Genomic DNA, 228310 nt, shown 5'->3' with positions numbered 1-228310 from the left:
CCCCCACCGGAAACCCGGAGTAGCGGGCGTAGGCGTTGCGCATGGCGGCGACGGCGGCGGCTTCCAGCGCCTGCCAGTCCACCGTGGTTGCCTGGTCCACGCCGGTCATCCCTTGACGTAGGGTATGCCGCTGGCTGCCGGTCCCCTGGACTTGCCCACCAGGCCGGCGACGGCGAGGACGGTCACCAGGTACGGCAGCATGGCCATGAACTGGCTGGGGACCGGGGTTCCGATGATGGTGACGATGCTCTGCAGGTTGTCCGCGAACCCGAACAGGAGCGCCGCGAAGAACGCCCCGATGGGGTTCCACCGGCCGAAGATCAGGGCGGCGAGGGCGATGAAGCCGCGGCCGCCGGAGATCTCCTTGGTGAAGCTGTCGATGGCCACCAGGGTGAAGAATGAACCGCCGATCCCCGCGACGGCGCCGCCCAGGGTGACGTTCCAGAAGCGGGTGGCGTTCACGTTGATGCCGAGGGTGTCCGCGGCCTGCGGGTGTTCCCCCACAGCCCGGACCCGCAGGCCCCACCGGGTCTTGAACAGGCCCACCCAGACCACCAGCACGGCAATGTACATCAGGTAGCCCACCAGGGACTGCCGGAACAGGATGGGGCCGATCACCGGAATGCTGGAGAGGACCGGAATCTCGATGGCCTCCAGCCCGGGCGGCGAGTTGAACCGTTCGCTGTCCTCCTGCATGACAGTGCTGAACAGGAAGCCGGTGACGCCGGAGACGAGCACGTTGAGGACGACGCCGACGATGATCTGGTTGACCAGGTACTTGATACTGAACAATGCCAGCACCATGGACACCAACGCACCGGCGACCGCCGCCGCCAGGAGCCCGATGAACGGGTTCTGCGTCATGCTGGCCACAATGGCCGCCGTGAACGCTCCGCCGAGCAGCTGGCCCTCGATGGCGATGTTGACCACGCCCACCCGTTCACAGAGGACGCCCGAAAGCGAGCCGAACACGAGCGGAACGGCCAGGGTGACCGAGCCGGCGATCAGCCCGGCCAGCGAAATGCTGGGCGTGCGGGCACCGCCCACAACCCAGATGAGGAATGCTGCGACGAACAGGACGATGAAGGTCACCGGCAGCCAGCCCGGCGCGGGCCTGTCTTTGGTCTTCAGGTAGACCGCGTAACCGGCCAGCCCCAGCATCAGCACGGAAAGCACCATGCCGCCTGCGAACGCGTTCACCGCAAGGGCAGGCAGCTGGAAGAAGTCCTCGCCTGTGGAGATGCCGAAGCTTGCCGTCTGGTCGGGGGCCAGGAACCCGAAGAAGACCAGGGCCACCAGCCCGAACGCTGCCAGCAGGACGGGCGTCTTCCAGCCCACCGGCTTGGCGGAGAGGGCGGCGGCACCGGCGTCGGCTCCGGCAGGCTGCGGTGTTCCCGGGCGGGGGGACGAAACTGTTGTGCTCATGCTGCACCTCCGGTAGTGGCTGCCTGCCGGGACTTGGCCGGACGGGCAGGCTTCTTCCGCCGCGGGTTCAGTCCGAAGACCGCGCGGACCAGCGGCGGCGCCGCAATGAACAGGACAATCAGGGACTGCACCACCAGGACGATGTCGATGGGGGTGCCGGTCTGGATCTGCATCTGGACTGCCCCGGCGCGGAAGGCGCCGAACAGCAGGCCGGCCGCAAAGGTGCCCCACGGCGTCGAACGTCCCAGCAGCGCGACGGTGATGGCGTCGAAGCCGTACGTGGCGGCAACGCCGTCGGTGAGCACTTTCTCGGTTCCCGCCACCTGCGCGACGCCGGACATTCCGGCCAGTGCGCCGGCCATGGCCATCACCAGGATGGTGGAGCGGGAAACGTTGATGCCCGCGGTCTGGGCTGCCTTGGGGTTGGCGCCCACGGCCCGGAATTCAAAGCCGATGGTGGACCGGTTCAGCAGCCACCACACCAGGAAGGTGGCGCCGATGGCCAGGATGAAGCCCAGGTGGAGCCGGTATTGGGTGCCGAAGATCTGCGGATAGACGGCCGTGGGATCCAGGATGGGGGAAATGGGGTTGGACTCCCCCGGGCGCTGGAACGCCGGCGTGTTCAGCAGGTACCGCAGGAAATACAGTGCGATGTAGTTGAACATGATGGTCAGGATGACCTCGTGGGCGCCGGTTCGTGCCTTGAGCACGCCTACCAGTCCGCCCCACAGGGCGCCGCCCACGATGCCTGCCACCAGGACCAGGAGCAGGTGCAGGCCGAACGGCAGGTGCAGCGCGAAGCCCACCCACGCGGCGAGGATGCCTGCCACAATGATCTGGCCCTGGGCGCCGATGTTGAAGAGGCCTGCGCGGAACGCCAGGGCCACGCCCAGTCCGGCCGTGATGAGCGGCGTGGCGATGGTGAGCGTTTCCATGAAGGGCGCGAACTGGGCGGCCACGCTGTTCCCGCGGGGATTGAAGACCGAGCCTTGGAACAAAGCCACGTAGGAGCGGGTGGCGGCGTCCCAGAGCGCGGAGAGGAAGTCAGTGGGCCGGGCGAAGAAGTAGGTGGAGGTGCTGGCAACCCGCGCGTCAGTACTGGCGATCAGGAGGCCGCCGATGATGAGGGCCAGCAGCACCGCCAGGAGCGAGACCATGCCGCTGCCGGTGAAGATCCTGCGGAGCACGGTGTCCGGGCCGCCCGGAAGTTGTCCGCTTTGGGCGGTGGCGGGTACGGCGGAGGGCTCCATGGCACCGCCGGCGGTGTCAACGGAGACGACGGCGGCGGTGTCCTCTTCCGCCTGGCTGGCCTTGTGGTGGGGCTTGCCGGAAGGCGTGCTGCCATGCCCGTCCCCGGCCGCGTGCTTGGCAGGTTGGTTGTCAGACATGGTCGTCTCCCTCAACGTCTGGAGTGGAAGCGGTGGTTGTGGCGGCGGCGGGCCCGGCCTGCGGTGCATGCGCGTGCTCCTCCGGCGGGATCCCGGCCATCATCAGGCCCAGGGTTTCGCGGCTGGTGCCGGCGGGGACGACGCCCACCAGCTTGCCCTTGTAGAGGACGGCGATCCGGTCCGCCAGCTCCATCACCTCGTCCAGTTCGGTGGAGATGATCATGACGGGAGTGCCCTGGTCGCGCTCGGCGACAATACGGCGGTGCAGGAATTCGATGGAGCCCACATCCACGCCGCGGGTGGGCTGGGAGGCGATGAACAGCCGCAGGGGACGCGAAAGCTCCCGCGCCATCACCACCTTCTGCTGGTTGCCGCCGGACAGGGTCCCGGCGGCCGCGGCCGCGGAGGGGGTGCGGACGTCAAACTCGCCGATCCGTGCCTTGGCGTTTTCGAGGATCCTGGCCGGGCTCATGCTGATGCCCTTGGCGAACGGCGGCTTGTCGTACAGATCCAGGACAAGGTTTTCAGCCACGGAGAAGGTGCCCACCAGGCCGTCCACCTTGCGGTCTTCGGGCACGAAGCCGACGCCGGCTTTGAGGACCTCCTTGACCGGGCGGCCCAGGAGTTCCTTGCCGTCGAGGGTGACCGATCCGGAGACCCTGTCCTGCAGTCCCAGGATGGCTTCCGTCAGCTCGGTCTGGCCATTGCCCTGCACCCCGGCGATGGCCAGGATTTCGCCCCGCGCGATGTCGAAGCTGAGTCCGTCCACCACGTGCTGGCCGTTCGGTGCGATCACGGTCAGGTCGCGCACCACGAACGTCTTCTCCTGGGGCTTCGCCGGCGCCTTGTCCAGGTTAAGGCTCACGGCCCGCCCCACCATCATGGAGGCGAGTTCCGAGGTGGCGGCGGACGGATCGGCCGAACCCACCACCTTGCCGCGCCGGATCACGGTGATGGTGTCCGACACGGCTTTGACCTCCCGCAGCTTGTGGGAGATGAAGACAATCGAGGTGCCGCCGGATTTCAGCTGGCGCATGATGTCCAGGAGTTCGTCCGTCTCCTGCGGCGTCAGGACGGCCGTGGGTTCGTCCAGGATCAGGACCTTTGCATTCCTGACCAGTGCTTTGATGATCTCCACGCGCTGCTGGACGCCCACCGGAAGGTCCTCCACCAGGGCGTCGGGGTCGACGTCGAACCCGTACTGGTCCGAGATCTCCTTGATCCGGCGGCGTGTTTCGTCGAGGTTCAGGAAGCCCGCGGCCTTGGTGGGCTCGGCGCCCAGCGCGACGTTCTCGGCCACCGTGAAAACAGGGACCAGCATGAAATGCTGGTGCACCATGCCGATCCCGGCGGCCATGGCGTCGCCCGGTCCGCGGAAGGATACGGGTTTGTCGTCGATGAGGATTTCCCCGTCGGTGGGCTCATACAGCCCGTACAGCACATTCATCAGGGTTGATTTGCCTGCCCCGTTTTCGCCAAGCAGGCAGTGGATTTGTCCGGGCTCAACCACCACGTCTATGTGGTCGTTGGCCAGCAGCGTGCCAAATCTCTTAGTGATCCCTCTGAGTTCAAGTTTCAAAACTCTGACCAATCTCGAAGCGTCCGGTGGTCCACCGGACGGGATATGAGGCTGCAGCACCAGCCTAGTGGGTGCAGCCGGAGGATGAGCGGGCGGCGGGCCCGAAATGCGGCCAGCAAAAAGCGCCACCGCCCGGCCTGTCGGTAACGGGCCGGGCGGTGGCGCTCAGGCAGGAATCAGGCCTTGGGGCTGGCCGCGGATTCCACCTTCAGCTTTCCGTCAATGATGTCCTTCTCGATCTGCTCCAGCTCGGCCTTCAGGTCCGCCGGAACCTGGGAATCGAGATCGTGGAAGGGTGCCAGCTGGACGCCTTCGTTGGCGAGGGTGCCGACGTAAGGCTCGTTGCTGAACTTGCCTTCCGTGTCATCCTTCACCACGGCCTCCACGGCTTCACCCATGGTCTTCATGACCGAGGACAGCATGATGTCCTTGTAGTCAGGGGCGGTGAGGTAGCCGTCGGAGTCGACCCAGATCAGCTTGACGTCCTTGCCGGCAGCCTTGGCTTCCTTGAGGGCGGACCCGGCACCCTTGCCCACCGGGCCGGCAACGGGCATCACGATGTCTGCGCCCTGGTCCAGGAAGTTCTGGGTGAGCTGCTTGCCGACATCCTGCTTTTCGAAGTCACCGGTGAAGCTGCCGTCCTGGGCTTCCTTGTTCCAGCCAAGGAGCTTGACGTCCTTGCCCTTCTGTTCGTTGTAGTACTTGATACCGTCGGCGTAGCCGTCCATGAAGATGGTCACGGTGGGAAGCTTGATGCCGCCGAACGTTGCCACGGTTCCGGTCTTGGTGGTACCGGCGGCAAGGTAGCCTGCCAGGAACGCGGCCTGCGCGGTGTCATAGATGATCGGCTTGACGTTGCTGATCGGCGGGTTGTAGCTGTAGTCGACGATGGCGAAGTGGCTGTCCGGGTTGGCCTCCGCCTGCTTCTTGGTGGCGTCGCCGAGCAGGAAGCCGATGGTCAGCGTGAGGTCACAGCCCGCGGTCACCATGGCCCGAAGGTTCGGCTCGAAGTCGTTGTTGGTCTTGGACTCCACCTGGTTGACCTTGATTCCCAGGTCCGCCTCGGCCTTCTTCAGCCCCTCGTAGGAGGACTGGTTGAAGGACTGGTCGTCGAACCCGCCCGAGTCGGAGACGATGCAGCCCGTGTAGTCGCTGGCGCCGGCCGTCGGGCCGCTGCCGGCTTCGGGAGGCGCACCGCAGCCGGCCAGCACGAGCGCTGTGGCGCCCACCGTGGCAAGGCCGGCAACGGAACCGCGCTTGAGGTGTGCACGCAGTGATGACATCAAGATTCCTCCAGGATGAAGATAGTGGCGCTACGGCTCGAATTCAATGAGTGTCCGTTTCTGCACTGAAATTCTGTTTTCACTGAGGGCTCGCAGCACTGCGCCGGAGCGCACTGATGGCACCCACTTTAGTGGCCTGCGCCACGTCCAATAGCACGGCGGGGCAACTTCCCGGAGATTGTTTACAAGTTGTTACCAACCAGTAGGGGTGCCGCATTCGGGCGGCACCCCCCACAGTCGGAGCGGGCGAAAGGGCTAGAGCCTGACCAGCATCTTGCCTGTGTTGGCACCGTCCAGCAGGTCCATGAATGCCTGCGGGGCGTTCTCCAGCCCGTCCACGATGGTCTCGTCGTAGCGGACGGTGCCGTCGGCCAGCCAGCCTGCCATCTTGCCTGCGAACTCTGCCGAATGCTGCCGCTGGCCGCCCACCAGGAAGCCGCGCAGGGTGAGCTGCTTTCCGATGGCCAGCGCAAGGTTGCGCGGGGCCGGCGAGGGCTCCGTGGCGTTGTACTGCGCTATGGCGCCGCACATGGCCACCCGTCCCCCGATATTCAGCACGGACAGGGCAGCTTCAAGGTGCTCTCCGCCCACGTTGTCGAAGTAGACGTCGATGCCGGCGCTGCCCGCCGCCTGTTCAAGCTGGTCCCGCACGGGACCGTCGTGGTAGTCGAAGGCGGCGTCGAAGCCAAGATCAAGGAGCCTGGCCACCTTGGCCGGCGAACCCGCCGATCCGATGACCCGGGAAGCACCCATGGCCTTGGCGATCTGGCCCACCAGTGAGCCGACGGCCCCTGCCGCGCCGGAGACGAACACGGCGTCACCGGGCTTGAATTCGGCGACCTTGAGCAGCCCGGCGTAGGCGGTCAGGCCGGTCATGCCGAGGGCACCCAGGAAGGCCGGAGCCGGCGCCAGGTCCGTGCGGGCAGGCTTTACGGCTTCCGCGTCAAGGACGGCGTATTCCCGCCAGCCCAGCGAATGCACGACGACGTCCCCCTCCTTGAGTGCCGCGGAACGGGACGCAATCACCTCGCCCACCGCACCGCCGTCGAGCGCTTCATCCAGCTCAAAGGGCGGCGAGTACGACTTGACGTCGTTCATGCGGCCGCGCATATAGGGATCAACGGAGATGAAGAGGTTCTTCACCATGACCTGCCCGTCGCCCAGTGCAGGCAACGGCGACTCTGCGAGCCGGAAGTTTTCTGCGGTGGGACGGCCCACCGGGCGCGATGCCAGCCGGATTTCGCGGGTGGCGGCCGGAAGGGTGGCGGCGCTCATGCCGCGTACTCCAGGACCTTGATGTCCACGCTGATGTTGCCGCGGGTGGCGTTGGAGTAGGGGCAGATCTCATGCGCCCTGGCAACCAGGGCCTCGGCTGTCTTCCGGTCCAGTGCGGGCAGGGCGACCTCCAGTTCGGCGGCCAGGCCGAAGCCTCCGCCGTCAAGTTTGCCAAGGTGGACCTTGGCAGCAACGGCGGAATCCGTCAGGTCGGCGCGCTCCTGGCGTGCCACCAGGCGGAGTGCGGAGTGGAAGCAGGCGGCATACCCCGCGGCAAAGAGTTGCTCGGGATTGGTGCCGTCGCCGGTGCCGCCGAGTTCAACCGGGCTGGCGAGGGAAACGTCCAGCCTGCCGTCACGGGTACGGGCGGTGCCGTCGCGGCCGTCACCGGAGGCGACGGCAACTGCTGTGTAGAGGGGCTTCATGAAAATATCCGTTCTGTCGGGATCAATACTCATGGGGTGGTTCCGGAGGCAAAGCGGTCAGAGCGCAGCATGGAGGGCGGCGGTGAGTTTGCCCAGGGTTTCGCGCAGCTGCTCCAGCTCTGCGGCAGAGAGGCCTGCGGCGTCGGCGAGCCGTTGCGGAATGGATGACGCCTTTGCGCTCAGGCTCCTCCCCGCTGGAGTGAGGTGGACAGCCACCCTGCGCTCATCCTCGCCGGACCGGCGCCGCTCAACCAGGCCAAGGGCCTCAAGCCGCTTCAGCAGCGGCGACAAAGTTCCGGAGTCCAGGCCCAGTTCATCGCCCAGTTCCTTCACGCCCCGCGGCTCGTTCTCCCAGAGCACCAGCATTGCCAGGTACTGCGGGTAGGTCAGGCCCAGGTCTTCAAGGACGGGACGGTACACCGCGGTTGCTGCGCGGGAGGCCGAATAGAGCGCAAAACAGACCTGGCGGTCCAGGCGGGGGGCTTCACTCATACCAAGAACAATATCGGACAACTAAATTGTGCACAACTTACTCGGGCGTGGGTGCCTGGCCGGGGCATGGAAAGGCCCGACGCCGGCACTTCAGCACGTGCCGGCGTCGGGCCTTTTCCTGCAAGCGTTTAGAGGTCGCGGATGGTGCGCAGGGCAGCCGCGGTGAGGACCCGGATGCCCAGGCCCAGCGCCCGCTCGTCCACGATGTAGTCACCGCGGTGCAGGTCGTATTCCTCGCCCCCGGGAGTCTTGGTGCCCAGGCGCATCATGGCGCCGGGAAGCTCGGCGAGGAACCAGGCAAAATCCTCCCCGCCCATGGACTGGGGGGTCAGCACCACGGCACTCTCGCCGATTTCCGCGCGGGCGGCTGCCTCGATGATCGCGGTTTCATGTTCGGAGTTCACCACCGGCGGCACACCCCGCGTGTGTTCAAGCCTGACATCCACGCCGTAGGGCGCCGCCACCTGGTGGACAACCTCGTCCAGCAGCTCGCCGGCCTCGTGCCAGGCGTCGCGGTCCAGGCAGCGCATGGTTCCCGCCATGTAGCCGGTACCGGGGATCGCGTTCGGCGCGGAACCGGCGGCAATCTGGCCCCAGACGACCGAGACGCCGCTGCGGACGTCCACCCTGCGGGACAGGACCGCGGGAACGTTGACCGCGATCTGGGCCAGGGCGAAAACCAGCTCTTCTGTCAGGTGCGGCCGGGAGGTGTGCCCACCCCGGCCGGAAAGCTCGATCCGGATGGTGTCCGATGCCGAGGTGATGGCCCCGATGCGCGTTCCGATCTTGCCTACTTCGATGCGCGGATCGCAGTGCAGCGCCATGATGCGGGGCACGCCCTCCAGGACGCCCTGCTCGATGCAGGCGTGGGCGCCGCCCGGCATGGTCTCCTCGGCAGGCTGGAAGATGATCCGGACGGTCCCGCCCAGGGGCGTCTCCTGGTGCATGCGGTGCAGCACCAGGGCGATGCCCAGCATGGTGGCGGTATGAACGTCGTGGCCGCAGGCGTGGGTGACGCCGTGGTTCTTCGACGCGAACGGCAGGCCCGTTTCCTCGATGATGGGCAGGGCGTCGATGTCACCGCGCAGGGCGGTTGCGATGGGGCCTTCGCCGACGTCCACCGTAAGCCCGGTGCCCTCAAGGCGGCGGGGTTTCAGGCCGGCCTCCTCGAGCCGTTCGGCCAGTTTGTCCGTGGTCCGGTACTCCTTGAAGGAGAGTTCGGGGTGCGCGTGCAGGTCCCGGCGGAATTCGATCAGTTCCGGCAGGAGCGGCTCGAGCCAGGGCGACACCAGGGCGGTGGGCTCGGCTTCAGTAGTGTAATTACGCACTTCATCACTCTAGCGAGGATGGACGCAATACAGGCCATCACGGTTACCGCGTTACATCCCGGGCAACCGTGACGGCTGGAACTGCAGGCGAATTTTGGGTTACAGGACGTCCGTGTCGCCGCTGGCCTTGAGTGCGTCAACGGCTGCCTTGACCCGCTGCGAGTTGGCCATAGTGGTGACCAGCAAGGCATCGGGGGTGTCCACGATGACCACGTCCTCGATGCCGATCAGGGCGATCACGCGCTTGGTATCCGTGACTACCACGCCGCTGGAGTTCTCGGTGAAGACACGCGCGCCTTCACCGAGGACTGTCACGTCATCCACTTCCTTGGCCGAGTTGAGCCGGCCCACGGAAGCGAAGTCACCGACGTCGTCCCAGCGGAAGGTTCCGGGCACAACGGCGACGTCCCCGGCCTCGGCGGCGGGCTCTGCCACGGCGTAGTCGATGGCGATTTTCGGCAACGTGGGCCAGATGCGGGACGTGACCTCGTCCCGGTCGGGGGTGTCCCAGGCACGCGCGATTTCCTGCAGGCCCTTGAACAGTTCCGGCTGGTTGGCTTCGAGGTGCTTGAGCAGCAGCGCAACCGGCGCAACGAACATGCCGGCATTCCACACATAGTTGCCGCTGTCCACGTACTGCTGGGCCACCACTTCGTCCGGCTTTTCAACGAACTCCACAACATCCTGTGCGCTGGGTGCGCCCTCGATGTGGAGGTCCTGGCCTGAACGGATGTACCCGAATCCGGTGGACGGGTGCGTGGGCTTGATGCCGATGGTCACGATCTTGCCGGCGGCGGCGGTGTGGATGGCTTCGCGGACGGCCGCCTGGAAAAGGTCGTCCGGGCTGATCACCTGGTCGGCGGCGAAGGACCCCATGATGGTTCCGGGATCGCGCTCGTGCAGGATGGCCGCGGCAAGCCCGATGGCTGCCGCCGAATCCTTGGGCTCGGACTCGAGTACCAGGTCGGAGTCCGTGACCTCGGGAAGCTGGCGGCACACCGCATCGCGGTGCGCCTTGCCGGTAACAACCAGCATCCGGTTTCCGGCCAGCGGGTGCAGCCGGTCATAGGTGGCGCGCAGCAGCGTACTGCCCGAACCCGTGAGGTCGTGGAGGAATTTGGGAGCTGCGGCTCGTGACAGGGGCCAGAGGCGGGTCCCCACTCCGCCGGCCGGGATCACCGCGATGAAGCGGTCAAGGGGTGATGCCGGGCTTGTCACTTTGTCTGTACTCATCACCGCCTACTTTAGCTGACGGGCTGCTGGAGCCTCCGGCGCGCACCGCAGCGCTGACACAGTGTGGCCAACAAGGGGTCGGGCAGTGTGGTGTTTGTCTCATAATTTCGGAAATCCGCGCCACTACAGGGCACCAAGGCGTTCCTAAATTGAATAAGCTGTTAGCTGAGCCTAGATTTAGGCCTGAGCTACGAGTGCTCTCGCAGCAGGCGTTCCCCCCGCGTGGATCTCATGCCAGCGCCGCTGTGTTGCAGGGAGGTTTATCAGTGCCGACAAAACCAGCTGGCACCTTGTACCGCGGCCGTGAAGGCATGTGGTCCTGGGTAGGACACCGTATTACCGGTGTAGTGATCTTTTTCTTCTTGTTGGTCCACGTTTTGGACACCTCCTTGGTGCGTGTGTCTCCCGAGGCTTACACCGCCGTGATCGGTGCATACAAGAACCCCTTGATGGCCCTGGGCGAAACCGGCCTTGTCGCTGCCATCGTGTTCCACGCTTTTAACGGCCTGCGGATTATCGCGGTCGACTTCTGGAAGAAGGGCGCCAAGTACCAGCGGCAGATGCTGTGGGCAGTCCTGGGCCTGTGGGTCGTGACCATGGTCGCCTTCTCCATCCGCCACCTGTCCCTCGCCCTCGGGAGCCACTAAGCCATGTCTGCAACCATCGAGAGCCCCCGCAGCGGGCGGATCGCCCCCCAGTACCGCCGCAACGGCGGCAGCCGCGGCAACTTCGAAATGATCGCCTGGCTGTTCATGCGCCTCTCCGGCGTGGTGCTGGTGGTCCTCATTTTCGGGCACCTTTTCGTGAACCTCCTGGTGGGCGAAGGCATCAAGGCCATCGACTTCGGCTTCGTGGCCGGCAAGTGGGCGGATCCGTTCTGGCAGTTCTGGGACCTGGCCATGCTGTGGCTGGCCATGCTGCACGGCACCAATGGCGTGCGCACCATCATCAATGACTACGCAGAGAAGGACACCACCCGCCGCTGGCTGAAGACGGTCCTGTACTCCGCCACCGTGGTCATCATCGTCCTGGGCACCCTGGTGATCTTCACCTTCGATCCGTGCCCCGTCGTGGACGGCGTTCCCCTGCCGGGCGGCTTCTGCCCTGCCTAGCACCGGCACCACCCCGGGCCCGCGGGCTTTTCCGCGGGCCCTGTTTTGCGGAGCAGGCAACGCCGCCCCGTTGTTCCATAGCGAATTTTGAGAGAAAGAGCATCTGGTATGCAGGTCCATAAGTACGACGTCGTCATCGTCGGTGCCGGTGGCGCTGGCATGCGCGCCGCGATCGAATCAGGTCAGCGTGCGCGCACAGCAGTACTGACCAAGCTCTACCCCACCCGCTCGCACACTGGTGCGGCCCAGGGTGGCATGTGTGCAGCCCTTGCCAATGTCGAGGAAGACAACTGGGAATGGCACACGTTCGACACCGTCAAGGGCGGCGACTACCTGGTTGACCAGGACGCCGCCGAGGTCATGGCCAAGGAAGCCATCGACGCCGTGCTTGACCTGGAAAAGATGGGCCTGCCGTTCAACCGCACGCCCGAAGGCCGGATCGACCAGCGCCGCTTCGGCGGCCACACCCGCGACCACGGCAAGGCGCCTGTCCGCCGCGCCTGCTACGCCGCGGACCGCACCGGCCACATGATCCTGCAGACGCTGTACCAAAACTGCGTCAAGCACAACGTGGAGTTCTACAACGAGTACTACGTCCTGGACCTCCTGACGGTCGAAGAGGACGCGGTCCGCGAGGACGGCACCCCGTACAAGCAGAAGCGCGTGGCGGGCGTCGTCTCCTACGACCTCGCCTCGGGTGAACTGCACGTCTTCCAGGCCAAGTCCGTGGTGTTCGCCTCCGGCGGCGCCGGCAAGGTCTTCAAGACCACCTCGAACGCCCACACCCTCACCGGTGACGGCATGGGCATCGCCTTCCGCCGCGGCATTCCGCTGGAGGACATGGAGTTCTTCCAGTTCCACCCGACCGGCCTGGCCGGCCTGGGCATCCTCCTCTCCGAGGCTGCCCGCGGTGAAGGTGCCATCCTGCGTAACTCCGAGGGTGAGCGCTTCATGGAGCGCTACGCCCCCACCATCAAGGACCTGGCGCCCCGTGACATCGTGGCCCGGTCCATGGCCAACGAAGTCCGTGAAGGCCGCGGCTGTGGCCCGAACAAGGACTACGTTCTCCTGGACCTGACCCACCTGGAGCCGGCCCACATCGACGCGAAGCTTCCGGATATCACGGAGTTCGCCCGCACCTACCTTGGCGTCGAGCCCTACACCGAGCCCGTTCCGGTGTTCCCCACGGCGCACTACGCCATGGGCGGCATTCCGACGAACATCGAGACCGAAGTCCTGCAGGACAACGACACCGTGGTCCCCGGCCTGTTCGCCGCCGGTGAGGTGGCCTGCGTGTCCGTGCACGGCTCCAACCGCCTGGGCACCAACTCGCTGCTGGACATTAACGTGTTCGGCAAGCGGGCCGGCATCGCCGCCGCCGAATACGCCAAGACCGCCCAGTTCGTTGAGCTTCCGGAGAACCCGGTGGCGTACACCACCGAACTGCTGGACATTGCCCGCAACGGCAACGGTGATGAGAAGGTGGCCCAGATCCGCAAGGAGCTGCAGGACACCATGGACGCGAACATGCAGGTGTTCCGTACGGCAGACACGCTGAACCAGGTCCTGCGCGACATCGCCTCCTTCGAGGAGCGGTACAAGCGCATCAACGTCCAGGACAAGGGCAAGCGCTTCAACCTGGACCTGCTGGAAGCCGTAGAGCTGGGCTTCCTGCTGGAACTGGCGAAGGTCATGACCGTGGCCGCCCTGCACCGCGAGGAATCCCGCGGCGGACACTTCCGCGAGGACTTCCCGGACCGCGACGACGAGAAATTTATGAAGCACTCCATGGCGTACAAGGACGACCACGCGCCGGCTGACGGATCGGCAGAGTCAATTGCCGGCATCCGCCTCGCCACCAAGCCGGTTGTCTTTACCCGCTACGAGCCGATGGTGAGGAAGTACTAAGATGACCGCTGAAATCGCTGAGCCAGCCTCAAAGATTGAACTGCCTGCCGGCGTCGGCGGTGGCGGCGAAATCCCCACGTTCGATGTGCACATGCGCGTCCGCCGGTACAACCCGGAGGTCTCCGAAGAGGCAACCTGGGACGACTTCCACCTCACCATGTACGGCACGGACCGCGTGCTGGATGCCCTGCACAAGGTCAAGTGGGAGATGGACGGCAGCCTGTCATTCCGCCGCTCCTGCGCCCACGGCGTGTGCGGCTCCGACGCCATGCGCATCAACGGCCGCAACCGCCTGGCCTGCAAGACCCTGCTGAAGGACCTGGACACGTCCAAGCCCATCACCGTGGAACCCATCAAGGGCCTGCCGGTGGAGAAGGACCTCATCGTGGACATGGAGCCGTTCTTCCAGTCCTACCGCGAGGTCATGCCGTTCCTCATCAACAAGGGCCACGAGCCCACCCGGGAGCGCCTGCAGTCCGCCGAGGACCGCGAGCGGTTCGATGACACCACCAAGTGCATCCTGTGCGCCGCGTGCACGTCCTCCTGCCCGGTGTTCTGGACTGACGGCCAGTACTTCGGCCCCGCGGCCATCGTCAACGCACACCGCTTCATTTTCGATTCGCGCGATGATGCCGGTGACATGCGCCTGGAGATCCTCAACGACAAGGAAGGCGTGTGGCGCTGCCGCACCACCTTCAACTGCTCGGAGGCGTGCCCCCGTGGCATCCAGGTGACCCAGGCGATCGCCGAGGTCAAGCAGGCAATTCTTTCCCGCAAGATCTGACCAGGGATCAAGCGGACGACGGCGTCGCCCACCTTGTACGGAAACGTACGGTGAGCGGCGCCGTCGTCGTATCAACGACAGAAAGGGGACGCGGTGTCCCGCACGGAAAAAGTCTCGTTCGCCGGCTCCACGGGAGAGATCCTCTCCGGCATCATCGATGTGCCCGATGGCCCCGTCAAGGGCTGGGGCGTCTTCTCGCATGGCTTCACCCTGGGCAAGGACGCACCGTCGGCCTCCCGGATGTGCAAGGCCCTGGCGGACAGCGGTGTAGGCATGCTGCGCTTCGACAACCTGGGCCTTGGCGGTTCCGCCGGGGAGTGGTCCGCGGGTTCGTTCAGCCACAAGGTGGCGGACACGGTCAAGGCTGCCGAGTTCATGCGGAGCGAGGGAAAGGCGATTTCCCTGCTGGTGGGCCACTCCTTCGGCGGCGCCGCAGTGCTCGCCGCGGCCCGGGAAATTCCGGAGCTCGACGCCGTCGCAACCGTAGGCGCCCCCTTCTCGCCCAAGCACGTGGCCCATGTCTTTGACGCTGCGCTGGACAAGATCCTGAGTGAGGGCAGCGCCGAGGTGGACCTCGGCGGCAAGCGGGTGGAGATCCGCAAGCACTTCGTGGAGGACCTGGAGAGGGCCGACCTCACCGACTGCATCCGGCAGCTGCACAAGCCGCTGATGGTGCTCCACTCCCCCACGGACAACACCGTGGGAATCGAGAATGCCAGCACCATCTTCCAGACGGCCCGCCACCCGCGCAATTTTGTCTCGCTCGAGGGCAGTGACCATCTGCTGACGGGAAAGGGACAGGCGGCACGCGCAGCACGGATTATCGCTGCGTGGGCGGACCAGTACCTCGACGCCGGGAACATCTCCTAGCGCTTACGCCATGGCCCGCCGGCAGGGTCACCGGCCGATCGCAGCCTTGCTTTCACTCATCCACTGGGCGGCCGCCTGCTCCGGCGTCAGCCGCTTGAACAGGACGTCGGTGTTGATCCGGGCAGTAATCTCGGAGACGGCCGTGGAACCCGTGGGGCCAATGAAGGTGGGGGCGAAGTCCATCGTGCCGATCTGGTCGATGTAGGCTGCCTCCGCCTTCCCCTGCGGCGTGAGCAGGTCCTGGACCGCGGTCCGCATGTCGGAGTTGCTCGGGACGCCGCGGTCGCTTTGGATGATTTTGGCAGCCGACTCATTGTTCACGAGGAAGCTCACCAGCTTTGCCGCAGCTTCGGTGTGCTTGCTGCGTGCCGAGATGGTGTAGAACTGCGAGGACTGGAGCCAGATTCCCGGCGTGGGCGTCTCGCCGGGAAGCCTGAGCAGTTTCAGTTCGGCCCCGGAAGCTTTGCTGAGGGCGGTCAGCGAGTTGCTCCAGGTGAGCATCATGCCGGCCTGCCCGGTACCCATCAGGGTCTGCTCGGTGCTGACGCTGAGCTTCTCCACGGTTTCAGAGGCGTTCGGGGCAGCCCCCGATTCACTCAGTTCCAGTGAGTAGTCAAAGTATTTCCGGACCGTGTCCTGACTGAGGCCGAGTTGGCCGTCCTGCGTGTACAGCGATTCACCGTTCTGGCGGGCGAAAGCGTCGAGGGAATCATGGGTCATGACCGTAGCTGTACCGTAGGTTCCCTTGGGACTTCCTGCCGTGATGTCTGCGGCGATCCTGGCGAAGTCCTGCCAACTCCAGCTGCTGTCGTCCGGCAGGGGCACACCAGCGGCTTCGAAAACCGCCGGGTTCGCGACGATTGCAAGCGCGTTTGCGCCGGTGGAAACACCATATTGCTTGCCTTGGACCTGGCCGTTTTCCAGCGCTCCCTGGTCCATCCCGGACAGGTCCAATGAAGAACTGACCTCTGAAAGATCCAGCAGGGCCCCGCGGTTGGCGTATTCCGCCGGGTAGGCGCCGCCCATGGTGATCACGTCCGGGGCGTCATTGGCCGCCACCTGGGTTGCCAGCTTGTCAAAGTAGCCGCTGATGTCCCCGTACTCCGGCTTCACCTTGATATCGGGGTGCGCCGCCTCAAACTCTGCTATGGCCTTATTGGTTATCTCTGCCCGGGCGGCGTTGCCCCACCATGAGAAACGGATTTCGACGGGACCATCTCCACCGCCGCTGGACGAGGGGCTGGAGCAGCCGGCAGTCAGGGCCAGCATGCCTGCCGCGGAAAGCATTGCGACTGACTTGAGGAGGGTACGGGGCAGGTACGCGTCATTGGGCAAGCTTCTTCCTCGTGAGAAAGCGGTTTCGTGAAACGTATCAAGCCCCTCCGGCCGTGGTCAAGGGTTATGGCGTTGCCGGAGTAAAAGCTGCGTCAGGTTTTCGGGGTCGCCCTGCGGGCGCCCAGGATCTTCTTGCCGGGCGCCGCATTCAGGTGCTGGTCCGCCTCCCGGATGGCAGCCCAGCCCGCTGAGATCAGGTACACCTGGCTCACCAGGTTGAACCAGATCAGGAGGCCGATGATGATGGCGAACGGCGCAAGGATGGGGTTGCGGCTGGCGCCGGCGAGCAGTTCGGTGCTGAAGATCTGAAGCAGGCCGGTGCCGAGGGCCGCCAGGACGGTGCCCTCCAGCAGTGCCCGGCGGGACAGTTTAAGGCTCGCAGCGAACTTGTACATGATGAAGGCGGTGGCCCAGCCCAGGACCAGGGGAACGGTGATCTTGACGGAGGTGGCCAGCGGACCCGCCAGCGCGTCATCAAGCCGCAGGAAGTCCGAGACCCATCCGGCAGCTGCTCCGAACACCAGCGACGCCCCGGCGCTGATCACCAGGGCAACACCCAGGAGCAGCAGCGTTCCGGCATCGCGAAGCTTCAGGAGGACGGGGTTGACCGTGAGCGGGGGCAGCTGAAGGACCCCGCGGAGCCCCTCCCGGATCCCGGAAATCCAGCGCAGCGAGGTGACCACGGTGACCAGCGAGCCAATGACGGCTGTCCAGCCCAGCCCGTCCGGATTCAACAGGTCCTGCGGGTCCACCAGCCCGGCGCCGCCGTTGAGCTTCAGGAGCCCGGGTGCGCTCGATGCCACACTGCTGATGATGGTGTCCAGCAGGGCCGGCTGGCCGCGCAGGACCAGGCCGGCGACGGAGAAGCCGGTGGTGAGGAGGCCTGTGATGGAGAAGAACATGTTGAAGCCGATGCCGGCGCTCATCAGCGGGCCGCGCTGGAGGGTGTAGTGCCGGAAGGCGCGCATCGGCCGGAAAGCGTTGAGCCGGGCCAGGATCCACTGGAACATGGCCATCAGCGCGGAGATCGGGCCGCCGCCGGACCTGCGGGCCTTACCCCAGTCAATCCGTTTCTGGATGACGGCAAGCTTCAGCTGGGCACGTTCAGTGGGAAGAGGCTGCTGCTCCGCCTGCTTTGGGTGCTGCTTCCGCGGCGGCTTCCGCGAATCTGGTGCCGGCGTGGTTGTCAGTTTCGGTCCCAAAGTCCAGCTCTTCCCGTAGCTGCCAAATGCCGTCTGCATCGTGCTCGTACAGACCCATGCTAACCACGGGAAAGGTGGCCCTGTAGTTTTTCAGCGCCGTTTCGGCCTCATCAAGGCTTTCCGGGGCGACGTCGTGGGCGATGGTGACGTGAGGGTGGTAGGCGAAAGGCAGCTCCCGCTGGAGCGGGCCCTGCTGGAGTTTCTCGTGCAGCTCAACGCAGTCCTCGAACCCTTCCTCCACGTTGATGAAGACCACCGGGGAAACGGGACGGAACGTCCCGGTGCCGGCGATCGTCACCATGAACGGGCTCTGCCGGCGCGCCACCTCGCGGACATGCTCACACGTGGCGTCCCAGTCGTGCGTGGGCGTGGTGGTCACCAGCGTAATGTGGGCAGGCACAACGTCCGCCAGCGGGTCACCGAAGGACGCCCGCCAGCGCTGCAGCTCCTCCGCAATGTCAGGAGGGAACCCCAGGATGACGCCTACGCTGGATGCCATGGCGCTAGCGGACTCCCGCGAGGCTCAGGGAGGGCAGGAAGCCCATGCGCTCATACACCTGGCCAAGGGTGACCGAGGCAATTTCACGGGCGCGTTCGGCGCCGAGGGCCAGCAGCCGGTCCAGCTCTGCCGGGTCGGACATCAGCTCGTTGGTGCGGTCGCGCAGCGGGGTGACGAACTCGACCACCACGTCGGCGAGGTCAACTTTCAGATGGCCGTACATCTTGCCTTGGTACTCCGCCTCCAGTTCGGCGATGGATTTGCCGGTGAGCGAGGAGTAGATGGTCAGCAGGTTGGAAACGCCGGGTTTCTCCTCGCGGTCGAACCTGATCTCGGTGCCGGCGTCCGTCACTGCGGACTTGATGCGCTTGGCCGCGATCTTGGGGTCCTCCAGCAGCTGAATGGCCCCGTTGGGCGACTCGCCGGTCTTGGACATCTTGGCACTGGGGTTCTGGAGATCGTAGATCTTTGCACTTTCCTTGACGATCGTCGCCTCCGGAACGGTGAACGTTGCCCCGAACCGTGTGTTGAAGCGCTGGGCCAGGTTGCGGGTCAGCTCCAGGTGCTGGCGCTGGTCCTCCCCCACCGGGACCAGGTCCGTCTGGTAGAGCAGGATGTCCGCTGCCATCAGGGTGGGGTACGCGAACAGCCCCAGCGTGGCGGCGTCCGCACCGGACTTCTGGGTCTTGTCCTTGAACTGCGTCATCCGGGAGGCCTCACCAAAACCCGTGATGCAGTTCAGGGCCCAAGCCAGCTGCGCGTGCTCCGGCACGTGGGACTGGACGAAGAAGATGCTCTTGTCCGGGTCGATGCCGGCAGCGATGTACTGCGCGGCAACAATCCGGGTGCGCCTGGCCAGGTCCGTGGGATCGAAGTCGACCGTGATGGCGTGCAGGTCGGGGATGAAAAAGACGGCGTCGTACTCCGCCTGCATGTCCACCCAGTTGCGGACGGCACCGATGTAGTTGCCGAGGTGCAGCGAGTCCGCAGTGGGCTTGGCACCGGAGAGGATGCGCTTCTTGGCGGCCGGGGAAGTCTGGCTAGTCATGGGGAGGAAACTTTCGGGGCTGGGAGCTGCGGGTTTAGAGCTGGTAGTCCACTACAAGGGGTGCGTGGTCGGAGAAGCGGGTGTCATAGGAGGCAGCGCGGTCCACGACGGCGGAGACCGCCGAGGCTGCCAGCGCGGGCGTCGCCATGTGGTAGTCGATGCGCCAGCCTGCGTCGTTGTCAAACGCCTTGCCGCGCCAGGACCACCAGGTGTAGGGCCCGTCCATCTCGCCAGCCATGGTGCGGTGGACGTCGTGCCAGCCGATGTCCTCGCCGAAGAACCGGTCAAAGTAGGCGCGTTCCTCCGGGAGGAAGCCGGCCTTCTTGAGATTGCCCTTCCAGTTCCGGATGTCCAAAGGCGTGTGGGCCACGTTCAGGTCCCCCACCACCAAGGCATGGTCGCTGTGCTTGGTCAGTTCCGGCAGGCGGGTGCACATGGCGTCAAGGAAGCGGTACTTGTCGTCCTGCTTGGGCGTGCCCGCCTCGCCCGAGTGCACGTAGGCGCTGGCAACGGTCAGTTGCACGCGCTCACCGGCAGCGTCGGTCAGCCGGAAATCGGCTTCCACCCAGCGCCCGGCGGTCGCGAAGTAGTCGTCACCGATGCCGTTCCGGGTGGCCAGGGGCTCTTCGCGTGAGGCGATGGCCACCCCTGCCCGGCCCTTGGCTTCCGCCTCGGCATGCAGGATGTGCCAGCCATCGCCCAGCAGCTGCCGCACGATGGCGTCCGGGGCGCGGACCTCCTGGAGGCAAAGAATGTCCACCTCGCGCGGCTCCAGCCACGCCGCCATACCGTTCTTGTAGGCAGCCCGGAGGCCGTTCACGTTTACGGATGCGATGCGAAGGTGGTCCTTCTTCAATGCCGAGCTCACCCGCTCCACTCTAGTCGATGATGGTGCCGGTGACCGGGTCCCCGCTGCCCCCCGAGGACTTGATCATGTCACGTGCGTTGGTGGCGGTAATCTCGATGGTTTCCAAGGCGCGCATGATGGTGTCCTGGTTGGCAGCAGCTCCCTTGGCGCGTTCATCGTTCACCACGCGCACCTGCACCTGCACGATCTTAAACGAGTGGTCCAGTTTCAGGTCGCGGACCTCGTCCGCTTCGCTGCGCTCGGCAACAACACGCGTTCCGCCCTGGTCGGCCGGGGCGTAGGCGCCGCGGCCGGTGAAGGCATTCTGGGCTTCGGTCAACTTGGCTCCGGCCTTCTTGGCGGCCTTCTGGATGCTGAACACCACGAAGCAGGCCAGCAGCAGCCAGAAGAGGGCGATCACGGCAACAACCCAGCCCACCACGTCGTTCTGGTTGGCTGCGAAGATGACGGCCACAACGAAGGCCGTCACCAGGACCATCAGCCCGGGACCGCTGATGCGGAACATGGAGAAGCCGCCCCTGGCGGGTTTTGCGGATGACTTGGAGCTGCCCAGAGATTGCATGAAGCTATTCTCTCAAACCCCCGGGTATGCTTCCGCCCGCTTCCACCTCCGGCGAACAGCCCGCCCCTCCCTGCGGCCGGCCCCTATTTGAGGAACAGCTGCCGCAGGCGCAGGGTGGTCAGCAGCATGCCGACGGCGGTCATCGCCAGGTAGTAGCCAACGTGCAGCGGCGTTGCGGCCGTGAAGGTCCCCACGCTGATCTGGCGCAGCAGTTCCACCCCGTGCCAGAGCGGCATGGCCTGGATAAACCACTGGATGGGCTCCGGGTAGACGCTGAGCGGGTAGAACGTGGCGCTGAACAGGAACATGGGGAGCAGGATGAAGTTGATCCAGTCCATCTGCTGGAAGGTCTTCAGGAAGCTGGTGATGCCCATCCCCATGCTGGCGAATCCAAACGCGATGAGCACGGAGGCCGGGACCATCAGGAGCGCCCAGGGCGAGGTGATCAGCCCCATCACCCCCATGACGGCGGTGAAGCCGGTGGCGTAGAGCATCCCCCTCAGCAGCGCCAGGAAGATCTCGCCCAGGGCAACATCCAGCGGTCCCAGCGAGGTGTACAGCATGCCCTGGTACAGCTTGGCGAAGTGCATCTTGAAGAAGACGTTCCACGTGGAGTCGTACACCGCCCCGTTCATGGCCGAGACGGCGAGCAGGGCCGGAGCGATGTAGGCCGCATAGCTGATCTCGCCGCCGCCCGGGCCCTCCACCGTCCCCACGATGGCCCCCAGGCCCACACCCATCGACACCAGGAACAGGACCGGCTCGAAGAACCCGGACAGCATCACCAGCCAGTTGCTGCTCCGGGTGGCCATCAGCCCGCGCGAGATCACGGCTCTGGCGTTGCGTGAATAGAGCCTGCCGAAAGGCCTGTCGAGGGCTTCCTCGGTGGCGCTGCGCCCCGCCGCCGGAGGCACCGTCCGGCTCATTGGCCCAGCCTTGCCGCGAACCGGCGCCGGGTCAGCACCCAGCCCGCCACGGCGAGTGCGGCCAGGACCGCGACGTGCACCAGTGTCAGCAGCGGCGGTTCCTGGTAGCCGTAACTGGCCACGCGCCCGAGTTCGGTGCCGTGCCAGATGGGTGAGATCCAGCCGATCCAGCGGACGGCCAGCGGAAGTGTGTCCAGCGGAAAGAAGGTGCCGGAGAACAGGAACAGCGGCATCACGATCAGCCGCATCACCAGTGCGAACTGGCCCTTGTCCTCCGTGATGGACGCGGAATAGGCCATCAGCGGCAGCCCGAAGGCCAGCCCGGCGAGTGTTGCCACCAGAATGCCTGCCCATGCGCCGCCGGACGGGGCGGCGCCAAACAGCGCGACGGCGGCGAAGTAGACAGCGGACTGCAGGAGCAGTCGGAGCGTCACGGCCATGATGTGGCCCGCCGCGATCTGGGCCGGCGTCAGCGGGGACGCATGCGGGCCAAAGTAGGTCCGGCGCCACTTGAACCCGGCCATCACCGGGAAGGTGAACTCGTTGGCGGCCGTCATCACCGCGGCGGACACCAGCAGTGCCGGCGCGATGAAGGTCAGGTAGCTGACTCCCCCGAAAGCGGCGGCGCCCTGCCCGTCCACCAGCGTGGCAAGCCCTACCCCCATGGCGAAAAGGTAGGCCACCGGCTGGCCGACGCTGTACATCAGGATGGACCAGCCGTAGTTCTTCATGACCCGGAGCACTTGCTCGGCGAAGTAGAAGGCACCCCAGCAGCGGGCTTTCGCGGCGGCGACTGCAGGGCCGTGCGCCCGCAACGCGGGAGGGCTTGGCAGGCCCGGCAGCCCCTGCTCAGTCAACGAGGCTCCTGCCTGTCAGCCGAAGGAAGACGTCCTCCAGTGATGACCTGCGGACCAGCGAGGTCAGCGGCCGCAGGCCGCGGGACGCTACCTGCTCAAGCGCGCCCTCGCCGTCGTCCGCGTAGATCAGCACCCGGTCCGGCAGCACCTCCAGCCGTTCCCCGATGCCGTCCAGCTCCGCGCCGATAGTGGCGTTCCGTTCCGATCCAAACCGCAGTTCCACCACCTCGCGGGTGGAATGTTCCCGGATGAGCCTGGCCGGGGAACCTTCCGCCATGATGCGTCCCTTGTCCACCACGATGAGCCGGTCGCAGAGCTGCTCCGCCTCATCCATGTAGTGCGTGGTGAGGATCAGCGTGACGCCCTGTTCCTTGAGCCGGAACAGCCGGTCCCACAGGACGTGCCGGGCCTGCGGGTCCAGGCCTGTGGTGGGTTCGTCCAGCAGGAGGATGTGTGGTTCGTTGATGAGCGAACGGGCGATGGTCAGGCGCCGTTTCATGCCGCCGGAGAGGGCGTCCACCTTGGACTTTGCCTTGTCCGTCAGCTGCGCAAACTCCAGCAGTTCGTCGGCCTTGGGGCGCAGGTAGCTCATTGGCAGGCCAAAGTAGCGCCCATACACGATGAGGTTGTCCCGGACGCGCAGTTCCTCGTCAAGGTTGTCCTGCTGCGGCACCACCCCCAGATGCGCCCGCACTTCGGGCCCGGAGGAATCCGGGTCCAGGCCCATGATGCTGAGGCTGCCGGAGGTGCGCCCGGTGACCCCGCCGATTATCTTCATGGTGGTGGACTTGCCCGCACCGTTGGGGCCCAGCAGGCCGAAGGACTCGCCTGCCGGCACGGTGAACGAGATGCCGTCCACCGCCACCACGTCGCCGTACCTTTTGGTCAGGTTTTCGGCCGCGATGACCGTGCCGCGCGGCGGCGGGCTGCCGGCACGCGTTCCGGCAGGCAGGATGGCTTCGTTGTGCACCCTCCGCAGACTAGTGGAGGGCCCGGGGATGTGGAAGGGGACTTGCAGTTCCGTTTAAACGCCCGACGGCGGCACGGCGCCTTTCGCGGAAAGGTGGCGTGCCGCCGTCGGCGGTTGGGGAAGCGGAAGACTAGCGGGCAATGCCTGCCTGGCGTTCCGCAGCTTCCACCACGTTGGTCATCAGCAGCGCCACGGTCATGGGACCCACCCCGCCGGGGTTCGGCGAGATCCAGCCCGCCACCTCGGCAGCGGCCGGATCAACGTCGCCGTAGACCTTGCTCTTGCCCGTTTCGGGATCGGTTTCCCGGGTGACCCCGACGTCCAGCAGGGCCGCGCCCGGCTTGACGTCCGAGGCTTTGACGATGTGCTTCACGCCTGCGGCGCCCACGATCACGTCCGCCTGCCGGAGCAGCTCCGAGAGGTTGGTGGTGCCGGTGTGCGTCAGGGTGACCGTGGCGTTGACGTCCCGGCGCGTGAGCAGCAGCCCGATGGACCGGCCGATCGTGACGCCGCGCCCCACCACCACCACGTGCTTGCCCGCAAGGCTGTAGCCGTTGCGCTCCAGCAGCTCGATCACGCCGCGGGGCGTGCAGGGCAGCGGCGAGGTGATCTCGCTGTTGACGTTGAGCACCAGGCGGCCAAGGTTGGTGGGGTGCAGGCCGTCCGCGTCCTTGGCGGGGTCGATGCGTTCCAGGATGGCATCGGTGTCCAAATGCTTGGGCAGGGGCAGCTGCACGATGTACCCGTGGCAGGCGGGATCCGCATTGAGTTCATCAATGAGGGCCTCCACCTGCGCCTGGGTTGCATCTGCCGGAAGCTCGCGCTGGATCGAATTCATCCCGATCTGCACAGACTGCTTGTGCTTCATGGAGACGTACAGCTGCGAAGCCGGGTCCGCACCCACCAGCACAGTAGCGATGCCGGGAACGACGCCCTTGGCCTTGAGTGCGGCCACGCGTTCGGTCAGCTCGGCCTTGATGGCAGCGGCGGTAGCCTTGCCGTCGAGGATCTGTGCAGTTGTGGTTTCAGGCATGGGTCACCACTGCTCGTGCTGCGGGTAGAGCGGGAAGTCCGCTGCCAGCTTGTCGACGCGCGCCTGCAGGACCTCGACGTCGGCGCTGCTGCCGGCCTTCAGGGCGGTGGCGATGATCTCGGCAACCTCGGTGAATTCGGCTGCGCCGAATCCGCGGGTGGCCAGCGCCGGGGTGCCGATCCGGAGGCCGGAGGTAACCATCGGCGGGCGGGGGTCGAACGGCACGGCGTTGCGGTTGACGGTAATGCCCACCGAGTGCAGGAGGTCCTCGGCCTGCTGGCCGTCCAGCTGGGAGTTCCGCAGGTCCACCAGGACCAGGTGCACGTCGGTGCCGCCGGTCAGGACGGAGACGCCGGCCTCGGCGACGTCGGCCTGGTTCAGGCGGTCAGCGATGATCCTGGCGCCTTCCAGGACACGCTCCTGGCGCTCCTTGAATTCCTGCGTGCCGGCGATCTTGAAGGCCACGGCCTTGGCAGCGATGACGTGCATCAGTGGCCCGCCCTGCTGGCCCGGGAAAACGTTGGAGTTCAGCTTCTTGGCCCACTGCTCCTTGGCCAGGATCACACCGGAGCGCGGACCCGCCAGGGTCTTGTGCACGGTGGAGGTGACCACGTCGGAGTACGGGACCGGGCTCGGGTGCAGGCCGGCGGCGACGAGGCCGGCGAAGTGCGCCATGTCCGTCCAGAGCAGTGCACCCACTTCGTCCGCGATGGAGCGGAAGGCTGCGAAGTCCAAGTGGCGCGGGTAGGCGGACCAGCCGGCGATGATGACCTGCGGCTTTTCCTTGATGGCCTGTTCGCGGAGCTTGTCCATGTCCACGCGGAAGGTGTCTTCCTCCACCTGGTAGGCCGCTACCTCGTAGAGCTTGCCGGAGAAGTTCAGCTTCATGCCGTGGGTCAGGTGGCCGCCGTGGGCCAGGGACAGGCCCAGGATCTTGTCGCCGGGGGTGATCATGGCGGAGAGTGCTGCGGCATTGGCCTGCGCACCGGAGTGCGGCTGGACGTTGGCGTACTCGGCGCCGAACAGGGCCTTGACCCGGTCGATGGCCAGCTGCTCTGCGATGTCAACGTACTCGCAGCCGCCGTAGTAGCGGCGGCCCGGGTAGCCTTCGGCGTACTTGTTGGTGAGGACGGAGCCCTGGGCTTCCATCACGGCGCGGGGCGCGAAGTTTTCGGAGGCAATCATCTCCAGGGTGCCGCGCTGGCGGCCAAGCTCCTGGTCCAGGACTGCGGCGATTTCGGGATCCAGCTCGGCCAGCGGCTGGTTGCTGACGGCTGTGGTTGAGGTGGCTGTGGTAGTCACGGGGAACTCCTGGCTAGGGATTGGGCACTGCTTAGGTCAGGCTACCGGCTGGCGCGTCTTCGCACCGCGTTGATGAACGGGCGTGAAAGCGCGGGGGCATGGCGCTGCAGCACTGGACGCAGTGCAGCCCCACTCTCCGGCAAAACATGACCCTCGGCCCAGGCGTACGATCCGTGGTCTTCGTGGTTGCCGCTCCCTGGTGGTTAGCCACCCAACGCCAGTTGCGACCCTTCCAGCCTACCAAAACCGGCGCCCGCCGCGCGGGTAGGCTTGTACGCGTGAGTGAACAGCAGCTGAACCAAGCGTATGTATTGACCCTGTCCTGCCCGGACCGCCCCGGAATCGTCCACGCCGTGGCAGGTGCCCTGCTGGTCGCAGGCTGCAACATCCTGGACTCGCAGCAGTACGGCAGCCCCGCCACAGGGAACTTCTTCATGCGCGTGGAAGTGACGACCGCGGCATCCGCGGCCGAGCTGCGTGCGGCGCTTGAGCCGGTTGCTGAGGCCTTCGGGATGCAGTGGGGCCTGCACGCCGTGGGCCAGAAGGTGCGGACCCTGGTCATGGCCAGCACGTCAGCCCACTGCCTGAACGACCTTCTGTTCCAGCAGCGTTCCGGCACCCTGCCGATAGAGATTCCGGCCATTGTCTCCAACCACCAGGACCTGGCCGGGTTGGCCGGCTTCTACGGCATCCCGTTCCACTACATTCCGGTGACCAAGGACACCAAGGTCCAGGCCGAGGACAAGCTGCGGGCGCTCATCGCCGAGCATGACATCGAACTGACGGTGCTGGCCCGTTACATGCAGATCCTCTCCGATGAGCTTTGCACCGAGCTGACGGGCAAGGCCATCAACATCCACCATTCCTTCCTGCCGTCCTTCAAGGGCGCCAGGCCGTACCACCAGGCCCACGCGCGCGGCGTGAAGCTGATCGGCGCAACAGCACACTACGTGACAGCTGCCTTGGACGAGGGCCCCATCATCGAGCAGGAAGTCATCCGCGTGGACCATGCCCGCACCGCCGAGCAGTTCGTGCAGATGGGCCGCGATGTTGAGGGCCGCACCCTGGTCCAGGCGGTGCAGTGGCACGCTGAGCACCGGGTGCTGCTGGACGGCAACCGGACGGTGGTTTTCAACTAGCCGGTTTCCAACTAGCTCCGGAACCAGCCGTCCGGCTTTAGGCTGAAGCCATGGCTGACGCACCGGGGCACGCGGACCATGAGGCTGACCTCGCCCTGTTCTATGACCGGCAGGCCCCGCTCCGCAACACCCGGGCTGGCACGCCCCACCGGGTGGAATGCCGGGAGTGGTTCATCCGGCTGCTCAAGGGCGAACACCGGCAGTCCGTTTTCGAACTCGGGTGCGGCACCGGCGTAGAGGGGTTTGAGTTTGTCCGTGCCGGCCTGCACTACTGCGGCGTGGACCTGTCCGGGGAAAGCGTCCGCCTTGCCGCCGCCAAGGGGTTGAATGCCCGTGTTGCCAGCGGGCGGAGCCTGCCGTTCCCGGACGGCTCCTTCGCTGCCGGCTGGACCATGAGCACGCTGCTGCACGTGCCCAACACCCTCATCCACGAGGTGGCCGGCGAGCTGGTCCGGGTGTGCGCGCCCGGCTCGCCCATCGCCGTCGGACTATGGTCCGGGGACGATGAGGAGGTCCTGAACCCGGAAGACGATGAGGAGCCGCGCCGGTTCTTCAGCCGCCGGAGCGACGCTTCCGTCCGGGGGATCTTCGGCGAACACGGCCAGGTGGAACACTTCCGCACCTGGCCGGAGGGAACAGGGGACGAGTCGGGGCCGGGGCGGGGCGCCTGGACGCAGCACTACCAGTTCCTGGTCTTCCGCACCCCGGGCTCCCCCGCCTGACCCGCCGGTCACATTGGGCCGGGGGCAGCAGCCGCACCCGGGAGTGGCCTAGGGTGTTGCCATGGCTCCCCTGTACCCCTTCGCCGGCAGCAGCCCGGCAGTCCATGAATCAGCTTTCGTTGCTCCCACGGCGTCCATCATCGGCAACGCCAGCTTGGGCGCGGACGCCAGCGCCTTTTACGGCGTCTCCGTGCGGGCGGACACCGCCGCCATTTCGGTGGGCGCGGGCAGCAACCTGCAGGACAACGTGGTGCTGCACGCCGATCCCGGCTTCCCCTGCACGGTGGGCCAACGCGTCAGCGTGGGGCACGCCGCCGTCGTGCATGGCTGCACGGTGGAGGACGACTGCCTGATCGGCATGGGCGCCACCGTCCTCAACGGCGCGGTGATCGGCGCCGGCTCGCTGGTGGCGGCCGGCGCCGTGGTCCTGGAAGGAACCGTGGTCCCGCCCCGCTCGCTCGTGGCGGGCGTTCCGGGAAAGGTGCGCCGTGAACTCACCGATGAGGAGTACGACGGCGTGCGCGCCAATGCTGCCCGGTACGTGGAGCTCGCGGCAAAGCACCGCGAACTTCACGCCCCATAGAACACGTCAGTCCAGGCTGATCGGGCCGATCGCGTCCAGCAGTTCGCCCGGGCCGGGGTTGGCAGGCGCCGAGGAGCCGCCCAGGTGGTTCACCACGCCCCACACTGCATTCAGGCCCGTGGTGACCGCGCCTTCGGCCCAGCCGGCGGTGAAGGACACATCGTCGCCGGCCAGGAAGATGCCGCGCTGGGATTCCGGCAGCCGGTCCTGCTTGAAGTGGGTGAACAGCCGCTGCTGGTAGCGGTACTGGCCGGGCAGGTTGGCCTTGAAAGCGCCCATGAAGTTGGGGTCCGCCTCCCATGACACGGTGATCGGCTGGCCCACGATGTGGCTGGCGATGTCCACGCCCGGGTAGATCTGCTCCAGCGAGTGGAGCATCAGTTCCACGCGCTCATCAGCGTCCAGGGCGAGCCATTTCAGCGCATCATCATTCCAGGTGTAGGAAAGCAGGATGACTGCTGGCTGGTCCGGGCCGTTGTCCAGGAGATACGTGGCGCGGTTGAGCCGGTCGGTCAGGGTCATGGACAGGACCTCGTTGCCCGTCTCCGGGTCGATGTCCTTCCAGAACGGCCGGTCCACCATCACGAACGTCTTGGACGACTGCATATAGTGCGAGCGCTCGATGGCGGTCCACAGCTCCGCCGGGAACAGCGCCTCCTCGGTGTGGATCCGGGTGGACAGCAGCCAGGACTGGCACGTTGTCACCACCGCCGGGTAGCTGGCTTCGCGGCCCCACCGTTCGCGGACCCGCAGGTTGCCGTCCTGGTCGCGGCTGATCTTGCCCACGGCGCCGCGGGGCGAGCCGGAGTGCAGTGACGCCAGCGAGGTGCCCTCGGGCCAGTGCCTCATGCCCGACGGCGCGTGCTGCCACAGTGCCTCGGGCAGCCGCTGCGCTCCCCCGCGGATGAGCCGGTGCTGGTCGTCCGCGTCCGTGTACACCACCCGCAGGATCTCCAGGATGGAGTTGGGGAAGTCGGTGTCCCAGCCGCCGGTGCCGAAGCCCACCTGCCCGAAGGCCTCGCGGTGCGCGAAGCCTGCCTTTTTAAAGGACTCGCTCGCTGCGATGAACCCGTAGAACGTTTGCTCGTCCATCAGCGGCAGCAGCTCGTTCCACAGCTCCTTGATCCGGGCCGTATCCCGTGCACGGATGGCGTCCTGCATCTGCGCGAACTTCGCGCCGTCGTTCACTGCCGACTTCCAGGCGTCCGCAACCTCGCGGAAGAAGGCCGGAAGGTCGCTGGGCTTTTCGGCGTAGTGCTTCTTGCCCGCAAGCTCGATCACGGTGCTGGAGGTGGCCGCGGCCAGCGGGTTGGGGAAATCCTGGGTCTCCAGGCCCAGCAGGTCCACGTAGTGGTAGAACGCCCTGCCGGAGACCGGGAACCGCATGCCGCCCAGGTCCGCCACGACGCCGGGGGCAGCGGGGAAGGCGGCGGTGCGGAGCCGCCCGCCGATCTGGTCCGCCTCGTAGACCACCGGACGCAGGCCCAGCTTCATCAGTTCATACGCCGTCACCAGCCCGGACAGCCCTGCACCAATGACCGCCACCTCGGTGCCCAGCATGTCCTCCGGCACCGATCCCAGGCCGTCCGGGTGTGCCAGGTAGTGGTCGTAGCTGAACGGGAAGTCCGGATTGAGCATGGTGATGGGCGCGGTTTGCTCTTCCGGGCGCCGGCTGGCGCCTTCCTCGGTCAACGTGGAGGTGCTGGACGGGTCGGAGGCCGGAAGTTCGGTGGCGATGGTCATTGAAGGTCTGCCTTTTGTTGGTTCGGGGCGTCGGTACGTGGCTGGGAGCGGTCAGGGCTTGCTGGTGAGGGACATGGCGGACAATTCACGGTATTCCCCCTCATCCAGGGCCGCCACCCTGGAGTTGCGCCGTCCGTAGGCGAGGTAGGCGGCGAGGCCTACCAGCATCCACACGGCAAAGGTCACCCAGGTGTCCGCGCCGAGGTTGGCCATCAGGTAGCCGCACATCAGGGCGCCAAGGATGGGGGTGAGCGGGAACAGCGGGACCCGAAAGGTGCGTTCCAGTTCGGGCCGCGTCCGGCGGAGGTAGATGACCGCCACATTCACCAGTGCGAAAGCGAACAGGGTACCGATGCTGGTGGCGTCAGCGAGCGAACCCAGCGGCACCAGTCCGGCGGTCAGCGCGACGGCGATGCCCACCAGCAGGGTTCCGGCAGCGGGGGTGCCGGTGCGGCGGGAGACGCGGCCGAAGACGGCAGGGATGAGGCCGTCGCGGGACATGGACAGCAGGATGCGGGTCTGGCCGTAGAGGACCGTCAGGACAATGCTGGCGATGGCCAGGACGGCGCCGACGGCGAAGACCAGGGCAATCCAGGGCTGGCCGGTGGTCTCCTCCAGGATCTTCACCAGGGCGGCCTCGGTGCCGTCGAACCAGCCCCACGGGCGGGCACCGATCGCGGCCACTGCCACCAGCACGTAGATGGTGGTGACGATCAGCATGGACAGCATAATGGCGCGCGGCAGGTCGCGCTTGGGATTGCGGGCTTCCTCGCCGGCGGTGGAGGCGGCGTCGAAGCCGATGTAGGAGAAGAAGACGCGGGACGCGGCGGCGGAAACACCGGCGGCGCCCATCGGCAGCAGCGGTTCGAAGTTGCCTGCGTTGAAGGCAGTGAAGGCGACGGCGCAGAAGAAAAGCAGGATGCCTACCTTGACCACCACGATGGCGGTGTTGATCCAGGCACTTTCCTTGGCGCCGCGGACCAGCAGGACGGTGGCCAGCACCACGATGACCATCGCGGGAATGTTGACCATGCCGCCGTCGCCCGGAGGCTGCGAAAGGGCGTCCGGCAGCGCTGTGCCGAACACGGCCAGGCTCTCGTTCACGTACTGACCGGCGCCAACGGCCACGGCAGCTACGGACACCGCGTATTCAAGGACCAGGCACCAGCCACAGATCCATGCCATGCCCTCGCCCATGGTGGCGTACGTGTAGGAGTAGCTGGAGCCGGACACGGGCACCAGGCCGGCCATTTCCGCGTACGATACCGCGGACAACAGCGCGGCGAGCCCCGCGATCGCAAACGAGATCCAGATGGCGGGACCGGCCAGCGGCACGGATTCACCCAGGATGACCAGGATGCCCGTGCCCAGCGTCGCGCCCACGGAGATCATGGTCAGCTGCAGGACGCCGAAGCTGCGGACGAGGCGGGGTCCGCCTTGGTCGGCCTCGGCCTCGTTGACCATCTGCGCGATGGGCTTGCGGCGCAGCAGCTGCGCTCCAAGGGTGGGCCGGGCGGCCGCGCGGGCAGGTACCTGGCCCGAAAGTGTAGGCACAGTCATCGTTGACGTCCGTTCGTGTCGTTGAATGGTTGGACTGGTTTCCCCTCCCCCAGCGTAGGGGTGTGAGCCGCATCTCAAGCTGTGCAAAATGACCTATAGTCTTCACTCATGAGACGCAATGCACCAGCAAGCGAGTCTGCTTCAGTGGGACTTCCGGCCCAGCTGAACGCCGTGACGCTGAACCAGTTCCTTGCCTCGCTGCCCGCGGGTGTGGCGATGCTGCACGACGCCGGCAACGGCCATACTCCCCTGCGGTGGGTGGAGCCCAGCGAACTTGAAGACCCTACGCCATACCTGCTTGACGGCGAATTCGTGCTGACCGCCGGGTTGCCATTCCGGCGCGGTGTCAACGGCGCCGATGACGACGCCGGCAGCGGCAGGGGTGGCGAGGGAGCCGCAGAGGGGGCAGCCGTCGCCGACGCGTACGTCCGCCGCCTTGTCGCCGCGGGCGTCGCGGCGCTGGGGTTCGGCCTTGAGCCGTACTTCGATGAGGTGCCCGCTGATGTCGTGGCGGCCTGCCGCAACCACGGCCTGACGCTGGTGGCGGTACCCGCCAGCATCCCGTTCGCCGCACTGGGACTCGAGTTCTCCAAGCTGCTCGAATCAGGGAACGCCCAGGTATTCCGCCAGCTCGCCGAGACCAACCGCCACCTCATGGGGGCGGTCCTGTCGCCCCGCCCGGAGCACGAGTTGCTGGCGGCCCTGGCGCAGCGGGTTCCGGCCTGGGCCGTCCTGGTTGGCGCGGACGGCAGGGTACGCGCCCGCGCCGGTACCGCCGTCGAGCTTTCCACGCTCCAGCCGCTGCTCAAAAGGCTCCTCGCGGGCAGCGGCCCGCGGGTGGAAACTGAAGCCTTTGACGTTCCGGGGTCAGCGCTGGTGTTCGGCCACCCGCTGCGGAGCACCAGGGATGCCACCTTGGGCGGCCTGCTGCTCGGCACGGACAAGCCGCTGACCCCCGCACAGAACAACGTGGTCTCCTCGGTGGTGAGCCTCCTGGAACTCCTGGTCCGGCAGCGGACCAGCGGTTCCCTGGCGCCCAGCCAGCTGGCCACGGCGTTGCTCCTGCATCCGGAAAGCATTGCAGGGGCCAGCACCAAAGAGCTGAACACACTGCGGGACCTGCTGGCGCAGAGCGTCGGGGGCACCCGCACCGGGCTGGTCCGGGTGGTCCAGGGCATCCGGCCCAATGCAGCGCCTGCGGCTGACGGTCCCGTGCGCGAACTGCTGCAATGGCGGCGGCTGTTCGACACAAAAATGGTGGAACTCACCGACTACGGCTTCGCCGCCGTGACCCGGCTGAAGGTTGACGACCAACTGCTGGCCGGGGTGGAGCAGCTGGGCTGGCGTCTGGTGGTGGGCGGCGCCGCGGAACTGCCAGCCCTTGCCGCTGCCTACCGCAGCGCGTCGGCTTTGCGTCCCCGGGTCCAGGCTACGGGGACCACCGTCCGCGAAGAGGAACTGACCTGGTCTGTCACCGGCCTGCTGGGCGGTGCGGCAGGCGGCATGCTGGCCTCCCGCCTGCTGGCGCCTGTTCTTGGACAGGAGCCCGAGCGCCGCGAAGCCCAGCTCCAGGTCCTCCGCGCATGGCTGGGCGCCAACGGCAACTGGGACGCGACAGCCAAGGACACAGGTCTGCACCGGAACAGCGTTCGCCGGCAGATCAATGCGCTGGCGGAGATCCTGGACGTGGACCTGGCGCAGGCCGGAACGCGGGCGGAGCTGTGGATCGCCCTGCAGTTTGCCGATTCCGCAGCTCCGCCCGGCGCAGCGCCGGACGGCGGTACAGGTGCTTAGTCTTCCCAGGCGCGGTAGAGGTCCGGGCGGCGCTCGTCCAGGTAGGGCACGGCGGCGCGCTCACGTTTTGCCGCTTCTGCATCCACGTCGGCGAAGAGCAACTGCGGTCCTTCCCCGGCTGCGGCGAGCAGCTTCCCGTCCGGGCCGGCGATGACGCTGCCGCCGAGGAACCTGCAGCCGTCCTCCACTCCGGAGTGGTTGGCGTAGGCGACGGTCAGCTGGCTTTCGAGTGCCCTGGCCCGGAGCAGCACCTGGGGGACGTCGTCGAACCCGTGGGCCAGCGCCGTGGGCACCAGCAGCAGCTCGGCGCCGCCGGCCGCCGCGGCCCGCACGGCTTCCGGGAATTCCACGTCGTAGCAGATGACCATGGACGTGGGGATTCCCTGGAAGTCCACCACGGCGGGACGCTCTGCTGCCGGACTGAAAGCAGCACGCTCGTCCGGCCCGAACAGATGGACTTTTCCATACTCCAGCAACACCTCCCCGTTCGCGTCCAGCAGGGTGGCGCTGATCTGCCAGTCCCCCTCAGCCATGACACGCGGAAGGCTGTAGACCAGCCCGATGCCGTGGCGGCGGGCGGTGGCGGCAAGTGTTGCGCGCAGCGTGGGGAGGACTTCCGGATCCAGCCCGGACCGCAGTTTGCGCGGGGCATACCCCACCGGGAAAAGCTCCGGGGTGAGCAGCACCCGGGCTCCGGCCGCTGCCGCTTCCCGGGCGGCGGCATCGATGACGGCACAGTTGGCCTCAGGATCAAGGACTGCAGAGTTGGCCTGCAGAAGTGCCAGCAGCACCGCTACCACCTTCCATCGTTGGAGCGGCCGCCTGGTGGGCCGCTCCTCCCAGCGTAGCCAGAGTATGCGGCGGCGGGCCGGGGCCATTTGCACCGCGGGACGAACGTTCACGGCCGGATCGTCCCGGTCCAGGCAATGGGGGGCTGCGGCCTCATGCGTTAACTTCTTGACGCCAAGACCGCGAATAGGGCAATCTTCTTAGCATGTCCGCAACCCCGCGCTCAACGAGGAGCAAGCCCAAAAATCCGGGTTCACAGTCCGCCCTGCGGCAGCTGAACCAGCAGCGGATCATCGAGAGCCTGATGGGCGGTCCTTCCACGCAGGCGGAGCTTGCCCGGCAGACGGGCCTCTCCACCGCAACGGTGTCCAACATCGTCAAAATCATGCTCGATTCAGGTCTGGCATCCACGGAACCGATCACCAGTTCCGGCCGCCGGGCACTCAACGTCCGGCTCAACAGCAACGGTGCCGTGGCGGTCGGGATCGACTTCGGCCGCCGGCATCTGCGGGTGGTCCTGGCCTCCCTCAGCTACCACATCATCGCCGAGGAATCGGTCATGCTTCCCCTCGGCCACCAGGCTGAGGAAGGGATCCAGGCCGCCGTCGTCCTCCTGGACAAACTGTTGCAGGACAGCGGCATTGAACGGTCCGCCGTAGTGGGTGCCGGCGTCGGAATTCCGGGGCCCATCGACCGCCGGACCGGGACCGTGGCGCAGGGGGCCATCCTTCCCGAATGGGTGGGAATCAACATCCTCCAGCACCTTGAGGAAACCTTGAGAATCCCCGTGTTTGTTGACAACGACGCCAATCTGGGAGCCTGGTCAGAGGTCACCTGGGGACAGCACACAGGGGTCAGCAACCTGATGTTCCTGAAGATCGGTTCGGGTATCGGCGCAGGGCTGATCCTCAACGGCGCCCCCTACTACGGGAACGTTGGGATCACCGGCGAAATAGGCCACGCCACCATCCACGAGCAGGGCCTCGTCTGCAGGTGCGGGAACCGTGGATGCCTGGAAACCATCGCCTCCACTACCACCATGATCGAGCTCCTGAGCCGCGGCGAGGACCGGCCCCTGACGCCCGCTGACATTGTCCGGAAGGCCCTGAACCGGGATTCGGCAACGCTTCGCGTGGTGGACGATGCGGGCCTGTCCGTGGGCCGCGCGTTGGGCAACGTTGCCAACCTGATCAACCCCGAGGTGATCGTGGTGGGCGGGCCCCTGGCGGGCCTGGGTGACCTGCTGCTGGACCCGATCCGCCGCGGCCTGGTGCGGCATGCGGTTCCGGTGATTGGGGAGACCACCACCCTCACCATGTCGTCCCTTGGGGACCGCGCTGAAGCGCTGGGCGCGGCAGCGCTCGTCTTCCAGCACGCCGGAATCAGGAAAACCTAGACCGTTTCGTTATCCGGCAATTGCGTTCAAGACTTGACGACAACAGCTGTGATCCAGTTTACTTTTTCATCAGACGGCCCTGCGCTTTGCCGGCCGGACAAAGAAGTCATTGCATTGGAGGGTTAGGGCTTATGACGTCCCAGGCCACGCAAAACGAACCGATCATCCTCGAGATGCGGTCCATCACCAAGGAATTCCCCGGCGTCAAAGCCCTGGACAACGTAAGCCTGCGGGTGAAGGCGGGCGAGATCCACGCGATCTGCGGTGAGAACGGCGCCGGCAAGTCCACCCTGATGAAGGTCCTTTCGGGTGTTTATCCCTATGGGAGCTACGACGGCGACATCGTCTACCAGGGGCAGGTCCAGCAGTTCCGGGACATCCGGGCCAGCGAGCACGCCGGCATCGTGATCATCCACCAGGAGCTGGCACTGATCCCGGAACTCTCCATCATGGAGAACATCTTCCTGGGCAACGAACCCACCAAGCGCGGCATCATCGACTGGGCCGAAGCACGGCTCCGGTCGCTGGACCTGCTGGCCCGGGTGGGCCTCCGGGAAGACCCGGACACGCCCATCAAGGAAATCGGCGTCGGCAAGCAGCAGCTCGTGGAAATCGCCAAGGCGCTGAACAAGTCCGTGAAGATCCTCATCCTGGACGAGCCCACTGCCGCGCTCAACGAGTCCGACTCCCAGCACCTGCTGGACCTGATGCTCGGCCTCAAAGCTAAGGGCATCACCAGCATCATCATCTCCCACAAGCTCAACGAGATTGAGCAGATCGCAGACTCCATCACCATCATCCGGGACGGCAAATCCATCGAAACGCTGGACGTCAAGGCAGACGGCGTGGATGAGGACCGCATCATCAAAGGGATGGTGGGCCGTACCCTCGAGTCCCGGTTCCCGGACCACACCCCCAAGATCGGCGAGGTGTTCTTCGAGGTCAAGAACTGGACCGTGGGGCACCCCAACGTGCAGGACCGGCTGGTCTGCAAGAACTCCAGCTTCTTCGTCCGCAAGGGTGAAATCGTCGGGTTCGCCGGGCTCATGGGCGCGGGCCGCACCGAGCTTGCCCGCTCCGTATTCGGCCGCTCCTACGGCCGGTTCATCAGCGGCCAGATCTACAAGGACGGCAAGGAAATCACGCTCAAGTCCGTCCGCCAGGCCATCGACGCCGGGCTGGGCTACGTCACCGAGGACCGCAAGTCCCTGGGGCTGAACCTGCTGGATGACATCAAAACCACCACGGTATCGGCCAACCTGCGGAAGATCAGCCGCAACTACGTGGTGGACCCCAACCAGGAATTCACGGTGGCCGAGCAGTACCGCAAGTCGCTGCGCACCAAGACCCCGTCCGTGGAGGAAGGCGTTGCCAAGCTCTCCGGCGGCAACCAGCAGAAAGTGGTCCTGGCCAAGTGGATGTTCACCGACCCGGACCTGCTGATCCTTGACGAACCCACCCGCGGCATCGACGTTGGCGCCAAGTACGAGATCTACGGCATCATCCAGCAACTCGCCAACCAGGGTAAGGGGGTCATTGTCATCTCCTCGGAACTCCCCGAACTCCTGGGCCTGTCCGACCGTATCTACACCATCTTCGAAGGCGCCATCACGGGCGTCCTGAACAAAGACGAGGCCAGCCAGGAAAGCCTGATGAAACTGATGACCTCAGCACGAAAAGCCGAAGCCGCCTGACCCTCTGGATCATCCCAGAACCTTCCGGACACAAGGACTGACACCATGAACGCCCTCAAGAAGCTGTTTGGCGGCAATAGCCGCCAGTTCGGCATGATCTTCGCCCTGGTGGCACTGATCATCTTCTTCCAGATCGCCACCGACGGCCGGACCCTCACCCCCGGCAACGTCATCAACCTTTTCAACGGCAACTCCTACATCCTGATCCTGGCCATCGGCATGGTCCTGGTCATTATCGCCGGCCACATCGACCTCTCTGTCGGGTCCGTGGCAGCGTTCGTGGGCGTCACCGTGGCCCTGGCCATCCGCGACTGGGGCATTCCCTGGTATGCCGGCGTCCTGCTCGGGCTGCTGCTGGGTGCACTGATCGGTGCATGGCAAGGCTGGTGGACGGCCTACGTGGGCATTCCCGCCTTCATCGTCACGCTGGCAGGCATGCTCCTGTTCCGCGGCTTCAACCAGTTCGTCGGCAAATCCAACACCATCCCGGTCCCCAACGACTTCCAGTACCTGGGCGCCGGCTACCTGCCCGAAGTCGGCCCCGACACCGGCTACAACAACCTCACCCTCCTGCTGGGCATCGCCGCCGCCGCGTTCGTTGTATGGGGCGAACTCCGCTCCCGGGCCCGCGCCAAAGCCCTCGGCGCCGAAGTCCCGGAAATGTGGGTCACCGCACTGAAGCTCGTCCTGATCGCCGCCGCCATCCTGTACGCCACCTACCTCTTCGCCACCGGCCGGCCCGGCACCTCCTTCCCCATCCCCGGCCTCATCCTGGCCGTCCTGGTGCTGATCTACGGCTTCATCTCCTCCCGCACCATCCTCGGCCGCCACGTCTACGCAGTGGGTGGCAACCGGCACGCAGCCGAACTGTCCGGCGTCCAGTCCAAGAAGGTCAACTTCCTGGTCATGATGAACATGTCCATCCTGGCCGGCCTGGCAGGCATGATCTTCGTGGGCCGGTCCACTGCCTCCGGCCCGTTTGACGGGGTCGGCTGGGAACTTGACGCCATCGCCGCAGTCTTCATCGGCGGCGCCGCTGTTACCGGCGGTGTGGGCACTGTGGTCGGATCCATCATTGGTGGCCTGGTCATGGCCGTCCTGAACAACGGCCTGCAGCTGCTGGGCGTCGGCGCCGACCTCACGCAGATCATCAAGGGCCTGGTGCTCCTGATCGCCGTTGCCTTCGACGTCTACAACAAGAGCCAGGGCAAGAAGTCCATCATCGGCCTGCTGATGCGGAATGCCGGCGGCGGCCGAGGCCCCGGCGGCGGACCGAGCAACCCCCTCCAGCCCGACGAAACCACTTCCACTAAGGAAGCCATCGCGCGGGAAGCCTGAGCCTTACAGCCTGAATAGCGTTTCACCACAAAGAGAAAGAGAACCAACAATGCGAATGTTTGGTAAAGCAGGAAAGGCCGCAGCGGTAGCTGCCATCGCAGCACTGGCGCTGACGGGCTGCGGACGCTCCGAGACCACAACCGGCGGCGGGACCGAAGGCGCCGGGGGGTTCGAACAGGACTCCTCCATCGGCGTCGCGCTTCCGCAGAAGACCAGTGAGAACTGGGTCCTTGCTGAGAAGTTGTTCAATGACGGCCTTAGCGACGCAGGGTTCAAGCCTGACGTGCAGTTCGCCAACGGCGGCGTATCCGAACAGCAGAACCAGATCAGCGCCATGGTCACCAAGGGTGCCAAGGTCATCATTGTGGGCGCAATTGACGGCTCGCAGCTGGGCACCCAGCTCAAGCAGGCCAAGGACGCCGGCGCCACGATCATCGCTTACGACCGCCTGCTGCTGAACACGGAGAACGTGGACTACTACGTGGCCTACGACAACTTCAAGGTGGGCGAGCTCCAGGGCCAGGCCCTGCTGGAAGGCCTCAAAGCCAAGAAGCCGTCCGGCCCCTACAACATCGAGCTGTTCGCGGGTTCCCCGGATGATGCCAACGCCAAGGTCTTCTTCGACGGCGCCATGAGCGTCCTGAAGCCGAAGATCGACGACGGCACCCTCAAGGTCGTCTCCGGCCAGACCAGCTTTGAACAGGCTGTGACCCAGGGCTGGAAGGCCGAGAACGCCCAGCGCCGCGCTGACACCCTGCTGACCGGCAGCTACACCAGCGAGTCGCTGGACGGCGTCCTTTCCCCCAACGACACCCTGGCCCGCGCAGTCCTGACCTCGGTCAAGGCCGCCGGCAAGCCGCTTCCGGTTGTCACCGGGCAGGACTCCGAGGTTGAGTCGGTCAAGTCGATCATGGCCGGCGAGCAGTACTCCACCATCAACAAGGACACCCGCAAGCTCGTGGAGCACGCCATCACCATGGTGAAGGACCTCCAGGCTGGCAAGGAACTGGAGATCAACGATCCCAACTCCTACAACAACGGTGTCAAGACTGTCCCGGCATACCTGCTGGAGCCGGTTATCGTCACGGCCGAGAACGTGAAGACCGCCTACGTCGGCGATCCGGTTCTCGAACCCATCACCAAGTAATTCACTCCGGAAAAGCCCGGTCCTCCTTTTCGGAGGGCCGGGCTTTTCTTAAGTCGCAGGCGTTTTAGCGCTTGACAGCCAGCACTCCCGGGCCGGTGAACTGCAGGGCGTGGTTCTGCACTGCCTGCGGGGTGGTGAACGCCTTGTAGCTGTAGGCATCCGCCGGGTCCCAGCCGACGTCGGTGGTGAACTGCCACCCGGTCCAGTCAGGGGCCGTCGTGCCGGACAGTTCCGCTTCCGCGAGCGCCTCCGCCCGGTTCTGTTCGAAGGAGGCCCTCGCCACGGCATTCAGGTCCGCGGCCTCCCCGTTGAACCAGGAACCGGTATCGCTGAAGCGGTGCCCGTTGTAGCTGCTCACCATGATGGTCGGATCAGCTCCGGGACCCGTGTAGTCGAAGGCGTTGCCCTCGGAGAAGATCCGTGACTCGTAGCCGGCGCCCAGGAAGTAGCTGTTGCCGCCCTGGCCTTCACTCACCATTGGGTATTGCGGATGGTCGGTGCTCCCCACAAAGTAATTGTTCAGGACGTGGACCTGGCCGAAACGCACACGCGGTCCGCGCTGCTGGATGTTCTCGAAGTGGTTGCCGATGTAACTGACGCGCAGCTTGCCGCCGTCCTTGTCCACGTGCTCGTCACCGGAGCCCAGGAGCATGGTCTTGTCATGGTTGGTGAGTTTGCTATCGGAAATGGTGACGTAGTCGGTGCCGTCCTTGAGATCCAGCAGGCCGTCGTGCCGGTTGGCCGGCTTGCCGTTCGGTCCAAGCGGCGCTTCGCTGTCGGGGTACCGGCCGTCAGTCAGCCGCACGTGGTCAATCCACAGGTGGTTGGACGTTACGGAGGAGACGGCGTCGAACCGGGCGTTCCAGGCCCCGTCCCCGTCGTCGGGCGACCACGTGCTGAAGAAGTCCACCGGAGCTTCCACGCTGAGGTTGCGCATCACCACGTTCGTGGCGCTCAGGAACACGATGTTCGCGCCCACAAAACCGGAGTCGGCGCCCAGCCCTATCACCGTGGTGTTGCTGGGGATGCTCACCTCGATCTGCCGCTTCATGTTGTTGCTGCCGGTTTGCCGCAACTGCCTTTGCTTCTTGCAGTAATCAAAGGTCTGGTCGCTCCACACCTTTCCGTCAGGCCCGAAGCAGGAGATGTATTTATGGATGTCGTAGCCGGCGGCGTAGTCCTGCTCGCCAAGGATCCGGCCGTCCGCCGCCTGGTTGCCGTTGATGGTTCCGTTGATGAAGATGATCTTGGGCGCCGTCGGTTGGCCGTTGTTGGCCAGCGCGGATTTGAGGTCTGCCAGCGTCTCCACCTCATACCGGCTTTCCACCGGCGCGCCTGCACCGCCGTTTGTCCCGCGTCCGACGGCGGCCCAACCAGTAGGTGCCGCATCATCAGGCCGGATGGTCCCGCCGCCTGTAGGAGCCGGGCTGGCAGTTCCGGGAACTGCAACGGACAACCCGGCAACGAGCGCCAGTGCCGAGGCAGCGGCTGCCATTCCTGCAGTCCGTCGGAGCCTGCTGGGGGTGGAAGTGCCTGTCTTATCGCGTTTCAGGGACGTCATCGGCCTTATTTCCGGCATGCCAAATAAACCACATGCCTTGCTGGGTGTGGATAAAGATAAACATTGATGACCGCTGAGAAATCGGTTTCTCAGCGGTGCTTCATTCTTACGTGCGCTGTCACCCGGGTGTCAAGGGCATTTCACAGCTGAAACATAGGTCCGGCCCGATGCCCGCACAGGCTGCCCAACAACTGTGGAGCTTGAAAGCGGGCCCGCCGGCCTGCACCGATTCCTAGGAGTACAGTGAGCGTCCTTGCCCGCAGTGTTGGCAATGCCTTCAGAAACAAGGTTCGAACGGCTGCCGTCGTGGCAGTCCTGGCAGTCGCCATCGGTTTGGCCCTGGCCATGCTTGTGGCCAACCAGGCCGTCGGAGCCAAGGTCCAGGAGCTGAATGCCTCGGTGGGTACGGTGCTCACCGTGAACCCGGCAGGCGGCCAAGGGTTCGAGGGCGGCGGCGAGCCCCTGACCAGCGAGCAGGCAGCAACCGCTACTGCCGTCCCCAACGTCAGTGCCGTTGTCGGGATTTCCTCCCTTCGGCTGCGAAACGCGGCCGAAGCTGCGGCACAGGCAGCCGGTGGTCAGACTGGCCCCGGTGGCGGCCAGGGCGTATCCGGTGGACAGGCCGCGGCAACGCTGACCACGAGCCTCACGGCCGCCGTCGACGCCGGGACACTGGGCAACCGCAACCAGGCCGCCAACGGCACCACGGGCACCACAGCAACCCAGCCAGTCCGTTCGCTGCCCATCACCGCAACAGGTATCGGCGCGGAGGTTGACACCACTGGAAAGGCGCTGGCCATCACCGAAGGCAACGGCCTGGGCGACTACAACGCCGAGTCCACCAATGCGCTGCTCGGCACCACGCTCGCGGAGAAGAACGGACTGGCCGTCGGATCCACCTTCACCATCAACGACCAGACCTACACGGTGGCCGGCCTGTTTGACGCCGGGACGACCTTCGGAAATAACGCCGTCTACGTCACGCTCCCCACGGCGCAGACCCTCGCAGGCCTCCCCGGTGAACTTTCAAGCATGATCGTCACCGTCGACTCACTCGAACACGTCGAGGCAGCCAAGGCCGCCCTCCAGGAGGCACTCGGCACGGATAAGGCGGACGTCACCCAGGGCCAGAACCTTGAAACTGCCGTCAGCTCCCTGGACAGCGTCAAGAACATCTCCTATATCGCGTTCATTGCCGCTTTGGGCACGGCGGGCCTGATCATCCTGCTCATCATGGTCATGCTGGTCCGCGAGCGCCGCCGGGAAATCGGAGTGCTCAAGGCGATCGGCGCACCCAACCGCACCATCGGCCTCCAGTTCGTCCTTGAAGCCCTCGTCCTCGCCGCGCTGGGCAGTGCAGCGGGTGCTGTCATCGCCGCGTTTGCCAGCAGCGGCATCGCCTCGGCCCTGATCTCAACCAACACCACCACGACGGCGGCCGCCACCACCGGCCGGGGCATGCCCGGAGGCACCGGCTTCCCTGGGGGCGGCCCGGGAGGCCCGTTCGGCGGGGCTTCACAGCTGCTGACTTCGGTCACGGCAAGCGCCTCCCCCGACGTTATCGTCGCCGGCATCGCGGCCGTGTTCGGCGTTGCCACCATCGGCGCGCTTGTTCCGGCCCTGCTCACCGCACGTATCCGGCCCATCGAAGTCCTGCGAGGAGAATAACCATGATTGAAGTCAAGAACCTGGTCCGCACCTTCAACTCCGGTGACCGCACCATCAAGCCAGTAAACGATGTCAGCTTCGAACTGGAGCAGGGGACCCTTGCCTCCATCGTGGGTAAGAGCGGCAGCGGAAAAAGCACCCTGTTGTCCCTCCTGGGCGCGCTGGACAAGCCCACCAGCGGAGACGTCGCAGTAAACGGCGTCAGCCTGGCCAGCATGCCGGACGCGAAGCTGACCCAGTACCGGCGCCGGGACATCGGCTTCGTGTTCCAGCAGTTCAATCTGATCCCCAACCTGTCCGCCGTGGATAACGTCATGCTGCCCATGGAGTTCGCCGGGATGAGGAAGGCGGCCAGGCTGCAGCGCGCCAAAGAGCTGCTGGAACAGGTGCAGCTGGTCCCGGAAAAGCATGACCGGCGGATCAACCGGCTCTCCGGCGGCGAACAGCAGCGCGTGGCGATTGCCCGGGCCCTCGCCAATGAGCCCAAGCTCATTCTGGCGGACGAACCCACCGGCAACCTGGACGAACAGACCGGCGACCACATCATCGAACTGCTCAGTGCGCTGTGCCGCGACCACAACACCACCATCCTGGTGGTCACGCATGACCGGGCCCTGGCGAACAAGACCGACCGCCGCTTCCGGCTGCAGCAGGGCAGGCTGACGGAGGAACCGGTCCGGAACCGGGCCACCGCGGCGGCAGCCCCCGTCTAAGCCGCAGGCCGCGAGCGGACGGGGAGGGCCGGCGTCGGGCCCTCCCCGCCAACGCCCGCTCACTTTTAGCACCCAATTCCCCAACGCCCGCTCACTTACAGCGGATAGACAGCAAACCCCTGCGCACTGCTGTGACAGGATTGGGCCATGACCGCGCCCATCGCCACGCCGTGGCTGTCCAACCAGCCCAACACAGACCCCCGCTCCGCCACCGGGAACTCCCTGCGCTGGGGAATCATTGCCACCGGCGGCATTGCCCGGTCGGTGGCCCAGGACCTTGCCCTGCTGGGGGACGCGGAACTGTACGCTGTCAGTTCCCGCGGACAGGAGACTGCAGATGCCTTCGCCGCAGCCTATGGCGTCTCCACGGCGTACGGGGACGACGACGGCGTGCACGGCTACCAGCGACTGCTCGCCGACGAGGCGGTGGACGTCGTCTATGTCGCCACGCCCCATGCCCAGCACCACCAGATTGTCCTCGCAGCCCTCAACGCCGGCAAGCACGTCCTCTGCGAAAAGGCCTTCACTGTCAATGCGCGCGAAGCCAGGGAGCTCATCGACGTCGCCAGGAGCCGCAACCTGTTCCTGATGGAGGCGGTCTGGAGCCGCTTCCTGCCGGGCATGCAGCGGGCATTCGAAATCGCGGCCTCCGGCGAGCTCGGAGACCTTCACTGGGTGTCGGCCGACCTCGGCTTCCCCGCCCCCTACTCCCCCACCTCCCGCCTCTGGGCGCGCGGGGACGGCGGCGGAGCGCTCCTGGACATTTCGGTCTACCCCCTCCTGTGGGCGCTGGGAACCCTTGGCTTTCCGCAGACGGTCAGCGCCATGGGCGTCGTCAACGACGACGGCGTGGACGCCCAAAATGCGATGACCCTTGGCTACAGCCACGGCGCACAGGTACAACTCACCTCGTCGCTGTTGTCCCACGGGCCACGGACCGCCACCGTGGCCGGCAACCTCGGCTTCCTGCAAAGCGTCGGATCCATCAACAACCCCCACAAACTGAGCATTGTCACGGGCCGTTCCGACCACAGGACCGAGACCTTCGACGTCGTGGGCAAGGGCTACACCTATGAGTTGCGCGAGGTGACGCGCTGCATCCAGCAGGGCCTCACCGAAAGCCCCGTCATGCCTCTCGAGGATTCTTTGAACGTCATGCGCTTGTTTGACGGCGTGCGTGCCCAGCTCGGCGTCAGCTACCCGAATGACAGCCACTGAAGGGCATGACTAAGCAGTCAAGATCCTCATGACTCATACGCCTGTTTTTCATGCGGAATCAATTGCATGACGGACTTAAATGCCCCTGTGATGATGAGGCCTGTGAATGTTTTGATTTTGTCGATTTGTTTTAGAAGTCCCTAGACTTTCTGCAATATCCGGTCTTACGCTATAGGCATCGTCGAATGCAGCAGTACTGGGGGTGGTACGCATGGGTGAATCTCGTTCACCGTGGCGTGCCCTGCGGCCGGTCCTTCTTGCTGGTGCCGCTGCCTTTACCTGGCTGACATTCTCGGCCACGTCGGCCTCTGCAGACCTGCTTCCGGACACGTCATCCCTGTTGGGGGGCGTCACTAGCTCTACGCAGTCGGTGACGGAGAATCTTGTGCCGGTAGTGCCCGCACCGCCTGTCCAGGCCCCCGCCGCACCACCTGCGGCCGGCCTGCTGCAACCCGTGGCGGAGCAGGTCTCAACTGTGGCGGATAACCTCGTAGCATCTGTACCGGTAGTTAACCAGGTTGTCCCGGCCGGCACCGTTACTGCAATTTCCGAGCCCGTCGCGCAGATTGCAGACGGCGCAACCTCGGCCGTGGTGGAGACTGTTGTCCCGCCGGTCGTGGCGACTCTCCCTGTGCTTGAGCCGGTCGTGCAGCCAGTCGCGGATGTCGTGACCGGCGCTGCTCCGCTTCCTGTTCCAGTTCCAGAACTGGCCGAGGTGGCGTCCGCGGAACCGGCAGCGGACGTTCTTCAGGCCGTTCCCGCAGATACCGGAATTGAATCTGCAGTAACCGATGCGGCGTTTGCCGGTGACCTGTCTGCTAACGCTGCTCCAGCCCTGTTTACAGCAGCAACTCCTGGCACGGACGCAACTACTCTTGCGCGCTCATCCGCCGGTCCACCGGCCGGGCAAGCTTTGCCCGCCATGAGCGGTGACCAGTCCGAAACGACGGATGGCTCGCCGCACCCTGCCCAGGTCCCGGCTGCGCCCGGTTCGGGCACCGGCAGCGGCGCTTCCTCCGCCAATTCCGCGGGCTCGGCCGCATGGCTGAACACCTTCAACTTCAACATTCCTGATGCTGGCCCGGTACGCGCCGGCGAGGCTTCCGAGCACGCTCCCGCACCGGTGTCCTTCGACCCCGGTTCTTCTCCTGACTAGTTGAGTCCACCCTGCCCTTTTGGGCAGTACGTGGCCATACGGGCAGCTCACTGCCGCCCGAACCTCAACTCTTTCAGGAGACATCACCATGAGTTCCAACCTTCGCAGGGGGCTGCTCGGCAGCCTCTTTGCCGGCGGGCTCCTAGCCCTCGGCTGCACCGCGGCAAACGCTGCGGACACCACCAGCGGATCGGATCTTTCCGCCTCCGCCCTCATCTCGGCGGCGGCGTCCGCTGACACGACGTCGTTGGGCCTGCTGGGTGACCCAACGCCGTCCGACTCAACGGACGTCGCCGCCGTAGCAGATGCCGCCGTCGTAGCGGACGTCGCCGTCGGCCTCGGCACCGGAACCACCGGAACCGGCTCAGACACCACCGCCGACGTCGCCGCTGTAGCGGACGTGAATCTCGGCCTCGGCTCCATTGGCACCAGCGGCACCGACACGGGCACCACGGACGTGGCAGTAGCCGCAGACGCCGCCCTCGCCCTCGGCACCGGAACCACCGGAACCGGCTCAGACACCACAGCCGACGTCGCCGCTGTAGCGGACGTGAATCTCGGCCTCGGCTCCATTGGCACCAGCGGCACGGACACGGGCACCACGGACGTGGCAGTAGCCGCAGACGCCGCCCTCGCCCTCGGCACCGGAACCACCACAGGCACCACTGATGTGGCTGCGGCAGCCGACATCACGCTGGCCGCCGGAAATGCAGACGGCGTGGCAACGGATGCAGCCGTTGCTGCGGACGTGGCCCTGGGCGTTGACAGCGTGACGGATGCGGATGGAACCACTAACGGCCTCGACGCTGCGGTAGACGCTGATCTCGGCGTCGACCTCGGAACCGGCACCACCGACGGAACCACCGGCGGCAACGGCAGCCTCGACGCTGCGGTTGACGCGGCCCTCGGCCTCGACCTTGGCACCGGCACCGGCACTGACGGAACCACCGGCGGACTCGACACCGTCGTAGACGCTGATCTCGGCGTCGACCTCGGAACCGGCACCACCGACGGAACCACCGGCGGCAACGGCAGCCTCGACGCTGCGGTTGACGCGGCCCTCGGCCTCGACCTTGGCACCGGCACCGGCACCGGCACCGGCACTGACGGAACCACCGGCGGACTCGACACCGTCGTAGACGCCGACCTCGGCGTCGACCTTGGCACCGGCACCGGCACCGGCACTGACGGAACCACCGGCGGACTCGACACCGTCGTAGACGCTGATCTCGGCGTCGACCTCGGAACCGGCACCGGCACCGACGGCACCACCGGCGGACTCGACACCGTCGTAGACGCCGACCTCGGCGTCGACCTCGGAACCGGCACCACCGACGGAACCACCGGCGGCAACGGCAGCCTCGACGCTGCGGTTGACGCGGCCCTCGGCCTCGACCTTGGCACCGGCACCGGCACCGACGGAACCACCGGCGGCAGCGGCGGCCTCGACGCAGGTGTCGACATCGGGATTGACCTGGGTATCGGCGTTATCGGTGGAGGTAGTGGCACCGAAACGCCGGGCACTGAGACCCCGGGCACTGAGACCCCGGGCACCGGCACTCCGGGTGACGGCAACACCGGCGGTGTCGGCACCGTCGATCCCGGCACGGACAACCCTGGCACCGATAACGGCGCCGGCAACGGTGATGGTTCCGACAACGGCACCACGGGCACGAACAACGGCGGCAACAGCGGAGGCACTGCCACCTCCGGTACCGGCGGCATTTCCGTAGCACCGGCGGGCTCCACCGCTGTTGGCGGAGCCATCGCAGCGGACACCACGCAGCGGAGCATGCAGTCCGGGAGCGCCTCTACCCTGGCAAACACGGGCATGGACGCCTCCCTGGTCCCGCTCGCCCTGCTGCTGCTCGTGGCCGGACTCCTGATGCTTCGCAAGCGCAAGGTGTCCTAGCAGCTCCCTTAGGAATCTGACAACGCCTGCACCCCTGCGCCTGACACGGCAGCAACCAGCAGGCTGAGGGAGAGGAGGACCGCCTAGACGCACCAAAATTCGACGCAAACATGTCCTCAGCACACATGTCCTTGTGGCTGGCGGTCCGGTGGCGAACGTTCCTAGTTCGCCTCCGGACCGCCGGTGTGCCCGCGCCGGCACGTCCGGGCCGATCGCTAGTTCTGCCGTAGCCCCCGTATAATTTTGAGTACGACAGTGCGGCAGCGCACCGGGAGGAACGGTCATGGTGGCGGAATCGCCTAGCTCCATTACGAATGAAGTGGTTGGCGGACGTTATCGGTTGGGTGAAGTTATTGGCCGTGGCGGAATGTCATCCGTCTATTGCGCCCGGGACGAAAACCTGGGCCGCGATGTAGCCCTCAAGCTCTTCGCACCACAGGCGCCGGACGCCGATGAACTGAAGCGCCAGGAAGCGGAAATCCAGCTGCTGGCCACGCTGAATCATCCGGGCCTGGTCACTCTTTTTGACGCCGGCATCGATGACCGCATACCGGACGAGCCCCGGCCCTTCCTGACCATGGAACTGGTTGAGGGCCAGGACCTGCGGACCCGGATCCGGCACAGCACGGTCCCGCTGGAGGAGCTGGCAGTCATCGGCGCGGGCATCGCCGACGCCCTGGCATATGTCCACGGGCTCGGCATCATCCACCGGGACATCAAACCAGCCAACATCCTGCTGGTCCAGATCCGTCCCGGCGAACCGCTGCGCCCGAAGCTCACAGACTTCGGCATTGCCAGGATCGCCGATTCGACCCGGCTCACAGCTACCGGAACCATGGTGGGCACGGCCGCATACCTCAGTCCGGAACAGGCCATGGGACAGCCCCTCTCCCCCGCCTCCGACATCTACTCGCTGGGCCTCGTTCTTTTGGAATGCATCAAGGGCGCGGTGGAGTACCCGGGCGGCGCGGTGGAGTCGGCGGTTGCCCGCCTGCACCGCGCACCGGAGATCCCGGACGACGTCCCTTCCGAATGGGCTGACCTCATCCGTTCCATGACCGCCATCGAGCCCCTGGAACGGCCGGCCGCGGCAGACATCGAGATCGCGCTGCGGCAGGCTCTGGTATCGCCGGCTTCCACCCCCGGGGAACTGGCGCCGGAGACGACCAGGGTGCTGCCCGCCATGCCCTTCCACCCGCCGTCGATCACCGCCGAGGAATCGGTGGATGAAATCCGCGAGGCCGCTGCTTCCCCCGAAGAGCCCGCTCCTGCAGCAGCACACAAGGAACCCGTAGCATCCCCAACTGGGCCATCCGCCGCGCGACCCGCACCGGCACCGGCGGATGATCCTGCACTGGCATCCTCCTTGCACCCGCAAACCCGGACCAAGCGCTTTTGGCTGGCTGTGATCCTGGGGCTGGTGGTGGTTGCCGCAGCTGTAGCCGCGGTCATGATGACGCTCAACGCCCAGTCTCCCGCCGACGTCGTGCCCTATCCCGAGGTGACCGGCGTCCTGGGCGAGCATCTGGAAGAACTGCAGAAAAGCGTGGAACCGTGAGGTTAAGCCGCGGCAACCGGCTGGCGCTGGGCTGGTCGGCCGCTTTAGTGGCAGCAGGCCTGCTCACCGGCTGCGCTGCCGCGGAGACGGGACTGCAGCGTGACACCGCCCGCCAGCTCCAGGCCAGGGTCCTGGAGGTGACCCAGGCTTCATCGCAGAGCGACCCCGCGGCAGCGCTGACGGCGCTGGACGGGCTCGAGGCCGAGCTGGAGGCCGCCCAAGCGAGGGGCGGTATTTCCGAGGAGCGGCGGCGAAGCATCACCACCATCGCCACCGCTGTGCGTGCGGACATCGAGGATGCGATTGCCGCTGCGGAAAAGGCGGCAGCGGAGAAAGCTGCAGCCGAACAGGCCGCGACCCAGACTCCTCCCCCGGCCGTCCAGGAGCCGGCGCCATCTCCTGTGCCGGAGCCCCAGCCGCAGGAGGCCGGCAAGGACGACGACAAAAGGGGTGACAAAGGCAAGGGCAACGATTAAGCGGCCGCAGGCCGTGCTGGCATGCGGCCGACGGCAAGCCCTTCACCTGAAATGCTAAAGGAGGCGGTGCCCGGTTACCGGGACACCGCCTCCTTTGTCATTTACGCCTGCCGCAGCGAGGTCGTCACCTAGTTCAGGGTGGCGATGACCTTGTTCAGTGTGGCCGACGGGCGCATCACTGCCGAAGCCTTGGCGTCGTCCGGGTGGTAGTAGCCTCCGATGTCCACGGGCGAACCCTGGACCTCGGCCAGCTCGCCAACGATGGTGTCCTCCTTGGAGGTCAGCTCGTGGGCGACGGAGCTGAAGGCGGCGGCAAGGTCGGCGTCGTCCGTCTGCTTGGCCAGTTCCTCGGCCCAGTAGCGGGCCAGGAAGTAGTGGCTGCCCCGGTTGTCGAGCTCGCCGGCGCGGCGGCTCGGGGACTTGTTTTCCAGCAGGAAGGTGCCGGTGGCACGGTCCAGGGTGTCTGCCAGGACCTGTGCGCGGGCGTTGCCTGCGGTGGTGGCCAGGTGCTCGAAGCTCACGGCCAGGGCCAGGAATTCACCGAGGCTGTCCCAGCGCAGGTGGTTTTCCTTCAGCAGCTGCTGGACGTGCTTGGGTGCGGAGCCGCCGGCGCCGGTTTCGAAGAGGCCGCCGCCGTTCATCAGCGGAACAACGGAGAGCATCTTGGCGCTGGTGCCCAGTTCCAGGATGGGGAACAGGTCCGTGAGGTAGTCGCGGAGGACGTTGCCGGACACGGAGATGGTGTCCTGGCCCTTGCGGATCCGCTCGAGCGTGTAGGCGATGGCCTTGACCGGGGACATGATCTGGATGTCCAGGCCCTCGGTGTCGTGGTCCTTCAGGTACTCGTTCACCTTCGCGATGAGGTTGGCGTCGTGCGCGCGCTCCTCGTCCAGCCAGAACACAGCAGGGGTCTGGGAGGCGCGGGCGCGGGTGACGGCCAGCTTGACCCAGTCGCGGATGGGGAGGTCCTTGGTCTGGCAGGCGCGCCAGATGTCACCCTCGGCAACCTGGTGTTCGACCAGGACGTTCCCTGAGCCGTCAACGATCTGGACGGTTCCCGGTTCCTGGATTTCGAAGGTCTTGTCGTGGCTGCCGTATTCTTCGGCGGCCTGGGCCATGAGGCCAACGTTCGGAACGGTGCCCATGGTGGTGGGGTCGTAGGCGCCGTTGGCGCGGCAGTCATCGATGACCACCTGGTAGATCCCGGCGTAGGAGCTGTCCGGCAGCACGGCCAGGGTGTCGGCTTCCTTGCCGTCCGGGCCCCACATGTGGCCGGAGCTGCGGATCATGGCCGGCATGGACGCGTCCACGATGACGTCGGACGGGACGTTCAGGGTGGTGATGCCCTTGTCCGAGTCCACCATTGCGAGCGCGGGGCCATCCTCCATGCCCTTCTTGATGAGCGACTGGACGCCTTCGCGCACGTCCTCGGGCAGGTCCTCGAGGCTGCTCAGGATGGCGGCCAGGCCGTTGTTCGGGCTGATGCCGGCGGCGGCGAGCTGCTTGCCGTAGGTCTCGAAAAGCTCGGAGAAGTAGGCCTTGACCACGTGGCCGAAGATGATGGGGTCGGAAACCTTCATCATGGTGGCCTTCAGGTGTGCGGAGAACAGCACGCCCTCTTCCTTGGCGCGGGCAACCTGGGCCTTGAGGAATTCGTCCAGGGCGGCGGCGCGCATCACGGTGCCGTCGATGACCTCACCGGCCAGGACCGGGAACGCCTTCTTCAGGACCTTCACGGAGCCGTCCTCACGGACCAGCTGGATGGCGACGGTGCCCTCGGACTCGACAACCACGGACTTCTCGTTGGAACGGAAGTCGTCCTTGCCCATGGTGGCCACGTTGGTCTTGGAGTCTGCGGTCCAGGCCCCCATGGAGTGCGGGTTCTGGCGGGCGTAGTTCTTGACGGACAGCGGTGCGCGGCGGTCCGAGTTGCCCTCGCGCAGGACCGGGTTCACGGCGGAGCCCTTGATCTTGTCATAGCGGGAGCGGATGGCCGTCTCCTCGTCCGAGGAGGGGTTGTCCGGGTAGTCCGGCAGCGCGTAGCCCTGGCCCTGCAGCTCTGCAATGGCGGCCTTCAGCTGCGGGATGGATGCGCTGATGTTCGGCAGTTTGATGATGTTCGCTTCCGGCGTCTTCGCCAGTTCACCCAGTTCAGCAAGGGCGTCACCGATCTGCTGCTCCGGGGTGAGGTAGTCACCGAACACGGCGATGATGCGGCCGGCGAGCGAAATGTCGCGGGTCTCCACCTCCACACCTGCGGTCGAAGCAAACGCCTCGATGATGGGCAGGAACGAATAGGTAGCCAGCATCGGCGCTTCGTCGGTGTGGGTGTAGATAATCTTGGACATGCGCGGGCGTCTCCCTGTGGGTCGGCTTGGTTGTGAAATGTCGGTCTATTTCACCATCTACAACTTACCCGAGGACGCGGGTTTGAACCTTACTGGAGCCGCTTGATTACCCCGCGGTGAGCAGGATTACAGCGATGCAGAATGCCCGACGGCGGCACGCACCAAGGCGCCATCCCGCCGTCGTAATCCCTGCCCCATCCCGCCGGCGCACTCGGCGGGAAGCCCTACATGATACGTCACTACTATTTACAAACTTGTCATGTGACGGGTAAATTCGCTACGTCACTCTCCGGCCCGCACCGGGGCCGCTACCCCGTTCAGACAGGACACCAATGACACGCACCAGGTCTCTCGCCTCGGGCCTCCTGAGCCTTTCAGCCGCAGCCGTTCTGGCAGTTGCCACGGCTGGCGGAGCCTCGGCCGCGCCGGACGCCACAGATGACAAAAACACGCCGGCCACTGCCAGTGTCACCGTCGAGGACACCGGCGCGGCAGAGTACTGGACAGCAGACAAGATGAAGGCAGCCATCCCGGGCGACGTCCTGGCCGGCAAGGCCTTGGAGCGCGGCAACCGCTCCGCCGTCCCCGTCGAAAAGGGCAAGGGCTCGCAGGTCAGCCCCACTCGAGGCAAGCAGACCATCGCAGCCAGCGAAGCCCCGGTGAAGCACATCGGCAAGGTCTTCTTCACCCTGGGCGGCGCGAACTACGTATGCTCCGGCAACGCTGTCTCCTCGGTCAACGAGAGCACGGTGGCCACGGCAGGGCACTGCCTCAATGAAGGCCCGGGAGCATTCGCCACGAACTTCATCTTCGTTCCTGCCTATGAAAATGGTGCTGCCCCCTACGGCAAGTGGACGGCGCGGAAGTATTTCGCCCCCACCCAGTGGAGCGCAAACGGGGACATGGCCTACGACACCGGCTTCGCCGTCATGAACCAGTTAGGCGGCAAGAACCTGACTGACGTCGTCGGTGGCTCCGGCGTCGCCTTCAACCAGGCACGCGGGCTCACCTACAAGTCCTTCGGCTACCCCGCAGCCCGCCCCTTCAACGGCGAGACCCTGAAGAGCTGCACAGGAACGGCAAGCAACGACGCCAACAACCCGCAGTTCGGCACCCAGGGCATCCCCTGCGACATGACCGGCGGTTCCTCCGGCGGCCCGTGGTTCATCGGCACCAGCTCCTCCGGCGTCCAGAACTCGATCAACAGCTACGGCTACAGCGGCTCCAACGTCATGTACGGCCCGTACTGGGGCACGGTCATCCAGGCGACGTACCAAAGTGCAGCGATCTCCTAGCAGCGAGCCAGCCGGGGAGGGCTCCGTCACGCACGGAGACGCAGCCCAGACCCACGAGGAAATCCTCGAGTACTGGACAAAGCAGCGGATGGCAGAAGCCAGGCCCCGGGAGCTCCGGCTCCCGGCGGAGGGTCCGCGTCTCAAGCAGAGGGACGCGGACGCTGACAAAGCCGGGTCCTAGGACATGTGCCCCAACACGAACGACGGCGCCTGCCCCCTACGCGGGGACAGGCGCCGTCGTTCGTTTAATTGGGCCCACGCCGTTAGGGGGCCGGTGGGGATCAGTGGAAGAAGTGGCGCGCACCGGTGAAGTACATGGTGATACCGGCCGCGTTGGCTGCCGCAATCACTTCGTCATCCCGGACGGAACCGCCGGGCTGCACCACGGCGCGGACGCCGGCGTCGATCAGGATCTGTAGCCCGTCGGCGAATGGGAAGAACGCGTCGGAGGCTGCCACGGCGCCGCGGGCGCGCTCAGGGGCGTTCGATCCGCTGGCGTTGGAGGCGCCGCCCGCACCGTCGACGTCGGACTCCACCGTCACGCCCAGCGTGTTGGCCCGCTCCACCGCCAGGCGGCAGGAGTCCAGGCGGTTGACCTGGCCCATGCCAATGCCGACGGCGGCACCGTCATTGGCGATCAGGATGGCGTTGGACTTCGCGGCCCGGCAGGCGGTCCACGCGAATGCGAGGTCCGCGAGGGTCTTCTCGTCCGCCGCCTCACCGGCGGCCAGGGTCCAGTTGGCGGGGTTGTCGCCGTCGGCGTCCACCTTGTCGGTGACCTGGACCAGCATGCCGCCGGAAACCTGGCGGAACTCGGTGGGGTACCGGCCGTAGCCCTCGGGCAGGGAGAGCAGGCGGATGTTCTTTTTCTTCGACAGGATCTCGACGGCTTCCGGCTCGAAGCCGGGCGCGATGACCACCTCGGTGAAGATGTCCTTGACGGTGTTGGCCATGCCGGCGGTGACCGGACGGTTGGCTGCGATCACGCCGCCAAACGCGGAAACGGGGTCGCAGGCGTGCGCCTTGGCGTGCGCATCGGCGATGGGGTCGGCGGCGTCCGCGGACCCCACGGCCACGCCGCAGGGGTTGGCGTGCTTGATGACGGCCACTGCGGGCTCACTGAAATCGAAGGCTGCGCGCAGGGCCGCGTCAGCGTCCACGAAGTTGTTGTAGCTCATGGCCTTGCCGTGCAGCTGGTCCGCCTGGGCGATGCCCACCGGGGCGGCCTTGTCCACGTAGAGCGCGGCCTGCTGGTGCGGGTTCTCGCCGTAGCGCAGGACCTCCGAGCGCTCCAGCGAGAGGCCGGCGTAGGCGGGCCAGTCGATGACGCCGTCGCCGTCCTCGTCCAGGAACTGGCTGGCCGTCCAGGTGGCCACGGCGTTGTCGTAGGAAGCGGTGTGGGCGAACGCCTTGGCGGCGAGCCGGCGCCGGGTCTTCAGGTCGAAGCCGCCCTCAGCGGCTGCGGCAACCACCTGGCCGTAGAAGGAGGGGTCCACCACAATGGCGACGGCGGCGTGGTTCTTCGCTGCCGACCGCACCATGGCGGGGCCGCCGATGTCGATCTGCTCGACGACGTCGTCCTGGGCCGCGCCGGACTTGACGGTTTCCACGAACGGGTAGAGGTTCACCACCACCAGGTCGAAGGGCTCGATCTCCATGCGGCTGAGCGTTTCCATGTGGGCGGGGACGCGGCGGTCCGCCAGGATACCGCCGTGGACGCGCGGGTGCAGCGTCTTGACGCGGCCGTCCAGCATCTCCGGTGAACCGGTGACTTCCTCAACCTCCTGCACGGGAATGCCCGCGGCGGCGATCTTCTTGGCCGTGGAACCGGTGGAGACCAGCTTCACTCCCGCTGCGTGCAGGCCCTGGGCGAGTTCCTCCAGACCGGTCTTGTCGTAAACCGAGATCAGCGCCCGGCGGATGGGAACACGGTCAATGGATACGCGCTCATGCTGCGTGAAGCTCACAAATGTCTCCGTCTTATCTCGCGGAACAGTGCCGCGGTTGGTGGGGATAGGCCCAGTTTATCGCGAAGCGCAGGTTGCCCCGCGTGTCCGCCTGAGTGTGAACGCCCCCGGGCGCGGCTAGAGTTTTCCCAGGAGGCTGCGATGAATACTTACACCACTGTGCCCAGCGGCGAACAGGTGGTCCAGGAACTGCCCTGGCGATGGAAAGTCCAGGGCAGGATCTTCCTGATCGGCGGGCTCGGGTTCATGTTCGATGCCTGGGATGTGACCCTGAACGGCATCCTCATTCCGCTGCTCTCCACGCATTGGGCACTGACACCGGGTGAAGTGGCATGGGTGGGAACATCCAACCTCATCGGCATGGCCCTCGGCGCCTTCGTCTGGGGCACCATCGCGGACACCATTGGACGCAAGAAGGCATTCACGGCCACGCTGCTGATCTTCTCGCTCTTCACCGTGTTCGGCGCCTTCTCCCCCGACTTCATTTGGTTCTGCGTGTTCCGGTTCATGGCCGGCTTTGGCCTGGGCGGGTGCATTCCCGTGGACTATGCACTGGTGGGCGAGTTCACGCCGCGGAAGCAGCGCGGCAAGGTGCTGACGGCCATGGACGGCTGGTGGCCCATTGGAGCCGCCCTCGCCGGCTTCGTGTCGGCCGGCCTGGTGGCCCTGTACGGCGACTGGCGGCTGACCATGCTGGTGATGGTCCTGCCCGCACTGCTCGTCTTCTGGGTCCGGCGGAGCGTGCCCGAGTCGCCGCTGTTCCTGATCCGCCAGGGCAGGCGGGAGGAAGCCGCAAAAGTCATCGACGGCCTGGTGGAAGCAACCGGGGCCGAGCCCCGCGCCTACAGCCTGCCGGATGCCAAGGACGTCCCGCGGCTCTCGGCCGGCAGCGCGTGGACCCAGCTGCGGTCCGTGTGGCAGTTCAACTGGAAGATCACCGCTGCGGCATGGGCGTTGTTCTTCAGCATCCTGCTGGTCTACTACCTGTCCCTGACCTGGATGCCGCGGATCCTGATCGGCGCCGGCTTCGCCGAGTACAAGGCGTTCGTGACCACCGCGTCCATGGCCGCCGTGGGACTGCTGGGCGTCATCGTCGCCGCGCTCCTGGTGGAGCGGGTGGGCCGAAAGTGGATCCTTGCCATCACCGGCCCGCTGTCCGCGCTGACCCTGGTGATCGTGGCGTTCGTGGTGGACATCCCCACGGCGGCGGTGTTCTGGCTGCTGGTGTTCGGGTTCGTGGTGCAGGTGGCCATCCCGGTGCTGTACGCCTACGTGTCCGAGCTCTACCCCACCGAGCTGCGCGGCTCCGGCTTCGGCTGGGCGTCCACGTTCTCACGGCTTGGGGCAGGTTTCGGACCGCTCATCTTCGCCAACTACTTTTGGCCGGAGCTGGGCCTCGCAACATCCTTCGCCCTGGCCGGCGGACTGGTGCTGCTGGCCGTACTGTGGATGGCGTTCTTCTCCCCCGAGACCAAGCAGCGCCGCCTCGAGTAAAGGCTGCCTTCGACGCGCAAATCCGCTGCCGACACGCATATGCATGTGCGCACCGTATATTTCAGTTGCGCCCGTGCATGTGAGCGTCGAAAAGTAACCTGCGCGTCGACGGCGGGTCAGGGGTCCGGGTCAGGTCCCCGGGTCAGGCTTGGGCGGCGGCGAGGTCTGCCAGCGTGGAGACCAGGAGCCGGCGCTCCACCACCTTGATGCGTTCGTGCAGGGTTTCCTCAGTGTCGCCGTCCTCGACGGCCACGGCTTCCTGGGCGATGATGGGGCCCGTGTCCACGCCGGCGTCGGCCCAGTGCACCGTGCAGCCGGTGACTTTCACGCCGTACGCCATCGCTTCCCGCACACCGTGGGCCCCGGGGAACGCCGGCAGCAGCGCCGGGTGGGTGTTCAGGTATTTGCCGTTGAACGCGTCGATGAACTCAGGACTCACGATCCGCATGAACCCGGAAGACACCACAACATCCGGTTCGAAGGCAGCCACAGCTTTGGTGAGCGCGCTGTTCCACTCCGCGCGGTCCGGGTAGGCCTTGAAGTCCACCACGAACGTGGGGATGCCGGCGGCTGCGGAGCGTTCCACGCCGTAGGTCCCCGGGCGGTCGGCCCCCACGGCGGCGATTTCGACGTCCAGTTCGCCGGCCTTCACCGCATCAATTACTGCCTGGAGATTGGACCCGGTGCCGGAAACGAGGACTACGATGCGCATTGGTCTAGCTTATGGGCAGCCTCGCGTAGGCTGGAAAACATGAACAGCAACCCCGAACCGGCGCAGCAGCAGCGGACCAGAGCTCCGCTCAGCGAGGCGGCAAAAGCCTCGCTCGCCAGGACCCACACGCTGTTCCGGATGTTCGTCGTCTCGGTCCTGGGCGCGTTCTTCGTCTACCAGCTGGACGTCAACTACCTCTGGCTCACGGCCATCCTCACGGCCGCCAGCCTGGCCCTGGGCGTGGTCCTGCTGGTCCGGGCAGTGCGGTTGCGGGAGTCCAAGCTCGTCCTCATCGGGACCATCTCGGGGATGGTGGTCTCGGCCATCCTGGTGCTGCTGATCGTCGTGACGGCGGTGTTCTTCGACGAGATCCGCGAATATCAGGCGTGCGTGGGCCGGGCGCTGACGGACCAGGCCCAGACTGCCTGCCGCATACAGCTTGAGAAGTCGCTGCCCGCGCAGCTTCCCTAGCATCTACCCCGGGCGTCCACTTCAGTGGACCAGTTCGGCGTCCTCTTCTTTGGCGGCCCGCTCGCGTTCCAGCCAGGGACCCGCTGCATAGCCAATCACGACGCCGGCACCCACCTCGGCGGCCACCCAGACTCCCGTCCACAACGGGTCCGGGCCGATCTCCGTCAGCCGCCCGATGCCTGCCGAACCACGGGCCAGCCAGGCCGCCGCCATAGCCAGCAGCCCGGCAGCCAGCCCGGTCAGCACGCCAAGCACCAGGGTGGAGATGGAGGCCGTGAACCAGCGCGCCCGGATCTTGATGGCAAGCCACTCGTCAAAATGGTTCTCGCCTTCCCGGAGGAACCACCACCCCGCCAGGACGCCGGCCAGCACCGGGACGATCAGGGCAACGACGGCATAATCGAGCGGCCCGCTCGGAATGGCCGCCAGCACGGGGATGGAGGGCAGCGGTCCGACGGCGGTGCCGAGGGGACCCACCTGCGAGCCGACCCCCATGGCAAAACCCGCCCCGGACGTCCATGCGAGGGCGAAGACCACCAGGTTGGGCAGGTAGCCAAGCTGCGCAACGGTGAGGGCCGCACCTCCGATGGCGCCGGCGTCGAGCGCTTCATAAACGGCGACCACCAGGTTCCAGTGGATGAACAAGTCCACGGCCAGCAGCGCCGAGGCAAGCGCCAGGGCGGACACCACGGCCACAAAGCCGGCCTTGGCAGCGGAAGCCAAGTAGGAGCCCGCCCAGCGGGAATGCTGGCTGGTGCGTGAGATCCAGTCCACAGCGTCGACGCTGATCAGCCGGCTCCAGGACCCGGCCTCGCGGCGGGCGCCGATCACCATTCCCAGGGCGTAGGGAACCAGGGGAACCAGCATGGCGTGCCCCAGGTTGATGCCGACGTCCGCTGTGCGGCATACGAATCCGGTGGCCGCACCGAAGGCGGAGTAGACAAGCCACGATCCCAGCAGCGCCTGCCAGAGCTGGTCCGTGTAGGACGCCCGCGCCAGGCGCCGGCCCGCACGCCACGCCAGCAGGAACGGGATCAGGGTCAGCCCCAGGGGAACGAGTGTCAGGAGGCCGGCGTCACCGTGCGCGGCGGTGTCCGACCCCGCGGCCGTGAGCGCGAGCGGCACACCGTGGACCAGCAGCCAGGACTGCCCGGCGAGCCGGGCCAGGGTGTCGAAATGCCCGTCCTGGAAGCCTGCGGTGGCCCAGACGGCAATGATCGGCGCGATCACCACCAGCGCGGAAATGACAGCCGCCTGGGCTGTTTCGAGGGCACCCTGCAGCCACAGGGGCATGGGGAGGCCACGGTCTCCGGTCTGGTCGGCGCGCAGTTTCATCGTGTTCCATGGTGTCACGGCGGGTCCGCCAGGCCTGGAAGCGACAGGCTTGCGGCCAGCATCAACCGCTGGTTGCACGGCTTTTCCCGGCGCTTTTTAGCAGGGTCCGCCGTAAAATGGGATTTACTGCAAACACCGGCACCCCCAGGGTGCCTCGAGAGTACGGCTGGTCTCCGTCCGGTGAACGAACAGCGGCATCGAGAGCAGGCCGGCGAGGGCCCGGAAACCGTAAGCCGGGAAACAGGAGCCGCGAATGAGAGATGAACACTAAGTTCTGAAGATATTCGTCCTACTGGCTGGTGCAGCCGCCGTTTCGGCGGAGGCTGCACCAGCGTTTTTCTGAATTCTGCAAGCACGGCGACGCCGGGAGCCTCCAAGTAGGCTCCCGGCGTCGACTGTTCTTACTTCCGTTACTCAGAGGCGGCGGTCGCGGTCCACGCCGTCAGCGTCAATGTGTTCCTTGCGGACTTCCTCATCGACCCGGACCTCGTCCTGGACAACGTCCTTGTCGAGGCGGACCCGTTCCACCGGCACGGTTTCCTTCTCGACCACGGGGCGCTCCTCGTGCAGGGTCACCTCGTGCTCTTCTTCGCTGATGTCCGGTCCGCGCATCGCATCGCCGCGGTTGGCGTCGGTGACGGGTTCGCGCTCCAGGCGGACTTCCTCACGCTGCACAGGGACGGTCTTGGTGACGTGTTCCGTGGTGACATACTTCCGCAGCCGCGCCCGGCCTGCAGTTTCGCGCTCGGTGCCAACGTGGAGCCGTTCCTCGGAACGGGTCATCGCGTCGTCGGTATTGGGGCCTGAGGTGTCATGGCCCACCGTGCCCCTGTCGCGGTCAGTGAGGTCGCGGTCAGTGAGATCCCGGTCCCGGCCGATGCCGGCCGTCGGGGTACCGGCGTTGAGGTCGGCGTCGCCCTGGAGGTCCACGTCGTCCCGGGCGTCGGAGTAGGTGCGGGCGCCGCGGTCGTAGTGGGTGTAGAGGCGGTCCTCTTCCTCGGGGGTGAGGTGGCCGTCCACGTCCACGCGCGGTGCGTCCTTGACGTGTTCCTTGGTGTACGGAACCACCAGGTCATCGCCCTGGGTGTGCGCGCCTTCAACGGGAACGAAGGACTGGGAGGTGCCGAAAAGTCCCGTCTTTACGGTGACCCACGTCGGTTCACCCGTATCGTCGTCCGCGTACAGCTGGCCGATCGAGCCGATCTTCTCGCCGTCGGAGCCGACGACGTTGCCGTTCCTGTTGAGCAGGTCTTCAATGTTTTCCCGGTTGAGCATGACGTCTCCTTGGATGTGTCGTTGCACTTGGGTCTCGCCAGCTGTGGATGGTCCGGCACGGGGGTTCCCGTGCCGGACACCGCCCCGGCTGCTTGAGGCTGTGAGTACTGGCTGCCCCACTACCGTAAGCATGCTTATCATCAATTGCAAAGCCTACTTAGTAATTTTTTTGAACCGGACCTTCTGCCGTTCACCCAAGCTTTCCCTCCGGGTCACGCGTTCTCCCCCGCTACGTTAGGGCCGGCACCCACGGTGGAGGGGTGAGGATCGCAATTGTTGCTGAATCATTCCTGCCGCTGATGAACGGTGTGACGCACTCCATCCTTAGGGTGTTGGACCACCTGCAGGACCGGGGCGACGACGTCCTGGTCATTGCGCCATCCACCCAGGACGGGGAAACACCGGACCAGGTCAAGGGTGCCGCGGTCCACCGCCTGCCCGCCGTGCCGCTGGCGGGATACACGAACGTCCGGGTGGCGATGGGCGGTGTGTACCGGGTCAAGAGAATCCTTGCCGATTACGCACCGGACGTGGTCCACCTAGCCTCGCCGTTTGTCCTCGGCTGGCGGGCGGCGCAGGCAGCGCACCAGCTGGGGATCCCCACCGTGGCCATCTACCAGACCGAAGTTCCCAGCTACGCCGCCCGGTATGGGGTTCCGTTCCTGGAGAACTGGGCCTGGAACCGGGTCGAGAACATCCATCTGTTGGCCTCCCGCACCCTGGCGCCGTCCACGTTCGCGCTGAACCAGTTGCGCGGCCGCGGCATCCCCCGCGTGCAGATGTGGCGCCGCGGGGTGGATACCGCCCGGTTTTCGCCGGCAAAGCGCGACGACGGGTGGCGGGCTTCGGTGGCCCCCGGCGGCCAGCGGATCATCGGCTACGTGGGCAGGCTCGCCGTCGAGAAGCAGGTTGAGGACCTCGCAGCCCTGGCAGGGATTCCCAACACGAAACTGGTGATCGTGGGCGACGGTCCCCAGCGGGCCGCCCTGGAGGAGGCCCTGCCGGACGCGGCCTTCACCGGGTTCCTGGGCGGCGAGGACCTGGCACGCGCCGTGGCGTCCTTCGACCTGTTCGTCCATCCCGGCGAGTTCGAGACGTTCTGCCAGACCATCCAGGAGGCTATGGCATCGGGGGTACCGGTGGTGGCCACGGGCCGCGGCGGCCCCCTGGACCTGGTGGAGAATTCCCGGACGGGCTGGCTCTACGAACCAGGCGACCTGTCCGCCCTGCGCGCCCGGGTCCTGGACCTGATGGGTGACGACGCCAAACGCCGGGCGTTCGCCACTATGGCCCACGCAGCGGTGCAGGACAGGACCTGGCCTGCCCTCTGCGCCGAACTGGTCAACCATTACAACGACGTGCTGGCGGAAGCACCGGCAGGACGGGCATCCGGTTCATGGACATCCGTTTCAAAGACAGGGGCAGCTCAGTGAAAATCTCGGTCATTGGCTGCGGCTACCTTGGTGCCGTCCACGCCGCCACCCTGGCATCCATGGGCCACACGGTGGTGGGTATCGACGTCGATCCCGCCAAAGTTGAACAATTGGGCCGCGGGGCCGCCCCCTTCCATGAGCCGGGACTGGACGAACTGCTCCGGGACGGGCGCAGCAGCGGCAGGCTGCGCTTCTCCAGCGATGCCGCCGACGCGAAGGATGCGCAGGTCCACTTCCTTTGTGTAGGGACTCCCCAGGACAAAACGTCCGACGCCGCCGACCTCACCTTCCTGGTCTCCGCCGCGAGAACGCTGCTGCCGCACCTGGCCGCGGGCGCCGTCGTCGTCGGTAAATCCACCGTGCCGGTGGGCACGGTGGAGATGCTCCGCGGAGTCCTGGCCCGGCGGCCGGACGTGCTGCTGGGCTGGAACCCCGAATTCCTCCGGCAGGGCACCGCGGTGAAGGACTCGCTGGTGCCGGACCGGCTGGTCTATGGAGTGGACGGCGGCCGGGGCGCCGCCTTCAATCCGTCAACCGGCGCGCCGCTGGGCGTGGCAGCCGCGCTGGACGCGGTGTATGAGCCGCTGCTCCGTGCCGGGATTCCGCGGCTGGTCTGCAACTTCGCGACGGCGGAACTCATCAAGTCGGCAGCGAACGCATACCTGGCCACCAAGGTCAGCTTCATCAACGCCGTGGCCGAACTCTGCGACGCCTCCGGGGCGGACGTGGGCGAACTCAGCGAGGCGATGGGCCTGGACCCAAGGATCGGGAACCGGTACCTGCATGCCGGTCTGGGCTTTGGCGGCGGCTGCCTGCCCAAGGACATCCGCAGCTTCCGGTCGCAGGCCGCCGGTCACGGCGTTACCGCCGTGGAGGACTGGATGGGCCTGGTGGATGCGGTGAACCTCGGGCAGCGGTCCCGGACGGTGGACCTGGCAGCGGAGCTTTGCGGCGGAACCCTGGCCGGCCGGTCGGTGACCGTGCTGGGGGCGTCCTTCAAACCGGACACGGATGACATCCGCGACTCGCCAGCCCTTGACGTGGCGGACAGGCTCGCGGCCGCAGGGGCACACGTGACCGTGACGGATCCCAAAGCCGTCAACCAGGCCTGGCGGCGGTACCCCCGGCTGCGGTTCGAAACCTCCACCGGACGCGCGCTGGAGGGGGCGGAGCTGGTGCTGCTTCTGACCGAATGGGACGAATACCGGCAGCTCTCCCCCAGCGTTGCGGGCGGGCTGGTCCGACGGCGGGTGGTGCTGGACGCACGCAACGTGCTGGACGCCGATGCCTGGCGGGCCGGTGGCTGGGTTGTGCGCGGCCTCGGCACGAATGCCGGGATGCCTACAGGCGGCGCCGCATCCGCGACCACCGCTCCTGCCACCGACCGCGTCCCGGCCTCCCGGGCACGGTAGGACCTCCTACGTCAGCAGCCCCAGTTCGGCAAACGCGAGCGCCACACCGTTGCCGGCGGGACCGGGGGTCACCCTGTCCGCGACGGCCAGCACGCCCGGGTGGCCGCCCTCCACGGCGATGCCCGTGCCGGCGTACTCCAGCATCTCGATGTCGTTGGCGCTGTCCCCGATCGCCACAATGTCCTCGCGCTTCAGCCCCAGCCGCTGCTCCACCACTTGGATGCCCACGGCCTTGTGCGTTCCGGCCATGTAGATCTCCCCGGCGCGGTCGCCCAGCGCGGAGAGGGAACTCGGGATCAGCCCCACTTCGGGACCAAAGTGGTGCATGAGGCCGGTCAGCGGCACCGGTGAGTCGAAGCAGGAGATTTTGGCGAAGGAAACCGACGTGAGGTCGTCGCTGTACTGCATAGGCCCCAGGATGTCCTCAAGCGGATCAACGTCGGTGCTCAGGATGCCGTCGTGCTGCGGGCGTCCGGCAAAGACGGGTCCCAGCACCTCCCGCAGGCGCCGGTCCACGCCGGTGCGCCCGTGCAGCGCCTCGGGCGCTTCCAGGATGTAGGCGGCATTGTGGGCATCCAGGGTCTCGACGATCCGGGCGGCCACGTCCGGTTCGAAGCGGGAGTCCTTGAGCACCTCGCCGTCCATTTCCACCCGGGCTCCGGCGCCGGTGATCACGCCGTCGAACCCCGCCGCGAGGATGTGGCCGGGCACCATGGACAGCGGGCGTCCGGTGCACACGAACACCAGGTGGCCGTTCCGGCGCGCTATCCGGACGGCCTCAACGTGGGCTTCCGGGGCCAGCCCATGGTCGGCGTACGTACCATCGATGTCGAGGAATATGGCACGCGGCCGGATGGTTCGCTGGCTGGACATGCCGGACTCCTTGGTCTGTTGCGGGGACCGTTTCATCCTATCCAAGGCGGCAACCGCAGCATTTCCTGCCGTCCCCGGGCTGGAAAAGCCGGCATGCGGCGGGAAAAGTGACAGTCATCCTGTGATCTTTGAGGCCTTGCAGGCATGTAAGCACACTGATTGAATTAGCACACCGGAATATGGGGGCCCGGCACAACTTACTGATTAAGGAGTGACAACATGGGCATTCTTGGATTTCTCATTTTGGGCCTGATCGCTGGCGCTATTGCGAAGGCAATCCTGCCGGGCCGCCAAGGCGGCGGCTGGGTGGTCACCCTGGTCCTCGGGGTTGTCGGGGCCATCCTCGGCGGCTGGATCGGTTCACTGATCTTCGGCGGCGGGCTGGCGGAGTTCTTCGATATCCGCACCTGGCTCCTGGCCATCCTCGGTTCCGTCATCGTCCTGCTGGTCTACGGGGCAGTCACCAACCGCAGCCACCGCAGGGTGTAGCCGCACCATATTTCCCCAACGCAAAAACGCCGTCCTCCATCGGGGGACGGCGTTTTTTGCGTCCCGTCCTTCCGGGAGCAAACTTCCGGATAACTAATGGGAACCGATTTCCCCCTCCCGGGCGAAAGTCCCGGGTCCGCATTTATGATGTGCGAGGGGGGTGGTGTCATGGCTGATTCGAGCCACACGGAAAATCTGGCGGTCCGGGCATTCAGCGCGATCCTGGACGCGAATCCGGACGCCCTGTTGGCGCTCTCAGCAGACGGCACCATCACCATCGCCAACGCCGCGGCGGCCCGGCTCTTCGGGTTTCCACGCGGGGAACTGGCAGGGCGCAACTACCGGACGCTGCTGGCGGCCGGGTTCGGCGACGACGTGGACCGGCTCCTCCGCCGGATCACCCTCGAGCCCGGCGGCTATCCACCGCCCCTGGAGGTCCGGGGATTGCGGCGGGACGGCACGGAGTTCCCTGCGGAGGTGGCGTGCTCCCTGGTGCCGTCCGGCGGGCGCGATCACGCACCAGGCCAGGCAGACCAGGCCGGGCAGGCAGGGCACGACGACGGGATCCCCGCCGGCACGCGCCTGCTCCTGTCCGTCCGGGGTACGTCACACCGCCAGGCCGCGGACGCGGACCTGCGGGAGGCCATGTCCCTGCTGACGGCCACCCTGGAGTCCACTGCCGACGGGATCCTGGTCATGAGTTCCGAGGGCCACGTGGCAGGCTACAACGACCAGTTCCTCACCATGTGGAACATCCCCGCGGAGCTCCTGAAGGGCGACAGCGAGGAACCCGTCATGCGGCTCATCGTTTCGCAGGTGGCGGACCCCATTGCCTTCATGGCCCGGCTGACGGAACTGGAGGAGGACCCGGAAGCCGAAAGCCACGATGTCCTGGACTTCAAGGATGGCCGGACTTTCGAGCGGTACTCTCGGCCGCAACGGGTGGGCGAGAATGTTGTGGGCCGGGTGTGGAGCTTCCGCGACGTGACGCCCCGGCGGAAGGCCCAGGAACAGGCCCAGCAGGCCATGCTGGACCTCGCGGCGCAGGCGGAGAAACTGCGTGCCATGGCATTCCAGGATCCCCTGACCGGGCTGGCCAACAGGGCTGTGTTTAATGACGCCCTGGCCGAGTCGCTGCAGGAGCCGCGGCTGAAGGCCGTGGACGTCCTCCTGCTGGACCTTGATGACTTCAAGGAAGTCAACGACATCCTGGGCCACCAGGCGGGCGACGACATGCTGGTGGAGGTGGCCCGCCGGCTCCGCGGCTGCGTCCCCACCGCCGACGTCGTCGCACGCCTGGGCGGCGATGAATTCGTGGTGCTGCTCACCGCCTGCCCCGACGCGGATGAGATCGCTGCCTGCATCGTCCGCTGCCTGCATGTTCCGCTGACCATCAACGGCGCGGTGCTGCGCCCCAGCCTCAGCCTGGGGCTCGCGTCGCTGGCCCAGGACAGCGTGGGCCCGTCCGAACTCCTGCGCCAGGCGGACATCGCGATGTACGCGGCGAAGGCGGCCGGCAAGAACCGGTTCCTGCGGTTCCACCCGGACATGATGACTGCGCTCGTGCAGCGCACGGACATGGAAAGCGCCCTGCAGCTCGCGGTTCCGCGCGGCCAGATCAGCGTAGATTTCCAGCCCATCGTTTCGCACCGCATGGGACAGGTGGTGAAGTTCGAGGCGCTGGCACGGTGGGACCGCGGCGGCGAGCGCATCCCGCCGTCGATCTTCATCCCGCTGGCTGAGCGCACCGGGCTCATCAACGAAATCGGCGCGGAGGTGATGGCGCTGGGAATGGTGCAGCTGGCAGGGTGGCTCAGCGAGGATCCCTCGCGGTCCCTCTCGGTCAACGTCTCCGGGGTCCAGCTCCAGGATCCGGACTTTGCCCAGGGGGTGCTCCACCTTGCAGAGGCCAGCGGCGTGGCGGCCTACCAGCTGGTGCTGGAGGTGACCGAGAGCGTCTTTTTCGACGCCGACTGCAGCCTGATCAAGCAACTCAGCTCACTGCGGGACGCGGGCGCCCGGGTGGCCCTGGACGATTTCGGAACCGGCTACTCCTCCCTGGGCAGGCTGCAGGACCTTCCCGTGGATACCGTGAAGATCGACAAGTCCTTCGTGTCCATGGTCCGCACCGGCGAGGAACGGCTGCCCATCCTGAGCTCAATGATCAACATGGCCCACAGCCTCGGGCTGACGGTGACGGCGGAGGGCGTCGAGACGGCGGCGCAGGCGGACTACCTGACGGCGCTGGAGTGCGACTCCCTGCAGGGGTACCTGTTCTCGCTCCCCGAGCCCGGTGAACGGCTGGACCACGCCCTGCGGCGGGCAGAGGAAGCCCTCCAGGCCCTCAAGGGAAGGTAGTTTCCGGTGCAGCCGGACAGCAGCCCTTGAGGTGTGAGGGATATCATAGGGAGGCGCCTCCACCCAGGTCTCGGGTGGGCCCGGCTGGGGGCTCAGGGCGCCGGTAGGGGAAGGGTTCGTCCGTGTCTCAGGCTGGTCTCTTGGAACGAAGTCCCACCGCGGGCAGGGCGCGCCTGGGCATGCTGGGCCTCTTGGCGGCCGCAGGGCTTGCGGCGCTCGCACTGTACTTCGCCGCGAACAGCGGCACGCCCCATGCGCTGGTGACGGGAGATGTCCTGATCCTTGCGGCATCGCTGCTGGCCGGGGCAAGCTGCGCCCGGGCCGCCCGGCTGGGCGGAGTGAACGCCCGGGCCTGGACCTTCATGTCCATTGCCGTCTTCGTCTGGGCGGCCGGGATGGCCGTGTACGCGTACTACGGGCTGGCCTTCAACCACGTCTACCCCTTCCCGTCCCTGGCCGACGCCGGATTCATCGGCTACTCGGTGCCCGCCGTCGTCGCGCTGTTCGCGTTCAAGAGGCGCGCCGGCAACCGGGTGGCGCTGTACCGGGCGGTGATGGACGCCGCCGTGGTGGCAGGTTCTGTGCTGGTGGTCAGTTGGTACACCGCGCTGGGGCCCGCCTTCGACTCGGTGGGTGATCCGCTGACCCGGTTGACCGGAATGGCGTATCCGGTAGTCGACCTGGTGATCACCTCACTGGTGCTGGTCCTGGCCATGCGGCGGCAGCCCGGCGAACGCCTGCCTTTCCTGTGCTTCGGCGGCGGCATGCTCGTCCTCGCGGTCACAGACAGCATCTATGTGCGCATGACGTTCGACGGCGTCACGGGCGCCACGGGTTCGCCGCTCGCCCTGGGATGGATTGTCGCGTTCCTCCTGATCGCGCTGGCGCCCATGGCACCGTACGTGGAAAGCGCCGGCACGGCCCGTACCGGGTACACCCTGGCGCTGGAGCTGCTCCCGTATGCCCCGCTGGTGCTGGCCGTGCTCCTGTTCGCGGTCCCGCACCTGTCCGGACTTGAACCGTTCCTGGTTGTGGTGGGGGCTGCGCTGCTGGTGTGCGTGCTCGTCCGGCAGGTGCTCATCGTCCTTGAGAACATCCGGCTGACCAGCGGCCTGGAGGACGAGGTGGCGGCCAGGACCCGGGAACTGGGGGCGGCACGGGAAGCGGCAATGGAGTCGAGCCGGCTCAAATCGGAGTTCCTGGCCACCATGAGCCATGAGATCCGGACCCCGATGAACGGAGTGGTGGGCCTGACCGCCCTCCTCCTCGAAACACCGCTGGACGAGACCCAGAAGCAGTACGCCCAGGGCGTGCGGGGTGCCGGCGAATCGCTGCTGGCCCTGATCAACGACATCCTGGATTTCTCCAAGCTGGAAGCCGGCAAGGTGGACCTGGATATCCGTCCGTTCGACCCCCGGGTCCTCGTGGAAGAGGTGGCCGGGCTCCTGGCCGAGCCGGCCCTCGCCAAGAACCTGGAGCTGATCGGCTACTGCGAGCCGGATGTGCCGGCGCGCCTGCAGGGCGATTCAGGCCGGATCCGGCAGATCCTGCTGAACCTCGCCTCCAACGCGGTGAAGTTCACGGCGTCCGGGGAGGTTTCCATCCGGGTGACGACGCAGAATCCCGAGGCTGCCCCCGGAAGCATTTCCGCTGTCCATTTCGAGGTCCGGGACACCGGCATCGGCATCGATCCCGCCCACCACCGGAAACTGTTCGAATCGTTCTCGCAGGCGGATGCCTCCACCACCCGGCGTTACGGGGGGACCGGACTGGGCCTGGCCATCAGCAGCCGGCTCACCGAGGCGATGGGTGGCGACATCGGGCTGGACAGCGTTCCCGGCAAGGGCAGCACCTTCTGGTTCCGGCTGCCGCTGCCCGTGGCTCCGCCGTCCACCGATCCCGTTCCCGCTGCCGGCTTCCTCAACGGCCTGCGCGTCCTGGTGGTGGACGACAACGCCACCAACCGCCTGGTCCTGGAGTCCCAGCTGCGCGGCTGGCGGCTCCAGCCCGAGGCCGTGCCGGACGCCGCCACTGCACTGGACCGGGCCCGGCAGGCGAGCGCCGCCGGAGAGCCCTTCCATCTGGCCGTGCTGGACTTCTGCATGCCGGACACCGACGGTCTGGAGCTTGCCCGGCGCATGAAGGCCGATGCCCGCCTGGCGGACATCGAACTCATCATGCTCACCTCCACCATGCAGGTGAACACGGCCGAAATCACCGGGGCCGGGGTCCGCGAGTGGCTGATGAAGCCCGTCCGCAGCTCCGAGTTCTACAACCGGCTGGTCCGCCTCATGTCCACCAGCGAAAGCGTCCAGCCTGCCGCCGCGTCCGGCCTCCTGCAGGCCGCGGCCCCAGGGGACAGCCAGCACCGCGGGCGCATCTTGATTGTGGAGGACAACGAGGTCAACCAGCTGGTGGCCCAGGCGACGGTCAACAAATTCGGCTACGCGGTGGACGTCGTCTCCAACGGGGCCGAAGCCGTGGACGCCACCGCCTCCACCCGCTATTCAGCAGTCCTGATGGACTGCCATATGCCCGTCATGGACGGGTTTGAGGCCACCCGTGTGATCCGCAGCCGCGGCGGAACTTTCCGCCTGCCCATTATCGCCATGACCGCGGGCGCACTGGACGGGGACAGGGAACGGTGCCTCGCCGCGGGCATGGATGATTACCTGGCCAAGCCCGTGGATGCGGCAGCGCTGCAGGCTGCGCTGGCGCGGTGGGTTCCTGAACCTGCCGCGCAGGCCCTGGCGGTCACCGGCGCCGTCCGCGCCGCGACAGAGCGCCGGGCTGTTGACCAGGACCGGCTTGCCATGCTCCGCGGCCTGGGCCCCGACGACGGCCGGGGGCTGCTGCCCGCCACGGTGGAAGCGTTCCGGAAGGACGTGCCCGGCCGGATCGCTGCGCTGCAGGCCGCGCTGGACGACGGCGGCGGCGAGGCGCTGGTGAGGGCGGCGCATGCCCTGAAGGGCTCGGCGGCCAATATCGGCGCCGGCAGGGCCGCTGCCATCTGCGCGGAGCTGGAGGGGCTGGGCCGGGCAGGAAAGCACGACGGCGGCATTGACCTGGTGCGCCGGCTTGAGGCAGAGCTGCGGCGGGTGGTTGCGGCACTGGACGCGGCGCTGGAGGTGGACGGATGAAAGTCCTCGTTGCCGATGACGATCCGGGTTCGTTGCTGGTGGCCCAGGCCGCCGTGGAGCGCGCCGGGCATGACTGCTTGGCCGCCGCAAACGGCGACGAGGCGTGGGGACTGTATCTTGAGCACCAGCCGGATGTGGTGGTGACGGACTGGATGATGCCCGGCATGGACGGGCTGGCCCTTTGCCGCGCCATCCGGTCCCGGGGCGCGGACCTGTACACGTACATTGTGATGCTGACATCGCAGGACTCCCGTGATGACGTGCTGGCCGGGATCGAGGCCGGTGCTGACGACTACGTCACCAAACCGCTGGATCCCTTCGTGCTGCGGGCCCGGCTGCTGGTGGCACTGCGGATCACCACCCTGCATGCGGACCTCGCCCATTACCGGAAGGTGCTGTCGCAGCAGGCGCGGACCGATCCCCTGACCGGGCTGCACAACCGGCTGAAGCTGGCTGAGGACCTGGAGCAACTGCATGCCCGCAGCGTCCGCTACGGGGAGCAGTACAGCCTGGCCTTGTGCGACGTGGACAATTTCAAGGGGTACAACGACGTTTACGGGCACCAGGCCGGCGACCTTGCGTTGCGCGCCGTGGCCGCGGCCCTGAGGGCGCAGGCCAGGAAGTCCGATGGGGTGTACCGGTTCGGCGGCGAGGAGTTCCTGCTGGTCTTCCCGCACCAAAGCCTGCTGCGCGCGAAGGCCTGCATGGAGCGGGCGCTGGACGCCGTGCGGGATCTTGCCATCCCCCACCGGGGCGACCCGTCAGGCCAGTTGCGGCTCAGCGCCGGGATCTCGACGTTTTCCCCCGCCGAGGGCGGGGAGCCGGAGGCACTGCTGGGTGCAGCGGACACGGCACTCTATGCGGCGAAGGCGGCCGGAAGGAACCGGGTGGAACTGGCAGGCTGACCCCGGTTTGCGCTCCGGTCAGGCTGCCTTCTTGCTGCCGGCCTTCTTCAGGGCGGGCTTTTTGATGCCGGGCCTCTTCGCGGCCGCCTGGCGCTGGGCCGGCCGCTCCGCGTACTGGTTCGGCCCTTCGGCGTACTGGTTCGGCTCGTAGCGTGCACCGGCCGCTTCGGCGGGGAGCGCTGCCTCAGCGGCGCTGTCCGGAACTGCCGCACTGACGTAGGCACCGGCGTCGTCGGTTTCAGTGGCGTTTTCAGCGGCGGCCGCACGGTTGAGGCGCCACCGGCGGAGCAGGTCCGCGGCGGCCAGCATGCCGGCGAGGGGCGTGAGGACCGCAGCGCCGTAAACGAACAGCATCCAGGTCAGCGTGGTCAGCGGCGGCTGGTTGTTATGCAGCAGGGACAGACCTCCCAGGAGTCCCACGGCCCAGAAAAGGATCACTGCCGTCAAAACAGCAGCGGCGGGAAAATACTGGTTGGTCACGACTTTTTTCAGGGTTTCCATGCACTTCCTCCTGCCTGGCCGGGGGCTGCGGAAAGTGGCCGCATCAACACAAGTATGGGGCTGGATTAAGGCGAAACACGGCAAGACACCGCACTGAGTGATGAACATAACTGGCGGCCGCGCCGTCGGTTGTTTTGTGCTGGATCTTCCCCGCTGCGGGCAGCCCCGTTACGGTGAATTTTGTCCGCCCGATTTTAGGAGGCTTCCGTATGCGCAAAGTTACTGCCGGCCTGTTCCATTCCGTGGATGGCGTGGTGTCAGATCCCTACAAATTCCAGTTCGACAGCTTCGATGACGAGCTTGGTGAAGGCCTCACCAGGATGATGGACACTGTGGACACCGTGGTGCTGGGCCGGGTGAGCTACCAGGAGTGGGCCGGCTATTGGCCGAACGCGTCAGTGGATGAGGATTTCGCGGCCTTCATCAACCCGGTGGAGAAGCACGTGGCCTCGCGGACCCTCACCGGACCGCTCGCCTGGCAGAACTCCCACCTGATGGATGCCCCGCTGGAAGAATTCGTGGCAAAGCTGAAGGAGCACGACGGCGGCGAGATCGCCGTCTGCGGCAGCATCTCCGTGACCCGGCAACTGCTGTTCGCCGGGCTCCTGGACTCGCTGACACTGATGACCCACCCGGTGATCGCCGGGAGCGGCCGCCGGCTCTTCCAGGACGGCGACCCGACAACCCGTCTGGTGCTGCAGGAAGAAAGGCGGACCAGCAAGGGCAACGTGGTGAGCACCTACGGCCGGCTGGAGGGATAGAGCGCCGGGGCTACCAGGGTGCCGTGTCGGGAGGATCGTCGACGGCGTAGGTCACCGGGTCCGCATGGCCATCGACAGGCAGGGGGCCATCCCGCCTGCTCCTGCCGCGAAGCACCTCGTCCGCAGCCTGCGTCAAGGTCAGGGACCGTCCTGCAGCCCATGCCAGGCCGAACCTGACGGGACCGGCGCCGTTCCGTGCGGCTTCGATAATGGACTCGACGCGGCGCCGCTCGTCGGTTACCAGCGGAAGCCCATGGTCAGCACGGTAGGCGTCGGCAGCGGACAGCAGCCGGATGGCAGGTTCGATCCGTTGATTCTCCACGTGGACTCCGGCAAGGGATTCCAGGTAGCCCACCAGGTTTCCCTGGGCCCCGAGCTCCACCGCACCCGCAATTGCTTCCGTCAGCAGGGTTTCCGCCGCATCGTAGTCTCCGGTGTGCTGCAGACTTTCGGCGAAGTTGGTCAGTGCGATGCCAAGGAGCCATTTGTCCCCCATGGGCCGTGCGAGGGTGGCACACTGGCGCGATAGTTCCAGCGCCCGGGGATGGTCACCGGAGTAGAAAGCGATCCGCGACAGGAGAACCAGGGCCGCCACCTGCGTGCGGAGAGTGGCACCTGGAGCCGACAAGGCGTCCGTGGCGAGCCGCTCCGCGGTTGCCATCTCGCTGCGCTGTGCCTCCTGGACGGCAAGGCACATTACCGTCCAGGCGACACCCTTGCTGTTGCCTGCTTCGCCGAACGCATCATAAGCCCTGGCGTGGAACCGGGTCGCCTGATCGTTCCTGCCCACCGTCCAGCACAGCGTGGCCGCGCCGCTGAACGCCGGCGCCAGGACGGCGGCCGGGACTCCTTCAGCTTCCTCCACCAACTCCACGGCAATCCGGTATTGCTCGGTAACATCACCCGTCAGCTCCCAGTAGTGCCACAGCTCGCCCACCAGTTGCAGCCCAATGTCCTTCGACCCGCCCGGTCCGGCAGCCCACAGCAGTGCGGACCGCAGCTCTGCGGCATCGGCCGTCAACAGCCGAAAGGCCTTATGCTCTCCGTGGCCCCACAGCCGGGGCGCAAGCGTCCGGGCAAGCCGGAGATAGAAGTCTGCGTGCCGGCACCGGAGCGGCTGCTCGTCCGCCAGCTGTGCCAGCCGGTTCCGGGCAAACTCCCTGATCGAATGCAGCATGGACACGCGGCTCGTTCCCATGGAATCCCTGTACCTGCGCAGCAGGCTGTGGCGCGCAAGAACCCCGAGCGAAGTGTTCGTATCCGCAACCCCGCTGCATATTCCGCCCACAGCAACTTCGGCCGGATCGGCCGCGAAGACGCCGAGCTGGTCAAAGAGGCGCCGTTCCTGCGGACCCAGCAGCTCGTAGCTCCAGGCGAGGGTGGCTGTGAGTGTCCTTTGACGGTCGGGGAGGTCATGGAAGGCTTCGGGCAGTTCCGCAAGGTTGAATTCCAGGTCGTGGAACAGGTCTTCCTCGCTGCGGTCCCGGAGCCGGGCTGCCGCAAGTTCGATGGCCAGCGGCAGCCCGTCGAGGCGATGACACAGCCGGATCAGTACACCGGCGTTGTCCTGGTCGATATCGAAATGGGGCCGGGCTGCCCGGCCGCGTGCGACAAGGAGTTTCAGGGCCGGGATCTCACGCAGTTCCGGCAAAGGCGCCGGCGGGTCGATCGGCGGCAAAGCCAGCGGTGCGAGCTCATACTCATACTCGGCACGGAGTCCAAGACGCCGGCGGCTGGTGGCCAGTATCCGGAGGTCAGGGGCCGCCGTGAGCATATCGAGCACCACCGGCCAGGCCTCCTCAAGGTGCTCGAAGTTATCGAGTACAAGCAGGAGCCGGCGGGACCGGAGAAAGCGGGACGCCACTTTGAGCGGGTCCTCCCCTGCCCGGTCCGCCAGGCCCAGGGTGGCGGCGATGGCACCCGGGACTTGTTCCACCTGGGTGAGTGGTGCCAGGTTGACCCAGCCCACGCCGTCGGCCATCCGCTCGCGAAGCTGCACGGCGGCGGCCAAAGCCAGCCGGGTCTTACCCGTTCCGCCCGGCCCCGTGACAGTCACCAGCCGGCAGCCTTCCTTCCGGTAGAGCGAACACACCTCCCCCAATTCCGCTTCCCGGCCCACCAAGGGCGTCAGTTCGTTGGGCAGGTTGTCCACCCGCTGCCGTGCCCGCGGGTTCCCCTTGCTGGCGGGGGCGTCCAGCGATGCATCCTGCCGGAGGACCAGCGCCGCCAGCTCACGCAGTCTCGCGCCCGGGTCGATGCCCAGGCCGGCTGTGAAGGCCCGCCGTGCTTCCCGGCAGGCGGCCAGCGCGTCGGCCTGTCTGTCGCAGCGGTACAGGGCAACGACCAGCGCTGCCCACAGCCGTTCCCGGTACGGATGCTCCTGCACCAACCGCTGTAGCTCCCCCACCAGGCTTCCATGCCTGCCCAGGGCAAGTTCGACGTCGGCGAGGTCCTGGTAGGCATCCAGCCGTGCTTCCTCCAACTGGTCCAGTTCCGGCCGGAACAGCTCGGCGTCGGCAAGGTCCGGGAACGGCAGGCCGGTGAACAATTGCACGGCCGCGCGGAGGTGTTCCGCACCGCCAACCAGGTCGCCCGCCTCGACAGCCTGTTCCCCTGCAGCAATGTGTTCGCGGAACTGCAGGATGTCCAGTTCGTCTGCCGTTACGGACAGGGAATACCCGCCGGGACGGCTCGCAATGCGCTGTGGTGCTCCTCCCTTGGGCCGGTCGGGTTCGAGGATGCGGCGCAGGTTGGCAATGTAGACCTGCAGTTGCGGGCCCGGCTGCGCGGGGGGATGGCCGTCCCAAAGGGCCTCGGCCAGGAAATCGGGGCTCACCACGCAGTTCGCCCGCAACGCCAGGCATTCGAGGACTATCCGCAGCTTCGCGGCATGCACGGGGACAGGTTCACCGGCAATGACGACATCGACGGGTCCCAAGGCCCGTATCCGCAACGCAACCATTGCACAGCACTCCTCAACCGACCAGCCGCAGCCCCGGACTTTCCAGCCGGTTCCGCGGAACTCATCGACGAGCGACCCCAGAGCGCCTGCCCGTGATCCGGTTTGGCCCGGAAGCCAGCCGCATCACCCTCATCATGCTCCCCCGGGGTCAGGGGACCAATGGTTTGCACCAATAAAGGGGGCCCCCAATTAAGGGCCGGTTAAGTGCGGGGGGCAATCCTTGGCTCACCATCAGCCATATCCGAGAGGACGTCCGATGAAAACCACCAGCATTACCCGCAGCCTGGCGTTGTCCGCCCTTGCAGCTGGCGCACTCGTGGCGCCGGCCCAGCCTGCGCTTGCAGAACGTTCATTTGAAGAAATTCCCGCCGGCACGTTCGCCGTACCCTGTCCGGACTCCGAATTGACCGTCGCTGCGGCCGGGAAGTACGCAGTCATCGAGTTGCCGGGTGGCCGCACGAAGACCATATGGCCTGGCGTGAGCATCACAGTCACCGGTGAATCCGGAGAGTCTGTGACCTTCGAAGGCACGGCGGGGCTAACGCATACAACGCCCCTCAGCAATGGAAATCAATTGTTCACTGCAACCGGCCGCAACTTCATCACGGTGCCGGACGCAAACGACCATCCAGTGGGCGTCTTCCTCACAATCGGGACGGTCAGCTGGGTCTTGGATGAGAACGAAGAGGAGGTTGGGGGTATGTTCACGGGCACGGGCCGGGTGACGGACTTGTGTGCCCTGCTTGGGTAACCGTGAAGCATGGGAACATGCTGCCTGGTAAGTATGCCGCGGGCGTACCGCCAGAGCTACGCCCGCAGGCGTTCGGCGACGGCCGCGATGTCGCCGGGGGTTGTCCGGCAGCACCCGCCGATGATCCGGGCACCGAAGTCCTGCCAGGTTGCGCTGCCCTCGGCAAGGTTGGCCGGATGCCCAAGCCCTGCGCTGTCGGACGGTGGGGCAGGGCTCCAGGTCTTGGTGACGGGATCGTACGTCTCGCCTGAATTGGGGTAGGCCACCAGCGGCTTGCTGGTGGCCGCCCCCAGGGCGGCGAGCGCCGGGGTGACCAGCTCCAGCGGCACACAGTTCACGCCGACGGCGGCCACGGTGGCCTCGCCGTCGAGCAGTGTGGCCACCGACGTCAGCGGAGTGCCGTCACTGATGTGCCCGCCGTCCCGGAGCGAGAAGGAAAACCAGGCCTCGACGCCGAACTCCTTGCTGAGTGCCAGGAGCGCCTCAGCCTCGGTGAAGGACGGGAGCGTCTCGCATGCGAGAACGTCGGCACCGGCGCCGACGAGGGCTGCGATCCGCGGACGGTGGAAGTCGCGGAATTCTGCGGGAGCCAGGAAGTAGTCCCCCCGGTACTCGGAACCGTCCGCAAGGTAGGCGCCGTAGGGTCCCACCGAGCCGGCAACCAGCAACGGCTTGGCCTCCGGATGGGCGGCAAGGTGCTCCCGGCGGGCCTCGTCCGCAAGCCGGACCGACAGGGCCACCAGCTCCAGCGCCTCCCGCTCACTCATTCCCCGCGGGGCAAACCCCTGCGGCGTGGCCTGGTAGCTGGCTGTGGTGGCGATCCTCGCTCCCGCCGCAAAGTAGTCGCGGTGGACGTCCTTGATCAGGTGGGGTTGTTCGAGCAGGACTTTGGCAGACCACAACGGGTCATCAAGATTGCAGCCCCGGGCCTCAAGCTCTGTCGCCAGGGCGCCGTCGGCGGGAAGGAGCTCCCCGGATTCCAGCAGGGTGGACAACAGCGCATTCACAGGCATGGTAGTCATAATACGCATTTTCTTATGCTTGTAATGATTGTTTCTTTCTGCCACGATGGCAGGCATCCGCCAGCCCGGCGGAAGGAAAGAGGACTGGTTCTTGGACGTTCAACTGCATGCGGTGCGCAAGCTGCGCGTCCACTGGCCCATCAGCGGCACTACGTTTGCGCAGCTGGCCAAGGGGGAAGCGGACGCCTTCCGGAACGATCCGGGCATCGCAGCCCTGCTCCAGGCCTTGGCCCAGTTCCAGGAACTGGGCGATTTTGGCAACTACAAGCACGTGTTCGAATCCGGCCTTGGCTTCGAAGGGTTCACCACCGCAGAGGGAGCCAACCCAACGCTGGGACGCGTCGGAGAGCAGACCCTGTCCCCCACCTTCGTCTTCACCACCTACTTCGCTGCCTCCCTGGAGGACGCAGCCGTTGAACGGTTCATGCGGCAGATCGTGGACATCCACCCTTGGGAGGTTCCGGTGATTGAGCTGGAAGGACCCCTCAGCGTAACCAGCACGGCACTGGCACCGATCACCAAAGGAGCTTCAGCATCATGACGGACACCCTCACCACCTCCCTGTGGGAAGGACTGCAGCAGGTTCTCGCGGGCCGGCGGTTCGTTGACCTGACCCACGCCTTCCACCCCGGCCAGCCCCACTTTGCGGCGTTCCCGGATGAAGAGCGGGAAGCCCTCTTCGACCTCGAAAAGGGGGACGGCTTCACCGCCCACCGGTATTCGATCGTGGGCCAGTGGGGCACCCATGTGGACCCTCCGTCGCACTACATCCGGGGCGGCAGGACCTTGGACCGGATTCCGGTGCAGGAAATGATCCTGCCCCTGGTGGTCCTGGACATCTCCCATCGGGTGGCAAACGATCCGGATGCCACCCCCACCCTGCAGGACGTGCACAACTGGGAAAGCCGCAACGGCACCATCCCGGCGGGCAGCTTCGTGGCCCTCCGCACCGGCTGGAGCCGCCGCTGGCCGGACGTCGACGCAATGGCCAACCGCGACGCTGACGGGCTGAGCCACACGCCCGGCTGGTCACGGGAAGTGCTGGCCTTGCTGCTCAACGAGCGGTCGGTTGCCGCTGTCGGCCACGAGCAGACCGACACGGACCCGGGCCTGGCCACCTCCCGGCAGGACTTCAGCCTGGAAACCTATGTGCTGGAGCAGGACCGCTGGCAGATCGAACTGCTGGCCAACCTGGACGGACTGCCGGAGGCCGGAGCCGCCGTCGTCGCAACCTGGGCCAAGCCTTTGGAAGGCAGCGGGTTCCCGGCGCGGGTGTTTGCCATCTGCTGAGCCGGGGGCCAGGAAGGCGCCTCCACTAGACTCAAATCCATGTCGAAAACCTCCAGCATGGGCCGCGGAATCCAGGCCGTCCTGGCCGTCGGGGCACGGCATTCAGCAGGGCTTCCGGGCGGCAGCGTTGCGGACATCGCGGCGGACCTGGGGAGGGACCGCAGCCAGGTCTCCCGCAACCTGCGCAGCGCGGAGCACGAGGGGTTCCTCGCCCGCACGTCCCGCACCTACGCCCTTGACTGGTCGCTCTTCACCGGTGCCCAGCTCCTGACCGAACGCCGGCTGCAGGCCGACGGCGGCACAGCGCTGGACAGCCTCGCCTCAGCTGTCGACGAGGCCTGCTTCCTGGGCGTGCTGCACGGCGACAGCACCGTCACCATCGGCGAGAGCGTCCCCGCGAGCAGCAACCTGGTGGGATCCTGGCTGGGACGCCCGTACCCCGCCTACTGCAGTGACGCCGGACAGGCCATCCTGTGGGAAGCGTCGGAGGCGGAGGTACGGACGGTGTTTGCCGGCGTCGACTTTGTCCGCCACGGCCCCACCACTCCCACCGGCATTGAAGACTTCCTTGCCCGCCGGGAGGCAGCGCGGGACCGCGGCTACTCGATCGTTGATGAGGAGGCCGAGCCGGGACTCTACTCACTGGCGGTTCCGGTCCGCGACTTCAAGGGCGACGTGGTGGCGGCGCTGCAGGTTGTGGGCATCAAGGACCGGCTGGAACCGAAGCGGGACAGCTGCGCCTCATCGTTGGTGGCGCAGGGACGGTGGCTCGAAGCCCGGCTCGGCTACCGGCAACAGGCCTAGTTACAGGCTGCCGCGCAGACTCAGCGTGCGGCCGGCGAAGCCCCGAGCCGTTCCGCCGCCTCATGCAAGGCAACGGCGGCGGCCGCAGCACCGGACCCCAGTTCTGCCCGGCCCCCGAGGACACTCAGCGAAGCGATGATGCGTCCGCCGGCAGCCCGCACGGGCACGGCGAGCTCCACCACCTCGTGCTCGAATTCCTGGTCGGCTGCAACATACCCGGCCGCCCGGTCCCGTTCCATCAGCTCCCATACCTCGGCCGCGGTGTGGGCAGCCCCCGGACCGCCGATCCCGACGAAATTCACCCCGCCCAGCAGCGCGTCCAAGCCGGGGCGGTCAAGATCCCACAACAGCGCCCGGCCGGCACCGGTGCACCACACCGGCGTCACCATCCCGGGCTTCACGAAGCTTCCGGGAACGGCGTCATTGCTGGAGGCTCGGAGCAGGACCACGCGGAAGCCGTCCCGGACGGAGAGCCTGGCCCGGAGGCCCAGGGCGGCCACCAGCGCCTCGAGCTCGGTCTTCGCCTGCCGGACCCAGCCGGTGTTGAGTGACGCGGCGAGGGTGAAGAAACGGGGGCCGGTCCGGAACGGGCCGCGGTCCGCCCGTTCCAGCAGGCCAAGGTCGCACAGTTCCTGGGCCAGGCGCGAGACCCGGCTCTGGTCCATGCCCAGCTCGGCGGCGAGCTGCGAAACACCGAGCAGCTGCCGGCCGCGGATCTCCCGGTCCGCCACCAGCCGCACAAGGCGCAGCCCCTGCGCCATCGAAGACGCCTCGGCGGACGATTCCACGCTCATGCCCCTCCCGGCCGGTAATCCCGCCCCATTCTTCCATGGCCGCGCCTCGTCCGACGCGGAACAAAGGGACAAGGAACGACGGCGCCGCTGCGGCAGGTGCCGGAACCGCACCTGCCGCGCGGCCGCCGTCGTCCGCGCCTAGCCTTGGATGCCAGCGGCAGCCTTGCGCCCGTGCCGGACGTAGAACCAGGCGTAGCAGGCGGCCACGAATGGGACACCGAAGTAGAGCGCGGCCACCTGGGTGGGGTCGAGGGCGATGCCGACCAGCGAAACGACGCACAGGGTGAACGCCAGGATGGGCACCAGCGGGAACAGCGGCGCCCTGTACGCGAGGTCCGCCACGTTGCCGCCGCTGCGGACGAATGCCCTGCGGTGGAAGAAGTGCGAGGCGGTGATGGACATCCACACGCCCACCACGGCGAAGCCGGCCACGGAGACGAGGACCAGGTAGACCGTCTCCGGTGCCACCACGCTGCTGACCAGGGAGGCGAGGCCGCCCACCATGCTGACGGCGAGTGCCACCAGCGGGATGCCGCGGCTGGTCAGCTTCTTAAAGGCGCGGGGTGCGTGGCCTTCATCGGCGAGGGAGTAGAGCATGCGCCCGCAGGAGAAGAGGCCGCTGTTGCCGGCGGACAGGAGTGCGGTGATGATGACGAAGTTCATGATGTCGGCCGCGAACGGGATGCCCACGGCGGAGAACACTGTCACGAACGGGCTCTCGTCCAGTCCCACCTCGGTGTAGGGGATGGTGGCGGCGATGACGGTGATGGCGCCGACGAAGAAGATGAGCAGCCGGATCACCGTGGTGCGCATGGCTTTGGGAATGCTCGTGGCCGGATCCTTCGTTTCGCCCGCCGCGACGCCGATGAGTTCGGAACCGGAAAAGGCGTAGAAGACGGCGAGCACGGTGACCAGGACGCCGGTGAAGCCGTTCGGGAAGAGGCCGGCTTCGGTGCTGAAGTTCTCGAACAGGTGGGGGTGGCTGCCGTCCGCACTCAGCGGGTGGAAGCCGAACAGGGCCGCGCCGCCCAGGACGATGAGGCCGATGATTGCGGCCACCTTCACGATGGCGAACCAGAACTCGGCCTCGCCGAAGAACTTCGAGGACACGGCATTGAGGCCAAACAGGACGGCGGCGAACACCAGGCACCAGACCCAGACCTCCACGTCCGGGAACCAGCGCTGCATCAGCAGGCCGGAGGCAGTGAATTCGGAGCCGATGGCCACGGCCCAGCAGAGCCAGTACAGCCAAGCCGTGGCGAATCCCGTGGCGGGACCGATGGAGCGGGCGGCGTAGATGTGGAACGCGCCGGACACCGGGTAGGCGATGGCGAGTTCGCCCAGGCAGGCCATCACCAGATACACCACGAAGGCCCCGATGAGGTAGGCGATGACGGCGCCCAGCGGACCTGCCTGCGAGATGGTGTAGCCCGAGCTCAGGAACAGTCCCGAGCCGATCACGCCGCCCATGGCGATCATCACCAGGTGCCGCGGCCCCATGGAACGGCGGAGCCCCGGCTCAGCTGGGGATGTGTCCGGCGGCGGGGCCAGGGTCAGCGGTGAAGAGGGTTCCATGGGCGTCTCCAGTAGGGATGTGGGGCACCGCGCGCCTGCGGCAGTGGTCACCGAAGAAGTGAACGGCGGCAGTGCCGAAACTAGCACGACCACCGAAGAAACAGTCACTAAATACATGGCTTCATGCTTATATTGCACGCTATTACGCGGTGTCGTGTTGGGGCTGCGGAACCGGGGCACTTTGACACGGAAACGCCGCCGGCCAGGGCAGCTTCAGCACTTTTCGGCCTCAACGTGCCCCGGGACGGCGTACGACGACGGCACTCAGCCGGGTGCCGCCGTCGCCGTTTCCGCGGGCGGGTAAAATTGTCCGGTCATGCATTGTTCCTACTTCGACGCCGCCGCCTGCCGCTCCTGTACCCAGATGGGCGTGCCCTATGCGGAGCAGCTCGCCGGCAAGCAGAGGCACTGCGAGACGCTCCTGGCACCGCACACCGAGCTGGAGTGGCTGCTGCCCGTCGGGAGCCAGGAGTCCGGCTTCCGCAACAAAGCCAAGATGGTGGTTGGCGGGACGGCGCAAAACCCGACCATCGGGATCCTTGATGCCGATGGCCAGGGCGTGGACCTGCGGGAGTGCGGCGTCTGCTCGCCCGGGCTGCTGGCCTGCTTTCCGGTGCTGGCCGGATTCATCAGCCAGGCGCGGCTGACCCCCTATGATGTTCCGCAGCGCCGCGGCGAGCTCAAGCACATCATCATCACCGAGTCCCCCGACGGCGAGGTGATGCTCCGCCTGGTCCTGCGCTCCGAGCAGCTGCTGGCGCGGATCCGGAAACACCTCCCCTCGCTCCTGGCCGCGCTGCCGCAGGTGAAGGTGGTCTCGGTCAACCTGCACCCTGAACACAAGGCGGTGCTGGAGGGAGACCGGGAGATCCTGCTGACGGAGCAGTCCACGCTGCGGATGCGGGTCAACGGACTGGACCTGCACCTGCGGCCGCAAAGCTTCTTCCAGACGAACACCCCCATGGCCGCTGCGCTGTACCGGCAGGGCCGCGAGTGGGTGGATGAGCTGGATCCGGCGTCGGTCTGGGACCTGTACTGCGGCGTGGGCGGCTTCGCCCTGCACTGCGCCGGACCCGGGCGGGACGTCACCGGGATCGAAACGAGCCGTGAAGCCATCGTCTCAGCCAAGCTCAGCAGCAAAGAGGCCGGCCTGGAACGGGTGGGCTTCCAGGCCGGCGACGCCACCGCCTTTGCCGTTGGTGCAGAGCAGTCGCCGGAGCTGGTCATCGTCAACCCGCCCCGGCGCGGCATCGGCAAGGAGCTCTGCGGCTGGCTGGAGTCCTCGGACGTGCAGCATGTTGTCTACTCCAGCTGCAACGCCCAGTCACTGGCCCGCGACCTGGCCGCGCTCCCCTCGTTCACGGCCCGGCGTGCCCGGGTCCTGGACATGTTCCCGCAGACCATGCACTACGAGGTGATGGTCCTGCTCGAGCGCGCCGGCTGACCTCCCGTCAGCCGCGCACCCGTTCGACGGCGGCGGCGCTGGCTTCCTGCCCGGCCTCCCGCAGGCCCGTGACGACTCCCGCGGCGTCGGCTGCGGAGCGGTTCTGGCTCAGCTTTTCCTTGGCCTCGATGCGGGTGATCAGCAGCTCGACCCCCACGATGGCGCGCAGCTGCCCGGTGATGAACCGTTCCGGTGCATCGTCCACGCTCCAGGGCTTGTCCTGGCTTTCCTCGTGCAGATCCGTCAGGCTCCGGACGTGCCGTGCCAGCCACCCGGCGTCGTCATGGATTACCAGCCGGCCGTAGACATGGGCGGTGGAGTAGTTCCAGGTGGGCACCACGCGGCCGTGCTCGGCCTTGGAGGGGTACCAGGACGGCGAGATGTAGGCGTCGGGACCCTGGAGGATGGCGAGCGCCTCCCCATCGGGCGGGCTGGAGAACTGCGGGTTGTTGCGCGCGGCATGGGCGTGCAGCGCGCCGTGCTCCCCCACCGACGGTTCGTAGACGAACGGCAGCAGTGTGGCCTGCAGGCCCTGCTCCGTCATGGTGACCAGGTTGGCCGCCGCCGGGCGGGCCAGGAGGTGCCGGACGGCGTCGGGGCCGGCGGCGAAGTGGGCGGGAATGTACATGGGTTGGTCCTTACGGGTTTGGGGGTTATCAGGAAGCGGGGCTGTTGAGCCGCACGCGCACGGCCGCGCCGGCACATGCGATCACGGCAAGGCCGCCGAGGGCGGTGCTCCAGGTGAGGGCCTCGCCGAGCAGGAGTGCGGCCCAGCAGATGCTCATGACGGGCTGGAGGAGCTGGACCTGGCTGACCTGGGCGATGGGTCCGACGGCCAGCCCGCGGTACCAGGCGAAGAATCCGAGAAACATGCTCACCACGGCCAGGTAGGCGAAGGCGGCCCACTGGACGGGTGTGGCCTGCGGCTGGGCCGCGGCGGACACGGCGGCGAGGGCCAGCATCAGCGGGGCGGCAAGGACCAGGGCCCAGGCAATGGTCTGCCAGGAGCCCACTTCCCGTGCCAGGAGGCCGCCTTCCGCATAGCCGACGGCGGCGCAGGCCACGGCGCCCAGCAGCAGGAGGTCGGCCCAGTGCAGGTGCCCGATGCCGCCGGACTGCAGGAAAGCGAAGCCGAGTGCCGCCAGCGAGCCGAGGCCGGTGACCAGCCAGAACGCCAGGGGCGGCCGCTCGCCCGTCCGCAGCACGGCTGCAGTGGCCGTGGCGGCGGGCAGAAGCGCGATCACCACTGCACCGTGCCCGGCGGGTACTGCAGTCAGGGCGTAGGAGGTGAGGAGGGGGAAGCCGACGACGACGCCCCCGGCCACCAGCGCGAGCCTGGCCCAGGTCCGCGGCCGGTGAAGCCGCTGCCGGGTTAGTGCCAGGGCCGCGCCTGCCAGACCGGCGGCGATGACTGCGCGGCCGGAGCCGATGAACAGCGGATCCAGGCCCTCAACGGCCACGCGGGTGAAGGGAACCGTGAAGGAAAATGCCGCCACGCCCAGGAGTCCCCACCAGAGGCCGGTCTGCGGCTGGGCACCGGGCGGTACCGGTGGGCGGACTTGGACAGTAGCGCTACTATTGTCTTTCATGAACAACGATAGCAGTTCGCGGATCGTCCTGGCACTCCGGGACCGGATTACGGGTGCTGCCCCGGGTGCCCGGCTGCCCTCCACCCGGCAACTGGTGGCCGAGTACCAGGCCAGCCCGGTGACGGTGCAGAAGGCGCTGCAGGCGCTGACGGCGCAGGGGCTGATCGAGAGCCGGCCGGGCGTGGGGACCTTCGTGCGTGCTGTCCGGACGGCCCGGCCCTCCGACTACGGCTGGCAGACGGCGGCGCTGCGGTCGCCGTCGTCGGTCCTGCCCTCCTCCAGCACCATGCGGGATGTACCGAACAGCGCCATCTCGTTCCACGCCGGATACCCGGACCGGGAACTCCTGCCCGAGCGGCTGGTCCGGGGCGCGCTGGCCCGGGCCGCGCGCGGCACCGCCGCATTGTCCCGCCCGCCGGCAGCCGGGATGCCGGAACTGCAGCAATGGTTCGCCCATGAACTGGGTTCCGCTACTCCTGCCGGGTTCACTCCTCCGACGCCGAGCGATGTGATCGTGCTGCCGGGAAGCCAGAGCGGGCTCAGCTCGATTTTCCGGGCGCTGGTGGGCGCCGGCCAGCCGCTGCTGATGGAATCGCCCACGTACTGGGGAGCGATCCTTGCCGCGGCCCAGACCGGGGTGCGGGTGGTTCCGGTGCCGAGCGGACCGGAGGGACCGGATCCGGCGGAACTGGCCCGGGCGTTTGCGGAGACCGGGGCGCGGGTGTTCTATGCGCAGCCCAACTACGCCAACCCCACCGGTGCACAGTGGGCGCCGGGGCGCGGGGAGGAGGTGCTGGAGGTGGTCCGCGCGCACGGTGCATTTGTGGTCGAGGACGACTGGGCGCACGACTTCGGCATCACCTCGGATCCGGTGCCGCTGGCCACAAGGGATGATGCGGGGCACGTGGTCTACATCCGGTCGCTGACGAAGAGTGTTTCCACGGCCATCCGCGTCGCGGCGGTGGTGGCCCGCGGTCCCGCCCGCGAGCGCATCCTGGCCCACCGGGCGGCGGAGTCAATGTACGTGAGCGGACTGCTGCAGGCCGCGGCGCTGGATGTGGTGACGCAGCCGGGCTGGCAGACGCATCTGCGGAGCCTGCGCCAGCAGCTGCAGTCGCGGCGGGACCTCCTCGTGACCAGCATCCGCGAGCACGTTCCGCAGGCCCACGTCGAGCTCCTGCCCAAGGGCGGGCTGAACCTGTGGCTGCGTATGCCGGACGGAACGGACCTGCCCCGGCTGACCCGCGACTGCGAGGACACCGGCGTGATCATCGCCGCCGGCACCGAGTGGTTCCCCGCGGAACCCCCCGGGGCGTTTGTCCGGCTGAACTTCGCCGGGCCCAACCCGGGCGCTTATCCGGAGGGCGCCCGACTCCTTGGCGAGGCCCTGGCAAGGCAGAGGTGACCCCGCTGCCGCCGCAGGAATCGGTCAAGATTCGACCGGATTCCGTTTCCAGATGTGGGCCAGAGCTACGCTGGCCGTGCAATTGGTAGCCGGCAGGAGTTTGGGGCAGATATGGATACAAGCCGAGACCGCTTCGGGCCGAGCCAACGGAGGCCAGCCCCACCCGCCGCACCTGCAATCCTTCGACGATGGCCGCTTAGTGCAGTTTTGTCCGCCGCCTGTGCTGCAGCCTTCCTGCTGACCGGTTGCGGCGATTCCCAGAGTTTCATGAGTGCGGTTGTCGCTGACCAACCGGACCGTTCGGCACCCCAGCCGGACGAGTCGACACCGCCCGCACCTGAGCCTGCTGCACCGGCACCTCCGCAGACCCCTGTCCCCTCCCCGGCGACGCCCTCTGAACCGCAGTACGTTCCTCCGGCGCCAGCCACGTCCGCCGCTCCCTCGGCCCCCTCCGGCTGCGACCCAAACTATTCCGAGTGCGTACCTGTCGCTTTCGACGTGGATTGTGCCGGTGGCAGCGGAAACGGGCCGGCCTACGTCCAGGGTCCTGTACAAGTCATCGGCGGCGACCCGTACGGGCTGGACCGTGACAACGACGGCATCGGGTGCGAGTGATCTACTGATCCCTGACCAAAATGCGTCACTTTTGACTCAATGGGCTGACGGGAATCCCCGGATCGACTCGGTTTGGAACGCTGACACACTAAAAGTCACGCATTCCGGTCAGGCCGAAACCTCTAGCCGCCGGCGCGGACCAGCTCTGCGCTCTTCTCCCACAGGCCCCGGGCCAGCTCGGCGTCGTAGGCCTGCGGGTTGGCCTTGGCCAGGGCGCGCTTGGCGTAGTAGGCACCCGAAATCCAGTCGGTGCCCGGGGTGCCGTTGATGAGCCAGAGCATGGTGTCCGCGCCCTGCTCCGGGCTCAGCATGAACCGGTTCAGCAGGGTCTTGTAGGCGTGCCGGAAGGGGCTGGTGGACTCCGCGGCGAAGTTGGTGCGGACCACGCCCGGGTGGAATGCCGCCGTCGTAATTCCCTGATCGCCGTAGCGTCGGTGCAGTTCGGAGGTGAAGAGGATGTTGGAGAGCTTGCCGGTGCCGTAGGCGCGGTTGGTGGAATAACCGTGCTCAGAAGTGAGGTCGAAGAGGTCCAGCTTGCCGAAGCCGTTCGCGGCGCTGGCGGTGTTGATGACCTTGGCGTTGCTGGCCGTGAGGGTGTCCATCAGGAGGGTGGTGAGCAGGAACGGGCCCAGGTGGTTGATCTGGAAGGTGGACTCGTTGCCGTCCACGGTGAGGGTGCGCTTGCCCATGATGCCGCCGGCGTTGTTGGCGAGGACGTCGATGCGCGGGTAGTCGGACTTCAGCTGCGCGGCGAGGGTGCGGACCTGGTCCAGCTCGGCGAAGTCGGCGAGGAAGTAATCCGCGTCCAGTTCCCTGGCGAGGGCGCGGGTCTTCTCGGCGGAGCGGCCCACGATGACAACCTGCTCCCCCGCCTTCGCGAGTGCCCGGGCGGCTGCTGCGCCGATGCCGTCGCTGGCGCCGGTGATCACGATGGTGCGAGGAGTCAAGGGAGTTCCTTTGGTCTGGCGGACGGCGCTCCTGGCGGAGACGCACAAAGATAAACAACGACGGCGGCCCGGCAGGTGGCGGTTTCAAGGGGTCGTTGCAACACCTGCTGGTTAGGTGGTTAGTAGTAAATCACGTAAACGCTCGGCTGGAGTTTTCCAGCCGAGCGTTTTGCGTGGGCGGCCGTTGAGTTCCTGGGCGACGTGTTCGAGGTCCTCGGGTCCGAAGACAGACAGATCGGTGCCTTTGGGGAAGTACTGGCGCAGCAGGCCGTTGGTGTTCTCGTTCGAGCCGCGTTGCCACGGGCTTGCGGGGTCGCAGAAGTAGACCTGCATGTCGGTGGCGAGAGTGAAGGATTTGTGGGCAGCCATTTCCGATCCCTGGTCCCAGGTCAGGGATCCCCGAAGGTGCGCCGGAAGGGTGGCCATGGTTTTGATGAGGCCGTCACGGACGGTTGAGGCAGAGTGGTCCTTTGGCAGGTGGACGAGCATTAGGTAACGGGTGGTGCGCTCGACCAGGGTCGCGATCGCGGACTGGTTGTGGGCGCCAGTGATGAGGTCCCCCTCCCAATGCCCCGGTATGGCGCGGTCCTCGATCTCGGGCGGACGTTCGGAAATCATGATCATGGGGTCGGTGAACCTGGGAGTGCGCTGATCAGCGGTGGCATGGGGTTTTCGCCGGGTCCGGCCGGTCCGCAGAGCTGCTTGCACCTCACGTTTAAGTCCGCCTCTGGCTTGGAGGTAGAGGGCCTGGTAAATCGTCTCTGGGCTCACGCGCATCTCCGGGTTGTCGGGGAACTCTTCGACCAGCGTGTGGCTGATCTGTTCCGGAGACCAGCGTAGGAGCAGCTTGTCCTTCACGTACTTACGCAGGTCCGACTCGCCCGCGAGTTTGGCTGTCTTGGGCCGGGCCCGCCGGGCAGTTGCCTTCCGATGTGCACCGTGGGGAAGGTAGCCCATCCGCGGATCGGTGTTTCGGGCCAACTCGCGGCTGACTGTTGAGGGCGATCTGCCGAGGGCGTGGGCGATCGCCCGCACCGAGGATCCGGCGGCCTGCAGGTCCCGGATAAGTTCCCGTTCCTTGACGTTGAGGTACCGCGGGTGGATAGGTTTCTCCAGCGCGGCCACCGGGACCTGGACCGTTTCTGTTGTGCCGGCGGCAGAGGTCATAGTGATCACACCACGTTTGTAGTCGACCACCCGGCCATCCGGATAAATGCGTCGTCCGCCGGACTTCCGGATTCCCTGGTCCCACTCCTCAGCGGTCCGTAAATGAATACCAACTGCCGCGGCAGCTTTCCGTCGGCTCACGCCGGCGTTGCGCAGCCGGGAGAACTCGTCCCTTCCAGGGTGTGGACCTGTCCCCGGCTTTCCCTGACCCTTCAGCCCGGCTTTCCGCACCCACGCGGCGCACGTATTGGGATTCAGCCCGAGTTCCTTTGCAGCCTCCGTGGTGCTCTTAAGACGGTCGAACACGGCGAAGAACTGCTCTTTCTGCCTAGCCGTGTACTTCCGGTGCACCGACTGCTTCCGTACTTTGCCCCGGGGCAAACCAGCCTTGCGGATCCATTGGTGACAGGTCATCACATTGAAACCGAGTTCCCTCGCGGCGGCACTGACATTTTGAACCCGATCGAGGGCCGCAAAGAACTGATCCTTCTGCTCCTGCGAATATCTCCGCCGCCCAGCGGGCTTCTCCCTTAAAGACGACACGGTCGTTGCAACTCCCAAAAATTCTGGGTGTTGCAACGACCGCTAGAACCCGCCGGTGTTCCCGCCGCCGGACCGCCGCTGCAAAAGCAAGTAGCGCCAGCTGCCGTTTTGAGAGTCCAAAACGGCAGTTGGCGCTACCTGGTTGGGAAGGGTCAGCCCGCCAGCCCGGCCAGCAGGAAGATCAGCGCGGCGATGGCGAAGCCCATCACGCCGATCAGGGTTTCCATGACGGTCCAGGTCTTCAGCGTGGTCTTGACGTCCATGCCGAAGAACCGGCCCACCAGCCAGAAGCCGGAGTCGTTCACGTGGGACACCACCACGGAGCCGGCGGCGACGGCCAGGACCATGGCAGCCACCTGCATGCCGTTCAGCCCGGCCGCTGCCACTGCGGGGGCGATGAGGCCCGCGGTGGTGGTGAGGGCAACCGTAGCCGAACCCTGGGCAATGCGGAGGATGGAGGAGATCAGGAAGCCTGCCAGGATCAGCGGGATGCCCAGGTTGCCCAGGACGTCGGCGAGTGCCTGGCCGATGCCGGAGGTGCGGAGCACGCCGCCGAACATGCCGCCGGCGCCGGTGATCAGGATGACGGAGCAGACCGGGCCGAGGGAGGACTCGAGCAGCTTCTCCAGGGCACCGGCGTCCTTGCCGCGCTTGGCGCCGAGCACAAACAGGGCAACCAGGACAGCGATCAGCAGGGCAACCGGGGTTTCGCCGAGGGTACGCAGCACCTGGTACCACTGCTCGTCCTTGACTCCCTCAGGCAGAACGCCGGAGGTAGCGAGGGTGTTCAGGCCGGTGTTCATGAAGATCAGTACCAGCGGCAGGAGCAGCAGGCCCACGATGGTGCGGAAGCGCGGCGGGTGGGATTCGGCCTCTGCGGAGGCGTGGCCCAGGATTTCGGGCACGGGCAGGACCAGCTTCTTGCCGGTGTACAGGCCGTACAGGTAGGCCGTGACGTACCAGGTGGGGATGGCCACGATGAGGCCGGCGATGGTCACCAGGCCGATGTTGGCATCGAAGAACGCGGAGGCGGAGACGGGGCCCGGGTGCGGCGGCAGGAAGATGTGCATCACGGAGAAGGCGCCGGCCGCGGGCAGGCCGTAGCGGAGCACTCCACCGCCCAGGCGGTGTGCGACAGCGAAGACGACCGGCAGCATGACCACCAGGCCGGCGTCGAAGAAGATGGGGAAGCCGAAGATCAGCGAGGCGAGGCCCAGTGCGAACGGGGCGCGCTTTTCACCGAACACGCCGATGAGGTAGTCGGCCAGCACCTTGGCGCCGCCGCTGGTTTCCACGATCCGGCCGAGCATGGCGCCCAGGCCCACGAGGAGCGCCACGGTGCCAAGTGTGGTGCCGAAGCCGTTGATCAGCACCGGGACCACCTGGTTGGCCGGGATGCCGGTGGCGAAGGCGGTGGCGAGGCTGATCAGGATCAGGGCGATCAGGGCGTGCACGCGCAGCTTGATGATCAGGAACAGCAGCGCGAGGATCGCGGCTGCGGCGATGAGCAGCAGGGGACCTGCTCCCAGCGTCTGGGTCCATCCTTCGATGGTCATGGTTCTCCTTTGAAACAGAACTTTTGTGTTGGGGTTGGGTTTGGGGCGTTAGGAGGCGCAGGGCGCCTGTCCGGAGGGAAGCTTCAGTGCCTGCACGACGGCGGCAACCAGCTCCTCCGGCGAGCGGGAGATATCGAGGCGGAGGCTGCCGGCGTCGAGCTCTTCCTGGCTGAGCGCCTCGAGCGTGGCGAGCTGGCTGGGCAGCAGCGTGGGCGGCATGAAGTGGCCTTCCCGGCCCTGCATGCGCTGGCTGATCAGGTCCGCGCCGCCGTCGAGATGGAGGAAGAGGACCCGGCCCTCGGCTTCGGACAGCAGGTTTCGGTAGCTCTTCTTGAGCGCCGAGCAGGTCAGGACCGTGCTGCAGCCGGCTTGGGCCTGCGCGGTCATCCAGTCGCGGATCTCGCGCAGCCACGGCCAGCGGTCCTCGTCCTGCAACGGGATGCCCTGCGTCATCTTGGCGATGTTGGCCTGGGGGTGGAATTCGTCCGCCTCGGCGCAGGCCCAGCCCAACTGCTTGGACAGGGCTGCTGCGAGGGTGGATTTGCCGGATCCGGCAACGCCCATCACCACGAGGTGCGTGGGTGGATACTGCATGGTCATACCTCCGGAGAAGACGTCGTTGGCTTTCGAAGAAGCTCGCTGCGTGCCCGTGATGAAGTGGGCTACGCCATAAGGTATCACCTTTTTGATCGATAGGTACTATCTTTCCGTGTCACAAGTCATACCTTTTCAGCATTCTTGGCTATCCTGAGGTTGCGCTCCGGCGCGGGAAGGCGGAAAACAATGTCGACGGCGACAGTACAGGACGCGGATGACGCGAACGACGGCGGGGCCTCCCCCGCGATGCATGAGCGTGTCCTGGAGGCGGTCGGCATAGCCATCGCCTCCGCCAGGCTGACCCCCGGCAGCCGGCTGACCCTTGAGGGGCTGCAGCAGGAATACGGCATTTCCCGCACGGTTGCCCGGGACACCATGAAGGTCCTGGAATCCATGAACCTGGTTTACTCGCGCCGCCGGGTGGGCATCGTGGTGCAGGAGCCTGATCTTTGGAATGTCTACGATCCCAAGCTGGTGCGGTGGCGCCTTGCCTCCGATCGGCGTGCCGAACAGTACAGCAGCCTAACCGAGCTGCGCATCGCCGTCGAACCCATCGCCGCTGCCGGGGCCGCCCGCCGGGCGAGCGCGGCGGAGCGTGCCCAGCTCGTTGCCCTGGGTGCCGAGCTGCGCAGGCTGGGCGAGGCGGGCGACCTGCAGGCATTCCTTGCCGCGGACATCAAGTTCCACCAGCTGCTGCTCAGGAGCTGCGGCAACGAGATGTTCCGGGCACTGGAGGACATGGTGGCGGAGGTGCTGACCAGCCGCACCAGGCAGGGGCTGATGCCGTTCAAGCCGCGGAATGAAGCACTGCAGGCCCACGAGGATGTGGCGGCTGCGGTGGCGCGCGGGGACACCGTAGTGGCAGAACGGGCCATGCACCACATCCTGGACGAAGTGCGCGAGGCGATGGGGCTGCACTAGGCAACAGGAAGGCCCGTCTGGCCTCTTTCCGGTTGTCCCGATCCTGAGTAGCCTGCTAGTAGGGCCCATGCAAGCGGCCCTGCCGTGCAGGAACAGCTGTGAGGTGCACAATGGCCATCACCGGACAGTCACGTACAGGATCAGTAACGGCGCCTGCCGTCGTTCCGCGGAGCAAGGGCCGCGTGGTGGTCAACTGGATCACCACCACGGACCACAAAACCATCGGGTTCCTGTACCTGATCACGTCGTTCGTGTTCTTCTGCCTGGCGGGTGTGATGGCGCTGCTGATCCGGGCGGAGCTCTTCGAACCCGGGATGCAGATCCTGCAGACCAAGGAACAGTACAACCAGCTGTTCACCATGCACGGCATCGTGATGCTCCTGATGTTCGCCACGCCCCTGTTTGCCGGGTTCGCGAACTTCATCATGCCGCTGCAGATCGGCGCCCCGGACGTGGCGTTCCCGCGGCTCAACGCGCTCGCATACTGGTTCTTCCTGTTCGGTTCCACCATCGCCGTGTCCGGCTTCATCACCCCGCAGGGCGCCGCGTCCTTCGGCTGGTTCGCCTACACACCGCTGTCCAACACCACGTTCAGCCCGGGACTGGGCGGGGACCTGTGGGTCTTCGGGCTGACCCTCTCCGGCTTCGGCACCATCCTGGGCGCCGTCAACTTCATCACCACCATCATCTGCATGCGCGCCCCCGGCATGACCATGTGGCGGATGCCGATCTTCACCTGGAACACCTTGATCACCTCCGTGCTGGTGATCATGGCGTTCCCGCCCCTGGCGGCAGCCCTGTTCGCGCTCGGCGCGGACCGCCGCTTCGGCGCCCACATCTACAATCCGGAGAACGGCGGGCCCATCCTGTGGCAGCACCTGTTCTGGTTCTTCGGCCATCCCGAGGTCTACATCATCGCGCTGCCGTTCTTCGGCATCGTGTCCGAGATCTTCCCGGTCTTCAGCCGCAAGCCGATCTTCGGCTACAAGGGGCTGGTGTATGCCACGATTTCCATCGCCGCGCTGTCCATGACCGTGTGGGCGCACCACATGTACGTCACCGGTTCGGTCCTGCTGCCGTTCTTTGCGTTCATGACCATGCTGATCGCGGTGCCCACCGGGGTGAAGTTCTTCAACTGGATCGGCACCATGTGGCGCGGCTCGCTGACGTTCGAAACGCCCATGCTGTGGAGCATCGGCTTCATGATCACGTTCCTGTTCGGCGGCCTGACCGGCATCATCCTGGCCTCCCCGCCGCTGGACTTCCACGTCTCCGACTCCTACTTCGTGGTGGCCCACTTCCATTACGTGGTGTTCGGCACCGTGGTGTTCGCGATGTTCGCCGGGTTCTACTTCTGGTGGCCGAAGTTCACGGGCAGGATGCTGAACGAGCGCCTGGGCAAGATCCACTTCTGGATGCTCTTCCTGGGCTTCCACGGCACCTTCCTCATCCAGCACTGGCTGGGCGTTGAGGGCATGCCCCGCCGCTACGCCGACTACCTGGTGGAGGACAACTTCACCTGGATGAACCAGTTCTCCACCATTTCATCGATGCTGCTGGGTGCCTCGCTGATTCCGTTCTTCTGGAACGTCTTCATCACGTCCCGCAGCACCCGCAAGGTTGCGGTGGATGATCCCTGGGGCTTCGGGGCCTCGCTCGAGTGGGCCACGTCCTGCCCGCCGCCGCGGCACAACTTCACGTCGCTGCCGCGCATCCGTTCGGAGCGTCCTGCCCTGGACTTGCACCACCCGGAAATCCGCGTCCGCGAGCATGAGACCACGCACAGCCCCGCAGCCGCCGCCCTGGGTGCGGCCGACATCGGCGAGAAGGATGTCCGCAGTCCAAACCCCGACGAATAGCTGAAAGCTATCTTGGGAGCAGCAGACCCTCGGGAACATGCTGCCCGGCCAACTCCCGGGCCTGCAGGGCGAACTTCAGGCCGCCGTCGGTGACGAGTGCCCGGTCGAAGTAGTTCTTCTTTGGACCCATGAGCTGCAGACACTTGAGGTTCCAGCGGACCGTCCGGTCGATTTCGATAGCCCATTCCGCCGGTATCGGATGACCGGACCGGGTGACCATGCCTGCCGCTTCCAGTTCGCTGCGGATCACGTCAACCCGCTCGGTCAGCGGCGGTGCGATGCCGCTGATGAGCCAGTCCAGATAGAGCCGGGTGGTCAGGTATACGGCAGGGTGTTCCGGGAGCGCGATGGTCTCCACCATGTAGTCCCAAAGCTCGTCCGGGCGGCCGATGTAGTGGCGCCCGCGCGGCGCCAGGAGCAGCCGGCCCTTCCGTTTTTGCAGCAGCTTCCAGTCAAGCATGTGCTGCCGCAGTTCGAGGATGGGCGGGGTCTGGCTCTCACGGTTGCCTTTGCCGACGATCCTGCTGTCCCACCCCAGCTCTTCCAGAGCCTGTCGGACCACAGCAGGCTTCAGGTAGCCGTCTTTGGTCAGCTCCAGCCCGTCGCCGGAGGCAGCGTGCAGGAACCACAAGATGGGGCCCAGCACCGTGCTGCGATCCTGATCCGTTAGTGGCTGTGGCCACCATTGCAGGCTCAGCATCCGGAGCCGGCGGCTGATGGCCTCCGGGTCCAGAGCCGTGGGATCGAAGGGCCCAAATTCGCCTGTCACTTGAAAAGTCCAGGACCGTGCCTCGGAATGCTCCGGATGGTGCTCGTCCGCCAAGGCCTCCACCAACTGCCTGTAGCCGAACGGTCCGCCAGAGTCCTCCACGGGGCCACGGTTGGCCCCATCCACGAACCGTAGCTCGGCCGGATTAAGCTTGCCGCTGCCCACCAGCTCCACATGGTGTGTCCAGTTGTCGCCGAAGTCGTAGTCATAGTCGAAGGCCGTGCCCGGCTTTGCCGGGTCCAGGAGCTCGGAAAGTACGACGCGGGATGGGGCCTCTGCGCGCAAACCGTCCTGGCCGTCGTCGGGATCGGTGATTGTCCGCTTCCTGCCGGTTCTGTCCGTGGTCTGGATGCCGTATAGGTGGCGGTTTTCCCAGCCGAAGGCGGCTTGGACGACCAGGTGGAATTGCTCCAGTGTCAGCGCTTCAGGAACCAGCAGCCGCCGCCAGATGAGCGGTTCGGTATTTTCGATGCTGATCCGCAGGTTGAGGGCCGGAACGGTTTCGGTGCTGTCCATGCTGGCCATTCTGTCAGGAGGATGGGATGAAGGAAGAAGCAGCACAGCTGGGTTAACAAAAGCAGGGCCTGCCATGACGGCAAGCCCTGCTTCGAGAAACCTAACGGTCCCGGAACTCTAGGAAATTAGAGAGCCTGGATGTTGGTGGCCTGGGGACCCTTGGGGCCCTGCTCGGTGTCGAAGGAAACCTTCTGGTTCTCTTCGAGGGAGCGGAAGCCGTTGGAGTTGATCGCGGAGTAGTGCGCGAAAACGTCCTGCGAGGAGTCGTCCGGGGAGATGAAGCCGAAGCCCTTTTCAGCGTTAAACCATTTGACGGTGCCAGTAGCCATTATTTTTGTCCTTCGTGAAGGTGGAGGGAAAGTCCCGACTTTCGGGCCCTCCGGTGTGGGGTGTTCAAAACCGCTACTTCAGAAGAACGCGGACTTTCGACCGCGCGTACTGCCTGAACTACCAAATGCAAACACAACAACAGGCTCAACACTACAGGACTTTTCAGATTTGCCTAGCCAAGTACGTCACAGGGCACCGGCAGGACCCCTCGACCAGCCCGGCGAATGGGCATAGTCTGCACTCACATCGAGCAGCACTCTTTGAACGGGGGAACCAGCCATGGAGATGCCCAAAGCAAGCGAAGAAGACAAGGAACGCTTCCGGTCGGTGGTGCCGGACCATCCCGGCGTCGTGGTGAAGCCGATGTTCGGCAACCTGGGCGCCTTCGTCAACGGCAACATGTTTGCCGGGCTCTTCGGCCCCACCATCGGCGTGAAGCTCTCGGACGAGGACCGGGTGTTGCTGGAATCCTCTGAGCGCACTGTCCCGTTCGGCCCGGCAGACCGCCCGATGGCCGGCTACTCCGGGCTTCCCGAGGTGTGGAACGAGGAGGGCGACGGCGACGACGCCCGGGCCAAGGCCTGGGTCACCAAGGCGTACGAATTCGTGTCCACGCTCCCGGCAAAGGAACCCAAGGCCCGCGCCCCGAAAGCCGCCAGGAAGTAGCCGGGCAGCCGCGTCTCATGCCCCCTTGTTTACTGCCGGCTGCGGCGTAGGGTTTTCCCATGCAACCGATTCGGGCCATCCTGCTACCCGGTGCCATCCTGCCCGCAGACCTGGCCTACACGGCCCTCATCGAGGCCCTCGGGCCCGATGTGCAGGCGGACGCCAAAGACCTCGAGCTCTACACGGGCGATGCACCGCCAGCGGACTGGACCCTGGACACCGAGGTTGCTGGTGTCCTGCGCGAGGCGGACGCGCGGGGCTGGGACACGTTCCATCTGGCGGGCTACTCAGGGGGCGGCTCCGTAGCACTGGCGGTGGCCGCCAAACACCCCGAAAGGCTGCAGAGCCTGGCCCTGCTCGAGCCGGCCTGGGCGGGGAACTGGGACTGGAGTCCGGCCTACGCTGAGCACCGGAAGGGGTACAGGCAGTTGGAATCCCTCCCTCCCGAGCAGTTCCTGCCCGCCTTCATGCGGCTGGGAGTGAGGCCCGACGTCGTCCTTCCGCCCCCGAAGCCCGGTCCCCAGCCGCCGTGGATGGCCAAGCGTCCCGCGGGCATCAAAGCGTTCCTCAGGAACTTCGACAATTACGACCTGGACAGGTCACGGCTGGCCGCCTTCAGCCACCCGGTCTTCTTTGCCCTCGGCGGCCTGAGCCATCCGGATGACTACGGTGACATGGCGGCCAGGCTTGCCCGGGTCTTCTTCCCGGACTTCCACCTTGAGGTCTTCCCCCGGCGCCACCACTTCGACCCGCCGCACCGGATAGAGCCGCAGCGGCTCGCCGACGGGCTCCGGCGGCACTGGGAATTGGCCGAGGCGGAAACCGGTGGACGGCAGGTGGCCGAGGAATCCCGGACCGGGTAAGTCGCGGCCCCACCGGCATGCCAGCCAGCGGGAATCCAAGGGTCAGCCGGCGCTGGGTCCCTGGATGTTGTGCTGCCTGTCGTGACGGGCGAAGTAGGCGTAAACGATCAGGGTGATCCCGGCGAGGATCATGACCGCGGGGACGGCGAAGTCCAGGGGGATGAGCACCGCCATGGACTGCAGCGCGAAAATCACTCCCAGCACTGCAAGGACGGCAGCCGGAATCAGGGGCCACTTCATGCGCTCCACGCGGTCGGCAGTCCGGACCGGGACGAGGGACAGCGCCCCGAAAGTGGCCGCCAGCCCCAAAAACAGGACGGCCGCGACGGGCGTACCCTGCAGCTGCTGCGGGATCGTCACGATCAGTGCCAGTGTCAACATGACCCCGCACGGGATCAGGGCCCACCAATTGCCGCGTTCCCGAAGGTAGACGGCGGCGAAGCCCCCGCCCATGAAGAGGAACAGGAAGGCGCCCGCCGCGCTGTTCCCGGTGAACTGCGTGGCGGTGGCCACGGCGGCCAGGCCCAGGAAGACCGAGCCGGGGATGGCCGCCCACCAGTTTTCCCGGCGTCGGGCGAACAGGGACAGGAACAACACCCCTGCGCCGGCGAAGACCAGCGGCGCCAGGAGGGCGGCACTCTCCACCACGCCCAGCCGGTCAAGGAGCCACAGCACACCCACCGCCATCAGGACGATGCCTCCGACGATGCTTGTGTTTGCCGATTTCACCCTGTGCCTCCCGGAGTCCGGCAGGCGGCCGTGCGCCGCCCTTCTTCTTTCAGGCTAGGGGCGGCGCCGGAACCTGAAGTAGGGTCCAAAGCCCCCGTCTTCGTCGGCCGGCCGCTGCTGAACTGCGACGCACCGGTGGTGTCAGCCGGGCGGCCCAGGGCTCGTGGCGGTACCCAGGATGTGGGTCAGGGGCGGGTTCAGCTGCTGCACCACAAACCTAAACCGCTCGTTGTCCTGGACCGTGAAACCTGCTGCGTTGATGGCCTGCATCGTGTCCCGGTTGAGGTGGCACCCGCCCATGAAACGCCGCCAGACGGGCGTGATCAGGTCTTCCACTGCTGCAAGGAAAGGGCGGTCGGAACGGACGTGCTCGTAGTAGGCAAGAGTTCCGCCGGGCCGCAGGACGCGCCGGATTTCCGCGAGAACGGCGGCCTGGTCCTCGACACTGCACAGGACGAGGCTCGCAGCCACGGCGTCGGCGCTTCCGCTTTCGGCCGGGATATGCTCCGCTGCAGCCGAGACCACAGTCACGGGGACACTGGCATTGGCAGCCTGTTCCAGTGCCAGGCTCCTCAGGTAGTCGTCGGGTTCCAGCGCCAAAACGTGGGTGACAGCGGGCGGGTAGAGCGCAAAAGAGGATCCAGTCCCCGCACCGATTTCGATGACTGAACCGTGCAGGCCTGCCAGCATGCGCCGGCGGTGCTCAGTTGCCCCGCGGCGGTCCATCCCTTCCACCCCCCGTGCGAATGCACGCGCAAAGCAGGGGTGCTGAAAGCGGCGCATCCCAGGTTCCATGACCATTCCTTTCCTGGTTGCCCACCATTATTCGCCTGGGGTGGGCCAAATGGACTCCCCCGGCGCTTTGTGAGAAGCTTCACAGGTTTTGTGTGGTGCGCGCCACGACATCCACCGGCGGCGCAGAAGCACCACCCGCATCTGACACGCTCTTTATGGAGGGAACCCACACTTATGAGCGATGCCTTATCAGCCATCAATAACGTGATCTGGAGCGACTGGCTCGTCTATCTCTGCCTTGCCACCGGAGTCTACTTCTCCATCCGGACACGCTTCCTTCAGGTCCGCCACGTCAAGGGCATGTTCCAGCAGCTCCTCCACGGTGAGAAGTCCGCCTCGGGCGTCTCCTCGTTCCAGGCCCTGGCCATGTCCCTGTCCGGACGCGTCGGCACCGGCAACGTCGCCGGCGTCGCCACCGCCATTGCCTTCGGCGGACCGGGCGCCCTGTTCTGGATGTGGGCCGTCGCCTTCCTGGGCGCGTCCACGTCGTTCGTCGAATCAACCCTCGGCCAGATGTACAAGACCCGCGACCCGCTGACCGGCGAGTACCGCGGCGGCCCGGCCTACTACTTCTCCCGCGCCTTCGCCCACACCAAGGGCGCCGGCTTCTTCAAGGTCTACGGCTACGTCTTCGCCGCCGTGACTGTCCTTGCCTGCGGCGTCCTGATGCCGGGCGTCCAGACCAACTCCATGGCCACCGCCATCAGCGGCGCCTGGACCATCCCGTCGTGGGTCGTGGCCGTCGGCTCCGTCATCCTCCTGGCACTTGTCGTCATGGGCGGCGTAAAGCGCATCGCCAGCGTGGCATCGTTCGTGGTGCCGTTCATGGCCGCCGGCTACATCCTGCTCGCCCTGATCGTCGTCGTCATCAACGCCGCCCAGCTGCCGGAAATCCTCTCGCTGGTGTTCCGCAGCGCCTTCGGCATGGACTCCGCCCTCGGCGCCATCATCGGCCTGGCCGTCATGTGGGGCGTCAAGCGCGGCGTCTACTCGAACGAGGCCGGCCAGGGCACGGGCCCGCACGCGGCCGCTGCCGCCGAAGTCTCGCACCCGGCAAAGCAGGGCCTGGTCCAGGCCTTCGCGGTGTACATCGACACACTGTTTGTCTGCTCGGCCACCGGCTTCCTGATCCTCTCCACCGGCGCCTACCGCGTCTTCTCCGGCGGCAGCGAAGACGGCGAGGTCCTTGCCGAGGGCGGGCTGCTCTCGGCGAGCGCCGTCGTCGGGCCGCAATATGTCCAGGCCGGCTTCGACTCCGTCTTCCCCGGCGTCGGTGCCGCGTTCATCGCGATCACGCTGGTCTTCTTCTGCCTGACCACTGTCATCGCCTACTACTACATGGCCGAGACCAACCTGCGCTTCCTCCTGGGCAGCTCGTCGGCCAAGATGATTCCGGGCCTGCGGACCAGCCTCGGCCGCGCGACCACCGTCGCGTTGCAGGTGGCCATCCTCGTTGCCTCCGCCTACGGCTGCGTGAACACGGCCGCCGACGCGTGGGTGATGGGCGATATCGGCGTCGGGCTCATGGCCTGGCTGAACATCGTCGGCATCCTGGTCCTGCAGAAGCCCGCCTTCAAGGCGCTCAAGGACTTTGAGCGGCAGCAGAAGCTCGGCCTCGACCCCGTCTTCGACCCGCGGCCCCTCGGCATCACCGGGGCCACCTTCTGGGAGTCCTACAAGACGGCCGAGCGCGAGAAGGAATCCGCGCGCAGCTAGCGCACACCCCAGATGCAGCAGGCCGTGTGCCGCGCCCATGCGCGGTGCACGGCCTGCTGCGTTAATGGCGGCTGCTCCAGAACTGGCTTGTCCAACAAACGCGTAGCACTTGTTAGGCTGGAATCCCCGGATTCACCATGAAAAGCGAGGCAAACGTGCACCAGGACGCCGCCCGGTTCCTGTCCCAGCCGGTGGCAGCCCAGCCCGGCTCGCCCCTCCGCGTTGCCGTCTACTCGCGCATCGCCGAAGCCATCCGCAACGGCCTCCTCACGCCCGGCTCCATGATCCCCACCGAAACCGAACTCGGCACCGACATGAAGGTCAGCCGCACGGTTGTCCGCGAAGCCCTCATGCTCCTCGAGGAGGACGGCCTGATCAGGGCACGGCGCGGCGTCGGACGCTTCGTCTCGGACACCCTCCCCCGCATCGGCATCGAACGGATCCGCCCGTTCGAGGAGGTCCTGGGCAGCCCCGGCCAGCAGATCGAGGTCAAACGCGTCCAGGTGGTCCGGCAGGAGGCCTCCGAGTTCGTCGCCCCCGGCATCGGCGTCGAGCCCGGCACCGAATGCTGGCTCTGGGAATCCGTCCTCCTCCGCGACGGCGAAGCCATCGCCCATCTGCAGGAAAACGTCACCGCCCAGCCGGTCAGCCTCGGCAGGGGCCCGGCCGCACCCCTCGAGATAGAGGACGACGGCGGCGCGACCCTGCTTGCCGCGCTCACCGCCCAGCTGGGCCGGGTTCCGGGCCCGGGCGAGTGCCAGATCAGCCTCAGCCAGGTGGGTCCCAGTCGCGCCAAGCTGCTGGACCTCCGCGGCTCGGACCCGGTCCTGGTCCTCACCCAGTACGTCCGCCAGAACAACCGGCCCTTCTACCTGGCCAAATGCCTGATCGCCGCCCGGGCAGGGCATCTGTCCATCATGCAGTCGTTCCCGTCCTAAGAGACTGCCGATGAACGGCAACAAGACCCATCGGCGCCAGCACGGCTCGCGTCGGCTGCTCTTAAGCATTTTTCTGCTCGTAGGGCTCGCGACACTGCTGGCTGTCTTCGGCCCCGCCATACTCAGTGGATTGCGCACCGGGGACGGCTCTCTGCTCTGGCGGCCGGAGTGCGTCGTCGACACGCCGGAGGGGGAAGTGGGGCTGAGCCGGGACCAAGCGAAGCTGGCCACAACTGCGGTGGCACTCCAGGCCCGGGGAGTTGCGGCGCCGGACACCTCCGGCATCGACTCGGCGGTGCTGCAGCGGCTGGCCGACGGTCCTTCCGGCGGTGCCGGCCCTTCCCTGGCCTGCCGGGGCTCGGCCGCCAGGGACCTGCCGGTAGAAGACATCGGCGCCACCGGCCTGACACCCCGCGCCGAGCAGTTGCGCGGAGCATTGACCGAAGCGTTCGGCAACCAAAGCCTGGGCGGGTTCGCCCCGGGCGGTGTTGACCAGGGCCACGGGGCGGACTCCACGCACTACGACGGCCGCGCCATCGACGTCTTCTTCCGCCCGGTGACTGAGGAGAACCGCCGTCAGGGGTGGATCCTGGCTCACTGGCTCGTCGCCCACGCCGAGGACCTGGACATCCAGTACGTGATCCTCGACGACCGGTTTTGGAGCGCACACAGCTCCCGGGCGCAGTGGCGGGACTACGACGCACCTGAACCCGGTAACGAGATCCTTCGCCATCTCGACCATGTGCATGTGGATGTGCTGGGCGGAAGTCCCGGCTAAGGGAGCTGGCCCTCCCCTCCACATCACTCGAGGTTTAGACCGGCGCAACCACCAGGGATCCGGCAGACTCAACCATCGAAAAGTGCCCAAGCAGCGTCTCCACAAGGTGCGGCGCGAAGTCCTGTTCCAGCGACAGCACCACGCGGCACCGTGCACCCCGCACCTCCGGGTAGCCGGCGTACAGCCCGCGCATGTCGCAGACCGTCTGCCCGCGGGAGGGTCCGGTGGAGGTGTCGACGGCGGCACGCACCACCGGCGCCACCGCCGCCTGCACAGCGCCGACGGCGAGCGCCGCGGCCAGCGGATCGTGCATCGCCGAGCAGGGCCGGCCGTAGATGCCCTCGTAGAAGCGGAAGTAGTAGCCCAGCATCTCCCCCAGCGCCCGCGGCACGGGCGCGGATGAGGCCAGCAGCTCCTGCCGGTGGTGATCCTCGAGGACGGACCCCATGGTCACGTCCAGCGGCACCAGCGTGATGTCCCAGTCTGCGGCGAGCACCAGGGCGGCGGCCTCGGGATCGTTCCAGATATTGGCCTCGGCAACGGGCGTGATGTTGCCGGGCGCCAGCGCGGCCCCGCCCATCACCGTCACAGAGTGCACCAGGGAAGGCAGCGCGGGCTCCAGCCGCAGGGCCTCGGCGATGTTGGTCAGTGGGCCGATGGCAAGCACGCGCAGCGTCCCGGGATACGTCCGGGCCAGCCGCACCAGCATCTCCGCCGCGGACTCGGAAGCCAGCGGAGCAGGCGAGGCGGCCAGCGAAACCTCCCCGATGCCGTTCTCCCCGTGCACCCACGGCGCCCCTCCCCCGAAGGAGCCGGCCAGCGGATCATGCGCACCAAGGGCAACGGGAATGTCCGCGGCGCCGGCGAGCTGGAGCAGGTCCAGGGTGTTGCGGGCCCCGACGGCGGCACTGACGTTGCCGCTGACAGCCCCGATCCCCACCAGGTCGGCGGCGGGGGCGGCGAGCAGGTAGGCGAGGGCGAGGGCATCGTCGATCCCGGTGTCGCAGTCCAGGTAGAACGGGGCAGTGGCAGTCATGGGTCTTCTTTCAGGTTCGGTGAAGGGAATGAGGGATCAGACGGTCTCGCCCTTGGGGGCGGCAACGAAGAGGCTGACGATGAATGCGGCGGCCGTGATGCCCACCGAGATCCAGAGGGCGGTGGCGTACCCGGCGGACGTGGACAGGGCGGCGAAGGGTGCCACAAGCACGACGCCGAGACTCGCCCCGATGCCGAAGGAGGCACCGTTGATGCCGGGCAGCGCGGCCGGGGCTTCCTTGGGCGAAAGCAGCACCGAGAGCCCGTTGATGGCGGTGAGGAAGAAACCGTTGTAAAAGATGCCGAGGGCCGCGACGGCCACGAGCACCGCCACCTGGCTCTCCGAGAACGCGGCCGCGGCGATGGCGCAGGCAAGGCTCAGTCCGGTTCCGGCGCGCAGGGTTTTGATCCAGCCGCGGCGGTCGGCCAGCCAGCCGGCGAGCGGCGCGGCGAACACGCCGATCAGCGCGGCGGGGGTGAGGAACAGCAGGGCCGAGACGGACGCCGAAAGCCCGAAGCCGCCGTCGGGATCCTGGCTGAGCAGCACCACGGTGAAGTTGATGATCGCGAAGATGCCGGCAAGCGTCAGGACGGTGGTGGCGATGACCGGCCACACCTGGCGGGAGCGGAGGTGGTGGACGGCGATCAGCGGGTGGCTGCGCCGCTTTTCGATGAACCAGAACGCGGCGAAGGACGCGATGGTGGCGGCCAGCAGCGCCAGGGTGCCGGGCGCGGTCCAGCCCGCGGCGGATCCGCCGGAGACGAAGTACGTGGTGAATACGAGGAACAGCGAGAGCGAGCCGGCGCCCCACCAGTCCATGGCGCCGCGGATGCCGCTCGGACGCCCGGCCGGAACGATGCGGATGATGCAGGCGGCGGCGATAGCGGTCAGGACCAGGACGACGACGAAGATGGACCGGAAGCCGAGCGTCTCGGCCATGAGCCCGCCCACGTAGCCGTCCACGCCGCCCACTCCCCCGTTGATGGCAGCGATGATGCCCACCGACGTGCCGAACACCTTCGCCTGCAGGTTCTCGCTGAGGACGATGTAGGCCAAGGCGAAGACCGCGCTGGAGACGCCCTGCAGGAACCGGCCGGTGATGAGCAGTTCCAGCGTGGGCGCGGTGATGCAGAGGATGGTGCCGGCGCCCATGATGCCGAGGACCAGCAGCAGGGCGGCGCGGCGGCCGATGAAGTCGCTCCACCGGCCGATCACCGGCCCGGCGATGGCGCCGGCCAGGAAGAACATGGACTGGACCGGGGCCGCGGCGTCGGCGTTCCGGCCGAAGCTGGCCGCGATCTGCGGCAGCGCGGGGGTGACCATGCTGGCGTTGAGCTGGAAGGACAGCACACCGAGCAGCAGGGTGGAGATCAGCAGGGCGGCACGCCGGCCGGAGAATTTGGCGTCGCCGTCGGGAAGGACGACGGCGGAGGCGGCGTCCGCGGGAGGTGCGGCCGCCGGGGCTGGGGTGTTCACATCAAACTCCTTTGTTCGAGCAGGGGTTCTTGCATCTTGGTTTGGCAAGATTCGAGTTGTTATACAACCATGTATGACCAACAAGTACAACCCATGCCGTACACTGAATTTTGTTCCTGCCGCTCCCGGCACCCCTCCGAAAGAGACTTTCCATGAGCAATCGACTTCCTGCCGTCACCGTGGTCGGCAGCATCAACCTGGACCTGATCGCCACCGCAGAGAGGCTTCCCACCGCCGGTGAAACCATCGGCGGCGGCTTACTCTCCGAGCAGCCCGGAGGCAAGGGCGCCAACCAGGCCGCAGCCGTGGCGCGGCTCGGCGGCACCACCCGCATGGTGGGCGCCGTGGGCAAGGACGCCCAGGGCCAGCGGATGCTGGACGCCTTGGCGGGTGCCGGCGTCGACACCGCCGATGTTGCCGTCCTGTCCGAAGCGACCGGCACCGCGCTGATCGTCGTGGACAGCGACGGCGAAAACCAGATTGTGGTGTGCCCGGGTGCCAACTCGCACCTCTCGGTGGATGCCGTGGAGTTCGGCCCGGACGAGACGGTGCTGTGCCAGCTGGAGGTGGGCCTGCCCGTGGTGCTGGAGGCGGCCCGAAAGGCGCAGGGTGTCTTTGTGCTGAACGCGGCACCGGCCATGGACCTGCCGGCGGAACTGCTGGAGCGCTGCGACCTGGTGATCGTCAACGAGAGCGAGTACGCCCTGATTCCCGCCCTCGCCGGCGCGAAGCTGGTGGCGGTGACGTACGGCGGCGAGGGGTCCGCCATGTTTGAGCGCGGCCGGAAGGTTGCCGAGGCTCCAGCAGCCGCCGCGACTGTGGTGAACACCGTTGGCGCGGGCGACGCGTTCTGCGCAGCCCTGGTGCTGGCGCTCGGATCCGGGCTGGACTACGCGGCGGCGCTTGCCGTTGCCAACGCCGTGGGTGCGGACGCCGTGGGCGACCCGTCGTCCCAGCCGGCGCTGGCCCCGCTGGCCGCGTACGTGGCGCGGGTTTCGCCGGCGGACGTGGCCGGACAATGAGCCTGACGTTCCGGCCGGCGGCCCCGGCGGATTACGACCACGTCCGGCGGGTCACGCGGGACGCCTACCTTTCCGCCGGGCACTTCGCGGCCGACCACCCGTATATGGGCGTACTCGAGGACGTGGAACACCGGGCCGAGCATGCCGAAGTGTGGGTGGCCGAGAAATCCGATGCTGTGGTCGCAGCGGTGACGCTGACCTTCGCCGGCCAGCCCTATAGCGAGATCGCGGTGGACGGCGAGCTGGAGTTCCGCATGCTCGCCGTGGACCCTGCGATCCAAGGCGGCGGAGTAGGGCGGGCTGTGGTGCGCCGCGTCATCGAGCATGCCCGGTCATTGCCGGAGATCGGCGCCATCAGCATTACCAGCGCCACGTTCATGGAGCGCGCCCACGCCCTGTACGAGTCCCTGGGTTTCCGCCGTGTCCCGGAGCGGGACTGGTACGTGCCGGGCGAAGACGTGCTGCTGTGGGTGTTCCGGCTGGAGTTCTAGAGCCCTCCCGGTGGTTGAGCCTGTCGAAACCGACCCGGTCGCTGCCCGGATTCCCGCCCCAAAGCGGGGGTTCAGAAGATAAAATAGGCCATGGTTGTGCTCTTCTCAGCTATGGGTATCCTGCTTTGGGTCGGCTTCCTTCTCGCCCTTGCGGTTCTCTTCGGAGTCATCTGGGTCGTCGGCCACACGATCATCGGGATTGTGTCCCTCGTCGGCCTTGCGACCCGCCCGAAGGCGGTTGCCGGCCCAAACCGCAACGTCCGGCCAGCACCCAGGCCGGTTGCTCCCCCACGGAACGCCACGCCGGCCCGCAAACTGCCGGCGCCAAAACCACCCGCGCCGCAACCGGCGGCCCCTGAACTCACGCCGGACATCATGCCCAAGTGGAACGCGGCGCACCGGCGCTATGTGGACTGGGACCTGGCCGACTGGCAGGAGAAGTTCGACGCGCTGAACCGCCGCAGGCTATAGGCCCCACCGCCGCAGGCTGTAGGGCCTCGTCGGCCAGCCTTGCCACGCTGTTCACCGGCCATTCACGTCCTTCTCGGAACCTGTCCAACCGGCCTTCCTACGGTCGGAGGCATGGACAACATTTCCCGCAGATCCCTCATTTCCGCCGGCCTCGGGGCAGGCCTGGTCGCCGCCCTGCCGGGTGCCGCCGTCGCGGTTTCCACCGCTGACGACGCCGGACTCCGCACCGACCCGTTCATGCTCGGCATCGCCTCGGGCGAGCCGTGGCCGGACGGCTTCGTGATCTGGACGCGCCTGGCGCTGGACCCGCTGGCCGAGGACGGGCTGGGCGGCATGCCATCGCGGCAGGTCCCCGTCGCGTGGGAAGTAGCCGAAGACCGGAACATGCGCACCGTGGTGGCCCGCGGCGTCGAGCAGGCCCGGATCGAAACCGGGCACTCGGTCCACGTCGAGCTCAAGGGCCTCAAGCCCGGCCGCGAATACTTTTACCGGTTCCGCAGCGGCCGCCACATCAGCGAGGTGGGCCGCACCCTCACCAGCCCCGCGCCGCACGAAACGCCAGCCGCGCTGGCGATGGCCTTCGCCAGCTGCTCCCAGTACGAGCACGGCTACTTCACCGCCTACACCCGCCTGGCCGAGGACCACCCGGACCTGGTGCTGCACCTGGGCGACTACCTCTACGAGTATAAGAAGGACAGCTACGTGATCGGCGGCGGCAACCCGCGCGACCACCAGGGCCCCGAAACGGTCACGCTGGCCGGTTACCGGCAGCGGCACGCCCAGTACAAATCCGACGCCGACCTGCAGGCAGCGCACGCGATCGCACCGTGGCTGGTGGTCTGGGATGACCACGAGGTGGACAACAACTGGGCGGACGAGGTCCCGGAAAACACGGACGCGGGCCAGATGAATGACACCACCGAGCGTTTCCGGCAGCGCCGTGCCGCCGCGTTCCAGGCCTATTACGAGAACATGCCGCTGCGCAGGTCTTCGGTGCCGGCCGGGTTCGACATGAAGATCTACCGGAGCATCCAGTGGGGCCAGCTGGCCAACTTCCACATGATGGACACCCGGCAGTACCGCGACGACCAGCTCGCCGGCGACGGCTGGAAGAAGAACGTGGCCGAGCGCCTCGCCGAGGACCGCAGCATCACCGGCGCCGAACAGGAAAAGTGGCTGCTGGACGGGTTCCGGAACTCCACCCAGCGCTGGGACATCCTGGGCCAGCAGGTGTTCTTCGCCGAACGGGACCGCAACGCCGCCCCCGAGATCGACGACGTCTCCATGGACGGCTGGGACGGGTACGCCGCCTCCCGCCGCCGCATCACCCAGGGCTGGATCGACGCGAACGTGCGCAACGCCGTCGTCCTTACCGGCGACGTGCACCGCAACTGGGCCTGCGACCTCAAGGTGGACTACAAGGACCCGGCCTCCCCCGTAGTCGGCTCGGAGCTGGTCTGCACCTCCATCACCTCCACCGGCAACGGCACCGGCTCCACCACGGACCCGGTCATGGCCTGGAACCCGCACCTGAAGTTCTTCAACGACAACCGCGGCTACGTGAACACGAAGATCACCAGGGACGCGATGACCGCCGACTTCCGGGTGCTGGACTACGTCACGACGCCGGGCGCCCCCGTATCCACGAAGGCCTCTTTCCGGATCCAGGACGGCGTGCCCGGCCTGGCGGCACAGGGGTAACCACCGGGAACGTGACGTACGACGGCGGGGCGCCGGCTTACCTGCCGCGCCCCGCCGTCGTCGTGCCGCTGGTTGTCCTGCTAGTTGTCCGGCTCGGGCGCCGGGCGAGTCCCCTCGTCCGTGCCCTCCCCCGTTGTCGGGACGAAGTTCCAGTCGAAGGACCCGTCGGTCCGGAGTGTCAGCCGGAGGAAACCGTGGGTGTCGCTGAACCGCTTTTCGATGTACTGCGGGCTGCTGGTGAAGGGGCGGAGTTCGATGCCGCCCGTGGACACCTGGAACGCCGTGATCCCGTCATCATCGCACCGGTCCCGGTTGTTCACGGCACAGGACCGTTCGTAGTTGTGCTGCGACCCGGACAGGGTCAGGCGGACCCGGTGCTTCCACATCACGTCGATCCAGGGCTTGTGGTCCTCGGCCCGCTCATGCGCCTCCGTCTCCGAGGTGAAGTAGGGCTCGTGGTGCACCACGGCCAGGTGCTTGCCCGCTTCCTTCGCGGCAGCGAGGTCCCTGTCCAGCCACCTCGTCAGCGCCCGGGCCTCCCGGGGGTTGTACCGCCACTGCCCGGACGGCAGGAAGGCGAAGTGCCAGTTCCCGAAGTCCTTCGAGTACGCCTTCCCGTTGCCGATGAACCCCAGTTCCTGGTTGATGGCGGCTTTCGCCGTGGACCCCGGGCACTGGCCGTTCATGAAGTTGTCCAGGTCCTCGTTCCGGCCCGGTTCCCAGTCATGGTTGGGGCCAGCCACCCAGTACAGCTTGCTCATCGTGCCGCCCCACAGCGGTGTCCAGTAGTCCACCAGGTCCTCACAGTAGGCGGTGTCGTACTGGAAGTCCCCGAGCCCCAGGAACGCGTCGATCTCGTTGTTCTCCACCAGTTCGGTGATCGCCGCGGCGTTCCGGCCTGACGGGCTCTCCGGGTCGATGTTCTCCTCACCGTTCATGTCACCCACCGCAGCGATGCGGACATCTACCGGTGCGGTAGTTGGCGGGGGCGGGTCAGGATCGCCGGTGCACCCCGAAAGGGTGATTGCCAGAAGCACTGCGGCCGCGGCCGCACTCCGGAAGCGTCTGCCGCGGGGAAGTGCTGACCGCATCCGTTACCCTCCGAAAAGCCGGACTAACTGCCGTCTACGCCGGCACTCTGATCCTCGTAAGCTCCGGACAGGCTGTCAAGCATGGGCAAGAATGCGTGACTTTTGTGGCCAAAGCGTTGCTGTCGCCGGAGTTGGCGCGGACCGGGTGGGTAGGCCCGGCGAAAAGTTACGCAAACGGGGCATGGCCACGGCGGGCGGCCGGCTTTGCGGCGTCACATCCGCCCTTTCGCTCAGGTCAGCGGGCCAAGCCGAGAAAGACCGCGAGTGACTGCTCAACCGAAACCATGGTTTCGGAATCAATCCGGCCGATGCGCTGCCCGAGATTGGTGCGGCGGACTGTGGTGAGCATGTCCACCATGATCTGGCTGGTGCGTTCCAGCCCCGTCAGAGGACTGGGGTTTACCGTCAGTCAGAGCAGTGGGGCATCCGTCAGGAACGAGGTCAGCGGGAGGAGCGTCACCGACTCTGAGGCGGCAAAAAGGTCGTCCTGGATGATGAGGGCCGGGCGCGGTTTCTGTGCGTAAGTTCCGCCGGACACGGTCCACAGCTCACCACGGTTCACTCCGGCCAGTCTTCCGATATCTGTTCGATGAAGTCCTGGTCGTCCCCGGCGCGGTCTGACGCCGCGACCGCCCGCGCCTGGCGCTGCGCCTCGCGCTTGAACTCCTCCGTGCGCGCGTCAGGAACCCACATCTGAATTTGCCGGAAACCCCGCTGCTTCATGGCGATGCGGTGGCGGGCAACGCGATCCCTTGCGCTCATATGTCAATGGTTGCATGTAACGCTTGAGGGACGGCGGGGAAGAAGCAGAACCTGCGAGAGGGTGGGGGGAAAACCGACAAAAGGTGCGAGAGCGTTGTGATTGGACGGCGGTAGGCGGGCACTCCCGGGTAGTGCCCACGAGGTCCGCCTTGTTAAGATGGCCGCGTTCACGGCGCTGGTTTTCCTCACCAGGGGCTTGCGCTGCGGAACAGGCTCCGGGCTCAGCCGGAGCCGCTGGGGGGAATAGACAGAGGACGTGGCCGGGGGGAAGTTTCTGCCGGCCCGGCCAGGCACATCCTGCGTATCCGTGCGCGCCTGTTCACCCCAGGACGCATCGGTTATTAGGAGATCCCAATGTCATTCCCTCAGCGATTTGGAAGCTCTCTAGGCGCGGTGCTGGCGGCCGCTGCTGCCGTGGCCCTGGCAGCCCAGCCCGCCGCCGCAGCCACCCCGACGGCGGCAAAACCGGTGGTGCCGCCGCCTGCGGACAGCGGCAGGTACCTCGTCAGCTTCAGCACAGGAACCGACGTGGCCCAGGAGGCCGCGTCCCTGCGGTCCCAAGGTGTGCAGGTAGGAAGGACCTTCTCCGCGGCGGTCCGGGGAGCCGCGGTGACAGCCACCAAGGCACAGGCAGCTGCCCTGGCCCGCTCGCCCCGCGTGGCCGCCGTCGAACCGGATGAGCCGGTCCAGGTTTTCGATACGCAGCAGCCGGCGCCGTGGAACCTGGACAGGGTGGACCAAACCAACCTTCCGCTCTCCGGCACCTTCACGCCCCCGTCCTCCGGTGCCGGCGTCCAGGCCTACGTCATCGATTCCGGCGTCCTCGCCCAGCACACCGAGTTCGGGGGACGGGTAGCGGCGGGCTGGACCGCCGTCGCCGACGGCCGCGGCAGCAGCGACTGCAACGGCCACGGCACCCACGTTGCCGGGATTGTCGCCGGCCAGACCTACGGCGTGGCCAAGGCCGCCACCATCGTCCCGGTCCGGGTCCTCGACTGCAACGGCAACGGCTACATGTCCGATATCGTGGCTGGCCTTGACTGGATCGTGTCCCATCACCGCGCGGGCACCCCCGCCGTCGCCAACCTAAGCCTGGGCGGTCCCGCCAGCACCATGGTGGACTCCGCCGTCCGCGGCGTCATGGCTGACGGCATTACCGCTGCAGTGGCCGCCGGAAACTCCAGCGTGGACGCCTGCAACAGTTCCCCGGCGCGGGTTGCCGAAGCACTCACGGTCGCAGCGAGCGACTCCTCTGACCGGCAGGCCACCTTCTCCAACCATGGCGGCTGCGTTGACCTGTACGCGCCCGGCGTCGGCATCACGTCCGCCATCCATTCGTCCACCACCGCCGCGGCAACAGTCAGCGGCACGTCCATGGCGGCTCCCCACGCCACCGGCGCGGCAGCCGTCATCCTGTCCCGGATTCCCGAGGCCACACCGGCGGAGGTGACAGCCGAGCTGTCCTCCACGGCCACCCCCGGCGTCATCAGCAACGCGTCGGCAGGAACGCCAAACCGTCTGCTCAACATCGGCGCGGTGCCCGCCCCGTTCCCGGCAGCCCGGGATTTCACCGGAGACGGGAAATCGGACCTGCTGGCCCGCGATTCGGGCGGCACCCTCTGGACTTACCCGGGCACGGGCACCGGCCTGTTCGGCTGGCGCGTCGCAGTCGGTGACGGCTGGAACGTCATGACTGCCATCAGCGCCGCCGGCGACCTGACCGGTGACGGCCTGCCGGACCTCGTGGCCCGGGACTCCGGCGGCACCCTCTGGACGTACCCCGGCACCGGCAACGGCCTCTTTGGCTGGCGCATCAAAGTCGGCGACGGCTGGAACGTCATGACCGCCATCAGCGCCGCCGGCGACCTCACCAGCGACGGCAAACCCGACCTCGTCGCACGCGACACCAACGGCACCCTCTGGACCTACCCCGGCACCGGCAACGGCCTCTTCGGCTGGCGCATCAAAGTCGGCGACGGCTGGAACGTCATGACCGCCATCAGCGCCGCCGGCGACCTCACCAGCGACGGCAAACCCGACCTCGTCGCCCGCGACACCAACGGCACCCTCTGGACCTACCCCGGCACCGGCAACGGCCTCTTCGGCTGGCGCACCAGCGTCGGCGACGGCTGGAACGTCATGACCGCCATCAGCTGACAGCCCGGCCAAGGCTGACGGGATGCCCCACCCGCCGGTAACGCCCCAGTAACGCCCCCGGCGGTGTAATACCGTCGGGGGTCTGGCTCGGTCATAAGGGCGTGGGCAATGGCAGATTCTCCCCCGAACGCGACCGGCCGGATCTTCATCAGCTACAGGCGGGAAGAGACCGCGTACCCGGCCGGCTGGCTGTACGACCGGCTGGCTGACCGGTACGGCGGCGGGCAGGTCTTCAAGGACGTCGACTCCATCCAGCTGGGCGACGACTTCGTCGAGGCGATCACCAGGGCCGTCGGGTCCTGCGACGTGGTGCTGGTGCTGATCGGCGACGAGTGGCTCACCACAGCCGATGAGCACGGCCGGCGGCGGCTCGACGACCCTGACGACTTTGTGCGCCTCGAAGTCCAGGCCGCCCTCACCCGCAACGTCCGGGTGATCCCCATACTGGTGGACAAGGCGAGGATGCCGCGGGCCGACGAGCTGCCGGAGAGCCTGGCGCGGCTCACGCGCCGGCAGGCCCTGGAGTTCAGCCCCGCCCGCTTCGAGTTCGACACCAGCCGGCTGTTCAAGGTCCTGGACACCACCCTCGCCGAGGTGCGGAGAAACCAAGACGACGGCGGGATGGCCGCCGGGGCGGGAAGCGCCGCGGCCGCTGTACCGGACCGGGAGGCGCCTAGGCCGGTTCCGGCCGCACCCCAGCCCGGGGACAGGCAGCGCCGGCCCCTCCCCAGGCGGGCGCTGGTCCTGGCCGGGGCGGCCGCCGTCGTCGTCGTGGTCCTGCTGGTGGTCCTGCTCGTGGCGAACCTGCAGCCGGGATCGTCGCCGGATGCCAACTCGGGCGGCGGGGCGCCGGTCGGGGTAGGCGGCGGGATCGAAATCGACTCCTCGCCGGTGACGAGCGAAGACGGGCTGCGCCTGACGGGGCTGCAGGCGGCAAGCCGGCGCGATCCCGGGTCTCCCCGGGTGGGTGACACCGTCACGGTGAGCTATGCCCTGACGAACACCACGGACCAGCGGCTGGAGCTGGAATACACGTTTGTGGGGGTGCGGGACCCGTCTGACGAACACCGGGATACCGAGGACATGAACGAAGGAAAGGTCCTTGAGCCCGGCGAAACCGTCAACGCCCAGGGCCGGGTCCTGATCGACAGCGCCGGCTCGTGGACAATCTGGCCCTGCTATGTGCTGGCCGGGGAACGCTTCTGCCCTGACAGGTGGCAGGAGTTCTTCGTCCTGGCCGAATAGCCGGCGTCGGTCGAAGGGGGTACGGATGGAGCACCGTGAGAACGGACCCGTGCGGGCGCGGCGGATCAAGGCCGTCCCTCCGCCGGCCACGGCGGATCCCACGTGGGACCGGCTGGAGGACCAGATCACCTGGTACGACGGCAGGAGCGGGGACAACCAGCGGCGCTACAAGTGGCTGAAGCTCCTGGAACTGGCGGTCGCGGCGTCGCTGCCGGTGGTGGCCGGCATCGGCAGCCCGGCCCTGGCGACCGGCGCGCTGGCCGCCGTCATAGTGGTCCTGGAGGGCGCCCAGCACCTCTACCAGTTCCAGGAGCGCTGGATCACGTACCGTTCCACCGCGGAGGCGCTCAAGCACGAGCGCTACCTGTACCTGGCCAAGGCCGGACCCTACCTCGGCGCGGACCGGCACCGGCAGCTGGCGGAGCGGATCGAGGGCCTGATCTCCCAGGAGCACGCCAAGTGGACCACCAGCCAGCAGCAGGCGCCGAAGACTTCGGAAGGCGGTTAGGCCGCGGAAGCGCCCCCGGCGTCGCGGGGTCAGCTCCGCGCCAGGCGAGGACCGGATGCGGCTGAATCCGGTATCTGTCCCACTGCCGGGGACCCGTCGTCCTCGTAGTGGGTGGCGTTGGCGAGATCCCGCCCGGCGATGTAACCAAACGTAAGGGCGGGGCCGAGGTTGATCCCGCCTGCCGGGTAGTGTCCGCCCATGACCGAGGCCTGGTCATTGCCCGCCACATACAGGCCCTGGATCGGCCGGCCCTCGGTATCCAGGACTCGGGCCCGCGAGTCGGCCGCGAGCCCGGCGAAAGTCCCGAAGGATCCCGGGACGATTTTCACCGCATAAAACGGTCCCTTTTCCAGGGGGCGCAGTGAGGGGTTGGGTGTGTTCCTGGGGTCACCGCCGTACTTGTTGAATTCGGTGGCTCCACGGTTGAAGTCGGGGTCGATACCCTTGCGGGCGTTCTCGTTGAAGTCCGCAACAGTCCTGGCCAGGGCCTGGGGATCGATGCCGCAGGCTGCGGCAAGCTCTTCGATGGTGTTGCCCTTCTTCAAATAGCCGGAGCGCAGGTACGGAAAGAGCGGTACCGGCAGCGGCTTGGCCATGCCCAGCGGGTATTTGCGCACGAACTCCGCGTCGGCGATCTGCCAGGCCTCCACGGGTTCGCCTTCAGGGGTGGCGGCCAGCAGGCCTTCCACGTAGTCGTAGTAGCCGTTGGCCTCGTTGACGAAACGCTTGCCGTCCTGCCGCACACCGATGCTGCCGGGCTTGGCCCTGTCCATGATGTGCGGGAAAGTGCCGATGCGCCCGTTCCGGTACGGCACCAGCGAAACCGGGCACCAGGCGGCAGGGGATGCCACATCGGTCTGGAAGCGGGCACCCACTTCCTGGCCCATGGTGATCCCGTCCCCCGTGGTTTCTTTCGGGGCCAGCGTCCAGTGCTCCCGGCCGGTGGGGGTTTGGGGGAAAAGGGCCTTGCGCCGGGAGGCGTCGTTCGGAAAGCCTCCGGCGGCCAGGACCACTCCGCGGGACGCATTGATGCGGAGGTCTCCTTGCGGGAAACTTACGACGGCGCCTGTCACCTTGCCGGAGTCATCGGTCAGCAGGTGCCTCGCGGGGGTGGAGACGCGTATCTCAACTCCCAGGTCGTCCGCTGATTTGAGCAGCCGGCCGGTGAGGGCGGTGCCGTTGACCAGCTGCATGTTGCGCCGGTAGGCCAGGAGGTCCAGGAGGTGGAGTCCCACCCGCCAGCCGGCGTGGACGATGCCGCGGATGTCCCCCCGGGAGGCGGAGAGGAATCCGGCCAGGTCCGGTCCCGCCATGATGCCCATGCCCAGGAATGAGGTTTCGTAGAGCTGGTGGCGCATCTTGGCCCGGAGCGCGGGCTTGATCCGGCGGGCATTGATCGGTTTTGGACCCACGGAGCGGTGCCCCGTTCCGGCGCCGGGGGTGTCGCCGTAGATGTCCTTGATCCTGGCCCCGGGCACGAACTGGAGGCTGGTCTTGTTATGGAAGAAGCCCACCATGTGGGGAACCGCTTCCAGGAACGCGTCCACCCGGTCTTCCTGGTAGTGCCGGCCGAGGCGGTGGCGCAGGTAGGTCCGGAAGAGCTCACGGTCCTCGTTGACACCGTCGGCTTTGGCCAGCGGGTTTCCGGGGGTCCAGGCCCAGCCGCCGGACCAGGAGGTGGCGCCGCCGCAGACGGCGGCCTTCTCTACGACCACGACTTTCAATCCGTGGTAGGCGGCGGTCACGGCGGCAGACAGGCCGCCCGCGCCGGAACCAATCACCAGGACGTCGCAGTCCAGGCCCGGGCGTTCAGAAGGAGTTTGTGAAGGGGACATCATGCCAAAGCTTTCTTAGTGGAAGTAGGTGTCGGAGTCGAGGCGTGGCGGCGCACCGGTTTCGAGCGCGTCAATCGCCTCGAGCTGCGGTTGCGTCAGGGCGAAACTGAAGACGTCCAGGTTTTCGCGCTGCCGGCGGTGGTCCGCCGATTTGGGAATGGCCACCCGGCCGTGCTGCACGTGCCATCGCAGGACGATCTGCGCAGGGGTCTTGCCAAGGTCCAGGGCCGGGCCGGTGATGGCGGGATTGCTGAGGAAGTGTCCGTTGCGGCCCAGCGGACTGTAGGCAGCGGTCACCATCCCCTGCCCGGCGTGATAGGCAAGCTGCGCCGGCTGGCCGTGTTCGGGGTCCACCTGGACCTGGTTCAGCGGAACCCGGAGCCCCGCGTCCTGCACCTGTTGCAGGTGGCAAGGCTTGAAGTTGGAGACACCCCACGAACGGATGCACCCTTCATCCATGAGCTGCTGGAGCCCCTCGCAGGCTTCCACGAACCGTCCCTGCGCGGGGTTGGGCCAATGGACCAGGAACAGGTCAAGGTAGTCCGTGCCGAGCCGCCGCGTTGCCTCCGCGAATGCCTGGCGGACGCCGGTCCGGCCGTGCCACCGGGTGTTGAACTTGGTGGTAAGGAAAAGGTGGCCGCGGTCAATGCCGCTGCGGCGGATTCCTTCACCCACGGCTTCCTCGTTGCCGTAGTTCTCGGCGGTGTCAAGATGCCGGTAGCCATTGGCGATGGCCTGGGACACGGCGGCGGCCGCATCCTCCCCCACCAGGGGCCACGTCCCCAGCCCAATGCGCGGGATGTGCACCCCGGGAACCAGCTCGGTGGTGGTGCCGCCAGCGGTGGTTGCGCTCATTGCACACCCGACTTCGTCTGCGTTACTGATTCGCGCAGCGCGTCGGCCTTCGCCAGCACGGCATCCACGCCGGACTTCAGCCGCACTGCCCACCCAAGTTCGCCGAGTTCGGAAACGCGCCGGTCCGACGGCGCCTCCGCACTGACCGGCAGACCCTCAGGAAGGGCGGCCACCACCTCCGCAAGCTCGAACCCGCCCTCGCCCGGCACATCCCGCTCTGACCGGGACTCGAGCACGAGCGCGTCACGGCTGGCCGGCCGCGCCACCGGACCGTCACACAATTGGAGTAGCGGCACCAGGGACGCGTTCGCGCGCAGGGCATCCCACTGGCCCGCGTCACCGCCACCGGAAAAACGGTTGAAATGCAGCGTGTCCACCACGATCCGGCAGCCTGCCTCGCGGGCCATCCCAGCTGCCTGGGCCAGGGACGCGACTGGCTGGTAGGAAATGGCTTCCAGCGTGGGGGTGATCCCGAAACTGCGGCCGTCCTCGGCCATGGTGGCTAGGGTGTTGAGCAGCCGGGCACTGTCCTGGTCCCCGCCCGCAACAGTGAGCGAGCTCGCGCCCAGGGCCTGTCCCGCTTCCATCATCCGCAGCCAGTGGTCCCGCTGGTCGCTGCCGTCCAGCAGCAGGAACTCGATGTCCCGGACCGTGACGCCGGTGTCCTGCATCCGCGCCAGAGTCTCCGTCAGCATCGGAGACCCCGGCTGCAGGTCATAGGGCCGTTCCGTGGGGGTGACCGGGCGGACCCGCACCCCGACGAAGTCAAACCCGGCACGGGCGGCAATACGGACGAGGTCCGGCGGGGCGGTGTTCAGCAGTGAGAGCTGGGCGAGGCCAACAGGCCGGGGCGTGTGGTGGGTCATCGGAGTGCTCCGTCCAGGCTTGGTTTTGTGGTGCCGGAAGAGTCAAGGGACAGCAGGGCCGCGATCCGTTGTGCCGCGTCGTAGCCGCTTTTCACCGCGTTGGAGGCGATTGCCGGCTTGTGGTCCGCCACGGTTCCGGCCAGTGCCACGGGCACTCCGGCGGCGCGGCTCAGTTCCGCCTCGCGGGCTTCCGCGGTGGTTGAGCCGTCCAGCGGGACCACCGAGCGGGAGACCAGCAGCGGCCCGGGTGCATCCAGCCATTCTCCGGCCGGTGCGCAGCCGGGCCCAGTCACCCGGACCCGTGTGCCGTCGTACTCCTCGATGACGGTGTTGAGCCGGATCCGGACCCGTGGGTTGGCGTTGAGCCGGGGAACGGCCAGGATCTTCGCCCTGCGGCCGGATTCCGGGGCGATCGCCTCCTGCGGCCCGAGCAGCAGGACCGATGTCCCCTTGGCCGCCAGGGTGTCCGCAACGCTCATGGCAACGGAGTCCGCCCCCCAGATGGTCACGGCCGCAGGAATTGCAGCGCTGTCCGGTGAGCCGGCGAGTACCTCCGGATGGCGCGCCAGCCAGTCGCGGATGTCCATGACGCTGGAGGAATCTGCACCAATGAAACCGGCGCCCGGCCGGAGCCCGCCGGTGGCAAGGACGACGGCGTCTGCCGCGGTGTCGCGGACCAGGCCGTCCAGGCGGTCTGTATCCACGTGCGAGCCCAGCTTGAGGTCAATGCCCAGCCGCGCGTTTTCCGCCGCGGACCACTCCGTGAAGCGGTGGAAGTCAGGGGTGGACTTCATCCGCGCCGCGAGCGCGAACTGGCCTCCGGGCCGTGCGCCGTCGTCGAACACTGTCACTTTCGCCCCTGCTTCGGCGAGCTCGCGGGCGGCGGTAAGGCCGGCCGGGCCGGCGCCCACTACCGCCACCCGGGCGGCGCCCCGGATGGCGGGGGTGGGAACCGGGACGCGGGAGCGTCCCACGGCAGGGTTGACCGTGCAGGTGACCTGGCCGAGGCCCAGGTTGTCGATGCAGACGTTGCAGGCGATGCAGGGGCGGTAGCGCTCGCCGCGGAGGACGCCCCCGGCGAAGGCCGGGTCGGCGTGGATGGCACGGGCGAGGCTGACAAAGTCGCAGGTTCCCTCGGCGAGGACTTCCTCGATGATGGCCGGCGAGTTGAGCCGGCCGGCCATTCCCAGGGGGATGCCGAACTGGCGGTAGGCCTTGGCGTACCCGGCGAGGATGCCGGGCTGCCATTCGCCGGACTGGACGATCCATTCGCCCGCTTCGTAGCTGCCTGCGGAGATGTCCAGGAAGTCAAGCTTGTCCAGGTGGGCCTTGGCGATGATGGCCACCTGCTCGTCGGCGGAAATGCCGTTGGCGGGGCCTTCCAGCACGGAGACGCGCATCCCCACGACAGTGTCGGGGACGGCGGCGCGGACCGCGTCGATGACCCTGTTCATGAAGTACTCCGGCGCGCCGAACTCGTCGGTGCGGTGGTTGGAGATGGGCGACATGAACTGGTGGATCAGGTAGCCGTGGGCGCCGTGGAGGTTGATGACATCGAAGCCGGCCTGCACCGCGCGCCGCGCGGCCTGGGCGTAGGCGTCAACGAGCTCATCGCACTCTCCGCCGGTCAGTTCGTGCGGGACTTCGCCGCCCGCAACCTCGCAGGGTACCGGCGAAGGTGCCACGTTCCTGAACCCGGAGACGGTGCGCTGTGCTGTGCGGCCGCCGTGGTTGAGTTCGACGGCGGCCAGCGCACCTTCTTTGTGCAGGGCGTCCGTGAGCTTCCGCAGCCCGGGAATCGTGGCATCACTGTGCAGTCCCAGCTGGTGGGTGCGGCCCTTGCCGTCGGCGCGGACATAGGTGGCTTCTGTGGTGACCATGCCCAGGCCGGCTTTGGCGCGGGTCACGAGGTAGTCGATGTACTGGTCGGTGATGCGGCCGTCAGCGGTGCCGTAGTTGCGTTCCATCGGAGCGGAGGCAAGCCGGTTGCGGAGCGTCTTTGGGGTGCGGCCGTTGCGCCCCAGTGTCAGGCGGCGGCCGGCGTGCCGGGTGTTGTGTTCCATTGCTTTTTCCTTAAGCCCCAACCTGCGTGAGGGGTCGTGTACCTTCCGGCAGCGGGGTGAAGCGGACGGGGCTGCCCGTCCGGGATGATTCGTAGACGGCCAGCAGGATCTGCAGGGCCCTGGTGGCGTCCCGGCCTGTGACGGCCGGGTCGTGGCCTTCCCGGATGGCACGCACAAAGTCGCGGACCTGTGCCGCGTGGTGCGGGATGAGCTGGCCGTTGATGGTGGCCAGGTCGACGTTGGGCTCAACGCCCGCGGGGTAGGCCGGCTCGGTGGTGACCTTCCCCTCCACCGCCCAAAGGTCCACCCGGCCGTCGCTGCCCTCGGGGAATTCGGTCAGGGACGCGGAGGCGCCGGTCTCCCCCGTGATCCGGACCTGCACGCCCAGGCTCGGGGACACCGCCGTCGACGCTTCAAGCGTCGCCATGGCACCGGAGGTGAAGGTGATAACGGCGGCGGCCGAGTCTTCCACTTCGATGTGGTCGCCGTGCTTGTAGGTGTTGATTCTGCCGTAGACCTCGGCCACGTCGCCCATGAACCACTGCAGCAGGTCGATGTAGTGGATGGCCTGGGTCATCAGGACGCCGCCGCCGTCGTTGGCCCAGGTCCCGCGCCAGGTATCCCGGGAGTAGTACTCGTGGCCGCGGTGCAGCATGACCGAGCACTGGCCGATGATCGGCCTGCCCAGGGTCCCGTCGGCGATGGCGGCCCGGATCCGCTGGGCTGCCGGCCAGAAACGGCGCTGGAACAGGACGCCCAGCTGCACGCCGGCGTCGTCGCATGCCTTCACCATGCGGTCAGCCGATTCCAGCTCGACGGCGATCGGCTTCTCGCAGAGCACGTGGACTCCCGCTGCCGCAGCCTGCAGCACCACGTCTTCATGCGTGGGGTGCGGGGTGCAGACCGAGACGATGTCCAGGTCCAGTGCCAGGAGTGCGGCCACGGTGTCGACGGCGTTGGGGATCCCCCAGTCCTGTGCCGTGGCCCGGGCACGGGCTGGATCGATGTCGCAAACGCCAATGATTTCGGCGTCGTCGACAGAGCGGAACGCTTCCAGGTGGTTGCGGGAAATCGCGCCGCAGCCGGCGATTCCGATGCGCAGCCGGCGGGAGGTGACGGATGGTGGGGTGGTCATTGAGGAATGCCTTCCTTCCGGTGGAGGTGGGAAACGGATGGTGCCTTATGGAACGTGGCCAGCATGTGGTCCGCATCGGCGGGGACGCCGGTGAAGAGTTCGAAGGCTGCAGCCGCCTGCCCCACCACCATCCGGCCGCCGTCCAGCACCGCGCAGCCCTTCCCGCGCGCGGCGGCGATCAGGGCGGTTTCGAGCGGCCGGTAGATCACGTCTGCCACCCAGTGGCCCGGGTGGAGCAGGTCCGGATCCACGGGAATACCCGGGTGGCCGGTCATCCCGACGGGCGTCGTGTTGACCAGGCCATCGGCCTTCCGGATGCTTTCGCTGATCGAGTCCGTCCGGGTGGCCACTATCTCGCTGCCGGGAAAATGCGGGGCCAGCCGGGCGGCGAGGCTTTCTGCCCGCGCCGGTTCAATATCGGCAATGACCAGGCGCCGGGCGCCGGCTCCCAGGAGACCGAAGGCCACCGCCGCACCGGCCCCGCCGGCTCCGACCTGCACAACGGAGTTGGTGTCCGCCGATGGCAGGCCGGACCGGAGGCCGCCGATGAAGCCCATGTGGTCGGTGTTGTGGCCAACAGCCGTGCCTCCGCGAAAGGTGATGGTGTTCACGGCGCCGAGGATCCGGGCATCCGGCGACAGCTCGTCCAGGCTTTCGTGTACCAGCTGCTTGCTCGGGTGGGTGACGTTGAGCCCGTCGTATCCGAGGTCCGCCGCGGCCCTGACCAGCTCTGCGGATTCCCCGGGGTGCCGGCCCAGGACGTCCAGGTCGAGGAGGCGGTAGGTGTACGCAAGGCCCAGCCGGTCCGCTTCCGCTTCGTGGAGCCCCGGGGTGAGCGAGCCGCCGATGCCGGCGCCCAGCAATCCCACAAGGAACCGGTGCTTCAGATCGGCGGGACGGGACTGGACTGCCCGCGTCGGCGCCAGGGTTTGCTGGCTCACGCCTCCACCTTGGCGGTCGCGGCATCAGTGCTGCTGGAATCGGGGGCGGTTGCCGCGGGCGTTGCGGACGACGGCGAGTGGCGGCGGGGGTCGGTTTTCTTCACTCCCAGCAGTGCTGTCGGAGTCCTGAACGTCTCAGGTGCGGTAAAGGCAGCCACTGCGGAGACGGCGCAGGCCAGGGCGGCGAAGGTGGCAACGGGAACCCAGTTGGCCTTGTCGCCGCCGATCAGCAGCTCGGAGATCACCGGGGCGAAGCCTGCCAGGAGAAGACCGAACATCAGGCTGACGGCCATGCCGGAGTAGCGGACCTTCACCGGGAACTGCTCCGGGAAGTAGGCGGGGTAGATCGAGTTGGTTGCGGTGTAGGCAAGGCCGATCAGGACGATGCCCGTGAGGAAGATCAGGGGTACGTTCCCCGTGGTCAGCGCCGAGAAGAAGACGAAGATCATGCCCATCTGCAGTGCCAGTCCCGTGATGAAGACAGGTTTCCGGCCGATGCGGTCGGAGAGGATGCCGGCCAGCGGTCCCATGGCTACGGCGGCGAGGTTGGCCACTGCGATCACGGTCAGCATCAGCCCCTTTTCCACGCCGACGACGGAGGTCGCGTAGCTGAGGGCGAAGACGTTGATGATGGTGTTGATGATGGTGAAGAGGGACATCGCGGTGACGCGGATGACTGTTACCCAGTGGTGGCGGAAGAGCGTAACCAGCGGCACTTTGACCACTTCATCATGGGCTTTGACTTCCTCGAACACCGCGGGCTCTTCGAGGAGCCGGCGGAGTACAAACGCGATGACGGTGACTACGGCGCTGGCAAGGAACGGAATGCGCCAGCCCCAGGACAGCAGCTGGTCCTCGGGCATGGAGGCCACGGGGATGAAGACCAGGGTGGAGAGCACGATGCCGAACATGATCCCGCTCATGGTCCAGCTGGTGTAGAAGGCGCGCTTCCTGTCGGGGGCATGCTCAAGGGTCAGGGAGCTGGAACCCGGCGATTCGCCGCCGGCCGATAGGCCCTGAAGCAGCCGCAAAACCACGATGAGGATCGGGGCTGCCATGCCGATCTGGTTGTAGGTGGGCAGGCAGCCGATGAGGAAGGTGGAGGTTCCCATCAGCAGGAGGGTCAGCAGGAGGACCTTCTTCCGGCCGAATTTATCGCCGAGGTGCCCGCAGATCACGGCGCCCAGCGGGCGGGCAACGTAGGCCACGCCTACCGTTGCGAAGGACAGGAGCATGGCGGACGGGCCGGGGGCGAAGAACAGCTTTCCGAAGATCAGGGCTGCGGCCGAGCCGAAAATGAAGAAGTCGTAGTACTCCAGGGCGCTGCCGACGAATCCGGAGACGGCTGCGATCTTGGCGTTGTTTTTGGGGCGTTCTGGCGCCAATGTCGACACTGACATGGTGTTCCCTTCATGGACTGGGACCGTTCGCAGGACTGTGCGTCCGCTGCAACCGGTGCGCCGCAACGAGCGGCTTCTCCATCCAGTGTGGGTGCGATCACTTAGCTAGTCCACGACTAAGTTGGTCTAGCACTATGCTTCAAATCAGCATGATCAGGTTCAGGTGCCGACCGGCGGAAAGATCTCTTCAACGACGTCGAGCACGGCCTTCAGGACCGCGGAATCATTGTCTGCCGACCAGGCAATGGCGTGGTTCATGTAGTGGTGCGGCTTGTCCAGCGCCACGTATGTCGCCCCGGAGGGAATGATGCTCGCAATTCCGCTGCTCATCAGCGTGACCCCCACGCCTGCAGCCACGAAGGTCAGCACCATGTACGGGTCCGAGAGTTCCTGGACGATGCGCGGCCGGAATCCCGCCGCCGTGCAGGCGGCCAGCATCGCCTCCGTCATGGAGGACGAGCCGTCCACGGGCGGCGAAATGAAATCGTCGCCGGCCAGGCTTTGCAGCGGGATCGACGCCTCCCCGGACAGCGGATGGTCCAGGGGAAGCACGGCCCCGATTTCCTCGCGGGCAACAAGCCGGGTCACCACGGAGGGCACCGGGGATTCGGGCAGGCCGACGAACGCGAGGTCCAGGGTTCCGTTGGCAACACTGGCAAGTCCGTCCGCGGTACGCACCCGGCTGGTGAGATCCAGCTCCAGGTCCGGGTAGCGCCGGCGGAGCGCCCGCGTCAGTGGCGGAAGGGTCAGATGGTTCACCGCGCCGGAAAAGCCGATGCGGATCGTGCCGCGGATGCCCTCCACCTCGGCCAGGGCAGCTTCACGCGCCAGGCGCATGTCCTGGAGCACGCGGTATGCACGCGGCAGGAGGGCGTACCCCGCCGGGGTGAGCGCCACGCTCCTGGTGTTCCGCTCGAAGAGGCGCGTGCCGAGGTCATTCTCGAGCTTCCGGATCGTTTGGCTCAGGGGGGACTGCGACGTGTGCAAACGGAGCGCTGCGCGCCCGAAGTGGAGTTCTTCGGCAACCGCAACGAAGGCTTCAAGCCACCTGATTTCGGTCATTCACTCGCCCTTGCTGGCAGCAGACTTCCGAAGTGCTGCCCGGTTCCCTCGGCTGCAAACAGTGTTGTGAAATTACACTAACCTTCCCCTGCCGGATTATGTGACTATCACACTTTGTCCTTGACCAAATAAGTGTTGGACATGTCTCAATACGGTCTCCACCATGGAAGGACAGGTGCCACTGGACCCATGGGTACGAAGCCGGCACAAGTCGCTGACTCGATAAGAGGAAGATTCCATGGCCACTTTAGCCTCCGCGGACGGGAAATCCGCAGCCCCGGACACGCACCGCCCCATTCATCAGGCTCCCTCGTCCGTCTGGGCTGACCGGTTCCGTGGCCGGGTGATTCTGGTGACGGGGGCGGCCGGCGGCCTGGGTTCCGCGGCAAGCACCCGGCTCCGGGACGAGGGTGCAACGGTGGTCAACACCGATGCGCTGGGCAGGGGCAACGGAGAGTCGCCTGCGGCATCCCTTCGCTTCGACGTTACCCAACGGCTGGAGTGGGATGCGGTACTGGACGCGGTGCTGGGGCAGCACGGCCGGATCGACGGCGCGCTCTTCGCCCACGGCGTCCAGGGACCTGAAGCTGCGGTCCAGGACATGCCGTTTGCAGGCTGGTCGAGGACCTTCGCCATCAACCTGGACGGGTGCTTTCACGGCCTTGCCGCGCTGCTTCCCGTCATGCGGGCCGCCGGCTACGGCCGGATTGCCGTGCTGGCGTCCATCGCCGCCCGCGAGGGCAACGCGAACATGGCCGCGTACTCGGCATCCAAGGCGGCCGTCGTCGCGCTGGTCAAGACAGCCGCTAAGGAAGCCGCCCCGGACGGGGTGACCGTGAACTCGGTGGCGCCGTCCATGTTCCGGACCCGTCTCCTGGACGACCTGTCACCGGAGCGCAACGCCGAACTGCTCGCCAGGGTGCCGATGGGCAGGGTGGGTGAACCTGCCGAGTTCGCGTCACTGGCGGCCTGGCTGCTGTCTTCCGAAGCCAGCTACACCACGGGGCAGGTGCTGGACCTCAGCGGCGGCCGCAACACGGCCTAGCGTCACCAAGGCGTAATACCTTGAGTAACAGGTGATTGACGGGGCGACCACTGATCGCTACGCTTCACTCACCGCGCGCTGGGGAGCCCGACGAGGAAACGAAAGGACCCCCAGGATGAACCGGATTTCGCGCTTATTTGTCGCCGCCTGTGCAGGCGTCGCACTTGCCTTTACTGCCTCCCCAGCGCTTGCCGCGCATAGCGACGACGGTGCCGGAGCCCACGTGGAACACAACGAATTCGTCTTCGATGATGGAACCACCTACGAGTACCGCCACGTAGTGCGGCATCATGGCGGCTACTACAACACAACCAATTCCCGTGACCAGTGGGACTCTCCAGATGAGAGCACCCAGTACTCGCTCGACTGGAAACAGCACTATGTCGAGCTCGGGAACGTGACGAAGCTGGGCAGCCAATACACAACCACCGAGAATGGCGAGACGTGCCGCACCACCACGGTGTTTGTCGAAGCAAACGGCGAGACGCGCAGGGTGAAGGATGACGTATGCTGAGCCGCAGCTGACCGCCCGCGGACCTACTCGGCGATGTCCTCGGACCAGAGTTCAGGGTGGGCGGACTGGAAGGCACGCATCATGTCCACGCACCGCTGATCATCCAGGACCACAACCTCAACCCCGCGTGACCGCAGAAGCTCAAGTTCGCCGTCGAACGTCCGTGCCTCCCCCACCACCACGCGGGGAATCTTGAACTGGATGATGGTGCCGGCGCACATGGCGCAGGGGGCCAGTGTGGTGTAGAGCGTGGTGTCCCGGTAGCTTTTCTGCCGGCCGGCGGCGCGGAGCGCGGACATTTCGCCGTGCGCGATCGGGTCCGCGTTTTGGACCCGTTCGTTGTGCCCGCTGGCCACGATCATGCCGTCCCGGGCGAGCGCTGCGCCGATGGGGATGCCGCCTTCGGCCAGGCTCTTTTGCGCGGCCTGGTAGGCGGCTTCAAACCCGGTGTCGACGGTGGCCTGCGGCGCGGTGGAGTGGTGCTGTTCGTGGGTCATGGCGCCATTCTCGCATGGGGTCATTTATGCTGGCTCGTCGGCCACCCGCCGGTATGAGGACCCGGACGCCGTCCTCTCCAGCAGCTCGAAGTCGACAAGATACCTTCGCAACAGCACGACGTCGTCCGTGTAGTTCAGGAGCCGCTCGTTCACCTGCCGCTCGGTGAGGTCCTCCCCCGGCCGGATGGCCTGGCCCGCCACCCAGGCTAGAAGCTCACGCCGGTCGGCAGGGCTGGCCGGGTACCGGTCGATCCGGCCAAGCCGCAGGAAGCGGTCCACCCCGGTCTTCGGCTGGCGCTTCGGGTGCTGCGACAGGAGACCGCGGAAGACCGCGTCCGAAGCCTCAAGCCCCTTGTCCCCGGACCACTCGACCAGGCCGGCTTCCAGGAGCATCCCAATGGCTTTGGAGCGCCGCTGTTCCTTCGCGTCGGGAAGGACGTCTTCACCCAGCACAATCTGCGCGTACGCTGTCCGCGCCTCCCGGCTGGCAAGCGCGGCCATGACCCTGCGCCAGTGCGGTCCGCTCAGACCAGAGACTCCGTTCAAGGCCACCTCCCGGGGCTGCAGCAGGCAGCATCTTCTTAAGCAGGATTTTCATCATTCGCCATCGCTTCGACCCAATCAATGGTTTCGTCCGGGAAATAGTGGCCCGGTTCCTCGTCTTGGCCTGCCCACCACGGATCGGTGCCGGCCGGTCCCCCGGCGCGGGCGATCTCGGCCACCACGTCTTCCGGCACCACGCCGCCGTTGTTCTCAATCAGCCATTCCCGCGTGGATGGCTGCAGCCTTGTCCACCATTGCTCGATGCCCATACGCGAAGTCTTCCACGAAGGGCATTGGGATAGGAGGACTGATTCGAGCCTAAAAAGCCCAATATTGCACTTGGCTGGGCGGGACGACTCATGCCGGACAGGCCTTGCGGCCGGACCGCCGCTCCGGTGATGATGACGTAGCGCACGAGGCGCGACTGGTTTTGGGCGTGGGGGTCCCTTGGCTGGCTGAGCTCCCCAGAAGGCCATCGTTGCTGCACTTTCCTTCCGCCAATTCAGCTGCCCACCGCCCCTCCCCTCGCGATGTGGCCAAGCTCAGCGAACTGCTCGACGACGACGTCTGGGCGTTCAGTAACTGCCGGGTCGACGCACCGGGCAGGCCGGTGGCGGAGGTGGACTGGTTCTTCTACAACGCCCGGCACGGGACACTGATGGTCAGCGAGTGGAAGGGCTTCCCCCAGCGGGTCGTGTGTGCGGCGGACACGGGAGCGAAGTGGGAGCTGGAGGGCGGGCTGATGGTGGCCAACCCCGTGGAGCAGGTATCGCGCCAGCTCGACGCCGTCCGGTCAGCCCTGCGGATCTCGATCCTTCCGGAGCATTTCCCGGGCTTCGACCCCGTGCAGTTGCGCCTCATGCAGAGCGTGTACTCCCCGCAGGTGGACGAGCGGACCGTCATTGAGCGCATCCGCTGGGGCAGGGTCTACGGCAGCCTCCCGGACCTGGCCACCGTTCTTTCGGCCGCCACGAGTCCCGCGCCGCTGATCCTGCCCGACGGCGGCACCCGGCTTGGCCTCGCAGCCGCACTGTGTGCGCTGTTCCGCACCAGCCTCCCGGCTGATGTGAAGGCCAAGCTCCAGGGGTCGAAGCAGAGCGAGAACGCGAGCCGGGCCCAACGGATCAGTGCCATCCACCGCCAGATCGCCGCGCTGCACGAGGAGCTTGCGGACCTGATGCTCGCGGGCGCCCCATTAGATGACCACAGTGCCCGGCATCCCGCTGCTCCCACACTCGCACCGGCACCCGCACCGGCCAAAGCCGCAACCCCGCCGGCGGCAACGGCCCAAGCTCCCGGGCTGACCGAGCAGCAGCGGATGCAGGCTCATCTCGACAGGACCTTCAAGGGTGTCAACGGCAGCAAAGACGCCGCGGCCAAGGCGCTCGAACGGGCATGGCGGTCGGTGCTTAATGATCCGCATCTTCACGGGGACACCGGCATCAGCGTTTCCATGTTCGGAGCAGTTGGCGCACCGCTAGTTAAGCAGCACCACGGATCACTCCCCAAGGTGCTTGGCATGCAGCTGCGCAAGTGGTGCGTGCTGCAGGCACGGGCCGTGGGAATGAACCCCTTGGACGTCCCAGGCCAGCCGTCGAACATCCGCGTGCGTTAGGCCGACTGCGGGTTCACAGACTGGGGGCTGGCCGCAAGACGGCCGCAACGGCTTCGACGGCGGATCGGGGGCTCGTGAGGACAGGTGCTTCGAGCCCGGTCAGGAGCGCGGCGGAAGGTTCCATGCTGGCTTGGGCGAGGACGACGACGTCGCAACGGCCTGCGAGCGCACGCACAGCCTCGGCGATGCTTGCCTGATAAGCCTCCGCGTCGCCGGCCAGGAACGACTCCCACGCACCTTCCACGACGCTGACTTCGACCGTGATGTTGGCGCCCGCTTCGGCAGCCTCCTCGGCGAGGAGGCGGGTGGTTGGCTCGACGGTGCTGGTAAGAGCCACCAGGACGCCGATCCGCGGTCCGAGGGTTACGGCCCGGCGGAGCATCGGCCGGTCGATCCGGATGACCTTCAGGCCGTCCCCCGCGAGTTCCTCCGCGATCCCGCCCAAGGTGGAGCAGGTGCAGAGGACTACCTCACACCCGCCGTGGCGGAGTGCCGCGAGGTGGGTGGCGACGACGGCCCGTACGCTCTCCGCCGTCGTGTCCTGCCGGGCAACCTCCAGCGCTTCGGGATCCACTCTGTGGACCGTTGCGGCCGCGGGCATGAGCTCCCGGGCCAGGGCCTCAAACGTCGCCTCGTGGACCTCCGCCGTATGGAGGAAGCCGACCGTGGGGGCAGTGTCGGGGCCAAGTTCGGTCATGGAGCCTGACTGTAACAGGCATGTGGCCAAGGCGCCCTCACCGAGACTTCGCCGCGGTCAGGCAAGAGGCGTGATGGGAGTGACGGAGAACGGTACGGCCAGCAGTGACTGCACCCTTTTCACGAATTCCTTCACATGGTCTTCTTCGTTGTGGGCCTCAAGGTCCTCGTGCCGGGCCCAGCCTTCAAAGAGGACGAACGTACCCGGCCTCTGGCCGTCAGCGAAGACAGTGTATTCGAGGCATCCGGCGTCTTTTCTGCTCGCTGACTGCAGCCTGGCGAGTGCTTCCTGAAGCTCCGCTTCCTGCCCTGGTTTTGCGATAAACACTGGCATGAGCCAGACTTGCGCTTCTTCTTGGCTGGCAGTTGTATCTGGCAATTTGTGCGTCCTCCGCTGTCCCTGTGCCGGGACGGGAGGGGCGGCACGGCCGCCCCTCCCGTCTGGTCAACTGTTGATCTGCTGAACCTCGACCCACGATTCCTTCGCAGCGGACTCGACGATTGCGTCGTCAATGAGGGCCACTTGGTAGCCGTCGGCAAAACTCGGGCTGACACTGCCGCCTTCTGCAATGGCCTTGAAGAAGTCGTAGGCCTCGATGATCTTCGTTTCGCCGTATCCGATGCCGAGCGCAGGGATGGGCCAGAGCCCATCACCATAGGGGTGCGAGGGTCCGGTGTAGACGGTACGGAATCCCCGGCGGTCACCCGGGTCGGACGCGAAGCAAACCTGCAGCTCGTCGCGCCGCTCGTAGTTGAACACGATGCTGCCCTCGGTTCCGTGGATTTCGAAGGTGATGTAGTTGTTCCGTCCGTAGGCGTTGCGGGTCGCTTCCACGGACCCCACGGCTCCGTTGGCGAAGCGGATCATGGTCATCACTTCGTCATCCACATCAACCTGGCCGCGGGGGCCTTCTCCGCCACGGACGGTGCCGAGTGCGTCGGCGCCACCGGACTGCAGCGGCCGCTCGGGGATCCAGGTGGACAGGACGGCATTGACGGCGCTGAACTCGCCCACGAGGTAGCGCGCCATGTCGATGACGTGCGTGGCGATGTCGCCGAGGGCGCCGGAGCCTGCGATGGATTTCTGGAAGCGCCAGGAGAGCGGGGAGTTGGGGTCCGCACTCCAGTCCTGCAGGTAGGTCCCGCGGAAGCTGAGGACGCGGCCAATGGCGCCTTCCTCGATGTACTTCTTCGCCAGCGCAACAGCAGGGGTCCTCCGGTAGTTGAAGGCCACCATGTGGACGAGGTTCTTGTCCTTGACCGCGTCATACATCGCCTTGGATTCTTCGCCCGTACGGGCCAGCGGCTTTTCGCAGATGATGTGCTTGCCGGCCTCTGCGGCGGCAATGGCAATCTCGGCGTGGAGGTGGTTGGGCGTTGCGATGTCGATGACGTGGATGTCCGGATCGTCGATAATGCTGCGCCAGTCCGAGGTGGACTTTTCGAAGCCGAAGCGGCGGGCCGCTTCCGAAGCAAGGTCCTCGTTGGCTTCAGCGATGACCTTGCGGACCGGCAGTGCCGGTGCAGGCCAGAAGAACATGGGCATGGCGGCGTACGCCAGGGAGTGGGCCTTGCCCATAAAGCCGCCTCCGATGAGGCCGACGTTGAGGTTCTGCATGTGAATCCTGTTCCTTCCGGAAGGCAGGGCAGATGCCGTCCTTGGCAGTGCCCTGCGGTTGAAAAATTAGTTGGAGAGGAGCTCTTCCAGGTACTTCTTGCTGATGGCGGCTGCTTCCCGGGGGTCGCCGTCGTAGTTGTCGAGTTCGACCATGAGCCAGCTGTCATACCCGCTTTCCCGGATCGCAGCGATGATGTCCGGGAAGTCCAGCTCGCCCTGCCCCAGAGGGAGGAAAGTGAAGGGAGCCTGCTGGAAATCCTTGAGATGGACGTGCCGGATACGGTCCGGGTATTTCCGGATGACTGCGGCCGGGTCCGCCCCGCCGGCGGCAAGATGGGCGGTGTCCGGGCAGAAGCCGATCCGGGTGAGCGGCATCAGTTTGTCCAGTTCATCCGGGCTCTCCACGATGGTGCTCAGGTGCGGGTGGTAGCTCGCCGTCAGCCCGAAGCTCTCTGCAATGTCAGTTACCTTGTCCAGCCCCTCACCGAGCCGCCGGTAGTCTTCCTCGGTGGTGCCGGCCGCGCGCCGTGCGCCGCCTCCGACGACCAGGCGTTCCGCCCCGAAGTTTGCGGCCAACTCGGCAGCCCGGTGGATCCGGTGCAGCTCGTCGGGAAGGATGTCCGCGTAGATAAAGTTCGCCCCGGTGTAGACGCTTGTCAGTTCGACACCGGCTGTACCCAGGATTTCCTTGAGTTCTTCAGGCTTTTCCGCGTATTCCGCGAGGTTGCCGTCGAACATTTCAACACCCTGGTAGCCGACTGAGGCGATGTCCTGGACGGCGTCCCGCATGGACCCGTGGGTCAGGTAGAAGAGGTCCTTGACGCTTGTTACGCCTTGCGGGTGGCCGACGACGCCGCCCCAGGTGATGGAACAGTAACCGAGTTTCATTGCTTCTGCCTTTCAGGAGCCGAAGAGGAGGTGGGTGGCATGTGTGCTACTTCTTCCGGGCCAGGGCGACGGCCAGGATGATGATTGCGCCGCGGACCACCTGCTGCTGGCTGCTGTCGAGTCCCGCGAGGATGAGGCCGTTGTTGATGAGCCCGATCAGCAGGGCACCGAAGAGGGTGCCGATGATGGAGCCGAACCCGCCGAAGAGGCTGGTTCCACCCAGGATGACGGCCGCGATGGCGGAGAGTTCGTCTCCCGATCCCCACTGGAAACGACCGGACTGGAGACGGCCGGCGTACAGCATGCCGGCGACGCTTGCCGCCATGGCTGAGATGAGGAGCACCTGGAATTTGATGCGCTTGGTGTTGATGCCGGTGAACTCCGCGGCGTTGCGGTTGCCGCCCGTGGCCAGGACCTGGCGGCCGAACTTGGTGCGGTTCAGCACGACGGCGCCGATGGCCACGAAGATCGCGCTCCAGACCACGAGGCCCGGAATCGGACCGAAGTTGCCGGATCCAAACAGCATGTTGAACGTGTCGTTGAGGATGGGCTGGGGCGCCGACGCCGTAATCCACTGCGCAACGCCCACGGCTATCCCCAGCATGCCTAGTGTCACCAGGAAGGACGGTATGCCAAGGAGGCTTACCAGGGCACCGTTGATCGAGCCGACCACCAGTCCGACGGCGAGCCCTGCCAGGATCCCGGGGATCAGACCAAACTGGGACAGGGCCATCGCAGTGCACACACTTGAGAGCCCGGCCACGGAGCCGACGCTGAGGTCGATTTCTGCACAGGCGATCACGTAGGTCATGCCGACGGCGATGACGGTGATCGTGGCGGTCTGCCGGAAGATGTTCAGCAGGTTGTTCGGCGACAGGAAGCCCTGGTCGCGGAGCAGGACGGCGAAGAAAAGGAAGACGACGACGAAGCCGATGTAGATGACGTAGCGACGCCAGTCAAGGTCTTTGAGGATGGCGCCGAAATTGCGGGATGCCGCGGTGTCCCGGGGCGCGATGGTGTTTGCCTTGCTCACTTTCAGACTCCCTGTACTGCGAGTTGGAGATATTCCTCGTCAGCGATGTCGCTGCGGGGTATATCGCGGATGATGGAGCCGTCCTTCAGGACGAGGACGCGGTCGCTGACCGCGAGTAGTTCCGGGTACTCGGAAGAGATGACGATGACAGCCTTGCCGGCGCTGGCCAGCTCGCGGATCATGTCCAGGATTTCGCTCTTGGTGCCGATGTCGACGCCCGCCGTTGGCTCGTCCAGGATCAGGATGTCCGGATCGGTTCCCAGCCACTTGGCGATCACCACTTTCTGCTGGTTGCCGCCGGAGAGGAGCCGTACCGGGCGGTGCGGGTGGGCCACCTTCACTGCGAACCTTTTGATCAGGGAGGAGGACAATTCCTTGCCCTTGGCGCCGTCCAGGAGGGGTCCCCGCTGGATCTTCCCGAGGAGGGGAAGCAGCAGGTTGTCCTGGACCGAGTGCTCCAGGACGAGGCCCTGGGCCCTGCGGTCCTCCGGGATGAGGGCGAGGCCCGCGTCGATGGCCTGCTGGGGCGAGCCAAGCGTGACCTTCTTGCCCCGCAGGAGAACCTCGCCGCTGTCCGCCTTGTCAATGCCGAAGAGGGTGCGGGCGAGTTCGGTTCGACCGCTTCCCATCAGCCCTGCCAGCCCGAGGATTTCGCCGGGCCGGAGCGCGAAGGAAACGTCCCGAACCCGTGGCCCCGCGTTGAGCCCTCGGACCTCCAGCAGCGGCGCCCCGTCATGCACCGCGTGGTCACGGGCACGATAGGAAAGCTGGCCTTCGATCTTCTTGCCGACGATGCCTTCCACGATCTGTTCGGGAGTGACGTCCGTCAGCGGGGCTGTGAGGAGGTGCCGGCCGTCGCGGAGGATGGTGATCCTGTCCGCGAGCCTGTACACCTCATCCATGCGGTGTGAGATGTAGATGATCGAGATCCCACGCTGCTTGAGGCGGTCAATAAGTTCGAAGAGTGCTTCGGACTCATGCCGGGCCAGGCTTGCAGTGGGCTCATCCATGATCAGCACCTGGGCGTTCTGGGCGAGTGCCTTGGCGATCTCGGTCAGCTGCCAGTATGCGGTGCCGAGCCGCGAGACCTCGGCGCGGGGGTCGACGTCGACCTCCATCTCACTGAAGACTTCCCTTGCCCGGCGCACCGCGGCACGGTCATCGATGAGTCCGGCAGTGCCGAGCGGTTCCGAGGCAAGGAAGATGTTCTTTGCAACAGTCAGGCTCGGTACCAGGCTGAACTCCTGAAAGACCATTCCTATCCCGGCTGCCTTCGCGTCGTGGATGGAGTTGATGGCGGCGGGTTTGCCGCCAATGAGGATCTCGCCGGCGTCTGCCTGGTACACGCCCTGGAGGATCTTCATGAGCGTGGACTTCCCTGCGCCGTTGCCGCCTGCGAGCGCGTGGACCTCGCCCTTGCGGACGTCGAAATCTACGTCCTTCAATACGGGGACGCCGTTGAAGCCCTTGGAAATCGAGCGCATCTCGACGACATTGTCTGCGGTGTTCATCGTTGCCCTTTCGGCGCGGTGCGGGGGTAGGCCCCCGCACCGCCGGTTTTGGCTACTGCTTGTAGGAGTCCTGGATATCCTTGGGGGCGTCCTCGTGGTAGACCTGCTTCCAGGCTTCCAGGACGTTGGAGTGGTCAACCGGGAGGGCACTCAGCGCCACATAAGCGGGCGCTTCCTTGCCGATGAGCGCCCCTGCGGCCAGCCGGGCTTCCGTGACACCCTGGTCGAACGGAACCTGCGCTCCCAGGCCGACGACGAGTTCATCCTTGGCGAGGGCAATCGCGACGTTCTTGCCGAGGTCCTCGGTGGCGATCTTCAGGTCCTGCCGGCCGGCGGCGCGTGCTGCTGCCATCACGCCTTCTGCGGGAACATCCCACACCGCCCAGATGCCGGACAGGTCAGGGTACTTACTCAGCATTGCGTTGGCGGCAGCCTGGGCGTCTCCGGCGAAGTCCGGACCGGCAATGCCCTTCTCCTCGACGATCTGGATCTCCGGGTATTCCTTCGTGATCGTTTCCTTGAAGCCCTCGTAGCGCTGCTTGGTCACGAAGAAGTCGGCCTGGTGGAAGACAAGCCCAATCTTCCCCTTGCCACCGAGCGCCTTGGCCATCTGGTGGGCAGAGACGACGCCGTTCCCGAAGTTGTCGGCGGAAACAACAGAAACGTAGTCCTGCCCGGCGGTCAGCCCCTGGGGAACGTTGTCCATGAAGACGAGTTTCGTGCCGGCTTCCGCGGCCTTCTTGTAGGCGGAGGCCGTGGCCACAGGATCCGTGGGGATGGAGACGATGATGTCAGGGTCCTGGGTCATGACAGTTTCGATGTCCGAAACCTGCTTGTCCGGCTTGAAGTTCGCGTCGGTTGTGGCGATGACCTTGATGCCGAGTTTTTCGAACTCGCTCTTCAGACCGTTGACCTGGGCCGTAGCCCAGTCGTTGCCGCCGTAATGCATCACGACGGCGGCCTTTGCGTTGAATGCCTTGACCTTCTCGATCTCTTCGGGAGTCAGCTCTGCTGCGGACGCCGGGGAGGGCGTCTCGCCGTTGGGTCCCTTGCTCAGGACCTGTCCCTTGATCTCCTCAAGGGCCTGCTGGGCCTTCTCGGACACACCGGCGTCGGGAGCGTTCGACGTGCCTGTTGTCGAACTGCTGCAGGAAGCGACGGAAAGTGACAGGACTGCGGCAAGTGCCACAATGGGAAGCCTGCGGATCATCATTGTTCTCCAGTGCTTTGGGTGGATGGGTAGGGGTGGATGCCTGGGTGGATCAGGCGAGGGCTATGGCCAGGGCGGCCGGAACCGGGGAAAGCACGAGCCGGCCGGAGGCCGAGGCTGTGCGGATTGCAGCGGCCTTGTCTGAAGCTTTCAGGAGCTCCTCTGCATGGGCTTTGTCGACGAAGAAGCCCAGCGAACACGGCCCGTGGTGGGCCTGAACCCACTTCACCGCCTCGCCGGCCGCCTTCGCCATGTCACTGCCCGGTTCCGCGGCCGGGCCGCGAACGGTGGACACTGACACGGGTTTGCCCGAGTTGTCGACTGAGACGACCAGGCTCGCCCACAGAAGATCGTCATCGAAAATTCCGACGACCGCCGAGGTGCCGGCAGCCACAAACGCATTGACAGCGGCTCCAAGCTCGCCGGGCGCCGCATCCTCCAGGAGCATTTCGAGATGTGCCCACTGGGCCTGGTCGACGTCCCGAAGCCCGGCAGCCGGATCGAGCGCGAGTGCGTGGGCGATGCGGTGGGGCATCCCGCTCCTTTCGTCATTGAAATGTTGCTCCGTTAGCGTTTACGGATTTATCGTGAACGTTTACGGACATCATCGTAAACGTTCACGGAGAAAGGTGTCAAGCATCACATCTTGGGCTATTCATGGCGGCGTGGACGTCGGGGCCGACGTAAGATCGAAAGGCACGGAACCTCGAGGTTGCGGGCGTGAGGTGCAAGACAGGAGAGAGCGTGGCAGGCATAACTGTTCCCCCTGAGACGAACGAGCGGTCACCGGATGCCCCGCCGCGGCGCCGGAAGCCCACCATCAACGATGTGGCAAGCATGGCCGGGGTTTCCTTCGGCACGGTCTCGCGGGTCCTCAACGGCGCTCCTGATGTCAGCGCCGCAACCCGAGAACGCGTTCTTCAGATCATCAAGGACATCGGGTACCGGCGGAACCGGGCAGCCACGGCGCTCGTCACCAGCAAGTCGACGTCCATCGGCATACTTTCCGACGGCTCCCCCCGGTTCGGCCCGGTGGGCACACTGATGGCCCTCGAGAACGTTGCACGCAAGAAGGGCTACGCCACAACAGTCATAAGCGTCGAAAAGCCCTACGAAGAGTCGGTCCAGGCAGCGCTCGACACCTTGGACGATACCGGCGTGGGCGGAATTATCGTCATTGCCCCCATGGTGGACATGGCGGCAGCCGTCTGGAATGCCACATGCCGTGTGCCGGTGGAAATGATTGCCGCCGGAGCCTCGTCAACTCCCAATGTCTTCACCTACTCCGAGAACCAGGAGCTGGGAGCGAGGCTCGCCACCCAGCACCTCATCGACCTGGGCCATACCGACATTGCCCATATTGCCGGCTCCATGGACTGGTTCGATGGCCGGGTCCGCAAGCGGGGCTGGGAAGCGGCGCTGCGGGATGCGGGACTCGAGCAGGGGCTGTGCATCGAAGGTGATTGGAGCCCCAAGTGGGCGTACGAAACGGGTCTCCGGCTGGTACGTGAGGGAAGGGTTCCGCAGGCAATTTTCGCCGCGAGCGACCACACCGCGCTCGGGCTGATCCGCGCTTTTGCCGAGAACGGCATCCGGGTTCCGGACGATGTCAGCATTGTCGGCTTCGATGACATTGAAGGGTCAGATTATTTCCTGCCTCCCCTGACCACCGTGCGCCAGGACTTCACAGCACTGGCGCTCATGAGCACCGAGGTGCTTCTGGGTGCCATGGAGGGGCGGGACGTGGACCGCACGCCGATCCCGCCGACCCTTGTCGTGCGCGAAAGCGCCCGCCAGGCGACCCCGAGCAAGTAGGAACCTGGCAGGGAAGCGCGTAGGAGGTGAGCTGCAGCCTCACCAATGTACAGCCTTGTCCGCGTTCACCCGGCCATTCGCCCAGTCAGTCCCGATGCGACCAACTGGGTCGGTGCTGGACTCGACTTTGGCACGGACTTCCGAATTGCTCGCGCCGGGGTTGGCACTCCAGGCGAGTGCGGCAACAGCAGCGACAATCGGCGAAGACATCGACGTGCCGCTGCCTATGTCGTAACCCTGGGAACGGTTGTACTCCCTCGCAATGACAAACCTGTGGTTGGGGAAAGTGGAATAGACGCTGACCCCCGGCGCTGCGACATCCACCCATGTGCCATAGGTGGAGAACGATGCCTTCAAATCCTCGTTGTCGGTCGCCCCCACAGCAATAACGTTGACGTAGGCCCCCGGGTACATCATGGTCGTGCTGTTCCCGTTGCCGGCGGCGGCGACCAGCACCACACCAGCATTCCAGGCGTTGTTGACAGCAGTTTGCAGAGTGGTTGAGGACCCCACAGCGAGGCTCATGTTGATGACCTTCGCTCCACTCTTGACCGCCCAGTTGATGCCGTTCGCGAGCCCTGAGCTGGACCCCATCCCGGAGTCGGTGAGGACTTTCCCGTCAAGGATCGTGCAGCCCCGGCAAACGCCGGCGACGCCAATGCCGTTGTCTGCCGTCGCAGCGACGATGCCGGCGACGTGCGTGCCGTGGCCGTAGTTGTCTTCGTTGTTTCTCGACGTGGTGAAGTTGGCCCGTGCAACGACCTTGGGATGGATGTCGGGGTTGTCGGTGGCGACGCCGGAGTCGAGGACAGCTACTTTGGTGCCGTTGCCGTTGGTGACCTTCCACGCTTCCACGGCGTCGACGTCAGCGTCCGCCTTGCCAGCCTTGATGGGGATGGTGCCGGCGGTGTTGGTAAAGGTCTGTCCGTCGTTCTGAAGTGCATACTGCCTGGAAAAATAGGTGTCGTCTGAAGCCGCTGTTACCACGTAGTCCGGCTCGGCATATTCCACCACGGGGTTCCGACTCAAAGCCTCGATGAGCTGCAGCTCCTTCCCGGTCGGCACCGTGATGACGTGCGCGCCGGTGCTGCCGACGCCGGGCCCCTCCACCAGGCCGTGCTGGCGCAGCACTCCTGCGGCCGCACCGCCGTCGCGGAACTTCACGAGGATCTGCCCCGCCGTAATTGCGGGGTCGGCCGCGGCATGAGCCGGGACGACGGCGCCCAGCAGGGTGCCAACAACCATGACAAGAGCGGCGAAGCCTGCCAGCACGAGCTTTTTCATAAAGGCCATCTTCCGCGCCCGGGCACCGGCTGGATAGGGGGAAAGACCCCATTTCTGGTCCGCGCACCCACACGCGAAGCGAGGTCCCGGCGTGTGAGTGCTACGATTGCTACGGAGGTGCAGGAATGACAACAATCCCCCACCGCGAGCTCCGAAACCAGAGCAGCAAGATCCTGGAACGGGTCAAGAACGGCGAAACCATAGATGTCACCAACAATGGTGAGGTTGCCGCCACCCTGATCCCGCCTGCAGCCTCACCCTTCGAGCGTCTAATGAGGTCCGGCAGCGTGCGGCAGGCATCGGAAAACCCGGTCGACTTCCGGTCGCTCCGGCGCGTAACCTCTGATGTCGGCACAGCGGAGATAATCGACGACCTTCGCGGTGACCGGTGATCGTTTATGTGGACACTTCGGCCGCCTTAAAGCTGGTGGTCGAGGAACCGGAGTCCGGTCCTACCGCGGAGTTCCTCTCTTCGGCCGGACAGAGGGGTGACAGGCTTGTAGCCTCAATGCTTCTCCACACGGAGCTGCACTGTGCCGCCAACCGCCGCGGACTGCCGCCGGAACTGGTCAACGCTGTGCTGAACGCAATCAACCTCGTAGACCTGACGCGTTCGGATCTCCTCTACGCCGCCGCCCTCCCTGGTAGATTGCGCAGCGCCGACGCGATCCACCTCGCCGCTGCAATCAGACTTGAAACGCAGACCCTCGTCGCCTTCGACAAGGAGCTCGTAAGGGCAGCAACTCAAGTGGGGCTCCATACGATCACCCCGGGCAGCGGCTAAACCGTCCGCCGGGTTGCCCTAATTAGTGGCGGCCTTCTGCAGCGTAAAGATCCCGTAGCGCATGGCACCGGTGCGGTAGGCAAGGATCATGCGGGGAATGCTCAGGACGGCGCCGCGGTTGCGTGCGCCGAGGGCGACGCGCCGGGTCCCGCCGTCGACGAGCAAGGCCTTCAGCAGCCGGCCGGCACAAATCCACCAGGTGCGGGCAACGCGGCGGCTGACGTCCTCGTAGCCGGTGACCGTGAAGCCCGCCGCCGTTGCCATCGCCTCATACTCCTCGCGCGTGCCCATCGACGGCAGCCGCCCTTCGCGGCAGATCGGCTTCAGCAGGTGGCGGACCTTCCAGCCGCGGGCGCCAGTTTCGGCCAGCCAGGCACAGACAACCAGGCGGCCGCCGGGCGTGAGCACGCGGTGCGCCTCGGCGAAGAACCTGGGCTTGTCCACCATATGCTCGCTGGACTCGATCGCCCAGGCCGCATCAACCGAGGCGTCGGCCAGGCCGTTGACCAGCCAGTCGCGGACATGGATCTCCACGTCCGGTACCGGATGCGCGGCGGCGTAGCGGGCCTGCTCGACGGACAGCGTGAAGCCGGTGACGCTGACCCTGCGTGCCGCCGCGAGCCGTCGGGCGGTGGCGCCGTAGCCGCAGCCGATGTCCACGCACGCCTGGCCGGGCACCAGGCGCAGCCGGTCGCCGACAGTGTCCGCCAGCGCCTCGACGGCCTCGCCCGGCGTCTCGCGGCCCGTCACCCACAGCCCGTGATGGACGTGGTCCCCCCACACCCGGCGGTACACGGGATCAAGCGCGTCGTAGTGGTCCGCCACCGCCACGGCGTCCTGGGAGATATCGGGGACAATCACGCCCCGACCCTACAACGGCGCTCCCTGCCGAAGGAAGGGAGCGGCCGACGGCGGCACTCGCCGGCCGCCGTCGTCGCGCCCCTGTTTCTGGTGACCCGGCAGTCCTACACTGGCTGTTAACCCCATTGGTTGCGGCTAAAGGAGAAGCCATGGAGGTCATCGAACAGGTGCGTGAAGGAATGCACGTCGTGGCGTCTGATGGGAAGAAGGTCGGCAAGGTCAAGGACCTGAAGATGGGTGATCCGGAGGCCATTACGGCGGAAGGTCAGACCGACCCGGAAACCGGCGGCCTCGTCAACACCGGAATTGCCGCTTTCGCCGCGACGTCGAAGCTGCCCCACCATACCGCGGAGAGGCTGCTGCGGGTCGGTTATGTGGAAGTCGACAGGCCTGGCCTGCTGACGGGCCACGCCTACTTTGCGGCGGACGACCTGGACCGGGTGGAGGACGACACTCTGTGGCTCAAAGCAGGTCTATCTGGGGACAGGCATTCCGAATAGAAGGAACGACGGCGGACTTGCCGCCCGCCGTCGTCGTGCCCCTACGGGTGCACCAGCACCTTCACCGCCGTGTCCTTGTGGTTGATGAGGGTGTCGAAGCCCTGCTCCACCAGGCCCTCCAGCGCGATCCGGCCGGTGATGAAGGGCTTGAGGTCCACCTTGCCCTCCTGCACCATCCTGATCACGGCGGGATGATCCCGTACGTAGGCGATGGTGCCGCGCAGGTCGATCTCCTTGAGCACCAGCTTCTGCATGTCCACGGTGGCCGGCGCACCCCAGATGGCCACGTTCACCACCACTCCTCCGGGCCGGACGGCGTCGAGCATGGTGTCCAGCACCGCGTTCACCCCGGCGCATTCGAACGCGACGTCGGCCCCGCGCCCGCCGGTCAGCTCCAGCACCCGCGCCGGGACGTCCTCCCGGCTGGGGTCCAGCACATGGTCCGCCACCCCGCTGGACGTGGCCTTCTCCTTGCGGGCCTGGGACAGCTCGCTGACGATCGTGGTCACGCCCAGGCCCTTCAGCACAGCAGCGGTCAGCAGCCCGATCGGCCCCGAGCCGCCCACCAGGGCAACATCGCCCGCCTCCACGCCGCTGCGCTCCACCGCGTGGTGCGCGACGGACAGCGGCTCGATCAGGGCGGCCTCGTCGAGCGGGATGTCCCCGATCGGGTGCACCCACCGCTTGTCCACCACGATCGTTTCACTCAGGCCCCCGCCGCCGCCGGAGAGCCCGATGAAGCCCATCTGCCGGCACAGGTGGTAGCTGCCCGCCTGGCACATGTCGCAGGTCCCGTCCACGAAGTAAGGCTCGACGACGACGTTGTCCCCCACCGCGAGCCCGTCCACGCCCTCGCCGACTTGCGAGATGGTTCCGGAGAATTCATGCCCCATGGTCACCGGCGCTTCCTCGTGGGAGAGCGGGTGTGGGTGCCCCGGGGCGGGGACGAAGATGGGGCCCTCCAGGTATTCGTGCAGGTCGCTCCCGCAGATGCCGCACCACGCGACGTCGATCTTCACCGCCCCTGCCCGGAGCTCGGGTTCCGGGATGTCCTCGATCCGGACGTCCTCGCGGCCATGGAAACGTGCTGCCTTCATGATGGTCCTTCCATTCAGTGAACATGGTCTTCGAAGCCCCCTGCCCTTGTGCCGGCCAGGCCGCAGGCGAACATCCTCGCACCGGCTGCGCCGGCCCGGTAGGGACCTTTGGTGGTGGACGTGCGAGAACGTTGGAGGGTCGACGGCGGTCAGCGGGTGTGGTGGCTGGGCTGCAGTTCGTACACCGGTGTCTCCAGCCCTTCCATCCGGGCCTTGAGCTGCAGGGCCAGGTAGGAGGAGTAGTGCCGGCTCTGGTGCAGGTTGCCGCCGTGGATCCAGAGGTTGGGGACATTGGTTGGTTTCCACATATTGCGCAGCTCCCCCTCCCAGGGGCCAGGGTCTTTTGGCGTGTCCGAGCCGTAGCCCCAGCACTTGCCCACCCGGTCCGCGATCTCGGGCGAAACCAGGTCCGCGAGCCAGCCGTTCATGGACCCGTACCCGGTGGCGTAGACAATCAGATCGGCCTCCAGCTCGGTGCCGTCGTCCATCACCACGGCGTTGCCGGTGATCTTGGCGACCTGCCCGTTCTTCAGCTTCACCCGGCCGTCGATGATCAGCTGGGAGGCGCCGACGTCGATGTAGTAACCGGAGCCGCGCCGCAGGTACTTGAGGAACAGGCCGGACCCGTCCACGCCGAAGTCCAGTTCGAACCCGGCGGCCTCCAGCTGGGAGTAGAACTCCGCGTCCCGCTTCGCCATCTCCTGGTACACGGGCACCTGCGCCTCGGGCAGGATACGCATGGGCAGCGAGGCGAAGAGCAGGTCGGCCTTCTCGGTGGTCACGCCGGCAGCCAAGGCCCGCTCCGAGTACAGGTCTCCCAGCGCCAGGTCCATCAGCGATTCGCTGCGGGCGATGTGGGTGGAGGAGCGCTGCACCATGGTGACGTCTGCGCCGTGCTCCCAGAGGTCGGCGCAGATATCGTGCGCGGAGTTGTTGGAGCCGATCACCACGGCCTTCTTCCCGGTCCAGTCCCCGCCGCCGGGGTGCTGCGAGGAGTGGCGCTGCTCCCCCAGGAAGGACTGCGCGCCGTCGAACGCGGGGATGTTCGGGTAGCCGGAGACGCCCAGAGCGAAGACGAGCTGCTTGGGCCGGAGGGTCACAGGCGACCCGTTGCGGAGGACGCTGACCGCCCATTCCTGCGTGCCGTCGTCGTACTCGGCGCCCACGCACTCGGTGCCGGACCAGTAGTTCAGCTCCATGATGCGGGTGTAGTGCTCCAGCCAGTCGCCGATCTTGTCCTTGGCGGCGAAAACGGGCCAGTCGTCGGGGAACTTCAGGTAGGGCAGGTGGTCGTACCAGACGGGGTCGTGCAGGTGCAGGGACTTGTAGCGGTTGCGCCAGGAGTCGCCCGGGTTCTGGTTCTTCTCGATCACGATGGTGGGCACGCCCAGCCGCCGTAGCCGCGCCGCGAGGCCGATGCCGCCCTGCCCGCCGCCGATGATCACGCAGTAGGGCTGCTCCTCGTAGCCCAGCCGCGCCTCCTGCTCCTCCTTGAGCTCCTTCCAGGAGCGGCGGCCGCGGATGATTTCGTGCGCCACGCCCTGCTCGCGGCACGGGCCCTTCTTCTCCTCGAAGCCCTTCAGCTCCTGCATGGTGGTGAGCAGCGTCCAGCATTTGCCGTTCCGCAGCCGGAGGTGGCCGTAGCCGCGGGCGGCGCCGGTCTCGAACGTGATCCAGGCTTCCACGGTCCCGTCGGCGTCGGCGCTGCCGGTGGCGTCCTCGGCGAGCGCCCAGTTGGCGGGCTGCACGTGGTCCAGCGTGGCCTGGAGCATGCGGCGGATGTCGGCCTTGCCTTCCAGGGTTTTCAGGTTCCAGGTGAACGCCACGAAGTCGCGCCAGTAGCTGTCGTCCTCGAAGAGGTCCAGCGCGGCGTCCAGGTCGCGGCGCTGCAGAGCGCCGTCCAGGCTGGCCAGCCAGGCCTGCGCGGCGGCGGTGGGTGTTTCGGTCATCTCCACTCCTTTGTGTGCGGTCCCTCAGGTGGTCCGGGCGGCCCCCGCCCGCCGGGGTCCCTGCGGTATGCTGGGGCGGGCGTGAGCTGCATCACTATTGGAACGCGGCGGGGGTAACAACCGCGTTACACGGGCACTGCCGGCAAGTACGCCGGCGGTGAGGAGGAGACGGTGGACTACGGCCTGAGGTTTTCGGACCCGGCGAAGTACGCGCGTGCCCTGCGCCGCGCGCACGAGCTGGTCATCTCCGGTGTGCCGCGCCCGGAGATCCCCGTGCCGCTGGCGGAGTCGTGGCGGCGGTCCATGGCGCTGGGCATCAGCCCCGACCAGCACAGCCCGCGGCACCTGCACGATCCGTCCGAGGTGCTGCAGCTGCGGCGGGAGCACCGGCTGCAGCGGGTGGTGCCGGCGCTGCAGGACCTGCTGGCCGACGATTCCAGTTCCGGCCGGCACCTGCTGGTGCTCACTGACGCCACTGGGGAGATCCTGTGGCGGGTGGGCAGCCAGGGGGCGCTCCGCCGGGCGGACCGGCTGGAGTTCTCCGAGGGCGCGGACTGGTCCGAGGCGGGGATCGGCACCAACGCGATCAGCGAGGCGCTGGTCACCGGCGGCCCGGTGCAGCTGTTTTCCGCCGAGCACCTGGTCCGCACCCACCACGACTGGGCCTGCACGGCGGCGCCCATTACGGACCCTTTGACGGGAGCGCTGCTGGGTGTGCTCGATGTTTCCGGGCCGCTGGACACCATCAGCGCGGACACGCTGCGGATGGTGCGGTGCGCGGTCCGGGTGGCGGAGTCGCTGCTGGGAACGTCCGACGGCGGCGCCTCCCTGGGTGCGTCGTCTTCCAGGCGTGCGTCCGGGCAGGGCGTGCGCCGGCCTTCAGTTGCGGTCTCGTCGCTGGAGCTTCTCGGGGATAAGCCTGCCGCGGTGCTTGCCGACGGAAGCCGGATGCCGCTGACGCTGCGCCGGGCGGAGATCCTGGCGCTGCTGGATTCCCGGTCGCAGGGGTGGAGCGCCGAGGAACTGGCGTACGAGCTGCACGGCGACGCGGGCACGCCGCAGGCCATCCGCACGGAGATGTTCCGGGTCCGGTCGATGCTGGGTGATGCAGTGGAGTCGAACCCGTACCGGCTGGCTGCCGGGCTGGCGGGGTGTTCGGATTCTGGGCGGGTACTGCGGCTGCTGCGCGATGGGCGGGTGGCGGACGCGCTCGAGGCGTACACCGCTCCCCTGCTTTCGCGGTCCGGTGTCCTGGCGGTGCAGCTGCTGCGGGACCAGCTGGACCTGGCGGTTGGTGCCGCGGTGCGGGCCAGTGGGGATGCCGGGCTGCTGGTCCGCTGGCTGTCTACGGATATGGGGGCTGGGGATCCGCACGCAGTGGAAGCCTTCGGCCAGCTTGTCGGACGCGCCGATGCCCGGTACCTCGCGTTTCGCGCATCCTCCGCTCGTTGAACTGATGGACACTGGGGCAGTAGAAGACAGCTGATGGAAGGAGCCGGTGGCCGCCCAGACCGGCTCACCGCTGCGCGTGGCCGTGTACTCGCGGATTGCCGAGGCCGTCCGCAACGGCCTAGTTGCTCCCGGCTCCATGATCCCCACGGAGACCGAACTCGGCGCCGACATAAAGGTCAGCCGTACCAAGTCCCCGAAGCCCTCATGCTCCTCGAGGGGACGGCCTCATCAGGGCGCGCCGTGGCCTCGGCCGCTTCATCTCGGACACACTTCCCCCCATCGGCATCCAACTCATCCGCCCCTTCGAGGAGGTTCTCGCCGACGCCGGCCAGACGCTTGAGGTGAAGCCCTACCAGTCCATCGCGCCGCGGATGCCAACCGGCCAGCCGGCATGGACCAGGCGGAGGACGCACAGGGCGGCCACCGCGGTCAGGGCCAGCACCACCACAAAGATGGACCGGAAGCCCAGGGTCTCGGCCATCAGCCCGCCCACCCAGTCGTCCACTCCCCCGATGCCGCCGTTGATGGCGGCGATGATGCCCACGGAGGTGCCGAACACCTTGGCCTGCAAGTTCTCGCTGAGGACGATGTAGGCCAGCGCGAAGACGGCGCTGGAGACGCCCTGCAAAAACCGGCCGGCGATGAGCAGCTCCAGCGACGGTGCCGTGATGCAGAGGATGGTGCCGGCGCCCATGATGCCCAAGACCAGCAGCAGCGCGGCGCGGCGGCCAATGAAGTCGCTGCACCGGCCGATGACAGGGCCGGAGATGGCGCCGGCGAGGACGAACATGGACTGGACGGGGGCGGTGCTGTCGGCGCCCCGGCCGAAGCTGGCGGCGATCTGCGGCAGCGCCGGGGTGACCATGCTGGCGTTGAGCTGGAAGGACAGCACGCCCAGCAGCAGCGAGGAGATCAGCAGGGCGGCGCGGCGGCACGGCGGCCTGAGAGTTTGGTTGCGTCGCCGGGAAGTACGACGGCGGCAGTTGGATCCGCAGGCGGCGCGGCTTAGTGCTTCGACAAGCTTCACAAAACTGGGCCGGCCGGGTGGTAATCTCGGCCGCCCGGTACAGCGCCTCCAACGTGAGTCGGGAATGGCCATTCGCCTTCCGGCGACGTCGACCGCGGTGCAGGGAAGGAGAAGCGCTTCGGTGCAGGATCTTTGTGAGGGCCTGAGGGCGCAGCGTCTGAGTTCCTCCGTTTGGAATGATTACGTGTAAAACTGCACGTCAAGAGGACTTTGCGGATGCAATGAATGTTTGCCGGTACGCTTTCTGCTGGTGACGCCATGGGGGGCGTACTGCGTAGCCGAGGGGAAGATCATGGCGAAGGGACACGAGTGTCCGAACTGCGGCAGGCATACGCTCCAGCCGTACACGACTAACCAGCTCAAATGCACAAACTGCGAAACCGTTGTGAAGAAGAACAGGATTCAATGAGGCGGGCAATCGGACGGCACCGAGGAACTGGGGACCTATGAGCAAGTGCAGCCACTGCGGCGATGAAGGGCACAATATCCGGACATGTCCCGTCGGTGACGTGGAAAAAGGTCCTTGGTTCAAGGCCCCGGAGGACCGATGGCACACCAAGATCGTGTACGAGGAAGACTTCCCCGGATTAGGAGTCACTGAACGGGAGGTGCCGTGCAACTGCGACCTCTTCGACGAAGGTGAAACCCATATTGACTTTAGTGATGTGGTTTAAGGTCTTCTGCAGGGTGACCCGTGCCTACGCACTCGCTCAGACTCCGTCACTGCTGTTGCTGGCGAACCAAATTAGACAACATTTTCTGAAGCGTGCAGGTCTTCAGAAGGTCCACTGGTCTTGGCAAGCTGACCGGCGCCATACGCGGAGGTGGAGTCCACGCCTGTACTCTGTTACTTGTGCATGACGCCCTTTTTGATTTCCAGCAACCTGAGGAACCGGAAACAATGAGCGAAGGTTCCGCGGAGCCTCCAATCCGGGACCAACAGGTCGCTGCAATTCGCGAAGCATTCGCCGCTGCTGGGATAGACAACCAGGAACGCCGGCAAGAGATAGCCCAAAGCTGTGTGGTGCGGCCACTATCAGCGCTGAGGCAACTCACCGCTGCTGAAGCTCATCGCGTTCTGAAGCGAATCAAAGAGGTCGCGGACGCGAAGCCTCGTCCGGAAGGTGCTTCTGCTTGGGACCTCAGAGAAGAAGATACCTGGATAGATAAACTTTGAACCCGTTTCACATGTGTCCCCTCATCACACCGTCGACACCCTCAAGAGCCGGTGGCCGGCGCCCGCTTTGTAAGTCGGCCATGTTGACACTCAGGGGCGCCCCCGACGAGGGCCTGCGAGCAGCCGGGCCAACCTGGATCATGCGGGACGGGTGTCGCTCACGGTCATCAACAGGATCATTCAGTCGAGTGTGACAAGACTCGCTGCGGCAACCGTTGCTGCACCTGCCCTATCGGCGAACCGTTCCGAGAGCGTTTTAATTGCCGTAAACTCTGGCAGCGCTGCCGAGAACTTCAAGCTGTCAACCATCTCCACAGGGATGCTCGGCACCACCTCGTCGAACGAGATCTCTGCGAGCCGTGACAGATCCCCCGCACCACGTAGCACCATGACGTCGTTATACGACCGCCCCTCCAGTCCTCCCAGCCCGGCGCGCAACGTCTCATTCGCCTTGAGCCCCGCCCATGTCCAGAGATGGGTATCAGGCCCCGACTGTTCGACGACCAGCCCGCTCCGCGAGGCTTGGCCCGACCGCGACTCGCGGAGAATATCCAACCGCTTGGTCGCTCGCCGTGACAGCGGCACATCTGGGGTTTCACCGAGAAGCACATCTCGTTGCGCGCGCATCATCTCAAATGAGAGGTCGATTGCATTGCTATGCCACCGCACGTCGCCCTTGTATGCCGCTGGGCTGACGACGACTTCGAACCGCTCCCAGTTGACGTGCTCGACGTTCCAGGCCCGGCCGTTCATAAGGATGGGTTTGGCGTCCAGTTTTTCGGATCCTTCGCGTGGCAACGCGAGTGGGGAAATGAACCCGAGCTCCTTGTTCCCGCTCATAACGCGCAGTTCCTTCTCGGCGTCGAATGAGCTGAGGAGATCCATGAAGTGACGGCGGCCGAAGGCCTTCTCGGCGGCCGGCCCGATCATCAACAGCCCGCCGTCCGCTACGAGCAAGTCTTCGTTGCGCAAGTACTTAAGCACTTCTTCGCCGTCGTCCATCAGTTCCAGGGACCCCCACCACTCACGCCAGGTGCTGGTTCCGTAGGCGCCTTCCTGTAACGCGAGCGCAAGCAGCTGCTGCGCGGTGAGGTGCCGCGGGTGTGGTGGAGGCGTGATGGGCTCAACAAAGCCGCGCTTCCACAGCAGCAGAAGCCCTGCGGCCTCGAGGAACGCGTCTGGGCTGGTGGCCAGGAACAACGTGTTACGCCTCGACCCGGGGCGCCGTCCCGTTCGCCCCAACCTCTGAAGGAACGATGCGACGGTTCTGGGCGCATCGATCTGGATGACGCGGTCGAGGTCTCCTATGTCAATGCCCAGCTCGAGGGTTGAGGTAGCGACAATGACGGTATTCTGAGCTTCGGCGAACGCCTGCTCGGATCTGCGCCTCTCCTCCGCGGAGAGAGATGAGTGGGACACAAACGTCGCCACGCCCAGAGCCCGGAGCTCAAAGGCAAGCTGCTCGCTGACGCGGCGTGACTCACAAAAAACAAGTCGCTTCTCACCTCGGTGCAGTGCCGCGACGACCTTTGCTGCGTTGGCAACGGAGCCGACGTAGTCCAGCATCACCTCTGGTTCAGGTGCAGTTGCGGGGGTCTCCTCGAAGACCACGCGAAGTTCACGTTGCCTGTGCTCGAGTGCCGCCTCTCCCCCTTGCAACCAGCGCCCGATCTCTTGAGGATTGCCGACTGTAGCTGAGAGACCGATGCGCTGGATTGGCCGTCCCGCTATCCGTTCGAGGCGAGCCAGTACCCCAAGCAGGTGCCATCCACGATCAGAGGCCGCGAATGAGTGCAGCTCGTCAACAACGATGGCCTGCAGTCCGGAAAACAGTCTGTTGTGGTCAACCCGACGTGACACGAGCATCGCTTCGAGCGACTCTGGCGTGGTTAAAAGGATGTCCGGCAGGTCAGCCAAGATCCGCCGGCGCGCAGTGTCGCCGACGTCGCCGTGCCATAGCCCCGCTTGGCGGCCAAGCCAGTCACCGTACTTGGTGATGCGTGGGTGCAGGTTGTTGAGTAGCGCGCGGAGCGGAGTCACATATAGGACGGAGAGACCGCTCCATTGCTCTTGAACCATAGAGGAGAGCAATGGGAAGACGGCAGCTTCAGTCTTGCCTCCGGCGGTCGGTGCGATGAGCACGCAGTCGGCGCCTGAGCGGACCGGTTCAACGGAGGCCGCCTGAAGAGGGCGCAGGTTGGACCACCCCAAAGAATTGACAACATGATATTCAATAGCCTCATCGAGGGCCGAGTCCCCTGCCATTGCCCGCTAGAAACTTAGGTCGATGTCGTCAACCGACGCCGCCCGCAGATCCCCGCGTGTCTGGGCCTCCCGCTCCACGTCGGTGAGTTCGGAGACGCTAAGAGTGAGCTCGTAGTGTTTGCGCGGGTCAAAATCCGGGAACTGATCGACGCGATCGAGGACATCGGCAACCAGCTTCTTGAGGAACACTCGAGGGGCTACCCCCGTCCGGCCGCCCAGTTCCCCCGCTACTGCCACCGCGAGGTCGGCGACGTAAGCGTCATCTACCACAGAGTGAATACGGTCGAACGACCCGGTTCCCGCGGCGTATATATCACGAACCCGACTGCCGAGCTCGGCCAAGGAGTCCGGTGTGAACCCTTGCAGCCGGATCTGTGCTGCCCGCGGGTTGTCGAATCGTGCGTCGGTTGCGAAGTCCGTTTGCAACCGCTGGGCTAGTGGAGCCAGACGCTGGATTCCCTGCTGCCCGTCATAGAACGCGGGCGTGCCCGTCATTAGGAGGTACAGGCCCGGGTAGCGCCCGCTGTCTACTTCGTCCATGAGTTGACGCAGCGCGTTGAGAGACTTCTCTCGGACATCGGACCGCATCTTTTGCAGCGTCTCGACTTCATCCAGAACGATAACGAGCCCGGCGTAGTCCGAATCGCGCAGCACTGTCAGGAGCCCTTGAAGGAACCCGAGAGCGCCAAAATGGTCGAGCTCGCCTCGCACGCCAGCGGCACGGCGGACACCGGCAGAGACATGCGGCTGTCCCCCAAGCCAGGCCAGAAGAGCATCTGCCTCGGCATTTTTCGCTGTGGCACTCATCTGCCGGTAGGCACGCAGCGCCAGGGCAAACGCAGGCGCTTCCTTCGACACCGCTGCGAGGCGCTTTTCGAGCAACGCGTCAGTTCGACTCTCGAGGTCAGCAGCCTCAGCCGAGCCGGAGGCTTGAAGATCCTGCCCCAGCACGTACAGCCAACCATCGACGACATCGCCGAATGCTCCGCTCGGTACAGTCGGCGTCGAAAGGTTTTCGACGACGCGTCGGTACACCTTTTCCAGTTTGTACAGCGGGGTCTCGGTCTCCGAAATTTGAATCTCGGCAGTAGCGAAGTTCATTCTCTTGGCGCGTTCGGTGAGCCAGCGGGAGAAAAACGTCTTTCCGGAGCCGTATTCACCGCGCACCGCTTTAAATTGCGCTGCTCCTTGCTTGACTGCGCTCAACTCTTCGTCGATTGCAGACCTGAAGCTTCCGAGTCCTACGGCCATGACCTCAAGCCCTTGTTGGGGCACGGTGCCACGGCGCAAAGCGTCTATGATTTCCCGACGCCGCCGGGGACTGATCGCCACATCCGTCATCCTGCCACTCCGAACTGATCCTTGAGCAGATCGACGTCGAGCCGTAGAGTTTCGCCGTCGCTGTCGTAGGACAGGATGTCGTAACCCTCAACGTTCAACAACCGTTTAACCACTGCCAGCCCTTGGCCTATTGAGGAGTAGGGCAGCCCGGCGGCGGACGCTACTGTCTCCTGGTGCGCTCGCCCACCTCGATCAAGCAAGGTACGCAACACTGCCTCCACAAGCGGTGCGGCTCCCGCAGCTGCACGCCCACCGAGCTTAATCTGTGCGCCATAGATCGTTGAGGCAAGTACTCGGGTAACGAGATCGCCCGTTGTCGCCGCCGCAGGAGCCTTCGGCTCGTCGAAATCGAATAACGTCGAGGCGGTCCCATTTACGGCAGGCTTTTTGCGAGGCTTCTTCACCGGGACGCCCGTGGGCGCAGGCTTGGTCTCCGTGACCGGATCATTCCACCACGCGGGCGCCTGGGGTGGTGCTGGCTCCCAGCCGTCTGGTGCCGTCTGCGCGAGCGACCGCTGGTACACCAGCACTGGGACGGTCAGCTCGGCCAGTGACGCACCGCCATGGTATCCGGCCCTGGCAGGGCCGTACCGGGCGTCGTCACGCCACAGCAGTACTGCTTTCCCGGCGTCAAGTGCCACCCGCGGGCCGCTGACCAGCACCTCGCCATTTTGGATCGAACCTGACGCTGCGGGTCGCCAACGAGCGTCACCCCCATCGACGGCGGGCAGCATTTCCGTCCGCCGCTCCACGACGTGGCCATGGTCGGAAGTGAGCACTACGGCGCGTCCGGCGATTGTTGCGGCATTCAGCAGTGCACGCAAGGGTTCTAGGTCTGCCATTACCCAAGCCCGGCCGGCGGTGTCGTTCTTGTGCGTCGCGTCGTCGATCGCATTAATAACCACTCCCACTACAGGGACGCTTGGGTCTGAAATCGCCGAGGCGACACTCTCTTCCAGTTGGGATCCCCCGGCAGCGCGCAACTCACCCTTATGGAACATCTTGGCGCCTGGAAACACCATTGCAATGCCGGCCTTCTCCGCTGCCGAATTTCCGTTGCGAATTTCGCCGCACAACAGGCTTGTGCGCGAGATACCCGTCATCGACGGCAATGCGGCCACCGCGGCAAGTCGGCGTTTAGACGCGGGCACCCATTCGACAAGACCCGAACGACCCACTTCTGTGGCCAGATCGATGGCCACAGCGGCACTCATCCCATCCAGCACCACTAGAAGCACCCCACCCTGGGACTTCCAGCGGCCAACCACGGTGCGAAGAACATTTTCGATTCCGAGCGCTGGTCCATTGCTCAAGGCTTCTGAGATGGAATGCTCGGCGGGCGAATCCGCCAAGTGTGCTGCGGCTACCTCATCACGCCGACGGCGGCGGGCGCGAACCCGCTCTATTAGCCTCCCGTAAGCAGCACCCACCTCGGCATCTGACGAGCCGCTCCACAACACACCGAGCGCGGCGTCCACCCACGCGCCATCGTCAAGTTGTCTCTGCAGATCTGCCGCGAGACTGTGCAGCTCTGACTCCGGCGATGCCAACCATCTTGAAAGCCGCACGGCCATCCGCGGCGCAAGATCCTGACCATCTAGGGTGGCCTCGCGGTGGTCAAGCACCGCCGCCAAGGCTTCCTCAGCACCGGAACCGTCATCAAGTGCCTTGCCAAGCGCCCGTAACCGGCTGATGAATCCGGGACGCAGGATCGCCGACCGGTCGGCCCCGCCGGGCCAGCCAAGATTTTCGCGGAGCAGGGCCTCGGCCTGGTCTAGGACCACTCCCAGCCGCCCTTCAGGATCGCCCTCTCGAGACAGGCGTAGAACAGCAGCAGCCGAGGTGTTGGCAATTTCCCGTGCCTGCAGCGGAGTAATGGATCTGCCGCCCGCGTATCGCTCGAGCAACCGGGTGCGGGCTGCAACCTGCTCCTCAGTAAGATCCCCAGGGGGATGAGGCCACAGCACATCGATGGCCAGCCCGAGCGCGAGAGGCTTAACGAGCCCGGAAGGCGCTGCGGAGGCGCGCAGCGCGAACCCGGCGGCAGTGCCGTACTCCTGCTCAGCCCACTCGACCAGGTGGCCCTGCAATTTCTGATCCACAGCAGCCCAGGATGCCCGGGACTCACTGCTCAACGCACTGAGGATGACAACCCCATCGAGGTCGCCTGAGCCGATCTCCAGCAGGTGTGCGAGCAGGCCGCCGATGGCGTGCTCGGCCGTAACGGCCAGATCAGGCGACGGCGACCACCCCCCAACAGGCTCATGGTCAAGCAAAGACGTAGCTGCCCATTCCAGTCGGCGCAGCTCGCGGCTGACTTCCCGCGCCCCGCCGAACAGGGCAGGGATACTCCCCCACTCATCGGGGTCTTCGACTTGCTGCCGGTAGGCGCGGGCGAGCACCGTGTCGCCGAGGTCGGTGCGCGGCCGGTCGGTGAGCACGACTAGGTACTCGTCGTCAGCCTGAGCAGCGTAGGCGTCAAGTATCGCGAGCTGGGAGATACCCTCCACTACTCTGACGCTCCGACCGTCGATGGCCAAGTTACCGCCATGCCAACGCGGTTGAGCACGCATGACGAGCACCCGTGCCTCGCCGCCTTTGCTTACGAGCTCAGCAGCACGCGAGCGCACCAGGGCTTCCGAAACCGCAACGGCGCGGGTCGCTTCGTTTGCAGTGCTGATCACTCCCACCTCCAGCTAACCCGCAGTTTTTTGCCCTCAACCGGATTGGCCAGCGCAGCACTGATCTTTTGCCGTATCTGTTGAACTTCGGCTTCTCCCGCAATGACTTCGCTACCCTCAGACTCCTCCCGCCGCTTGCGCTCCTCCTCGAGGCGGACTCGGTCCAGCTCGGCGATTCGACGAGCGATTTCCGCCTCTCGCTCCTCCTGCTCCCGGCGCTGGGCATCGAGTTCTTCGCGCTCGCGCCGCAGCTCCGCCTCGCGGGTGGCGCGCTCCTCGGCCGCCTTGCGTTCGGCCTTTTCCCGCTGCTGTCGGGCGTCCTCCTCCCGACGGCGCCGCTCATCTTCCTCCCGTTGGCGCCGCTCGATTTCGTCGGGATCCTCAAGGAGAGCCTCGGTCGCTGCCTGCGCTGCAGCGTCGAGGGCCTCTTTCAGAGGGACATGCAGCTCCGCTTGCGACGCCGCCTCCCGTAGCTGAGCCAGGGCCCGGGCGGCTCGCTCGCTACCCAGCGACGGCAGCTTGTCGATGAGCCCCCAGTTCGCACCACGTATTGCCGCGGCCACGTCACCGGCAGCGCTGATTGATTTGGCAATGGTCTGCGGCTCGGCTGGCAGGTCGAACTGGGCAAGAGCCTCAATTCTCGCCACCGGTCCGTTGGCCGCCGAAAGGACAGCGACTAAGTCCCGCGCGCGTATAACGCTCTGCCATCGCGGCGCAGTCTCGGTAAGCCCAAGAGTCTCAAAGCGCGCAGTCAACTCCGTTGCCGCGTTCTCGGTAGCCTGGACCGCCGGACGGACCTTACTCGCCAGCCCGTCACTTACACGTTCCAAGGCTGCTGTCGACAGGTGATATTCGTCTGCACCCACTCCGAAGAGCGTCTTGGCCCGAGTGAGTGCGACTTGCCACTCCTCCTCCGACGGCAGCAGGGGCTCACGCAGCAGCATGTCCGGAGCCAACCCACCAATGCCAGGCTCGGTTGTCCGGGCACCCGCGCGATACCACTCGCGGTCGGTGATCTTGGCCCACGCGAGGACAAGGAGGTCCATGGTGTCCGTCGTCATGCCGCGCTCGGCCAGTACGCCGCGCAGAGTCCCGACAGTCACATCGCCAGTGCCCGCGGCGCGGGTAAACTCGTCAAAGAACCCAAAGTGCTGTGCGTCAAGCGCATAAGTAGTCTCGCGCAGTGCGCCCACACCGTAAGCAGTCACTATGCGGCGTACGCGGGTTCCGGCAGCCCGGTCAACATTGGGCAATCGACCTCCAGCGTCCACGGCCTTCCGTGCCAGTTCCAGGACGGCGTTCAGCTCCGCTCTGCGGACCTCCTCCATGCCCCGCTCAATTTCGGGGTGCTTGGGGTACCGGGTGGTCAACGCCGATCCGAGCACGCTCGTGACGGCGTCCCGTAAGGTCGCTACCGAGGGCTGGGTCGGGGTGAACCCATCAGCAAGGGTCGCAAAATTGGGCCCAGAAACGAAGGTCCCGAGGTTCTCCTCGTTCCTGGCGTCCACTCCGTAGGCCTGACGCAGCAGCGCGGCAAGCTGACTGCGCAGCGAGTCACGCTGACCCGTCAAAAGCCGTCGGGCCGGCTCCCGGTCGCCGACCGGCAGGTTTGCGGCGTACTGGTCGAACCGGTCACCAGTCAGTAGGTACTCGAGCTGGACAAGTTTGCCCACGTCCTCCATCCGCTGTGCCGTCAGGAAATGCGGAATCCACGCGATCGTGTCGCTGACTACGCCGTCCTGCCGAAGCGTGTAAATACGCTCCACATCATCCGACGGTCCGCGGTCATCCATGTCGTCAAAGGGGAAGTCGATCACCAGCTTCCATCTCCCGTCCGACGCTTTGAGCGCCTCGACGGGAAGCGCGGCTTTGTCGCGGACGTTACCGAAAACGACGTCGACTGTCCGTTTCTGGCCTCGCCAAATGTGGTCGAGCGCGTATTCGCCCGCGTATGAGCCTGTGGTAACGGCGTTGATTTCAGCGATTACCGTGTCACGGATAAGGCGGCGGCGGTTAGCGTGGGAGTCCTCCTGCGTGACATGCGCGAGGATCGCGTCGAAGTCCACACCCGTCAGTTGAAGGTTGATTACCGGGTCCGCCGTCGAGCCGACCGTGATTTCTGAAAACTTCGCCTGCCACTCATTGGCCAGGGTCACGACCTGCCCAGAGACATTGCCGCCGAACATTGACACGACGCTGCCAAAGTTGAGCGCAGCGAGCTTGGACGCCGTCAGGTCCTTCAGCGATGTGGCCCCCGGGGCTATGGCCGCGACAAGAAGAGTCTTGGCGAGGCGGTCCTCGCGGCGGAACGGGTGGTTGCGGTCAAGGCTTCGGGCGTCCGCGTCGCTGACTTGGTGCTTGTCCAGCAGATACGGGCGCATCTTTCCCCGGTAGAAGGACGATGCCGCTTCAAAAACCTTGACCATATCGTCGGTCAAAGGCTTGGCGTCACCGAGCACGACGGCGTCGAACAGGTCACCGACCGGAATGACGTCTGCGACAGTGAGCTCATCACGCCCGCGGTACAGCAGCTCACTCATGATCTTCAACGCAGTGCGTTCGCGTTGCATGATTGCCGACAGCGCCACCATCGCGTCCACGAGCGCGGGGGAAAACGGGTACACCTTTTCGAAGTCCACGGCTCCTGAACCGACTGAATCCGTCAGCAGGTGCTTCCAGTCTGTCGGATTTGCCCGCACGCGGGCAACTGCGGCGGCAAGCGACATTTTGCCGCTCTCGGACGCCGGGGAGAGCAGGCGTTTATTGACGATTTCGGGAAGGTCGGCGGCGGCGAGGGTGATCTTGTCGAATCGGTCCTCCCACCACTGAAACGAATCTTCCAGAGCGACTTGTTCTGCGCCGACGTTGCCGCCGCCCAGGAACTCCTTCAGTGCTCGCTGCCGCGCGACGAACGAGATCATAGGGATCGCCATCTGCCCCGAACCGGTTTCGACGAGCTTGGCTACCTTGGAGGTCTCGTTTTGGATGAACGCCGAATCGCGCAGGTGGTTGGCGAGCCACAGCACCAGGGTCGTCCGCCCGGAGGGGGATCCTTTCGTTTCCGCTCGTACAGAGACTAAACAAGCACCTCGCCCCGCTCCCGGCAGTGGAAAGTCCTGGTTATCCAAAACTCGCGCAGAGAAAGCTCCGGATGCCCAGCCGCTAATTCCGGACCTGCCGCCACGACCGCCTTCAGTTAGCAGCCATCTTTTCTCGCATGCCGAAGCCCAGGTTGAGTTCAGTCCTTCTACATCAGCAGATCTCCTGCGCGCGGCGCTGGCTGCCCCAAGGACGGGCGGGCTGGAAGCCGTCCTGTCCACTCTCCAGCCAGAACAATACGGGCTAGTTACGGCAGATCCTTCTACTTCTCTTGTGGTGCAAGGCCATGCCGGCACTGGAAAAACGATCATAGCTACGCACCGTGCGGCTTGGCTGGTGGACAGCAACAGGGGAAAGGCCATAGACAATGTGCTGTTGGTGGGCCCCACCGAGGCATGGGAAGAACACATTTCCCTAGCGGTAGCCGACCTGCACGATGGAGCTGGACTCGTACGAATTGTGTCAATCCAACGCGTGCTCATGGACGTGCTGAACATGGATCCAAAACAAGTTCTTGGCCAACGAGTGGAAGAGGCCTCCGCTCCACCGAAAGGTTCAGAGCGAGTCGTCGCGGATTTAGTCGACTCGTACAAATCGTCTCGAAGAAGTGGAAGTTTGCGCGCTGCCTACGAAGCGATCTTGGTCCTCGAAACGACGAAGGCATCGGCTCGGTCGCGAGATTTTTACGCATGGAGAAACACACTTCCCCGTACCTACGAGACGGCACGTTCCAGACCATCCCTCTGGCCCCTTCTCGCATACATCCAGGTATTGGTCAATCCGCCTCAGCGATACTCGCACATTATCGTTGATGAAGCTCAGGACCTGTCACCGTTTGAGTGGCAGACACTGATGCGCCTCAACTCCGGTACGTGGAGCTTGGTTGGAGATATGAACCAAAGGCATTCTCCCCGGACGTTTAGAAAGTGGAGCGAGCTCTATAAGGATCTTCCGAGTAGTCGCTGGGCGGAGCACACAATAAACAGCGGTTTCCGGACAACGCAGTCAATTTCCGACTTCGCAGCGTCACTTCTGCCGATCACCCAGCGTCGCCGCGGCGCCTCCCCTCTGGGTGAGGGCAAGCCGCCCTTGGTCATCAGCGTGGCAGAGCGCCGTCGCACGGTGGAATCGCTGACAGTCGACGAATGCCTTCGCCTGTCAGCCGACCATTCGGAAGGAACGGTAGCTGTCATCACGCCTAACCTTGAGGGCGTGGCGACAGCGGCCAGGCTGGCGGGCTGGAAAGCCGATGGACGACACGCATATGCCACGGGGGAACGAAGTCGTTTTCAGCTTCTCTCACCAGAGGAGGCTCGCGGGCTCGAATTCGATGCGGTGGTAGTCATGGAGCCAGCCGCCTTCCGTGCCGGTTCCGGGACCAACGGACGGCTGTACACATCCCTCACCCGCGCGAACCTGGAACTCGTCGTCGTTCACGACAAGCCGCTCCCCGCGGCTTTGGCACGTGCCGCCAAGAAGCTGCAGGCTAAGCCACTGATCTGAGAGGCTGTAGCGGCTTTTTGCTATGCCTGCGGAGATCACTTGTCCGTTCAAATTAGTGAATGCCTAAGCTGACTCCTTGGCGCCGCCTCGAACGAAATTGCGTCCAGCTTGCAGGATTTTTCCAGGTCTCCTTGGAGTCGGTACAGGCCCGTCCCTTTGGGAGATCCGAATCCATACAGCCGGTAGAGGTGGTAATGCTCCGGGGAAGCGCTGGAGACGCGAACCTCTCCTCGAGTGACGAAGAATGGCACATCGATCGCATACCTTGTGGTCTTGACCTCAATCCACTTTTCCTTGCCGTCAGGATCGAAAGAAAGCACGTCATAGCCAAGGCCATCCCCATGTGTCTGAGCCACGTGCTCCACGCGGTCGGCTAACTTCGTTCGACCTATCCTATGGAGGCGGGTCTGCTCGTGCCTGACCACGGCCAGCTCGCCGGCAATGCCCAGCGCTCGATTGGCTGCTTCCAATGCAAGGTAGTCTCGCTTGAACGGACGCGACATCCCCTGCCCGTGCAGAAGGTCGGTGATCATCTCGGCCGGCACACCGGCCTCGCGCACGATGTCAACCGGCCCCACCGGAGCGTTGTCCAAGAGCCCAGTTTCAATAATCGCGTCGAGTGATTTCCGGCGGGTCAATTCCTCAAGAACGGACTCCACCAAGCTTCGTTGATAGTTTGCCAGGGGCGACAATCCCCGCAGATGCGGGTAGCCCAGCCCGACCAATACCGCGCTGATATTGCTCATTTTTCGTTCTATTGAATTGACGTTTCTCGCCGAATAACGGGCTGACAGTTCTCTATAAATAGCGGCTTTGACGAAGTGCTGCCCCTGAACGTCCATCACCAGCATGTCAAAATATTTGGTAACAGTTGCCCTTACTTCGTCCTCAGTCCACGGTTTTCCCGTCTCCCCCATGACCATGGCGTCAGAATATAGCACCATCCTTCATCCAGTGCTGATCACCGCTACTAATCCCAGGCGGCCGAGGCCGCACGGATGCCCTCCGTCCGCAGTATTCCGTGTGGGCTAAGTCCTGGCTTCGCTTGCCCAAGGCATCAGAGTTCAATTCACTGCACAACGGCAGCGGCTGTGGCGTACACATCGGCAGGCATCGGCCGATGCAGCCTCCAGGTAATGGCGATTGGTTTTTCGCCCGCATGCTGCACGTAGTCAACCTGCCCAAGGCACGTGTAGGGAACTGTCAGCCCGGTCTCGTCGTCCGCGGTGTCCCTGGTGAAGATCAGAACCCTCGAACCGTGCGAAGCCCGGTCCAGGTAGCGCCGTCCCGTCGGGCTCGCTGGTGACGTCGCGTTCTGAGATTCCCAATGGAACAGCTCGGGGCTGATGGCATAGTCCTTGTACATCGTGGTTGCCGAGTGCTTCTTGTCGTCCTTGTTGAGCGTGACAAAGAAGGCGTCTGTGGAAGTTGCAGGACACCATGCCACGCCCTCCCGGTGCTGCACATTCTTTCCCTGTTCCAGTGATCCGTACTGCAACGCCGCCAGCACCTCCTCGCGCCTGTAGGTGGCATGGGACAGCAGCGGGATGTGCTGCAACCCTGCACCAAGGCTCTTCGCAGCATGCTTCGATGCCGCCACTCCCAGCTTCACCACCTGACGGATTTCGCTGCACACAAACTGGTAGCCGCGCAGGTGGTCCAGGCCGTCGTCGTACGTTTTGAATTCACCGCCGTCATCCCACAGCGTGTAAAACAGCATGCGCGCGAAAGCCTGCTCGCGGATGCCGAGCTCCGCGTAGCGGGGCGCGTCGGGAGCGACCAGCATGGAATAGGCTGCAGCACGTTCCGGATCGTCCACGTGAATCAGCGCCGCCATGCGGCCCAGCAGCTTCTTCTCCTCCGCATCCGACAGCTCCTCGAGCTTCCAGCGCAACACGGTCTCCAAGGGCGAAAGCCCCTCGATCAGTCCTGCCTGCCGAAGGTAACCGGTCCACGAGTCCCTGGTGGACCGGTAGACCGTCTTCACCTCATTCCCCGACCGCTCCAGATAGGCCTCCAGCTCGGTCTCGGCGTACGAGGCGATGTCTTGGACCAGCTGTGCCCGGTTGAACCTGAGCTGTGCCTTGATGTTGTCCAGGACCACCTTCTGCGCCACCCGGTCCAGCACGATCTGCGAGCCGGAGGGCAGGTACGGGAACTCGTCCTCGACAGCCTTCTCCAGCTCCTTGCGGCCGTAGCCGGTCAGCGCCCGGTAGCGCAGGTCAAAGCGAAACTCACGGCGCTGCTGGCCGATGAAGTCCAGCACCGTCAGCACGGACTTATCGTCTGCCCGCCTCAATCCACGACCCAGCTGCTGCAGGAAAATGGTGGCGCTCTGCGTAGGCCGGAGCAGCAGAATGGTGTCCACTTCGGGCAGGTCGAGGCCTTCGTTGAAGAGATCGACAGCGAAGATGCAGTTGATGGTCCTATCCCGCAGCTGCTGCAGCGCTTTGGCGCGTTCGCCGTCGTCGGTCTTTCCGGAGACGGCGACGGACGGGATCCCGGCACGGTTGAAGACCTCTGCCATGTAGAGCGCATGCTGCACCGAGACGCAGAAGCCGATGGCCCGCATGTCTGCTGTGCTGGTGACCTTGTCACGGAGCTCACGGATCACCTTGCCGGCACGTGCCTCGTTGCCGGTGTAGAGGGCGTCCAGCTGAGCGACGTCGTAGCTGCCGCGCTTCCACTCCAGGCGGCTGAGGTCCACGTCATCGGAAACGCCGAAGTAGTGGAACGGCACCAGGAGGTCCGCGTCCAGCGCGTCCCAGAGGCGCAGTTCACTGGCCCGACGGCCGTCGAAGAACTGCTTGGCGACGTCGACGCCGTCACCGCGTTCGGGGGTGGCGGTCAGGCCGAGGAGCTCCTGTGAGCGCAGGTGGTCAATGATCTTGCGGTAGGTGGGCGCTTCGGCATGGTGGAACTCGTCGATGACAACAACGTCGAAGTCACCTGGCGCGATCTTGGCCAGTCCAAGGGACGCCAAAGACTGGACGCTGGCGAAGACGTGCTTCCAATCTCGTGGCTTGTGTTCACTGACGAACAGTTCGCCGAAGGAGCCCTTCTGCAGTACCCGTCGGTAAGTCTGCAGCGATTGCTTCAGGATTTCCTGCCGGTGCGCGACGAACAGCAGTTTGAGGTCCCGGCCGGCGGCTTCACTAAGCCGCTTGTAGTCCAGGGCCGCGATGACGGTCTTGCCGGTGCCCGTGGCAGCGACGAGCAAGTTGCTGTGGTGGCCCTTTGCGCGCTCGGCCTCGAGATCTTCAAGCATCTCAATTTGGTGGAGGAAGGGCTGGACTTCCAGGCCGGTGCTTGAATCCGGCGCGCCGGTGGTCCTGCCGCCATTGCGGGCGAGGGCCACGTCCAGCTTGTCCCCGTCCGTTTCCGGGTCGTAGGACTGGAAGGTCCGCTGCTCCCAGTAACTGTCGAACGTGACCTCGAATTTCTGCAGGAGCGCGGGCGTGGCTACCGAGCTAAGCCGGACGTTCCATTCCAGGCCGTCTAGGAGGGCCGCGCTGCTGAGGTTCGAACTGCCCACGTAGGCGGTGTGGAAGCCTGAGTTGCGGCGGAACAGCCACGCCTTCGCATGGAGCCGGGTGGAGTGGGTCTCGTAGCTGATCTTGACCTCGGCCCCGTACCGGTTGACGAGTTCGTCGATGGCCCGGCGTTCCGTGGCGCCCATGTAGGTGGTGGTGATGACGCGAAGTTTCACGCCGCGGTCTCTGAGCTGCTCAAGTGCCGGTTCGAGGAGTCTGAGGCCGGTCCAGCGGACAAAGGCGCAGAGGAGGTTTACTGTGTCCGCTGACTCGATTTCTGCGCGCAGTTCTGCGGCCAGGTTGGGGTCCTCGTTGCTGTTGGTCAGGAGCGCGGAGTCGCTTAGTCTTGTTGTGGGGCGGCGGAGTTGGCGGCGCTTGAGCGTAGTGGGGCGGTGGAGGGAGTGGAGCACCGTTGGGCCGTCTGCTATGCGATCCTTTTGCTGCAACGCTTCGAGCAACCGGTTGGCCAGGGCAACACGTTCGGCGGGTTTGGCTGTCGCCAGGCTTAGCTGTACAGCAGCTGCGACATGGCGGGAGAGGATATCCGGGATGTCATCGTCTTCTACGTCCGCGAAGACTGGCTGAAGTTCTGCCTCATCGTTCAGCTGTTTGTCCAGTGCGTCCGTCTTGAGAAGTTCATACAAGCCTTCGGGCAGATGCTTCTCCGCCACTCCCCCATTGAAGTTAGTCACTGGGTCAGGGTATTTGTTCGATGACTGAAGACATAACCTAAACACTGCAAAGAATGGAGCCACTACACTTTCCGTATGCCCGTTGGAGACTGTGAAAATGCCTTTATGAAAGCTGCCCGGCGTGAAGGTGTGGAACTGGTTCGGTATAAGAAGCCATGGCTCAACCAAAGAGGACACTTCGGTTTGCCCGATCAAGCTTTCGGGGTGACCGGTCCGCTAAATTCCATCTTCTTGTCCCTTGGCGGTAGCCCTGTAGAGCAGGCGGCCAAGCGAACTACAGCCCTACCAGGGGATTTTTTGCACACGCAGACCGGAACGATCATTGAGATCGACGAATTGCAGCACTTCACCAGCTTTCGGCTGCGATCATTCGATAATTATCCAACCGGCTATCCTTTGGGATTCGACCTCAACGAATACCAAGAACTCTGCCGACGGTTTGCGCCGACTGCTGACAAGTACAGACAGTCGAAGACGGCTGCAGCTTTTGGCCCTGGCGGTCGCCAGAGGCAGCGCGCTTACTATGACGCTCTGCGCGATCTGGCGGTGCCAGCGATGGGGCTTCCTCCCGTAATCCGGGTACCGGCACCCGACGGCAATGGTCAAGCTGCGTTCGAGCGAAACCGCGACCGGATACTGCACGCCATCTTTTAACCAGCGACCGGCATGGGGCGCTGGCCCAATCTGATAGACAAGCTGTATGACGCAGCCGCACGTTTTCGTAGCCCTGGCCGACATCCTGAACCTCAGGTGTGACGCCTGGCTCCTGCCGACAGACTCCTCCGTCAAGATTGAGAGCCACTGGCTGCGGGCCCATCCGGACCTGAGTGCGCTCGCCGCGGCGTCGGCGTCAGACGATTTCCGTAACGGCAATGCCTTGGCCCAGCCGCTCCATCCATGGGATGCCGCGGCGCCGCTTCCGGTGATGACGGCTGTCCCAGAGGACGGCACCTGGAGCCCATCCGTCGTAGCAGAACGTCTTGAAGCGTTCGTGCTCAACGCGCTTAAGGCCTTGCCTGGCTCACTGGACCACCGACCCAACCGTCTCCTTGCTTTACCCTTCTTCGGAACCGCCGGCGGCGGTGCCGGGAACCATCTTGGCGCTGCATTGCGCGCCATTCTCGATGCGTCCTTTAGGCTGGCCAACCAGTACCGGGTCGACATTGTGCTGGTGCTCAAAGACAAGTCAGCTTTCTCGTTGGCCCAGAAACTTCGGCGTGAGGCCGCTGATGGGTCCCCCTGGTCTTCTCTCGGGAATGGCCTACAGGAGAAAGCCGCGTCCTTGGGGCAGGCTGCACGGACCGGGCACCTTGTGCCGTTCCTGGGCGCTGGAGTGAGCGTCAGCGCCGGCGCCCCGAGCTGGAGCCAGCTTTTGGACAGGCTGCGAAGTGGTGTCCGTCTCGCCGCAGGCGAGGCAGCGGCTTTTGACAGGCTGGATGTCCTGGACCAAGCCGGAGTGCTGGAGCAGCTCTATGCCGATCAGCATGGATCGCGGGCCGCCTTTGGTAAAGCGGTGGCCGCTGCCGTGGATCTGCCGAGGTACGGGCTTGCACCCGCGCTTCTCGCGGCGCTGCCCTCTGCCGGGGCGATTACTTTGAACTATGACCGGCTTTTCGAAATGGCTTGCGCAGACGCGCAACGGCCGCGAACGGTCATGCCCGAGAACATCCCTGCGGTTGGCAATGACTGGCTGCTCAAACTCCATGGTTCTGTCAGTGCGCCCGAAAGTATTGTGCTGACCCGTGACGACTACCTGGGGTACAACAGCAACCGGGAAGCGCTATCCGCTCTGGTCAAGGCACACCTGCTGACCCACCACTTGTTGTTTGTGGGGTTCGGGCTCGCCGATGACCACTTCCATGAGATTGTCCACGATGTCAGGCGGGCGCTTCCGGGAACGGGCTCCAAGGAGCACCAGATGGGGACCGTGCTGTCACTCTTCAGTGATCCGCTGCAAAGCCTCGTCTGGTCTGGAAAGCTGGATATCCTTCCCATGTCCGGTGCACCAGCGCAGGACGCGAGCGAAGAGGAAGTGCGCAAGGCTCTCGCGACAGCTGGACGGGACCTTGAAATATTCCTCGACATGCTGGCCGCGTACGCAACCGACAACCACTCGTATCTGTTAGCCCCGGCCTACAACCAAGGCCTGGCCGACGACGAACTCGACCTACGCAAGCAACTCCTCGCCCTTGCCGGCCAGAAACGGTCGGCCGGAACGGCGGAAGTGTGGGGCGTGATTGACAAAGCCCTGGGTGAGCTGGGATTCGATGAAGGCACCAAACGCTGAGATATCTGCTTCCCCTTGCGGCCTCGTGAAAAATGTCGCGTCTCAGGCCTTAGAACGTCAATCATCGCGTGGGTATCGACACACTCCGGTTTAGAGGGGCCCAACTATCACTCGTCGCCGTAAGTTCGTTCCATGGAACAGCACAAGGTCGCACGAGAGCAGCAGATTGCCGTATTCGGAGAGAGCGGAAGCGGCAAGACGGTGCTTTTGTCCTCCTTTTACGGATTAGCGGTAGAGCAGCTACTCTCCGGCACGGAACAGTTTGACGTTCTCGCAGTCGATAGCGCCCAAGGTCGCCGTTTGCATCAGAACTACCTCGGTATGAAAAACTCAGCCGCGCTACCGATGACAAGTAGGTTCTCTGCCACTTCGTACGCGTTTTCGATCAAACGTAAACCGGGAGCGGCTGCCAGGGTCAGGAGGAACGTCCCCGAGGAACTGCGCCTTGTGTGGCACGACTACCCCGGTGACTGGTTCGAAGAGGAGCCGAGCGAGCCGGAAGAAGCGAAGCGGCGGATCAACACATTCCAAGCTCTGCTAAGTTCCGATGTCGCGCTCGTGTTGGTAGATGGCCAGAAGCTTCTCGACAACGCGGGCGAAGAGGAGCGGTACCTCAAGCATCTTTTGACCGGCTTCAGCACTCAGCTGCTCAAGCTGCGTGACAACCTTCTGCAAGATGGCAAACCACTGGTGACCTTCCCGCGGATCTGGCTGATGGCGCTTTCGAAGGCGGATCTTCTGCCGGAAATGGATGTGATCGATTTCCGGGACCTGCTCGTAGAAAAAGCCGGAGCAGAGCTGAATAAACTGCAAGGGGTGATTGCAACGTTCGTGGAGGTTCCTGAGGCGTTGTCTGTGGGGGACGATTTTGTGCTGCTCTCCTCTGCCCAGTTCGAGCCGGGGAAAATTGAGGTGACCAAGCGTGTGGGGTTGGACTTGATCCTGCCGATTGCGGCGATGCTTCCCTTCTCTCGGTTCGTGCGCTGGGCCCTCGCAATGCGAAAAGGCGCAAAGGTGGCCGAGCATTTGCTGCGTAACGCCAAACCGGTGGCCGATTTCATTGGCAACGATAGACTGCGCCCTCTCCTAGCACGACTTCCTGGCCCGATCAACAACGTTGTGGCCTTGGTAGGCCCTTTCCTTATGCAGACCGTGCTCGATCTCGTGGGGAACAGAGTGCTGGACATGCATGAGGAGGCGAAAGCAAGACACGATTTCCTCGCCGAAACGTTGACCGGTTTCCAACTGGAGCTGGACCGCGGTGATGGTGAGAAGGTCCTACTGCGGAGCCGCGCGTGACCTCCGATGGTAGTTCCGCCCAGCCTGAGATTGCCTTAATTTGGGCTACTCGCGGGAAGAACTGGGGCTTCCGGTTCCTGCGCACTGGAGGTCGGTCTAACCCGCTTGAAGTTTATGAAGCCGCGTTTTCTGGAGTCGAGGACACCCCGGAGGCCTTCCAAGGAATCGCAGATACAGTTGCATTTCGATTTCTAGATCCGGAGGAACGTCGCGATTCAGCAGGCAGGGTGATCCCCCACGAATTTGTGCTTTTTCCTCCACTGTCTGCCAAAGTCAGCTCCGTAGAAGACGGATTCCATCTGGTCTGGCCCCTTGTGAAGGATGACTTCGCCCGTGATTGGGAGCAACCCCAACCGCGCACCAACGGTTCTTAACCACCAGGATGGTCACTGCGGCCTGACCAGCCAGGAATATAGTTCCATGCCGATGCGAGTCCCGATTTATCGGCGCGTTGGACCCTGCTCCGAACTGAAGCCTGGCGGATTGACTTACTCTTCCACCCGCACCCACAACCGTGACGGCCTCCCCCGCGTCCCATCGGACGTCTGCCCGGTCCCGGCCAGCTTCGGCTCCATAAACCGCCGGAAGGTGTCGCGCATCAGCGGCGCGCCTGCCACCACCTCGTGCAGCTCCCGCAGCTCCTTCAGCGTGAACGGCTCGTCCAGCAGCGCGCCAGGATCCGGCGCCTCCGCGTAAACAGCCCGCAGCCATTCCACCGCCTTCACCACGATGTCGGCGTGCCCATAGGGCAGTTGGACGATCAGCTCAGGTTCCCTGTCCATGGAAGCCAGCCGGACGCCGTCGGACCTCAACGCCTCCTCCAATTCCGCCACCGGGACCACGTCCACATGCGCCACCGACAGCACCCAGCCGCGGTCATCGCGGCTCGGCTCGTCGAACACCTGCAGCTGCCGCGGCACGCGCCCCGAGATCCCGGCCTTCTCCCGCAGGCACCGCAGCACCGCATCCGCCAGGGTCTCGCGCTCCCGCAGGAACGTCCCCGGCAGCGCCCACTTTCCGTGCTGGTGGTCCTCGGCGCGGCGCACCAGCAGCACGCACACGCTCCCCTCAGCAACAGTCAGCACCGCGGTATCCACCGCCACCGACGGGCGCGGATAGTCGAGCAGGGACGCGCCTGGACGGTTCTTGGAATCCTTCACATCATTATTTATCGCAGTATTGCGCTAAAGAAGCAACATATGCATACTGGAGTCAATTAGCGCAGAAATGCGATAAATCTCCAGGAGGTCACCATGAAAGTTCCACAGCTTCACGTCGGCGCCGGCACCAGCCTCGGCCCGCTCAGCATCTTCCCCGTCTGGACCTCCGCCCCCGGAAGCCTCGGCATCAGCACCGGCGCCCACGCCAGCGTCGCCGTCACCGAACTGGCCAGCGGCGCCCAGGTGTCCCGCCTCACCGTCACCAACAACGGCCCCAACCCGGCACTGCTGCTGGAAGGCGAGCTGCTCGAAGGCGGCCAGCAGCACCGAACCTGCGCCCGCGACGTCGTCCTCGGCACGGGTGAGACACGCGACATCGACACCTTCTGCGTCGAAGCCGGCCGCTGGGAAGAAGGCCAGAGCAGCCACCGCCGCCAGGCACGCCGTGCCCCGCTCAACGTCCGGGCCGAGCTGACCGGCGCCGGCAGCGGGCGCGGAAGCAACCGGCAGGACCGAATCTGGGAACGGGTCAACCGCTTCGACAATGCCCGGGGTGCCTCCGCCACCAGCTCACTGCTTCAGCACCTGGACTGGTTCGCGGACGACAAGGAGGACCGGAACCGCTTCGACCCCGCCGATGCCCCGCAACCCCTCGAGGGCCAGCGCGGCGTGGTGATCGGGCTCGGGCACCAGCCGCTGCTCCTGGAAGTCTTCGGCACCAGCACGCTGTTCCGCCGCCACTACCGGCAGCTGGTCGAGGCGGTACTGCTGGATCTGGAACTCCTGCCGCCCCAGGCGCTGGCGTCGGGCCCGATGTCCGGCCAGCGGGCCCGCGACTTTGCCGCCCAGGTTCAGGCGATGGAGTTTGGAATGTTCGACGACGGCCCGGCAGCTTTGGAGGTCCGGGACCACGGCTCCCTCCGCAGCCGCAACGTCTCCCGCAGCGCGGGACGGATAACCGCCGCCGGAATCGCCGTCGCGCTCCCCCAGCGCCGCCCGCAACTGGCGCACCTCACCGGCTGGAACACACAACACCCCCTGATGGATATGGCATGAACCTGAACCCCCTGCAGAATGACCGTGCCGCCGGCGTCCTGGTCGCTCTGGCTGCCGGCGACGCCCTCGGTGCCGGCTACGAGTTCGGTGCCCCGCTGCCGGACGGGACCGAAGTCAGCATGAAAGGCGGGGGCCCTTTCGGGTTCGCGCCGGCCGAGTGGACGGACGACACCTCCATGGCCATCCCCATAGCCGAAGCTCTGCTGGAGCAGCCGTCCGACGGCGGGGCCTCCTCCCCGGCGGCGCTCACCATGATTGTCCGGTCCTGGGCTGCATGGGCGGCCGAGGCGAAGGACGTGGGCGCGCAGACCAGCAGCCTCATCGCGGCCGCGCGCCGGCTCGCTTCCGCGGGCGGCCCTGAAGTTACAGCTGCCGACTTCACCGCCGCGGCAGCCGACTTCCACACCCGCACCGGCAGGAGTGCCGGGAACGGTTCCCTGATGCGGACGGCGCCACTAGCCTTGGCCTACCTCCGCCGGGATCCCGCGGAACTTCTGGCTGCCGCCGGAACTCTCAGCGCACTGACCCACGCGGATCCCGACGCGCAGGAGGCCTGCGGGCTGTGGTGTCTTGCGGTCCGTCACGCCGTCCTCACCGGGCAGCTCGATGTGCGGGCCGGCCTGCCGCTGCTTTCCTCCGAACGGGCGGCGTTGTGGCTGAAGCGCATCGAGGCGGCGGAGCGGTCACGTCCCCGCGACTTCGTCCGCAACGGGTGGGTGGTTGAGGCGTTCCAGGGCGCATGGAGTGCGATCCACTACGCCGGCCGGACGGCGTCAGGACCTGCCCACCTCCGGGCTTCCCTTGAGGAAGCGGTGCGTGGCGGCCGGGACACCGATACTGTCGCGGCCATCGCCGGCGGGCTGCTCGGCGCAGCGTACGGCTACACCGCGGTGCCCTTCGAGTGGCGGCAGCGCCTGCACGGCTGGCCGGGTCTGCGTGCCCGCGACCTGATGATGCTGGGCATGGAGCTTGGCCGAGGCGAGGGCAGCCGGTCCACCTCCTGGCCGCGCGCCGAACGGCACGACTACAGCATGTGGGGCCGCACGGATGCGCTGGTCCGGCACCCGCACGACGAGGGCGTGTGGCTCGGTGGGGTCGGCTCGCTTCAGCGGGTGGCTGAGCTGGGAATTGACGCCGTAGTGTCGCTCTGCCGGCTGGGCACGCTGGATGTGCCGGGCGTAGCTCCTGAAGACCACGCGACGTTTTGGGTCGTCGACTCCCCTGTTGAAGGCGACAACGCGCATGTGGCCTTTGTCCTTCGGGAGGCGGCCGCCGCCGTCGAACGTTACCGGGCGGAGGGCAAGACGGTGTTGCTGCATTGTGTTCTGGCTGAGTCCAGGACGCCCACTGTGGCTGCCTTATACGGTGCCCGCGTTGCTCGGATTTCTCTGCTGGAGGCGCTGGAGGATGTGCGGCGGGCACTGCCCAACGCGCGGCCAAATCCTCTCTTCATGCAGGTGCTGATTGATGCCGAAACCACCTCCGGTCCGGCAGCCGGCGGTGCCACGGGCGCAGGTGCCCACTAATGTCCGATGCTGCTGATAGGAATATGACCATGACAACAACTCCTGAACTCAGCCGGGAGCAGCGCGACGCTGCAATGGTTGAGCGCTACGCCGACGGTGAGACGCTGGACGCCATAGGCCAGAGCTTCGGCATTACCCGTGAGCGGGTCCGGCAGATCATCGCCAAAGTGGGCGGCACGAACGCCGAGGAATCCCGCAAAAAAAGGGCCGCCGATCGAGAAGCTCTCGTTCAGGACAGTTACAGAGCCTTCCTCGTTAGTTATGAGGAACTCGCCCGGCATATGGCACGCCGTGGGTGCACCCGTGTAGACGCTATCAACAGGCTTGAAAGTCTCTATCCGGGCATCAATAGAGAACTCGCTGAAGACGCACTTAGGTCCTCCGACATCGTCTTTGACTCCAGCCAAACGGACGATATCTTCTCTAAGGAAGCGGTAGCTGCCGGCATCTGGTACTTGCTGGGTTCTGATTTGGGCCTCCCCCCGGATAGGGAGTGGGCCGCTGTACATCTTGAACTGTCCCTGATTTCCGAGCTCCGTGGCGCGCTTGAAGCAGCAGAAGTGACACCAGATGATGTGGCCACCATCCTCGGGGTCATCGGAGCGGCGCAGAAGCACGTCGAAGAAAACCCGTCTGCCAGCATCACGGCGCAGCGCTATCACCGGCTGCGTGGGGAGCTGATCCCCGCCCTGGGCTTGGTCTCTCGCAAAGGTTCGAACGCTTGGCCACCAACGGGCCAAACCTTGATGAAGCGCTTCGGAAGCTGGAATGACGCGCTTGAAGCCATGGGAATTGGAACCACAAAACAGGGCCGGCCGAAGGGTCTGGTCAAATTCAAGCGCGAAGATTATGACAATGCTGTTCGAGACTATTGCTCGGCTGCACGGGCAGCCAATACGAAGGCGACGAACGCGGGATATGACGCCTGGGCAAGGGCAGAGCGCGCTGAGGGCCGAGAAAGACCATCCATAGCCGCGGTACGAGGAATCTACGGCTCGTGGTCGAACGCCGTCCGTTCGATACAGGAGTAGGCGTTTGGAGGAGGGGGCCGTAATGCGTGAACAGTCGCTCACACCTGGGATCAAAATGCCGCCGGCTTACGTGCTTGAGCCAGAAGCATTGTTGGAGGCCTACCGAAGGGGTGATCCACTTCGGGCAATGGCGGAGAACTTCGAGGGCACGGCAGATGACATCTGTCAGGCGCTCGTCAAGCGGTCCACCACGTCCAGAGGCGAGCTTGAACGGTACCGATCAGTTCGGCGAAGGACCCAGGCAACCATGGACTCCATGTGGACTAACCGGGAATTGATTACAAGGTTGGACGACTCGGGCATTGAATCCTCCGAAATACCGGTGATTCTCGACGCTCTCGGAAAAAGTATCGACGTCCAAGTGGCAGCTGAACTTTTGCATCTTCCAGGCATCCCCAGTGAGGAGCCCGGCCTGGAGAATTCCCCGCGGCGAGTTGGTGACAAACTGAGCCTGCTCTACGTGATGGGGAAGCATCACGGAATCGCACCGGACTATCCCTTGGCCTTGGGAAAGATGTCGCTTGAGGCTATCGGCGAGCTGCGCGAGTTGTTTCACCCAACCGTCCCCTACCTCCGTACGGCGGAGGTTTTGGCGGTTGTTGAGCCCACGGCGCTGGCTATTCGGACGGGAAAGATCACAACCTTGTCCTGTGCTGCTTATGAAGATGCGGCGGAGAAAGCCCGCCGCGACTTGGGGCATGTCAGTGGCGAAAAGAGTAACCCGTGGCCCGTTCCGGCGCCCCAGCTCATTCGGCGGTATGGCCAGGGGTTTTGGGAGGACGCTCTGAGTTCTCTGGGCTTGGGGCTACTCTCCGCCGACCACAGGTTCAGCGAAGATGACTATTTCCAAGCTCTCGACGACTTCACCGAGGAGTGCATCGACTTCGAGTACCCGACGGACATCAACGTTTATGACCGGTGGGTTTTTGCGGAGATGTCGATCCGCCAGGATCGCCCCTCCGCTCTGGAGTTGATCGCCCACTATGGCAGCTGGGACGAAGCGATCGAAGCTGTACTGCCACAGGAACAAGAATGCGACGAAGAGCCGGACACCCACCATTTCTACTGGGGCTTTCCATTTGGATTTGAGGATGAAAGCTTGGCGATCAACGAAGCGGAATCCCGACGTGAGGCCGAGGAGTGGCACCAAGCAGGCGAACTCATCGGTCAGCTCCTAGCAAAGATGCCATGGAACAGCTTCCTGCGCGTCGAATACGACGGAGATGAGGAGGTCACGACCAGGCCCTATGCCCAAGCAACACCAAGTGCCGACGGTGTGTGGTGCGAGATCGTCTCAGAGCAATATCTGTCCGCGGCCGAGTGGCCTATAGACACGCGCTACTTCGAGAAAAACGGCTGGTCAGCACCGAATGAGGCGGCTCCAAACTGGTTCAAGGAACGGGTTTCACTGGGTGAGGCAGGACACGCAGTCGTGCGGGGCCTAAGGCACGGGCGGCGCTGTCAGGACGCAAAAAGACTGCGCTGGAGCACAGGTGAGTTTCCCTCCGGCCCAGGCCCTGACGGCGGCGTGACAATAGACCGAGCGCTGGAGGGCGAAGTTCAAACGTTGCGAAATGCGAGCTGAGCTAGAAGGACCCGGAGAACCATCTCCGCGGCGGCTATTGCACCTCGGCCTTCTCGAGCGTCACGGCAGGAAGGCCAGGTGCGGGAAAATACAACGCCGCCTCGTCGGAACCGGGAATAGGAGTGGACGAGCCGAGCTGTAGCTGTGCGGCGCTGTTCCAAAGCGCTCGATGCGCAGAAATTGTTGCCAATGTAGCTGCACTGCCGATTACCAGGGTGACGTTAGTTTGACTGGCGGTCTTGGCAAGGAAATCGAGCAGGGTTTCCACCGCCTTGGCTGCCTCCAGGACTTCCGGCAGGTTTGTACTGTCTCCGGTGAGGGCATCAAGGTCGTCAATGAAGATCGCCAGGGGAAGTGCCAAGTCGACCGGTATTCGAACATCTCTTACATTCGTGGTGTTCAACGTGCGGCAGGCATCGATGCGAGGAAACACCCGATCGCACACGAGCCGCAGGAGTTCACGCGCCTGCACCACTCCGGTAGCGAGCCTTCCTCGGTGGTGTCGCCAATTGGCACTGAGAGCTGAATCTGGGACCGCCGTAGCAACCCAAGTATGCACTCCGGACTCCTGAGCAACCTGAGCCATTCCTGCAATCACTCGTGATCTGGCGGACCATGAACCGCCGCAAACCACCAGGTTTTGTGCCCACGCTGTCGAGAAATTGGCCCCGCCAATCCCGATCGGCAGCTCCAAAAGACCATCTTCCAAGGATCTGCCATCCGACCCTATAAAGGGGCTGAAATAGGTTGACTGGGATCCCGCAGTGCTTTCATAAATGGCCGTTCCCTCAGGGATGAAGGCATCCCGCAGGTCACCGAGCATATATTGATCGGTATTCGTCTGGCCGCGACTGCCGAACTGAATACGATGGGCACCATTGGATTCGCCCACCAAAAGCTTGTCTACATCCAAGTCGCGGCCGGCCAGTACCAAGGACGCTCCCCCTTGTGGGGGGCGAGCGATTAGCCTGTCGAGCTTTTCGGCAAGCAGTGATGAGTATTGATGGGCCTCAGCATGGAGAAACTCAGCGCCATTGACGATGACCGTTGTACCTCGAGGATCCTCATGCATTCCCCCAAAGATCTCCCCGACCTTCATACAGGCTTCCCCCATCGATCTGGAAAGTGTCCTCATGCCTTCCAGCATCCAGCTGTAGTCACCTTCGACGAGGTCGATGACGTGTGTCGCACTCGTACGGCAAAACTGACTGACGAGCTCGTCGAGGTACGTCTTCCCCCTCGTAACTGGCCCATCCCCGCGGATCAGTAGAACACCTCCGCCTGCTGGCCAACGTCCAGCCGCGTCAAGGAGGTGGAGACGACGGCCGTCAGGCATCGTCCCGAGCACTATCGGAAGGTTATTCATGGGCAAGGCTCCGATCGGTGGTGAGGACTGGAAGAAAGTGTATTGCCCAAGAACCGACACTGAGTCACAACGTTTGTCCGCCCGTTATTCATAATGCTTCCAAGGCCTCGCGAAGATGCCTCGAGTAGCTTTGCAGCGAACCAAAAGGGCAGATGGGTATGAAGTCTTTGATACGGGGCAGGACAAACTGTTCTTCCAGCACCAACGGCTGAATGCAAAGCAAGTCGAACAAGTCTTGGCCGGGCTTCGTCCGCTCCAACCCGCTTCGCAGTTGGGGTAGCGGCCTGAGGTGCATCGACGCTTTCAAGAGTCATCAGATCCGTATTCCTGAATGTGCCTCAGGCGGCCGGGGGAAGCACCAGTTCAAGACACTTTTGAGCCGCGATCCGTCCAGAACAAATAATCTCGGACAGTGCTGATACAAATATGATCTGAAACATCTTCTGAACTCAGCGAGGAGCAACCCCACGCTGCGGTGGCCGGAGCCTAAGACCGTGCGCGTGCAAATGCGCAGCAGTGGAAAGATTGATACCAGTGATGGAAATGCTCAGCGGAGCCAGCGTAGACACGTTCAGGAATCTCGTATTGTCCGCTGCCGTGATTGTCGGCTTCCTGTTTCTACTCGGAAGCCGTGTGTCCACTCCCCTGACAGTCACCGCCAGGCTTGTCACCGCCGCCACCGCAGGTACCGCGGCCTTTGCCGCGGCCAATCTCGCGGTTGTCTTCTATATCCTTGCGCACCTCATGGATCCGCGCTGGTCCGTCGGGAGAGATGCAACGCTTCAGAGCCCTGAACTGTCTGCAGGACCCTTCTTCCAGCCGGTCACCGAAACCTTGAACGACATCCTGGACGGCCTGACGGGCAACTTAAACAATGTCATTGCCCTGAAGAACGCGTTCCTCACCATGCCGGAATTTATCATCGCCGCGGGTTGGGCATCCTTCGCACTGGTGGGCTTTGCGATCGCGAATCGCATTCTTTCCTCAATTATCGAAAAGGACCAGATGAAGCAGATCGACCGGAACACGCGGGATCTGGCTGATATTCGTGCCCAATTCGGGCTGGCCCCCTTTCATGACACCAGAGTCGGGGCACGATGAGGTGCATTCCGGACGACCCGGAATTTGGCGAAGGTTTTCACGCCGAGAAGGCCGTCTGGGAGGCGCTGAAAAGTAGCCTGCCCGATGACTGCGTTCTGGCCCACTCCGTTCAAATTCGTGAAGGCCGCAGCGAGCATGAGATAGACCTGCTGGTCCTTTGGCCCACTGTGGGCATGGCTGCGATTGAGGTCAAGGGCGGCCAAGTCAGCATCAATGACGGGCAGTGGTACCTGTCGGACCGGAGCCAGAAGCGCAAGATCCAGAGCCCAGTAGCGCAGTCACAGAGCTCACTGCATGCCCTTAAAAACTGGTTAGAGGACCAGCTCGGCTCCCGTATCAGCAGCCGCAGCGTCTACATGGTGAGCCTGCCCTACACCGATGTACCGAGGGACTGGACCATGGCCGGGTGCCCGCGGTCGCTGATCCTCGACCAGACAGACAGCAAGTCGCCCGCCGATCTCGTCCGCCAGGCTATCGAAAACGAAGGTGGCGGTGCCGCCCCTCTGGCACCGGTCTTCCTCGAGCGAATCGTCCGCAAGCTGGGCGGGAACCTGGACACCGCCGTCGCGCCTTCCACCACGTCCCAGGAGGACGAGGCAGCCCAGGACCACCTCACGGAGCGCCAGTCCGTGCTGCTGCAGGCAACCCGCTCACTCCCCCGGATCCGCTTCACAGGCGGCGCGGGAAGCGGAAAGACGTGGCTCGCCGTCGAAAAGGCCAAGCTGCTCAGCAAGCAGGGAAAGCGCGTGGGTCTGTTCTGCTACAACAAGGGCCTTGGGCAGTACCTTCAGGACCGGGTGGCGACGTGGCGCCAGGCGAAGCCGGTGTTCACGGGCGAGTTCCACGAGTACGTGCGCGGGCTGGGCGTGCCCGACGGCAAGGGGCAAGACTACTTCGACGTCGAAATGCCCCGCCTCCTCAAGGAACTAGCTGTAGTTCCCACGGACGTTGTGAACAGCGTGGCGTGATGTAAAGGGCGAGGGCCTCCGGTATCGATTTGGGTTACCACACTCATCTCGATGCCAGGAGGCCCTCGTGTCCTACGTTACCCATGCCAACGCCGACCTCACACCCAAAGCCAGGGGAAAGCTCGCCTGTTTGGTCATCGAGCAGGGATGGACGCTCCGCCGGGCAGCTGACCGGTTCCAGTGCTCGCCAGCGACGGCCAAGAAATGGGTGGACCGGTACCGGGCCCGGGGTGAGGACGGAATGGTTGACGTATCGTCCCGACCACGGCGCAGTCCCCGCCGGACTCCCGCACGCACGGAGCGGCGGATTCTGGCGCTGCGTTTCAATCGGCGATGGGGTCCCCATCGGATCGCGGCCCACCTTCACCTGGCCCGCTCAACCGTCGGCAAGGTCCTGGTCAGGTACCGGATGCCGCGGCTAGCCTGCCTTGACCAGGGAACCGGCCTGCCCGTCCGAAAGCTCGCACCGCAGCGCTATGAACACGACAAACCCGGGGACCTCGTCCACGTCGACATCAAGAAGCTCGGCCGCATACCGACCGGAGGCGGGCACCGCACCCTTGGACGGGCCAGAGGTAAGCGCAACCGCCACGCCGGCGTCGGGTACGCCTACCTGCACCATGCGGTTGATGATCACTCACGACTTGCCTATTCAGAGATCCTCGACAACGAGAAAAAGGAAACCGCTGCCGCGTTCTGGCTCCGCTCCGCAGCGTTCTTCGCGGCCCACGGCATCACCATCAAAGCCGTCCTCACCGACAACGGAGCCTGCTACCGCTCCAAAGCCTTCGCAGCCGCCCTGGGCCCACAGGTCAAGCACCGGCGAACCCGCCCTTACCGGCCGCAGACCAACGGCAAGGTAGAACGCTTCAACCGGACCCTTGCCACCGAATGGGCCTACGCCAGACCCTACATATCAGAAGCCGAACGCGCCGCTTCCTACCCCGACTGGCTACACGCTTACAATCACCACAGAACCCATACCGGCATCGGAGGCAAAACCCCCATCAGCCGCGTTCACAACCTCCATGGGAATTACAACTAGCGGCTGAAATGGACCCGCGGGACCGGTTGGACGCCGTGGTGGTCGATGAAGCACAGGACTTCGCCCCTCTTTGGTGGGATGCGCTGCTCGCGTGCACCACGGATCCCTCCGCGGGCGAGGTGTACGCCTTCATGGATGACCGTCAGGACGTCTACCAGCGTTGGGGAGGCGCGACGGCGGATCTCACCAGCGGTCCGATGGCCACGCTGGTGCCCATCCACATCGACGACAACCTCCGCAACACCCGCAAGATCGCCGAGTCCTTCCGGCCTTTTGCGGGCGAGCACTTCACCCCGCGGGGCAGCACGGGACTGCCCGTACGGTTTGTGGACTGCCCCACGGAGGACGCGCTCGACGTCGCGGGCGACTGTGTCGAGGCACTGATTGAGGAAGGCTGGGCCAACAACCAGATCGCGCTCCTCACCACCAAGGACCGGCACCCCATCCACCTGGACTATTTCGAGCGGGACGCCACCGAGGAATACTGGCGGGAATTCCACGCTAACGAAGCCGAGTTCTACGGCCATGTCCTGGGCTTCAAGGGCCTGGAACGGTCTGTGGTTGTTCTGTGCGTCAACGGCTTCAAGGACATGGGCCGGGCTCCGGAGCAGCTGTACGTCGGGCTGTCCCGGGCGCGGAGCCTGCTGGTGGTTGTGGGTGATTCCGGGCTGCTGGAGGAGGCAGGCGGGCGGGAACTCAAGCTCGCGCTGGCGCGCACGCAGGCGTGGAAGCCGGTGCTTGCAAGCGGGTAGTGGCGGCGCTCACTTATATTGTCGGTGCCTCCGCATAGTCTTCAGGCACCAGATCAGAACCGTCCAGTGGGGGATGAAATGCCAGAACTAGCCGACGCCGGGTCCCACCCGGTCGCGACGCTTCCGCAGGTTCCCGTCCCGGCCTCGCCCGCACCGGTGCCTGCCTCCTACGACTACACCTTCCTGTATCCCTGGCAGCAGGAAGCGCTGAAGGCGTGGCACTCGAACGCCCGCCGCGGCGTCGTGGAAGCCGTCACCGGTTCCGGTAAGACACGCGTGGGGATCGCCGCGGCTTTCGAAGCAGTCCGGCAGGGCATCAAGGTCCTGATCCTGGTACCAACAGCGGAGCTTCAGCGCCAATGGCTGGTGTCCCTGCGCCGCGACCTGCCCGCTGCGCGGCGTGGCGCCCTTGGCGATGGCCGTTCCGATTCCCTTGATGACGTCGACATCCTCGTGGCCATCGTTCATTCGGCGTCCAACCGGGAAACACTGCGTTCGCACAAGGCCGGCCTGATTATCGCCGACGAGTGTCACCGTTACGCGGCACCAATGTTCACCGGCGCCCTGCAGGAAGGGTATGCCTGGCGCCTTGGGCTGACAGCCACGTTCGAAAGGGCGGACGGCGAGCACGAGAACCTCCTGACGCCTTACTTCGGCGGCGTCATCTACAACCTCTGGTACGACCGGGCACTGAAAGACCAGGTCATTGCGCCCTTCGACATCGCCCTTGTTGGCGTTGACCTTGTGCCCTCGGAGCAGGCGGACTACGACGAGTTCTCAACTGTGATGGTGGAGGCGGCACGGAATCTTGAGTCCTACGCTGGCATTCCGCGGCGGCCGTTCCCGCAGTTCATTGCCGCTGTGGCTGCTCTCGCCGCCTCTGATTCGCCCAGCCGGGAAGCAACGATTGCGCGGAAGTACATGCGTGCCATGTCCTCGCGGCTCACCCTGCTTGCTGAGGCCAAGACGAAATACCTGGCGCTGGCAGCCCTGAAGGAGACTGTCGACCAATCCCGCGGGACGCTGGTGTTCACCCAGACCCAGGAGTCAGCGCGGCGGGCGCAGGAGCTGTATACGTCCCTCGGGTCTTCGGCATCGGCCGTGTTCAGCGGGATGGCCAAGGACGACCGGCGGCAGGGCATGGAAGACTTCCGTACCGGCGCATCGCAGATTCTGGCCGCGCCGCGGCTCCTCGATGAGGGCATCGACGTGCCTGAGGCCGACCTCGGGATCATCGTTGCCGCCAACCGCAGCCAGCGGCAGATGGTGCAGCGCCTTGGCCGTGTCATCCGAAAGAAGGCCGACGGACGGCCGGGCCGGCTGGTTGTCCTCTACTCCAAGGGCACGGTGGAAGACCCGAACGTCCAGGGCGAGGAATTCCTCGGCAAGGTGCTGCCTTTCGCACGTAACGTTGGCTTCTTCGACATCAAGTCGGACCTTGACGGGTTGCAGGAGTTCCTCCGCCAGGCCGAACCTGAGGAGGCTTCGGAGCCCGAGCATGGTGAGCCGACAGCGGGTTCGCCCGGTCACAGCGCCGGACCGGAGAGCGGCAGCGCGCCCGAGCCTGTGGGGGAACCTTCGGTGGAGTACGACGGCGAAAGCGCACCGACGTCGTTCGATCTTGAGGATTCCGGCCGGGTCGAAGAACTTCAGGGGCTCGAGGGCTTCAGCGACGACGGCGTATCGGACTACCTGCAGCGCGCAGGCCGCGCGGATCTGCTGACAGCCGAGCAGGAAGTGGAGCTCGCCAAGGACATCGAGGCCGGCCTTTACGCTGCGCACCTGCTGGCTGACGGTACTCCGCGCGGGCGCCGTGAAGCTCGGGAACTCCGCACAATTGCCTCGCTCGGCGAGCGCGCCGCGGACGCCTTGCTCGAGGCGAACCTCCGGCTGGTCATTTCCATCGCCAAGAAATACGTGTATCAGGGCATGGACCTGCTGGACCTGATCCAGGAAGGGAACATCGGCCTCCACCGGGCAGTCTGCAAGTTCGACTACACCCTGGGCAACAAGTTCTCCACGTACGCTACGTGGTGGATCCGGCAGGCCGTCACTCGGGCATTGGCCGACCAGGCCCGGGTCATCCGGCTCCCGGTCCATATGGTGGAGCAGATCAATAAAGTGAAGACGATCCAACGCGATGCGTTCCGGAAGGGCCTCGAGTACAGCCTTGAGGAACTCGGCAAGCTCACTGATCAGTCGGCTGAAAAAGTGGAGCATCTTCTTTCACTGGACCAGCCTGTGCGTTCGCTGGACTACCTTGCACCGGACGGCAGGGGCGGCCTGGAGCCGTTGGCGGACCAGCTCCTCGATCCCTGGCACGTGGATGTTCTTGAGCAGATCGCGAAGGAACAGCTGAAGGAACAAGTTCATGCAGTCCTGGACACGCTGACTGAACGGGAGGCCGGCGTCATTGCAATGCGCTTCGGCCTGGACGACGGCGAGGAAAAGACTCTCGATGCCATCGGCAAGGTCTACGGCGTCACGCGAGAGCGTATCCGCCAGATCGAGTCGAAGACCATGGCTCTGCTCAGAGAACCAGAACGATCCCAGTCCCTTCGCGAGTACAACTATGGTGGTGTTGCATGACCTGCACGATTTTCCCTTCGGTGAGTGTCGCTCTGGCCGAGCTGGAAGTAATGATCAGCGATGCCCAGGCCGCCGATCCGCTGGCTCCAGTTACTATCTTGGTCCCTTCCCATGCCGCGGGCCTGGACGTGACCCGTTACCTGGGCAGGACGCTCAACGGGGGTGCTGGGAGTGTAGGGGTCAGGGCGTTCACACTCAAGGACCTTGCAACCGAACTGATCGCCGACGACGGCGCTGTGAACGGGCGACGTCCCCTTCTCCCCGTCCTCCGGCTCGGAGCCGTGAGCCGGGTCCTGCTGGACGAGCCAGGGCTTTTCAAGGATGTCGCCGACCAGCCTTCGACCGCCCGCGCTATCGCCAGGACAGCGGAGCTCCTCGACGCGGTTCCGGCTCCCGCCGATCCGGAGCTCCCCGAGCTGATGCAGGAAGTGCTGCGGCTTCACGGCGCCTCAAAGGAGGCTCTTCGCTGGCAGTGGTACACGGACCATGATGCTTTTACCCTTGCCTCCAAGAAGCTCGGGACCAAGTCCGTGACGCAGCGGCTCGGCACCATCATCGGCTTCATGCTCGGTACGGAAAAACGTCCCGCCGAGGCACTCTTCAGAGCGAGCCTCGAAGCGGCTGGAATGCAGCATCTTGCAGCGGCCGGCTCGGCTGAGAACGGTGTAAAACTTCTGACAGCGTCCGATGCCGACGATGAAGCCCGCGCGGTGGTGCGCCTCGTCGTCGAGCGGCTTTCAACAGGCACCCCGGGCCACCGTATCGGAATCTTCCACTCGGCCGCCCAGCCCTACGCCGCGCTGCTCACCCAGCGCCTCAGCCAGGCGGGAGTCACTTTCGTCGGTCCATCAGCCCACCGGCTCATGGACTCGCCACTGGCCCGTGGCCTCCTTCAACTGCTGAAGCTGGACCCGCAGGATCTCGACGCACGCATCATCCTGAACATCCATGCGGAAGGTGCCTTCTCCTGGCGTGAGCAGAAGCTGCCCACCAGCGCAGCATGTGAAAGGTTCTATGCAAATCCACCCGCCGAAGAGGATTATGCAGGAGCAGAAACGTCCGCCCACGCGGACTACCTCGAGAAGTTCCGTATATTCCAGTCCTTCAAGGAGGCCCTTGCGGCACGTCTAGGCCAGGTCCATGCTGCTGCCACATGGAGTGACGCGTCCGCCTCGCTGATATCACTTCTTGAGGACTTCATGGGCCCCAGAGGCGCCGGCGAACCTCCGGAGAAAAGCGCTGCCCGCAACGCGCTAATCGAAGCCGCCTCGGATCTCCGGCATCTGGATCTTGTCGGCCCTTTGCCCCGCCCGGCACTCCTACAAAGCGCCCTGGAAGACGGCCTAGCTTCAAAAGGCCGCTGGACCGGGAAGAGCGGCACGGGTGTCGTCGTGGGCAGTTTTGCTGATGCGGTCGCCAGGGACCTTGATGTCGTCTTCCTCATGGGGGTTGCGGAAGGGCTTGCGCCAGCGCGGACAAGGGAGAACCCACTGCTGCCGGACAGCGCCCGTACCATGCTAGGCGGGAGTCTCCCCACGGTTGAAGAGCGTGCCGAGGCCCACAAGAAGCAGTTCTTTGCTGCCCTCGCTACAGGATCGGAACGGTTCATCACCAGCCCCCGCGGGGACCTGCGCGGCTCCGGGAGTTACGAATTGTCACGTTGGATCGACCGCAAGCCTGACCCCCAGGAACAACTGCGGTCCTTCGCCCACGGCATTGAGAACGGCGCACCCGCCTCCGATGCGTTGCCCCCAACAGCTCAGGAATGGCGGCTCCGTCGTATCCTCACCGCTGAGAAGGGCACCTCCGTATTGGAAGAGGACGAGGCGCTGCAGCGTGCGTTAGCTGCCACCCGGGACAGGCGGGATGGCATCTTCTCGAGGTTCAACGGCAACCTCGGTGCATATGCAGGGATCCTAGTGGACCCCGAAAAGCCGCTGTCCCCCACCCGACTTGAGGAATGGGTCACCAGCCCGTTCAGCTACTTCATGAAACACGTCCTGAAAGTCAGCATCTTGGAGGACGTGGCACTCGAAGTGCAGATCTCGCCGCAGCAACGGGGCATCCTGGTTCACCGAGTTCTTGAAGACTATGTTCGCAGCATCACGAAAGACGGCCTTCCGCCTTCATTGGACCGCCTTATGGAATTAGCGGACGCCGCTTTTGAGGACGTCGCAAACCCGGCATGGCTTAGCCACGTTTGGGAACGCAACCAGGCCATGCTGCGCCAAGACCTAAAGCGTGTGCTGGCGGACGACCAGGACAGGTTTGCCGCCGGCTGGAAGTATCTGGCTGAAGAGGCGAGCTTTGGGCCCGAGGACACGGACAGCCATCCGCCTGTTGAACTGACTCTCGACGACGGCACTACGGTTCGCTTCCGGGGAAAGGTGGACCGGATCGACCAACAGTCCAACGGCAGTGTCCGTGTGATCGACTACAAGACAGGCAAGGCCGACAAGTACAAACCGCTCCGGGACCACCCCACCGCGGAGGGCACCCGCTATCAGCTTCCGGTCTATGGCCTGTTTGCCCGGACACTCGCGGACTCTTCGTCCGACGTCGCGGCAGAGTACTGGTTCATCTCGAAGGCAGGTGCCTTCGCCAAAATCGGCTACACAGTGACTGACGAGGTCGTGGAGCAACTGCGCACAGATGTTGGCTTGATCATTTCTGCCCTGCGGAACGGAATCTTCCCGCCCCGGCCTGAGTCGGACCGATACGTCAACTTCACCACCATGATGGGCGCCCAAGAGCTCGGCCAGCAGTGGCTGAAGCTTCAAAACGCCCTCGAACTGCAGCCCTATGCCCAGCTCCTGAAGGCGGAGAAATGAACCCGGAACTCCTGGAACTCACAGACCAAACCGACCGAACACTGATCGAGCAGGAGCTCGAAGCAAACATCTTCGTCGAAGCGGGTGCAGGAAGCGGCAAGACGCATGAACTCGTCGAGCGTATCTGCGCGATGGTTGACGCCGGCGTCGAACTCAAGAGCGTGGCAGCCATCACCTTCACCGAAAAGGCAGCAGGTGAGCTGCGGGAACGGGTACGTCGGCGTCTGGCGGACGCCGGCCCCACAGACCTGCGCCAGCGGGCGCTCGACCAGCTGGACACGGCTCCCATCGGCACCATCCACTCTTTCGCGGCGCGCATCATCAGCGAACATCCTATCGAGGCTGGAGTCCCTCCCCTGATCACCGTGGTGGATGAATTGCGGTCCCAGATTGCGTTCACGCGGCGGTGGGAAGATGCCCGCCAGAAACTGTTCGCCGACGCGTCCTTGGACGACGCACTCCGTATACTCCTCGCCGTCGGCGTTTCGCTTGACCACCTGCAAAACGTTGCGGCAGACCTGGATGCCAACTGGGACCGGTTGGAAAGTCATCCTCCCCGCAGACGGCATATCCCGGCCGTAGATCTTGGTCCGCTTCTCCGCCAAACTTCAGACGTCCTCGCACGTGCCAACCATTGCACTGACCCTGCGGACAAGCTGCTGACCGCCTTCGAACACATTAAAAGCTGGCACGGTCGCCTCTCCGAGGCAGAATCCGGCGAACTGGGCCTCGTCCTCGAGCTGCTCAACGCTGTTCCGCAATCCGGCTTTAGTGGGGGGCAAAAGGGCAACTGGTCCATCAACGTCGCCGAGGTGCGAAGCTCCTGTAAAGATCTGGCCCAGCAGGCGATAGCCCTGCGCAACAGCTTTGTACAGCCCGCCGTTGAGACCGTTACCGCTGCCATGGCCGAGGTCCTTCTTCAAGCGGCTCGCGAACGCCAGCGGAGCGGCGAGCTTGAGTATCACGACCTTCTCGTTCACGCGCGGGACCTCCTCATCGGCAAGGACAAACAGGGCGTCCACGCTGCCCTGCATGATCGCTACCGCTGCATCATGCTGGACGAATTCCAGGACACGGACCCCATTCAGGCTGAACTGGCCACGCGGATAGCCGCCAGCGACGTCTGCGGGCCCGACGGCTGGGAGCATCTCAGCATACCTCCGGGCCGGCTGTTTACTGTCGGGGATCCGAAGCAGTCCATTTACCGATTCCGCAGGGCCGACATCGCCACCTACCTCGCGGCACAGCAGCGGTTCTCACACGACGCGGATTCCAGAATCGCTTCGCTCCAGACAAACTTCCGTTCCACCGGAAAGCTGCTTGAGTGGATCAACGGCACGTTCGGCGAGCTCATTACGGCCAACGGCACGGTTCAGCCGGAATACCAGGCCTTGGTGCCTGATCCCCGGCGTCCCGAATGGAGCGACGAACACGGCCCGGCAGTCTCAATCATTGGTCGCGGCGGTGCGCAGCCCGACGAAGCGGGAAAGGTTTCTGCCGATGCGATGCGCCGGCAGGAAGCCGCGGACGTTGCTGCAGCCATCAGAGTCGCGACCGGTACCGCGGGTCTTTCAGCTTGGCAGAAGCAGAGCAAGCGATCGGGTGACGGTTCTACAAGTTCGCCGGTTGAGCTGAAGGACATTTGTGTCCTGATCCCAACCCGGACGTCCCTCGCCGCTCTTGAGGATGCCCTCGACGACGCCGGCATTGAGTACCGGGCTGAGGCATCGTCTTTGGTTTACTCCACTCAGGAGGTTACCGACCTGCTGCTGGCGATGCGGGCCATCTCCAATACAGCGGATGAAGCCGCGCTGGTGCTTTGCCTGCGGTCGGCGATGTTTGGCTGTGGTGATGACGACCTGTTCGAGTGGAAGCAGGCCGGGGGCCACTGGAACCTGTTCTCCCCCGCACCCGACGCACTCAGAGACTCCAACGTGGCACACTCCCTTGGTTACCTTGCCGCCCTGTGCCGGGAGATTGAGGTGCTGACACCGGCAGAAATCATGGAGCGCTTTGCTACCGACCGCCGCATGCTGGAGGCGGCGGTCGATGCCCCCCGTTACCGGGACGTCTGGCGCCGGCTGCGCTTTGTAATAGACCAGGCCCGGGCATGGACGGAAGCCACGCACGGCGGACTGCGTGACTACCTGGTGTGGGCCGCCGTGCAGCAGGAGGAAAACTCACGGGTCAAAGAAGCCGTAGTGCCGGAAACGGACGTCCAGGCCGTCAGAATCATGACCATCCACGCTTCTAAAGGGCTCGAATTCCCCATGGTGATTCTCGCGGGCACGGGTTCCGGACCTAACAATCAAAAGGCTGCTGCTCTATGGGATCAGAACTCACAAGTACAAGTGCACTTCATTGGCGACATACGGTCCGCGGGGTACGGAGAAGCCGAGGCCATCGAGAAGCAATTCGACGACGCTGAGAGACGCCGTCTCCTCTATGTCGCCTGCACACGGGCGGAAAGCCACCTTGTCATTTCCCATTACGTGAATGCCAAGAACAGTCTCGGGCAATTGCTCAAGGATGCAGCCGATGCTGTTCCCGCGCCAGATCTCAGCATTCCAGAGGACATGCCACTTCATGCGACGTCGGCTCACGAAGTCCAGCCAGTCAAAGCGCTTGAAGAGTGGCAGCAGCAGCGCGATGTCTGGCAGAAGAATTCGGCCCTCGTATCGTCCACCTCCGTCACGGCAATTGCCAAAGGAGCGAACGGCTTTGCCGCGGCCGAGGTGGACGGGACCCCGCATTTTGTGAGCATTGATGAGGACGGCTCGCTGCCGACTTCGGCAGCGACAGGCGGGGAACATGGCAAGGAGTTCGGTACGGCCCTGCACCGCCTGCTTGAGCTGAATGACCTAAAAGAAAACGAGAACCTCGACGTTCTCGCTGAAAGGATTGCCAGTACGGCCGGACTGGCAGATCCCGCTGGCCTGGCTGAACGTGCCCGTTCTGCTCTACGCAGCACGCCTGTACAGCGCGCGGCTGACCGGGAGCACTGGCTTGAGCTTCCCGTGGTCACATCCAACAACGGAATGACCCTTGAGGGCATCATTGACCTCATGTACCGCGAGGACGACGGAACGCTGGTCATCGCGGACTTCAAGACTGACATCAGTGTCACGCAGGAGACCTTCGCGGCTTACTGGTACCAGCTGTCGACCTATGCAGGAATGGTGGAGAGCATCACCGGTCAAGAAGTGAGTGAACTAGTCTTGATCTTCTGCCGAACTGGGGATGCTGAAATCCGCCGTCAGGCACGGCACACGAAAGCAGAGATCGAATCATAGAGTGGCGGGTGCCGTCTACCACCAACGGTGGCGGCACTCGTCATTTTGGCAAGCCCACTTGGCAATGCCTCTTTCAACCTGACCGGTAGAAGGATAAAAGCGTTCTTCCTCCAAGATGACGCAGCCGGCAAATTCTGCCTTCGGGTACTGTTCCCTAGCGTCCGGCAGGACCATGCCGTAGATGATTCGCCAAGACTCGTACCCGCATACAGGGCACTCCGTTGTTGCAGCTCTCTTTGTCTTTCTCTCCTTAGTCATGCAAGCAACTTAGCCGCGGCAACAGACATTCCTCGAGTTACAAAAATCTCTTAGCCGCTAAGCGTTTTATGTAACCCAAACCTCCCCTTTGGCTGACTCACCGAAAATTGCAGCCAGCCGAGTGCGCTCCCGTCCGACAGCTTCAGTTTTCACTAAGCAACCCAATAATCTCGTCGTGGAGCCTAGGGTCGGCGGGTTCCAAGCCCTCGAGCACGTCATAGATACTCACAGTCGACTGACGGACTTCTTTGACGCCTGGCCGCGTAAGAAACAATCGCGAGTAGTCCGCCTGGCTCGAATCGACGGTCCGGGTCCAGCTCGGATCCCGTTCGTTGGCATGCCACGCAGACGGCCCGAACTTGAGCTGGAGCCGCGGCTGGCCGAAGTCGTTCGATTCTTCCTTCACGTCAATGTTGATGGTCCACTGGTATATCCCCGCGAGTCTGGCGTTGACTCCAAGGACAAACCCCTCGCCCCGAGTCGCGTTGAGTTGGCGTTTAAGGGGACCCTCGCTGAAGGCAATTAGGCGCCCCTTGGCTCGCTGGAGGAGGTCGCGGCCCTCGCCAAACCGTTCCTTCGCCTGCACCGCAAGATCATCAGCAAAGCGCTTGGCGGCTACATCCTGCGGCTGCTCCTGGTATCTGCCAATTTCCCCGGTATCACACATGGCAACAACGAAATTGAGCACTTCCTGATCACCCACGCGACCCCTTCCCCTAACGAACTTGCGGTGTAACTGCTCGATGAACGCATAGGCATCGGGATTCTTCCGTTGGTAAGCCCTGTCGCCAACAACATGTTCCAGCAGTCGCTCAGCTAACCTGCCATACGGGAGGACTGCGGCGTCCTCCCACCCCAAGGTCTGCAAGGACGCATCCTCATCGCGACACAAAAGAGCGACGACACCACGCTTGCCGTCCCTGACGCTGAACGCCAGATAACCGCTGTAACTGTGACCGTGACCGTCAGAGGTGAAGTAGTTCTCGATGACGACGACCGCATCTTCGCTCTCAAGGACAAGGTCGGCGATGTCCGCGCCGGCCCCGCCCACCGCGATATTCACCTCCTGACGCACCAAGTAGCTGCCATGCGGAAGGGGTTCGCTACCCACCAAGGCCAGGTTCAACTCGTCGATAAAGATTCGCAGAAAACGGTCGCCCAGATCGTGCGTCTGCTCAGTGTCCAATAACCATCTGAAAACATTCGAGATCTGCTTCTCGTGGAGTCCGTGGTGCATTACGTCAAAGACGTTGAAACCCAGCTTTAGGGACCTGCCAAGCACTGGCAGGAGCCCAGTTACCAAATCATCTGACACGACGTCATCCCCCTGATGAAAACGAGGCCACTGGCTTGAGAATAAGACAATGTCGAAACGCTAAACAGTAACTCTCCCGTGTTTCGCAGGTGGCTAACCTCGGGGATTATTCCTCGACCGCTCCCTCAATGCTGGTTTCAGACGCGCCCGCAGTCGCTTCGTCACGCTTTTTCCGTTTGAACAGCCCTGCGACGCTCCCGCCGACCGAGCCCGCCGTGCCAGCGATGGCGCCACCGACGCCCTTGACCGCGGTGAGGGCTTGGGGCTCATCCGGGATTCCGTCCCCGTCGATGTCTACACTACGGAAGACCCGCGTCACTGTCTCCGCCGCGGTTGCTACCCCGGTGCCGACTGCTGTAGCGCCCGTTGCGACGCCGCCTCCGACGGTATTAGCAGTGCCGGCAATCCAGCTACCAGTCGCCTTCGCGGCGTCTTCCATTGCAGCGAGCGCTCGGTTCTGCTCGAACTCGCTGTCTTCGGAGCTCGGTTCATCCTTTGAATTGACCGCAAGATGTTCGGGAAACGCGTCCGGGGCTTCAGCGAACGCAGCCCGGGCCGCGGTCACGACTTCGCGACCGAACACGAAGCGCGTGACACCTCCCGCCAACGCTCCGACTCCGTATTCGATCGTTGCCTGCTGCTTTCCGCTCAAATTTTGGCGCACTGTCTCCAGCTGACCGGTCTCCATGGTCCGAACCAAACTCTGCGCTGCGCCTCCGGGGAGGGTATCCGCGAGCGTGTTCGCCCAGTGCGACCAATCCGTGCGGCCTGCAGCGACCCTACTGCCAACACCGACGGCACCTTCAACCGACGCGCTCGACAGGTCGGTGGCCATCTCCGCGATTTGTTTCTGGCTCACTCGTTCATTCGAGAGTCCATAGACAAGGGCGAGGGCCTGGTCTTTATCGAGATCCATTCCGTGAATATCGGCAATAGCGAGAGCAAACACCGCCGTGATCTCGAACTGCAGCTGCTCATCGCCCGCGGGCAGGAGAGCAGCAACGCGCTGTGCACCGTTCTTCGCAGTGCCCATCGCCATGTTTTTCGCTGCCTGTTTTGCAGCGCTCTTCGCGGCAAATTTGACGGCTTCCTTGCCAGTCTTCTTGGCGGCCTGTTGCCCTGCGCTCTTCATGCCTGCTGCTGCCGCCCCGACTCCAGGGATCATCGCGATACCAATATCAGCCGCGATGGCGCCGGCGCTGATAAGGGCACCAGCAGTGGTGATCGACGTTGCGTAGTGACGCTCCAGCATCTGTATAACCTCAGCCGGCGTCGCCTCCGGATGCCGCCGACGGAGCCTCATGACGTACTTGCGAGCAATGGTGTGACGAGCGCTGACCGCCTTCGCGATGTCACGCGTGGCGTCCTCACCAACGAGCTCTGCCTCCAGCGTGATGCTTTCGATATCGGTCATCGCCTACTCCTCAGGGTTGCACCTCTCAGGAGGTGTGAACGCGACACGCAGGCGGGAATGCCACAGCGCCGAACTTGAATCTATGGCGATTGTATTCATGGATCTAGGGCTAGCAGGTCGCGGCGCGTGCAAACTCCTCAACAAAGCGACGACCGTCTACCCGGAATAAATAGCCCCACCGAGCCAGTTCATGCTTTCCCCATGGCCGCTCGGCAAAACTGGCCGGAAGGCGCGCCCCGCCAAAGCCGGACGCGCCCTCTTCATTAGGCAGTTCTACGAACTGACCACAGCTCGCGCTTCAGTCGATGAGCACCGGCTCCTTGGCCCCGTCCGATGCTTCAACAACAGGCGCAACCTTCCGGTTTCGGTGATTCACCCAGTTCGCCACCGCCAGAAGCGCCACGAGTCCGAACGTGCTCAACAGCTGCGGCCGGGAGTCCTCGCCGATGAAGCCCACTGTAAAGATCGCCGCCAGGATCAGCAGACCAAGACCGGTAAGCCACGGGAAGCCGGGCATCCGCAGTGGAAGTTCAGTACCCTCGCTATCGGCGCGGAGGCGCAGCGCGAGCTGGGCCAGGAGCGCGGACGTCCACACCAGCAGACATGTGGAACCCACAATGTTGAGCAGGACGCCCAGCACCATCTCGGGGAACGCCATCTCCAGCACCACTGTGACAACACCGAAGGCGACGCTGGCCAGCACCGCCACCACCGGAACCCGGGCTTTGGACACGGATGCAAGCACACGCGGCGCCTCACCGCGCTCGGCAAGGGAGTACGCCATGCGGGAGGCGCCGTAGAGGTTGGCGTTGAGCGCGGAGAGCAGTGCCGCGACGGCCACGAGGGTGATGACGGTCGCTGCGCCGGGCATACCGGCAGCTTCGAGCACTGCGGCGAACGGGCTCTTCAGCCCCTCCGAACCCACAGGCACCACGGCTGCGATCACGAAGATGGCTCCGATGTAGAACACCAGGATGCGCCACAGCACGGTTCGGACTGCCTTCTTCACAGAACGCGCAGGCTCGGCAGTCTCGGCTGCCGCCACGGACACGATCTCGGTGCCGCCGAACGCGAACGCCACCACGAAGAGCGCCGTCGCTATCCCGGCGAAGCCGCTCGGCGCGAAACCCTCGCCCATGAAGTTGGCCAGGCCGGGCGACTGCACGCCCGGCAGCCAGCCGAACAGCAGCGCGGCGCCCACCAGCAGGAACCCAACGATCGCCGCCACCTTCAGCAGGGCGAACCAGAACTCGAACTCGCCGAAGTTCTTCACGCTGGTCAGGTTCACGGCGGTGAGCACCACGATGAACACGAAGGCCATCAGCCACACCGGCAGCGCCGGGAAAATGGTGGCCAACAGGCCCGCAGCACCGAGCGCCTCGGCCGCGATCACCACCACCAGCTGCAGCCACCAGAGCCAGCCAACCGTGGCGCCGGCCACCGGCCCATAAGCCTTGGCGGTGTAGACGGAGAACGCGCCGCTGTCCGGGTTGGCGGCCGCCATCTCGCCAAGCGCCCACATCACCAGGATGATGAGCGTGCCGGCCACGAGGTAGGAGATCAGCACCGCCGGGCCGGCGGCCTGGATGCCCGCGCCGGAGCCGATGAACAGTCCCGCGCCGATCGCGCTGCCCAGGCCCATCATCGTGAGCTGCCGGGGCTTGAGGGCCGCGCCGAGGGCGCGGTCAGACGTCTTTGTCTGGTGTTCCATGGGGATTCCTCTTATGTGTAGGTGGAACGGGGTTGGGGATTTTGGAGCAGGTAGTTTCAGGCCGCGTGGGCTGCGAGGAGCCGGAGCACGCGGTTGTTGGAGGCCGGGTCTGCGATGGTGATCCGCACGCCGTCGCCCTGGTAGGCGCGGACCAGGATGCCGGCGGAATCAAAAGCCTCCACCAGCCGTGCCCGCAGAGTTTCATCGGCGCGGATCCACAGGAAGTTGCCCTGGCTCGGCTGCAGGTTCCAGCCCTGCGCTTCCAGCTGAGTGGCCATCCGGGCGCGCTCCTGCCGGACGGCGGCGACCCGCGCTTCCATCTCCTCCCCCGCGTCCAGCGAGGCGATGGCCGCCTTCTGGGCCAGCGCACTGACGGCGAAGGGCAGGGCGGTGCGGCGCAGCCCCTCGGCGATGGCCGGCGTCGTGATTGCGTAGCCCACGCGCAGGCCGGCGAGCCCGTAGGCCTTGGAGAAGGTGCGGAGGATGCAGACGTTGGGATACCGGCGGTAGAGCGCCAGGGAGTCGGGGCCGCTGCCGGCGTCGGCGTATTCCACGTAGGCCTCGTCAATCACCACCAGGACGCTGGACGGCACGGCCTTCAGGAAGGCCTCGACGCGGTCGTGGCTGATCGGCACCCCGGTGGGGTTGTTGGGGGTGCAGAGCAGGATCACCTTGGTGCGGTCGGTGACGGCCGCGGCCATCGCGTCCAGGTCGTGGCCCTCGGCCTCGTCCAGCGGGATGCGGACCGGCCGGGCGCCCGCCAGCTCCACCAGGATGGGGTACGCCTCGAAGGAGCGCCACGCGAAGACCACCTCGTCCCCGGCGTCGCACAGTCCGGTGATGATCTGCTGGAGGACGCCCACGCTGCCGGGCCCCACCGCGACCTCCCCCGCCGTGACGCCCAGGTGCCGGGCGAGCCGTTCGCGGAGTTCGACGGCGGCGCTGTCCGGGTAGCGGTTCATGGTGCCGGCCGCTTCGGCCACCGCAGCCGCGGCAGCGGGCAGCGGTTCGTAATGGCTTTCGTTGCTGGCGAGGGCCGCAATGTCCGCGCCGGCACCCCGGCGGCCGGGGACGTAGGACGGAAGCCCGGCCACGGCGCCGCGAAGGGTGGGCAGCGCGGTGTCCGGCCTTGTCAGGAGTTGTTCAGGGGTCATGGTCACCGATCATGGTTGTGACCCGGCCCACATAGCAAGATACTCTTTTGTGCTTGGGACTTCTGCTCAACTTCTAGTAGCTCTGGTGAAAATATGACCATCACGAATGCTCGCACCCTCGATTCGCTCGACGGCCGGATCATCTTGGCCCTCGACAAGGACCCCGAAGCCAGCGCCCTGGCACTCTCCCGGACACTCGGCGTCGCACGCAACACCGTCCACGCCCGGTTGGCACGGCTGGAGCGCAGCGGCGCGCTCCGCTCCTTCAGCCGCAGGCTGGACCCCGCCGCCCTCGGCTACGAGCTGATGGCCTTCCTCTCCCTGGAAATCAGCCAGACGCGGTTCGGCTCCGTGGAAAGCGGCCTCGCCGCGATCCCCGAGGTCATCGAGGTGCACGCCACCACCGGCGACGCGGACCTCATGGCCAAGGTGGTGGCCCGCGGCACCGCCGACCTCTACCGCATCACCAACCAGATCCTGGAGATCGACGGGATTCAGCGGACCAGCACTGCCATCTCCGTCATGGAACTCATGCCGCCCCGGTACGACGGCCTCATCAGCCGCCTGTCGGAGCAGGAAGGCCGCTCCTCCGACTAGAAGCAGGTGATGCAGGCCACAGGTTGGCAAATTGTCACTTCCTCCAGCTTCTGCTGCCAAAAGTCCCAGCAGAATTTTCGGGTGTTGCCTATCCTGGGGCTGTCCCACACGATTCCTGCATGACTTCACTTACCGTCTCCGGCCGCGTGGCACAAGTTCTCAGCAGCTATGTCAGCGACGTCTTTGGCGTCATGGGTAACGGCAACGCCTACTTCCTGGACGCCGCGGAGCAGCTGGGCCTGCGCTTCTCCCCCGTCCGGCACGAGGGCGCCGCCATCGCCGCGGCGGACGCCTACTACCGGGCCTCGGGACGCCTCGCCGCGGGCACCACCACCTACGGCCCCGGCTACACGAACGCGCTCACCGCCCTGGCGGAGGCGGTCCAGGCGCAGATCCCGGTGCTGCTGGTCACCGGGGACGCCCCCACCAGCGGCGCCCGGCAGCAGGACGTGGACCAGGCGGCCATCGCCGCGGGCCTCGGCGCGGCCACCTTCACCGTCACCCGCGATGCCGCCGGAGCCATCACCCGGCAGGCGGTGGAGTACGCACTCACCCGGCGCACCGCCGTCGTACTTGCCATCCCGTACGACCTCGGGGCACTCGAGGCTGCAGATGAGGAACTTCCCGAGCCGTCGGCACCGCAGGTGACGCACGACGGCGGCACTGACCTTGGGCAGGTGGCCCGCCTGCTCGCCGGGGCCCGGCGGCCGCTGGTCCTCGCCGGCCGCGGCGCGCACCTCGCCGGTGCCGGCCCGGAACTCCGTGAACTCGCCGACCGGCTCGGCGCACTGACCGCCGGAACCGCCCTGGCGCTCAATCTCCTCAATGGCGAGGGGTACCTGGGCGTGGCCGGCGGTTTCGGCACCGACACCGCGGCCGGGCTGATGGGCGAGGCCGACGTGGTCCTGGTGGCCGGGGCGAGCCTGAGCCCGTTTACCCTGCGGTTCGGCCACCTGCTCGGCCCGGATGCCACGGTCATCCAGATCGACACCGCCCTGCAACCGACCAACCCGCGGGTGGACCTGTTCGTCAGCGCGGACGTGAAAACTGCTGCGGGAGGGCTGCTCCAGCTGCTGGACGTCGGCGCTTCGGGTGACTCCTGGCGTGCGGAAGCCCGCCGCCGCCTGGCCGAGGGGCCGGCGCACCACCCCGGCTCCGATGTGACCGGGGACGGCCGGCTGGACCCGCGCGCCCTCGCCACGGCACTTGATGCTGTGCTGCCGGAGCGCCGCACGGTGGTCCAGGACGGCGGGCACTTCATCGGCTGGGCGCCCATGTACTGGAACATCCCGCGGCCGCAGGACCTGGTGATGGTGGGGACCGCGTTCCAATCCATCGGGCTGGGACTGGCCAGCGCCGTCGGTGCAGCCCGCGCGCTGGAGGACGGCCGCACCCTGGTGCTGGCCTCGGGCGACGGCGGGTTCCTGATGGGCCTGGCCGACCTTGAGTCGCTGATCGGCACGGCCCGGAGCGCGATCGTGGTGATCTACAACGACGCCGCCTACGGGGCCGAGATCCACCAGTACGGTTCGCAGGGCCTGACCGAAAAGCCGATGCTGATTCCGGAGGTGGACTTCAGCGGCGTCGCCCGGGCGTTGGGTGCCGAATCCGCGGTCATCCGATCCCTGTCCGACCTGGCCGCGCTGCAGGACTGGATCGACGCCGGCGCCAAGGGCACCTTCGTGGCCGACTGCCGGATCACGTCTTCCGTCCGGGCCCCATGGCTGACGGAGTGGATGGCTTCCAAAGCGACTCAAGCTGTGGTGGCCGGCTAAGGATTTCGGTGCCGGATACTGCGCGGTGGGCGCCCCTTCTTACCGCAGCCGCCTGAGCATCCGATCCCCTCTGACACTCGGTCGACCATCCAGCAAAGGCTTCACCACTCCAGAGCAAGGGGCCCACCCCAAGTGACCACCCACGTGCCCGCGGAATGTCACACCCCGCCGTACAAACGTAATTCTTCATGGCGATGCCATTTAAATTAGACCGATTAGTCGTGCCCCAACCGCTGTTCTCTGGCATAGTTAATTTATGACAACACCAGGGCTTTCGGGGGCAAGTTCGGAGCAAAGTGCACCTCACCAGCAGAAGACAAAGAAACAATTAAATGTTGTCGCGCTCATCGCGCTCATTGCAGCGGTTCTAGGGTTTATATTCAGCTGTATGCCCGGGGCGCTCATTGTAGGCTGGGTCCTGCTGCCGATCGCGTTCATCCTGGCTATTGTCTCCCTCTTCGTCAGAGACAAGCCCAAGGGGATGGGCATCGCGGCTCTTATCGTCTCGGTCGTGGGAACCATCGTCGGATTCGTCGTTTTCTTTGCGGTTGTTGGATCATCATTCGACAACGCATTCGGCAGCGGCGACACCACGGTGGCACCGCCGTCCAGCGCTGCGGGTTCCAGTCCCGAAACATCAGGGAACGATGCAGGCGCCGAAGCTGGGACTAGAGAAAACCCTTCACCTCTAGGTTCGGTTATCGAGTCTGACGATTGGAGAGTTGTGATTAACTCCGTCACTCTTGCCGCGACGGATGCTGTAATTGCAGCCAACTCATTCAATGACCCACCAGCTGAAGGATCTCAATACATCCTAGTGAACTACTCCGTCACCTACATAGGCGATGACCCTAACGGGGAAAGCCCCATTTCTGTCTCGGTCGACTACGTCACTGCGGACGGACGAACAATAACCAGTCATGACAAATCTATTGTTGAACCTGATCCGATCAACTCGAACACTCTTTACACGGGTGGAACTGCAACAGGAAACACCGCCTTTGAAGTGCCAAGTGCGACTGCTGGCCAAGGCGTCATTGCTGTCAGAGCGGGCATGCTGGGCGACACGGTTTTCGTAGCTGCACAGTAGCTCTCGGATGAGTCCGTGTGCTTCCGGACGTTAATGCCCGTCCTCCGAAGTCTGCGCTCTTTAGCGTCCAAGTGTCATCGGGCCCATAGGCTTGCATTCCCCCTAGCGCTGTCGTCGAACCCGAAACCGGTGGTATCCCCATACCCAACGTGATGGCCCACATGGATTGGCTCGAGCACCTGCTTCCGGCCATGTTTCGGGCACATATCGTAGCCACCCTCGACCGTCATGAGGGCCCTGGAAACCCCGTTCATTGGCGGGTCGAGCTCCAGCCCGTGTTCGGTGCAGGACGCGGCCACGGCATTGACCCCACGAACAGGCTCACCCACACCGGCGTGCTGGAACGGCTCGCGGAGCAGACCGGCGGGGTGGTCGCATGGCATGACCTCACAGCGCTCCCCTGTTCGCATCGCACTGCGCCTCCGTGGGCTACATGCTGAAGGACGATGCCGGGGTCTGGCGTTCCCTGATAGCCCTCGTCGGGCACGACCATCTGCTCGCTTGGCTGGACCTCAACCCGGACAGCATCGCCAACCGCACCGCGGACAGCGAGATCCCGCGCGAGCTGCGCAACCTCATGAAGTCCTCTCTGCTGGACCTCCTCAGTGAGCAGGCCTCACTGTCCCATCCGCGGACCATGGACCTGTGGAGGAACGTCTAAACACAGTGCGACCTCGGCATCGGCACACTCACCACCCTCGCCACCGGCAAGCTTCCGGGGCAGCAGCAGCGGCTGCGCCGGCTCCCCTCAAACGCCTCGGCCTGAAGGCCGGCAAACCGTCCTGATCCACGGAGGCGCTGGCGGCGTCGGGTCCCTCGGCATCCGGATCGCCGCCGCCATGGGCGCCAGCATCATCGCCACCGCTTCCGAGAGGAATCACGATTTCCTCCGCTCCCGGGGCGCCGAGCCGGTGACCTATGGCGACGGACTAGCGGAGCGGGTGCGCGCGCTCCGTCCGGACGGTGACGTAATTGCTGACTTCGTCGGCGGTAACCTCGAGGCAACCCTGGCCGTGCTGGCCGACGGCGGACGCCACGCCTCCATCGCAAACAGCAATGTTGAGCAGCACGGCGGGGAGTGGATGTGCGTCAGCCCCGTGGGCGCTGACCTGCAGAAACTCGCCGACCTGGTGGACGGCGGAAAACTCCACGTGGAAGTGGCCGAGGTCTTCCCGGTGGACAGGGCCGCCGATGCCTTCCGCGCCAACATGGAGGGACACACCCGCGGCAAAATCGTCATCGCCGTCGACCAGGACGCCTAGCCAGACAGCCAGCGCAGGATGGCGGGCAAGCACTGGATGGGCCAGAATCTGAACATGCGCCGCTCCGGAATGCCCCGATCCTGGTGGGTCCCGCCGTCGCTTCGCGGGTACAAAACCGAGTGGCTGCGGCACGACCTCGTGGCGGGCGCCGCGCTCTTCGCGGTCCTGGTTCCCGCGGGCATGGCCTACGCCCAGGCCGCCGGGCTCCCTCCGGTCACCGGCCTCTACGCCACCATCGTGCCGCTGATTGTCTACGCGGCTGTGGGGCCCTCGCGGGTGCTGGTGCTGGGCCCGGATTCGGCCCTCGCCCCGATGATCGTGGCCGCCCTGCTGCCCCTGGCCGCGGCCGACGAACAGAGATCCGTGGCGCTGGCGGGCCTGCTGGCCATCCTGATCGGCGCCATCATGCTGGTCGGCTCTGTGCTGCGGCTGGGCATCGTCACCGGCCTGCTGTCCAAGCCCATCCGGCTGGGCTACCTCAACGGCATCGCCCTGCTGGTGGTGGCCTCGCAGGTTCCCACGCTCCTGGGAATCTCCGTTGAAGGAGAATCGCCCTGGGACAAGCTCTTCGCCGCGGTGCCCAAGGTGCTCGCCGGCGAAACGAACATGACGGCGCTGCTCCTAGGGCTGGCTTCGCTGGCACTCATCCTGGTGCCGCGGTGGCTGAAGTGGAAGGTCCCGGGCGTGCTGATCGCCGTCGTCGTGTCCTGCCTGGCCGTGGCGCTGCTGGGGCTCCGCGACGACGTCAAGATCACCGGCGCCCTGCCCCAGGGGCTGCCGGCGCCGGCCCTCGGCGGGATCGGCTGGGCCGACGTCCTGGCCCTGCTGCCCGCCGCCGCGGGCATCGCCCTGATCGTCTTCGTCGACACCGGAACCCTGTCCCAGTCCCTGGCCGCGGCCCGGAACGGCAAGGTCTCCGGCAACCATGAGATGGCGGCCCTGGGCGCGGCGAATGCGGCCAGCGGCCTGTTCGGCGGCTTCCCCATTTCGGCCAGCACCTCCCGCACACCGGTGGCGGTGGAGTCGGGGTCGAAATCCCAGCTCACCGGCGTGGTGGGCGCGGTCCTGGTGCTCGGTTTTATGCTCGCGGCGCCCGGGGTCACCGAGTTCCTGCCGTCCACCACCCTCGCCGCCATCGTCATCGCCGCGGCCGCCGGCATCGCCGACCCCGCAGGCGTGCGCCGGCTTCTCGGCATGAGCCGCAGCGAATCACTCGTGATGCTTGCGGCGTTCCTGGGGGTTGCCATCCTGGGCGTCCTCCCGGGCATCGTCGTCGCCGTCGGCCTGGCGATCCTGGACTTCCTGCGCCGGGCCTGGGACCCTTACCGTGCCGAACTGGTGGACGTGCCCGGCATGCCCGGCTACCACGACGTGACCCGCCACCCCGACGGCGAGCGCGTCCCCGGCCTGCTGATCCTGCGCTTCGACGCACCGCTGTTCTTCGGCAACGGCGCGCTGCTGGGGTCCTTCGTGCGCAACGCAATGGACGAGGCCCCGCCCGGCACCGTACGCGTGGTCTTGGCGGCCGAGCCCGTGACCGGCATCGACACCACCGCCCTGGACGAGCTGATCCAGCTGGACGAATGGCTGGAGCGGCACGGCGTTGACCTGGTGTTCGCGGAGATGAAGGGCCCGGTCAAGGACAGGCTGCTGCGGTACGGCATGGGCGCCCGCTTCTCCCCCGAACACTTCTACCCCACCACCAGCGAGGCGGTGCGGGCGTTCCAACGGGAGGAGCGGGAGGCGTAGCCCCCGCACCCTGGATCAGGGCTGGCCTGCGGGGACGAGCCGGTAGGCGAAGCGGCCTTCAAGTCCGAAGACAGGGCGCATGGTGAGGTCTGCGCCCTGCCCGGGCAGTGTGACCGGCGTTGTGATGGGTTCCCCGCACTGGATCCGGACCGGGGCGATGACTTCAACGCCGGCGGCCGTGGCCACGGACAGCTCTGCCCACGGCGCCTCGGAACAGACGAACTCAAGGTTGTACCGGCCGGGCTCCACCATGAGAGTGTCGCCGGTGGTGGCATCAGTGCTGCGGCTCCCGAAGAATTCTCCCGGGATGCGCGGCTTCAATTGGGCCGCGGACCAGTCGGCGAAGTCCTCCAGTTCGGAAAGCCTGGCATCGGTGTTGGCCTGCACCTTCACTCCGGTGGCCGCCGGCTTGCCCGTTGGCGGAACCGCGCTGATGGTGACAGGTCCGCCGTCGTGCCGGAGAAACCGGTCCAGTGCAGCCTCGCACTCGAAGCTGGCCGCTTCCGGCACACCGTCTTCCCGCACGATGGTGAGCTTTGACCCGTATGCGCCGGCACAAGCGCCGGTAACCATGTAGTCCCCCGGCGCCAGATCAAGGGACAGCGTCCCGGCTGGCTCTGCCTCTGACGGCATGCCTGGATCCGTTGGTGAAGCCTTCAGCAGGCGGGCCACGTCAGCCATGTTCTCCTCGAGGGACCGCTGCTGAGGGGCCGGTGAAGCGGGGGACGATTGTGCTTGCTTGTCGGGCGGGCCGCTGTACTCACACCCCACCAGCGACATGGCCAGAAAGGCCGCAACCATGAACACTCTTATGCGCCGTGCCGGCACTCCCCCATGAGCTGACATGCCTCCGAGTCTATGGCCTCTCGTCCCCGGCGGCGGGCACAAAGCTCATCACGCCACCAGCTTGGCCACCAGTTCGCCCCGGCTGCCCACCCCCACTTTTTCGTACAGTGACTTCAGGTGGTCGTGCACCGTGTGCGCGGAGATGAACAGGTGCCGGGCGATGTCCGCCGTCGGATTGCCGGACAGGACCTCCAGGCACACCTCCCGCTCCCGCGCGGTGACCCCGTACGCCGCGAGCAGCAGGGTGGCGACGTCATGCGTGGTGGCCGGCTCCACGGTGACCACCATCTGCTGAGGGTCGTCCCCCGTGATCAGGCGGCTGGCCTGCAGCACCACCCAGCCGTTCCCGGCGTCGCGCATCCTGGCCCGGGCCGTCCCGGAACTCGAGGCGTGGGCCCGGGCCACCAGCGAGTACAGCGCCATGCTGAAGCGGCCGGGCGCCGCGTCCTCCAGCTCGGCCAGCCAGGCCGCGGCGGCGGACGTGGCCGCCCGGAGCTCGCCGTGCAGCCCGGCGAGGACAATGACAGGTCCGACGGCGGCAGGGCCCCGCAGGTGCGCGGCGCACACGGCGATCCTGGTGGCCGCGGCCAGTGTTGCGGTCACGGCATCCAGGAATTCCACCTCGCGGTCCGTGAAATCATGCCCGCCGTCCCGGAAGATGCTGCCAACTCCCCAACACGCCGCGTCCACCCTGAAGGCTGCCCGCAGTTCGTGCTCCAGGCCCTGGGGCTTGAGGAGGTCGTTGATCCGGACACTGCGGACCACCTCCCGGTGGGGAGCGTCGGACATCCGGGCGATGGGCCGGGGCCGGCGCAGCAGCTCGGCGAAGTTGTTCGGTTCCGTGCCGCTGTACTCACACTCGGCGAAGCGCGCCGAGTACTCCTCGAACTCCCGCACCCCCACCAGCCACGGTTTCCAGTTGGTGATGGAGGTCATCACCATCGAGTCGGGGTCGACGGCGGCCCAGCACCCCTGCTCGAACGGCACCGTCCGCTGCACCACGGCAAGCGCTGACGCGTAAAGGTCGGCCAGGCTGGTTCCGCTGGCGGCCAGGGCGGCGATCTCCCGCCGGGTGCGCTCGGCACGCTCCTCCCACATAGGTCCAGTATCCGCCCGCCCGGCGCCGGCGCAATCCCCCAAATCGGGGATTCCCGAAGCACCCCCGACCCCCGGCGGCGGGGATCGCGGCCGGTGGTCCCGGCGTCGTACTTTTCCCTCATGAACGCCGTATCCCAGCTGTTCGCGGTGCTTGCCGCGCTGATCTACATCGCGGTGTTCCCGCTGGAGAGTTTCCTGATGCACCGGCCGGGGGCACAAAAGTTCCTGAGCACCCCGCCGCAGAACGTTCCGGCCGTGATGATGTGGGCCATCCCCACCGGGTTCCGCAACCTGGTGATCGGCCTGGGGGTCCTCGCCGGGGTGGTGGCTGTGAATACCGGCTACATGGTGGTGGGCTACACCCTGGTGATTTACTGCTGCGCGAACATGGTGCTGACCGCTCCGGCCATGTTCCTTGCGGACATGCAGGGCCACTACCCCCGGAAAGGCGGCAGCATCCCGGGCACGCTCGGCGCCACCGTGCCCGCCCTGGTAGCCCTGCTTGCGCTGCCGTTCTAAGCAGGGTAGCCGCATCCGTTGACAACAATTTGGAGGTCCACAATGGGACAGGCACGCGAAGTAACTGACCGCCTCATGGCGGCCATGGGCTCAAAGGACAAGGAGGCGCTGGCACGCTGTTACGCCGCCGACGCCGTGGCCTACACACCGGACAAGGGGGAACTCCGTGGGCGTGATGCCATCACCAGCCATCTCCTCGCCTACTGGGAGGCGATGAAGGACGTCCGGTACGAGGACGTGGCCAAGCATGAAGCCGGGGACGTGGCGGTCAATGAGGGTTTTGTGGTGGGAACGAACACCGGGCCGCTGCGCATGCCGTCCGGCGAAACCCTGCCGGCCACCGGTAAGACGCTCCGGATCAGGAGCTGCGACGTGATCACGGTCCGGGCCGGGGAGATCACCTCCCACCACTTCTACTTCGACCAGGTGGAGTTCCTGGCACAGCTCGGACTGCTGCCCGCATTGTCGCCGCACTGAGGTCACCGGCGGCGTACCCTGATGCCATGGAGTCCGAGGTCCGGAGCCTGTCCCTGCGCACGGGCATCACGGTGCCGTGCCTCATCCAGGGCGGCGCGGAGGCGAAACCGTTGCTCCTGCTGCACGCCTGGGGCGAATCCCGCCGCTGCTTCGACCGCATGCTGCCCGGGCTGGCCGGCTTCCGGGTCTACGCACCGGACCTCCGCGGGCAGGGTGAGGCGGACAAACCCGAGGACGGCTACTCGCTGGCGGAGCAGGCCGAGGACGCGGCCGCCATCCTGGACGCCGTGGGCGTGGAGAGGGCGTATGTACTCGGGTCCTCCAGCGGCGGCTACGTTGCCCAGCAGCTGGCCGCGGCGCATCCCGGGCGGGTGGCCGGGCTGGTCCTGGTGGGATCACCGCTGAGTCTGCAGGGCCGGCCGGCCTTCGCCGACGAGGTGGACCTGCTGGCCGACCCCATCGACGAGGACTGGGTCCGGGGGTCGCTTTCCTGGTTCACGATGCACCAGCCTGTTCCCGCCTGGTACCTGGAGGATCGGGTGCGAGACGGCGTCCGGATGCCCGCCCACGCGTGGAAGAAGATCCTGGCCGGACTGACGTCAGCGGCCCCGCCCACGGAAGGCGGCGCCATCCGGACACCCACACTGATCATCTACGGCGGCCGGGACGACCTGCTGCCGCTGCAGGACCAGGAGGTCCTGGCGGCCCGGATTCCGGGCGCCGTACTGAAGGTCTATCCCGACGCCGGGCACCTGGTCCTGTGGGAGCACCCCGACCGGGTGGCCGCGGACGCCACGGCGTTCCTGCGCGCGCTTGGGTGACCGCGGCACGGGCAAGAGCCCCCTTACTCCCCCTTGCGCCGCACCATCTCCCCGATCCACGCGGGCGCGAACGGCGACGTGCAGCCTGGCGGCGTCGGATAGTCCTTGAGCACCTCCAGCCGCTCCCCAATGGCGAGCGCACGCTCCCGGTGCTCGGCGTGCTCGATCCCGATCTGCGCCAGGCACGTGTTCATCGCCCACTGCAACCGGTCCGGGGCGTCCTTCATCTCCGCCTCGATGGTGTCCAGCAGGCCCGGCAGGTCCAGGCCCTCGGGCTTCTTCACGACCCTGTCAGACGTCAGTGCCCAGCCCCCGCTGGCCACCACCGGGTCCGGGTCGGCCAGCCACGCGACGCGCAGTTCCTCGGCGTGCGGGCTCTTCTTCACCACGTAGTTCACCAGCCAGTCCTGCACCTTGGGGGCGCCCGCCTGCCGCAGCATTACGTCCAGCTCGTCCCGCCCAAACGCCTTGGGTTTGCAGATGAGCAGTGCCAGCAGCCGCGCCGCGGTATCGCCCGTCCCCCACAGCGTTACCGCGAGGTCCTGCTGCGTCTTCAGCCGCTTGGCCACCGCGCGCAGCTGGCTGAGGTTCACGCCGTGGTCGTCGCCGTGCCTCTCGTTCACCGCGCGCATCTTCGCGTCCTCGAGCCCGGCCAGTTCAGCCAGCACCTCGTCCAGCTGCGTGTCCGCCGTCGTTTCCGCCACGTCTGCCTCCCCATCCATTACGGTCCGGATTTCAGCGTACGACGGCGGCGCCCGGCTTGCGGCACGCGGCCGAAAGATCTCTCTTGACAGCCCCACGGCCAGGGAGTCTTATGCCAGTACCTGCGTCCATCCGAAAGAAGGCGGTGGCCATGGCCGCCATCCAAAATCCTCCCGCGAACCAGTCCCGCCTCCGGACGGGAGCCGCCCTCATGACGCTGGGCGGGCTGGCCTTCGTGGGGTACGCCGCGGTGTTCCTGGTACTCAATTTCGCCGGCGCCTTCCTTGAACTGGGCATCGGCCCGGAGCAGGTGGACAAGGGGAAAGCGGAGATCGAGGCGTTCAGCCCGCAGCTGTCGCACTACATCAGCCATATCCATATCGCCCTTGCCGGCTTTATCGCGGCGACCGGCCTGGCCATCGCCGGCCTCTCCTGGTACGGCGTGCGCCGGGGAGAACGGTGGGCGTTCGCGACCGCTGTTGCCGTCCCGGTCGTCGGGCTCGCCGTCGCCCTTCCCGCGCACTATCCGTGGGGCCTGGCCACGCTCGGGCACCTGGGTCCGGTCTACCTCGCCGTCCTGGTCTTCCTGGCAGGGGTGGCGGTGGCCTACAGCGGCATTCGAAGCCCGCGGTGACACGCTGATTTGCGGCTGGCACGGTGGGAGATGGAATCGAACCTTCCCCGCAGACGTCGCCCTCAATGGCCATCGGACCGGTCAGTGTCGGAATTCTGCCCCTCTGGCGGCGGCGTTCTTCCCGGGCGCAGCGCGCCGACATACACACCCGCAAGGACCAGCAGACCGCCGAGCACCAGGTTGGTGGTGACCGGTTCATCGTCGAGCCATGCGGAGAGCAGGACGGTTACGAACGGGATCATGACGAACCCGTACGCAGCCCGCGTGGCCGGCCAGGACTGGAGGACCACGAGGTAGAGCAGGAACACCACAACCGACCCGATGACCACCAGGTAGCCCAATGCCAGCCACGTCTCGATACGTTGCGGGATCACCAGCGGGTCGCCTGCGGCCATGGCGGCGGTGAGCAGGACGGCTGCTCCTGAGGTCATGCCCACTGCGTTCATGGTCACCGGGTGCGCCCCCGGGAACCGGCGCACGAGCACCAGGGCCTGCGCGAAGCAGAACGCGCCACCCACGACGGCGAGGACAGAGGTCAGGGGCACGTCACGCTGCAGGGAATCACGTGACATCAGGGCTACCCCCGCGAGCGCGAGCAGAGTGCCGATGACTGCCGCGGCGCGGACGCGCTCCTGCCGCCAGAGGACCGCAAGCAGCAGCGTGGCGAGCGGCACAATCGCGAGCAAGGTCTGGGCGAGGCCGGCCTGCACGCGGACCAGGCCGTAGTAGATCAGGGCGAACGACAGGCCGAAGTTGAACAGGCCGTACAACATGGAACCGGCCAGCGCCCGTCCGCGCGGCAGCGCCAGCCTGAGCACCGCCATGACAGTTAGGAGTATTGCAGCGGCAAGCGCGAACCGCAGGCCGGCCCCCCACAATGGCTCGAGCTCGCGGTTGCTGAAGCGGATGCCAATGGCGTTTCCGCCGGCGAGCACGGCCTGGACCAGAAACGCGATGAGCGCCGCCCGTTCCCCGTCCTTGGTCATGCGCTGAAGACTACGCCGCAACCAGCACCAGGCGTAGGCCCCTTTCGCAAGGGCACTGCTCCCGCATCACCCTTGAAATGCAGCGCACGACGGCGGCACCCGGCCTGCGGACCTTCGCTGACGTTTGGTGCGGGGTTGGCTAGGGTGGAAGCCCGCACTCAAGGAGGCAGCATGGAATCCCACCCGGCCAACCCCAATGATGCAGGACCTTTCTTCCACGGCACCAGGGCAGACCTGCAGCCCGGCGACCTGCTGGTTCCCGGCTACGCCTCCAACTACGGGGGACGGAAGACCGCGAACCACATCTACTTCACGGCCACCCTGGATGCGGCCACCTGGGGCGCCGAACTCAGCACGGGCGAGGGAGCCGGCAGGATTTACCAGGTGGAGCCCACCGGCCCGTTCGAAAACGACCCCAACCTGACGGACAAGAAGTTCCCGGGCAACCCCACCCGGTCCTACCGCACCCGCGACCCCCTCCGGGTGCTCGACGAAGTCAAGGACTGGCAGCCGCACTCCCCCGAGGCGCTGCAGCACATGCTGAACCACCTGGAGGATCTGAAGCGCCAAGGCATCGAGGCGATCGACTGAAGCCGCCCGCCGCCGTCGTAGGATCACTCCAGCGGGGCGGCATCCCGTGTCCCTTTGGGCGAGTGGCCGCAGCTGTTCACCCTGCGTTTGGGAACCGGTTCCCGCGGCTTCCTAGAGTCGCTGGGACGGCGGCGGGAATCCCGCCGCGCATGACGCGGAAGAGGCAGCGATGACCATCAAGATCGACCAGCACACGTTCAGCCGGAGGGCTGCCCTGGCGACCGCCGGCGCCCTCGGCGCCCTGGGCGCCGCAGTGGCTGCGGGCACCGGAGCCACCGCCGCCCCGGGCGCCAAGGCCCCCAAACCCACCCTGGCATTCCGGCCCGACGGCCGGTTCAAAGTGGTCCAGTTCAACGACACGCAGGACGACGAGCAGACCGACCGCCGCACCATCGAGCTCATGGACCGCACGCTTGACGCGGAAAAGCCGGACTTCGTGGTGATCAACGGGGACGTCATCAACGGCGGCTGCGACACCGAACTGGAGGTCAAGCAGGCGCTGAACCAGGTGGTGAAGCCGATGGAGAGCCGGAAGATCCCCTGGGCCGTCACGTTCGGCAACCACGACGAGGACTCCGCGGCGAAGACCGGCATGACCGAAGCCAGGATGCTGCAGTTCCTGCAGAGCTACGAGTACAACGTCAACGGCGACACCACCGATGGCGTCACCGGCACCTCCAACTCGCTGCTGCTGGTGCAGTCCTCAAAGTCCAAGGATCCTGCCTTCGGACTGTGGCTCATCGACACCGGCCGCTACGCCCCGGACAGCATCAACGGGCAGGACTTCGAGGGGTACCCGGACTGGGACTGGGTACGGATGGACCAGGTCACCTGGTACCGGAACCTCTCCATCGCCACCGAGCAGAAGTACGGCCGGAAGATCCCGTCCCTGATGTGGGGCCACATCGCCCTGCACGAGCACCGCAACATGTGGTTCGCGAGCCTGGACTCCCGGACGGACGCCGACCACCAGCGTGCCGTGAAGAAACACAGCATCGTGGGTGAACGGAACGAGGACGAGTGCCCTGGCCCCTTCAACTCAGGCCTGTTCAACGCCTTCCTGGAGCGCGGCGACGTGCGCGGCTACTTTGTGGGCCACGACCACGTCAACACCTACGTCGGCAACTACTACGGCGTTGAACTCGGCTATGGCCCGGGTACCGGCTTCGGCGCGTACGGCCTGCCCGGCGCCGAACGGAACCGGCTCCGCGGCGCCCGCGTCTTCGAGCTCGACGAGAACCACACCGGCATCTACAAGTCCACCCGCCTGGTCTTCGCCAAGGACTTCGGCATCGACCTGACGGCCAACGACCAGCCGGTCACTCCCGATCCCCTGGGCCCGGCGCAGCAGTAACCCGTGAGCAGGGCCTGAGGGCTCCGCCGGTCATCACCGGCGGAGCCTGAATCGCCCATATGCTCTTCGAGCCCAACCGTATTGCCCGTTGCTGTCAGAGCGCTGTCCGGCGGCGCAGCAGCAAGACAACGGCGGCTGAGGCGCACAGCACCAGGCCGCCAACCACACCGGCCATCACCGGAAGGCTAAGCACGGCACCCGGGTTGGCTGGTTCTGCCGCTGCTGGTGCGCCACCGGGACCGGCACCGCCTGCCGCGCCTTGCTCCAGCGAAGCCGCTGTGGCGGGTGCCGCCGTCGGAGGCTCTATCACCGTCAATGACTTGTCGCCCCTGTTCACCACCACAACAGATCCGTCGCGGCGGACAGCCATCCGGCCGGGATCGTCCCCGCTGGGTACGGTCTGGGAGGCAGCGGCCGCTCCGGCGGGAATGACGGAGACCGTGTCGTCCAAGCTGTTGGTGACATACACCGTCCCGTCGGCACCGGCCACCACCTCCTGCGGCGCAGTGCCCACGGGAATCCGCCGTGCCACGGCGGTGCCGCCGGGTTCTATCACCGCCAGGTCATTCGTGAGGATGCCGGCCACATACACGGTCCCGTCCGGCGCTGCCGCAATCCCGTGGGGCTGGGCCTTGGTGCCGACGTCGATGGTATGTGAAGGTGCCGGAGCGCCGGCCGGAACCACACTGACGGTGCCGGCCAACTGATTGGTGATGTAGGCGGTCCCGTCCACGGCCACGGCCGCCTCCACCGGGGACGGCCCGGCCTGGATGTGGCGTTCCACGCGGGCATCACCGGGCTTCACGACGGACACCGAATTTTCGGCCGAGTCCACCATGTACAGGGAGCCCTCCGGTCCGACCGCCAGCCAATGCGACCCGCCGGACACCTTGATCGCCAGGGTGGCTTTGTCCGATCCAGGGGCCACCATCCCGATTTCCCCCTTGCCGGATCCACCGGACTGGGACACATACAGCGTCCCGTCCGGCGTCACGGCCAGCGACGTCGGGAAGTGGGCCGCGATGGTGCGGGACGGCCTGGTCTCCCCGGGCGGGTAGACGCTGATGCTGCCATGGAAGTCGTAGTCGCTGACATAGAGGGTGCCGTCCGGCCCTTCGGCTATGCCCAGCGGCTGGACGCCGGGGCCTACCACGAGTCCGGCGTCGGCGTGGGCAGGAAGCACGACGACGGCGGGAGCCAGCAGGAGTGCGGCGGCGGCTGACAGCGTGGTGGCCGCCGCCCGCAGCGGCGGGCGCATCCGGCGTCGGCCTGGTTTCCGGTGCGGCTTCGCGGCGCGCCTTAAAGACATTGTTTTCACGTGTTTCCCCCAAAACTGTGGCCGCAGTCCGGCAACCGTTCGATCCTACCCGGCCTGCGGCTAGCGCCCGCAGAGTGAGGTGGAGCAGTGGCTGGACGGGCCGCTGAATAGCTTCCCCTAGGCTTAGGAGCATATGCACCGGCCCGGCTCTGCGGCCGGTGCAAACTTTGTCGCACCAACTCTGGGGGAAGTTGTGAAAGTTGGACTGGGGCTCACAGGAATTGTTGCAGCCATCGCGCTGGCGGGTTGCGCCGGCGGAGAGACCGCCGCACCCGCCCACGCGCCGGCAGCGGCGGCAGTGCCTGAACAGCCGACGACCATTGGCGGGTACGAGGGCTGGTGGAATGCGACGCCGCTGTCCGGTGACGCCACGGGACTGCCGCAGGAAACCGTGGCCGTCAACGTCAGGACCGGCAAAGTGGTCGACGCCTTCAACCGCGCACTGAACGACGCCGGCAAGGTCACCAATGTCTCGGATGTGGACTATACCGTTGTCCCCGACCCTGCCTGGCCGGCGGATTCCGTGGTCATTATCGAGACAGCCACAGGCCACGTCATCGACAGCTTCCCCGTGGACCAGAACGGAGTACCCGTCCACCCCTAAGCATCCGGTCCACAAACGCCATCGAATTGCCAAACCGTTACGGCGGGGAACGGCTGATTCTGGAACCGGGCCCGTCCCGTGATAATCCGGTAGGTATGCCTCCTTTATCCGGACCCGCCACAACGTCATCAGCCGAAGAACGCAGCGCCCGCATCGCCGTCACGCTTTTCCCGCTTCTCATCCTTGCCGGCGGTGCCGTCGCGCTTGCCGCGCCGGCCGCGTTCTCCGGCTTGGGCCCCTGGATCAACCCCCTCCTGGGGCTCATCATGTTCGGCATGGGGCTGACGCTCACTCCCCCGGATTTCGCCGTCATCGCCAAGCGGCCCGTCCCGGTGGTCATCGGCGTGGTGGCCCAGTACGCCATCATGCCGTTCCTCGGCTGGCTGGTGGCCGCGGCACTCGGACTGCCTCCGGCGCTCGCAGCCGGAGTCATCCTGGTGGGCTGCTGCCCCGGCGGGACGGCATCCAACGTGGTGTCCTACCTGGCCAAGGGTGACGTTGCCCTGTCCGTGGCGATGACCACCGTGTCAACGCTGATCGCCCCGCTGCTGACACCTGTGCTCGCCCTGTGGCTGGCCGGCCAGTACATGCCGGTGGACGCCGGTTCCATGGCCTGGTCCATCGTCCAGATTGTCCTGTTCCCCGTCCTGCTGGGGCTCGTCATCCGCGTCTTCCTGCCGCGCATGGTCAGCAAGGCCCTGCCCGCCCTGCCTTGGATTTCGGTCCTCGCCATCACCGTCGTGGTGATTGCCGTGGTGTCCGCAAGCGCCAAAGCCATCTTCGCCGCCGGGCTGCTGGTCCTGGCCGCCGTCATCCTGCACAACGGCCTGGGCTACGCCCTCGGGTACGCCGCCGCCCGTCTCTTCAAGCTGCCGGTCCCGTCCCGGCGTACGACGGCGATCGAGGTCGGCATGCAGAATTCCGGCCTGGCCGCGGGGCTGGCGCGGCAGTACCTGACCCCCGAATCGGCGCTGCCCGGCGCCATCTTCTCCGTCTGGCACAACGTGTCCGGTGCGCTCCTGGCCGCCTACTGGCGCCGCCGCGGCACCCCTGCCGTCAAGGACAGAGGCAAGGTCCCGGCAGCGGTGACGGAGTAAGCGAACGCCCGGCGCCGCCGTCGTACTGAAGTCACCGGTCCGTCTTGACCACCGTGAACAGGACCGCCGAGTCCTCCTCGGCCTCCAGGCTGTGCAGCCCGTCCGGGACGATCAGCAGGTCCCCGGCCTTGCCCTGCCAGGCCTCGCCGCCGGACTTCAGCCACACGGATCCCCTGATCACGTAGACGGTGGCCTCGCCCGGGTTCTGGTGCTCGCTCAGTTGGGTGCCGGCGCGGAAGGCCATCACGGTCTGCCGCAGCCTCTTCTCGTGGCCGCCGAACACGGTGTCGGACGCCCGCCCGCTGGAGACCGCCACGGCCGCCTCGAGCTGCTGGCGGGCCAGGGCGTCAATCGATATCTTCTGCATGCGGACACCGTACCCATGTGGCGGGGCGGGGGCCAGAGGCTGCCCGTCCGGCACTTGGGATCTGCGCCGGGGCGCCGGACTACCGGACTGCCGGGACCAGCACCGGGGTGTTCTTCTTGTAGGCCTCGTAGTCGGGCTGGCCGCCCCACTTCTTGTCGGCTTTCTTCTCCAGGGGCGGGATGCCGCTGCCCTTGATGAGCAGGAATGCGACGAACACTGGGGACAGCAGGGCAACCCACTGCCAGCCTTCCAGGACCGGCACGGCAATCAGCAGCACGCCGATCCAGAGCACGATTTCACCGAAGTAGTTGGGATGGCGGGACCTGGACCAGAGGCCGGTGGAAATGAACTTCCCCTCGTTGGCCGGGTCCGCCTTGAACCGGCGCTTCTGACTGTCCGCCGCGATTTCGACGCCGAAGCCGGCGGCCCACACCACAAAGCCGGCGAGCGCCCACCCGTCCAGCGCCACGCGGGTGGCCGAGGTGATGGCAATCCAGGCTGCTGCCGCGGTGAGGACCACCCAGAGCCCCTGCAGAGTCCAGGTGTTCAGGAAGCGGAAGAACGAGGGCTTGAGCTCGTCGAACCGGTCGTCCTTGCCGTGCCTGCGGACACGGCGGAACAGGAAGCTTCCCAGCCGCGCCGCCCACGCCACCACCATGGCCGCGAGCAGCAGCGCCCGCGTATCCACGCCGGGGGTCAGCAGGACCAGCAGGACGGTGATGGAGATGTAGGTCAGGGCGCCGGTGAGGTCGTAGTACGTCTCGGTCTGCGCTTTGAAGGCAGGGATGAACGCCAGCCACTGGATCAGGAACGCGGCCGCCACCCCCAGCGCGAACAGGGGGAAGCCGCCCACCGCGGCACCGCCCTGGCTCCCCGCGACGGCGACGAGCACCCCCACCACCACCGCAACCAGCAGGATAATAAGCGCCTTGCGGTCTGCGTCCTTCATACGATCCGTCCTCTTCCCAAGTCTCGGCGAAGCGTATCGCCCACTAGGTCTTCGGAGCAGGAACGCTCTTGTATGGCCCGTTGCGGGAAGGTACGACGACGGCGGCGCCCGCCGGGTGCCTTACCCGGCGCCCCGCTCGAGATCAGCCAGTTCCGATTCAAGCTGCCGGGTCAGGTTCCGCAGGCGCCGGATGTGTTCCTCGGATACGCGTCCGGGTTGCGATGTCACCTGCGCATCCACGTCGAAGACGGTGTTGGGGCTGTGCCAGACGTTGAACCATTCGAGGCCGTGGCCAAGCGCGTCGCGTGTCACCCCTTGCAGCAGGAGCAGGGGTTCGCGGACGTTCGAGCTGAGTTTGTGGGCCAGGTCGGCATCTGCTGACACGGCCTGGACCTGCCGGGGCCCGCCCGCCGGATGGTAGCCGTGCTCGCGCATGAGGCCAAGCAGTGAAGCGTTCTCCAGCAGTTCCCTGGTGAAGTGCGGGAAGAGGTCGCGAGGCACCCAGGTCCTCATGAAGGCCACCGGGACGTCCTCCAGGTAGCGGACGCGCTCAATTTTCCACGTGTTTGTGGTGTTCAGAGCATTCACCGCCGGCTCGGGCGGGGCCTCGTGCTCGACGGAAAGGACGTGCGTCCGCAAGCGCTGGCCGTGCGCGGCCGCCTGTTCGTCCAGCCCGCCGGCCCGCTGCAGATGCCGGCGGAGGACCGGGGCGGCGGCCACGACGCTGCCGCGGCCTCGCTGGCGGCGGATCAGTCCAAGGTCGGACAGTCCGGACAACGCCTGGCGGACGACGCTGCGGGAAACACCGAATTGTTTCTGGAGTTCCTCTTCGGTGGGAAGCGGCGACCCGGGCAGCAGCGGCCGTTCCACAATTTGCCGGTGCAGGATGTCCCGGATCTGCGCATGAAGGGGCGGACCTTCCTCCCGGTTCAGGCCGTTGGCCCGCTCCCGGGGCTCTGCCCCGGCTGGTTGCACACTCACACTGACTCCTTTGCCGCTTGAGCACATCTTAGCCCCGGGGCGTTGCATCTCCCTCTTGACGGGTGATCTGAACCACAGGTAATGTACGTACTAATTGTACGGACTTGATCCGGCGACTGGAACATACAAAGACGTAGAAAGGTCGAGAAATGACGCAGCTGCACTTGAAGGGCGGGCGCTCACGCCTACCGATGTTCGCCTTCCTCCAGAAGGTCCCCGCAGGCATGATGCTGATACCGCTCATGCTGGGCGTGCTGATGAACACCTTCGCTCCCGAAGCCCTCAAAATTGGCGGCTTCACCACGGCGCTGTTCAAGGAGGGCACCCTGACGCTGATCGCCGTGCTGATCCTCGCCACCGGCGCCCAGATCACCGGAAGCCACAGCGGCAAGGCCGCCGCCTCCACCACCACCGTTGTCCTGGTCTGCAAGACCCTGATCCCCGCCACCATCGCGGTGACCCTGGGCCTGGTGGTCGGCATCGAAGGCATTGCAGGCGTCTCGATCCTGGCGATGCTGGCCATCTTCGGCAACAGCAATGGCGCCCTCTGGCTGGCCTTCGCCGGCCAGTACGGCGACGAGCGGGACACCGGCGCCTACGTCGCCAGCGCCTTTGATGACGGGCCGTTCCTGGCCCTGCTCTTCCTGGGCGCGTCCGGGCTGGGCGACATCCCTCTGCTTGCCTTCGCCGCGGCACTGATTCCGTTCATCATCGGCCTGATCATCGGCGCCGTGGACCGCGAGTGGACCAAGGCCCTGGACCACGTGCCGAACATTGTGATCCCCTTCATGTCCTTCGCCGTTGGCACCGGCATCAACCTCAAGACCGTGCTCACCGGCGGAACCGCCGGGATCTTCCTCGGCCTGATCGTTGTCGTGTTCACCGGCGGCCTGACCTATCTCGGGTACCGGTTCGTCCTGCGGCGCGGTTCCAAGAGCGGTATCGGATTCGCCGCCGGCACCACGGCCGGCAACGCCGTCGCCGTCCCCGCGGTAGTCGCCGTCGCCGACCCCAGGTTCGAACCCTTCGTCGCCTCCGCCTCAGCCCAGGCCGCCACCGCCGTCCTCGTGACAGCGCTGCTCGCCCCGATGGTCGCGTCCTGGGCCCTGAAGCGGGCCGGGGGCCTGCAGCCGGCCGACCCGGTCCCCGCCGCAGTCTGAACCATTCCTTGCACATCCCCTTCCTGGACGGAGAAACCATGCGCGACCCGCGCTCGGTGCGCTGCACCTACTACCTTGAGTCCGAAATCGATCCCGAGAAGGCCGCAGCCATCATGGCCGGCGAGCAGTCCAGCGGCACGTTCCTGCCGGTGCCGGGCGAGTCAGCCCGGATCCGTGAGCGGCATGCCGCACGCATCTCGAACGTGCAGGAGCTCGGCTTTTGCCGGCCCTCCCTGCCATCCCGGTCAACCCCGGAAAAGGTCCGGGCTGCCCTTGTCACCGTCGATTTCCCCATGGAGAACATCGGCACGGACCTGGCCACCCTGCAGACCGCCATCGCCGGCAACCTCTTCGAACTGGGCGATCTCTACGCCTGCCGCCTGCAGGACATAGCCCTGCCCGAAGACTTCGTCGCCGCCCACCCCGGCCCGGCCTTCGGCATCGAAGGGACCCGCAAACTCATCAGTGACGTCCAGGGCGTCATGGTCGGCACCATCGTCAAGCCCAACGTCGGGCTCTCCGAAGAGGAATTCCGGCTCGTGGTCCGCGACCTGGCGATGGCCTCCATCGACCTGATCAAAGACGACGAACTGATGACCGACCCCGCCTACCTGCCCCTGGAACGCCGGGTAGCCGTAGCTACCGAAGAAATCCGCGCCGCCGAGCAGGTCACCGGCCACTCCACCATGTACGCCTTCAACATCACCGGCGACCTTGCCGGCCTGCGCAAACGCCACGACCTCGTCGTCGAAGCCAGCGGCCGCTGCGTGATGCTGAACATCCCGGTCATGGGCCTGCCCGCCCTGGCCATGCTGCGTAGCTTCGCCGAAGTCCCGATCCACGGCCACCGCGCCGGCCTCGCGGCCTCGATGCGGTCCAAGGGCCTGGGCATGGACTACCGGGTCTGGCAGCAGATGGCCCGCCTCGCCGGCGCCGACCACCTGCACGCCAGCGGACTGGGCAGCAAGTTCTACGAACTGGACGAAGAGGTCGCCGCGAACATCCGCAGCCTGCTCGAACCCCTCGGACAGACCATCGCCCCGCTGCCCGTCCTGTCCTCCGGACAGAACGTCACCACCCCCGGACCCACCTTCGAAGCCGTCGGCTCCACGGATCTGATGATGCTCGCCGGCGGCGGCGTCGCCGCCCACCCCGACGGCCCCGGCGCCGGGGTGCGCAGCCTGCGCCAGGCCTGGGAAGCAGCCGTGGACGGAATCCCCCTCAAGACGGCAGCCGACAAACTCTCCTCAACGGGGGACAATGCACTCCTGCACGCAGTCCAAGCCTTCGCGAAAGGTGCCTGACATGCCCGCTTTCGGTTTCGTCGCCGACGACCTCACCGGAGCCGCCGACGTCCTGGCCCAGTCCCACCGCTACGGCCTCGAAGCTGTCCTCGTTATCGGGGACGCGCCACTGCCCGGCGATGCTGACGTCGTCGGAATCGCCGGGCCCTCCAGGTCCCTGGCCGGGGAAGCCTTCGACACCCTGGTCCGCAGGGACCTGGCAGGCATCGCACCACTGAACCTGGAGGTGCTGCTCTACAAGGTCTGCTCCACCTTCGACAGCTCCACCACCGTCGGCAGCATCGGCCGCGGCATCCAGCTTCTCCATGAGCAGTTCCCCCTCCACGGCCCCATCCCCGTGGTCCCGGCCCAGCCAGGATTCGGGCGGTACACCGCCTTCAGCAACCACTACGCGACCCACGCAGGAAAGACCTACCGGCTGGACCGCCATCCCGTCATGTCCCGGCACCCCTCCACCCCCATGGCCGAAGCCGACTTGCGCCGGGTCCTCGCCGAACAGCTCGGCGGCGCCCGGGAACCGGACGCGATCCACCTGCCCGCCTACGACGACGGCACCTTCAAGGACGCCTGGGCGGACCGCCGGCGGGACCCCGGCGCGCAGGCCTTCGTCGTCGACGCCGTGGACGAACACCACATGGACGCCGTCGCCGAAGCCCTCACCCGGGAAGAGCACGGCCACGGGCCCTCCATCGTCGTAGGATCCGGCGGCATCATGGCGGCCCTGGCGCGGACTGTTTCCGACCACGCCCCACGCACCCCAGGACCGCAGCGGCCCTCGGGACCCGTGCTGGCCGTCAGCGCCTCAGCGTCCAGCACCACAGCAGAGCAGATCAACGACGCCCTCACCAACGGCTGGGAAGATGTTCCCGTCCCTGCCGGGCTGCTGCAGCGCCACGACCCGGCGGCCGTGGCAGCCATGGACCGGCGCGTTTCCGCAGCCCTGCAAAAGGGCCGGAACGTCGTCGTCCACACCACCCGCGGCGCGGCGGACCCACGCTACGGAACTGCCGCACCCTTGGACGCCGGCTACGTGGGCGCGCTGATCGGCGGCGTCGCCGCACGGATGGCCGGCGCCGGGCTCACCCGCGACATCGCAGTCTGTGGCGGCGATACCTCCAGCCACGCACTCATCGCCATGGGTGTCCGCGAACTCCGGGTCTCCGACCAGTTCGTCACCGCAGGGCCGATCCTGCAGCCCGACGGCTCCTCCGCCGTCGCCGGCTGCCGGCTCGTCCTCAAGGGCGGACAGGTGGGCCCCACCGACATCCTGCGCCGCTTCGCCGGCCAAACCGCCGGGTAACAACCACAAGCAATTGCTTCACGCATCACCAGAACCAACGAAAGGCGGCCCCCAATGCGGGCAGTAGTAAAGAACGCGGCCGAACGAGGCGTCAAGTACGTCACCGACGCCGGAGACCCCAAAGCCACGGAAGGGTCAGTCGTCATCCAGGTAGGAGCCGCGTCCCTCTGCGGCACCGACCGGGAACTCTACGAATGGACCCCCTCCGCCCAGGCCTTCAACCTCAACCTCCCCGTCATCCTCGGCCACGAAGGCGCAGGCACCGTCGTCGAAGTCGGCGCCGGCGTTACCGGATTGAAGGTCGGCGACCAGGTAGCCCTCGAAAGCCACCTCACCTGCGGACAATGCTTCCCCTGCCGCACCGGCGACGCCCACACCTGCGAACGGACCGGCATCCTCGGCATGCACATCGACGGTGTCTTCGCCGAATACGCGGCGGTCCCCCAGGACATCTGCGTCAAACTCCCCACCGGCTTGTCACTGGAATCCGGCGCCCTGCTCGAAGCCGCCGGCGTCGCCGTCCACGCCATCCAGCGCGCGAACTACTCCGTCGCAGGACGCGCCGTGCTCGTCAGCGGCGCAGGACCGGTCGGCCTCGTCGTCGTCAACCTGGCACTGCTCATGGGAGCCTCCCACGTCATCGCCGTCGACCCCAACCCCTACCGCCGCGCCCAGGCCGAAAAGCTCGGCGCCATCGCACTGCACCCCAACGACGGCATCGTCGAACGCTGCCGCGAACTCACCGGCCGCCGCGGCGGCTTCGACGTCGCCTTCGAATGCTCCGGCGCCCCCGGCACCCTGGCAACCCTCTTCGAAGCCGTCCGCCGCGAAGCCACCGTCATCACCGTCGGCCACCCCAGCCGCCCCGCGGAAGTCGACATCGCAGCCCACATCAACAAAAAAGGCATCACCCTGCGCGGAATCTTCGGTCGCCGGCTCTGGGAAACCTGGGAACAAAGCCTGCTGCTGCTGGACTCCGGAAAACTGGACCTCGACTGGCTCATCACGCACCGCATGAAACTCAGCCAGATCGATGAAGCGGTGGAACTCCTCACCGGGGACGCCTGCAAAGTCCTCCTCATCCCCGACCTCGGCTGAGCGGGCCCAGGTAACCAGGCGGGGGTGTGCATGCCGCATGCGCACCCCCGCTCATCCGCGAGTACTCTGATCCCCATGAGCACCCGTGACACGCCCGCGCAGATCGGCGACCTGCCGCCCCTCGGCCGGCCGGCCAACAGCGCCCTGCTCCTGGCCGGTATCACCACCCTGGCCCAGGTGGCGGAACACCCTTCCGGCCAACTCCTGGCCATGCACGGGGTCGGGCCCAGGGCCATCCGCCTCCTCGAAGCGGCCCTGGCCGAACGCGGGCTCGGCTTCGCTCCGGAACCGTCCTGACCATGACGGGCAACGCCATCACTTCCCTGGCCCGCCGGGCCAAGGCGACGTACGACAACCTTCCGCTGCCGTTGCCGGTCGTGGCCGCGATAGCCGCGGACCTCCTCCTCGCAAAGGTCCGTCCCCTGCCGCTCCCCGGGCCGCGGGCCCTGCACCGGGCGGCAGGGGCCGCACTGGTGATGGCCGGCGTCGGGCTTAACGCCTGGGCGCTGGCTGAACGGCGGCGCCGCTCGCCGGGCCCCTTCGCGCTCGAGCGGCCGGAGGAACTGGTGACCACGGGCCCGTACGCGTTCACCCGGCACCCGATGTACGTGGGCTGGTGGCTCATCGAACTGGGCGCGGGAACGCTCGCCGGCTCGTCCTGGGTCCTGGTGACCATGCCGGCCGAACTGCTGGTGGAACACCCCGTTGTCCTGGACGAAGAGGCTACGCTGGCCCGGCTCTTCGGGGACACCTACCGGGAGTACGCCGGGAACGTGCCGCGGTACCTCGGGCTGCCGCGGGCATAGGCGACGGCGGGCAGGGCCATCTGCCCACCCCTCCGGCTCCGAACGCAGAGTAGGACGCACCAAGTGTGCGCCTACCCCGCCGAGCCAAGGAGCAGCATGAACACCCGCCTTCAAAACTGGCTGACCGCCTACGTGGTGGGCGCCGTGATCTTCGCCGTCCTGGACGTCGCGTGGATCCTGACGGTGGCAAGCCCGCTGTACAAGAACCAGATCGGCCACCTGCTGGCGCCCAGCACCAACCTGGCCGGCGCCGTCCTCTTCTACCTCATCTTCGTGGCGGGCGTGGTGCACTACGGCGTGCGGCCCAACGATCCGGACGCCACCCTGCGGCAGCGCGTCACGGGAGCGGCACTGTTCGGCGTCTTCACCTACGCCACCTGGGCCCTGACCGGGTTCGCCGTGCTCAAGGACTTCACCGCCGTCGTCGTCATCACCGACATCCTGTGGGGCGCGGCCGCGTGCAGCATCGTCACCTGGCTGACGGCCACCGTCCTGAAGTCAAGGCTCAGGAAGCGCAGCACGGCGTAGCGTCCTGCCGGCTTTTCGGTAGTGTCTGACCATGGACGCCGACACCCTGGTCAACTTCCTGCTGGTCCTCTTCTTCGTGCTGCTGGGCGGGGTGTTCGCCGGCACGGAGATGGCGCTGGTGTCGCTGCGCGAAAGCCAGGTGCGCCGGATGGAAAAGGCCGGCAAGCACGGCGCCCGGATCGCGTCCCTGGCCGGCAACCCCAACCGGTTCCTCTCCACGGTGCAGATCGGCGTCACTCTCTCCGGCTTCTTCTCCGCCGCGTACGGCGCGTCAACGCTGGCGCCCGACGTCGAGCCCCTCCTCGAAGCCGCAGGCTTCGGTGCCGCCGCGGAACCGGTGGCGTTCATCGGCATGACGCTGCTGGTGGCCTACCTGTCCCTGGTGCTCGGCGAGCTGGTGCCCAAGCGGCTGGCGATGCAGAGCGCCGTCGGCTTCAGCCGGGTCCTGGCCCCTCCCCTGCACGTCCTGTCCAACCTGATGCGGCCGGCCGTCTGGGTGCTCTCCGTGTCCACCGACGCCGTGGTCCGGCTCTTCGGCGGCGACCCCCGCGCCACGCAGGAGAGCGTAGGCCTGGAGGAACTGCGGGACATGGTGGCCCAAAGCGACACGCTCGAGGACGAGAGCCGCGACATCCTCACCGACGTGTTCGGGGCCCGGAACCGCTCCCTCCAGGAAGTCATGCGGCCGCGCACCGAGGTGGCGTTCATCGACGGCGGCCTGACCGTCGCGGAGGCCCGCGAACTGGCACGGAACGGCCCGTTCTCCCGCTACCCGGTGATCGGCCGCAGCCCCGACGAGGTCCTGGGCTTCGTCCACATCCGCGACCTCATGCCGGGCAACGGCACCGACGACGCCGCCCCGGTCCGGACCATCGTCCGCGAGATCCTCCCGCTGCCGGGCACCAACAAGGTGATGCCCACGCTGTCCCGGATGCGGCGTCTGGGCCACCACATCGCCCTGGTGGTGGACGAGTACGGCGGCACGGACGGGATCGTCACGCTTGAGGACCTGGTGGAGGAGCTGGTGGGCGAGATCTACGACGAGTACGACGCCGGCGCGGACCATGAGGACAGCGTCACCGTGGGGCACGGTTCAGTGGACGTCGACGGCGGGCTGATCCTTCAGGAGTTCGAGTCGGCGTGCGGCATTGCCTTGCCGGAGGGGCAGTACGAGACGGTGGCGGGGTTCATGATCGACCGGCTGGGCCGGCTGCCCCACGTGGGCGACCGGGTGGAGGCGGACGGGCACGTCCTGACGGTCACCGCCATGGACCGGCTGCGGATTGCCCGGATCCGGGTGACGCCAACCCCTACCTAATGCCCCCTCCGGCCTCCCCTACTTGGCGCCGCTCCGGCCCTCTCTAAGGCGTGAGGACGTAAAATGTACCCGCCGGGAGGTGATGAAATGGCCTCCGTGTCGCCTTTCACCGACGGCATTCTCATCGCCACGAGCTGGGCATCGGCGGATTCAAGTTGCAGCACTTGCACTGAAGGAATCCATCAGCAAAACGAAGAATTGGCCTGACACGGCCCTACTCTAGTCAGCGGCGAGAACAGCGCAACAAATCACGTTGCTGCTGCTCGCCATTTGAAAGGCGCAGTTCGAACTGGGAGGTCCTGCGGCCGGGTGGCTCTTGGAGCCTGAAGAGGGCTTCCAAAGCACACACGGACCGGCGAAAGCCGTATCCGCGAATTCCTGTTATCACCAGCCACCGGCGTTCTGCCCCTGGCCTCTTCAGAAAGTCAGAAATGAAGAAATCACTTCGCCGTATCCTGGCCCTGTTCGCGGCATTGTTCGTCGCGTTGGCAGCGGGCATGACCGCCGCACAGGCGGCCACGAACTTTGGTAACGCTCCGCAGGGGGCGCACTACGCCCAAGGCTCGAGTGAGCCCGTCTGTACCCTCAGTGGCCTCACCGTAACCTGCACTGGTACGCAGATTGCCGGCGTCGGGAACACGAACGCGACTGTCACGTTGGCAGTCACCAGCACATTCACCGGGGTATGCCACAACCCGGGTGTGAACAGCAAGATCGTCGAACCCTTCACGGAATCCGAAACCACCACGACGTCCAGTGTGATTACCTCGACCAAGAACGGCAGGCTCGTCGTCCCGGCGCAGAGCGCGACCGGAACGAGCACTGCGGACTTCCTCGCGGATTTCACATGCCCCAACCCCAACTGGACACCGGAAGTCACTGGAACGGCTATCAGCTTCAGGTACTCGCTGACATTCGCGGGGTTCACCCAGCCTGCCATCCTGATCACCGGCTAGTCGACGCTCCCATAAGTAGGGCATAACCCCTGCTGCACGGCCCCGGGGCACCCATACTGTTGGGTCCCGGGGCCCACCCATGCCGGCTCCGTTGTCGCTGCAGGGGGCCGGGCGTAGACTGGGCCGCACCGCCGACCGGGAGTCAGGAATCCATGAAGAGCATCCGCGCCCAGGTCCTCGAAGCCGAACAGAACGCCACCCTTGGCAGCGGTGACGGCGAGCGCTTCTCCGGCTACGGCGTGATGGGGCTGCCCTTCAGTTCAGGGCATGTCCTGGCCATGCGCCGGTTCCCCGTCACCAGCGTTGGGCCCGGCTACACGTCCGTGTGGCTGCGCCGTCCTACCGGCGCCTGGACCGTCTACGCCGACGCGCCGCCCGAGCTCTCCTGCGCCCGCTACTTTGGCGCTGCGCTGGAAGCATCCGTCCAGTGCCCCGTTACTGTCACCTGGACCGGCGACGCTGCCCTGACTGTCGCCGTCGCCGATGCCGCCCTCACCTGGGACCTTGAACTGGAGCCGACCTCCATCAGCAGCGCCATGACGGGGATGCTTACTGCCATGCCCGAGTCCCTGCTGGAGCGGAAGGCATTCCTCGGCGCCATGGGCGCCGCAGCGGGCCCGGTCCTCCGCACCGGCAAACTCGGGCTCACCGGAAGCGTGCCCAACGGGCAGGGCTTCCGGGCCAAACCGCGCCGGTTGTGGTTCGTCGCGCGCAGCTCAGCATCACTGGCGGGCGAGGACTTCGGCATCCCCGCACCCCTCCGTGTCCAGTCCCGGCTGGGGGACTTCTGGATCCCGCAGCGCGGTATCTTCCTCATTGGCGCGTCGTCGTACGACACCTTTGACCCGGCCCGGCATCTCCCGGCCACAGCCCGCCGGCCAGCCTGACATAAGACAGGCACGCACACCGCTGGCGCCGAACAAGGGCGTCGCACCCCACCACAGGTGTCTTTTGGCTGTTGACTCGCGTGAACCCCGGGGGTGGAATGGAAGTGGCTCCCGCAGCAGCAGAAGCCGATCCTCGAAGCGGCCCCCGCTTCCGTGAGGCCGCCCAAAATTTGGAGGTCGAAATGGGACAGGCACGCGAAGTCATGGACCGCATCACCACGGCCATGGACCAAAAAGACAGGGAGACGCTGGCCAGGTGCTACGCCTCCGACGCCGTTGGCTACGGCCCCGACCAAGGGGAACTGCGCGGCCGCGACGCGATTGTAGGGTACTTCGCCGACTTCTGGGAAGCGATGCCGGACGTCCATTATGAGCACACGGCAAGGCATGAGTCCGGAAACGTGGCCATTGACGAAGGCATCATCGTCGGGACCAACACCGGGCCGCTGCACCTGTCTCCCGGCGATACCCTCCAGCCCACGGGCAAGGAGCTGCGGGTCAGGAGCTGCGATGTGGCAACGGTGGAAAACGGTGAGGTTACATCCCACCACTTCTACTTCGACCAGGTGGAGTTCCTGTCCCAGCTGGGGCTGATGCCGGAGCTGTCCACCCACTGACAGTACCTGCCCTTCCGGCTCCGAGGGGCTCCGCCGGGGCAACCGGCGGGGCCCCTCGCCGTCCCCGGCCGGCGTCACCCCGGCACCCGGCGTTAACCTCCGCTCCAACTCGCTGCACCACAACAGCCACCTGCCCTCCCTAGCGTGGACGGGTCAACGGCCCTGCAGGCCGACCCCGTTTCTTGCTGGAGGAAACCACCCATGCGCACAGTCCTGACCGCAGCGGCAGCCGCCGCGCTGATCGCCGCCATGGCGGGCCCCGCCGTCGCCGCCCCGGGCGACGAGGCCGGCGCGCCGTCGTCGAACGCTGCCGGAGCAGCCACGTCCGCAGTACAGGTGAACGAACGCAACGGCTCGTTCGACCTGCAGAGCCACCGCGGCGGCCGCGGCGAATGGACCGAGGAATCGCTCGCCGCGTTCGCCAACTCGCTGGCGCTCGGCGTGACCACCCTGGAGCTGGACACGCACCTGACCGAGGACGGCAAGGTGATTGTCTGGCACGACGACGCCATCCAGGCCGCCAAGTGCATCGACACCGCGCCGGCCACCGCGGGCGACCCCGAATTCCCGTACGTCGGCGACCGCGTGGCCGAGCTGTCCCTGGCACAGGTCCGGACCCTGAACTGCGGCTACGTGCAGCTGGCCGGTTACCCCGAGCAGGAGGTCATCGAGGGCAACCGGATCGCCGAACTTCGGGACGTTTACCACCTGGTCGAGGCCGCCGGCGCCGCGAAGGTCCGTTTCAACGTGGAGACCAAGGTGGAGAGCAGCCAGGTGGGCGGCGCCGGCATGGAGTCCCTCACCCGCGCCGTAGTGGCCGAGATCCAGGCCTCCGGCATGGCCGACCGCACCACCCTGCAGTCCTTCGACTGGTCCTCGCTGAACCTCACCAAGGAACTGGCGCCCGAACTGCCGCTCGTGGCACTCTCCAGCGGCGACGCCTGGATGGGCGTCGGCCAGCCCGGCGCCAGCCGCAACCTGGGCGGCATCGACATCGACGACTACGACGGTTCCCTTCCCAAGGCGGCAGCCGCCCAGGGGTACGACGTCGTCTCCCCCACATTCCGTTCGGTCACCCCCGGGATGATCGCCGAGGCACATGAACTGGGCCTGCCCGTCATCCCGTGGACAGTGAACACCACCGCGGACATGGAGCGCCTGATGGACCTGGGCGTGGACGGCATCATCACCGACTACCCCACCCGGCTGCGCGCCCTCATGGAGGAGCGCGGGCTGAAGCTGCCGAAGGCGTACGCGGTTCAGGGCTAGTTCAGCCTATCCGTTCGGCGAGGGAGACGATGAGCCCCTCCGGCCCGCGCACATACGCCATGCGCCAGGTGTTCTCGTACTCGCCAATTCCGCCCACCAGCCCGTAGCCTTCCGCGGCCAGCCGGTCCACCGTCCCTCTGAGGTCCTCCACCTCGAACGAGATGTTGCGCAGCCCCAGCTCGTTGGCCATCGCGTCGGGTGTGCCGGGCTGGTGGGCGGGGCGGATGAACCTTCCGAGCTCCAGCATGGTTCCGCCGCCGGGCGGGCGCAGCATGACAATCTCGGTGCGGGAGTTGGGGATGCCGCACACCGTGTCCAGGAACTCGCCCTCCAGTTCCATCGGCCCGCCTTCCACCTCGAGGCCCAGCCCGACGAAGAACTCGGTGACTTTCTTCAGGTCGGCAACGGTGATGCCGATGTGGTCAAAACGCCGTATCGCTGCCATGTACATCTCCTGGGGTTGGTTGCTGTTTGTAGATGCCGCCGGCCTACCAGAGCTAGTGGAGCCCCTTGGCATAGGCCGCCTGGCCCACGTGCTGGAGGCAGTCGGCGAGCGTACTGACCAGCCGGACGCCTAGCGTGACGGGCGGATCCCAGCGCTTATCCACGACGCGCTCCAGGTCCCCGTCGCTGAGTCCTTCAAGGAAGCCCCTGGTCTGCCGGTGCACGGCGTCGTAGTACTCCAGCAGCAGCTCCGGTTCCGCCAGCACCGCGTCCACCTGTCCGCTCGAGTGGCCATAGCCGGTGTCCCGTTCCGGCAGCGGCAGGCCAAAGCGCTCCACGAACCCCTGCCCCGTCCAGACCTGCTCCAGCCCGGCCGCGTCAGCGACCTGCGCGTCCTCCACCCTGCCAAGGTGCCAGATGAGCCAGGCGATGGAGTTCCCGGTCCCGGCGGGGCGCCGGGCGAGGGAACCGCCGTCGAGCCCCTCCAGCGTGGCTTCCACGGTCTCGCGGATCCTGCCGAACGCGTCCAGCAGCAGCTCACTGGTTTTCATCGGTCCCCACTTTCTTCTGTTTGATCCCGGCGGCGATGGCGTCCAGGTCGCGGACGGCGAAGCGGTGGTGCTCCCATTCCTCCTGCAGGATGGTGTGCAGGCAGGAGAGGACGGTTTCCCCGTAGCTGGGATCGTCCGGGTTCTTTCGTATGCTGCCCAGTTCCTCTGCGGTGACGCCGGCCAGGTAGTCCCGGACCATGGCAACGCGGCCGGCGCGGACCTCGAGCACTTCCTCATAGGACGGCGGGGCCGGCGAGAAGACGGACATGTCCAGGCCGTCCGTCTCGTACTCGGTGTTCGGCTGGCCGGCGGGGTGGTAGGGCTGCCCGTACCCGAGCACGGCGCCGCGGAGCCACTTGTCTGTTGCCATGACCAGGTGCCGCAGCGTCTGCGCGAAGGACCACTCGCCGTCGACGCTCACGTCCACGGTGCCGGCCGGCATCACCTCAACCCGTTTCAGGGTGGCGGACCACGTCCGCTCCACCTCCGCCCACGCTTCGCGGAGCCCCTCCGGATCCCCGGCGTGCCGCAGTTCCCTGCCGGGGAAGCGGCGGTTCAGTTCGGCCTCCACAAACGGGGCAACGTCCACGCCGTTCACCAGCAGGGAGCCGCCGCCTTCCAGGAGCCACGGCGCGTCGATGTCCGCCTGGTCCACGTCCACGCCGCGCATTACCGCTCCGGACAGACTGGACCGGACAAAGCGGGCCCCGCGCAGGTCCACGTCCAGGAACTCGGAACCTTCAAGGTCCCCGGAGCCGTTGAAGGTGGCCATGTTTATGACTTGGCCGCGCGGATTGCCCTGCGGACCGCACCGCCGAGCGCGGTGATGACCGGCACCAGGCAGACCAGTGCCACCACGGTGTTCGGCCGGAACGACACCTGCCCGCCGACATTCCGGTACACGCCCAGCGGCAGGACCATGCCTCCTCCCCCGCCGCCGGACGCGCCCTCCTGCCCGGCCTCACCGCCGCCGCCGAACCCGAAGGACACCATGGCCACCGGGATGACCTCCTCCCCTCCGAGCTGGACCGGGGCTCCATACGCCCGGGAGACGCCGATGTTCTTGAACGATTCGATCAGGGACGCGAATGTATCAGCCATGGCTCCCACCCTAGGAGTCCCGCCGGGCCCGCGGTAGCCCTGTACGGGGTTCACTGCACCTGCGGCCGGCGGGTCCGGAGAGAACCGGTGTTTGGTATCCCGGACTTCGGCCGCCTACCGGGGAGTAGGCCTTCAGCCGCCGTTGCCCAGCCAGTAGCATCGTCCGGAGCAGCCTTCCCCGTGGCAAACCAAAGGAGACAACGATGTGCCTTCATGACCACACTTCCGCGCCCACGCCGTCATCGAAGCTTCCCCGCCGCGGCATCCTCGCCGGCGCCGCGGCCCTCGCCGGCATTTCCGTCGCCAGCGTCGCTGCCCAGCTTGGCGGTGCTTCCGCCGCCCGCGCCACCGGCCGGCCGGCCGGTCCCAACTACCACGGCCGGCCCCTCGCCCAGCCGCCGCTGGTCATCGAAGGCGGCACCGTCGTCGACCCCCTGACCGGCGACGCCGTGCAGGACGGCGTGCTGGTGCTCGACGGCGGCAAGGTGGCCGCCGTCGGAACGCGCGACGAGACGCGGAAGGCCGTTGCCGCCGTCGCGGGCCGCGCCCAGGTGCTGAACGCCACCGGCCGCTGGGTGCTGCCGGGGCTGGTGGACGTGCACGTCCACGCGAACGCACTGGCCGACGCCCGGCTCATCCTGCAGGGCGGCGCGACCAGCGTCCGGAGTGGCTCGAGCAGTTTCTACCAGGACGTGGCGCTGGCGGCGCTGCCGGGCTGGGCACCGGGCATTTCACCGCGGATGACGCCGGCCGGGCTTTTCGTCTCCCCCGACCTCGGCGACTCGCTGCTGGCCGATCCGGACCTCGCCCCGCTCGCCACCTTGCCCGCGGGCGTCCGCCAGCCGGCCGACCTGGCGTACCTCACGCGGGTGAACCTCGCCCGCGGGGCGCAGGTCATCAAGACCCGCGCCAATCCGCGCGCAGGCCTTCCCGAGCAGGACCCGCGCGAGCTGGTGTACAACCAGGAGCAGCTGTCAGCCGTGGTCAAGGCGGCCAACGGCGCGGGCGTCCTGTGCCACGCGTACAGTGCCGAGGGGATCGACGGCGCCGTCCGGGCCGGGGTGCGCAGCATCGAGCACGGCGTGTTCGTGTCCGAGGAAACGATCGCGGAGATGGCGCGCCGCGGCACGTACTTCACGCCCACGATGGATGCGATCACCAGCATGGCGTCCTCGCCCAACCCGATCCTGGCGGCCCGCGGCCAGGAGTACACGCCCATCCTGCAGGCGGCCGTGCTGGCGGCGAAGGAGGCGGGCGTGACCATCGTGGCCGGTACGGACTCCTTCGGCACGGACGTCACCCCAATTGGCACCGAGGCGCGGTTGCTCGCCGAAGCCGGGCTGTCACCGCTGGAGGCGCTGCGGGCGGCCACCACCCATGCGGCCAACCTGCTGGGCGTGCGCGACGTCGGCCGCCTGGTCCGCGGCGCACAGGCCGATGCGATCGTGGTCGACGCCGATCCGCTGGCCACTGCCTCGGCGCTGGAGCAGGTGCGGGTGGTGGTGGCCCAGGGAGCGGTAGTGCGGAACGGGCTTTAAGCCACGAATGCCGTGGATACCCTTTGCGGGTATCCACGGCATTCGTGTGTCCGGGTTGCTTACTTATCGCAGCCGATGCCGTCCCCATCGCGGTCCAGGTGCTTCCCGTAGCCGGGTGTTCCTGCATAGACAGGTGCCGCTCCTGCAGCCCGTGCAGCTGTGCAGTTTGCGTAGTAGACGGCAGCCGGAGCGGGAGCTACCGGAGCCGCCGGAGCCGGTGCCGGGGCGGGTGCAACCGGAGCGGCAGGTGCCGGTACCGGGACGGCCTGGCGGGCTGCGGCGTCCCGTGCAGCCTGCTCCGCTGCCGCCTGCGCTGCAGCGGCGGCGTCCGCGGCAGCCTTTTCGGCTGCTGCTTTCTGGGCCGCAGCCAGCTCGGCAGCCGCCTTGTCTGCAGCCGCCTTGTCTGCGGCGGCCTTCTCGGCCTCGATCTTCTCAAGGGACTTGACCCCGAGCTTCACGGTGGAGCCCTCTTCAGCCTGGGCATTCTCAGCCGGGTCCTGGGAGATGACCTGCCAGTTGCTCTTCTTGAAGATCGACTTGCCGTCCACGATGTCCTTGGCCTCGACCTTAAACTCGAGGTCTTCCAACTGCGCCGTTGCCTTGTCGAGGGTCATGCCCACGACTCCGGGAACGGTGACTTTGGCCGCAGCCGTGGCCACAGCAGTTGCCGCCGACGCCGGTTCTGTTGCCTCCTGCTTGCTGCCGCAGCCCGTCAGCATCAGGCCGGCAAGCACAACAACTGCCAGCGTCTTCTTCACGGCTCCTCGCGGAGCCTGCGGATTGAGTGTCATATTTCCCCCTAGGAATGTTTGTGATGGTGATGCAGTTGGGGCGAGCGGAACCCCACAACAGATGGGCCGGCTACTCGCAGGCCACGCCGTCGAGGTCGCGGTCCAGCCCGGCGCGGTAACCGGCCTGGCCGGCGTACAGCGGCGCGGCGCCGGCTG

Annotated in this window: 200 protein-coding genes and 2 pseudogenes (2 of these 202 only partly in view); 101 read left to right on the top strand and 101 right to left on the bottom strand. The window is 65.9% G+C overall.

Annotated features, from left to right (window positions below; all coding sequences use genetic code 11):
* The 10 genes from ACJJV6_RS13960 to ACJJV6_RS13915 all read right to left on the bottom strand — a co-directional run.
* On the bottom strand, positions 1-109 hold the start of the coding sequence (locus ACJJV6_RS13960) for a cytidine deaminase (protein WP_133351083.1). It extends 311 nt beyond the left edge of the window; 109 of the gene's 420 nt are visible here — the first part of the coding sequence; it begins with the start codon at positions 107-109; its stop codon lies beyond the left edge, outside the window.
* A complete protein-coding gene (locus ACJJV6_RS13955) occupies positions 106-1425 on the bottom strand; it encodes an ABC transporter permease (protein ID WP_407709236.1) in 1320 nt (439 codons plus the stop codon). The genes ACJJV6_RS13960 and ACJJV6_RS13955 overlap by 4 nt, the downstream gene beginning before the upstream one ends.
* Positions 1422-2813: an ABC transporter permease gene (locus ACJJV6_RS13950; RefSeq protein WP_407709235.1), complete on the bottom strand. Its 1392-nt coding sequence runs from the start codon at positions 2811-2813 to the stop codon at positions 1422-1424. Before ACJJV6_RS13950 ends, ACJJV6_RS13955 begins: the two co-directional genes overlap by 4 nt.
* A complete protein-coding gene (locus ACJJV6_RS13945) occupies positions 2806-4392 on the bottom strand; it encodes an ABC transporter ATP-binding protein (RefSeq protein WP_407709234.1) in 1587 nt (528 codons plus the stop codon). The genes ACJJV6_RS13950 and ACJJV6_RS13945 overlap by 8 nt, the downstream gene beginning before the upstream one ends.
* A gap of 176 nt (positions 4393-4568) precedes the next feature.
* Positions 4569-5675: a BMP family protein gene (locus ACJJV6_RS13940; RefSeq protein ID WP_009358033.1), complete on the bottom strand. Its 1107-nt coding sequence runs from the start codon at positions 5673-5675 to the stop codon at positions 4569-4571.
* Positions 5676-5930: 255 nt separating this feature from the next.
* Positions 5931-6950: an NADP-dependent oxidoreductase gene (locus tag ACJJV6_RS13935; protein WP_009358032.1), complete on the bottom strand. Its 1020-nt coding sequence runs from the start codon at positions 6948-6950 to the stop codon at positions 5931-5933.
* Entirely contained in the window at positions 6947-7375 is a 429-nt protein-coding gene (locus ACJJV6_RS13930) for an organic hydroperoxide resistance protein (protein WP_407709233.1), read from the bottom strand. Before ACJJV6_RS13930 ends, ACJJV6_RS13935 begins: the two co-directional genes overlap by 4 nt.
* 57 nt (positions 7376-7432) lie before the next feature.
* The gene (locus tag ACJJV6_RS13925) at positions 7433-7867 is read right to left on the bottom strand and encodes a MarR family transcriptional regulator (RefSeq protein WP_354175436.1); all 435 of its coding nucleotides are present in this window, start codon (positions 7865-7867) and stop codon (positions 7433-7435) included.
* A gap of 128 nt (positions 7868-7995) precedes the next feature.
* The gene (locus ACJJV6_RS13920; protein WP_354175434.1) at positions 7996-9195 is read right to left on the bottom strand and encodes an amidohydrolase; all 1200 of its coding nucleotides are present in this window, start codon (positions 9193-9195) and stop codon (positions 7996-7998) included.
* A gap of 99 nt (positions 9196-9294) precedes the next feature.
* Positions 9295-10428: a mannose-1-phosphate guanylyltransferase gene (locus tag ACJJV6_RS13915; RefSeq protein WP_354175433.1), complete on the bottom strand. Its 1134-nt coding sequence runs from the start codon at positions 10426-10428 to the stop codon at positions 9295-9297.
* Between the two features lie 266 nt (positions 10429-10694).
* Between ACJJV6_RS13915 and sdhC the strand changes: the two genes are divergently transcribed.
* The 5 genes from sdhC (at position 10695) to ACJJV6_RS13890 (ending at position 15102) form a co-directional block, all read left to right on the top strand.
* Positions 10695-11075, top strand: coding sequence for a succinate dehydrogenase, cytochrome b556 subunit (gene sdhC, locus ACJJV6_RS13910; RefSeq protein WP_009358026.1), 381 nt, complete (start codon positions 10695-10697; stop codon positions 11073-11075).
* Between the two features lie 3 nt (positions 11076-11078).
* Complete coding sequence (locus tag ACJJV6_RS13905) at positions 11079-11540, top strand: succinate dehydrogenase hydrophobic membrane anchor subunit (RefSeq protein ID WP_009358025.1); 462 nt, start codon at positions 11079-11081, stop codon at positions 11538-11540.
* Positions 11541-11648: 108 nt separating this feature from the next.
* Complete coding sequence (sdhA, locus tag ACJJV6_RS13900) at positions 11649-13448, top strand: succinate dehydrogenase flavoprotein subunit (protein WP_133351105.1); 1800 nt, start codon at positions 11649-11651, stop codon at positions 13446-13448.
* Between the two features lies 1 nt (position 13449).
* The gene (locus ACJJV6_RS13895; protein ID WP_133351107.1) at positions 13450-14232 is read left to right on the top strand and encodes a succinate dehydrogenase iron-sulfur subunit; all 783 of its coding nucleotides are present in this window, start codon (positions 13450-13452) and stop codon (positions 14230-14232) included.
* Between the two features lie 93 nt (positions 14233-14325).
* Positions 14326-15102, top strand: a complete 777-nt coding sequence (locus ACJJV6_RS13890) for a S9 family peptidase (protein ID WP_009358024.1) — start codon at positions 14326-14328, stop codon at positions 15100-15102.
* A gap of 27 nt (positions 15103-15129) precedes the next feature.
* Here ACJJV6_RS13890 and ACJJV6_RS13885 read toward each other — a convergent pair whose 3' ends face one another.
* From ACJJV6_RS13885 to glyA, 11 genes are all read right to left on the bottom strand, one after another.
* Positions 15130-16389, bottom strand: coding sequence for an ABC transporter substrate-binding protein (locus tag ACJJV6_RS13885; protein ID WP_407710505.1), 1260 nt, complete (start codon positions 16387-16389; stop codon positions 15130-15132).
* Between the two features lie 140 nt (positions 16390-16529).
* A complete protein-coding gene (locus ACJJV6_RS13880) occupies positions 16530-17453 on the bottom strand; it encodes a YihY/virulence factor BrkB family protein (RefSeq protein WP_354175431.1) in 924 nt (307 codons plus the stop codon).
* An 88-nt stretch (positions 17454-17541) separates the two neighbouring features.
* A complete protein-coding gene (locus tag ACJJV6_RS13875; RefSeq protein WP_009358022.1) occupies positions 17542-18138 on the bottom strand; it encodes a 2'-5' RNA ligase family protein in 597 nt (198 codons plus the stop codon).
* Positions 18139-18142: 4 nt separating this feature from the next.
* A complete protein-coding gene (trpS, locus tag ACJJV6_RS13870; protein ID WP_009358021.1) occupies positions 18143-19186 on the bottom strand; it encodes a tryptophan--tRNA ligase in 1044 nt (347 codons plus the stop codon).
* A 34-nt stretch (positions 19187-19220) separates the two neighbouring features.
* Positions 19221-20054 carry an exodeoxyribonuclease III gene (locus ACJJV6_RS13865; protein ID WP_354175429.1) on the bottom strand — a complete coding sequence of 278 codons (834 nt, stop codon included), beginning with the start codon at positions 20052-20054 and terminating at the stop codon, positions 19221-19223.
* Between the two features lie 10 nt (positions 20055-20064).
* Positions 20065-20616 (bottom strand): hypothetical protein, encoded by a 552-nt coding sequence (locus tag ACJJV6_RS13860; RefSeq protein ID WP_009358019.1) that lies wholly within the window; start codon positions 20614-20616, stop codon positions 20065-20067.
* Positions 20617-20699: 83 nt separating this feature from the next.
* The gene (locus ACJJV6_RS13855; RefSeq protein WP_009358018.1) at positions 20700-21542 is read right to left on the bottom strand and encodes an ABC transporter permease; all 843 of its coding nucleotides are present in this window, start codon (positions 21540-21542) and stop codon (positions 20700-20702) included.
* Positions 21539-22399, bottom strand: a complete 861-nt coding sequence (locus tag ACJJV6_RS13850; protein ID WP_009358017.1) for an ABC transporter permease — start codon at positions 22397-22399, stop codon at positions 21539-21541. The genes ACJJV6_RS13855 and ACJJV6_RS13850 overlap by 4 nt, the downstream gene beginning before the upstream one ends.
* Positions 22392-23369, bottom strand: a complete 978-nt coding sequence (locus ACJJV6_RS13845; RefSeq protein ID WP_407709232.1) for an ABC transporter ATP-binding protein — start codon at positions 23367-23369, stop codon at positions 22392-22394. The genes ACJJV6_RS13850 and ACJJV6_RS13845 overlap by 8 nt, the downstream gene beginning before the upstream one ends.
* A 130-nt stretch (positions 23370-23499) precedes the next feature.
* Entirely contained in the window at positions 23500-24402 is a 903-nt protein-coding gene (locus tag ACJJV6_RS13840) for a bifunctional methylenetetrahydrofolate dehydrogenase/methenyltetrahydrofolate cyclohydrolase (RefSeq protein ID WP_407709231.1), read from the bottom strand.
* Between the two features lie 3 nt (positions 24403-24405).
* Positions 24406-25704 (bottom strand): serine hydroxymethyltransferase, encoded by a 1299-nt coding sequence (gene glyA, locus ACJJV6_RS13835; protein WP_407709230.1) that lies wholly within the window; start codon positions 25702-25704, stop codon positions 24406-24408.
* Positions 25705-25982: 278 nt separating this feature from the next.
* Between glyA and purU the strand changes: the two genes are divergently transcribed.
* The 3 genes from purU to ACJJV6_RS13820 all read left to right on the top strand — a co-directional run bounded on the left by purU (position 25983) and on the right by ACJJV6_RS13820 (position 28148).
* Positions 25983-26843: a formyltetrahydrofolate deformylase gene (gene purU, locus ACJJV6_RS13830; protein ID WP_009358014.1), complete on the top strand. Its 861-nt coding sequence runs from the start codon at positions 25983-25985 to the stop codon at positions 26841-26843.
* A gap of 50 nt (positions 26844-26893) precedes the next feature.
* A complete protein-coding gene (locus ACJJV6_RS13825; RefSeq protein WP_407709229.1) occupies positions 26894-27565 on the top strand; it encodes a class I SAM-dependent methyltransferase in 672 nt (223 codons plus the stop codon).
* Positions 27566-27626: 61 nt separating this feature from the next.
* A complete protein-coding gene (locus ACJJV6_RS13820) occupies positions 27627-28148 on the top strand; it encodes a gamma carbonic anhydrase family protein (RefSeq protein WP_407709228.1) in 522 nt (173 codons plus the stop codon).
* Positions 28149-28154: 6 nt separating this feature from the next.
* Here ACJJV6_RS13820 and ACJJV6_RS13815 read toward each other — a convergent pair whose 3' ends face one another.
* The gene (locus tag ACJJV6_RS13815) at positions 28155-29891 is read right to left on the bottom strand and encodes a flavin monoamine oxidase family protein (protein ID WP_407709227.1); all 1737 of its coding nucleotides are present in this window, start codon (positions 29889-29891) and stop codon (positions 28155-28157) included.
* A gap of 51 nt (positions 29892-29942) precedes the next feature.
* A complete protein-coding gene (locus tag ACJJV6_RS13810; protein ID WP_407709226.1) occupies positions 29943-31451 on the bottom strand; it encodes an amino acid permease in 1509 nt (502 codons plus the stop codon).
* 108 nt (positions 31452-31559) lie between these two features.
* Between ACJJV6_RS13810 and ACJJV6_RS13805 the strand changes: the two genes are divergently transcribed.
* Positions 31560-33245, top strand: a complete 1686-nt coding sequence (locus ACJJV6_RS13805) for a PucR family transcriptional regulator (RefSeq protein WP_407709225.1) — start codon at positions 31560-31562, stop codon at positions 33243-33245.
* On the opposite strand, the gene ACJJV6_RS13800 is transcribed toward ACJJV6_RS13805, so the two are convergent.
* Entirely contained in the window at positions 33242-34036 is a 795-nt protein-coding gene (locus ACJJV6_RS13800; RefSeq protein WP_407709224.1) for a nitrilase-related carbon-nitrogen hydrolase, read from the bottom strand. The genes ACJJV6_RS13805 and ACJJV6_RS13800 overlap by 4 nt on opposite strands.
* A 203-nt stretch (positions 34037-34239) precedes the next feature.
* Between ACJJV6_RS13800 and ACJJV6_RS13795 the strand changes: the two genes are divergently transcribed.
* From ACJJV6_RS13795 to ACJJV6_RS13780, 4 genes are all read left to right on the top strand, one after another.
* Entirely contained in the window at positions 34240-35430 is a 1191-nt protein-coding gene (locus ACJJV6_RS13795; RefSeq protein ID WP_407709223.1) for an ROK family transcriptional regulator, read from the top strand.
* A gap of 131 nt (positions 35431-35561) precedes the next feature.
* Positions 35562-37124, top strand: a complete 1563-nt coding sequence (mmsA, locus tag ACJJV6_RS13790) for a multiple monosaccharide ABC transporter ATP-binding protein (protein WP_407709222.1) — start codon at positions 35562-35564, stop codon at positions 37122-37124.
* 45 nt (positions 37125-37169) lie between these two features.
* The gene (gene mmsB, locus ACJJV6_RS13785; RefSeq protein ID WP_407709221.1) at positions 37170-38462 is read left to right on the top strand and encodes a multiple monosaccharide ABC transporter permease; all 1293 of its coding nucleotides are present in this window, start codon (positions 37170-37172) and stop codon (positions 38460-38462) included.
* A 49-nt stretch (positions 38463-38511) separates the two neighbouring features.
* A complete protein-coding gene (locus ACJJV6_RS13780; protein WP_407709220.1) occupies positions 38512-39609 on the top strand; it encodes a substrate-binding domain-containing protein in 1098 nt (365 codons plus the stop codon).
* Between the two features lie 64 nt (positions 39610-39673).
* On the opposite strand, the gene ACJJV6_RS13775 is transcribed toward ACJJV6_RS13780, so the two are convergent.
* A complete protein-coding gene (locus ACJJV6_RS13775) occupies positions 39674-41104 on the bottom strand; it encodes a polysaccharide lyase family 1 protein (RefSeq protein WP_407709219.1) in 1431 nt (476 codons plus the stop codon).
* Positions 41105-41413: 309 nt separating this feature from the next.
* On the opposite strand from ACJJV6_RS13775, the gene ACJJV6_RS13770 reads away from it, so the two are divergent.
* The 7 genes from ACJJV6_RS13770 (at position 41414) to ACJJV6_RS13740 (ending at position 49871) form a co-directional block, all read left to right on the top strand.
* Positions 41414-42838, top strand: coding sequence for an ABC transporter permease (locus ACJJV6_RS13770; RefSeq protein WP_009358004.1), 1425 nt, complete (start codon positions 41414-41416; stop codon positions 42836-42838).
* A gap of 2 nt (positions 42839-42840) precedes the next feature.
* The gene (locus tag ACJJV6_RS13765) at positions 42841-43551 is read left to right on the top strand and encodes an ABC transporter ATP-binding protein (RefSeq protein ID WP_009358003.1); all 711 of its coding nucleotides are present in this window, start codon (positions 42841-42843) and stop codon (positions 43549-43551) included.
* 147 nt (positions 43552-43698) lie between these two features.
* Positions 43699-44769 carry a Gfo/Idh/MocA family protein gene (locus ACJJV6_RS13760; RefSeq protein ID WP_009358002.1) on the top strand — a complete coding sequence of 357 codons (1071 nt, stop codon included), beginning with the start codon at positions 43699-43701 and terminating at the stop codon, positions 44767-44769.
* A gap of 922 nt (positions 44770-45691) precedes the next feature.
* Positions 45692-45925, top strand: a complete 234-nt coding sequence (locus tag ACJJV6_RS13755) for a hypothetical protein (RefSeq protein WP_235046867.1) — start codon at positions 45692-45694, stop codon at positions 45923-45925.
* A gap of 88 nt (positions 45926-46013) precedes the next feature.
* Positions 46014-47837 carry a hypothetical protein gene (locus tag ACJJV6_RS13750; protein ID WP_407709218.1) on the top strand — a complete coding sequence of 608 codons (1824 nt, stop codon included), beginning with the start codon at positions 46014-46016 and terminating at the stop codon, positions 47835-47837.
* Between the two features lie 283 nt (positions 47838-48120).
* Positions 48121-49395 carry a serine/threonine-protein kinase gene (locus tag ACJJV6_RS13745; RefSeq protein ID WP_354175414.1) on the top strand — a complete coding sequence of 425 codons (1275 nt, stop codon included), beginning with the start codon at positions 48121-48123 and terminating at the stop codon, positions 49393-49395.
* Positions 49392-49871, top strand: coding sequence for a hypothetical protein (locus ACJJV6_RS13740; protein WP_009372963.1), 480 nt, complete (start codon positions 49392-49394; stop codon positions 49869-49871). The genes ACJJV6_RS13745 and ACJJV6_RS13740 overlap by 4 nt, the downstream gene beginning before the upstream one ends.
* Before the next feature lie 128 nt (positions 49872-49999).
* On the opposite strand, the gene ACJJV6_RS13735 is transcribed toward ACJJV6_RS13740, so the two are convergent.
* Positions 50000-52219: an NADP-dependent isocitrate dehydrogenase gene (locus tag ACJJV6_RS13735; RefSeq protein WP_009372962.1), complete on the bottom strand. Its 2220-nt coding sequence runs from the start codon at positions 52217-52219 to the stop codon at positions 50000-50002.
* A 332-nt stretch (positions 52220-52551) separates the two neighbouring features.
* Between ACJJV6_RS13735 and ACJJV6_RS13730 the strand changes: the two genes are divergently transcribed.
* Entirely contained in the window at positions 52552-53514 is a 963-nt protein-coding gene (locus ACJJV6_RS13730; RefSeq protein WP_009372961.1) for a serine protease, read from the top strand.
* Between the two features lie 281 nt (positions 53515-53795).
* Here ACJJV6_RS13730 and purH read toward each other — a convergent pair whose 3' ends face one another.
* Positions 53796-55481 carry a bifunctional phosphoribosylaminoimidazolecarboxamide formyltransferase/IMP cyclohydrolase gene (purH, locus tag ACJJV6_RS13725; RefSeq protein WP_009372959.1) on the bottom strand — a complete coding sequence of 562 codons (1686 nt, stop codon included), beginning with the start codon at positions 55479-55481 and terminating at the stop codon, positions 53796-53798.
* A gap of 141 nt (positions 55482-55622) precedes the next feature.
* Between purH and ACJJV6_RS13720 the strand changes: the two genes are divergently transcribed.
* Positions 55623-56975, top strand: coding sequence for an MFS transporter (locus tag ACJJV6_RS13720; RefSeq protein ID WP_009372958.1), 1353 nt, complete (start codon positions 55623-55625; stop codon positions 56973-56975).
* Positions 56976-57117: 142 nt separating this feature from the next.
* On the opposite strand, the gene purN is transcribed toward ACJJV6_RS13720, so the two are convergent.
* Positions 57118-57687, bottom strand: a complete 570-nt coding sequence (gene purN / locus ACJJV6_RS13715) for a phosphoribosylglycinamide formyltransferase (protein WP_009372957.1) — start codon at positions 57685-57687, stop codon at positions 57118-57120.
* A gap of 39 nt (positions 57688-57726) precedes the next feature.
* On the opposite strand from purN, the gene ACJJV6_RS13710 reads away from it, so the two are divergent.
* Positions 57727-58158, top strand: a complete 432-nt coding sequence (locus ACJJV6_RS13710) for a hypothetical protein (protein ID WP_009372956.1) — start codon at positions 57727-57729, stop codon at positions 58156-58158.
* A 21-nt stretch (positions 58159-58179) separates the two neighbouring features.
* Here ACJJV6_RS13710 and ACJJV6_RS13705 read toward each other — a convergent pair whose 3' ends face one another.
* Both ACJJV6_RS13705 and ACJJV6_RS13700 read right to left on the bottom strand, forming a co-directional pair.
* Complete coding sequence (locus tag ACJJV6_RS13705; RefSeq protein ID WP_009372955.1) at positions 58180-59493, bottom strand: DUF6350 family protein; 1314 nt, start codon at positions 59491-59493, stop codon at positions 58180-58182.
* A gap of 414 nt (positions 59494-59907) precedes the next feature.
* Positions 59908-60768 carry a PRC and DUF2382 domain-containing protein gene (locus ACJJV6_RS13700; RefSeq protein ID WP_009372954.1) on the bottom strand — a complete coding sequence of 287 codons (861 nt, stop codon included), beginning with the start codon at positions 60766-60768 and terminating at the stop codon, positions 59908-59910.
* 260 nt (positions 60769-61028) lie between these two features.
* Between ACJJV6_RS13700 and ACJJV6_RS13695 the strand changes: the two genes are divergently transcribed.
* On the top strand, positions 61029-62201 hold the full coding sequence (locus ACJJV6_RS13695; RefSeq protein WP_009372953.1) for a glycosyltransferase family 1 protein: 1173 nt from the start codon (positions 61029-61031) through the stop codon (positions 62199-62201).
* Complete coding sequence (locus tag ACJJV6_RS13690; RefSeq protein WP_407709217.1) at positions 62198-63613, top strand: UDP-glucose dehydrogenase family protein; 1416 nt, start codon at positions 62198-62200, stop codon at positions 63611-63613. Before ACJJV6_RS13695 ends, ACJJV6_RS13690 begins: the two co-directional genes overlap by 4 nt.
* Positions 63614-63619: 6 nt before the next feature.
* On the opposite strand, the gene ACJJV6_RS13685 is transcribed toward ACJJV6_RS13690, so the two are convergent.
* The gene (locus tag ACJJV6_RS13685) at positions 63620-64486 is read right to left on the bottom strand and encodes an HAD hydrolase family protein (protein WP_407709216.1); all 867 of its coding nucleotides are present in this window, start codon (positions 64484-64486) and stop codon (positions 63620-63622) included.
* Positions 64487-64705: 219 nt separating this feature from the next.
* On the opposite strand from ACJJV6_RS13685, the gene ACJJV6_RS13680 reads away from it, so the two are divergent.
* The 4 genes from ACJJV6_RS13680 (at position 64706) to ACJJV6_RS13665 (ending at position 71378) form a co-directional block, all read left to right on the top strand.
* A complete protein-coding gene (locus tag ACJJV6_RS13680) occupies positions 64706-64975 on the top strand; it encodes a GlsB/YeaQ/YmgE family stress response membrane protein (RefSeq protein ID WP_009372951.1) in 270 nt (89 codons plus the stop codon).
* A gap of 168 nt (positions 64976-65143) precedes the next feature.
* Entirely contained in the window at positions 65144-67333 is a 2190-nt protein-coding gene (locus ACJJV6_RS13675; protein ID WP_407709215.1) for a putative bifunctional diguanylate cyclase/phosphodiesterase, read from the top strand.
* Positions 67334-67473: 140 nt separating this feature from the next.
* Entirely contained in the window at positions 67474-70473 is a 3000-nt protein-coding gene (locus ACJJV6_RS13670) for a response regulator (RefSeq protein ID WP_407709214.1), read from the top strand.
* Positions 70470-71378, top strand: coding sequence for a GGDEF domain-containing protein (locus ACJJV6_RS13665; RefSeq protein ID WP_407709213.1), 909 nt, complete (start codon positions 70470-70472; stop codon positions 71376-71378). Before ACJJV6_RS13670 ends, ACJJV6_RS13665 begins: the two co-directional genes overlap by 4 nt.
* An 18-nt stretch (positions 71379-71396) precedes the next feature.
* On the opposite strand, the gene ACJJV6_RS13660 is transcribed toward ACJJV6_RS13665, so the two are convergent.
* A complete protein-coding gene (locus ACJJV6_RS13660) occupies positions 71397-71879 on the bottom strand; it encodes a hypothetical protein (RefSeq protein WP_407709212.1) in 483 nt (160 codons plus the stop codon).
* Between the two features lie 209 nt (positions 71880-72088).
* On the opposite strand from ACJJV6_RS13660, the gene ACJJV6_RS13655 reads away from it, so the two are divergent.
* On the top strand, positions 72089-72640 hold the full coding sequence (locus tag ACJJV6_RS13655) for a dihydrofolate reductase family protein (RefSeq protein WP_407709211.1): 552 nt from the start codon (positions 72089-72091) through the stop codon (positions 72638-72640).
* A gap of 10 nt (positions 72641-72650) precedes the next feature.
* Here ACJJV6_RS13655 and ACJJV6_RS13650 read toward each other — a convergent pair whose 3' ends face one another.
* Positions 72651-75578 carry a BTAD domain-containing putative transcriptional regulator gene (locus ACJJV6_RS13650; RefSeq protein ID WP_407709210.1) on the bottom strand — a complete coding sequence of 976 codons (2928 nt, stop codon included), beginning with the start codon at positions 75576-75578 and terminating at the stop codon, positions 72651-72653.
* A 280-nt stretch (positions 75579-75858) separates the two neighbouring features.
* On the opposite strand from ACJJV6_RS13650, the gene ACJJV6_RS13645 reads away from it, so the two are divergent.
* Positions 75859-76353 (top strand): hypothetical protein, encoded by a 495-nt coding sequence (locus ACJJV6_RS13645; protein WP_407709209.1) that lies wholly within the window; start codon positions 75859-75861, stop codon positions 76351-76353.
* A 56-nt stretch (positions 76354-76409) separates the two neighbouring features.
* Here the strand turns inward: ACJJV6_RS13645 and mmuM are convergent, their stop codons facing one another.
* Positions 76410-77366, bottom strand: coding sequence for a homocysteine S-methyltransferase (gene mmuM / locus ACJJV6_RS13640; protein ID WP_407710504.1), 957 nt, complete (start codon positions 77364-77366; stop codon positions 76410-76412).
* A gap of 55 nt (positions 77367-77421) precedes the next feature.
* Between mmuM and ACJJV6_RS13635 the strand changes: the two genes are divergently transcribed.
* The 3 genes from ACJJV6_RS13635 to ACJJV6_RS13625 are packed head-to-tail and all read left to right on the top strand — an operon-like array spanning position 77422 to position 79469.
* Positions 77422-77916, top strand: a complete 495-nt coding sequence (locus ACJJV6_RS13635; RefSeq protein ID WP_407710503.1) for a hypothetical protein — start codon at positions 77422-77424, stop codon at positions 77914-77916.
* On the top strand, positions 77913-78665 hold the full coding sequence (locus ACJJV6_RS13630) for a cyclase family protein (RefSeq protein ID WP_407709208.1): 753 nt from the start codon (positions 77913-77915) through the stop codon (positions 78663-78665). Before ACJJV6_RS13635 ends, ACJJV6_RS13630 begins: the two co-directional genes overlap by 4 nt.
* A gap of 39 nt (positions 78666-78704) precedes the next feature.
* Positions 78705-79469: an IclR family transcriptional regulator gene (locus ACJJV6_RS13625; protein ID WP_407709207.1), complete on the top strand. Its 765-nt coding sequence runs from the start codon at positions 78705-78707 to the stop codon at positions 79467-79469.
* A gap of 20 nt (positions 79470-79489) precedes the next feature.
* Here ACJJV6_RS13625 and ACJJV6_RS13620 read toward each other — a convergent pair whose 3' ends face one another.
* Positions 79490-80257 carry an IclR family transcriptional regulator gene (locus ACJJV6_RS13620; protein WP_407710502.1) on the bottom strand — a complete coding sequence of 256 codons (768 nt, stop codon included), beginning with the start codon at positions 80255-80257 and terminating at the stop codon, positions 79490-79492.
* A gap of 144 nt (positions 80258-80401) precedes the next feature.
* On the bottom strand, positions 80402-81838 hold the full coding sequence (locus ACJJV6_RS13615; RefSeq protein ID WP_407709206.1) for an amino acid permease: 1437 nt from the start codon (positions 81836-81838) through the stop codon (positions 80402-80404).
* 316 nt (positions 81839-82154) lie between these two features.
* Between ACJJV6_RS13615 and rlmC the strand changes: the two genes are divergently transcribed.
* Entirely contained in the window at positions 82155-83282 is a 1128-nt protein-coding gene (gene rlmC, locus ACJJV6_RS13610; RefSeq protein WP_407709205.1) for a 23S rRNA (uracil(747)-C(5))-methyltransferase RlmC, read from the top strand.
* 7 nt (positions 83283-83289) lie between these two features.
* Here the strand turns inward: rlmC and ACJJV6_RS13605 are convergent, their stop codons facing one another.
* Positions 83290-83910 (bottom strand): FMN-binding negative transcriptional regulator, encoded by a 621-nt coding sequence (locus tag ACJJV6_RS13605; RefSeq protein ID WP_407709204.1) that lies wholly within the window; start codon positions 83908-83910, stop codon positions 83290-83292.
* A gap of 28 nt (positions 83911-83938) precedes the next feature.
* Complete coding sequence (locus ACJJV6_RS13600) at positions 83939-84871, bottom strand: DMT family transporter (RefSeq protein ID WP_407709203.1); 933 nt, start codon at positions 84869-84871, stop codon at positions 83939-83941.
* Here ACJJV6_RS13600 and ACJJV6_RS13595 point away from each other — a divergent pair.
* Positions 84870-86276 carry a PLP-dependent aminotransferase family protein gene (locus ACJJV6_RS13595; protein WP_407709202.1) on the top strand — a complete coding sequence of 469 codons (1407 nt, stop codon included), beginning with the start codon at positions 84870-84872 and terminating at the stop codon, positions 86274-86276. The two genes, ACJJV6_RS13600 and ACJJV6_RS13595, sit on opposite strands and share 2 nt — an antisense overlap.
* Positions 86277-87013: 737 nt before the next feature.
* Here ACJJV6_RS13595 and ACJJV6_RS13590 read toward each other — a convergent pair.
* From ACJJV6_RS13590 to ACJJV6_RS13575, 4 genes are all read right to left on the bottom strand, one after another.
* Positions 87014-87838, bottom strand: a complete 825-nt coding sequence (locus ACJJV6_RS13590; protein WP_407709201.1) for an SDR family NAD(P)-dependent oxidoreductase — start codon at positions 87836-87838, stop codon at positions 87014-87016.
* A 111-nt stretch (positions 87839-87949) separates the two neighbouring features.
* Entirely contained in the window at positions 87950-89005 is a 1056-nt protein-coding gene (locus tag ACJJV6_RS13585) for an IS30 family transposase (protein ID WP_152419652.1), read from the bottom strand.
* 695 nt (positions 89006-89700) lie between these two features.
* Positions 89701-91104: a GntP family permease gene (locus ACJJV6_RS13580; RefSeq protein ID WP_009372934.1), complete on the bottom strand. Its 1404-nt coding sequence runs from the start codon at positions 91102-91104 to the stop codon at positions 89701-89703.
* Between the two features lie 48 nt (positions 91105-91152).
* Positions 91153-91698 (bottom strand): gluconokinase, encoded by a 546-nt coding sequence (locus ACJJV6_RS13575; protein WP_035752688.1) that lies wholly within the window; start codon positions 91696-91698, stop codon positions 91153-91155.
* A gap of 189 nt (positions 91699-91887) precedes the next feature.
* On the opposite strand from ACJJV6_RS13575, the gene ACJJV6_RS13570 reads away from it, so the two are divergent.
* The gene (locus ACJJV6_RS13570; protein WP_407709200.1) at positions 91888-92622 is read left to right on the top strand and encodes a FadR/GntR family transcriptional regulator; all 735 of its coding nucleotides are present in this window, start codon (positions 91888-91890) and stop codon (positions 92620-92622) included.
* Positions 92623-92732: 110 nt separating this feature from the next.
* Positions 92733-94481: a cytochrome c oxidase subunit I gene (gene ctaD, locus ACJJV6_RS13565; RefSeq protein ID WP_009372932.1), complete on the top strand. Its 1749-nt coding sequence runs from the start codon at positions 92733-92735 to the stop codon at positions 94479-94481.
* A 7-nt stretch (positions 94482-94488) separates the two neighbouring features.
* On the opposite strand, the gene ACJJV6_RS13560 is transcribed toward ctaD, so the two are convergent.
* Both ACJJV6_RS13560 and ACJJV6_RS13555 read right to left on the bottom strand, forming a co-directional pair.
* Positions 94489-95766: a plasmid pRiA4b ORF-3 family protein gene (locus ACJJV6_RS13560; protein ID WP_407709199.1), complete on the bottom strand. Its 1278-nt coding sequence runs from the start codon at positions 95764-95766 to the stop codon at positions 94489-94491.
* A 125-nt stretch (positions 95767-95891) separates the two neighbouring features.
* Positions 95892-96095, bottom strand: coding sequence for a cold-shock protein (locus ACJJV6_RS13555; protein WP_009372930.1), 204 nt, complete (start codon positions 96093-96095; stop codon positions 95892-95894).
* 280 nt (positions 96096-96375) lie between these two features.
* Here ACJJV6_RS13555 and ACJJV6_RS13550 point away from each other — a divergent pair, with 280 nt between their 5' ends.
* Both ACJJV6_RS13550 and ACJJV6_RS13545 read left to right on the top strand, forming a co-directional pair.
* Positions 96376-96762: a TfoX/Sxy family protein gene (locus ACJJV6_RS13550; protein ID WP_407709198.1), complete on the top strand. Its 387-nt coding sequence runs from the start codon at positions 96376-96378 to the stop codon at positions 96760-96762.
* 59 nt (positions 96763-96821) lie between these two features.
* The gene (locus tag ACJJV6_RS13545) at positions 96822-97625 is read left to right on the top strand and encodes an alpha/beta fold hydrolase (protein ID WP_407709197.1); all 804 of its coding nucleotides are present in this window, start codon (positions 96822-96824) and stop codon (positions 97623-97625) included.
* A 42-nt stretch (positions 97626-97667) separates the two neighbouring features.
* Here ACJJV6_RS13545 and ACJJV6_RS13540 read toward each other — a convergent pair whose 3' ends face one another.
* Positions 97668-98354 (bottom strand): hypothetical protein, encoded by a 687-nt coding sequence (locus ACJJV6_RS13540; RefSeq protein WP_407709196.1) that lies wholly within the window; start codon positions 98352-98354, stop codon positions 97668-97670.
* A 141-nt stretch (positions 98355-98495) separates the two neighbouring features.
* Positions 98496-99080 carry a class I SAM-dependent methyltransferase gene (locus ACJJV6_RS13535; RefSeq protein ID WP_407709195.1) on the bottom strand — a complete coding sequence of 195 codons (585 nt, stop codon included), beginning with the start codon at positions 99078-99080 and terminating at the stop codon, positions 98496-98498.
* A 243-nt stretch (positions 99081-99323) separates the two neighbouring features.
* Here ACJJV6_RS13535 and ACJJV6_RS13530 point away from each other — a divergent pair, with 243 nt between their 5' ends.
* The 3 genes from ACJJV6_RS13530 (at position 99324) to ACJJV6_RS13520 (ending at position 102581) form a co-directional block, all read left to right on the top strand.
* Complete coding sequence (locus ACJJV6_RS13530) at positions 99324-100865, top strand: alanine/glycine:cation symporter family protein (RefSeq protein ID WP_407709194.1); 1542 nt, start codon at positions 99324-99326, stop codon at positions 100863-100865.
* Between the two features lie 137 nt (positions 100866-101002).
* Positions 101003-101803 (top strand): GntR family transcriptional regulator, encoded by an 801-nt coding sequence (locus ACJJV6_RS13525; protein ID WP_407709193.1) that lies wholly within the window; start codon positions 101003-101005, stop codon positions 101801-101803.
* 130 nt (positions 101804-101933) lie between these two features.
* The gene (locus ACJJV6_RS13520) at positions 101934-102581 is read left to right on the top strand and encodes a hypothetical protein (RefSeq protein WP_407709192.1); all 648 of its coding nucleotides are present in this window, start codon (positions 101934-101936) and stop codon (positions 102579-102581) included.
* A 34-nt stretch (positions 102582-102615) separates the two neighbouring features.
* Here the strand turns inward: ACJJV6_RS13520 and ACJJV6_RS13515 are convergent, their stop codons facing one another.
* The gene (locus ACJJV6_RS13515) at positions 102616-103617 is read right to left on the bottom strand and encodes a nucleoside hydrolase (protein ID WP_009372923.1); all 1002 of its coding nucleotides are present in this window, start codon (positions 103615-103617) and stop codon (positions 102616-102618) included.
* A 36-nt stretch (positions 103618-103653) separates the two neighbouring features.
* Positions 103654-105093: an MFS transporter gene (locus ACJJV6_RS13510; RefSeq protein WP_407709191.1), complete on the bottom strand. Its 1440-nt coding sequence runs from the start codon at positions 105091-105093 to the stop codon at positions 103654-103656.
* Positions 105094-105245: 152 nt separating this feature from the next.
* Between ACJJV6_RS13510 and ACJJV6_RS13505 the strand changes: the two genes are divergently transcribed.
* From ACJJV6_RS13505 to ACJJV6_RS13490, 4 genes are all read left to right on the top strand, one after another.
* The gene (locus ACJJV6_RS13505; protein ID WP_407709190.1) at positions 105246-106115 is read left to right on the top strand and encodes a ribokinase; all 870 of its coding nucleotides are present in this window, start codon (positions 105246-105248) and stop codon (positions 106113-106115) included.
* Positions 106112-106606, top strand: coding sequence for a GNAT family N-acetyltransferase (locus ACJJV6_RS13500; RefSeq protein ID WP_407709189.1), 495 nt, complete (start codon positions 106112-106114; stop codon positions 106604-106606). The genes ACJJV6_RS13505 and ACJJV6_RS13500 overlap by 4 nt, the downstream gene beginning before the upstream one ends.
* 111 nt (positions 106607-106717) lie before the next feature.
* On the top strand, positions 106718-107077 hold the full coding sequence (locus tag ACJJV6_RS13495; protein ID WP_407709188.1) for a hypothetical protein: 360 nt from the start codon (positions 106718-106720) through the stop codon (positions 107075-107077).
* Positions 107078-107188: 111 nt separating this feature from the next.
* Positions 107189-108778 (top strand): alkaline phosphatase D family protein, encoded by a 1590-nt coding sequence (locus ACJJV6_RS13490; protein ID WP_407709187.1) that lies wholly within the window; start codon positions 107189-107191, stop codon positions 108776-108778.
* Positions 108779-108858: 80 nt separating this feature from the next.
* Here the strand turns inward: ACJJV6_RS13490 and ACJJV6_RS13485 are convergent, their stop codons facing one another.
* From ACJJV6_RS13485 to ACJJV6_RS13475, 3 genes and pseudogenes are all read right to left on the bottom strand, one after another.
* Positions 108859-109725 (bottom strand): metallophosphoesterase family protein, encoded by an 867-nt coding sequence (locus ACJJV6_RS13485; RefSeq protein ID WP_407709186.1) that lies wholly within the window; start codon positions 109723-109725, stop codon positions 108859-108861.
* A gap of 379 nt (positions 109726-110104) precedes the next feature.
* Positions 110105-110431 (bottom strand): annotated as a pseudogene (locus ACJJV6_RS13480) (type II toxin-antitoxin system PemK/MazF family toxin).
* The gene (locus ACJJV6_RS13475) at positions 110428-110631 is read right to left on the bottom strand and encodes an antitoxin MazE-like protein (RefSeq protein WP_407709185.1); all 204 of its coding nucleotides are present in this window, start codon (positions 110629-110631) and stop codon (positions 110428-110430) included. The pseudogene ACJJV6_RS13480 and the gene ACJJV6_RS13475 overlap by 4 nt, the downstream one beginning before the upstream one ends.
* Positions 110632-110985: 354 nt before the next feature.
* Here ACJJV6_RS13475 and ACJJV6_RS13470 point away from each other — a divergent pair, with 354 nt between their 5' ends.
* The 3 genes from ACJJV6_RS13470 (at position 110986) to ACJJV6_RS13460 (ending at position 114541) form a co-directional block, all read left to right on the top strand.
* Positions 110986-112788 (top strand): S8 family serine peptidase, encoded by a 1803-nt coding sequence (locus tag ACJJV6_RS13470; RefSeq protein WP_407709184.1) that lies wholly within the window; start codon positions 110986-110988, stop codon positions 112786-112788.
* A gap of 108 nt (positions 112789-112896) precedes the next feature.
* A complete protein-coding gene (locus ACJJV6_RS13465; protein WP_407709183.1) occupies positions 112897-114033 on the top strand; it encodes a toll/interleukin-1 receptor domain-containing protein in 1137 nt (378 codons plus the stop codon).
* A gap of 25 nt (positions 114034-114058) precedes the next feature.
* Entirely contained in the window at positions 114059-114541 is a 483-nt protein-coding gene (locus ACJJV6_RS13460) for a DUF4231 domain-containing protein (RefSeq protein ID WP_407709182.1), read from the top strand.
* Between the two features lie 29 nt (positions 114542-114570).
* On the opposite strand, the gene ACJJV6_RS13455 is transcribed toward ACJJV6_RS13460, so the two are convergent.
* The 8 genes from ACJJV6_RS13455 to ACJJV6_RS13420 form a co-directional block, all read right to left on the bottom strand.
* Positions 114571-116379 (bottom strand): FAD-dependent oxidoreductase, encoded by a 1809-nt coding sequence (locus tag ACJJV6_RS13455; RefSeq protein ID WP_407709181.1) that lies wholly within the window; start codon positions 116377-116379, stop codon positions 114571-114573.
* Positions 116380-116391: 12 nt separating this feature from the next.
* Positions 116392-117231 carry an aldo/keto reductase gene (locus tag ACJJV6_RS13450; RefSeq protein ID WP_407709180.1) on the bottom strand — a complete coding sequence of 280 codons (840 nt, stop codon included), beginning with the start codon at positions 117229-117231 and terminating at the stop codon, positions 116392-116394.
* On the bottom strand, positions 117228-118097 hold the full coding sequence (locus ACJJV6_RS13445) for a sugar phosphate isomerase/epimerase family protein (RefSeq protein ID WP_407709179.1): 870 nt from the start codon (positions 118095-118097) through the stop codon (positions 117228-117230). Before ACJJV6_RS13445 ends, ACJJV6_RS13450 begins: the two co-directional genes overlap by 4 nt.
* Complete coding sequence (locus ACJJV6_RS13440) at positions 118094-120160, bottom strand: FAD-dependent oxidoreductase (RefSeq protein ID WP_407709178.1); 2067 nt, start codon at positions 120158-120160, stop codon at positions 118094-118096. Before ACJJV6_RS13440 ends, ACJJV6_RS13445 begins: the two co-directional genes overlap by 4 nt.
* Before the next feature lie 10 nt (positions 120161-120170).
* Positions 120171-121295, bottom strand: a complete 1125-nt coding sequence (locus tag ACJJV6_RS13435) for a Gfo/Idh/MocA family protein (RefSeq protein WP_407709177.1) — start codon at positions 121293-121295, stop codon at positions 120171-120173.
* A complete protein-coding gene (locus ACJJV6_RS13430) occupies positions 121292-122236 on the bottom strand; it encodes a shikimate dehydrogenase (RefSeq protein ID WP_407709176.1) in 945 nt (314 codons plus the stop codon). Before ACJJV6_RS13430 ends, ACJJV6_RS13435 begins: the two co-directional genes overlap by 4 nt.
* Positions 122233-123636 carry an MFS transporter gene (locus ACJJV6_RS13425; protein WP_407709175.1) on the bottom strand — a complete coding sequence of 468 codons (1404 nt, stop codon included), beginning with the start codon at positions 123634-123636 and terminating at the stop codon, positions 122233-122235. The genes ACJJV6_RS13430 and ACJJV6_RS13425 overlap by 4 nt, the downstream gene beginning before the upstream one ends.
* Before the next feature lie 159 nt (positions 123637-123795).
* Positions 123796-124698 carry a LysR family transcriptional regulator gene (locus ACJJV6_RS13420; RefSeq protein WP_407709174.1) on the bottom strand — a complete coding sequence of 301 codons (903 nt, stop codon included), beginning with the start codon at positions 124696-124698 and terminating at the stop codon, positions 123796-123798.
* Between the two features lie 238 nt (positions 124699-124936).
* Between ACJJV6_RS13420 and ACJJV6_RS13415 the strand changes: the two genes are divergently transcribed.
* Both ACJJV6_RS13415 and ACJJV6_RS13410 read left to right on the top strand, forming a co-directional pair.
* Entirely contained in the window at positions 124937-125743 is an 807-nt protein-coding gene (locus tag ACJJV6_RS13415; RefSeq protein WP_407709173.1) for an SDR family NAD(P)-dependent oxidoreductase, read from the top strand.
* A gap of 115 nt (positions 125744-125858) precedes the next feature.
* On the top strand, positions 125859-126257 hold the full coding sequence (locus tag ACJJV6_RS13410) for a hypothetical protein (RefSeq protein WP_407709172.1): 399 nt from the start codon (positions 125859-125861) through the stop codon (positions 126255-126257).
* A 23-nt stretch (positions 126258-126280) separates the two neighbouring features.
* Here ACJJV6_RS13410 and ACJJV6_RS13405 read toward each other — a convergent pair whose 3' ends face one another.
* The 3 genes from ACJJV6_RS13405 to ACJJV6_RS13395 are packed head-to-tail and all read right to left on the bottom strand — an operon-like array spanning position 126281 to position 127566.
* Positions 126281-126754: a nucleoside deaminase gene (locus ACJJV6_RS13405; protein ID WP_407709171.1), complete on the bottom strand. Its 474-nt coding sequence runs from the start codon at positions 126752-126754 to the stop codon at positions 126281-126283.
* 24 nt (positions 126755-126778) lie between these two features.
* Positions 126779-127300 carry a DUF2087 domain-containing protein gene (locus ACJJV6_RS13400; protein WP_407709170.1) on the bottom strand — a complete coding sequence of 174 codons (522 nt, stop codon included), beginning with the start codon at positions 127298-127300 and terminating at the stop codon, positions 126779-126781.
* 35 nt (positions 127301-127335) lie between these two features.
* On the bottom strand, positions 127336-127566 hold the full coding sequence (locus ACJJV6_RS13395; RefSeq protein ID WP_407709169.1) for a hypothetical protein: 231 nt from the start codon (positions 127564-127566) through the stop codon (positions 127336-127338).
* Positions 127567-127829: 263 nt separating this feature from the next.
* On the opposite strand from ACJJV6_RS13395, the gene ACJJV6_RS13390 reads away from it, so the two are divergent.
* A complete protein-coding gene (locus ACJJV6_RS13390; protein WP_407709168.1) occupies positions 127830-128912 on the top strand; it encodes a hypothetical protein in 1083 nt (360 codons plus the stop codon).
* A 13-nt stretch (positions 128913-128925) separates the two neighbouring features.
* Here ACJJV6_RS13390 and ACJJV6_RS13385 read toward each other — a convergent pair whose 3' ends face one another.
* The 8 genes from ACJJV6_RS13385 to ACJJV6_RS13350 form a co-directional block, all read right to left on the bottom strand.
* Positions 128926-129609, bottom strand: coding sequence for an aspartate/glutamate racemase family protein (locus tag ACJJV6_RS13385; RefSeq protein WP_407709167.1), 684 nt, complete (start codon positions 129607-129609; stop codon positions 128926-128928).
* A 57-nt stretch (positions 129610-129666) separates the two neighbouring features.
* Entirely contained in the window at positions 129667-129942 is a 276-nt protein-coding gene (locus tag ACJJV6_RS13380) for a putative quinol monooxygenase (protein WP_407709166.1), read from the bottom strand.
* A gap of 111 nt (positions 129943-130053) precedes the next feature.
* Positions 130054-131226, bottom strand: coding sequence for a Gfo/Idh/MocA family protein (locus ACJJV6_RS13375; protein WP_407709165.1), 1173 nt, complete (start codon positions 131224-131226; stop codon positions 130054-130056).
* Positions 131227-131292: 66 nt separating this feature from the next.
* Positions 131293-132114 carry a sugar phosphate isomerase/epimerase gene (locus tag ACJJV6_RS13370; protein WP_009359004.1) on the bottom strand — a complete coding sequence of 274 codons (822 nt, stop codon included), beginning with the start codon at positions 132112-132114 and terminating at the stop codon, positions 131293-131295.
* A 46-nt stretch (positions 132115-132160) separates the two neighbouring features.
* Positions 132161-133147, bottom strand: a complete 987-nt coding sequence (locus tag ACJJV6_RS13365; RefSeq protein ID WP_407709164.1) for an ABC transporter permease — start codon at positions 133145-133147, stop codon at positions 132161-132163.
* Positions 133148-133149: 2 nt separating this feature from the next.
* Positions 133150-134658 (bottom strand): sugar ABC transporter ATP-binding protein, encoded by a 1509-nt coding sequence (locus ACJJV6_RS13360; protein ID WP_407709163.1) that lies wholly within the window; start codon positions 134656-134658, stop codon positions 133150-133152.
* Positions 134659-134710: 52 nt separating this feature from the next.
* On the bottom strand, positions 134711-135847 hold the full coding sequence (locus ACJJV6_RS13355; protein ID WP_407709162.1) for a substrate-binding domain-containing protein: 1137 nt from the start codon (positions 135845-135847) through the stop codon (positions 134711-134713).
* A gap of 73 nt (positions 135848-135920) precedes the next feature.
* Entirely contained in the window at positions 135921-136403 is a 483-nt protein-coding gene (locus ACJJV6_RS13350) for a hypothetical protein (protein WP_407709161.1), read from the bottom strand.
* Between the two features lie 209 nt (positions 136404-136612).
* Here ACJJV6_RS13350 and ACJJV6_RS13345 point away from each other — a divergent pair, with 209 nt between their 5' ends.
* The gene (locus ACJJV6_RS13345) at positions 136613-137683 is read left to right on the top strand and encodes a LacI family DNA-binding transcriptional regulator (protein WP_407709160.1); all 1071 of its coding nucleotides are present in this window, start codon (positions 136613-136615) and stop codon (positions 137681-137683) included.
* A gap of 39 nt (positions 137684-137722) precedes the next feature.
* On the opposite strand, the gene ACJJV6_RS13340 is transcribed toward ACJJV6_RS13345, so the two are convergent.
* On the bottom strand, positions 137723-138967 hold the full coding sequence (locus ACJJV6_RS13340; RefSeq protein WP_407709159.1) for a S8 family serine peptidase: 1245 nt from the start codon (positions 138965-138967) through the stop codon (positions 137723-137725).
* Between the two features lie 125 nt (positions 138968-139092).
* Here ACJJV6_RS13340 and ACJJV6_RS13335 point away from each other — a divergent pair, with 125 nt between their 5' ends.
* Positions 139093-139359: a type II toxin-antitoxin system Phd/YefM family antitoxin gene (locus ACJJV6_RS13335; protein WP_407709158.1), complete on the top strand. Its 267-nt coding sequence runs from the start codon at positions 139093-139095 to the stop codon at positions 139357-139359.
* Positions 139360-139367: 8 nt separating this feature from the next.
* Entirely contained in the window at positions 139368-139751 is a 384-nt protein-coding gene (locus ACJJV6_RS13330) for a type II toxin-antitoxin system VapC family toxin (RefSeq protein ID WP_407709157.1), read from the top strand.
* A gap of 18 nt (positions 139752-139769) precedes the next feature.
* Here ACJJV6_RS13330 and ACJJV6_RS13325 read toward each other — a convergent pair whose 3' ends face one another.
* A complete protein-coding gene (locus ACJJV6_RS13325) occupies positions 139770-140612 on the bottom strand; it encodes a class I SAM-dependent methyltransferase (RefSeq protein WP_407709156.1) in 843 nt (280 codons plus the stop codon).
* A gap of 149 nt (positions 140613-140761) precedes the next feature.
* Here ACJJV6_RS13325 and ACJJV6_RS13320 point away from each other — a divergent pair, with 149 nt between their 5' ends.
* Entirely contained in the window at positions 140762-141112 is a 351-nt protein-coding gene (locus ACJJV6_RS13320) for a hypothetical protein (RefSeq protein ID WP_407709155.1), read from the top strand.
* A gap of 41 nt (positions 141113-141153) precedes the next feature.
* Here ACJJV6_RS13320 and ACJJV6_RS13315 read toward each other — a convergent pair whose 3' ends face one another.
* Positions 141154-142209, bottom strand: coding sequence for a 2,3-butanediol dehydrogenase (locus ACJJV6_RS13315; protein ID WP_407709154.1), 1056 nt, complete (start codon positions 142207-142209; stop codon positions 141154-141156).
* 149 nt (positions 142210-142358) lie between these two features.
* The gene (locus ACJJV6_RS13310) at positions 142359-144158 is read right to left on the bottom strand and encodes an NAD(P)/FAD-dependent oxidoreductase (RefSeq protein ID WP_407709153.1); all 1800 of its coding nucleotides are present in this window, start codon (positions 144156-144158) and stop codon (positions 142359-142361) included.
* A 171-nt stretch (positions 144159-144329) separates the two neighbouring features.
* Here ACJJV6_RS13310 and ACJJV6_RS13305 point away from each other — a divergent pair, with 171 nt between their 5' ends.
* Entirely contained in the window at positions 144330-145610 is a 1281-nt protein-coding gene (locus ACJJV6_RS13305; protein WP_407709152.1) for a GAF domain-containing protein, read from the top strand.
* 352 nt (positions 145611-145962) lie between these two features.
* Here ACJJV6_RS13305 and ACJJV6_RS13300 read toward each other — a convergent pair.
* Positions 145963-146541 (bottom strand): annotated as a pseudogene (locus ACJJV6_RS13300) (MFS transporter); the annotation flags it as partial.
* Between the two features lie 949 nt (positions 146542-147490).
* Between ACJJV6_RS13300 and ACJJV6_RS13295 the strand changes: the two are divergent.
* Positions 147491-147814, top strand: coding sequence for a hypothetical protein (locus ACJJV6_RS13295; RefSeq protein WP_407709151.1), 324 nt, complete (start codon positions 147491-147493; stop codon positions 147812-147814).
* A gap of 180 nt (positions 147815-147994) precedes the next feature.
* On the opposite strand, the gene ACJJV6_RS13290 is transcribed toward ACJJV6_RS13295, so the two are convergent.
* From ACJJV6_RS13290 to ACJJV6_RS13275, 4 genes are read right to left on the bottom strand one after another with little or no spacing between them, the layout of a single operon-like run.
* Entirely contained in the window at positions 147995-150079 is a 2085-nt protein-coding gene (locus ACJJV6_RS13290; protein WP_407709150.1) for a DEAD/DEAH box helicase, read from the bottom strand.
* Between the two features lie 6 nt (positions 150080-150085).
* Positions 150086-151411 (bottom strand): BREX system ATP-binding protein BrxD, encoded by a 1326-nt coding sequence (gene brxD / locus ACJJV6_RS13285; RefSeq protein WP_407709149.1) that lies wholly within the window; start codon positions 151409-151411, stop codon positions 150086-150088.
* A gap of 5 nt (positions 151412-151416) precedes the next feature.
* A complete protein-coding gene (gene pglZ, locus ACJJV6_RS13280) occupies positions 151417-154104 on the bottom strand; it encodes a BREX-2 system phosphatase PglZ (protein WP_407709148.1) in 2688 nt (895 codons plus the stop codon).
* Positions 154101-157127, bottom strand: a complete 3027-nt coding sequence (locus ACJJV6_RS13275; protein WP_407709147.1) for a hypothetical protein — start codon at positions 157125-157127, stop codon at positions 154101-154103. Before ACJJV6_RS13275 ends, pglZ begins: the two co-directional genes overlap by 4 nt.
* Here ACJJV6_RS13275 and ACJJV6_RS13270 point away from each other — a divergent pair.
* Complete coding sequence (locus tag ACJJV6_RS13270; RefSeq protein ID WP_407709146.1) at positions 157087-158703, top strand: AAA family ATPase; 1617 nt, start codon at positions 157087-157089, stop codon at positions 158701-158703. The genes ACJJV6_RS13275 and ACJJV6_RS13270 overlap by 41 nt on opposite strands.
* A 47-nt stretch (positions 158704-158750) precedes the next feature.
* On the opposite strand, the gene ACJJV6_RS13265 is transcribed toward ACJJV6_RS13270, so the two are convergent.
* Positions 158751-159626 (bottom strand): DUF3883 domain-containing protein, encoded by an 876-nt coding sequence (locus ACJJV6_RS13265; RefSeq protein ID WP_407709145.1) that lies wholly within the window; start codon positions 159624-159626, stop codon positions 158751-158753.
* Positions 159627-159772: 146 nt separating this feature from the next.
* Positions 159773-162892, bottom strand: a complete 3120-nt coding sequence (locus tag ACJJV6_RS13260) for a DUF3427 domain-containing protein (RefSeq protein WP_407710501.1) — start codon at positions 162890-162892, stop codon at positions 159773-159775.
* A gap of 111 nt (positions 162893-163003) precedes the next feature.
* Between ACJJV6_RS13260 and ACJJV6_RS13255 the strand changes: the two genes are divergently transcribed.
* The 3 genes from ACJJV6_RS13255 to ACJJV6_RS13245 all read left to right on the top strand — a co-directional run bounded on the left by ACJJV6_RS13255 (position 163004) and on the right by ACJJV6_RS13245 (position 166514).
* Entirely contained in the window at positions 163004-163582 is a 579-nt protein-coding gene (locus ACJJV6_RS13255) for a hypothetical protein (protein ID WP_407709144.1), read from the top strand.
* Positions 163583-163628: 46 nt separating this feature from the next.
* Positions 163629-165215: an SIR2 family NAD-dependent protein deacylase gene (locus ACJJV6_RS13250; protein WP_407709143.1), complete on the top strand. Its 1587-nt coding sequence runs from the start codon at positions 163629-163631 to the stop codon at positions 165213-165215.
* Positions 165216-165347: 132 nt separating this feature from the next.
* Positions 165348-166514 carry a TRAFAC clade GTPase domain-containing protein gene (locus ACJJV6_RS13245; RefSeq protein ID WP_407709142.1) on the top strand — a complete coding sequence of 389 codons (1167 nt, stop codon included), beginning with the start codon at positions 165348-165350 and terminating at the stop codon, positions 166512-166514.
* A gap of 488 nt (positions 166515-167002) precedes the next feature.
* Here ACJJV6_RS13245 and ACJJV6_RS13240 read toward each other — a convergent pair whose 3' ends face one another.
* Entirely contained in the window at positions 167003-167674 is a 672-nt protein-coding gene (locus tag ACJJV6_RS13240; RefSeq protein WP_407709141.1) for an NUDIX hydrolase, read from the bottom strand.
* A 93-nt stretch (positions 167675-167767) separates the two neighbouring features.
* On the opposite strand from ACJJV6_RS13240, the gene ACJJV6_RS13235 reads away from it, so the two are divergent.
* From ACJJV6_RS13235 to ACJJV6_RS13220, 4 genes are read left to right on the top strand one after another with little or no spacing between them, the layout of a single operon-like run.
* The gene (locus ACJJV6_RS13235) at positions 167768-168730 is read left to right on the top strand and encodes an ARPP-1 family domain-containing protein (protein ID WP_407709140.1); all 963 of its coding nucleotides are present in this window, start codon (positions 167768-167770) and stop codon (positions 168728-168730) included.
* Positions 168727-170256: an ADP-ribosylglycohydrolase family protein gene (locus ACJJV6_RS13230; RefSeq protein WP_407709139.1), complete on the top strand. Its 1530-nt coding sequence runs from the start codon at positions 168727-168729 to the stop codon at positions 170254-170256. Before ACJJV6_RS13235 ends, ACJJV6_RS13230 begins: the two co-directional genes overlap by 4 nt.
* Before the next feature lie 29 nt (positions 170257-170285).
* Positions 170286-171287, top strand: a complete 1002-nt coding sequence (locus ACJJV6_RS13225; protein ID WP_407709138.1) for a sigma factor-like helix-turn-helix DNA-binding protein — start codon at positions 170286-170288, stop codon at positions 171285-171287.
* Positions 171288-171309: 22 nt separating this feature from the next.
* On the top strand, positions 171310-172872 hold the full coding sequence (locus tag ACJJV6_RS13220) for a TY-Chap domain-containing protein (RefSeq protein WP_407709137.1): 1563 nt from the start codon (positions 171310-171312) through the stop codon (positions 172870-172872).
* Positions 172873-172906: 34 nt separating this feature from the next.
* Here ACJJV6_RS13220 and ACJJV6_RS13215 read toward each other — a convergent pair whose 3' ends face one another.
* Positions 172907-173971, bottom strand: a complete 1065-nt coding sequence (locus ACJJV6_RS13215) for a hypothetical protein (protein ID WP_407709136.1) — start codon at positions 173969-173971, stop codon at positions 172907-172909.
* Between the two features lie 801 nt (positions 173972-174772).
* Here ACJJV6_RS13215 and ACJJV6_RS13210 point away from each other — a divergent pair.
* The 7 genes from ACJJV6_RS13210 to ACJJV6_RS13180 all read left to right on the top strand — a co-directional run bounded on the left by ACJJV6_RS13210 (position 174773) and on the right by ACJJV6_RS13180 (position 186817).
* The gene (locus tag ACJJV6_RS13210; protein WP_407709135.1) at positions 174773-175339 is read left to right on the top strand and encodes a hypothetical protein; all 567 of its coding nucleotides are present in this window, start codon (positions 174773-174775) and stop codon (positions 175337-175339) included.
* Positions 175336-176307 carry an NERD domain-containing protein gene (locus ACJJV6_RS13205; RefSeq protein ID WP_407709134.1) on the top strand — a complete coding sequence of 324 codons (972 nt, stop codon included), beginning with the start codon at positions 175336-175338 and terminating at the stop codon, positions 176305-176307. Before ACJJV6_RS13210 ends, ACJJV6_RS13205 begins: the two co-directional genes overlap by 4 nt.
* Before the next feature lie 67 nt (positions 176308-176374).
* Positions 176375-177352 carry an IS481 family transposase gene (locus tag ACJJV6_RS13200; protein WP_407709133.1) on the top strand — a complete coding sequence of 326 codons (978 nt, stop codon included), beginning with the start codon at positions 176375-176377 and terminating at the stop codon, positions 177350-177352.
* Between the two features lie 8 nt (positions 177353-177360).
* Positions 177361-178104, top strand: a complete 744-nt coding sequence (locus tag ACJJV6_RS13195) for a hypothetical protein (protein WP_407709132.1) — start codon at positions 177361-177363, stop codon at positions 178102-178104.
* A gap of 78 nt (positions 178105-178182) precedes the next feature.
* Complete coding sequence (locus tag ACJJV6_RS13190; protein WP_407709131.1) at positions 178183-180693, top strand: sigma-70 family RNA polymerase sigma factor; 2511 nt, start codon at positions 178183-178185, stop codon at positions 180691-180693.
* A 20-nt stretch (positions 180694-180713) separates the two neighbouring features.
* Positions 180714-183524, top strand: coding sequence for a PD-(D/E)XK nuclease family protein (locus tag ACJJV6_RS13185; protein WP_407709130.1), 2811 nt, complete (start codon positions 180714-180716; stop codon positions 183522-183524).
* Positions 183521-186817 carry a UvrD-helicase domain-containing protein gene (locus ACJJV6_RS13180; RefSeq protein WP_407709129.1) on the top strand — a complete coding sequence of 1099 codons (3297 nt, stop codon included), beginning with the start codon at positions 183521-183523 and terminating at the stop codon, positions 186815-186817. The genes ACJJV6_RS13185 and ACJJV6_RS13180 overlap by 4 nt, the downstream gene beginning before the upstream one ends.
* Before the next feature lie 400 nt (positions 186818-187217).
* Here ACJJV6_RS13180 and ACJJV6_RS13175 read toward each other — a convergent pair whose 3' ends face one another.
* The 4 genes from ACJJV6_RS13175 to hisC form a co-directional block, all read right to left on the bottom strand.
* Entirely contained in the window at positions 187218-188390 is a 1173-nt protein-coding gene (locus ACJJV6_RS13175; RefSeq protein WP_407709128.1) for a PD-(D/E)XK nuclease family protein, read from the bottom strand.
* A gap of 106 nt (positions 188391-188496) precedes the next feature.
* Positions 188497-189804, bottom strand: a complete 1308-nt coding sequence (locus tag ACJJV6_RS13170) for a hypothetical protein (RefSeq protein WP_407709127.1) — start codon at positions 189802-189804, stop codon at positions 188497-188499.
* Positions 189805-190102: 298 nt separating this feature from the next.
* Positions 190103-191515 carry an amino acid permease gene (locus ACJJV6_RS13165; protein WP_407709126.1) on the bottom strand — a complete coding sequence of 471 codons (1413 nt, stop codon included), beginning with the start codon at positions 191513-191515 and terminating at the stop codon, positions 190103-190105.
* A gap of 56 nt (positions 191516-191571) precedes the next feature.
* Positions 191572-192669, bottom strand: coding sequence for a histidinol-phosphate transaminase (gene hisC, locus ACJJV6_RS13160; protein ID WP_407709125.1), 1098 nt, complete (start codon positions 192667-192669; stop codon positions 191572-191574).
* Between the two features lie 93 nt (positions 192670-192762).
* Here hisC and ACJJV6_RS13155 point away from each other — a divergent pair, with 93 nt between their 5' ends.
* From ACJJV6_RS13155 to ACJJV6_RS13130, 6 genes are all read left to right on the top strand, one after another.
* Positions 192763-193266: an Lrp/AsnC family transcriptional regulator gene (locus ACJJV6_RS13155; RefSeq protein WP_407709124.1), complete on the top strand. Its 504-nt coding sequence runs from the start codon at positions 192763-192765 to the stop codon at positions 193264-193266.
* Positions 193267-193385: 119 nt separating this feature from the next.
* Complete coding sequence (locus tag ACJJV6_RS13150; protein WP_407709123.1) at positions 193386-195041, top strand: thiamine pyrophosphate-binding protein; 1656 nt, start codon at positions 193386-193388, stop codon at positions 195039-195041.
* Positions 195042-195297: 256 nt separating this feature from the next.
* Positions 195298-196131, top strand: a complete 834-nt coding sequence (locus tag ACJJV6_RS13145) for a hypothetical protein (protein WP_407709122.1) — start codon at positions 195298-195300, stop codon at positions 196129-196131.
* 424 nt (positions 196132-196555) lie between these two features.
* Positions 196556-196792 (top strand): hypothetical protein, encoded by a 237-nt coding sequence (locus ACJJV6_RS13140; RefSeq protein ID WP_407709121.1) that lies wholly within the window; start codon positions 196556-196558, stop codon positions 196790-196792.
* Positions 196793-196970: 178 nt separating this feature from the next.
* Positions 196971-197393 (top strand): zinc-binding dehydrogenase, encoded by a 423-nt coding sequence (locus ACJJV6_RS13135; protein ID WP_407709120.1) that lies wholly within the window; start codon positions 196971-196973, stop codon positions 197391-197393.
* Between the two features lie 54 nt (positions 197394-197447).
* On the top strand, positions 197448-199142 hold the full coding sequence (locus ACJJV6_RS13130; RefSeq protein WP_407709119.1) for a SulP family inorganic anion transporter: 1695 nt from the start codon (positions 197448-197450) through the stop codon (positions 199140-199142).
* A gap of 15 nt (positions 199143-199157) precedes the next feature.
* Here ACJJV6_RS13130 and ACJJV6_RS13125 read toward each other — a convergent pair whose 3' ends face one another.
* Both ACJJV6_RS13125 and ACJJV6_RS13120 read right to left on the bottom strand, forming a co-directional pair.
* On the bottom strand, positions 199158-199823 hold the full coding sequence (locus ACJJV6_RS13125) for a hypothetical protein (protein ID WP_407709118.1): 666 nt from the start codon (positions 199821-199823) through the stop codon (positions 199158-199160).
* A 213-nt stretch (positions 199824-200036) separates the two neighbouring features.
* A complete protein-coding gene (locus ACJJV6_RS13120) occupies positions 200037-201086 on the bottom strand; it encodes a helix-turn-helix transcriptional regulator (RefSeq protein WP_407709117.1) in 1050 nt (349 codons plus the stop codon).
* 120 nt (positions 201087-201206) lie between these two features.
* Between ACJJV6_RS13120 and ACJJV6_RS13115 the strand changes: the two genes are divergently transcribed.
* The 3 genes from ACJJV6_RS13115 to ACJJV6_RS13105 are packed head-to-tail and all read left to right on the top strand — an operon-like array spanning position 201207 to position 202903.
* Positions 201207-201605, top strand: a complete 399-nt coding sequence (locus tag ACJJV6_RS13115) for a DUF1304 family protein (RefSeq protein WP_407709116.1) — start codon at positions 201207-201209, stop codon at positions 201603-201605.
* A gap of 42 nt (positions 201606-201647) precedes the next feature.
* Complete coding sequence (locus ACJJV6_RS13110) at positions 201648-202082, top strand: nuclear transport factor 2 family protein (RefSeq protein WP_407709115.1); 435 nt, start codon at positions 201648-201650, stop codon at positions 202080-202082.
* 26 nt (positions 202083-202108) lie between these two features.
* Positions 202109-202903, top strand: coding sequence for an alpha/beta fold hydrolase (locus ACJJV6_RS13105; protein ID WP_407709114.1), 795 nt, complete (start codon positions 202109-202111; stop codon positions 202901-202903).
* A 23-nt stretch (positions 202904-202926) separates the two neighbouring features.
* On the opposite strand, the gene ACJJV6_RS13100 is transcribed toward ACJJV6_RS13105, so the two are convergent.
* Positions 202927-203625, bottom strand: a complete 699-nt coding sequence (locus ACJJV6_RS13100) for a DNA alkylation repair protein (protein WP_407709113.1) — start codon at positions 203623-203625, stop codon at positions 202927-202929.
* 131 nt (positions 203626-203756) lie between these two features.
* Here ACJJV6_RS13100 and ACJJV6_RS13095 point away from each other — a divergent pair, with 131 nt between their 5' ends.
* Positions 203757-204239 carry a hypothetical protein gene (locus ACJJV6_RS13095; RefSeq protein ID WP_407709112.1) on the top strand — a complete coding sequence of 161 codons (483 nt, stop codon included), beginning with the start codon at positions 203757-203759 and terminating at the stop codon, positions 204237-204239.
* Between the two features lie 62 nt (positions 204240-204301).
* Here ACJJV6_RS13095 and ACJJV6_RS13090 read toward each other — a convergent pair whose 3' ends face one another.
* Positions 204302-205225, bottom strand: a complete 924-nt coding sequence (locus ACJJV6_RS13090; RefSeq protein ID WP_407709111.1) for a DMT family transporter — start codon at positions 205223-205225, stop codon at positions 204302-204304.
* Between the two features lie 171 nt (positions 205226-205396).
* Between ACJJV6_RS13090 and arr the strand changes: the two genes are divergently transcribed.
* Positions 205397-205816, top strand: a complete 420-nt coding sequence (gene arr, locus ACJJV6_RS13085; RefSeq protein WP_407709110.1) for an NAD(+)--rifampin ADP-ribosyltransferase — start codon at positions 205397-205399, stop codon at positions 205814-205816.
* Between the two features lie 169 nt (positions 205817-205985).
* Positions 205986-207170, top strand: coding sequence for a metallophosphoesterase family protein (locus ACJJV6_RS13080; RefSeq protein ID WP_407709109.1), 1185 nt, complete (start codon positions 205986-205988; stop codon positions 207168-207170).
* Between the two features lie 94 nt (positions 207171-207264).
* Here ACJJV6_RS13080 and ACJJV6_RS13075 read toward each other — a convergent pair whose 3' ends face one another.
* Positions 207265-208428, bottom strand: a complete 1164-nt coding sequence (locus ACJJV6_RS13075) for a hypothetical protein (RefSeq protein ID WP_407709108.1) — start codon at positions 208426-208428, stop codon at positions 207265-207267.
* Positions 208429-208681: 253 nt separating this feature from the next.
* On the opposite strand from ACJJV6_RS13075, the gene ACJJV6_RS13070 reads away from it, so the two are divergent.
* A complete protein-coding gene (locus ACJJV6_RS13070) occupies positions 208682-209092 on the top strand; it encodes a hypothetical protein (protein WP_407709107.1) in 411 nt (136 codons plus the stop codon).
* A 95-nt stretch (positions 209093-209187) separates the two neighbouring features.
* Positions 209188-210189: a bile acid:sodium symporter family protein gene (locus tag ACJJV6_RS13065; protein ID WP_407709106.1), complete on the top strand. Its 1002-nt coding sequence runs from the start codon at positions 209188-209190 to the stop codon at positions 210187-210189.
* Between the two features lie 31 nt (positions 210190-210220).
* Here the strand turns inward: ACJJV6_RS13065 and ACJJV6_RS13060 are convergent, their stop codons facing one another.
* The 3 genes from ACJJV6_RS13060 to ACJJV6_RS13050 all read right to left on the bottom strand — a co-directional run bounded on the left by ACJJV6_RS13060 (position 210221) and on the right by ACJJV6_RS13050 (position 212486).
* Positions 210221-210556 (bottom strand): cupin domain-containing protein, encoded by a 336-nt coding sequence (locus ACJJV6_RS13060; RefSeq protein WP_407709105.1) that lies wholly within the window; start codon positions 210554-210556, stop codon positions 210221-210223.
* Between the two features lie 79 nt (positions 210557-210635).
* The gene (locus ACJJV6_RS13055; protein ID WP_407709104.1) at positions 210636-211505 is read right to left on the bottom strand and encodes a DUF1295 domain-containing protein; all 870 of its coding nucleotides are present in this window, start codon (positions 211503-211505) and stop codon (positions 210636-210638) included.
* A gap of 120 nt (positions 211506-211625) precedes the next feature.
* Positions 211626-212486: a GntR family transcriptional regulator gene (locus ACJJV6_RS13050; protein ID WP_407709103.1), complete on the bottom strand. Its 861-nt coding sequence runs from the start codon at positions 212484-212486 to the stop codon at positions 211626-211628.
* Between the two features lie 149 nt (positions 212487-212635).
* Between ACJJV6_RS13050 and ACJJV6_RS13045 the strand changes: the two genes are divergently transcribed.
* From ACJJV6_RS13045 to ACJJV6_RS12990, 12 genes are all read left to right on the top strand, one after another.
* Positions 212636-213646, top strand: coding sequence for a 2-keto-3-deoxygluconate permease (locus ACJJV6_RS13045; protein WP_407709102.1), 1011 nt, complete (start codon positions 212636-212638; stop codon positions 213644-213646).
* A 38-nt stretch (positions 213647-213684) separates the two neighbouring features.
* The gene (locus ACJJV6_RS13040) at positions 213685-214950 is read left to right on the top strand and encodes a RuBisCO large subunit C-terminal-like domain-containing protein (RefSeq protein WP_407709101.1); all 1266 of its coding nucleotides are present in this window, start codon (positions 213685-213687) and stop codon (positions 214948-214950) included.
* Position 214951: 1 nt separating this feature from the next.
* Positions 214952-216250 (top strand): four-carbon acid sugar kinase family protein, encoded by a 1299-nt coding sequence (locus ACJJV6_RS13035; protein WP_407709100.1) that lies wholly within the window; start codon positions 214952-214954, stop codon positions 216248-216250.
* 54 nt (positions 216251-216304) lie between these two features.
* Positions 216305-217348, top strand: a complete 1044-nt coding sequence (locus ACJJV6_RS13030; RefSeq protein ID WP_009358755.1) for an alcohol dehydrogenase catalytic domain-containing protein — start codon at positions 216305-216307, stop codon at positions 217346-217348.
* A 75-nt stretch (positions 217349-217423) separates the two neighbouring features.
* Positions 217424-217645: a hypothetical protein gene (locus ACJJV6_RS13025; protein ID WP_407709099.1), complete on the top strand. Its 222-nt coding sequence runs from the start codon at positions 217424-217426 to the stop codon at positions 217643-217645.
* A 2-nt stretch (positions 217646-217647) separates the two neighbouring features.
* Complete coding sequence (locus tag ACJJV6_RS13020; RefSeq protein WP_407709098.1) at positions 217648-218154, top strand: methyltransferase family protein; 507 nt, start codon at positions 217648-217650, stop codon at positions 218152-218154.
* Positions 218155-218250: 96 nt separating this feature from the next.
* The gene (locus ACJJV6_RS13015) at positions 218251-218682 is read left to right on the top strand and encodes a DUF2177 family protein (protein ID WP_407709097.1); all 432 of its coding nucleotides are present in this window, start codon (positions 218251-218253) and stop codon (positions 218680-218682) included.
* Positions 218683-218713: 31 nt separating this feature from the next.
* Positions 218714-220000 (top strand): hemolysin family protein, encoded by a 1287-nt coding sequence (locus ACJJV6_RS13010; protein WP_407709096.1) that lies wholly within the window; start codon positions 218714-218716, stop codon positions 219998-220000.
* Positions 220001-220431: 431 nt separating this feature from the next.
* A complete protein-coding gene (locus ACJJV6_RS13005; RefSeq protein ID WP_407709095.1) occupies positions 220432-220956 on the top strand; it encodes a hypothetical protein in 525 nt (174 codons plus the stop codon).
* A gap of 152 nt (positions 220957-221108) precedes the next feature.
* A complete protein-coding gene (locus ACJJV6_RS13000) occupies positions 221109-221843 on the top strand; it encodes a hypothetical protein (RefSeq protein ID WP_407709094.1) in 735 nt (244 codons plus the stop codon).
* A 182-nt stretch (positions 221844-222025) separates the two neighbouring features.
* Positions 222026-222460 carry an ester cyclase gene (locus ACJJV6_RS12995; protein ID WP_407709093.1) on the top strand — a complete coding sequence of 145 codons (435 nt, stop codon included), beginning with the start codon at positions 222026-222028 and terminating at the stop codon, positions 222458-222460.
* Between the two features lie 201 nt (positions 222461-222661).
* Complete coding sequence (locus ACJJV6_RS12990) at positions 222662-223729, top strand: glycerophosphodiester phosphodiesterase family protein (protein WP_407709092.1); 1068 nt, start codon at positions 222662-222664, stop codon at positions 223727-223729.
* A 1-nt stretch (position 223730) separates the two neighbouring features.
* Here ACJJV6_RS12990 and ACJJV6_RS12985 read toward each other — a convergent pair whose 3' ends face one another.
* From ACJJV6_RS12985 to ACJJV6_RS12970, 4 genes are read right to left on the bottom strand one after another with little or no spacing between them, the layout of a single operon-like run.
* On the bottom strand, positions 223731-224174 hold the full coding sequence (locus tag ACJJV6_RS12985) for a VOC family protein (protein ID WP_407709091.1): 444 nt from the start codon (positions 224172-224174) through the stop codon (positions 223731-223733).
* A gap of 52 nt (positions 224175-224226) precedes the next feature.
* Positions 224227-224724, bottom strand: coding sequence for a mycothiol transferase (locus ACJJV6_RS12980; protein WP_407709090.1), 498 nt, complete (start codon positions 224722-224724; stop codon positions 224227-224229).
* The gene (locus ACJJV6_RS12975) at positions 224711-225496 is read right to left on the bottom strand and encodes a DinB family protein (RefSeq protein WP_407709089.1); all 786 of its coding nucleotides are present in this window, start codon (positions 225494-225496) and stop codon (positions 224711-224713) included. Before ACJJV6_RS12975 ends, ACJJV6_RS12980 begins: the two co-directional genes overlap by 14 nt.
* 2 nt (positions 225497-225498) lie before the next feature.
* Positions 225499-225825 carry a hypothetical protein gene (locus ACJJV6_RS12970; RefSeq protein WP_407709088.1) on the bottom strand — a complete coding sequence of 109 codons (327 nt, stop codon included), beginning with the start codon at positions 225823-225825 and terminating at the stop codon, positions 225499-225501.
* Between the two features lie 203 nt (positions 225826-226028).
* On the opposite strand from ACJJV6_RS12970, the gene ACJJV6_RS12965 reads away from it, so the two are divergent.
* On the top strand, positions 226029-227363 hold the full coding sequence (locus tag ACJJV6_RS12965) for an amidohydrolase family protein (RefSeq protein WP_407709087.1): 1335 nt from the start codon (positions 226029-226031) through the stop codon (positions 227361-227363).
* Positions 227364-227422: 59 nt separating this feature from the next.
* Here the strand turns inward: ACJJV6_RS12965 and ACJJV6_RS12960 are convergent, their stop codons facing one another.
* The gene (locus tag ACJJV6_RS12960) at positions 227423-228154 is read right to left on the bottom strand and encodes an excalibur calcium-binding domain-containing protein (RefSeq protein WP_407709086.1); all 732 of its coding nucleotides are present in this window, start codon (positions 228152-228154) and stop codon (positions 227423-227425) included.
* Positions 228155-228224: 70 nt separating this feature from the next.
* Positions 228225-228310: the final stretch of a DUF1524 domain-containing protein gene (locus ACJJV6_RS12955; RefSeq protein WP_407709085.1), read on the bottom strand. 1183 nt of this gene lie beyond the right edge of the window; the window shows 86 of its 1269 coding nt (coding positions 1184-1269); its start codon lies off the right edge, out of view — the gene reads right to left on this strand; the stop codon is at positions 228225-228227.

This window comes from Arthrobacter nitrophenolicus, assembly GCF_045833485.1.
GTDB classification, from domain to species: Bacteria; Actinomycetota; Actinomycetes; order Actinomycetales; family Micrococcaceae; genus Arthrobacter; species Arthrobacter nitrophenolicus.
This window is presented reverse-complemented; position numbering and strand designations above follow the sequence as displayed.

Excerpts from the sequence above, each read along its gene's own strand:
- ACJJV6_RS13545 (WP_407709197.1), top strand. The coding sequence starts at position 96,822 with ATGCAACCGATTCGGGCCATCCTGCTACCCGGTGCCATCCTGCCCGCA.
- ACJJV6_RS13700 (WP_009372954.1), bottom strand. The coding sequence starts at position 60,768 with ATGCTCAACCGGGAAAACATTGAAGACCTGCTCAACAGGAACGGCAAC.
- ACJJV6_RS13220 (WP_407709137.1), top strand. The coding sequence starts at position 171,310 with ATGCGTGAACAGTCGCTCACACCTGGGATCAAAATGCCGCCGGCTTAC.
- ACJJV6_RS13525 (WP_407709193.1), top strand. The coding sequence starts at position 101,003 with ATGAAAAGCGAGGCAAACGTGCACCAGGACGCCGCCCGGTTCCTGTCC.
- ACJJV6_RS13190 (WP_407709131.1), top strand. The coding sequence starts at position 178,183 with ATGCCAGAACTAGCCGACGCCGGGTCCCACCCGGTCGCGACGCTTCCG.
- ACJJV6_RS13495 (WP_407709188.1), top strand. The coding sequence starts at position 106,718 with ATGGGTATCCTGCTTTGGGTCGGCTTCCTTCTCGCCCTTGCGGTTCTC.
- ACJJV6_RS13950 (WP_407709235.1), bottom strand. The coding sequence starts at position 2,813 with ATGTCTGACAACCAACCTGCCAAGCACGCGGCCGGGGACGGGCATGGC.
- ACJJV6_RS13350 (WP_407709161.1), bottom strand. The coding sequence starts at position 136,403 with ATGCCCCACCGCATCGCCCACGCACTCGCGCTCGATCCGGCTGCCGGG.
- mmsA (WP_407709222.1), top strand. The coding sequence starts at position 35,562 with ATGACGTCCCAGGCCACGCAAAACGAACCGATCATCCTCGAGATGCGG.
- ACJJV6_RS13840 (WP_407709231.1), bottom strand. The coding sequence starts at position 24,402 with ATGCCTGAAACCACAACTGCACAGATCCTCGACGGCAAGGCTACCGCC.
- ACJJV6_RS13875 (WP_009358022.1), bottom strand. The coding sequence starts at position 18,138 with ATGGCATCCAGCGTAGGCGTCATCCTGGGGTTCCCTCCTGACATTGCG.
- ACJJV6_RS13125 (WP_407709118.1), bottom strand. The coding sequence starts at position 199,823 with ATGGCTGACGTGGCCCGCCTGCTGAAGGCTTCACCAACGGATCCAGGC.
- ACJJV6_RS13420 (WP_407709174.1), bottom strand. The coding sequence starts at position 124,698 with ATGACCGAAATCAGGTGGCTTGAAGCCTTCGTTGCGGTTGCCGAAGAA.
- ACJJV6_RS13410 (WP_407709172.1), top strand. The coding sequence starts at position 125,859 with ATGAACCGGATTTCGCGCTTATTTGTCGCCGCCTGTGCAGGCGTCGCA.
- ACJJV6_RS13615 (WP_407709206.1), bottom strand. The coding sequence starts at position 81,838 with ATGGAACCCTCTTCACCGCTGACCCTGGCCCCGCCGCCGGACACATCC.
- ACJJV6_RS13035 (WP_407709100.1), top strand. The coding sequence starts at position 214,952 with ATGCCCGCTTTCGGTTTCGTCGCCGACGACCTCACCGGAGCCGCCGAC.
- ACJJV6_RS13090 (WP_407709111.1), bottom strand. The coding sequence starts at position 205,225 with ATGACCAAGGACGGGGAACGGGCGGCGCTCATCGCGTTTCTGGTCCAG.
- ACJJV6_RS13310 (WP_407709153.1), bottom strand. The coding sequence starts at position 144,158 with ATGACCGAAACACCCACCGCCGCCGCGCAGGCCTGGCTGGCCAGCCTG.
- ACJJV6_RS13570 (WP_407709200.1), top strand. The coding sequence starts at position 91,888 with ATGTCGACGGCGACAGTACAGGACGCGGATGACGCGAACGACGGCGGG.
- ACJJV6_RS13475 (WP_407709185.1), bottom strand. The coding sequence starts at position 110,631 with ATGAGCGCAAGGGATCGCGTTGCCCGCCACCGCATCGCCATGAAGCAG.
- ACJJV6_RS13130 (WP_407709119.1), top strand. The coding sequence starts at position 197,448 with ATGCGCCGCTCCGGAATGCCCCGATCCTGGTGGGTCCCGCCGTCGCTT.
- ACJJV6_RS13095 (WP_407709112.1), top strand. The coding sequence starts at position 203,757 with ATGGCCGCCATCCAAAATCCTCCCGCGAACCAGTCCCGCCTCCGGACG.
- ACJJV6_RS13505 (WP_407709190.1), top strand. The coding sequence starts at position 105,246 with ATGAGCAATCGACTTCCTGCCGTCACCGTGGTCGGCAGCATCAACCTG.
- ACJJV6_RS13925 (WP_354175436.1), bottom strand. The coding sequence starts at position 7,867 with ATGAGTGAAGCCCCCCGCCTGGACCGCCAGGTCTGTTTTGCGCTCTAT.
- ACJJV6_RS13385 (WP_407709167.1), bottom strand. The coding sequence starts at position 129,609 with ATGACCGAACTTGGCCCCGACACTGCCCCCACGGTCGGCTTCCTCCAT.
- ACJJV6_RS12980 (WP_407709090.1), bottom strand. The coding sequence starts at position 224,724 with ATGAAAACCAGTGAGCTGCTGCTGGACGCGTTCGGCAGGATCCGCGAG.
- ACJJV6_RS13745 (WP_354175414.1), top strand. The coding sequence starts at position 48,121 with ATGGTGGCGGAATCGCCTAGCTCCATTACGAATGAAGTGGTTGGCGGA.
- hisC (WP_407709125.1), bottom strand. The coding sequence starts at position 192,669 with ATGACCCCTGAACAACTCCTGACAAGGCCGGACACCGCGCTGCCCACC.
- ACJJV6_RS12985 (WP_407709091.1), bottom strand. The coding sequence starts at position 224,174 with ATGGCAGCGATACGGCGTTTTGACCACATCGGCATCACCGTTGCCGAC.
- ACJJV6_RS13470 (WP_407709184.1), top strand. The coding sequence starts at position 110,986 with ATGTCATTCCCTCAGCGATTTGGAAGCTCTCTAGGCGCGGTGCTGGCG.
- trpS (WP_009358021.1), bottom strand. The coding sequence starts at position 19,186 with ATGACTAGCCAGACTTCCCCGGCCGCCAAGAAGCGCATCCTCTCCGGT.
- ACJJV6_RS13030 (WP_009358755.1), top strand. The coding sequence starts at position 216,305 with ATGCGGGCAGTAGTAAAGAACGCGGCCGAACGAGGCGTCAAGTACGTC.
- ACJJV6_RS12990 (WP_407709092.1), top strand. The coding sequence starts at position 222,662 with ATGCGCACAGTCCTGACCGCAGCGGCAGCCGCCGCGCTGATCGCCGCC.
- ACJJV6_RS13230 (WP_407709139.1), top strand. The coding sequence starts at position 168,727 with ATGAACCTGAACCCCCTGCAGAATGACCGTGCCGCCGGCGTCCTGGTC.
- ACJJV6_RS13250 (WP_407709143.1), top strand. The coding sequence starts at position 163,629 with ATGACGCAGCCGCACGTTTTCGTAGCCCTGGCCGACATCCTGAACCTC.
- ACJJV6_RS13435 (WP_407709177.1), bottom strand. The coding sequence starts at position 121,295 with ATGACCACCCCACCATCCGTCACCTCCCGCCGGCTGCGCATCGGAATC.
- ACJJV6_RS13255 (WP_407709144.1), top strand. The coding sequence starts at position 163,004 with ATGCCCGTTGGAGACTGTGAAAATGCCTTTATGAAAGCTGCCCGGCGT.
- ACJJV6_RS13465 (WP_407709183.1), top strand. The coding sequence starts at position 112,897 with ATGGCAGATTCTCCCCCGAACGCGACCGGCCGGATCTTCATCAGCTAC.
- ACJJV6_RS13885 (WP_407710505.1), bottom strand. The coding sequence starts at position 16,389 with ATGCTTTCCGCGGCAGGCATGCTGGCCCTGACTGCCGGCTGCTCCAGC.
- ACJJV6_RS13020 (WP_407709098.1), top strand. The coding sequence starts at position 217,648 with ATGACGGGCAACGCCATCACTTCCCTGGCCCGCCGGGCCAAGGCGACG.
- ACJJV6_RS13750 (WP_407709218.1), top strand. The coding sequence starts at position 46,014 with ATGAGTTCCAACCTTCGCAGGGGGCTGCTCGGCAGCCTCTTTGCCGGC.
- ACJJV6_RS13560 (WP_407709199.1), bottom strand. The coding sequence starts at position 95,766 with ATGGACAGCACCGAAACCGTTCCGGCCCTCAACCTGCGGATCAGCATC.
- ACJJV6_RS13395 (WP_407709169.1), bottom strand. The coding sequence starts at position 127,566 with ATGGGCATCGAGCAATGGTGGACAAGGCTGCAGCCATCCACGCGGGAA.
- ACJJV6_RS13705 (WP_009372955.1), bottom strand. The coding sequence starts at position 59,493 with ATGAAACTGCGCGCCGACCAGACCGGAGACCGTGGCCTCCCCATGCCC.
- ACJJV6_RS13000 (WP_407709094.1), top strand. The coding sequence starts at position 221,109 with ATGAAGAGCATCCGCGCCCAGGTCCTCGAAGCCGAACAGAACGCCACC.
- ACJJV6_RS13045 (WP_407709102.1), top strand. The coding sequence starts at position 212,636 with ATGACGCAGCTGCACTTGAAGGGCGGGCGCTCACGCCTACCGATGTTC.
- ACJJV6_RS13595 (WP_407709202.1), top strand. The coding sequence starts at position 84,870 with ATGAACAACGATAGCAGTTCGCGGATCGTCCTGGCACTCCGGGACCGG.
- ACJJV6_RS13665 (WP_407709213.1), top strand. The coding sequence starts at position 70,470 with ATGAAAGTCCTCGTTGCCGATGACGATCCGGGTTCGTTGCTGGTGGCC.
- ACJJV6_RS13955 (WP_407709236.1), bottom strand. The coding sequence starts at position 1,425 with ATGAGCACAACAGTTTCGTCCCCCCGCCCGGGAACACCGCAGCCTGCC.
- ACJJV6_RS12975 (WP_407709089.1), bottom strand. The coding sequence starts at position 225,496 with ATGGCCACCTTCAACGGCTCCGGGGACCTTGAAGGTTCCGAGTTCCTG.
- ACJJV6_RS13155 (WP_407709124.1), top strand. The coding sequence starts at position 192,763 with ATGACCATCACGAATGCTCGCACCCTCGATTCGCTCGACGGCCGGATC.
- ACJJV6_RS13780 (WP_407709220.1), top strand. The coding sequence starts at position 38,512 with ATGCGAATGTTTGGTAAAGCAGGAAAGGCCGCAGCGGTAGCTGCCATC.
- ACJJV6_RS13935 (WP_009358032.1), bottom strand. The coding sequence starts at position 6,950 with ATGAGCGCCGCCACCCTTCCGGCCGCCACCCGCGAAATCCGGCTGGCA.
- ACJJV6_RS13755 (WP_235046867.1), top strand. The coding sequence starts at position 45,692 with ATGAGCGGTGACCAGTCCGAAACGACGGATGGCTCGCCGCACCCTGCC.
- ACJJV6_RS13625 (WP_407709207.1), top strand. The coding sequence starts at position 78,705 with ATGTCGAAAACCTCCAGCATGGGCCGCGGAATCCAGGCCGTCCTGGCC.
- ACJJV6_RS13895 (WP_133351107.1), top strand. The coding sequence starts at position 13,450 with ATGACCGCTGAAATCGCTGAGCCAGCCTCAAAGATTGAACTGCCTGCC.
- ACJJV6_RS13825 (WP_407709229.1), top strand. The coding sequence starts at position 26,894 with ATGGCTGACGCACCGGGGCACGCGGACCATGAGGCTGACCTCGCCCTG.
- ACJJV6_RS13765 (WP_009358003.1), top strand. The coding sequence starts at position 42,841 with ATGATTGAAGTCAAGAACCTGGTCCGCACCTTCAACTCCGGTGACCGC.
- ACJJV6_RS13940 (WP_009358033.1), bottom strand. The coding sequence starts at position 5,675 with ATGTCATCACTGCGTGCACACCTCAAGCGCGGTTCCGTTGCCGGCCTT.
- purN (WP_009372957.1), bottom strand. The coding sequence starts at position 57,687 with ATGCGCATCGTAGTCCTCGTTTCCGGCACCGGGTCCAATCTCCAGGCA.
- ctaD (WP_009372932.1), top strand. The coding sequence starts at position 92,733 with ATGGCCATCACCGGACAGTCACGTACAGGATCAGTAACGGCGCCTGCC.
- ACJJV6_RS12970 (WP_407709088.1), bottom strand. The coding sequence starts at position 225,825 with ATGGCTGATACATTCGCGTCCCTGATCGAATCGTTCAAGAACATCGGC.
- ACJJV6_RS13320 (WP_407709155.1), top strand. The coding sequence starts at position 140,762 with ATGGAGGTCATCGAACAGGTGCGTGAAGGAATGCACGTCGTGGCGTCT.
- ACJJV6_RS13370 (WP_009359004.1), bottom strand. The coding sequence starts at position 132,114 with ATGAAACTCGGTTACTGTTCCATCACCTGGGGCGGCGTCGTCGGCCAC.
- ACJJV6_RS13880 (WP_354175431.1), bottom strand. The coding sequence starts at position 17,453 with ATGGCCATGTTCCAGTGGATCCTGGCCCGGCTCAACGCTTTCCGGCCG.
- ACJJV6_RS13575 (WP_035752688.1), bottom strand. The coding sequence starts at position 91,698 with ATGCAGTATCCACCCACGCACCTCGTGGTGATGGGCGTTGCCGGATCC.
- ACJJV6_RS13335 (WP_407709158.1), top strand. The coding sequence starts at position 139,093 with ATGACAACAATCCCCCACCGCGAGCTCCGAAACCAGAGCAGCAAGATC.
- ACJJV6_RS13005 (WP_407709095.1), top strand. The coding sequence starts at position 220,432 with ATGAAGAAATCACTTCGCCGTATCCTGGCCCTGTTCGCGGCATTGTTC.
- ACJJV6_RS13905 (WP_009358025.1), top strand. The coding sequence starts at position 11,079 with ATGTCTGCAACCATCGAGAGCCCCCGCAGCGGGCGGATCGCCCCCCAG.
- ACJJV6_RS13795 (WP_407709223.1), top strand. The coding sequence starts at position 34,240 with ATGTCCGCAACCCCGCGCTCAACGAGGAGCAAGCCCAAAAATCCGGGT.
- ACJJV6_RS13055 (WP_407709104.1), bottom strand. The coding sequence starts at position 211,505 with ATGAAGGACGCAGACCGCAAGGCGCTTATTATCCTGCTGGTTGCGGTG.
- ACJJV6_RS13290 (WP_407709150.1), bottom strand. The coding sequence starts at position 150,079 with ATGGCAGGGGACTCGGCCCTCGATGAGGCTATTGAATATCATGTTGTC.
- ACJJV6_RS13550 (WP_407709198.1), top strand. The coding sequence starts at position 96,376 with ATGGAGATGCCCAAAGCAAGCGAAGAAGACAAGGAACGCTTCCGGTCG.
- ACJJV6_RS13605 (WP_407709204.1), bottom strand. The coding sequence starts at position 83,910 with ATGTACATTCCCGCCCACTTCGCCGCCGGCCCCGACGCCGTCCGGCAC.
- ACJJV6_RS13360 (WP_407709163.1), bottom strand. The coding sequence starts at position 134,658 with ATGAACACCGCAGACAATGTCGTCGAGATGCGCTCGATTTCCAAGGGC.
- ACJJV6_RS13455 (WP_407709181.1), bottom strand. The coding sequence starts at position 116,379 with ATGATGTCCCCTTCACAAACTCCTTCTGAACGCCCGGGCCTGGACTGC.
- ACJJV6_RS13060 (WP_407709105.1), bottom strand. The coding sequence starts at position 210,556 with ATGCAGAAGATATCGATTGACGCCCTGGCCCGCCAGCAGCTCGAGGCG.
- ACJJV6_RS13145 (WP_407709122.1), top strand. The coding sequence starts at position 195,298 with ATGACAACACCAGGGCTTTCGGGGGCAAGTTCGGAGCAAAGTGCACCT.
- ACJJV6_RS13315 (WP_407709154.1), bottom strand. The coding sequence starts at position 142,209 with ATGAAGGCAGCACGTTTCCATGGCCGCGAGGACGTCCGGATCGAGGAC.
- ACJJV6_RS13685 (WP_407709216.1), bottom strand. The coding sequence starts at position 64,486 with ATGTCCAGCCAGCGAACCATCCGGCCGCGTGCCATATTCCTCGACATC.
- arr (WP_407709110.1), top strand. The coding sequence starts at position 205,397 with ATGGAATCCCACCCGGCCAACCCCAATGATGCAGGACCTTTCTTCCAC.
- ACJJV6_RS12960 (WP_407709086.1), bottom strand. The coding sequence starts at position 228,154 with ATGACACTCAATCCGCAGGCTCCGCGAGGAGCCGTGAAGAAGACGCTG.
- ACJJV6_RS13580 (WP_009372934.1), bottom strand. The coding sequence starts at position 91,104 with ATGACCATCGAAGGATGGACCCAGACGCTGGGAGCAGGTCCCCTGCTG.
- ACJJV6_RS13150 (WP_407709123.1), top strand. The coding sequence starts at position 193,386 with ATGACTTCACTTACCGTCTCCGGCCGCGTGGCACAAGTTCTCAGCAGC.
- ACJJV6_RS13585 (WP_152419652.1), bottom strand. The coding sequence starts at position 89,005 with ATGACCTCTGCCGCCGGCACAACAGAAACGGTCCAGGTCCCGGTGGCC.
- ACJJV6_RS13680 (WP_009372951.1), top strand. The coding sequence starts at position 64,706 with ATGGGCATTCTTGGATTTCTCATTTTGGGCCTGATCGCTGGCGCTATT.
- ACJJV6_RS13440 (WP_407709178.1), bottom strand. The coding sequence starts at position 120,160 with ATGGAACACAACACCCGGCACGCCGGCCGCCGCCTGACACTGGGGCGC.
- ACJJV6_RS13530 (WP_407709194.1), top strand. The coding sequence starts at position 99,324 with ATGAGCGATGCCTTATCAGCCATCAATAACGTGATCTGGAGCGACTGG.
- ACJJV6_RS13100 (WP_407709113.1), bottom strand. The coding sequence starts at position 203,625 with ATGGATGGGGAGGCAGACGTGGCGGAAACGACGGCGGACACGCAGCTG.
- ACJJV6_RS13490 (WP_407709187.1), top strand. The coding sequence starts at position 107,189 with ATGGACAACATTTCCCGCAGATCCCTCATTTCCGCCGGCCTCGGGGCA.
- ACJJV6_RS13425 (WP_407709175.1), bottom strand. The coding sequence starts at position 123,636 with ATGTCAGTGTCGACATTGGCGCCAGAACGCCCCAAAAACAACGCCAAG.
- ACJJV6_RS13555 (WP_009372930.1), bottom strand. The coding sequence starts at position 96,095 with ATGGCTACTGGCACCGTCAAATGGTTTAACGCTGAAAAGGGCTTCGGC.
- ACJJV6_RS13815 (WP_407709227.1), bottom strand. The coding sequence starts at position 29,891 with ATGACCATCGCCACCGAACTTCCGGCCTCCGACCCGTCCAGCACCTCC.
- ACJJV6_RS13810 (WP_407709226.1), bottom strand. The coding sequence starts at position 31,451 with ATGACTGTGCCTACACTTTCGGGCCAGGTACCTGCCCGCGCGGCCGCC.
- ACJJV6_RS13075 (WP_407709108.1), bottom strand. The coding sequence starts at position 208,428 with ATGCGCCCGCCGCTGCGGGCGGCGGCCACCACGCTGTCAGCCGCCGCC.
- ACJJV6_RS13415 (WP_407709173.1), top strand. The coding sequence starts at position 124,937 with ATGGCCACTTTAGCCTCCGCGGACGGGAAATCCGCAGCCCCGGACACG.
- ACJJV6_RS13515 (WP_009372923.1), bottom strand. The coding sequence starts at position 103,617 with ATGACTGCCACTGCCCCGTTCTACCTGGACTGCGACACCGGGATCGAC.
- ACJJV6_RS13065 (WP_407709106.1), top strand. The coding sequence starts at position 209,188 with ATGCCTCCTTTATCCGGACCCGCCACAACGTCATCAGCCGAAGAACGC.
- ACJJV6_RS13735 (WP_009372962.1), bottom strand. The coding sequence starts at position 52,219 with ATGTCCAAGATTATCTACACCCACACCGACGAAGCGCCGATGCTGGCT.
- mmsB (WP_407709221.1), top strand. The coding sequence starts at position 37,170 with ATGAACGCCCTCAAGAAGCTGTTTGGCGGCAATAGCCGCCAGTTCGGC.
- ACJJV6_RS13405 (WP_407709171.1), bottom strand. The coding sequence starts at position 126,754 with ATGACCCACGAACAGCACCACTCCACCGCGCCGCAGGCCACCGTCGAC.
- mmuM (WP_407710504.1), bottom strand. The coding sequence starts at position 77,366 with ATGCCTGTGAATGCGCTGTTGTCCACCCTGCTGGAATCCGGGGAGCTC.
- ACJJV6_RS13500 (WP_407709189.1), top strand. The coding sequence starts at position 106,112 with ATGAGCCTGACGTTCCGGCCGGCGGCCCCGGCGGATTACGACCACGTC.
- ACJJV6_RS13040 (WP_407709101.1), top strand. The coding sequence starts at position 213,685 with ATGCGCGACCCGCGCTCGGTGCGCTGCACCTACTACCTTGAGTCCGAA.
- ACJJV6_RS13855 (WP_009358018.1), bottom strand. The coding sequence starts at position 21,542 with ATGAGCCGGACGGTGCCTCCGGCGGCGGGGCGCAGCGCCACCGAGGAA.
- ACJJV6_RS13635 (WP_407710503.1), top strand. The coding sequence starts at position 77,422 with ATGGCAGGCATCCGCCAGCCCGGCGGAAGGAAAGAGGACTGGTTCTTG.
- ACJJV6_RS13205 (WP_407709134.1), top strand. The coding sequence starts at position 175,336 with ATGAGGTGCATTCCGGACGACCCGGAATTTGGCGAAGGTTTTCACGCC.
- ACJJV6_RS12965 (WP_407709087.1), top strand. The coding sequence starts at position 226,029 with ATGTGCCTTCATGACCACACTTCCGCGCCCACGCCGTCATCGAAGCTT.
- rlmC (WP_407709205.1), top strand. The coding sequence starts at position 82,155 with ATGCATTGTTCCTACTTCGACGCCGCCGCCTGCCGCTCCTGTACCCAG.
- ACJJV6_RS13450 (WP_407709180.1), bottom strand. The coding sequence starts at position 117,231 with ATGAGCGCAACCACCGCTGGCGGCACCACCACCGAGCTGGTTCCCGGG.
- ACJJV6_RS13215 (WP_407709136.1), bottom strand. The coding sequence starts at position 173,971 with ATGAAGGTCGGGGAGATCTTTGGGGGAATGCATGAGGATCCTCGAGGT.
- ACJJV6_RS13535 (WP_407709195.1), bottom strand. The coding sequence starts at position 99,080 with ATGGACCGCCGCGGGGCAACTGAGCACCGCCGGCGCATGCTGGCAGGC.
- ACJJV6_RS13675 (WP_407709215.1), top strand. The coding sequence starts at position 65,144 with ATGGCTGATTCGAGCCACACGGAAAATCTGGCGGTCCGGGCATTCAGC.
- ACJJV6_RS13010 (WP_407709096.1), top strand. The coding sequence starts at position 218,714 with ATGGACGCCGACACCCTGGTCAACTTCCTGCTGGTCCTCTTCTTCGTG.
- ACJJV6_RS13760 (WP_009358002.1), top strand. The coding sequence starts at position 43,699 with ATGACCGCGCCCATCGCCACGCCGTGGCTGTCCAACCAGCCCAACACA.
- ACJJV6_RS13380 (WP_407709166.1), bottom strand. The coding sequence starts at position 129,942 with ATGCCAGTGTTTATCGCAAAACCAGGGCAGGAAGCGGAGCTTCAGGAA.
- ACJJV6_RS13015 (WP_407709097.1), top strand. The coding sequence starts at position 218,251 with ATGAACACCCGCCTTCAAAACTGGCTGACCGCCTACGTGGTGGGCGCC.
- ACJJV6_RS13915 (WP_354175433.1), bottom strand. The coding sequence starts at position 10,428 with ATGAGTACAGACAAAGTGACAAGCCCGGCATCACCCCTTGACCGCTTC.
- ACJJV6_RS13110 (WP_407709115.1), top strand. The coding sequence starts at position 201,648 with ATGGGACAGGCACGCGAAGTAACTGACCGCCTCATGGCGGCCATGGGC.
- ACJJV6_RS13180 (WP_407709129.1), top strand. The coding sequence starts at position 183,521 with ATGAACCCGGAACTCCTGGAACTCACAGACCAAACCGACCGAACACTG.
- ACJJV6_RS13235 (WP_407709140.1), top strand. The coding sequence starts at position 167,768 with ATGAAAGTTCCACAGCTTCACGTCGGCGCCGGCACCAGCCTCGGCCCG.
- ACJJV6_RS13460 (WP_407709182.1), top strand. The coding sequence starts at position 114,059 with ATGGAGCACCGTGAGAACGGACCCGTGCGGGCGCGGCGGATCAAGGCC.
- ACJJV6_RS13245 (WP_407709142.1), top strand. The coding sequence starts at position 165,348 with ATGGAACAGCACAAGGTCGCACGAGAGCAGCAGATTGCCGTATTCGGA.
- ACJJV6_RS13655 (WP_407709211.1), top strand. The coding sequence starts at position 72,089 with ATGCGCAAAGTTACTGCCGGCCTGTTCCATTCCGTGGATGGCGTGGTG.
- ACJJV6_RS13775 (WP_407709219.1), bottom strand. The coding sequence starts at position 41,104 with ATGGCAGCCGCTGCCTCGGCACTGGCGCTCGTTGCCGGGTTGTCCGTT.
- ACJJV6_RS13105 (WP_407709114.1), top strand. The coding sequence starts at position 202,109 with ATGGAGTCCGAGGTCCGGAGCCTGTCCCTGCGCACGGGCATCACGGTG.
- ACJJV6_RS13730 (WP_009372961.1), top strand. The coding sequence starts at position 52,552 with ATGACACGCACCAGGTCTCTCGCCTCGGGCCTCCTGAGCCTTTCAGCC.
- ACJJV6_RS13445 (WP_407709179.1), bottom strand. The coding sequence starts at position 118,097 with ATGACCCACCACACGCCCCGGCCTGTTGGCCTCGCCCAGCTCTCACTG.
- ACJJV6_RS13720 (WP_009372958.1), top strand. The coding sequence starts at position 55,623 with ATGAATACTTACACCACTGTGCCCAGCGGCGAACAGGTGGTCCAGGAA.
- sdhA (WP_133351105.1), top strand. The coding sequence starts at position 11,649 with ATGCAGGTCCATAAGTACGACGTCGTCATCGTCGGTGCCGGTGGCGCT.
- ACJJV6_RS13710 (WP_009372956.1), top strand. The coding sequence starts at position 57,727 with ATGAACAGCAACCCCGAACCGGCGCAGCAGCAGCGGACCAGAGCTCCG.
- ACJJV6_RS13375 (WP_407709165.1), bottom strand. The coding sequence starts at position 131,226 with ATGCAGAACCTCAACGTCGGCCTCATCGGAGGCGGCTTTATGGGCAAG.
- ACJJV6_RS13270 (WP_407709146.1), top strand. The coding sequence starts at position 157,087 with ATGAACGCCGAATCGCGCAGGTGGTTGGCGAGCCACAGCACCAGGGTC.
- ACJJV6_RS13600 (WP_407709203.1), bottom strand. The coding sequence starts at position 84,871 with ATGAAAGACAATAGTAGCGCTACTGTCCAAGTCCGCCCACCGGTACCG.
- ACJJV6_RS13170 (WP_407709127.1), bottom strand. The coding sequence starts at position 189,804 with ATGACCGATATCGAAAGCATCACGCTGGAGGCAGAGCTCGTTGGTGAG.
- ACJJV6_RS13265 (WP_407709145.1), bottom strand. The coding sequence starts at position 159,626 with ATGGTCATGGGGGAGACGGGAAAACCGTGGACTGAGGACGAAGTAAGG.
- ACJJV6_RS13120 (WP_407709117.1), bottom strand. The coding sequence starts at position 201,086 with ATGTGGGAGGAGCGTGCCGAGCGCACCCGGCGGGAGATCGCCGCCCTG.
- ACJJV6_RS13820 (WP_407709228.1), top strand. The coding sequence starts at position 27,627 with ATGGCTCCCCTGTACCCCTTCGCCGGCAGCAGCCCGGCAGTCCATGAA.
- ACJJV6_RS13080 (WP_407709109.1), top strand. The coding sequence starts at position 205,986 with ATGACCATCAAGATCGACCAGCACACGTTCAGCCGGAGGGCTGCCCTG.
- ACJJV6_RS13165 (WP_407709126.1), bottom strand. The coding sequence starts at position 191,515 with ATGGAACACCAGACAAAGACGTCTGACCGCGCCCTCGGCGCGGCCCTC.
- ACJJV6_RS13340 (WP_407709159.1), bottom strand. The coding sequence starts at position 138,967 with ATGAAAAAGCTCGTGCTGGCAGGCTTCGCCGCTCTTGTCATGGTTGTT.
- ACJJV6_RS13645 (WP_407709209.1), top strand. The coding sequence starts at position 75,859 with ATGAAAACCACCAGCATTACCCGCAGCCTGGCGTTGTCCGCCCTTGCA.
- ACJJV6_RS13195 (WP_407709132.1), top strand. The coding sequence starts at position 177,361 with ATGGACCCGCGGGACCGGTTGGACGCCGTGGTGGTCGATGAAGCACAG.
- ACJJV6_RS13660 (WP_407709212.1), bottom strand. The coding sequence starts at position 71,879 with ATGGAAACCCTGAAAAAAGTCGTGACCAACCAGTATTTTCCCGCCGCT.
- ACJJV6_RS13860 (WP_009358019.1), bottom strand. The coding sequence starts at position 20,616 with ATGCAATCTCTGGGCAGCTCCAAGTCATCCGCAAAACCCGCCAGGGGC.
- ACJJV6_RS13805 (WP_407709225.1), top strand. The coding sequence starts at position 31,560 with ATGAGACGCAATGCACCAGCAAGCGAGTCTGCTTCAGTGGGACTTCCG.
- ACJJV6_RS13630 (WP_407709208.1), top strand. The coding sequence starts at position 77,913 with ATGACGGACACCCTCACCACCTCCCTGTGGGAAGGACTGCAGCAGGTT.
- ACJJV6_RS13135 (WP_407709120.1), top strand. The coding sequence starts at position 196,971 with ATGGGCGCCAGCATCATCGCCACCGCTTCCGAGAGGAATCACGATTTC.
- ACJJV6_RS12995 (WP_407709093.1), top strand. The coding sequence starts at position 222,026 with ATGGGACAGGCACGCGAAGTCATGGACCGCATCACCACGGCCATGGAC.
- ACJJV6_RS13930 (WP_407709233.1), bottom strand. The coding sequence starts at position 7,375 with ATGAAGCCCCTCTACACAGCAGTTGCCGTCGCCTCCGGTGACGGCCGC.
- ACJJV6_RS13225 (WP_407709138.1), top strand. The coding sequence starts at position 170,286 with ATGACAACAACTCCTGAACTCAGCCGGGAGCAGCGCGACGCTGCAATG.
- ACJJV6_RS13115 (WP_407709116.1), top strand. The coding sequence starts at position 201,207 with ATGAACGCCGTATCCCAGCTGTTCGCGGTGCTTGCCGCGCTGATCTAC.
- ACJJV6_RS13025 (WP_407709099.1), top strand. The coding sequence starts at position 217,424 with ATGAGCACCCGTGACACGCCCGCGCAGATCGGCGACCTGCCGCCCCTC.